Below are 223,854 nucleotides of genomic sequence, written 5' to 3'. Positions count from 1 at the left end.
GCACGCCTTGCGGCAGCCCAGCGAGCAGCGCCGACATGCGCGCAACGTTGCGGTTGTCCTCGCCGGCCTGGTTCGCGCAGCCGTAGATCACGTCGTCGATCGCCGTCCAGTCGACGTCGCGGTTGCGCTCGACGAGCGCCTTGAGCGGCACTGCGCCCAGATCGTCGGCGCGCACGCCGGACAGTGCACCGCCGTAGCGCCCGATCGGCGTACGGATCGCATCACACAGAAAAGCTTCGGTCATCAGTGTCTCCGCTCCCAGGACAGGCTGGGGAATGAACAGGGCGCGCCCCTTGCATTGCCCGCCGGGATGCGCTTAAATGTTCTATATACGAACATAAGATCGTGTATCGAACGTTCAACGCATCATAGGGAGTGCGGGGACGACCTGTCAAGCGCCCGGTCCGCCGGGCGGTTGGCGTGTCAGGCCCCATGCGCTATCTTCTCGGCTGCACGATATTCCCATCGCTCATGACAACCGAAGACACTCAGACGAAACCCGGCGACTCCTATGTCCAGTCGTTCGCACGCGGCCTCGCGGTGATCCGCGCGTTCGACGCGGCCCGTCCGGAGCAGACACTCACCGAGGTCGCCTCGGCCACCGGGCTCACGCGCGCGGGTGCGCGCCGGATCCTGCTCACGCTGCAGACGCTCGGCTACGTCGAAGCCGACGGCCGGCTGTTCCGGCTCACGCCGAAGATCCTCGAGCTCGGCTTCGCGTACCTCACGTCGATGCCGTTCTGGAATCTCGCCGATCCCGTGATGGAGCAGTTGTCCGCGCAGATTCACGAAAGCTGCTCGGCGGCCGTGCTCGACCGCACCGAGATCGTCTACGTGCTGCGGGTACCGACTCGCAAGATCATGACGATCAACCTGTCGATCGGCAGCCGGCTGCCCGCGTACTGCACGTCGATGGGCCGCGTGCTGCTGTCGGCGCTCGACGATGACGCGCTCGACGAAACGCTCGCGCAAAGCGGCATCCGTGCGCATACGCCGCGCACGATCACCGACCTCGGCGAACTGAAGGCGGCGATCGCGCAGGTGCGCCAGCAGGGCTGGGCCGTGGTCGACCAGGAGCTCGAAGTGGGCCTGATGTCGCTGTCCGCGCCGATCCGCAACCGGCGTGGGCAGATCATCGCGGCGATGAACATCAGCGGCAACGCGCAGCGGCATACCGCGAAGCAGATGGTGAAGGAGTTTCTCGGGCCGCTGCAGCAGGCCGCGCAGACGGTGTCGGAGCTGGTGGCGCGGCGGGGGTGACAACGAAGGTACGGAACGCGTCAGGACGTGTTCCGTACCGAATTGCGTGGCCGGATCTGCAACTGTGCCCGTTGCATCGCCTGTTGCAGTCGCTCCGTCAGCACCGCTCGCGGCGGCAAAGCGGTCAGGTACTCCGCAACGTGGATGCCGGACTTGTCCAGTTCCAGCAGTTCGATCTGCTCTGATTTCTTGCCGGTGCAGAGGATGATCCCAAGAGGTGGTGCTTCATCCGCCTCTCGCTCATGCCTGTCGAGCCACCGCAGATACAGTTCCATCTGCCCCTTGTACGCGGCCTTGAACTCACCGACTTTCAACTCGACCGCAACCAGCCGTCGCAGCTTCCGGTTATAGAACAGCAGATCGAGGTGGAAATCCTCGTCGTCGATCTGGATGCGCTTCTGCCGGGCGACGAAAGTGAAGCCTGCGCCAAGCTCCAGCAGAAAGGACTCCATTTCGCGAATGATCGCGGTCTCCAGGTCGCCTTCCTGCCAGGTGTCGCGCAGACCAAGGAAATCGAGAATATAGGGATCGCGCATGATCAGGCTGGGCGACATACGTTGCGCATCCCGCATCGTTGCCAGCTCCTCCGCGATCAATGCATCCGGCTTCCGGGAGAGTGCAGTGCGCTCATACAACATCGAGTCGATACGCTCGCGCAGCGTCCTGACGCTCCAGCGTTCCACGCTGGCCATCTGCGCGTAGTAGTCACGCTGACGCGGGTCTTTGAGCGGGACCAACGCAACAAAGTGCGTCCAGCTCAATTGTCGTATCAGCGATACGACAATCCGTTCATCCGGAAAGGTGGTAGCAAACTGCACCATGCGGCGCAGATTTTTCACGGCAAAGCTACCGCCATAATCCTTCGTCAATTGTGCCGCCAGGGTCGGTAGCACTTCCTCGCCGTAGTCGGCCCGTTTGCCCGACAGGATCTGGGTGTGAACGAGTTGACCGATGCGCCAGTAGAGCATCGTCAACTCACTGTTCACTGCCGAGGCAGTACGCTGCCGCGCCGCTTCGATCAATGCCCGAATGTCACCCAGCAGCGTTTGCGTCGCGACTGGCGATGCAACGACAACCTTGTGTCGGGTCATGCTGTTGCCTCCTCGATGTGCCGCCGACCCGCAATCGTTCGGTGTCTCCCTGCCGCCTATTCGACTGCACCGACATCGATCAGCCCGGTACCGGACCGGCGTCGCGGTGAAATAAAAAGCGGGCAGCACCGGCTGCCCGCACACGCTGATTGCATTGCAGCGTTCTGCTCACGGAACCCGGAGCGAACGACGAGCCGCCCAATTTAGTGACGCACATAGGCGCAGTCAATTTGACGAGAACGAAACTTCTACGAGCTCGTAGGACACCGCGCCGCACACTTGACGAGCAGTGCCCCCTTGCTTGCCGGCACCGTGCCCACGACACGGCCGAGTGACGCACCGCCCCCCCCACTCAAAACAGATGATGAATCCCGGCCACGATCGCGAGTTGCCGCTGCGTGCCCGACGCACCGATCGCGAAGATCGCGGCGCGCGCCGCCGCGCTCCCCGTCGCCTGCTGCGCAACCGCATGCAGGTAGACCTGCGTGCGCTTCGACAACGCATACACGTCGCCGAGCGAAGCCGACAGATAGCGGCGGCCGATGAACGACGTCGTCGACATCCCGCCCGCCACCGCATTGGCCGGCGTCGCCTGCCACGTGGCGCCCGCATCGAACGTGCGATACGAATCCGTCTGCGCGCCGGCCTTCAGCCTCACGTACGTGTACAGCGCGTGCAGCCGCACGGTGCCCCAGTCGTAGCGCGCGCCGATGCCCGCGTTCTCGACCTTGTCGGCCACATACGACAGCGCCGGACGCCCCTGGAACGTCGACAGGCCGAGGCCCGCAGTCGTATCGCCAAGCATCGGGCCGAGCGCGCGGTCGTGCTCGTTCACGTACGCGGCGGCGAGCCCGAACGATCCGTTCACGTAATCGATGCCTGCTCCCGCGATGCGTCCGCTCGAGAAATTGCCGGGCACGCCCCCGAACCCGAGCAACAGTCCGACCCTCAACCCGTACAACGCGGGCGAGCGGTATTTCACGACGTTGCTCTCCTGCGCCGACGTCGTCTCGACCAGCCCGTCGAGGTTGCCCGGGTGGGCCGCGAGCAGGTTCGACGACTGAAAGCCGTTGCCCATCGGCGCGAGCCAGTCATAGTTGAACGCGGTCTGCTGGCCGAGCGTGATCGTGCCGGCCCGCTCCGACGACAGCCCGACGTAGGCCTGCCGGTTGAACAGCGTGCCGCTGCGCATCAGCGCGCCCGTGTTGGTCGCGAAGCCGTTCTCGAGCCGGAACACCGCACGCCAGCCGGCGCCCAGTTCCTCGTTGCCGAGGAAGCCGATGCGGTCGGGCTGCATCACGCCCTGCAGCATCGCGGCCTGCGGGCTGCCCGCGCGATTGTTCACGTACGCAACGCCGGCATCCAGGCTGCCGTACAGCGTCACGCTGCTCTGTGCATGCGCGGCGCTTGCGGCCGCTGCATTCAATACCGCGAAAATCATGGCCGCGCGGCGGCGGCTTGCCGACGTCTGCATCGGTGTCTCCTCGTTGCATGGGGAATGTGACGGCTCGCGCTTATTCGACGGCTTTCGCATAGCCGCCGGCACGCGCGTAACGCAGCCCCATCGCGCCGATCGCGACGGCGGCACAGACGATCGGTGCGATCAGCAGCATGAAGACACCCGACAACCCCATCGCGCTCGCCATCACCAGCGCGCCGACGAACGAGCCCGCGATCGCGCCGAGCCGGCCGACACCGAGCGCCCAGCTCACGCCTGTCACGCGGCTGCCGGTCGGATAGAAATCGGCCGCGAGCGCATTGGCCCCGGTTTGCGAGCCGGCGACGCCGAAGCCGATCCCGAAGATGCCGATGCAGAGCGACGGCAGGTCGTCATAGCGCCACGCGACGAGGAACACGCACAGCGCGCCGGCGAGATAGGCGGCCACCAGCACCACGTACGCGTTGAAGCGGTCCATCGCGCGCCCGAGCAGGATCGCGCCGACCGTGCCGCCCAGCTGGAACATCGCGGTGACGATCGCCGCCTGCGCGAGATCGAAGCCCGCTTCGCGAAACAGGCTCGGCAGCCAGTTGGTGACGAGATAGACGATCAGCAGGTTCATCCAGAATGCACACCACAGCGCGAGCGTGCCGAACCGCAGCGGGCGCGCGAACAGTTGCGACACGGGCGAGCGCGCCGCAACGCTCGCCGGCTCGTCCGCGACGAAGCGTTGCACACTGTCCGGCGCATCGGGCGACATGCGGCGCAGCACGGCCGCGACCTGCGCGGCCGGCGCGCGTCGATGGATCAGGAAGCGGATCGATTCGGGCAGCGCGGCGAGCATCACGAGCCCGAGCGCGATCGGCAGCACGCCGCCGATGACGAACATCGCATGCCAGCCGTAACGCGGAATCACGTGCGCGGCGATGAACCCTGCCGCCGCGGAGCCGAACGTGAAGCCGCAAAACATCGTCGTGACGATCAGCGCACGGCGGGCGCGCGGGCTGTACTCGGACGTCATCGCGATCGCATTCGGCATCGCCGCGCCCAGGCCGACACCGGTCAGGAAGCGCAGCGCCGTCAGCGAATGAATCTCCGGCGCGACCGCGCACAGCGTGCTGAACAGGCCAAACGACAGGACCGACCCGACCAGCAGGCGCTTGCGGCCGAGCCGGTCGCCGAGCGGCCCCGCGAAAAACGCGCCGACCGCGAGGCCGACCAGCCCGGACGCGAGCAGCAACGTGATGCCGGTCGTGCCGGCATGCCAGTCGCTGCGCAACGCGGGCACGACGAAGCCGATCAGCGCGGTGTCGAGCCCGTCGAGTGCGACCACGGCGAAACACTGCACGGCAATCGCCAACTGGAAACGTGAGAACGGCAGCGCGTCGATCCAGCGCTGCACGTCGAATGCGGGGGTGGGTTGCAAGAGGGTGTCTCCTTCGTTTTATCCTGACGGGCCGGGCTTCCTGAGCCGGGTCCGTGCATCGCGTATCGGGCGCGGCGGACGATACGGCACGCCCGTCTGCCGCGGCCGTTGCCGATCGTTCCGATCAACTCCAATCATTCATTTGCACTGCGAATTCCGAATTCCATTCGATATCGCCGAACCGGGCGCCGCCGCACATCGCCGGATTGTTCCGACGAATCGGCAGCGCCCGCTCCGCTCAGTCCAGCTTGAACAAGCGCTTCGCGTTGTCGCGCCCGATCTTCTCCCGGTCGTTGTCGCCGATCTCGGCAGCGTCGAACCACGCGCTCGCCTCCTCCATCGATTCGAACGGATAGTCGGCCGAGAACAGCACGCGGTCGCTGCCGATCTCGTCGATCGCGTTGCGCATCGCGATCGTGCGGAAATTGCCGCTCGTCGTGACGTAGAAATGCGCGCGGAACGTATCGATGAAGGAGCGCTTCGCCTTCACGCCCATCGGGTTCTTGCCGTTCGGGGACGCCCAGTGCGACGTGCGCCAGATGTTGTGCAGCGCGAGCTCGCCGAGGTGTCCGAGGATCACCGTCAGGTTCGAGTGTTCGTCGAACAGGCCGCTGCCGATCAGGCGCAGCGCATGCACGCCCGTTTCGCGTGAAAACTCCCACGCCGGCCCCATCAGCCACGGATGGCCTTCGATCGCCAGTTGCTGGCTCGGCAGCGGATTGCGCGGGTGCAGGTAGAACGGCACGTCGAGCCGCGCGACCTCGGCCCAGAACGGCCGGTATTGCGGCAGGTCGTAGTAGGTCGCGTTGTCGGCGTGGCCGATCTGCGAGAAGCCGTTGACGAGCGCGCCCTTGAAACCGAGTTCGGTCACCGTCCGCGCCAGCTCGCGCGCGGCGGCGTCCGGATCCTGCAGCGGCAGCGCCGCGAACGCGCCGAAGCGGTCCGGCCGGCGCGCGACCTGTTCGGCCAGCAGGTCGTTCGCGCGCCGCGCGACGTCGATCGCGCGCCCCGTGTCGGTGATCGCCTGGACGGCCGGCGCGTTCAGCGACAGGATCGTGTAACCGATCCCGCACGCATCCATGCGCTCGACGCGCTCCTCCTGCACGTCGAGCAGCTGACGGCGTCGCGCCGGCCAGATGTCGGCGGTAAAGTAATGTTCGGAATCGCCGATCGTGTCCGGCGTGGCAAAGTGCTCCTCGAGTGCGATCTTGTCCCGCATGCTGCCTCCTGTGAGATCCGGGCCGCCGCGCCACCTTGGTGCGGCGAGTCGGAACCAGCATAGGAGGGCCGCGGCGCCCTGTTAAATTGCGGCGTTGAATACCGTCATTCACGGCATCTATGCCCGCCTACCGACCGACGCGATGGAACACGACCCCGATCTGCGCAACATCGACCTGAACCTGCTGCTCGTGTTCGACGTGCTGTACCGCACACGCAGCACGACGCGCGCCGCCGACGCGCTGCACCTGACGCAGCCGTCGGTCAGCAACGCGCTGAAGCGGCTGCGCACGCTGTTTGACGACGCGCTGTTCGTGAAGACGGCCGACGGCATGCAACCCACGCCGCGTGCGGACGCGATCGCGGCGCGCGTCGACGAAGGGCTCGCGTCGCTGCGCACCGCGCTGCAGGCCGGCCGCGCGTTCGACCCGGCCACGTCGACCCGCACCTTCCGCCTGTACACGAGCGATCTCGGGCAGGCAATCTTCATGCCGCCGCTCGTCGCGCATCTGCGCCGGGTCGCGCCCGGCATCCGGATCGTCACGGCCGATCCACCGCTCGATGCCGCGCAGCAGATGATGAAGCTCGGGCAAATCGACCTTGCGCTCGGCATGTTCACCGGGCTGCATGCCGATTTCCATCAGCAGCGCCTGTTCCACGAAACCTACGTCGCGCTCGTACGCAACGACCATCCGATGATCGGCGCGACGCTCACCGCGGAGCAGTTCTTCGCGGCCGACCATGTGAGCTACACACCCACGGCCGGCAGCCACGCGCACTTCGAAGCGGCGCTTTACGCGCTGTCGCCGCACGCCGGCAGCACGCGCCATGTCGTGCTGCAGCTCGCGCATTCGTTCGGTCTGGAACGCATCGTGTCGTCGAGCGACCTCATCGCGTGCATTCCCAGCCGCCTCGCCCGCGAGCTGGCGCGACTGCAGGACGTGCGCGCCGTATCGCTGCCGTTCGACACGGCGCCAGCCGACATCGCGCAGTTCTGGCATGAACGCTATCAGCGCGACGAAGGTCATCAGTGGTTGCGCACGCTCGTCTACGACCTGTTTCACGACCTTCGCCACAGTGCGTTGCCGTAGACGAATCGCAAAAAAAACGGGCAGCCCAGGGCTGCCCGTATCAACTCCACTTGGTTACAACGTCCTTCTCACGGAACACGGAGCGAACTCCGCGCCGCACAATTTAGTGACGCACGGAAACGCGGTCAATTTGACAAGAACGAAACTGCGCAGTGAACCGGTAGGACACCGCGCCGCTCACGCACCCAGCAACATTCCCTTGCGTACCGGCACCGTGCCTGTCACACGGCCCAGCGGTGCGCCAGCCGTGACGAAACGAATCGCGCGGCGCATGTAGAACACACCATCCGTGCCGCTCGAGATCGTCGTGATCGCATCCGTCAGCGGATCGACGATGTCGAACAGCGGATCGCCGGCGCGGATCGTCGCGCCGATCGCCGCGCGGTGCACGAGGATCCCGCTCACCGGCGCGTAGAACTGCTCGCTGCCCGCGAGCGGCGTGGCCGGCGCAGCGAGCGGCGGCAGGGGCGTACGCTCGCCGCGTACCGCGCCGCGCCACACGAGATAGTCGACGAGCGCATCGGCATCGCGTTCCGCATATTCGTACGTCACGTCGCGCTGGCCGCGGCACTCGACCGTCACGGCCACGGTGCCCGCCGCCATCGGCGTGCCTGCCGGCAAGTGCTGCCGCAATTGCGTCCACAGCAGGTGATGCGCATCGTCGAACGCGTGCCCGCCCGAATCCTCGGCGAGCAACGATACGTCCGCACCGAGATAACGCACGAGCGGCTCGACTTCCGGCCATGCGGTGTCGCTCGTGTACACGTGCATCACCGCTTCGAGCGAACAATGCAGGTCGATCACCACATCGGCGTCGAGCGACAGCTTCAGCAGCGCGAGCTGCAGCGCATCGAATTCCGTGCGCGGCGCGATCTCGTCGAGCGCCGCGCCGACGCACTCGCGCACGATCGCGCGATTGTGTTCGCCGTCGTCGCCGAGGCGGTCCCGCGCACGCGCGGCGATTTCCGCGAGCGGCAGGAAGCCGCGATTGAAGTTTCGGCCGCTCGCCAGATCGAAACGGCCGATGAACTGCCCGAGCAGATGATGATTGAGGCCGACCGGGTTCGCGACCGGCACGAGCACGATCTCGGCCGCGAGCCGGCCTTCGGCATCGAGCTGCGCGAGTCGCTGCTTCAGCACGAACGCCGCGAGCATCGCGGGCGTCTCGTCCGCGTGCAGCGCGGCCTGCAGGTAGATCTTGCGGCCGGTGTCGGCCGGCCCGAAATGAAAGCTCGTCAGCGTGCGCTGCGTGCCGATCGACGGCGACAGGAGCGGCGTGGTGCGAATCTGCATCGATGGTCTCGAACGAAATGAAAACGAAGAGCGGGTGAAACGGCGGAGCGACTCGGCGCTCAGTCGCCGTACGGGTTGAAGTCGAAATATTTCTTCGCGATGCGGTCGTACGTGCCGTCCTTCAGCATCGACGCGATCGCGCCGTCGATCGACGCCTTGAGCGCCGTATCCGACTGCCGCATGCCGATGCCGACACCGCGATCGCCCATGTCGAGCGGTGCGCCCACGAACGCGAAGCCCTTGCCCTTCGGCATGCGCAGGAAGCCGTAGTCGGCTTCCACGGTGCCGAGCAGCGCCGCGTCGAGGCGGCCGTTGACGAGATCGGCGAACACGTCGTCCTGGCTCTTGTACGGCACCACGCTGACGCCGGCCGGCGCCCAGTGCGCGAGCGCCCACGATTCGAACTGCGTGCCCGACTGCACGCCGACGTGCTTGCCGGCCAGCGACGCGGTCGTGCTGTCGACGCCGCTCCCGGGCCGCGCAACGAGCCGCGACTTGAAGCGGAACAGTTTCGACGAGAACAGGATCTGCTTCTCGCGCTTCTCGGTGATCGCCATCGACGACAGGATCGCGTCGATCTTGCGTGCCTGCAAAGCGGGAATCATCCCGGAGAATTCGAGCTCGACCCACTGGCACCGCAACTGCGCGCGGCGACAGATCTCGTTGCCGAGATCGACGTCGAAGCCCTTCAGGCTGCCGTCGGGCGCCTTCGAATCCATCGGCGGATAGGTCGGATCGATGCCGAGGCGCACGGGGCGCGCATCGAGCGCGTGCGCGGCGCTGGCCGTGAACGCAAGGCAGAGGTAAACGAACGGCAGGAAGGTACGTTTCATGGTCGACGAAGGGCGGGACGATGGGCAAACGGCACGAGCCGGACTGCCTGCGATCGTAGTGCGCACGCGCCGCCGCCGGAATCGCCCGCTGCCTTATCATGATCACTTTTCCCGATCACCGGCCCCGCGCTTGCCCATGGCGTTCACGCTCTCCCAGCTCCGCATCTTCCAGGCCGTCGTCGAGCACGGCAGCCTGCGCGCCGCCGCGCGCGCGCTCGATCTCGCGCAGAGCGGCGTCACGCAGCAGTTGCAGAGCCTCGAGGCGACACTCGGCGCGACGCTGTTCACGCGCACCAATCGCGGGATCGTGCCGACAGCCGTCGGCCAGCGGCTGCTCGCGCGCTCCGGTTCGATCCTCGGCGAATGCGAGCAGGTCGAGCGGGAAATCCGGCAACTGAGCGGCGCGTACGAAGGCACCGTCACGCTCGGCCTCGTGGCCGAGCCGCTGATCGATGCGTTCGCGCCGGTGCTGAGCGCGTTCCGCGCGCGCTTCGACAAGGTCGACGTGCACCTGCGCACCGGCACGTCGCGGATGATGATCGGCTGGTTGCGGGAAAGCACGGTCGATTTCGCGATCGCACTCGTCGCGAAGCAGACCGACACGACCGATCTCGCGGTCACGCCGCTGCGTACATCGGCGCCGGTGGTCGTGTGCCGCAACGGGCATCCGGCGATGCACGCGCAATCGCTCGCCGAACTGGCCGACTACGCGTGGGTGTCGACGCGCTCGCCGAACCTGAGCGCCGATCCCGTCGTCAACCGGCTGCTCGCGTACTTCGACGGGCACGGCCTGCCGCCGCCGAAGATTCTCGCCACCGTCGAAGGGATGTTCGAGACGCTGCAGCTCGTCACGCAGACCGATTGCCTGTCGCTCGAAACCGAAGCCGTGACGCGGCACGGGCCGTTTGCCGGCGCGCTCGCGAAGGTGCCCGTACGCGAACAGGCCGAATCGCAGGACATCTGCCTGCTGCAGCGCGCGGCCGTGCCGCTGACGCCGGCCGCGCAGGAACTCGCGACGATGCTCGCGTCGTACCTGAGGGTGGTGCGCGGGCGGTAAGCGCGGATTGCCGCCTGCCGCCCGCCTTGCTGCGCCGTGCTTTGCGTCAGTCGATCGAATCCCGCGCCGTCTCGCGCAGCATCGCCACCGCGATCAGCGACAGCACCACGCACGCGGCCACGTAGCCGGCCGGCGCGAGCTTGCTGCCGGTCGTCTTCACGAGCCAGGTCGCGATCAGCTGCGCGGTGCCGCCGAAGATCGTCACCGCGAGCGCATACGCGATCGAGATACCGGTCGCGCGCACGTGACGCGGCAGCGACTCGCACATCAGCGCCATTTCCGACGCCGAGCCGAGCGAATAGAACAGCAGCATCAGCGCGGTCAGCGGCAGGATCACCGACAGCGTCGGGTGATGATTCATCAGCCAGAATGCCGGGAACAGCAGCACGACCAGCACGCCGCGGCCGACGAAGATCGGCAGGCGCCGGCTGCCGAGCTTGTCCGACAGCCAGCCGAACAGCGGGCACGTGACCAGCATCACGCAGCCCGACGCGACACCGACGAACATCGACAGCTTCATCGGCAGGCCGAGCGTGTGGATCGCATAGGTCGGCATGTAGAACGTCAGGATGTAGGTCGACACCGTGCCGCCCATCACCGTGAGCATCAGCAGCAGCACCGTGCGCGTGTGCTTCGAGAACAACTCGTGCAGCACGCCGCGTTCGATGCCGTGATGGCTGTCGCCGGGCGCATCGTCGGCGAGCCGGCGGCGCAGATACATGCCGACCGGCGCGATCAGCACGCCGACGAGAAACGGCAGCCGCCAGCCCCAGCTCTCCAGCGCGTCCTTGGTCATCGTGTTCGACAGCAGCGCCGCGAAGCCCGAGCCCATCAGCGCGGCGCCGCCCTGCGTCGCGAGCTGCCAGCTCGCGCGGAACGCGCGGCGCGACGTGCCGCCCTGTTCGAGCAGCGTCGACGTCGCCGCGCCAAATTCGCCGCCCTGCGAGAAGCCCTGCATCAGCCGCGCGAACACGACCAGCAGCGGCGCCGCCACGCCGACCTGCGCGTACGTCGGCGCGATCGCGATCAGGCCCGTGCCGAGCGCCATCAGCATGATCGTCAGGTTCAGCGCGGCCTTGCGCCCCTTGCGGTCCGCATAGACGCCGAGCACGACGCTGCCGAGCGGCCGCGTGAAGAAGCCGGCCGCGAACGTCGCGACCGACAACAGCAGCGACGTGGTCGGGTCGCTCGACGGGAAGAACAGCTTGCCGATCAGCACCGCGAAGAAGCCGTACACGGTGAAATCGAAGAATTCCAGCCAGTTGCCGATCACGGCTGCGGCGATCGCCCCGCGTCGCGTGACGGCCGGTGCGCCGGGCGTGCTGGCTTCGGCAGCCCCCGTCGACGCGGGGTGCAGCGCGAGATGGTCTTTCTGCATCGTTATCGTCTCCTCTCAATGCGGCCGGAAGCGCCGGCCGCGCGCCCCGCTGCCGGTATCACCGCCCGAGGTAACGCTCCACGAGACGCGTCCAGTACGCCGCGCCGATCGGCAGGTTGCGATCGTTGAAGTCGTATTTCGGGTTGTGCACCATGCAGCCGTCCTCGCCTTCACCGTTGCCGAGCCGCACGAACGAGCCCGGCCGCTGCTGCAGCATGAACGCGAAATCCTCGCTGCCCATCAGCAGGTCGGTTTGCTCGACCACGTGCGCGTCGCCGACGAGCTCGCGCGCCACCTGCGCAGCGAAATCCGTTTCGTCATCCGAATTGACGACGACCGGATAGCCCTCGATGTACTCGACGTTCGCGGTTGCGCCATAGCTCGCGGCCTGCGTTTCGGCCAGCTCGGTGATGCGGCGCTTGAGCAGCGCGCGCACGTCGGGGCTGAACGAGCGCACGCTGAGTTCGAGACGCGCGCCGTTCGGGATCACGTTGTTCGCGGTGCCCGCGTGCATCGAGCCGACCGTGACGACCGCCGGCTGCGCGGGGTCGACGTTGCGCGCGACGATCGTCTGCAGCGCCATCACGATGCTCGCCGTGACGACCACCGGGTCGACCGTCAGGTGCGGCCGGGCCGCGTGGCCGCCGACGCCTTCGATCGTGATGATCGCCTTGTCGCCGGCCGACATGAACGGGCCGCGCCGCGTGAGGAACACGCCGGGCGCCGCGCCCGGATGATTGTGCATGCCGAACACCGCGTCGCACGGAAAGCGTTCGAACAGGCCGTCGTCGATCATCTTCTTCGCGCCGCTGTCGACGCCATGCTCTTCCGCCGGCTGGAAATACAGGTGCACGGTGCCGGAGAAGTTACGGGTCTTCGCGAGGTGCTGCGCGGCGCCGAGCAGCATCGTCGTGTGGCCGTCGTGACCGCAGGCGTGCATCTTGCCGTGCGTGCCGCTCGCATAGGGCAGCCCCGTCGCCTCGACGATCGGCAGCGCGTCCATGTCGGAGCGGATGCCGATGCTGCGCGTGCCGTCGCCCACGCGCAGCGTGCCGACCACGCCCGTCTTGCCGACCCCGCGCGTCACCTGCCAGCCCCACTGTTCGAGTTTCTCGGCGACGAGCGCGGCCGTGTCGTGCTCTTCGTACGCGAGTTCGGGATGGTGGTGGATGTGGTGGCGGATCTCGCGCAACCCGCCGGCGGCGGGCATCAGATCCTCGACTTCGGTGAATCGGGTATCGGTGGTCATCAAGGGGCTCCTGCTGTTTGTCTGCACACGCCACGCGTGCGTGCGGGAAAGCGAGCCACTATAGCGAGCCGATATCGGTTCAATAAGATGCGGAATTTTTCACCGCGATAAGATTTTTTAATCAGGGTTAGTACGGGCACGGCCCGCTGGATCGACCTCATCGAACGCGATCGCCACGCGACCCGTTGATTTTTGAGACGAACGGTCTATTATTCGCACATGGACGTTCGAACTGATCCGCCTCGCCGTCGCGGCAGGCCACCGAAGCAGCACGAGGACCTCGTCGCCACGCGGGACATGCTGCTGCGCTCCGGGCTGGAAGTGCTCACCGAGAAGGGCTTTTCGGCGACCGGGCTCGACGAGATCCTCGGGCGCGCCGGCGTGCCGAAGGGCTCCTTCTATCACTACTTCGACAGCAAGGAAGCGTTCGGCCTCGAACTGATCGACCGCTATGCCGACTTCTTCGCGCGCAAGCTGGACCGTCATTTCAGCGACCCGGCGCGCTCGCCGCTGCAGCGCGTGCGCGCATTCGTCGACGATGCCCGGGACGGCATGGCCCGCTACGCGTACAGCCGCGGCTGCCTGATCGGCAACCTCGGGCAGGAAATGGGCGCGCTGCCCGAAAGTTTCCGCGCCCGCCTGCGCACCACGTTCGAAGACTGGCAACGCCGCCTCGCCGAATGCCTGGCCGCCGCGCAGCAAACCGGTGAACTGACCGATTCGGCCGATCCCGCCGAACTCGCCGCATTCTTCTGGATCGGCTGGGAAGGCGCCGTGCTGCGCGCGAAGCTGGAGCGCAGCGACACGCCGTTGACCCTGTTCGCGCAGTTTTTCTTCAATGGACTGCCGCGTCGCTGAATTTTTTTGCCATTAACTAGACGATCGGTCTAGAAATTAGAAAGGAGGACGGGATGTTCCAGGGCATCGTGATCGACAAGGACGAAACCGGCCAGCACGCGCGGCTGCAAACGCTGGACGACGCGCAGTTGCCCGCCGGCAACGTGACGGTACGCGTGGGCTATTCGACGCTGAACTACAAGGACGGGCTGGCGATCACCGGCAAGAGCCCGGTGGTCCGCAAGTTCCCGATGGTGCCCGGCATCGACCTGGTCGGCGAAGTCGAAGCGAGCACGCACCCGGACTATCGCCCCGGCGACCAGGTCGTGCTCAACGGCTGGGGTGTCGGCGAAACGCACTGGGGCGGCCTCGCGCAGAAAGCCCGCGTCGACGGCGACTGGCTGGTGCCGCTGCCGCCCGCCTTTTCGCCGCAACAGGCGATGGCCATCGGCACGGCGGGCTACACCGCGATGCTGTGCGTGATGTCACTGGAGCGACACGGCGTGCGCCCGGGCGACGGCGAGATCGTGGTGACCGGCGCGGCAGGCGGCGTGGGCAGCGTCGCCACGGCCATCCTCGCCAAGTTGGGATACCGCGTCGTCGCAGTGACCGGCCGCCCCGCCGATGCCGACTACCTGCGGCAGCTCGGCGCCGCGGAGATCCTGGAGCGATCGCAATTCAGCGAGCCCGGCAAGCCGCTGGGCAAGGAGCGCTGGGCCGGCGCGGTCGATGTGGCGGGCAGCCACGTGCTCGCCAACGTGTGTGCGACCACGCGGTACCGCGGCGTCGTGACGGCCTGCGGCCTCGCCGCCGGCATGGATTTCCCCGCAACCGTCATGCCGTTCATCCTGCGCGGCGTCACGCTCGTCGGGATCGACAGCGTCATGTGCCCGCGCGCCGATCGCCTGGAGGCATGGCGCCGGCTCGCGTCCGATCTCGATGTCGAGAAGCTGGGCGCGATCAGCCACCAGGTCGGCCTGGGCGACGCCATCCCGCTTGCGGGGGAATTGATCAACGGCAAGGTTCGCGGGCGTATCGTGGTCGACGTCAACGCGTGACGCCGCCGACTACCATCCGCGCTTCTTAATTCGGACGGCGGCTCGCGCATCGAGCGCGTCCGTTCCACGTTATCCAGGAGACCTCATGACCGCCGCAAACACCGCCCCCATCAGCCGCTTTCCCGTGCCCGCGCTCGAAGACTTGCCCGAGGACATTCGCGAACGCATCACGACCGTCCAGGAAAAGTCGGGCTTCATCCCCAACGTGTTCCTGACGCTTGCGCATCGCCCCGACGAGTTTCGCGCGTTCATGGCTTACCACGACGCACTGATGGACAAGCCGGGCAACCTGAGCAAGGCCGAACGGGAGATGATCGTCGTGGCCACCAGCAGCGTGAACCAGTGCCAGTACTGCGTGATCGCGCACGGTGCGATCCTGCGCATTCGCGCGAAGGATCCGCTGATCGCCGACCAGGTCGCCACCAACTATCGCAAGGCCGACCTCACCGCCCGGCAGAAGGCGATGCTCGACTTCGCGATGAAGGTGTCGCAGGCCGCGCATCTGGTGGGCGAAGCCGACTTCGATGCGCTCAAGTCGCAGGGTTTCGTCGAAGAAGACGTGTGGGACATCATGGCGATCTCGGCTTTCTTCGGCATGTCCAACCGCATCGCGAACGTGACGAACATGCGGCCGAATGCGGAGTTCTACGCGCTGGGGCGCTGAGCGCACACCGAGCGATCGTGCGGTCACGCGGGCTGGACGCGGCGACTACGGCCGCGTCCAGCCCGTCGTGTCGTCGGAGGACGCGAGCGCAACGATGCCTGTCGCGCTCGCCGTCGCGGCCAATGCCGCCGGCATTCAGTCCGTCCCGCACAGAAACACGCGAATTTCCTCCGCGAGCCAGTCGCGCAACGCGCACACCTTCGGATCGTCCTTGCTGCCGATCCGATAAATCAGGTCGTGCCCGCGCTCGGCCTGCAACGCGTACTGCGGAAACGGCGCGACGAGACGCCCCGCCGCGATATCGTCCGCGACGATCACGCTGCGCCCCAGTGCAATGCCTTCGCCGCGCATCGCCGCCTCGATCGCGAGACTCCCGTGGCTGTACGCCGGCCCGCGATCGCTGCGCGCGCCACGAATGCCGGCCAGCGCGAACCACTGCTCCCAGTTGGCCAGCATCCGGTCCTCGTGCAGCAACGTGCAGTCGACGATGCGCTCGACGGATGCAAGCCCGTCCATCTTCGCCCGATACGCAGGACTGCAGACGGGCGTCACCGTCTCTTCGAGAATCCGCTCGGCGAGTACGCGCGGATAACGCCCGCTGCCGTAGCGAATCGCCACGTCGGCCTCGCCTTCGTTCAGGTCGACATGTGCGTCGGTCACGTCGAGATGGATGTCGAGTTCCGGATGAAGCGCCTTGAACCGATGCAGCCGCGGCGCGAGCCACTTGTTCGCGAACGACACGCTGGCATTGATCTTCAGCCGCGTGACGCTGTCGTGTGCACGCAGCCGTTCGGCCGCCTTCGTCAGGTCGCCCAGCGTGCGGCTCACGTCGAGCAGGAAAGCCGCGCCGGCCTCGGTCAATACGATGCGCCGCGTCAGGCGCTGGAACAGCGCGACGCCGAGATGGGTTTCGAGGTTCTTGATGTGCCGGCTGACGGCACCATGCGTGACGTGCAACTCCTCGGCCGCCAACGTCATGCTCAACAGCCGGCCGGTCGCCTCGAAGGCGCGCAGCGTTTGCAGGGGAGGAAGCCGGTCGAACACGATGGCATTACGCGTGAGTTGTACTCACGCATTGTATGTCGATAAATGGTTTGTCAGCGCCCGCGGTGGCTCGCAATATCGAAGGCAGGCGCAGATCGATGGCCGTGCCGGCCGATGCCCCGATTGCGTCCATGCACCGCTTTTCCGTCATGCGTCACAACCGGAATTGCGGCTGCGCTTCATGCCTGAAGCCGCGATACCCGGCGCGCGCTTCGTTCGAGGGTCGCGTAGGCCGGGTCGTGCCGCTCATCATGGATCATCTTCTTTTCAAGCTCGTCGCCACCCCGCTGCTGCTGGCCGCTGCCACGCTCGCCGCACGCCGCTGGGGCGAAGCGATCGGCGGGCTGCTGGTCGGGTTGCCGCTCACGTCGGGGCCGGTCTCAGTGTTTCTCGCGCTCGAGCACGGCCCCGCGTTTGCCGCGCATGCGACGGCCGGTTCGCTCGTCGCGACCGCAGGGCAGGCAGCCTTCTGCATCGCATATTGCCGGCTGGCGAAACGTGGCTGGCCCACCGCACTGGCCGGTGCCGCCGCCGCGTTTTCCGTCATCGCGTTCCTGCTGAAGGCCAGCGCGTTGCCGGAAACCGGCCTGTTCCTGATCGCGATCCTTGCGGTCGCGCTCGTGCTGAGCGTCGTGCCCGCCGCGCCGGTCAGGGCCGCGCGGCTCGATCCGCCGCGCTGGGACCTGCCGCTGCGCATGGCGCTGATCGCGGGCCTCGTGATCGGCGTGACGATGATCGCGCCGTATGTCGGGCCGGAAACGAGCGGCGTGCTGGCTTCCTTCCCGTTCATGGTGATCATCCTCGCGGTGTTCGCGCATCGCATGAGCGGCGCGGCCGCTGCGCAGCAACTGATGCGCGGGATGGCAACCGGGCTGCTCGGCTTCGCCGCGTTCTTCCATGTGCTGAGCCTGACGCTCACGCGGCTGGACCTGGTTCCCGCCTATGGTCTCGCGATCGTCTGTACGCTCGCGATCCAGGCCGTGTCGCTGTACCGGATGCGCGTGCCGGTCGCCGTACCGACCGAATGAACCGACCGGGGCGAGTCGTCGCGCACGCCTATCGGCTGCGATATACGACGCCCACGCCCGGCTCCGGCGCCGCATCAGCCGCGTCGTCGAAACGCTCGCGCGCTTGGGCGATCGGCTGCTTGTTCTTCTCCGCCCACATGACGAGCGCCATCACGGGCTCCAGCAGCGTTGCGCCGAGCGGCGTGAGCGCGTAGTCGACGCGCGGCGGAATCGTCGGGAATACCGTCCGCGTAACCAGCCCGTCGCGCTCCAGCCCGCGCAACGTCAGCGTCAGCATGCGCTGCGAAATCCCGTCGATCTCGCGTTTCAGCTCGTTGAAGCGCCGCGAGCCGTCGCTCAGCGTCGCGATGATGTAGAGGCTCCATTTGTCGCCGATCCGGTCGAGGATCTGGCGGGTCGCCTGGCAGTCGTTGTCGCTCGGTCGGGGCATGGTGGCAGGAACATCGATGTGACTGGGGCACAACCCTGTGCGTTCTTGTGGGACCCGGGCGCGAACCCTAGCATTCCACATGCTTTTTGGTAACCAAGTTATCAAAAGTTACCTGGTTCTCATCTTAGCCCGAAAGGAACGCTCATGAGCCGCATCCTGTTGATCACCTCCAGCCCCCGCAGCACCGACAGCCTGTCCACGCGCTTCGCGCACGACCTCGCGCGACAACTCGCGGCGCGCGACGCAGCCGGCGCCGTCACGCTGCGCGACCTATCCAACGATCCGCTGCCGCATATCGATGACGCATACATCGTCGGCCGCATGCTGCCGTCGGACGCGCGCAGCGCGGAGCAGGCGCAAGCCGTCGAGCTGGCGCAAGCGCTCGTCGACGAACTGCGCGCCGCCGACATCGTCGTGATCGGCTCCGCGATGACCAACTTCGGCCCGTCCACGCAGCTGCGCGCGTGGTTCGACCGCGTGATCTGGCCGCAGGTCACGTTTCGCTATGGCGAAAGCGGCGTCGCCGGCACGCTGGAAGGCAAGCAGGTCTATCTGGTGACCGCCAGCGGCGGCATCTTTTCGGAAGGCCCGTATGCGCCCTTCGACTACCAGTCCGGTTATCTGAAGCATCTGCTCGGCTTCATCGGGATGACCGACATCCGCGAAGTGCGCGTGGAAGGCACCGTGTTGGGTGCCGAGGCGGTGCAGGCGGCGATCGCGAAAGCCGGGCAGGAACTGCAGGCGCTGGTGGAACAGGCCGGTTGATGTAACGGCAGGCAACGCCCGTCGATCGCATGGGCGCTGCCGCGCCGATGCCTGCGCGCAAGTGAGGTGCACGCGCCGGCATCGGTCGGCTGCTCACGCCGCCCGGGCAGCCCTGCGGATGTCAGCGCTCACTCCAGCCCCTTCAGCGCCTCCAGTCCGTCCGGCAGCTTCGCATCCGGAAACTGCGTCGACAGCGTCGTGTCGCGCCACCGTGCTGCCTCTTCCGCGCGCTGCTTCTCCGCCTGCTCGCACACGAACAGCGCATCACCACCGAGCAGCAACCGCATCGGCACATCCTCGCGGCGCGACAGCTCGACGATCAGCGCCGCGATCCGCGCCGGATCGCCGACTTCGTGGCCGCCGTACGCACCGAGCAGCTCGAGAATCTTCCCGACCGACGGCTGATAGTCGGGCAGCAGGCCGTCGATACCGCGCTTCGCCTGAGCGGCCCAGTCGGTGCGCATCCCGCCCGGTTCAAGCGTGCAGACACGCACGCCGAACGGCGCGACTTCCTTCGACAGCACGTCGCTGAATCCGCCGACCGCCCACTTCGCCGCCTGATACGCCGACAGGCCGGCCGTCGACGTACGCCCGCCGACCGACGACACCTGGAAGATGTGCCCCGCGCGCTGCGCGCGCATCGTCGGCAGCACCGCACGCGTCAGGTTGATCACGCCGAACAGGTTCGTTTCGATCTGGTCGCGGAAATCGTCGGCGCCCATCTGCTCGAACGGCGCCGTATGGCCGTAGCCCGCATTGTTCACCAGCACGTCGATGCGGCCGAACGCGTCGCGCGCCGCCGCGACGGCCTGCGCGGCCGCCGCTTCGTCGGTGACGTCGAGCGCGACCGGCAGCAGCCGGTCGCCATGACGCTCGGCCAGATCGGCCAGCCGCGCGGGATCGCGCGCACCGGCCACCAGCCGGTCGCCCGCCGCCAGCACGGCCTCCGAAATCGCTCGCCCCAGGCCGCGTGCGGCCCCTGTTACCAGCCAGACTTTCGACATTTTTCCACTCCTTGATCGAGGTGAAACCACAAAATGAATGATTACTCACTCATTAATAACGACGATGTACCGGTCGTTCATGACCGCCATCACCCTGCCTGAAACCCGCTACCCGTCCTCGCCGCAGCGCGTGAACGTGAATCCGCCCACGCCACCACGGCGGCAACCGTTGCCTTACACCGCGTGCAACACGGCCCACAACGCGCGAAACCCGGCCTCCCGGTACGCATCGGCCCGCGCCGGATCGCGCGCGACCGATTCCATCGCCGTTTCCGCGATCGACGTAAACAGCGCCGCGCAGAACGCATGTGCTTCGTCGGGTTTCAGCGCGCCCGACGCCGCAACCTGCTCGCGCAGCAGCGCATTGATCCCGCCGAAGCCTTCGGCGCCGGCCGCGCGATGCGCGTCGTCGATACGCCCGCTCACGCCGAGCTGCTGCAGCGCGCGCCGCCCGTCCGGATTCGCGACGCCCCACGACACATAGCCGTTCCACGCGTGCCGCAGCGCCTGCTCGACCGGCGCGCTCTCCGGGTAACCCGTCATCATCGCGTCGCGCATGTCCGCCTTCAGGCTCAGGTACAACGCGTTCAGCAACGCGTCCTTGGTCTCGAAATACGTGAACACCGTGCCTTCCGCCACACCGGCGAGCCGCGCGATACGTGCGGTCGTCGCGGTTGCGCCGTCCTCGGCGAGCGCGCGTGCGGCCGCGGCGAGGATGGCTTCGTGCTTGTCGGGACTGCGCGGACGGGCCACGTTCGATTCCTTTAATGAGTGAGCGCTCAATCATAATGGGGCGATCATACGGAATGCAAGCGCTGTTACATCCGGGGGAACCCATACGCAATCCATCAAAACCGTGCACTATTAGTGTTTTCACGTACTGGTGCGTTCACGTATCGGCGCCCGGTGCCTCGACGTTCGTTTCACGTTCCCCGTTTCAAACCGCGAACCTCCCATGACGAATCAGCCTACCCAGACCGGAGCCGACCGGCCCGTCGACATGATCATCTTCGGCGGCGGCGGCGACCTGGCCGCCCGCAAGCTGTTGCCCGCGCTGTACATGGCGCACCTGCACTGCAACCTGCCGCCTGAAACGCGCATCATCGCAGTCGGCCGCCGCGACTGGGGCATCGATGGTTATCGCAAGTTCATGGACGAGCAGTCGCGCCCGTTCATCGACGAAAAGGCGTTCGATCCCGCCGCCTGGAGCCGTTTCCTCGACCTGTTCAAGTACGTGCTGATCGACGTGAACGCGCCGGACGACTACCTGCGGCTCGCGGAAGCGGCGCGCGGCGACGCGATCCGCGTGTTCTACCTGTCGACGTCGCCGGAGCTGTTCACCACCATTTGCGACAACCTGTCGGCCGCGCATCTCGTCGACAAGCACTCGCGCGTCGTCCTCGAAAAGCCGCTCGGCCACGATCTCGCGTCGGCGAAGGCGATCAACGATGCGGTCGGCAAGCACTTCGAAGAATCGCAGATCTATCGGATCGACCACTATCTCGGCAAGGAAACCGTGCAGAACCTGATGGTGCTGCGCTTCGGCAACCCGATCTTCGGGCCGCTGTGGCAGGCGCCGAGCATCCGCAGCGTGCAGATCACGGTGGCGGAGTCGGTCGGGGTCGGCAGCCGCGCGGGCTTCTACGACCATACCGGCGCGCTGCGCGACATGGTGCAGAACCACCTGCTGCAGCTGCTGTGCATCGTCGCGATGGAACCGCCGGTGTCGCTCGACCCGGACGCGGTGCGCGACGAGAAACTGAAGGTGCTGCGCTCCCTGCGGCCGATGGCAGTGGCGGACGTCGCGCGCGACACGGTGCGCGGCCAGTACACGGCCGGCGCGGTCGACGGCCAGCCGGTGAAGGGCTATCTCGAGGAAGACAACGTGCCGGCAGACAGCCGCGCGGAAACCTTCGTCGCGCTGCGCGCGCACATCAACAACTGGCGCTGGGCGAACGTGCCGTTCTTCCTGCGCACCGGCAAGCGGCTGCAGCGCCGCCAGTCGGAAATCGTGATCGAGTTCGCGGACATGCCGTTCTCGATCATCCCGACCGGCCCGCGCCACTACAGCAACCGCCTCGTGATCCAGCTCCAGCCGGAAGAGTCGATCCAGCTGCAGATGCTCGCGAAGGAACCGGGCAGCGGCATGAACATGGTGCCCGTGAGCCTGAACCTCGACCTGCAGCAGGCGATTCCGGAGCGGCGCGCGGAAGCGTACGAGCGTTTGCTGATCGACGTGATCCGCGGCCGCCTCACGCACTTCATGCGTCGCGACGAGCTCGAAGCCGCGTGGTCGTGGGTCGAGCCGATCCTCGACGGCTGGAAGCAGCTCGGCGACCGGCCGCGCCTGTACACGGCCGGCACGTTCGGGCCCGCGGCTTCGTCGGCGCTGCTCGCGCGCGACGGGATGTCCTGGTCGGAAGAAGCGTAACCGCCACACGACGGCGTGCCCGAGTGCGGCACGCCGGATCGCACGTCAAATCGCACGGGGCGTGCCTCGCCCCGTCGTCCCTGCCGCCTACTGCGGCTCCATCCAGGACGCAGCCTTGCGCCGCCCCGGCGTATCGTTGCCGCTGCCGCCCAGCGCCTCGATCAGGTAATCGACGAACGACGCGATTCGCGACGAGATCGCGGTATTGCGGTAGTACACCGCGTGGATCGGCTGCTCGACCTCGAGCGTCTGGCGCGCGAGCACCTGCACGAGCCGGCCCGCCTCGCGATCCTGCGCGGTCATGAAATCCGACAGGCATACGACGCCTGCGCCATCGAGCGCGAGCTGCCGCAGTGTCTCGCCGCTCGACGACCGGATGCCCGGCTCGATACGGCACGGCTCGCCGTCGGCACCGAGGATCGGCCACACGTTCAGCGATTCGGGCTGCGTGAAGCCGAGCAGCGTGTGCTTGTCGAGATCCTCCACCTTGCGCGGCTGGCCGTGCGCGGCGACATACGCGGGACTCGCGAAGATGCGTATCCGGCTGGTGCCGATGCGCCGGCTGTGCAACGTCGAATCCTTCAGCCGGCCGATCCGGAAAGCGACGTCGGTGCGCCGCTCCAGCAGGTCGATGATGCCCTCGTTGCTGTTCAGCTCCAGCTCGACGTTCGGGAAGCGTTCGCGATAGCCGCGCACGAGCGGCACGATCACGTGCAGCATGAACGGCGTCGCCGCGTCCACGCGCAGCCGCCCCGACGGCATCTCGCGCCGCGCGAGCATCTGCTCCTCCGCCGTCTCGACCGATTCGATGATCGCGCGCGCGTCCTGCAGGAATGTGCGCCCCTCCTCGGTCAGTTCGAGCCGGCGCGTGGTCCGGCGCAGCAGCGTGGTCTTCAGCTTCTCCTCGAGCCGCCCGAGCGTGCGGCTCGTCGCCGACACCGTAAGGTCGAGCTGCTGCGCGGCCGCGGTGATCGAGCCGGAATCGACCACGGCGGCAAAGGCCTGGAGTTCGTCGAGCGTAATCTTCATCGCCTCATTCTTGATCTCAAATCAAAACAATTTGGTTTATAGACCCGTTTTTCGGCAAAAGTAAAGGCGGCACACTAGGCGTCACTCGAACCTGATTCCGCTTCCGACGCCGGCCCGACCGACGAATCGAAGCCATTCCACCCTCCAGGAGCACATGATGAGCAAGATTCCCGCATTCGGCCTCGGCACCTTCCGCCTGAAGGGCCAGGTCGTGATCGACTCGGTCCGCAACGGCCTCGAAGTCGGCTACCGCGCGATCGACACCGCGCAGATTTACGGCAACGAAGCCGAAGTCGGCGAAGCGATCGCCGCGTCGGGCGTGGCCCGCGAAGACCTGTTCCTCACGACCAAGATCTGGGTCGACAACTACGCGCCGGACAAGCTGGTGCCGAGCCTCGAAGAAAGCCTGCGCAAGCTGCGCACCGACCACGTCGACCTGACGCTGATCCACTGGCCGGCCCCCGACAACGGCGTCGCGCTCGACACGTTCATGACCGCGCTCGCCGATGCGAAGGCGCAGGGCCTCACGCGCCGGATCGGCATCTCGAACTTCAACATCGCACTGACGAAGCAGGCGATCGCGGCCGTCGGCAAGGATGCGATCGCGACGAACCAGATCGAGCTCAGCCCGTACCTGCAGAACCGCAAGCTCGTCGAGTTCCTGAACGCCGAAGGCATCCACGTCACGTCGTACATGACGCTCGCGTACGGCAAGGTGCTCGGCGATCCGGTAATCGGCGCGATCGCGCAGCGTCACGACGCGACGCCCGCCCAGGTTGCGCTCGCGTGGGCGTTGCAGCTCGGCTACTCGGTGATCCCGTCGTCGACGAAGCGCGAGAACCTGGCGAGCAACCTGCTCGCGCAGTCGCTGCGCCTGACCGACGAAGACATGGCGCAGATCGCCGCGCTCGAACGCAACGGCCGCGAAGTCGACCCGGCCGGCCTCGCGCCGAAGTGGGACTGAACGCGCCACGCGCGACTCATCGATTGATTCGCCGTGGCCCGCGGGCCACGGCACCGACAGGACATCCCCATGACCCAGGACCCGCTTTTTCAACCGCTGCGATTCGGCGCGCTGACGCTGCCGAACCGCATCGTGATGCCGCCGATGACGCGCTCGCGCGCCAGCCAGCCCGGCGACGAAGCCAACGAACTGATGGCCGCGTACTACGCGCAGCGCGCGAGCGCCGGCCTGATCGTCAGCGAAGGCACCTATGTCGCGCCGCTCGGCAAGGGCTACGCATGGACGCCCGGCATCCATACGCCGTCGCAAGTGGCCGGCTGGCGCAAGGTGACGGACGCCGTGCATGCCGCGCACGGCCGGATCTTCGCGCAGCTGTGGCACGTCGGCCGGCTGAGCCACACGAGCCTGCTCGGTGGCCGACAACCGGTGTCGTCGTCGCCGCTGCAGGCGAAAGGCGTGAACGTGTTCGTTGCCGGTGAAGACGGCAGCACACCCGGCTTCGTGCAGGCGTCCGAGCCGCGCGTGCTGACGATCGACGAGATCCGCGAGATCGTCGATCAATACCGCACCGCCGCGCGCCACGCGATCGAGGCCGGCTTCGACGGTGTCGAGCTGCACGGCGCGAACGGCTATCTCGTGAACCAGTTCATCGACTCGAATGCGAACACGCGCACCGACGCATACGGCGGCTCGCTCGAAAACCGGCTGCGCTTCCTGCGCGAAGTCACGCAGGCGCTGATCGACGGCACCGGTGACGCATCGCGCGTCGGCATCCGCCTCGCACCGCTGACGACGCTGAACGGGTGCGTCGACGACGATCCGGAAACGACCTACCTCGCGGCCGCGACGCTGCTCGGCAAACTCGGTGTCGGCTACCTGCACATCGCGGAAGCCGACTGGGACGACGCGCCGCTGATGCCGGTCGAATTCAAGCAGCAACTGCGCGCCGCGTACCCGGGCGTGCTGATCTACGCCGGCGCGTACACCGCCGAGCGCGCGCGCGACGCGATCGCCGCCGGCTGGGCCGACCTGATCGCGTTCGGCCGCCCGTTCGTCGCGAACCCCGACCTGCCCGAGCGGCTGCGCACCGGCGCGGCGCTCGCGCCGCACGACCGCAACACGCTGTTCGGCGGCGGCGAGCGCGGCCTGACCGACTACCCGACGCTGGCCCAGGCCGCGGCCTGAGCCGGCCTACCCGAGACTGCTCATGAGAATCACGCTCCCTTCCCGCCTGGGTTTCGGCACCGCGCCGCTGGGCAACATGTACCGGGACATCCCGCACGAAGAAGCGCTGGCCACGGTCGACGCAGCGTGGGAAAGCGGTATCCGCTACTTCGACGCCGCGCCGCTGTATGGCGCCGGCCTCGCCGAGCTGCGCCTCGGTGAAGCGCTCGCGGGGCGCCCGCGCGACGCGTATTCGCTCGGCACCAAGGTCGGCCGGCTCGTGCTCGACGAGCACGAAGACGCATCGCAACGCGATCTCGGCGAAAAAGGCGGCCTGTTCCGCCACGGGCTGCCGAACCGGATCGTCTACGACTACACCGAAGACGGCACGCTGCGCTCGATCGACGCGAGCCTCAAGCGGCTGCGCACCGACCGGCTCGACACCGTGTGGATTCACGACCCGGCCGTCGATTTTCACGGCGACGCATGGCGCGACGTGTTCGACGTCGCGATGTCGGGCGCGGCCAGGGCCCTCACGCGGCTGCGCGACGAAAAGGTCATCCAGGGCTGGGGCCTCGGCGTGAACCGCGTCGAGCCGTGCGAACTCGCACTCGAACGCGCGGACCCCGACGGCTTCCTGCTCGCCGGCCGCTACACGCTGCTCGATCATGCCGGCGCGCTCGAACGGCTGATGCCGGACAGCGCCGCGCGCGGGCTCGGCATCATCGTCGGCGGCCCGTACAACTCGGGCGTGCTGGCGGGCGGCACCCACTACGAGTATCAGCCGGCCACGCAGGCCATGCTCGACCGCGTCGCGCGCATCCGCCAGATCTGCGAACGATTCGGCGTCGATGTCCGCGCGGTGGCGCTGCAATTCTCGCTCGCACACCCGGCAGTCGCCGCCGCGATCCCCGGCGCGAGCCGGCCCGATCGCATCGACGACAACCTGCGTCTAGCGGCGGCGTCGATCCCGGCCGAACTGTGGGATACGCTGAAAGCCGAGCGCCTGATTGCCGCACATGCACCGACGCCGGTGGGCCCGGCTTGAGGTTGAGCCGGGCATGCGCGGCCGCGTCAACCAACGGCCGCGCATCCCGGGCCGCGCGCAATCGCAACGGCTATCGCCACGATTGCCATTTGCGCATTGCAGCCGGTGCAATTGGCGTCTAGCGTTTACGGGTTCGTCGACGTATACCCGTCACCCGACCTGAAAGGATGCCTCGCCATGCGAAGCCGCTTCCCGAAACGCCCCATGCTGCCGGCCGCCGCGGCCTGCGTTGCACTCGCCTTCTGCGCGTCGTCCGCCCGCGCCGACGACTCCGCCGGCCTCGCGCCGCCCCAGCCGGCCACGCCCGTGCTGTCGACGACTGCGGCCGGCATACAGGTCTACACGTGCGACTACGGTGCCGGACACAAGCTCGCGTGGGTGTTCCAGCACCCGGAAGCGATGCTGTTCGACGCCGGCGGCACGCTCGTCGTCCGGCACGGCACGGGGCCGTCATGGGAGGCGCCCGACGGCAGCCGCATCACCGGCAAGAAGCTCGCGGAAGCGCCAAGTGCACGCCCGGGCAGCATTCCGCAACTCCTGCTCGCTGCAACACCGGCCACAACGGACGCGAAGGCCACGGCTGGCACGCTCGCCGGCGTGCGCTTTGTGCAGCGGCTCGATACCGCGGGCGGCATGCCGCCGGAGGCAGCGTGTTCGACCGAGCACGCGATCGGCCGCTTTCCGTATTTCGCGCGCTACGTGTTCCTGAAGTAACGCACGGCGGCGCCCGAAGCGTCGGGCGCCGCCGCGGCATCGGCTTTCGCACACCAGATTAATCAGTCATCCTGTTCTTCTAGCAAGAATGCTTGCCTCCGTTCAGGTAACGCTGCGCTCAGCCGATCCGCATCGACAATTCGACATCGCCGCCGAACGGCACCGACAGATAGCCGTTCTCCGGCGAGCGCACGCAAGCGAGATAGTCGGGGCTGAAATCGGCATTGTCGGCAACGACGAACGCGCCGGTTCGCAGCCGCGGCTCGACGAGTGCAAGCACCTCGGGATACAGCGCCTTCGCGCCATCGAGCAGCAACAGGTCGACCGAATCCGGTAAATCGGCGGCCAGCGTGCGCAGCGCATCGCCCTCGCGGATCTCGACGAGATCGGCAAGCCCGGCCGCCGCCAGGTTCGCGCGCGCCCGCACGACCTTCGACGGTTCGAATTCGCTCGTGATCAGCCGGCCGCCGCCGTTGTCGCGCAGCGCGGCCGCGAGATGCAGCGTCGAAATGCCGAACGACGTGCCGAATTCGACGATCGACCGCGCGCCGCCGCTGCGCGCGAGCATGTACAGCAGCGTGCCCGTCTCGCGCGACACGGCAAGCGGATAGTCCTTCAGGCGCGCATACAGATCGGTGTAGTCGGTCTTGCTGCGCATCAGCCGCGCTTGCTCGTCGCGCGACAGGCTGGCGAAGTCCGGGCTCGTCGCAGGCGACGAGGCGTCGGCTTCGTCGAACAGGCGTGCCAGCAGCGAAGCCAGCGGGTCGAGCGTCAGGGTGGTCATGCGAATCTCCGGGTTCGGGTTGAGTGCGTCGTGGCACCCGATTAGAATATGACGAACTATTCAGGTTTTACTATTCGCATTGGCCAGCCGCTCATGACCGACCGCCCGAACACCCGGATTGCCACGCGCAAGCAGCCTCAGCAGGCCCGCTCGACCCGGCTCGTCGAGGACGTCCTGCAGGCGGCTGTTCAGGTTTTGGCGAGCGAAGGCGCGCAGCGCTTCACGATGGCGCGGGTCGCCGAACGCGCCGGCGTGAGCGTCGGCTCGCTGTACCAGTACTTCCCGAACAAGGCGGCCGTGCTGTTCCGGCTGCAGCACGACGAGTGGCGGCAGACGGCCGAGATGCTGCGCGGGATGCTGGAGGACGTGAACCAGACGCCGCCCGAGCGGCTGCGCACGGCCGTTCACGCGTTCATCCGTTCGGAATGCGACGAGGCGCGGATGCGCATCGCGCTCGACGACACCGCACCGCTCTATCGCGACGCGCCCGAGGCGCAGGAAGCGAAGGCGGCCGGCAACCGCATCTTCCAGGCGTTCATGCGGGAGGCGCTGCCCGATGCCCCGGCTGCCACGCGCGCGCTCGCGTGCGACCTGATCACCACGACGCTCACCACGGCGGGCAAGGCGTTTTCGGAAAGCGAGCGCTCGCCCGACGAAATCGATGCGTATTCGACCGCGATGGCCGACATGTTCTGCGCATATCTCGACCATCTCGCGCACAATTGAGGCCGGGGCGACGCCAAGAACCGCCCCCATGCAAGGGCGGTATCGTCCGAATGCAGGTTGCGCCCGGCGGCGTATCCCGTCACCCGCCCCTGTTTCCACCGGCCTTCCAGGCCACCATGAAAGATATTTGTAATTTTCGATGCATCCCCCGCTTTCCCCCAGCCCGTCGACCCCGCGTTCAAATAATCGCCTTAACGGATTCGAACTAGGCGTATACACGCGTGTCGTCGCGACGGAGCCCCGTTGCACGCCGATATAAGCGCTGAGACATGCGCTGCATGCTCTTCCCCCAATGGGACGTGATGGGCGGTTCGCCTAACCTTCGCTACGGCAAAGCGCACGTGACGGGGTCGACCCCACAACGCGTCGCACGACGCGACACCCTCGCGATCGTTTCGATTCGCACGTAACGACACGGATCACGCGTCATTCGTCCCCACGACGTTGCCGACAATCCCAACTAGATACGAGACACCCTGACGACGGTTCGCTACGGGCCGTTTCAGCACGCTGATAAAGGAGCAAGCTCATGAGTGATACCCCGGTGCAGCCGACGGTCGGCGTCGGCGCGGAAGAAACTGACTTTGGCACCAAGGGAGTCATCGACCGGTACTTCGGCATTTCGTCGCGCGGCAGCACGCAGCGCCGCGAGATCATTGCCGGCGTCACGACCTTCCTCGCGATGGTCTATTCCGTGTTCGTCGTTCCCGGCATGTTCGGCAAGGCCGGCTTCGACACGAGTGCCGTGTTCGTCGCGGTCTGCCTCACCACCGCGTTCGGTTCGCTGCTGATGGGCCTGTGGGCGAAGCTGCCGATCGCGATCGGCTGCGCGATCTCGCTGACCGCGTTCACCGCGTTCGGCCTCGTGCTCGGCAAGGGGCTGTCCCCGACGGTCGCGCTCGGCGCCGTGTTCCTGATGGGCCTCGTGTTCACCGGTATTTCCGTCACCGGCGTGCGTTCGTGGATCCTGCGCAACCTGCCCGCGGGCGTCGCGCACGGCACCGGGATCGGCATCGGCCTGTTCCTGCTGCTGATCGCATCGAACGACGTCGGCCTCGTGATCAAGAACCCGGGCGCCGGCCTGCCGGTCTCGCTCGGCCAGATCACCGCGTTCCCGGTCATCATGTCGGTCATCGGCCTCGCCGCGATCTTCGGCCTCGAAAAGCGTCGCGTGCCGGGCGGCATCCTGCTCGTCGTGATCGCGATCTCGATCTTCGGCCTGATCTTCGATCCGAGCGTGAAGTACCACGGCATCTTCGCGCTGCCGTCACTGAGCGCACCGGGCCATGCGTCGCTGATCGGTGCGATGGACATCAAGGGCGCGCTGTCGATGGCCGTGCTGCCGAGCGTGCTGGCACTGGTGATGACCGCGGTGTTCGACGCGACCGGCACGATCCGCGCAGTCGCGGGCCAGGCCGGCCAGCTCGACGAGAACGGCCGCATCATCAACGGCGGCCGGGCGCTGACCGCCGATTCGCTCAGCTCGATCTTCTCCGGCTTCCTCGGCGGTGCGCCGGCAGCGGCCTACATCGAGTCGAGCGTCGGCGTGGCCGCCGGCGCGAAGACGGGCCTCGCGGCCGCCGTGGTCGGCCTGCTGTTCCTCGTCGTGATGTTCTTCTCGCCGCTCGCGGGCCTCGTGCCGTCGTACGCCACCGCACCGGCGCTGATGTACGTCGGCCTGCTGATGCTCGGCAGCGTGAGCAAGCTGCACATGGACGACATGGTCGACGCGATGTCGGGCCTCGTGTGCGCCGTGTTCATCGTGCTGACCGCGAACATCGTGACGGGCATCATGCTCGGCTTCTCGACGCTCGTGATCGGCCGCATCGCCAGCGGCGAATTCCGCAAGCTCAACGTCGGCACCGTGCTCATCGCAGCCGTGCTCGTCACGTTCTACCTCGGCGGCTGGGCGATCTGACCGCGAAACGTGCGCGACGTCGCCGGCAGAAGGACGGCGCGCATCGGGACGACATCGTCTCCTCCACCATCATCGTTGATGGTCTCCAGGCCTGGGAACGCAAGTTTCCAGGCTTTTTTTGTTGAGGCGGCGCCGTGCGGCGCGCATCGCGCAAACGGCGCGACGTGAATCCGCCCCCGATGCTACGATCGTGCTTTGCCTTCAGGAGCCCCCATGAACGCGCTCGGCATCGTCTCCGAATCGAGCACCCGGACGTCGGCGCACAAGCCGCCGTTCATCCCGTCGTTCGGCTTCCACGAAGTGCACGAATCGAAGCCGATCGATGCCGCGCCGGCGCGCATCATCGACACGGTCGCCGCGCTCGACATGCGCACGGATCCGATCGTCGACGCACTGCTCAACGTCCGCGAATTCCCGGCAGCCGTTGCCGCGTCGCTGCGCCACGGCACCCCGCGAATCGAACGCGAACGCTTCGGCCTCCATGCGTTCACGCCGCTGCATCGCGACGACACGTCGCTGTCGTTCGGCCTGATCGGCCGCTTCTGGCGTCCGGACCTCGGCGTGCTGAAGATCGCCGACGCGGCGGCGTTCGTGCGGCACGACGACCCGCGCGAAGCGAAGCTGGTGCTCCGCTTCGAAGTCGTCGGGCTCGCGTCGGGCGCGCACATGCTGCGCACCGAAACCTTCGTGCATTGCCCGACCGTCCGCACGCGGCTGCTGTTCATGCCGTACTGGCTCGCGATCCGGATGGCGAGCGGCTGGATTCGGCGCCGCACGCTGACGGCGGTGGAGATGGCGCTGGCGTAGGGACTCGCCACGCCTGCCATTGCGGCACGCGCAAGCGCCCCGCATCAAAACGGCTTGACCACGACCAACCCGACAACGATCGCCGTCGCGGCCACGACCGCACCTGCCGCCTGCCCGAGCCACGGCGCCGGCACGACGACCAGATCGTCGCGTTCCATGCGCCGCAGCGTGCCGGCCAGGATCCCGTGCAGCGCCGACAGCGCGGCGACCACCCCAAGCTTCACCGACAGCCACGCCGCGCCGAACCAGTGGCCGTTCAGCGCCAGCGCGATTCCCGCAATCCAGACGAGCGCGAGCGCGGGTGCCGTCACCGTGCGGTCCCAGCGGCGCACCGCGCGATGCACGGCGAGGTTCGCGATACGCACGCTGACGGACAGCATCAGCAGGCCGCCGACGAACGTGACGACGGCGACGACATGAACGGCCTTGAGCCACAGATAGATCATTGCGCGTGCCTCCTGCGCGCGATCCATCCGGCACTCGTCAGCCCCACAAAAGGCACGACGGCCGCCAGCACGAGCCGCGCGACTTCGGCCCTGCTCCACAGCCCGCTCGACGCGGTGCCGACGACCGCCCACACGTACATCGCGAACGCGATGCCGTGCACCGGGCCCATGATCGATACCGCGACCGGATAGCCGGCCAGGTGCTTGAGCGGCACGGCGACGCATACCAGCACGACAAGCGTGGTCGCCTCCAGCAACGACAGGTATTGCAGGTTCCGCAGCGCATTGCGATCGTCTTGTTGCATCGGCAGCCTCCAGGTTGGTCCGCGACGATTGTCGCGTGTGGTGCCGTTCCGGGCCATTGGCTAAAATGACATCTTTAAACGGATTCTGGCCAAGCCCCCGAACGCCATGCATACGGTCGCCGTTCTCGCCTTGCCCGAGGTCGTCCCGTTCGATCTGGGCATCGCGTGCGACACGTTTGCGCGCGTGCGTTCGCCCAACGTCGCGCAGCCATACCGCGTCCGCGTGTGCAGCGAGCACGCGCGTGTCGCGGGCGACCTGTTCGACCTGCGTCCCCCGTTTCGTCTCGACGCACTCGCCGATGCCGACACGATCGTCGTTCCCGGCACGTCCGTGCCGCTCGCTCCCACGTCGCGCCACGTGATCGCTGCTCTGCTCGCGGCAGCCGCGCGCGGTTGCCGGATCGCGTCGATCTGCAGCGGCGCATTCGTGCTCGCGGAAGCCGGGCTGCTCGACGGCCTGCGCGCGACGACGCACTGGCTCGCGGCCGCCGAACTTGCGCGCCGCTATCCGAGCGTGACGGTCGATCCGAACGTGCTGTTCGTCGACAACGGGCAGATCCTGACGTCGGCCGGCGCGGCAGCCGGTCTCGATCTGTGCCTGCACATGATCCAGGCCGACTACGGCGCGGCAGTCGCCGTCGACGCGGCGCGCTGTGCGGTGGCGCCGCGGGTCCGCGAAGGCGGGCAGGCGCAGTTCATCGCACCGGAATGGCCAGGCGGCACCGACGGCCTGCAAGGCCTGATGGACTGGCTGCAGGCCAACCTGCGCAAGCCGCTCACGCTCGACGCGATGGCCCGCAAGGCGTCGACGAGCGTGCGCACCCTGACGCGACGTTTCCAGGAGCAGACGGGCACGTCGCCGCGGCAATGGCTGCAGACCGCCCGCGTCAGGCATGCGCAGCAGTTGCTGGAGGTCACGGAGCTGTCGATCGAGCATGTCGCGACGGAGGCCGGCTTCGGTTCGGTCACCGCGTTTCGCGAGCGGTTCGCGCGCATCGTCGGCACGTCGCCGCAGCGGTACCGTCAGGCGTTCCGCGCGCGAACCAGCGCATGATGATCACCTCGTCGCTACCCACCGCATCTCGGCTCGCGCTACGTCACCTCGACGACGCAAAGCCCTGCGCACGCAACCGTCAGGATCGCTACCGAATGCCGACCCACCCCATCGCCCGCCCCAGCATCGCGCCAACCGGACCCGATCGATGACCCGCATCCGTAACCCCCTGAACATCGCGCAGCTCCAGGCGTTCGTCTCCGCCGCGCATCACAAGAGCCTGCGCGCCGCCGCGCGCGAACTCGGCGTCACACAGCCGGCGATCACGCATACGATCCGCGAGCTCGAAACGGCGCTCAACGCGGAGCTGCTCGCGCGCAGCGTACGCGGCGTCGAGCTGACCGCGTGCGGCCATGCGCTGCTGCCGCGCGCCGAGCAGTTGCTCGGCGATATCCGCCGCACGGTCGAGGCCGTCGAGCAGGTGAAAGGCGAAATGTCGGGGCGCGTCGCGGTCGGCACGATGCCGTCGATCGCGTTGACGGCGCTGCCGCGCGCCGTGACGGCGTTCCGCCAGTCGATGCCGAACGTGAGCCTGCATCTCGAGGAGGTGACGGTACCCGACGCGCTTGCGCAGTTGCGCAACGGCACGCTCGACATCGCTGCGATGCACCATGTCCCCGCGCTCGACCGCGATTTCACGCAATCGCCGCTGCTGTCGACCGAATTCACCGTGGTGATGCGCGAAGGCCACCCGCTTGCGCAGGCGCGCCGGTTAGAAGAATTGCTCGATGCCGAGTGGATCGTCACCGTCGGCGCCGAGCAGTTTCCGCACAGCGTGATGGTCGGGATGTTCGAGGCGCACGGGCTGCCGCTGCCGAAGCGCCTGCTGCGATCGCCGATGTCGTTCGCGGTCACGCTCGGGCTCGTCGCGCGCTCGGACGTGATCGGCTGCTTCACGCGCCCGCTCGCCGCGATGGTCGCGCCGCTCGGCATCCGCACGGCGGAACTCGACGAAAGCATGCCGCGCTTCGACCTGTCGATCATCGCGCGGCGCGACCTGCTGCCCACGCCGGCCGTCACGCAATTCGTCACGTGCCTGCAGCGCGCGGTCAACGAAACGCTCGGCTGAATCGTTCCTGTGTCTGAAACGGCGGCGCACCCGACGCGCCGCCGCCGGGCCCGGTATCGGGGCTTGTCCTAGGCGCCCTGCCGGTATTTTGTCTTGATAATCTTGCGCACGTCGCGCGCCCGCATCGGGTGGGCGAAACGGACAGCCTGTCGCGAAGCCGCGCCGGGCCGAAGGCTTACGGCGCGGCACAACCGCGCACCCATCGAACAAAACGAGGAGTCACCGAGTGAAAAAGATTCTTGCGGCTGTGACCGTAGCCCTGCTCGCCGTATCGGCAGGCACCGCGTATGCGAAGGACTGGACGACCGTGCGGTTCGGCGTCGACGCAAGCTACCCGCCTTTCGAATCGAAAGGCGCTGACGGCAAGGTGGTCGGGTTCGACGTCGACCTCGGCAACGAAATCTGCCGCCGCATGAACGCGAAGTGCGTGTGGATCGAAAACGACTTCGACGGGATGATTCCGGCACTGAAGGCCCGCAAGTTCGACGGCGTGCTGTCGTCGATGTCGATGACGCCGGCGCGTCAGGAGCAGATCGCCTTCTCGGCGAAGCTGTTCAACACGCCGACGCGCCTCGTGACGAAGAAGGGCGCCGGCCTGATGCCGACGGCCGAATCGCTGAAGGGCAAGTCGGTCGGCGTCGAGCAGGGCACGATCCAGGAAACCTATGCGAAGACGTACTGGGCCTCGAAGGGCGTGAACGTCGTGCCTTACCAGAACCAGGACCAGGTCTACGCCGACCTGATCTCCGGCCGTCTGGACGGCGCGCTGCAGGATGCGGTGCAGGCTGAAATCGGCTTCCTGAAGACGCCGCGCGGCGCGAACTTCGATTTCGCCGGCAAGGATCTCGACGATCCGAAGACGCTCGGCGAAGGCGCCGGCATCGGCCTGCGCAAGGAAGACACCGACCTGAAGGCGAAGATCGACGGCGCGATCGCCGGCATGCGCAAGGACGGCACGTACGCGAAGATCGCGAAGAAGTACTTCGATTTCGACGTCTACGGCAAGTAATCCGCACGCCAGGCGCACGCTTCGCTGCGTCGCAAACGGGCTCCGCAAGGAGCCCGTTTTTTTGCGCGCGCGGTACCGGCGGTGTTATTTTTTCCGCACCAACCTGATGATTCTCAAAGAAAATCGACGTGTTCTGGCGCCGGTTTGATGGCGGCGAGGGGGCAACGTACAATCGATCTTCCACGCACACCGGATCATTCGCGGCTGCGCCGCACTCCCCCATCATGCAAACGCAGACCCATCCGCTGATTTCCCCCGCCGTCGGTACCGAACGCCAGATCACGAGCTTTCACTACGGCCCGCGCGGCGGCAAGAAGGTCTATATCCAGTCGTCGCTGCACGCGGACGAACTGCCCGGCATGCTGGTCGCCACGCTGCTGCGCCGCAAGATCGCCGCGCTCGAGACTGCCGGGAAGCTGCGCGGCGAAGTCGTCATCGTGCCCGTGCCGAACCCGATCGGCCTGTCGCAACACGTGTTCGGCGATCATCTCGGCCGCTTCGAGCTCGGCTCGATGCAGAACTTCAACCGCAATTTCTACGATCTCGCGGCGCTCGTGCTGCCGCGTGTCGAACACCGCCTCACGAACGACGCGCAGCACAACCTCGTCGCCGTGCGCGCCGCGATGCGCGAAGCGCTCGACGAGCAGGCGCCGCGCACCGAGCTCGACTCGCAGCGCCTCGCGCTGCAGAAGCTGTCGTTCGACGCCGATATCGTGCTCGACCTGCACTGCGACAGCGATGCGGTGATGCACCTCTACACGAATCCCGATCTGTGGCCCGACGTCGAGCCGCTGTCGCGCTACCTCGACGCGCAGGCGTCGCTGCTCGCGCTGAACTCGGTCGGCAACCCGTTCGACGAGATCCACAGCTTCTGCTGGTCGGACCTGCGTAACCGTTTCGGCGACCGCTTCCCGATCCCGAACGGCGCGATTTCCGTCACGATCGAGCTGCGCAGCGAGCGCGACGTGTCGTACGAGTTCGCCGAAAAGGACGCGCAGGCGATCGTCGAATACCTGACCGAGCGCGGTGTCGTCGACGGCACGCCGGCGCCGCTGCCGCCGCTCGCGCATCCGGCTACGCCGCTCGCGGGCACCGATCCGCTCGTCGCGCCCGTGTCGGGCGTGATCGTGTTCCGCACGCCGGTCGGCGTGATGATCGAGGTCGGCCAGGCCGTGGCCGACATCGTCGATCCGCTGACCGATCGCGTCGTCACACTGAAGAGCAGCGTGTCGGGCGTGCTGTACGCGCGCCAGATCGTGCGCTTCGCGACGGCCGGCATGGAAGTCGCGCGGATTGCCGGCGCGACCGCGATCCGCACCGGTTCGCTGCTGTCGGCCTGAGCGGGCGGCTTGCGCGCCGGGTCACGGCGCGCATCGCGCTCACCCGCGCGCACCAACGAAATCGCCCGCTTGCGCGGGCGATTTGCTTTCCGGATCGTCGATATCCGGCCATCCGGTACGTACGTGAAAACGTTCAGAACGCCGGCACGATTGCGCCGCCGAACTTCTGGTCGATGAACTTGCGCACGTCGTCCGATTCATAGGCCGCGACGAGCTTCTTCACCCACGCCTTGTCCTTGTCCTGCGCGCGCACGGCGATCAGGTTCGCGTACGGCCCGCGCAGATCCTCGATCGCGATCGCATCCTTCACCGGCGTGAGCCCGGCCTTCACCGCGTAGTCGGTGTTGATCGACGCGGCATCGACGTCGGGCAGCGCGCGCGGCAGCTGCGCGGCGTCGAGTTCGACGATCTTGATCTTCTTCGGGTTCTCGGCGACGTCGAGCGGCGTTGCGTTCACGCCGTTCGTGCCGGCGCCCGCCTTCAGCTTGATCACGCCGTATTTCTGCAGCAGCAGCAGCGCGCGGTTGCCGTTCGACGGATCGTTCTGGATCCCGACCTTCGCGCCTACCGGCAAGTCCTTCAGCGATTTGAGCTTCTTCGAATAGAAGCCCATCGGCGCCGTGTAAGTGAGCCCGACGTTGACGATCTTGTAGCCGCGCTGCTTGATCTGGCTGTCGAGGAACGGCTGGTGCTGGAAGCCGTTCGCGTCCAGATCGCCGGAATCGAGCGCCGCGTTCGGCTGCACGTAGTCGTTGAATTCGATGACCTTGATCGCGAGGCCTTCGCGCGCGGCGACCTTCGTCACCTCGGTCCAGATCTGCGCATCGGGGCCGCTCATCGTGCCGATCTTCAGCGTTTGCGGGTCGGCGTGCGCGCCGGGCGCCGCGAATGCCAGCGCCGCGGCGAGTGCGCCGAGGCCGGTCAGGAATGAACGTCGCATGGTGTCCTCTTGTCCCGTGTTATTGGTTGGAACACGGATCGTGGCATGGGGCCGGAACGCCACCAACCAAGCTTATTTCATGTGCATATTCCCGATCCGGATCGATTCTCAGCCGAATTCGGTATAACCCCCGATAGCGCAACCGGGCAGAATCCAGTGTCGCATCGACGCCACACATTCTTCATATGACAGTCGCTGTCATATTCATTACGTGGCCCCTCGATAAAGTTGCCGCCGGTCCGTGAAAGCGCCCATAGAGAGCGCCGGAACCGCAACTGGACACGCCATTTATTCGCTCGGAGAATCCTTTGAACAAGAAACTGTTGACCATCGCCGTCCTGGCAGCCACGACTGGCGCAGCTCACGCACAAAGCAGCGTGACCCTGTACGGCGTCATCGATGCCGGTATCAGCTACGTGAACCACAGCAAGACCGCTACCGGTAGCGGCAAGATGTTCAAGTACGACGACGGCGTTGCCCAGGGCAGCCGTTGGGGCCTGCGCGGCACCGAAGACCTCGGTGGCGGCCTGAAGGCGATCTTCGTGCTCGAAAACGGCTTCAACAGCGGCAACGGCACGATCGGCCAGGGTGGCGCGATCTTCGGTCGTCAAGCGTACGTCGGCCTGAGCCAGCAACAATACGGTACGGTCACGTTCGGTCGCCAGTACTCGTTCTCGACCGATGTCCTCGGCTCGAACTACTCGACCGGCGGCAACACGGTCGCAGGGAACTACGCGTACCACGTCAACGACATCGACCAGCTGACGTCGAGCCGCATCAACAACGCTGTGAAGTTCCAGAGCGCGAACTACTCGGGCTTCACGTTCGGCGCGTTGTACGGCTTCTCGAACTCGACCGACTTCGCCGGCGCAAACGGCTCGGGCGCGTCGAACACCGGCGGCTCGTCGCGCGCTTACAGCTTCGGCCTGAACTACGCGAACGGCCCGTTCTCGCTGGGCGCCGCGTACACGGACATCCGCTTCCCGAGCCAGTCGACGCCGGCATTCTCGACGTCGATCGCGAACCTCGCGCTGACCAACATCCGCGACCTGCGCACGTACGGCGTCGGCGGCCGCTACGTCTTCGGCCCGGCAACGGCATGGGCCCTGTGGACGCGCACGCAGTTCACCCCGATCGCTGCAGGCGCATCGGGCACGTTCTACAACGCATACGAAGCAGGCCTGAAGTACGCGATCACGCCGGCCCTGTCGGCAGCAGCAGGCTACACGTACACGAACGCCACGCAGAGCGGCAGCTCGGCACACTGGAACCAGGGCAACCTGGCACTCGACTACGCACTCAGCAAGCGTACGGACGTGTACGGCCTGGTGGTCTACCAGAAGGCGTCGGGCAACAACGTGCAGGCGCAGATCGGCTCGAGCACGAGCTACTTCAACACGTCGGGCACGGGCGCATCGAACCAGCTCGCCGCTCGCGTCGGTATCCGTCACAAGTTCTAAAGCATCCGCTTAACTCGCGGATCACGACGGCAAGAAGCGCCCCGCTCCACGCGGGGCGCTTTTTTATGTGCTTTTAAGTTTCGCTTAATTCTGGGCTGAGAGGATGCTCTCACCCCCCCTGTTGGCCGCCTGAGCATCGGCGGCTTTTTTTTTGAACCGCCGACGGCGCCGCCATCGATTGCCCACAAGACAGGATCGGAGGCCATGATGATCGAAGATACCGTTTTCAGCCATCTGCACGCGATTCTGACGTGCCAACACTCGATGCCGGTCCAGAGCTGCCGCGTATCGGTCGAAATGCAGCGCCCGTGGGGCCGGCCATATCGTCTCGTCGAATGGACGATGCATCTCGACGCGCCCGCACGGCGCCAGATCGTACCGGCCGAATCGACCGACGAAGAGATCGCCGAAGTGGTCGCCTCACACGTGCCGGGCCGGCTTTACGGCGACGGTCGCCTGCAGTTCTGAACGCCTTTTTGTTCCCCCCGCTTCCCGTCTTTCAGCCGCGCCGCACGCATCGTGCGGCAGTCGGTCTCGTTTGATGCCGCAACGAAACCTGCTACGCTGCGCGTTTTCGTCCACGCAACACACGATGGAAAACGCATTCAACGAACGTGGCGTGATGATCACGCGCAACGGCCTGTCGGCCGCCGGTCAGGTATTCGCACTCCGTGATATCCGCCAGGTCGATGTCGTCAAGATTCCGAAGAACCGCCTCGTGCCGTCGCTGATCTCGTTGATCGGCGCGGCCGCCGCCGTCGCGGGCGGCATCGCCGGATCGAGCGCCGTGCTCGTCGTCGGCGTGATGCTCGCCGTCGTCGGCTATCTCGCATGGGCCACGCAGGACGTCACGTATCGCCTGATGGTCGACATGCCCGACGGCAAGCGCGAAGCGCTGTCGAGCGTCGACGTCGAGTTCGTCGAACGCGTCGCGCAGGTCGTGCGCGAGGCACAGGCCGCGAAGTCGGCCGGCTGATTCCCCGTTCGCATCCCTGCGCGCTTCGATTCGCGGTACCCGGCCGCGCGCGGCACGTTTCGCGTCGCGCCATGGCGCCGTCGATTGCCCCGTCGAAACGCATTCCGCCCACCGCCTGGCCAACACCGCGCCTGCGCTGCGTACGCCGACCGCCTAGTATGGAAAGAGCGGCTCGCCGCCGCATCGTCCGAGGAGGCCAGCATGAACGTCCAGACGCTGTCCGGCACGCTTCGCGCGCAGGAACTGCTGATCGTGTCGATGATCCGCGCGCTTCCCCCTGACGCACGCCGAGCGCTCGTCGACCTCTACACCGAACAGATCGCGTTCGCCGAGCAAGCCGGCCTCGAAGGCCACAGCGATCGCGCGACGCACGACGCGTTCATCACGCATGCGCGCAACCTGCTGATCCGCATCGAAGCGCTGGCCTGACCAAACCGACGCTTCTCCCGAATTTCCCGCCGCGGCTCGCCCGAGCCGCGCAGGTAAGCGCTCACCCACGCGGTCCGCTTCCCGTTCTTGTATTGATAATAATTCTCATTTACACTGGTAAAGTTATCAGTTGCCTTTCAATTCGCCGCTCGCCGCCTTCCGCGCGCGGGCGGGCCAGCCAGGTGAACGCGTCACCCAGCCAGCCTTCGGGCTTGTCATCATCAATGGGAGACCACCTGTGCATTGCTATACGCTGGCGCGGCGGCCGATCTGTGCCGCGCTGTTCGGCGCGTTCGGCCTGTCCGCCGCCACGGCTCACGCCGATTCGACGCCGCAAGGCGCCACCTCGCCTTCCACCATTCTCGTCGCCGCGTCCACCCGCGGCGATGCGGCGCTGCTCGACCCCGTCACCGTCACGGCCAACCGCACCGCCACGGCCACGAGCCGCACGGCTGCGTCCGTCTCGGTGATCACCGACGAGGATCTGGAAGAACAGCAGGCCACCAACATCAAGGACGCGCTGCGCTACGAGCCGGGCGTCACCGTGCGCCGCACCGCGTACCGGCCAGGCAGCGCTGCGCTCGGCGGCGGCCGCGACGGCGATTCGAGCATCAACATCCGCGGCCTCGAAGGCAATCGCGTGCTGCTGATGGAAGACGGCATCCGCCTGCCGAACGCGTTTTCGTTCGGCCCGCTCGAAGCGGGGCGCGGCGACTACGCCGATCTCGACACGCTCAAGCGCATCGAGATCCTGCGCGGGCCGGCCTCGGCGCTCTACGGCAGCGACGGCCTGACCGGCGCGGTGAACTTCATCACGAAGGACCCGCGCGACCTGCTGTCGATCTACAACAAGCCCTACTACTTCTCGTTCCGGCCGAGCTACGACTCGGCCGACCGCAGCGTCGGCGCGACCGTGTCGGCCGCGGGCGGCAACGATCGCGTACAGGGGATGATCATCGCCGACGGCCGGCGCGGCCACGAGGTCGACACGCGCGGCAGCAACAACTCGGCGAGCACGCTGCGCACCACGTCGAACCCGCAGGACGTCTATTCGGAATCGCTGCTCGGCAAGCTCGTGCTGACGCCGACCACGCGCGACACGATCAAGTTCACCGCCGAAACGGTGCAGCGCCGCGTGAGCACCGACGTGCTGTCGGCGATCAGCCCGCCGACCACGCTCGGCCTCACGACCTACGACCGGCTCGAGCGCAACCGCTTCAGCGTCGACTACGACTTCCGCGACGATGCGTTCCGCTGGTTCCAGACCGCGCACGTGCAGTTCTACTACCAGGAAGCCAAGCAGGACCAGTACGCGTTCGAGACGCGCGGCCGGGCGGCTTCGCGTTCGCGCGACAACCAGTACAAGGAGCGCACGTTCGGCGGCTCCGCGTTCGCGGAAAGCGGCTTCACGACCGGCCCGTTCGCGCACAAGCTGCTGTATGGCGTCGACGGCAGCGTGTCGCGCGTGACGAACATGCGCGACGGCACGGTGCCGGGCGTCGGCGAAGCGTTCCCGAACAAGGCGTTCCCCGACACCGACTACACGCTGTTCGGCGCGTTCGTGCAGGACCAGATCGGCTACGGCCGCCTGCTCGTCACGCCGGGCCTGCGCTTCGACACGTACCGGCTGAGCCCGACCGAGAACGATCCGCTGTTCACCGGCAAGGCCGTGTCGACGAGCGCAAACGAACTGTCGCCGCGCGTCGCCGTGCTCTACGAGATCACGCCCGCGGTCATCCCGTACGTGCAGTACGCGCACGGCTTCCGCGCGCCGACGCCCGACCAGGTGAACAGCAGCTTCTCGAACCCGGTGTACGGCTATACGTCGATCGGCAATCCGAACCTGAAGCCCGAGACGAGCGATACGTTCGAAGCGGGGCTGCGCGGCAAGGCCGGCACCGGCTACGGCGTGGTGCGCTACAGCGCCGCTGCGTTCACGGGCCGCTACCGCAACTTCATCTCGCGCACGACGATCGCCGGCAGCGGCCGGCCGACCGACCCGTTCGTGTTCCAGTACGTGAACTTTGCCGACGCGCGCATTCACGGCCTCGAAGGCCGCGCCGAATGGGTGATGCCGAACGGCATCACGCTGAAGACGGCGATGGCATTCACGAAAGGCTCGACGCAGAACGACGGCACGGCCAGCCAGCCGCTCAACACCGTCAACCCGTTCTCGGCCGTGTTCGGCGTGCGCTACGAGCCGACCGAGCGCTGGTACGTGCAGACCGACCTGCTGTTCCAGGCCGCGAAACGCGACAAGGACATCGACAAGTCCGACTGCTCGAACAAGGCGTGCTTCTCGCCGCCGTCGTCGTTCGTCGTCGACCTGCGCGGCGGCTACCGCTTCAACAAGCACGTCAGCGCGACGATCGGCATCCGCAACCTGTTCGACCGCAAATACTGGAACTGGTCGGACGTGCGCGGCATCGCGGCCGATTCGCAGGTGCTCGATGCGTATACGTCGTCCGGACGCACGGTCGCCGTCAGCATGAAAGTGGATTTCTGATGCGCGCCGCCCGCGCTGCCACCCCAACCGTTACTTGAAGGAGTCCGACATGATGCAATCCGCCCTTCCCGGTCAACCGGCCACGCCGGCCCGCGCGGCCGCCGCGCTGCGCGACGCGTTCATCAAGCTCAAGACCGAGCGCCAGCTGCGCAACCGCGACGTGGCTCAAGCGCTCGGCGTCAGCGAAGGCGAGGCGCTCGCCGCGTTCGTCGGCGAGCACGTCGTGCGGCTCGATGCGCGCTTTCCGGCGATGTTCGAGGAAATGCCGCGCCTCGGCCGCGTGATGGCGCTCACGCGCAACGACACGGCCGTCCACGAAAAGGATGGCGAATATGCGCAGATGAGCCACGACGGCCCCGTCGGCCTCGCGCTCGGCGATATCGACCTGCGCATCTTCTATCGTCACTGGGTGTCGGCGTTCGCCGTGCGCGACGAAACCGCCCACGGTCCGCTAAAGAGCCTGCAGTTCTTCGACGCGCAGGGTCATGCGATTCACAAGGTGTACCTGCGCGCGCACAGCGACCACGCCGCGTACGACGCGTTCGTCGAGCGCTGGCGTGCGCCGTCGCAGGAGCCGGGCCTCGAGGTCGCGCCCGCCGCGCCGAAAACGCCCGAGCGCGCCGACACCGAGATCGACGTCGCGGGCTTCCGCGCCGCATGGGACGCGATGACCGACACGCACCAGTTCTTCGGCATCACGCAGCGTTTCGGCGTGAGCCGCATGCAGGCGCTGCGCCTCGCCGATCCGCAATACGCGTATCCGGTCGAAACCGCGCATGCGCTGCGTCACGTGCTCGAACAGGCCGCAACAAGCGGCCAGCCGATCATGGTGTTCGTCGGCAATGCCGGGATGATCCAGATCCACACGGGCCCCGTCGCGAACGTGCGCGAGGTCGGTGCATGGATCAACGTGCTCGACCCGGGCTTCAACCTGCACGTGCGCGAGGACCTGATCGCCGCCGCGTGGGTCGTGAAGAAGCCGACGAGCGACGGCATCGTTACGTCGCTTGAACTCTTCGACCGGCAGGGCGACCACGTCGCACTGCTGTTCGGCGAGCGCAAGCCCGGCAAGGTCGAGCGCGACGACTGGCGCGCGCTGGTCGCGACGCTGCCGGCCGCGGCACGCGGAGGCGCGCGGTGAGCGCGCGACCGTTCGATCCGCGCCGCCGCGCGGTGCTGGCGAGCGCGGCGGCCGGCGCACTCGCGGGTGCGCTGCCCGGCAGCGTGCTCGCCCAGGTTGCACCGGCCGCGCCGAAACGCGTGGTCGTGATCGGCGGCGCACTCGCGGAAACCGCGTTCGCGCTCGGCGGCGCAGAGACGCCGCGCTACCGGCTCGTCGGGGCCGACACGACCTGCACGTACCCTGACGCCGCCAAGCGGCTGCCGAAGGTCGGCTACCAGCGTGCGCTGTCGGCTGAAGGGCTGCTGTCGCTGCGGCCCGATCTCGTGCTCGCGTCGGCGGAAGCCGGCCCGCCCACCGCGATCGCTCAGGTGAAAAACGCCGGCGTCGCAGTCACGACATTCGACGAGCGCCACGACGTCGAATCGGTGCGCGCGAAGATCACGGGCGTCGCGCAGGCACTCGACGTGCGTGACGCGGGCACCGCGCTACTGCAACGTTTCGATCGCGACTGGCAGGATGCGCGCGACGCGGTCGCCGCCCGCGCGCCCGGCGGCGCGCAGCCGCCGCGCGTGCTGTTCGTGCTGAACCACACCGGCAACCAGGCGCTCGTCGCCGGCCAGCGCACGGCCGCCGACGCGATGATCCGCTACGCGGGCGCCCGCAATGCGATGCAGGGCTTCGATCACTACAAGCCGCTGACGACCGAGGCGCTGGCAGCCGCCGCGCCCGACGTCGTGCTGATCTCCGACGAAGGGCTCGCGGCCGTCGGCGGTCGCGCCGCGCTGCTCGCGACGCCCGGCTTCGGCGCAACGCCGGCCGGCCGCGCGCAGCGCGTGGTGGCGCTCGACGCGCTGTTCCTGCTCGGCTTCGGCCCGCGCCTGCCGCTCGCCGTTACGACCCTGCACCGACGCCTGTCGGATGCGCTCGCCTGATTCCGGACTGCCCCGATGCCCGCTCACGCCTCGCCTTTCCCCGCCTCGTCGCCCGCGTCGCGCTCCGGCGCCGCGCGCATCGGCACGTCGCGTCGCTTCGCACCGTTCGCACTGGCCGCGCTCGCCTGCCTCGTGTGCGCGATGTCCGTCGTCGCGCTGTGCGTTGGCGCCTATCGCATTCCGCTCGCGGAAGCCTGGGCCGCGCTGACCGGCGCTGCGGCCGCACAGCAGGCGCGCGCGGTGCTGTTCGACATCCGCGCGCCGCGCGTCGCGCTCGCGCTGCTGGTCGGCGGCGGTTTCGGCGCGACCGGCGCCGCGATGCAGGCGTTGTTCCGCAACCCGCTCGCCGATCCGGGGCTCGTCGGCGTATCGAGCGGCGCTGCGCTCGGCGCGACGACGATGATCGTGCTCGGCCCCGCGCTCTTTGCCGCGCACGTGAGCGCGGCCGCGTTGCCGATCGCCGCGTTCGCGGGCGCGCTCGCGGTTGCGGCGCTCGTCTACCGGCTCGCCGCGTCGCGCGGCCGGCTCGCGCTGCCGCTGCTGCTGCTCGCCGGCATCGCGATCAACGCGCTGGTCGGCGCGGCGATCGGTCTCCTCACCTTCGTCGCCGACGACGCGCAATTGCGCTCGCTGACCTTCTGGAGCCTAGGCAGTCTCGGCGGCGCGCAATGGTCCGCGCTGGCGGCCGTCGCGCCGTGCGTCGCGATCGGCTGCGTGCTGCTCGCGCGCGAACGCGACGCACTGAATGCGTTGCAGCTCGGCGAAACCGAGGCGCTGCACCTCGGCGTGCCCGTGCAGCGGCTGAAGCGGCGCGTGCTCGTCGCGGTCGCGCTTGCAGTCGGCGCGCTGGTGTCGTGCGCGGGCATCATCGGCTTCATCGGGCTCGTCGCGCCGCATTGCGTGCGCCTCGCGTGCGGCCCCGACCAGCGCGTCGTGCTGCCCGGCGCCGCGCTGCTCGGCGCCCTGCTGACGCTCGCCGCCGATCTCGCCGCGCGCACGGTTGCCGCGCCCGCGGAAATTCCGCTCGGCGTGCTGACCGCGCTGCTCGGCGCACCGTTCTTTCTCGCGCTGCTGTGGAAAAGCCGCGGCGCGCTCGGCGGCTAACCCTTCCCTCCCGACGACCATGCTGACCGCCCATCACCTCGACGTCGCCCGTCGACACCATGCGATCCTGCGCAACCTGTCGCTGTCGATCGAACCCGGTCGCGTGACTGCGCTGCTCGGCCGCAACGGCGCGGGCAAGAGCACGCTGCTGAAGACCTTCGCCGGCGAACTCACCGGCGGCGTCGCGCCGAACGGCGTGCGCGTGACCGGCGACATCACGCTGAACGGCGAACCGCTCGCGCGTATCGACGCGCCGCGACTTGCGTGCCTGCGCGCCGTGCTGCCGCAAGCCGCGCAGCCGGCGTTCCCGTTCAGCGTCGACGAAATCGTGCTGCTCGGCCGTTATCCGCATGCACGGCGCAGCGGCGCGACGTCGCACCGCGACCGCGACATCGCGTGGTGCGCGCTCGAACGCGCGGGCGCCGATGCGCTCGTCGGCCGCGACGTCACGACGCTGTCAGGCGGCGAACTTGCGCGTGTGCAATTCGCCCGTGTACTCGCGCAGCTGTGGCCGGATGACGAAGCGATTGAAAGCGGCCCGCGCTACCTGCTGCTCGACGAGCCGACCGCCGCGCTCGATCTCTCGCATCAGCACCGCCTGCTCGAAACCGTCCGTGCCGTTGCACGCGAATGGCAGCTCGGCGTGCTTGCGATCGTGCACGATCCGAATCTCGCCGCGCGGCACGCCGATACGATCGCGATGCTCGCCGACGGCACGATCGTCGCGCACGGCTCGCCGCGCGACGTGATGACGCCGGCTCATATCGCGCAGTGCTACGGGTTCGCGGTGAAGATGGTGGAAACCGGCGACGGTGCGCCGCCGGTGATGGTGCCCGCGTAGCGCGGGCGCGTGTCGCTTGTCGCGTGAGCATTGCGCCGCGCGATGTCATGCATGATCGATAGCAACGACTTTCACAACGCATCATTCGCGCTTCGCGCATCCCCTTCAAGGAGACCCACGTGCCGCTTCCGATGACCCGCATCATCCTGTACGTCCAGGACGTCGCATCGCTCAAGTCGTTCTACCAACAGTATTTCGACCTGCCCGTCATCGAGGAAATCGAAAACGAGTGGGTCGTGCTTGGCGCAGGCGCCATCGAGCTCGCGCTGCATCTCGCCGGCCCAGCGTTCCGCCACGCAGCACCTGCTGATGCGGAAGCGCGCGCGGAAACCAGCCACGTGAAATTCGTGTTCTCGATTGGCCAGGATATCGGCGCGCATCGCGGCCGGCTGGCCGGCGACGGCGTGACAGTGCGCGATCTCAAGCGCTATGACGGGTTCGCGTACACGATGTACGACGGCATCGATCCCGAAGGCAACGTCTTCCAGGTGATGCAGGCCGACTGACGTTCCGTCCGGCCCGGGCGCTCACCCGAACGCCCGGGCCGGCACCGCTCGCGCCCTCACCTGTCGCGCGGGCGTCATGCCTTCCCGCTCAATGCTCGAGATCCGCCGCACCAAACGTCCGCATCTTCCACCCGAGCCGCACGGCAAGCATCCGCATCGAGAACCCGGCCGCCAGCGCGACGACCGTCGCGAAGCCCGCATCGATGCCAACGTACTGCATCCCGACATAGAGCCCGCCCGTGACGAACGCGACGCTCGCATACAGTTCCTCGCGCAGGATCAGCGGCATCTCGTTGCACAGCAGGTCGCGCAGCATCCCGCCGCAGACACCGGTGATCGCGCCAGCCAGCACGACGATGATCGGCACCGCGCCCGTCGATGCGCCGATGTCGCAACCGATGATCGTGAACGCCGCGAGGCCGATCGCGTCGACGGTGACGAACAACGTCTTCATCCGCGCGACATGCCGTGCGACCCACGACGCGACGGTCGCCGCGACGAGCGTGATCACCAGGTACTCCGGATGCGCGATCCAGCCGAGCGGATAGTGGCCGAGCAGCACGTCGCGCACGGTGCCGCCGCCGAGCGCCGTCACCGCACCGACGAGCGCGAGCCCGAAGCGGTCCATCCCGCGGCGCATGCCCATCAGCGCCCCCGACATCGCTTCCGCGACGATTGCAATCAGATAAAGCGTATGCATGGCGTACGTCAGTCTTCCGTCCGGAACAGGTCGAGCACGCGTTCGCGCTCGGCCGCATCGACCGCGCCAGGCATCGGCTCGGCGGGCTTGCCGTTGTTGCCCGGCGCGTCCGACGCACCGGAAACCGCCGCGGCCCCGCCGCACGCGAAGCGGCTGCGGATGTACGACGGCACGTCGGCCGTGCACGTGCCGCGCGTGTATTCGGCGTACACGAAGTCGCCGTCGACGAGTGCGACGTCCTGCGGCGGCGTCGCCTCGACCGGCGTACGCCCGTCGACGGCCGTCTTCATGTAGTCGAGCCAGACCGGCAGCGCCAGCGACGCGCCGGTCGCACGTCCCATCGGGCGCGGCGTGTCGTAGCCGAGCCACGCGACCGCGACGATGCCCGACGAGTAGCCGGCGAACCAGACGTCCTTCGACCCGTTCGACGTGCCCGTCTTGCCGGCCGCGTCGTCGCGGCGCAGCGCGAGCGCGCCGCGCGCGGTGCCGGACTTCACGACGTCGCGCAGCATGCTGTCCATCACGAACGCGTTGCGCGCCGACACGACGCGCTCGCCTGCCGGCGCCGTCGCTTCGTATATCGCGCCGCCGTGACGCTGCTTCACCGACAGGATCAGGCGCGGCTCCATCCGCGTGCCGCCGTTCGCGAACACGCTGTACGCGCTCGCCAGTTCGAGCGGCGTCACGGCGCCCGCGCCGAGCGCGAGCGGCAGCGACGCCGGATTGCGCTGCGCATCGAAACCGAAGTGCACCGCGTGCTGCTGCACGTAGCGCGCGTCGGTGGCCTGCATCAGGCTGACCGCGACGAGGTTCTTCGAGCGCATGAGCCCGCGCCGCACCGGGATGAAGCCCTCGTAGTTGTTGGCGAAATTGCGCGGGCGCCACGGCCGCGCGCCGGTTTCCTCATGCGTGAGCGTGCGCTGCGTGTCGTCGACGAGCACGCCCGGGAAGTAGCCCTTCTCCAGCGCTGCCGAATAGACGAACGGCTTGAAGCTCGAGCCCGGCTGGCGATACGCCTGCAGCGCATGGTCGAACACGTTGCGGTTGAAATCCGCGCCGCCGACGAGCGCGAGCATGTCGCCGGTCGCCGCGTCGAGCGATATCAGTGCGCCTTCAAGCCCGTTGCGCGCATCGCGCTTCGCGCGCGGCTGACGGCTCAGCGTGCGTGCAAGCGACGATTCGGCCGCGCGTTGGTCGCGCATCGAGATCGTCGTCGTCACATCGAGACCCAGCGTGTATGCGTCGTCGTGAAAACGCTCCACCATCATCCGGCGTGCGCGCTCGGCAACGTACGGCGCCGCGATGATCCCGGGCGGCGGCGTGGTCGCCAGCGCGATCGGCGCGTCGACGGCCGCGCGGTACGTCGCGTCGTCAAGCTGGCCGAGCGCATGCATGCGGCCGAGCACGTAGTTGCGTCGCGCGGTCGCGCGTGCCGGATTGACGACCGGGTTGAACGCGGACGGCGCCTTCGGCAGCCCCGCGAGCACGGCCGCTTCGCCCGCGCTCAGCGCGTCGAGCGGCTTGCCGAAATACACGTTCGCGGCCGCCGCGAAGCCGTACGCGCGCTCGCCCAGATAGATCTCGTTCATGTACAGCTCGAGCAGCTTGTCCTTGCTGTATTCGCGTTCGAGCTTGGTCGCCATCAGGATCTCGGCAAGCTTGCGGCTCAGCACCTTGTCGCGCGTCAGGTAGAAGTTGCGCGCGACCTGCATCGTGATCGTGCTGCCGCCCTGCCCCGGCTGCCCCGTCACGACGTTCGCGAACGTCGCGCGCGCAAGGCCGTTGAAGTCGACTGCGCCGTGCTGGTAGAACTTCGCGTCCTCGGCCGCGAGCAGCGCCTGCCGCATCAGCGGCGGGATGCGTTCGAGCGGCACGAACTCGCGCCGCTCGACGCCGTATTCGGCCAGCAGGTCGCCGTCGCGCGAGAAGATCCGCAGCGGCAGCGCCGGACGATACACGGCGAGGTGCTCGACGGACGGCAACTGCGTCCAGATGCGCTGGATCGTCCATGCGCCGATACCCGCGCATGCGACCGTCAGGCCGAGCAGCGCGCCTGCGAGCGTGCGCCACACGCGGCGGCGGCGTGGCGGCGGCGCGGGTGGGGGTGGCGGGGATGCGGTGTGGTCGGTCATGTCGGGCTCCTTCTTCGATGCTGCGACGGCCGGTGCGCGAGAGGCACCGACTGGTCACGAAAGGCGCGCATTGTCGAAGGGATGGCGCGAAACCGGAACATTCTTTAGCCAAAGTTTGGCTGGCTAAATTTTATTTAGGAAAGTGCGCCGGGGCCGTTCAGGTCGTATCTGCGACCGCGTGTCGCATCATCGGGCGAACCGCTCTGCAAGCAATCCGGTTCGGCTGTAGCATCGCGTGATGTTCGATCGATACCTCGGCCTGTGGGGCCTCGTTCCCGATGGCGGCCCGATCCTGACCGCGAGCGGTGGTCTGCTGCCGGTCGTCTGGCAAGCGCGGCCGGCAATGCTGAAGGTCGCCACGTGTGACGAAGAGCGTCGCGGCAATGCGCTGATGACCTGGTGGAACGGGCAAGGCGCCGCTCAGGTGTGGCAGCACGACAGCGATGCAGTCCTGCTCGAACGCGCGCGGCCGGAACCGACGCTGGCCGGCTTTTCGGCATCGGGGCATGACGACGATGCGATGCGCATCGCGTGTAATGTCGTCGCGCGGCTGCATGCGCATCGTGCTTCGGAGCCGCCTTCGGTCGTGCCGCTGCACGACTGGTTCTACGCACTGCTGTCGAACGACGCCGACAACGCCGCGCTGCGCCGATCGGCCGCGATCGCTCGCCAATTGCTGGTCGCACCGCCCGTCGACGACTTCGTCCTGCACGGCGACATCCATCACGGCAACATCCTTCATTTCGGCGAACGCGGCTGGCGTGCGATCGATCCGAAAGGGCTGCGCGGCGATCGCGCGTTCGACTACGCGAACCTGTTCTGCAATCCCTCGCACGATATTGCGGTTGATCCCGTGCGCTTCGAGCAGCGTGTCACACTCGTGGCCAGCGCCGCGCAGCTCGACCGGCGCCGGCTGCTGCAGTGGATACTCGCATGGTCGGGCTTGTCGGCGGTGTGGCTGATCGAGGACGGGCTGTCACCCGATACGCGGCTGCAGGTCGCGATGCTCGCGGCGGCTGCACTCGGCGTGTAGCAAGATGCATCGCCCGTGAAAACAGGTTCATCATGAATTTCCGGGGGACGCGGGGATGACCGACGGCGCTCGGCCAGAAGGGGATGTTCGACAAGGGTACGGGATTCGTCGACAATCAAGTCCGCTTGTATAACCATTCCAACAAAGGCAAAACAATGATGACTTCCAGCGACGGCCTGACCAGTCCCGCACGTCTCCTGCGGCTCGCCTCGTGGGTGATTGCGATCATCTTCGCCGTCTTTCTGAACATGCTCGGCAGCCTCGTAATCCGCGACATGGCCTTCGCTCCGAGGGGCGGGCCGCCCGTCGTCGAGCAATTCGCGGATGCTCCAGCGAAGGCGCGGCTGGATGCAGCGCGTCGCGATCTGCAGGCGCAGCACGACACGCTTGCCGGGAAGGCCGACGCAATGGAGGTGGCACGCGGACGTGCCGCGAAGGAGTACGCGGCCGAGAAAGAAAGTTTCCGCAACTGGCTGGCAACCCGCTCGGTGACGGGAGACAGTGCGAGGGACCCGGACATTCTGGCGAGAACTCGCAAGCTGGATACGCTTCAGGCAGTGGTCATCAACTGGCAGCATCAGATCGATGCGATCGGTGACCAGCAACGGGCACTGGCATCGCAGCAGACTCAAGTGGACACGCAAATCGCCGACGCGGACGCGGCAGCCGAACGGCGCTTCGAAAAGGCGGACCGGCAATACGAGTTGCAGGTGTTCGGACTGCGCCTTGCGCTCACGTTACCGATTCTGCTGATTGCGATCTGGCTGTTCATGCGCTATCGCAAGATGCGCTACTGGCCTTTCGTGTATGGCTTTGGCCTGTTTTCACTGAGTGCATTTTTCATCGAACTGGTCCCGTACCTGCCGAATTTCGGCGGCTATGTACGGGTCCTGGTCGGCATTGCGCTCACGGTGTTCGCCGGCCTTTACATGATGAAGGCCTTTCAACGCTATGCCGAACGCAAGCGGCTCGAATTGCAGCAGGATCAGGGAGAACGTGCGCGCACGATCGGATACGAAAAAGCCGTTCGCTCACTCGAAAAAAAGCGCTGCCCGTCATGCGACAAACAGTGGAATCTCGGCGGCGACGACTCCACGTTCTGCGTGCATTGCGGATTGAGGCTCTTCAACGTATGCGGATGCGGTGGCCGGAATTTCTTCTTCTTCCCGCATTGCCATCAATGCGGTGCTACGCAGGGCAACGAGTCGCCAGCGGCATCCGACTGACGGTCAGTGTGTTTGCAGCACGCACTGGCTGGGATTCCGGCTTTTACCTCTGGTGGGTCGTCAAGCGACACCCCTGGAAACCGCGAAGAACCTGAAAAAAAGCCCGCCGGCATCCGCCGGCGGGCTTTCACATCCAACTGCTCGCTCGACGCTTAACGCGCCGGGTTCAGCAACAGGTTCATGTGACGGTTCACATCTTTGTACAGCAGGTAACGGAAGCGGCCAGGGCCACCCGAATAGCATGCCTGCGGGCAGAACGCGCGCAGCCACATGAAGTCACCGGCTTCGACCTCGACCCAATCCTGGTTCAGGCGATAAACAGCCTTCCCTTCGAGCACATACAACCCGTGCTCCATCACGTGCGTTTCGGCGAACGGAATCACGCCGCCCGGTTCGAACGTCACGATGTTCACGTGCATGTCGTGGCGCATGTCGCTCATGTCGACGAAGCGCGTCGTCACCCATGCACCGTTGGTGCCCGGCATCGGGATCGGCTCGACGTCCTGCTCGTTGGTCACGAAGGCTTCCGGCAGCGGAATGCCGTCGACAGCCTGGTAATGCTTGCGCACCCAGTGGAAACGCACCGCGGCATCGCTGACGTTGTGCAGCGTCCAGTCGGCGCCCGGCGGAATGAACGCGTAGCCGCCCGGCTTCAGCACGTGCTTCTTGCCTTGCAGCGTCAGCTCGGCTTCACCTTCGACGACGAACAGCACGGCTTCGGCATTCTTGTCCTGCTCGGGCTTGTCGCTGCCGCCGCCCGGGTTCACTTCGACGATGTACTGCGAGAAGGTTTCCGCGAAACCCGACAGCGGGCGAGCGATCACCCACAGGCGCGTGTTCGTCCAGAACGGCAGCCAGCTCGTGACGATGTCACGCATCACACCCTTCGGGATCACCGCGTACGCCTCGGTGAACATCGCGCGATCGGTCAGCAGATCGGTCTGCGGCGGGTGGCCGCCATGCGGCGCGTAATACGTTGTCTTAGACATAGTGCATCCAGGCAATGGGTTGGTCCGGCCCCGGACACCAACGACATCGGGCGGCACACCTGCGCGTGGGGCACGCAAGCGGCGGGACGTCATTGCCGGGGTGGCTTGAAGGCGCATGCGCCTTCGTTCGGTCGGCCAGGCTTCGCGACGGGTTCGTCCGGTTCTTCGGACGCGGCGGCCCATGCTTGTGGGGCCGGCGACCGGGCCGTGGCGCTCGCGATCATGCGGCGAGGCGCGGCCAGCGGCACGGTGCGATGCCGTACGCGAGCATCGCCGACGATAGCGAAGTCGTTCGCAATCGACCAATTAAATGTTGCGATGGATTCCATTCGATTTCCCACTACTAGCCGGCAGCCGCGATACGCGGTGGGGAAGCGTGGCGCGACGGTCTGGCTATCAGGGAAATCCTGACGGACGGGGCAACGCGCACGTTCGCCGGGATGCTGGAGGGGCAGGTGAAAAACCGCAGCCGCTGCAGTGACACACGCGGTTCGCGATACATCCGGTTACGCAGATTGGAGCGTGACGACGTGCGCACGGCAGCAAGCCGCACCGCGCCAGTCATGAGCCGTCGTCAGGCCGGAGAACGGACCAGCGGGATCGAACGGAACGCGAATGGTATCGACACGCCTCGGACGCATTCAGTCGCGAGTGGCGGTGTAGTCGGAAAACGGGGAAATACAGCGAGGAGGAAGACTTGCCGGCCCATCGGTCGGGCATCGGGTCGCGGCTGAGGAAGCCGGAAGGGGTTCGCCGGTATGACCGGCGATGACGGCCCGGCAGGCCGCCGGGCCGAATCTCGCGTCGGGTGCCGACGCCGTCGGCGCGCCGGTGCGCCATTCGCGCACCGAGCCGCGCCAGCGGCGATCAGTCCCAGTCGCGGTGGTGACGATGCTTGCGGTGGCGATAGCCGCGATCGCCGCGACCGCCGTAATCGCGTTCGTACGAGCTGCGCGACATGTTGCCGCCGAGCGCCGCGCCGGCGCCGCCGCCGACCGCCGCACCCAGCAGGCCGCCCGTGCGGCCGCCCATTGCGTTGCCTGCCGCGGTACCTGCGCCGCCGCCGAGGGCGCCGCCGATGATCGCGCCGGTGCGCTCGCGACGGTTCGACGTCACCGCGCCACCCGCGCCGCCGCCGATGGCGCCGCCGATCACCGAGCCCGTGCTGCCGCCGAGCGCACCGCCGACCGCTGCGCCGGCTACCCCGCCGAGCGCGCCGCCAAGCGCGTTGTTCATGTCACCTGCCATAGCCGGCAGTGCAGTCGCGCCGGTCAACGCGGCGACGACGAGAGCGGGGGCGATTTTCTTCCACATTCCCGTATTCTTCCTTGTTCGCAATCTGGTTATTGAAGGTCCGCTCGGTACGACGATCTGAATCGATCGACGTCGGGTCAGGCATTGTGCCGAACCGCGGACCAATTCATTTCAATGAGCTTGCGGCGAAGAATAGCACCGGTCCCACGTCCTTGCCGTGGACATTCTGGTAACAAGTTGTTTACGAATAAGCAACCTCGAACGCGCGCGCCGAAATGCCCGCAAACCCGCGCCGGCATTGGCTTCGCCGAGGGTCCGGCCCTGTGGAAAAACACGCCGGCCATGCGTGGCGTCGCACGTTTGCGACACACGTGGCAACACATCGGGAACGAAACGTGGGCCGGGCCCGAAACGGCGGCCGTGAAGAAACGAAGAGGGTCAGTACACGCCGGGCAGCAGACGCCACGTTCGCGCGCAATACGCGTCGTATTCGGCGCCGAATTGCGCACGTAGCAGCGCCTCCTTGGAGCGGATACGCGCGACGAGCGGCACCATCGTTAGCACGACCAGCAGCAAGCCGACGCCCGAGCGGAACGCGAGCGCCCAGCCGACCGAATTGACGACCAGGCCGAGATAGCTCGGATTGCGGATGCGGCTGTAGATGCCGTCGGTCACGAGCGTATGGCCCGGCTGGATCGCGACGAGCCCGCTGAAGCGCTTGCCGAGCACGAATACGGGCCAGATGCGCAGCACGCCGCCCGCGATGTACAGCACGACGCCGATCCAGCGCACCGCATCGCCGCCGAAGGTCCAGAAGTCGAGCCGGTCGGTCAGCGCGGGCAGGTACGCGAGCAGGAACCCGCTTACCCCGAATGCCGCGAGCACCCAGCGATTATCGCGGTTCTCGCGCTCGCCGCTGCTCAGGTTGCCTTCGGTAAACATCGCGACGACGGCCATCGCGAGCGTCGCGACGACGACGACGGTCAGCGGTGGATGCGAGAAGAAGGCTGCGAATCCGCCGCTGCCCAGCACGGCGAGCCCGAGATAGACGAGCGTGGAGACGCCCGACACGACTGCGACCTTGCGGGTGACTGTCATGACTGCCTCGCCGAAGTGCCCTTTCCTGTGAAGTATAGGAAGCGCGCACACGCCGCGCAGCGCACCGCCGTCATGCGGTACGCGAATCCGCGCGCGTCATCCGGCACAACGCGATGGCGCTGACCGGTGCGGCCAGCGCCCGAGCCCGGTGCCGGTGCCGGATCAGCGAATGCGGAAGTTGCCGCCGATCCCGACGCTGACGGGTGGCGCGTAATACGCCGGCGCATAGCCGTAGTAGGCCGGCGCGGGCGCATAGCCATACGGCGGCGCGACATAGCAGCCGGACAGGCCGCCGATCAGGGCAAGCGTGATGAGAAGTCTGGTCATGGCTCGATTCCCGGCGCGAAAGACGAATGGCACCTCGCGAAAGCCGCGCCATCGCGCGATGCGGCGGCCGGCACGAAGAGGCGATCCGCCCTTCCTGTCGCTCAGTGAAGCAATGCGCGGAGTCTAGCGCCGGGGGGGCCGGGCCGAGTTTCGCCGGCGGTTACACGTGTTACCTCGCATGACCGCTGAAACAGGCGATGGCACGACGGCTGGCCGCTGCGCCAGGCCGTGCCATCGCCGTGTGCAATCGACGCGTTACACGAAACGCGCGCGAATGCGCTGCGCCAGCGCTTCGAGCGTCGCCGCGTCGGCGATCTCACGCGCATGCATCTTCAGCTCGGCGCCTTCCCAGCGCGGGATCACGTGGAAGTGCACATGCGGCACCGTCTGGCCGGCGGCCGCGCCGTTGAACTGGCCGATGAACACGCCATCCGGCTCGAGCGCCGCGCGCACCGCCGCCGCGACACGCTGCGTCATGCGGATGCCGGCCGCGGCGGCGTCGCCGGACAACTCGAAGATCTGCGCGGCCGGCTCCTTCGGGATCACGAGCACGTGGCCGTCGGCCTGCGGCATCAGATCCATGATCGCGAGGGTCGCGTCGTCTTCCGCGACTTTCACGCACGGCAGTTCGCCGCGCAGGATTTTGGCGAACGGGTTGTTGTTGTCGTAGGACATGGCGTTTTCCATTAACGGTTGGACTGGGAGAGTAGGAAAGCGATGCCGGACGATTATCGGCCGATGGCGGGTCGGATTTCAACTTGTCAGGTCGAGTCGCTCTTTCTGCGAACAATGGACGTCGATACGCATGCAACGCGCGTAACGGACTGGAATATCCGGCCGTCGCCATCCGTTTATTTCGAGCGCGGGTTCACGCGGCAACCGCACGATCGCGAACCTGCGCCGGACACCCGTCGGCTGCGCAGGCCGGCAGCCGGGATGACTGCTCGCGATCATCAACCGGAGTCATGCCATGGACCCTCTCCCCTCCTGTCGTTCCCCCGCCGCGCCCGTGTTCGCGGTCGATCCGCCGGTCGTCGCACGCGTCCGGCGCACGCTTGCGCGCTCGCTATGCCGCGCGGCTTGCGGCGCCGGGCTGGTCGCGTTGTCTTCGGCTTTCGCGTGGGCCGGCGGCAGCGACATCATCCTGCCGATTCCATCGTTCACCGCCTCGACGGTGCCCACCAACGGCGACGTCAATCCATACGGCATCGCGTTCGTGCCGCGCGGCGTGCCGAGCTGGAGCACGCTGAAACCCGGCGACGTCGTCGTGTCCAACTTCAACGCGGCGTCGAACGCGCAAGGCACCGGTACGACGATCGTGAAGCTGACACCCGGCAAGACGCCGGCGACGACGTTCTTCCAGGGCAGCAATCTCGGCCTGACAACCGCGCTCACGGTGCTGCGCAGCGGCTTCGTGCTGGTCGGCAACGTGCCGGCGCCGGACGGCAAGACCGTCGTGGCGCCGGGTTCGCTGCTCGTCATCGGCCCGCAGGGCAATCTCGTCACGCAACTCAGCAGCGCGGCGCTGCTCGACGGGCCCTGGGACATGACCGTGATCGATCGCGGCCAGCGCGTGACCGCGTTCGTGTCGAACGTGCTGAACGGGACGGTGTCACGGATCGAACTCGCGATCGGCGACAACGGCGTCACGATGCTGCCGGGCTCTCGCGTCATCGCATCGGGCTACGTGAATCGAACCGATCCCAATGCGCTCGTCGTCGGGCCGACCGGCCTCGCGTACGACCCGAACATCGACGTGCTTTACGTTGCATCCACCGGCGACAACGCGGTGTTCGCGATCCAGAATGCCGCGTCGACGAATCGCAACGGCGGTGTCGGACGGATGATCTATTTCGACGCGGCGCACCTGCACGGCCCGCTCGCGCTGGCGCTCGCCCCGAACGGCCATCTCGTGACCGCGAACGGCGACGCGGTCAACGCCGACCCGCAGCAGCCGAGCGAGATCGTCGAATTTACGGTGGACGGGCGCTTCGTCGCGCAAATGCAGGTCGACACCGTTTCGGGGGCCGCGTTCGGCCTCGCGTTCGGGCACGGCAGCAAAGGCCAGCTGGAATTCGCAGCCGTCGACGACAACACGAATACCGCGACGGTCTGGACCCTGCGGTCCGACAACAACAACGCGCAGTGATGCGCCGCCTGGACGGGCCGCACGCGGCCCGTTCGACTTGCGCGATCGACACACGCGATTCGCACACGCCGGGCAATCTGCGCGCTGTCGGCAGTGCCCCGCCTCGCAAGCCCTCGCAATTGCCACCGCCGGCTCGAACCTGCGACACTGCCGGTTCATGTTCTGCCTGCCGACAACCGAGGACGTTCGCGCATGACGATCCCCTTCAAGAAGCTGATCCTGCGCGGCGTCGCGCTCGCCGTCGTCGCCGCGGTCGGCTACACCGGCTACATGCTGTCCCGGCTCGCCCCCATCGCGACCGGTTATGCGGCAAAGGCACTGTGTTCCGGCGTGTATGTATCGGGCCGCCCGGCCGAGTCCGTGATCGACGTCGACATCATGGCCGGCGTGCATCCGCTGCTGAAGCTCGTGCACCCGTCGATCGATCCCGACCATCATCGCGCGACGGCGACCTTCGCCGGCTTCGCCGAACGCGAAGCCGACTTCCGGCCCGGGCTCGGCTGCACGCTCGCGCTCGGGCCGTCGCCCGGCGCGTTGCCGGCCGCGCTGCCGCCCCTCCCCGACCCGCCGTCCACGCAGCCCGCGCCTGCCACGCCGCCGGCCGGCGTCGACGCGCAGAAGCTGCAGACCGCGCTCGACCGCGCGTTCGACGAGCCCGACCCGGCACGACCGCGGCGCACGCGCGCGGTCGTCGTGATGTGGCGCGGCCAGGTGATCGCCGAGCGTTATGCGCCCGGCTTCACGGCCGACACGCCGCTGCCCGGCTGGTCGATGACGAAGACCGTGACGGCCGCCCTGGTCGGCACGCTCGTCGCGCAGCACAAGCTGTCGCTCGATACGTCGGCGCTGCTGCCCGAATGGCGCGGCAGCGGCGATCCGCGCGCGGCCATCACGCTCGACGAGCTGCTGCGGATGACGAGCGGCCTGCAATTCAACGAGGACTACGACGACCCGCTGTCCGATGTCGCGTTGATGCTGTACGCGCAGTCCGATACCGCGCGGTTCGCGTCGGCGAAGCCGCTCGCCGCGACACCCGGCACGCGGTGGTCCTACTCGAGCGGCACGAGCGCGATCGTCGCGCGCGTGATGCGCGAAGCGCTGGGCGGCAGCGAGGACGACTACCTCGCGTTGCCGCGCCGCGCACTGTTCGCGCCGCTCGGGATGCGCAGCGCGGTGTTCGAGCCCGATGCGTCCGGCACGCTCGTCAGCCCGTCGTACATGTATGCGAGCGCACGCGACTGGGCGCGCTTCGGGCAGTTGCTGCTGCAGGACGGTGTGTGGGACGGGCAGCGGCTGCTGCCGGAAGGCTGGGTGCGCTACCTGACGCGCACCACGCCGCAGTCGGAGCGCCAGGAATACGGCGCGCAGCTGTGGGTCAAGGTGCCGGAGCCGTTCAACGATCGCGATCCGCATGCGGTCGCGATGCCGGCCGACGCGTTTCATGCGGTCGGCCATGAAGGCCAGTTCGTGAGCGTGGTGCCGAGCCGGCAGCTGGTGGTCGTGCGGCTCGGGCTGTCGCGGCCGGAATCCGCGTGGAATCACGAGGCGTTTCTCGCGCGCGTGCTCGACGCTTTGCCGGCGCCGGGCGCGTAACAACCGGCCTGTGATGCCGTAATGCCATGATGCCGTGATGCAGGTCGTGACGCGGACGCAGCAGCGATTGTCACGCCGCCGCGCCGCCGTGCGCTACCTGCGCGGCATCACGGGTTCGCGCTACCCGCGTATTTCTGGAAGCCTTCGCGCGTCGCGAGACGTTCGATATAGCGCTTCACCGCCGGGAAATCCGGATGCTCGAACGGCGTGCCGAACCAGCGGTTCACCGACAGGCCGATCGGAATGTCCGCGAGCGTGAAGCCGTTACCGGCCACGTACGCGCCGGTCGCTTTGAGCTGCGCGTTCAGCACCTGCATGTGCTTCGTCCAGCCCGCGATCGACTGCGCGATGCCGGCCGGATCCTGGTGATCGGGCGACTTCCGCACGAGGCCGAGGAACGCGCCGACCCACGAGCGGTTCAGGTCCGCGCCCTGCCAGTCGATCCATTGATCGACCCGTGCGCGCGCCTGCGGCTCGGCCGGATACAGCGCGTCGCCGCCATAGCGGTTCGCGAGATAGCGGACGATCGTGTTCGATTCCCAGAGCACGAAATCGTCGTCCTTGATGACGGGCACGAGACCGTTCGGATTCAGCGCGAGATAGGCCGGATCGTTGGTCGTACGGAAGCCCGCGCCCCAGTCTTCCTGTTCGAACGGCAGGTTCAGCTCGGTGCACAGCCACAGCACCTTGCGAACGTTGATGGACGGGATCTTGCCGAGGATGTGCAGCATGCAGTCTCCTTGTGAGGTCGGATGCGGAGCATTCGGGACGCACGACACGTCCCGAACGCGTTCACGTCGAATTTATACACGACCTCGGGGCAAACAACAGGCCGTACGCGGAAAATCCGCGTGCGGATGATTCGTCAGGTCACGCAGCGCATGCTCGGCCGTCGGGAACCGGAACATGAATCCGTCCTGATGCAGCCGCGCCGGCATCACGCGCTGCCCGTCCAGCAGCACCTCGGCCATCTCGCCCATCGCGATACGCAGCGGCGCGGCCGGCACGTGCAGCCAGGCCGGACGATGCAGCACCTTCGACACAACCTGCACGAACTCGCGCTGGGTCAACGGCGCGGGCGCGACCGCGTTGTAGACGCCGCGCATGCCCGGGTTCGCCATCGCACGCGCGATGATCCGCAGCACGTCATCCCGGTGGATCCAGCTCATCACCTGCTTGCCGTCGCCGAATCGCCCGCCCATCCCGAAGTAATGCGGCAACAGCATCGGGCGCAGCGCGCCGCCGGGGCCGAACACGACGCCCAGCCGCAGCACCACCGAGCGCGCGCCATGACGCTCGAGCGGCTGCGCGGACTGCTCCCACTGCCGGCACAGCTCGGACATGAAGCCGGTGCCGGCGTTGCTGCTTTCATCGAGGCGCTCATCTGAAGGACGCACGCCGTAGTAACCGATCGCCGATGCCTGGATCCACGTGCGCGGCCTGACCTCGGCGGTCTCGACCCAGCGCATCAGCGATTCCGTGACGCCGACGCGGCTGGCGAGCAGCACCGCCTGCCGGCGCTTGCTCCAGCGCGCGCCGAGCACCGGCGCGCCCGCGAGATTGATGACCGTGTCAAAACGCTCGTGCGGCTGCAGTTGTTCGACGGACGTGACGCTGCGCACGCGGCCGTGAAACAGGTAGGCCGCACGCAGCGGATCGCGCGCCAGCAACGTGACCACATGCCCCGCATCGAGCAGCTGGTTCACGAGGGTTTCGCCGATGAAGCCGGTCCCGCCGGTCACGAGCACACTCCCCGGCGCCTGCCCCGCGAACGGATTGGCGACCGGCGCGTGTCGCGCGATCCGGCAAGCCGCGATCCCGTCGCGGATTCCCGAGATCGCCACGCCGACGGCAAACAGGCTCAGCACCCAGCCACGCCAGCCGAGATCGAGCGCCTGCAGCGCGGTCGGCTCGTGCGCCCACACGGCCAGTTGCATCGCAATCATCCCGAACAGCGCGCCGCCGTTGACGGCCAGCAGCGTGTGCAGCACGCGCTCGGTCGACGGCAGCTTGCGGCTCTGGTCCTCGACGACGAAATCCCACAACGTCAGCACCACCTCGACCACCACCACGGCCGCGAGGGCCGCGACCCACGCGCCGTGAAAGGCGACGTTCGCGATCGACGCGAACACGAGACCGTAAAGCACGGAACGCACCGCATGAATTCCCAGCTCGAGCCGCGCACGCGGGCTGTGCGGAAGATCCTGCGTGAGTTCGTGGTGATAGAGCGTATCGAATGCGCCCATCGCGCCCTGCACGATCAGCAGGTTGAGCGCCCAGTCGTAAGCAGGCAAGGTGTTCATACCGTATCCCTCCTCCAAAGCCAGACAAGCGGCGGCACCATCGCGACGAGTGCCGCCGCGTCGATCGCCACGTGGCCCGATACATGGGCCTGCAATGAAAACAGCATGTCCTGCGGCGCCCAGACCAGCAGGCCGGCGAGCAGCCATCCCCACACTTCCCGCCGGCGCAGCCGGTTGCCGAGGTGGACGAGCGCGAGCATCCAGACCGACGCGCATTGCACCGTCGCGCCGATCAGCGACATCCACCAGACCTGTTGCGCACGCGCCGCGTCGGGCGCGGCTCCCGCCCAGAAGTGCAGCTCGATGACGCGGTGATACGCGTCGAGCCACGGCGTGCCGGCCACCCACGGAACGGCAATGCCGACGAGCAGGTGTGCGATCGCGGCGCCGTACATCCAGGTCACGACGATGCGACGCGCAGCGTCCCCCGCTGGGCGATTCGCAGTGGGTTCAGCGGCTCGGCCGCTACCGCACGCCGCCCCATCGCACGGCGCTTCGGCGCGATAACCGAGCCACCGCGAGACGGCCTGCCGGTTGCGCGCGAAGCGGCGATACAGCGGCGCCAGCGCAGTGCGCACGACCGGCACGCGAAGCAGCCTGACGAGCCAGCGGCGCCCGGTCAGCGCCTGGGCGGCCAGGATGCTGTCCACGCCGGTCAGCATGCGTCCGTCGGGCAGGCGCGCGTGCAGCTCGCGATTCAGCGCGGGCAGGTCGACGCCCAGCGGCGCGGGATCGAATCCCGGCTCGGCGATATCGACGAACGCCAGCCGGTGTCGTGCGTCGCGCGCCTCGAGACGCTTGATCTCCGCCACGCATAACGGACATCGTCCGTCGAAGTACAGCACCAGTTCACTTGAGCTCATGATTCGCATTCCTTCTTTTTGTCGGTTGCATGCCTCATGAATCGATCGACTGCTTTCCGCTGTGCCGCACCGCCGCTCCCGTGCGGCGGCAGCGGCGCACTTACATCGGCTTGAGCACCATCAGGAAGTAGACGGTCAGCATCGCGAAGAACGCCGGATAGCCGAGCAGCTCCCAGCGCTTCGCATAGCGCCAGTACCGTTCCGGCAACCCGGCATCGCCGTTCGCGTGAGCGAGCTTCGCCATCGCGGCCAGTTCGACCTGCAGCCACACGACCGGCAGCCAGCACGCGCCGGCGATCGCATACAGCACGATCGACGCGACGAGCCACGGCGTATCCCACGGCCAGCCGGCCGTGTGCGCGAGCCAGAGCCCGGATGCCGGCTGGAAGATCACGGCCGGCGTCGTGAACCACCAGTCCGCGCGCACCACGAGCCGCGACACGGCCGCGATCGCGGGCACCGAGCGCGTGCGGTTCGCGAAGAACAGGTAGAACGCGGTGCCGAACCCCGTGCCGACCAACAGCACCGAGGACAGGATGTGAAGCGCCTTGATGACGAGATAGGTATTCATGCTTGTTCTTCTTCTGAAAAAAGGATCAACAGGATGGCGAGGATCGGCACGTTCTTGAGCACGGGGCCGAACGGTTCGGCGAGCAGGCCCGGCATCGTGACCGCGATGACCGCCGAATACGCGACGATCAGCGCGGCTTGCGCGACCCACAGCCGGCGCGACGGCGCGACGACGGTTGCGATGCCGAACGCGAAGTCCAGCGCGCTGGCCGCATAGAGCGCGATCAGCGCAGGCAGCCCGGTCAGATGCGCAGGCGCGAGCAGCGCGAGGCTCGCGTGCAGCGGATGGATGAACGCGCTGGCGATGGCCGTCCAGATCCACACGATCGCCAGCGCACCGCGCAGCAGCGGACGACGCCACATCGCGAGCGCATCGCGACGCAGCGCGGCGGCTTCCGCGCCGATGAAGCCGTCGATCCCGCGCGGCGGCCGGCCGAGCATCGCCGTGGCGGCGGCCGGATCGCCGGTGTTCCCGCCGCGCAGCATCGTCCACGTGTCGCGCGTGAACATCGCGCCCGGCAGCATGCCGAACAACGTGGCCGCCGCGCCGGCCAGCGGGCCCGGCAATGCAATGCGGACGGCCGGCGGAAATCCCAGCGCCGCGCGGTAACGGGCCAGCATCTCGCGGTATTCGACTTCGTCGTTGCCAACCACGTCGATCACCGGGCGGCCGGCCGCCGGTGCATCGACGCATCGCGCAACGACTTCGGCGAGATCGTCGACGTGCACGGGGCGCAGCCGCTGATGGCCACCCGCCGGCAGGACCTGTACCGGCAGGCTCGCAAGCATCCGGAAAAACCGCGCGGACGCGCCGGTCGTGCCGTAGACGAGCGCGGGACGCACGATCCGGTAGTCGATCGGCAGCGTCTGCAGGAAGCGGTCGGCGGCGACCTTGCTGGCGAAGTAGCGCGTATCGCCACGCTCGACGCCGAGCGCCGAGATCTGGATCACCCGCCGCACGCCGGCGCGGCAGCACGCGGTAAAAAGCGCGCACGGCGCAGCGCGATGCACGGCGTCAAGCGTCGCGCCGCGCTGATCGGCAAGGATGCCGACCGCATTGATCACCACGTCGACGCCTTCCAGCCGCGCGAGCCACGCGTCGGGGTCGACGTCCTTCGCGAAGTCGATCGCGACGTCGCACGGGCCGGCCGCATGACGCACGCCGCGCAGCACGCGATGGCCGCCGGCTTCGAGCTGCGCGCACAGGGCCCGCCCGATGAAGCCGTTCGCACCGCACACGAGGACGGTCATGCTGCGCGCCCCGGTGCAATCGTGCTGGCTAATCGACGGCAAGACTGCGTTCATTTTCATCCTCTACTTACAGTTATTTCTGTACAGACAGAAATAACAACCCCGAAAAAAGCGGGCTGGCTGCCCGCACTGCGCGTACCGCTCCGCGACCCGCTTACTTCGACGGCTTGCGCCTGACCGTCTGGCTGATCTTCGCGCCGATGCCGAGCGCCTTCATCAGCGTATCGGGCTTGAGCCGCAGCATCTCGTCCGACCAGGTCGTGAGCGTCTCGACGAACTGCAGCGTGTCGCGGATGCGCTGCTCGGTCTCGCGGCTTTCGTTAGCGATCTCCGGATTCGTCAGGCAGTCGCGCAGCACCGTGAGCGTCGGCTCGATCTCGCGTTGCCGGCGCCCTTCGACGATCAGCTTGAACAGTTCCCAGATGTCGGTCGACGTCTCGAAATGGTCGCGGCGGTCGCCCAGCACGTGCACGACCTTCGCCAGCCGCCACGCCTGCAGTTCCTTCAGGCTCGTGCTGACGTTGGAGCGCGCCACGTTGAGCGTCTCGGCGATCTCGTCGGCCGCGATCGGCCGGCCGGCCAGATACAGCAGCGCGTGGATCTGCGAAACAGTGCGGTTGACGCCCCACCGCGAGCCCATTTCGCCCCAGTGGAGAATGAATCGTTCGGCAATCGGTGTGAGTTCCATGACGTGAAATTTAGGCATTTCAGTTATTTCTGTCAAGAGAGAAATTACTGAACGATCCGCCCGGTTCCGGCTGCGCCCGCCCGCGATCTGCCGCATCCATTACAATGCGCGGGATTTTCCCGAATTCAGGCCATCCCAGCCTTTCTGACTAGAGGTTTCCATGATCATCAAACCGCGCGTGCGTGGCTTCATCTGCGTGACGACTCATCCGGTCGGCTGCGAAGCCAACGTCAAGGAACAGATCGACTACGTGACTTCGCACGGCCCGATCGCCAACGGCCCGAAAAAGGTGCTCGTGATCGGCGCGTCGACCGGCTACGGCCTCGCCGCCCGGATCTCGGCCGCCTTCGGCTCGGACGCGGACACGCTCGGCGTGTTCTTCGAGCGCGCCGGCAGCGAAACGAAGCCGGGCACGGCAGGCTGGTACAACAGCGCCGCGTTCGAGAAATTCGCCACCGAAAAGGGGCGCTATGCGCGCAGCATCAACGGCGACGCATTCTCCGACCACGTGAAGCAGGTCACGATCGACACCATCAAGCAGGATCTCGGCAAGGTGGACCTCGTCGTCTACAGCCTCGCGGCACCGCGCCGCACGCATCCGAAGACGGGCGAAACCATCAGCTCGACGCTCAAGCCGATCGGCAAGACGGTCACGTTCCGCGGCCTCGACACCGACAAGGAAGTGCTCCGCGACGTCACGCTGGAACCGGCGACGCAGGAAGAGATCGACGGCACCGTCGCCGTGATGGGCGGCGAGGACTGGCAGATGTGGATCGACGCGCTCGATGAAGCCGGCGTGCTGGCCGACGGCGCGAAGACCACCGCGTTCACGTATCTCGGCGAGCAGATCACGCACGACATCTACTGGAACGGCTCGATCGGCGAAGCGAAGAAGGATCTCGACAAGAAAGTGCTGTCGATCCGCGACCAGCTGGCCGCACACGGCGGCGACGCGCGCGTGTCGGTGCTGAAGGCCGTCGTCACGCAGGCCAGCTCGGCGATCCCGATGATGCCGCTGTACCTGTCGCTGCTGTTCAAGACGATGAAGGAAACCGGCACGCACGAAGGCTGCATCGAGCAGGTGTACGGCCTGTTCAAGGACAGCCTGTATGGCGCGACGCCGCACGTCGACGAAGAAGGCCGCCTGCGCGCGGACTACAAGGAGCTCGATCCGCAAGTTCAGGCGAAGGTCGTCGCGCAGTGGGACCACGTGACGAACGACAACCTGTACGAGCTGACCGACTTCACCGGCTACAAGACCGAGTTCCTGCGCCTGTTCGGCTTCGAGATCGCCGGCGTCGACTACGACGCGGACGTGAACCCGGACGTGAAGATCCCGGGCATCATCGACACCACTGTCTGATGGTACGGCCCGCCGCCCATGCTGCGCATGCAGCTCGGGTGGTGGGCCCGGGATGCCGGCGGCGTCAACGCTGCGCCGGCTCTTCCAGATAGACGCCCGCCGACAGCGTGGCCTTCACGTGCCGCGTGAGTTCGTCGGTGGACACCTCCTCCTCCCCCGCTTCGATCGCTTCGTACGCCTGGCGCACGACGTCGGCCGGCGTCGCCTTCGGCACGTCGAGGCCAGCCGTCAGGTCGGTATCGATGAAGCCGGCATGCAGCCCGACGACCTGTGTGCGCTGTTCGCGCAGCGAATGGCGCAGGCCGTTGGTCAACGCCCACGCGGCCGATTTCGACACGCCGTAGCCCGCCAGGATCGGCCGGTTCACCCAGCTCGCAACGGACAGGATGTTCAGGATCGCGCCGCCGCCCTGGCCGGCGAGGATGCCCGCGAACGCGCGCGACATCGCCAGCATCCCGAACACGTTGGTTTCGAAGTGATCGCGCAACGCGTCGGGCGCGCCGTCGTCGGTCAGGCTGCCGAGCCGCGCGATGCCCGCGTTGTTGATCAACAGCGTGACGTCGCGTGCGGCATCGGCCGCCGCGGCAACGGCCGCCGGATCGGTCACGTCGAGCTTCACCGGCACGACGCCCGGCAGCGTCACGGTGCCCGGATCGCGCGCCGCCGCATAGACCTTGCGCGCCCCTCTGGCGAGCGCCTGCTTCGCGAACTCGAGCCCGAGCCCGCGGTTCGCGCCCGTGATGAAAACGACTGCACCTTCGATCTTCATGTTCGTTCCTTTCGCATGATGAATCGCATACGCGCCGGCTCGCCGCGCGCATGAGATCCGGTGGAAAACCAGGCTGCCATTGCATATCGAACCGTTGCGCCGCCAGGCGGCAGACGGTGAGCCTTCCGCTGCTCCTCCTGCCCTTGCGACGCCAAAGACGCCGACCGATTGCCATCCGGTGTTCCGGCAGTGGCTTTGCACCCACCGCCAAGTCGGCTACACTCGATGTCAATGTCGATCACCATTGTCTTTGCGGTGCATTGTGTTCGCGCAATTCGGGCATGTCAATGGTGATCGACATTGTGTTTTCCAATCGACGCGATCGACAGAATCAGGGAGGGATCGATGGGCGTATCAAGACAGCAGGCCGCCGAGAACCGGAGCGCGATCGTCGCGGCCGCCGAGCGGTTGTTCCGCGCGCGCGGCGTCGACGCGGTCGGGCTCACGGAGCTGATGAAGGAAGCCGGCTTCACGCAGGGCGGCTTCTACAACCACTTCAAGTCGAAAGACGCGCTGGTCGCCGAGGTGATGGAAAAGGCCATGCAGGACCGCGCGGATTCGCCAAACGCCGGCAGTCTCGACGCGCAGGTGGCGCTGTATCTGTCGGCCGCGCATCGCGACAACGTCGAGGCCGGATGCCCGCTGTCCGGCTTCGCGGGCGATGCGCCGCGACTGACCGATGCGGCGCGTGCGTGCTATGCGCACGGCCTCGCCACCTATCTCGATCGGCTGGAACGGATGGTGGCCGTGGAAGGCGCGACGCCGGCGCAAACGCGTCGCGACGCGGTCGCGGTCTTCAGCCAGATGGTCGGCGCGCTCGTGCTGTCGCGCGCGATCGCCGGCACCGATCCCGCGCTGGCCGACGAGATCCTCGCCGCGGGGCGGGACACGCTCACCGCCGGGCGCGACGATCCGGTCGCGCCGGCATAACCGCGTCATGACGTCGTGACGTGTCGGCTCGCGCCGTGTGTTGGCGTGTCGACGTGCGCGCCGACGTTTCAGCGTCTTGCCGCGCTATTCGACCGCCCGCGCGGCATCCCACAGCGGCTGTGCGCCGCGCGCCGCATTCCAGGCGGCAAAACGCGTGCGCCACGCTTCGAACGGCTCCGCCAGCGGGTGGCGCGGATCGTCGCTGAGCGAATAAGCCATCCCTTCGATCAGCCAGCGCGGCTTGGTCGCGACGGCCAGGTTGCCGAGCACTTCGGCCTGCCGGTGATGGATCAGTTCGTGCGCGAGAAAGTAGGTCTGCCAGCCGCGCGGCGCGACGACGACGCCGAAATTCCCGAGCGTCAGCGCCGCACGTTGGCCCAGGCCGAACGCATCGGCACACGCCCGCGTCGAGCAGAACACGACGCGCGGCGCCTCCCGGAATGCACCGACGGCTGCCGCCGCGCGCGCATAGCCGTCGCGATAGAGCTGCTGCGCATCGCCGAGCTTCGCGGCATCGTCCGTGCAGATATCGGCGCTCGGGCACGACACGCCGGGAACCAGCGCGGGCGCGACGACACGCAACGGCTTGACGAGCGCATACGCGGCAATCGGCAGCGCAACAAGCAGGCCCGTGAGGGCGAAAGCGACATGGGAGCGTTTCATCGAGGCGGTGGTTCCGGGGCGTTCTGCTGAAGTCTTCCTGCGTGAATATATCGGACTGGAGACGTCTGCGGCCCTGCTTGATTCCCGGCCGGCGTCCGGTTGCCCAGCTTGCGCTCGCCGCAACCTGGGCAACCGTTCCGGCGCTGGCCATTGCGATCCGCCACTTCGTTGAAACAAAGACTTTTTGCGACCTAATAGCGACCAAATAATATATTGGACGCATTACCGGGCGCACCGCATCCTTGTCCTCAACCGGCTCGCAACGGCCGCACGACAACGACAGGACAGGACATGAACGGAAACGAACGGTTCGCCGGCATCGGCTACGGATTGCTCGCGGCGCTCATCTGGGGCGGCTTTCCGGTCGTCACGCGCCTCGGGGTCACGCACTCGGCCCTCGATGCGTACGACATCGCGTTCATCCGTTTCGTCGTCTCCGGCACGCTGCTGCTGCCCGTCCTGCTGCGCAGCGGGCTTGGCACGCTGCGCCCGGCGTCGATCGCGCTGATGGTGATCGGTGCGGGCGCACCCTACATCCTGACTGTCGCCGCGGCGTTGGGCCATGCGCCGGTCGGCTACTTCGCGCTGACGCCCGGCAGCATGATCGCGCTCACGGCCATCCTCGGGCGGCAGGTCGCGCACGAAAGGCTGAGCGCCGCGCAGGTCGCCGGCATCGTCACGATCCTGGCCGGCATCGCGCTGGCCGCGTCCGATGCGCTGCGCGGCGCGATCGGGTTGCCGGCCCTCGTGCTGTTCATGCTCGGCGGCCTGCTGTGGGCCGTCTATAACGTCACGACGAAACGCGCCGGCGCCGGTGCGCTGCACGCGACGGCCGTCGTGTCGGTCGGCTCCGCGGTGCTCTACTGCCCGCTCTATCTGGCCGCACGCGGCGGCGCCGTGCTGCATGCGCCGGTCGCTGCCATCGCGACGCAGGCGATCTACCAGGGCGTGCTGATGTCGGTACTGGCGCTCTACTGTTTCAGCCAGGCCGTCGTCGCGCTCGGCCCGGCGATCGGTGCGACCTTTGCCGCGCTGATGCCGCTGCTCGCCACGCTCGAGGCCATGCTGCTGCTCGACGAACGGCCGCATGCGCCGGCGCTGGCCGGCATCGCGATCGTCACGGCCGGGATGGCCGTGAGCCTCGCGAGCCGGTGGCGCACGGGCCATGCGCCGGCCATCCGGCGGCTGAACTCCGCTGCACATGGCTGAACCGGACCCTGACCATCAGGCGACATGCCCCGTGCTCGCGTCGCCGGCGCCCGTCGTCCGGCGGCTCCAGCGCATGCCCAGCAACAGAAGCGCGACGCTGGACGCGAACAGGATCACCTCGACCAGTACCGTATCGACATGCCAGTACCGCGTCAGCAGCACGACGGCAAGGTCGAATACGAAATGGAGCGCAATCGCATACGCCAGCCAGCGTTTCGTCCCGCGCACGAACGTCTGCAACACGATCAGCGACAGCCCGACATGCGCAGCCAGCGCGCTCGTGCGTTCGAACAGCGCGAGAAACGGCGACGCCAGCGTCATGCCCGCGAACTGCGACCCGATCAGCGACTGCACGCCCTCGCGCACCACGACACCCTCGTGAGCGAGCAGATAGCCCGTGCCGAGCGCGAGAAATCCGACGCCGACCAGCAGCATCGCCTCCAGCCCGCCGTGCCCGAGCCCGAGCATCACGGCCGTCGGTGCATCATGCCGCTTCGGCAGCAGATACCGGAAAGCGACCCAGCGCCCGCATTCCTCGAAGAGCCCGGCCGTCAACGCCGCGAACACGAGCATCGGCAGGTGCCAGCGGGGATCGTTCCCGAGCCAGTGGAGCAACGGCGCCTGCCACGACAGGCGCAGCACCGGCTGGAACACGAAAAAGGTCAGCATGCCGTAGAAAAACACCCGCAACGACACCTGCGTGCGGCGCCGCCACGCGACCGCGAGCGCCACCGGCGCGATCAGCGCCACGGCACCCGCCGCGAGTGTGAGGAACAGGAGCAACGGGGCGACGGGATGCATGACGAATGCCGTCACGCGAGCTGCTTGTGGAAATACGTCGTCGCGCAGAGCGCGCCGTCGGGCATCAGCGCATAGTTCGGCACGACGCCGACACGCTGCCAGCCGGCCCGCTCGTACAGCCGCTCGGCGTCGCCGCCCGTCACGGTGTCGAGCACGAGCACGGTCTTGCCGGCGTCGCGCGCGGCCGAATCGGCCGCCGCCATCAGCCGCGCGGCGATGCCCTGCCGGCGCGCGTGCCGCGACACGAGCATCTTCGAGATATCCGCGCGATGCGGCTGGTTCTCGGGCTGCGCGGTCACGACCTGCACGGTGCCGACGATCCGGCCGGCCGCGTCCTCGGCAACGAGCAGGATGCGCTCGCCGTTCGCGACGCCATCGGCGACGTGGGTCCAGAACGCGACGGCGGTCGGCCGCGCGATCGGCAACATGAAGCTGACGGACGCGCCGCCCTCGACGCAATCGATCAGCACGTCGGCCAGCGCTTCAACACGGCTCATCGCTTCGCCCGCATCGACGCGGCGGACGGTAACAGATTCGGTCATGCCCACTCCGGTAGTCAGTTGGGTCGCACACGCGGGTTCGGCGTGCGTCCGGATCGGAAGGAACACCAGCCGGCCGTCGCGGCTCGCGCAACGGCGGCAGGTGCGCGGCAACGCCGCACCCGGTCGGCACGCGTTACCGCCCCATCATCCTACGCGACGAAAAATTCCGTTGCATCGCCGTCCGCTTTTCCTATACTTAGCCACATGGCTAACTTTCAACCCGGCATCAGCGACGTCTTCCACGCCCTCGCCGATCCGACGCGCTGCGCGATCGTCAGCGCGCTCGGTCATGGCGAACGGACCGTCTCCGCGCTGGCCGCGCCGTTCGACATGGCGCTGCCGTCGTTCATGAAGCACGTCGCGGTGCTCGAGCGCAGCGGTCTCGTCCAGACCCGCAAAGCCGGCCGCTCGCGTACCTGCACGCTGGTCGGCAGCCGGCTGACTGAAGCCGAGGCATGGCTCGCCGAGCAGCGCGCGCAGTGGGAAGCACGATCCGATCGTCTCGTCGAATTCGTCGAACGCCGTCACCAGGAGGAGCAAGATGTCAGCAAGCCCCGTCGAACCCGTTGAAGCTCACGATCTCGTCATCACGCGCACGCTGCGTGCGCCGCGCCATGCGCTGTGGCGTGCATGGACCGACCCCGAATTGCTGAAGGAGTGGTGGTGCCCGAAACCGTGGACCACCGAAGTGCGCGCGTTCGACCTGCGCCCGGGCGGCGCCTTCCATACGTTCATGCGCGGCCCCGACGGCGGCAGCAGCGACAATCCCGGCTGCTTCCTCGAAATCGTGCCGGAATCGCGCATCGCATTCACGTCGATGCTCGCGGGCGGCTGGCGGCCGCAGGCGCCGTGGATGGGTTTCACGGCGATCATCACGATGGCCGACGACGATGCCGGCAGCCGCTACGAAGCGCGCGTGATGCATCCGGACGCCGCCACACGCGAACGCCACGAAGCGCTCGGCTTCTTCGAGGGCTGGAACACCTGCATCACGCAACTCGACGAATTCGCCGCCGCCCTGCGCTGAGCCGACCGTGGCCGCGTGGGCGGTCATTGCATGCCGCCTCTCGCGCGCCTAGGATTCCTGAAGGAAGCATGACGACACGCCGGCCTCCGGCGTGCACCGTCGCGCGCGCTCCGCGGGAGGCAACATGTTGCACACGCACACGCATTCGACCCGGGTCAGCCGGCACCTGAACGCCCCGCGCGGCCGCGTCTACCGCGCCCTGCTCGATCCGCACGCGGTCGAGCAATGGAAGGTGCCCGCCGGCATGACGTGCCGCGTCCATGCGTACGACGCACGGGAAGGCGGCGCGCTGCGCGTGTCGCTGAGCTACGACGCGCCGTCGGCCGGCACCGGCAAGACCACTGCGCGCACCGATACCTATCACGGCCGCTTCGTCACGCTCGTGCCGGACCAGCAGATCGTCGAGATCGACGTGTTCGAGACCGACGATCCGATGCTGCGCGGCGCGATGACGATCACGATTACGCTGTCCGACGAAGCGGGCGGCACACGCGTGGACGCCGTGCACGACGGGGTGCCGCCCGGCGTGCCGGCCGCCGACAACGAGACCGGCTGGCAAATGGCGCTGGCGAGGCTCGCGGCATTGGTGGAGGCCGCGTAGCAGCGTTCGCGCCGGCGGCGGGCTTGCGATGCGGCAGCGCAAAACGCCGCCGCGTGCGACACTGGCCCGCACCCGATCCATCCGGACCCGCACGAGGAGACGCTCCCGATGAACGCCGCGCGCACCGCCACCTGGTATTTCGATTTCGTTTCGCCGTTCGCCTACCTGCAGCAGGAACAATTCGACCGGTTGCCGGCCGCCGCCGCATTCGAGCCGCGGCCCATCGTGCTCGGCGCACTGCTCGCACACTGGGGCCAGAAAGCGCCGGCCGAGATCGCGGCGAAACGCGTCTTCACCTACCGCCACGCGCAATACCGCGCGGACAAGCTCGGCATTGCGTTCCGGATGCCGCCCGCGCACCCGTTCAATCCGATCAAGCCGCTGCGCCTCGCGATCGCGATGGGCAATTCACCCGACGCGATCCGGCGGATCTTCCGGCATATCTGGCGCGACGGCCAGGACGTGTCGACGCCGGAAGGCTTCGCCGCGCTGTGCGAAGCCGTCGGCTTTCCGGAAGGCGTGACGGCGGTCGACGCCCAGCCAGTGAAGGACGCGCTGCGCGCGAACACCGACGATGCGATCGCGCACAGCGTATTCGGCGTGCCGACCTTCGAACTCGACGGCGACCTGTTCTGGGGCGAGGATGCGACCGACATGTTCGCCGACTGTGCGACGTCGCGCGCGTGGCTCGATTCGCCCGAAGTGCGCCGCATCAGCGCGCTGCCCGAAGGAATCCGGCGCGGTTGACGGCCCGGCGGCCGCCCGGCGTTCGCGGCGCATCCCGCGTCAGGTGTCAGGTATCAGGCGTCGCGCCCTTCGACGAGCCCCGGCACGGCCTCGCGCATCATCGCGGCAAACCGCACGAGCCGCGACGGATAGAACTGCGCATGCGGGTAGGTCAGATAGACGGGCAACGGCGCGGCCTGCCACTCGGGCGCGAGGTGGACGAGCTCGCCGCGTGCGAGATGGTCGGCCAACATCCATGACGAGCCGACGCACGCCCCCACTCCCAGCAGCGCCGCACTACGCAGCGCGTACAGGTTCGCGGTCGTGATGCGCGGGCGGATCGCAATGCGCCGCGTCTCGCCCGTGACCGAATGTGTGAGCGCCAGCTCGGTACGGTAGTACGTGCGCAGCGCGAGCCACGGCAACGCAGCCAGCGCGGCAGGGTCGGCCGGCACCTCGGCGCCGTTCAGCACGGACGGCGCGGCGACCACGAAGCGCGGCACCTTCGAGAGCCGGATCGCGACCACCGCCGGATCGGTCGGCTCGCCCACCTGGATCGCACAATCGATGCCGCTGCCGACAAAATCCCGCACCTCGTCCTGCAGCAGCCACTCCACCGATACGCGCGGATAGTCGCGCAGGAACCGCGCGAGCGGCTCGACGAAACGCTCCTGGCCGAACGCGTGCGGCACCGCGACCCGCAGCAGCCCGTCAGGCTCTTCCTGTGCGCCGCGCAGATCGGCCTCGAATGCCGCCCAGTTCGCCAGCAGCTCCTTCGCGCGCTTGAAGCAGCGTTCGCCGTCGACGGTCAGCCGCATCGTGTGCGTCGTCCGCTGCAGCAGGCGCATGCCGAGCGAGCGTTCGAGCGCCTGCAGCCGCCGGCTGATCGTCGGCTGCGTCGTATGCAGTTGCGCGGCCGCGGCCGACAGGCTGCCGGCCTCGACTATGCGTACGAAGGTTTCCATCAACTCAAAACGATAGCCGGCGCCGTCCAGCGGCACTGCCTGAATGCGCGGAGATCCGCCAGCAGCGGGAGAGAAGGAAGGTTTTTCAGTCATGCGTGGAGCGTATAACAAATCTGCGCAGGGCGGCACTACCGTGGCCGGCTGCGTGCCGCCACACTCGCGTCCATTCCTTCACCCCATCCAGGAAGTACGCGATGTCCACTCCGTCCCGACTCGATGCCGCGCCCCGCGCAGCCCACGCCCCGGCCCACCCGGCCGCCCATTCGATGCCCGATCGCCGGCTCGTGCTGCTGCTCGCGGCCGCTGCCGGTCTCGGGGTCGCCCCGCTCTACTACGCGCAACCGATGCTCGGCGCGCTCGGGCCCGATCTCGGCGCGTCGGCACGGGCGATCGGCTTCGTGCCGACGCTCACGCAACTCGGCTATGCGCTCGGCATCCTGCTGCTCGCGCCGCTCGGCGACCGCTTCGACCGCCGCCGCGTGATCGTGACCAAGGCCGCGACGCTGGTCGTCGCGCTGCTGCTCGCCGCCATCGCGCCGTCGCTCGGGCCGCTGCTCGCGGCGAGCTTCGCGATCGGCCTCGCCGCGACGATGGCGCAGGACGTCGTGCCGGCCGCCGCGACGCTCGCGCACGACGCGCATCGCGGCCGTATCGTCGGCACGGTGATGACGGGGCTGCTGCTCGGCATCCTGCTGTCGCGCGTCGTGGCCGGGTTCGTCGCCGAGACGGCCGGATGGCGCGCGATGTTCGCACTCGCGGCCGCCAGCGTCGCCGTGATCGGCGTCGTGGCCGCGCGCGGGCTGCCGCACTTCGAGCCGACCACGCGCCTGCCGTATCGCGCACTGATCGGGTCGCTCGGCGCACTGTGGCGCCAGCATCCGGCGCTGCGCCGCGCCGCGCTCGCACAGGGGCTGCTGGCCATCGGGTTCAGCGCATTCTGGTCGACGCTCGCGGTGATGCTGCACGGCGCACCGTTCCACCTCGGCAGCGCGGCCGCTGGCGCATTCGGCCTCGCGGGCGCCGCCGGCGCGCTGGCCGCGCCGATCGCCGGGCGCATGGCCGACCATCACGGCCCCGAGCGCGTCACGCGCATCGGGATCGGCATCGCGACGGTGTCGTTCGCGTCGATGGCCGCCGCGCCGCTGATGTCGCCGCATGCACAGCTCGTGCTGCTCGCGGTCGCGACGATCGGCTTCGATCTCGGCGTGCAGGCCACGCTGATCGCGCACCAGGCGATCGTCTACCGGATCGACCCCGCGTCGCGCAGCCGCCTCAACGCGGTGCTGTTCGTCGGCATGTTCATCGGGATGGCGGCCGGCGCCGCGATCGGCAGTTTGTTGCTCGCGCAACTGGGCTGGAATGCGGTGACCGCGCTGGCCGTCGTCACATCGCTGGCCGCGCTCGCCGTGCGGATCTGGCGCCACTGAATTCCCGCGCCGCACACACCTGGCGGGCGGGCCCACAAGGGCTTGCCCGCCTTTTCTTTTATTTTCGATCGGCGCACGCATGACGCTGCGCGGCCCGGCAGATTCGTGCGCATCCGGCATGAAAAACGCCCATCCCGCGCAAGGTCCGCACCAGTTCGAACGAATGTCCAGTTCAACCGATTATTTTTCCGGCGACCGTACGCATCGATGCGAAAACGTCGGACGATTCGATGCGCCCCGCCATGCGGCGCTCACCCATCCGGCCCCACCGCACAGCCCCGTTTTATCAGGGGATTCCCGGTATTTTTTCGCATTTTCTTCGAAATAACGGGTGACATACTTGCCCCCCGTTGCGCTCAGGTACGAGCGCGCTTTCCGATCCCGCCGGCCGCATGTCATGCGCTGAGCGTCCGCCCGGGTCGCACAGAACATGAACGATTTCGACACCACGATCCAGACCTTCCTCACCCACATCACGTTCGGTCCGCTGATGAATCACGCGATCCGCGTGATTGCGGGCCTATACACGTTCAAGGGCTTCGTGCTCATTCCCGTGCTGTGCTGGCTGTGGTTCCAGCCGGGCCCGAACCGCGAGCGGCAGCGCGAGCTGGTCGTCGCGACGATCGCAAGCGGGCTCATCGCGCTCGCGTTCGGCCGGCTGCTCGCCCAGGTGCTGCCGTTCCGCGTGCGGCCGATCTACAACCCCGACCTGCACCTGCACTTCCCGTCCGCAGGACTGCGCGCAGCCACGCTGCAGGCATGGAGCTCGTTTCCGAGCGATCACGCGATGCTGTGGATGGCGATCGCCACCGGCATCTTCATCATCGCGCGCCGCGTCGGCGTGTTGGCACTGGTGTATGCGGTCGTGTTCATCTGCGTGCCGCGTGCGTATCTCGGCTTTCACTACCCGACCGACCTGATCGCGGGCGCCGCGATCGGCATCGCGATCGCGTGGCTGCTGACGCGCGACCCAATCCGCTCGCGCTTCGCGCCACAGGTGCTGGCGGCGATCCGGCGCTTTCCTGCGCCGGCCTATACGCTCGCGTTCCTGCTGTGCTTCGAGTTGATCACGCAGTTCGACGAACTGCTGACGCTCGCGCAGTCGGCCACCCACACGATGTAACGGGGAGACGCCGCGATGCTGCCGCTGCTTACGTTCCGCCGTCGCCCCGGCACGCGCTGCCGGCCATGCGCGGCATCCGCGCGCCGCGCATCGGCCGCGCCGGTCAGTCGCGATCAGGCGCACCCAGCGGAAAGAACGAGCGAAACGGCCGCGCCTCGTCGACCGCGCGCGCGAACGACGGCCGCGCCAGCAGACGCTGGCGGTACGCAATCACGTTCGCGAACGACGGATCGATCCGGTGCGTCCAGTCCGCGTAGAACAGGAACGGCGCCGCGCCGCAGTCGGCGAGGCTGAAGCGGTCGCCGGCCGCCCATTCGCGATCGGCCATCTTCTTGTCCAGCCACGCGTACGACGTCTCCAGCATCGCACGCGCATCGGCGACACCGCGCGCATCGCGCTCGGCTTCCGGCCGCAGCGCGTCGTGCACGACCTTCTGCTGCGGCGTCGACACGTAGTTGTCGAAGAAACGATCCATCGTCCGCACCTCGAGCGCCGCATGCGGATCGTCGGGCAGCAAGCGCACGGGGCCCGGGTGGTTCAGGCCGAGATACTCGATGATGATCGACGCCTCGATCACCGTGCGGCCCGCATCGACGAGCACCGGAAAGCGCTTCAGCGGCCACAGTACGGTCAGCTCCTGCATCGGCTTCGGATCGTCGTGCGCGAGCACGCGATACGCGAACGGCGTGCCGTTCTCGTACAGCGCAGTCAACACCTTCTGGCAGTAGGACGAAAAGGGATGGGCGTATAGCGTCGGCATCATCGTGCGGTCTCTCAGGGTTTCGGCACCGCGTGATGCGGCGCCACGTGATCGGATACCTTGACGACGAACGGCACGCGGCCGTTTCGACAGCGGCACGGAATTTTTTTGTAGTGCGACTGACTCGGGCCGCTACGACCGGCCGTCCATTACGACGCGGCCTTCGGCACGCCAGCGCAGCATCCCGCCGCCTAGATTGGCCACCGTATCGAAGCCGGCCTTCAGCAGAATGACGGTCGCCTGCGCGGATCGTCCGCCGGCCCGGCACACGGTCACGACCGGCCGGTCGCGCGCGATCTCGCCGGCGCGTGCGGCCAGTTCGCCGAGCGGAATCGGCGTTGCGCCGGGCAGGTGGCCGAGCGGGCCCGTGAATTCATCCGGCTCGCGCACGTCGACGACCTGCACCGCCGGCAGGTGATCCTCGAGCCATTGCGGATCGATTTCCCAGAACCCGGCGAACGTATAGACGAGCGGCGCCCAGTCGGGCGCGGCCTGCACATCGGGCGCGTTCGCAGCGACGCCGCACTGCAGGTTCGCCGGCACCGCGACGTCGATCTGGCGCGGATGCGCGAGCCCGAGGTTGCGCATGTAGCCCGCAAAATCGTCTTCGCTCAGATCGCCGCCGAGACGCGGATTGAAGCGCCGCTCCTCGCCGACGCTCGTCACCGTGAGCCCGCGATAGTCGTGCGCCGGATACAGCAGGCACGCGGCCGGCAGCGTGAAGAGCCGGCCGTGCACCGCGCGATACAGCGCGCGCGGGTCGCCTTGCTGGAAGTCGGTACGGCCCGTGCCGCGGATCAGCAGGCAATCGCCGGTGAACGCCATCGATTCGTCGTCGAGCACGAGGCTGATGCAGCCGCTCGTGTGGCCGGGCGTCGCGCGCACGGTCAGGTAGCGCGCGCCGAACGCGCAGCGGTCGCCATCGTTCAGATAACGATCGGCGCCCTGCGCGCCGCTCGCGGCCGAGATCGCGATCGTGCTGCCCGTGCGCTGCTTCAGCAGCCACGCGCCCGTCACGTGGTCGGCATGCACGTGCGTGTCGACGGTCGCGACGAGCCGCAGCCCGAGCTCGTCGAGCAGCGCCGCGTCGCGGCGCACCTGCTCGAACACGGGATCGATCAGCACCGCTTCGCGCGACGCGCGGTCGGCGAGCAGGTACGTGTACGTCGACGATTGCGGGTCGAAGAGTTGCCGGAAGATCATCGCGAAGTCGCTCCGTCGCGGGTGGATGCTTGTTTGATGTGTGCTTGCTGCCGTCGTCCGGCCCGCGCCGCGACTGCCGCTGTCGCGCGGGCCGCCCCGTCGTGGTCCTGCAGGGCCAGCATCCGGCCGGCCCGGCGCGTCAGCTCGGTTGCGTCACGTAGCGCAGGTACGGCTTCAGCGTCCGGAAGCCGTCCGGATACTTCTGCTTCGCCGCATCGTCCGATACCGACGTCGGAATGATGACATCGTCACCGGGCTTCCAGTTCACCGGCGTCGCCACCGTATGCTTCGCGTTGAGCTGCAGCGCGTCGAGCAGGCGCAGCACCTCGTCGAAATTGCGCCCGGCGCTCATCGGATAGACGAGCATCGCCTTGACCTTCTTGTCCGGGCCGATGATGAAGACCGAGCGCACGGTCGCGTTGTCGACCGCCGTGCGCGGGCCGCCGCTCGCATTCGGATGAATCATGTCGTACAGCTTCGCGACCGTCAGCTCGTCGTCGCCGATCAGCGGATAGTTGACCGCGTGACCCTGCGTTTCGGCGATATCCGCCACCCACTTCCGGTGATCGCTGACCGGATCGATCGACAGCCCGATGATCTTCGTGTTGCGCTTGTCGAATTCCGGCTTGAGCCCGGCCATGTAGCCGAGTTCGGTCGTGCACACCGGCGTGAAATCCTTCGGATGGGAAAACAGGATCGCCCAGTGGTCGCCGATCCATTCATGAAAGCGGATCGTTCCCTCGGTGGTCTCCGCGGTGAAATCGGGCGCGTCCTCGCCTAGTCGAATCGACATGTTCGTCTCCATCAAGTGGGAATCGTCACGACGCCCGCGCCGCGGCTTGCGCGCGACGCGCGAACGTCCGCGCGCGAAGTGCCGGCATGGCACATGCCGGGTTCCACGCGTTCATATAGCCTAGTTCAAAATGCGCGCGCCACCGGCATGCAGCGTGCGGCGTGCGGCGTGCGGCAAACCGTCGTGCCGTGACCGATTCCGACGACGAATGCGATGCGGCAGGACGTTGCACCGCACCCGGTCGCCGGGACGCACTGACTTACACTACCGGCTGTTCTCGTCTTACGTTCACAGGAATTCCACCGACATGTCGATGACGATCGATCCGAAGCAGGCCGCCGCGCTGCTGGCCGTCGCCGACACGGGCAGCTTCGAGCAGGCGGCCGTACGGCTGCACGTGACCGCATCCGCCGTCACGCAGCGGGTCCGCGCGCTGGAGGCGAGCCTCGGCACGCCGCTCGTGCTGCGCACGCGGCCGTGCCGCCCGACGGTGGCCGGGCAGCGCGTACTGCAGCACCTGCGCCGCGTCGCGCTGCTGCAGGCCGACCTGCAGAGCACGCTCGCGACCGAGCGCGAATCGCCGATCTCCGTCACGATCGCGCTCAATTCCGACAGCCTCGGCACGTGGTTTCTGCCGGCACTGACCTCCGTGCTCGCGGGCGAGCGCATCCTGTTCGAGCTGATCGTCGAAGATCAGGACCACACGTTCGCGTTGCTCGAAAGCGGGATGGCAGTCGGCTGCGTGACGACCGAGCCGAAGCCAATGCGCGGCTGCCTCGCGACGCCGCTCGGCACGATGCGTTACCGGCTGCTCGCGGCCGCCGCGTTCGCGGTGCGCTGGTTTCCGCGCGGGCTGAACCGCACGAGCGCGCGCAAGGCGCCCGTCGTCGCGTATTCGCGGCGCGATACGCTGCAGTCGTCGTTCCTGAAGGAGAAGTTCGGGTTGCCCGAGGGCGCGTACCCGTGCCACTACGTGCCGGGCACGCATTCGCATTTCGCGGCGGTGCGGCACGGGCTCGGCTACGCGATGGTGCCGGAACCGCTGATCGGCAGCGCGCCGCTCGACGCGCAAGGGCTCGTCGATCTCGCGCCCGCGCATCCGACCGACGTCACGCTGTACTGGCACGCGTGGACCGTGCAGTCGCCGACGATGGCGTCGTTGTCCGAGCGGGTGGTCGAAGCAGCGCGCCGGCTGCTCGCGCCGCTGCCGTGACGCGCGTGTGAGCGACACCGCGGACGCGGTGTGCGGTGTGCGGTGTGCGGTGTGCGGTGTGCGGTGTGCGGTGTGCGGTGTGCGGTGTGCGGTGTGCGGTGTGCGGTGTGCGGTGGACGGTGGACGGTGTGCGACGCGGTAAACCTGGCGACGAGAATCTCCGCCGCGCCGCCTATACTTTTTCCATCGGCCTCGCGCACGCGCCGCGCGGCCGGTCACGCACATCCGGCCGCGCCCTTTCCCGCAAGGAGAACATCATGTCTCGCCGCTACATCGATTGCCGCGAGTTTCCCAGCGCGATGAATTGCTCGGTCGCGATTTCTGCCGACTCCGATAACGAATTGCTGGAGGCCGCCGTGCAACATGCGGTCCTGGTGCACCAGCACACCGACAGCGCCGAACTGCGCACGCAACTGCAAGCGCTGTTCCGCGACGGCACACCGCCCGCCGATGCACCCCGGCAAGCGTAATCCGCCGGCTCGCCCGATATCGACAGACGGGTTGCCACGTCGCCCCCGTCGCCTCCCCACCTCCTGCTTCGCGCCACATCGGGCCGGCGTCCCCGCCGGCCGGCGCATTCCACCTTACGCGCGGCGCTGCGCGAAATACGCACCGACCGCGTCGATGAACGTATCGATATCCGCGCGCGACACGTCGCAGTGCGTGACGAAGCGCGACGCGTACAGCATCTGCGTGAGGATTCCGCGTTCCTTGAGCCACGCCTCGAGCGGCGCGCAATCGGCTTCGGGGAATTGCGCGAACACCATGTTCGTCGCATGCGACAGCACCTTCACGGTGTCGATGCGCGCGAGGCCTGCGGCGAGATGCGCGGCGTTCGCGTGATCGTCCGCGAGCCGCTCGACATTGTGGTCGAGCGCATACAGGCAGGCCGCGGCGAGAATGCCCGACTGCCGCATCGCGCCGCCGAGCACCTTGCGCCAGCGCTGTGCGCGCTCGATCAGCGCGCGGTTGCCGACCAGCACCGAGCCGACCGGCGCACCGAGCCCTTTCGAGAAGCAGATCGACACGCTGTCGAACGGCGCGCTCAGCTCGGCGATCGAACGGCCCGACGCGACGGCCGCGTTGCACACGCGTGCGCCGTCCAGATGCAGGGACAAGCCGCGGCTGCGCGCGAACGCAGTGGCTTCCTGCACATAGCCTTCGGGCAAGACCTGGCCGCCGATCGTGTTTTCGAGTGCGAGCAGGCGCGTGCGGGCGAAGTGATTGTCGATCGGCTTGATCGCCGCGGCGATCTTCGCGAGCGGCAGCGTGCCGTCCGGCGCGTTCTCGATCGGCTGCGGCTGGATGCTGCCCAGCACGGCCGCGCCGCCGCCTTCGTACTTGTAGGTGTGTGCGAGCTGGCCGACGATGTACTCGTCGCCGCGCTCGCAATGGGCCATCAGCGCGGCCAGGTTGCTCTGCGTGCCGCTCGGAAAGAACAGGCCGGCTTCCTTGCCGGCCCGCTCGGCCATCACCGCCTGCAGGCGCAGCACGGTCGGGTCGTCACCCCATACGTCGTCGCCGGTTTCGGCGGCAGTCATCGCGGCCAGCATTGCCTGGCTCGGACGTGTCACGGTATCGCTGCGTAAATCGATCATCGCTGAATCCTGAGTAAACGCGGACCGGAACCGATGCGCCCGGCCCTGCCGAAACGAGACTCAGAGTGTACGCAATTCATGCGGCATGTGTGTACCGGCGATCGATGCGCGCATGGCGCACGACGCCGCCCGGGCTGCCGTCAGTAACGCGGCGGCGGCGGCTGAACGCCCGCCGGCGGCATCGGCGGCGCCGCACGCGGTGCGCCGCCATATCCGCCACCGCCGTACCCGCCACCGCCGCCACCGCCGCTCATCCCGCCCGGCACCGGCACGCGGTTGCCGGTCGCGTACATGCACTGCAGGTAGCCGTAGTCGTAGCGGCGCTGGATGTCGTAGGCCGAGCCTTGCGCCGCACCGGCGCCGACCACGCTGCCCGCGAGCAGCCCCGCGCCTGCACCGACGGCCGCACCCGTGCCACCGTTGAACGCTGCGCCGGCCGCCGCCCCCAGCGCGGTGCCGACGGCCGCGCTGCCGACCGCGCTCGCGGTCGACGCCTGGCCCGCGCTCACGCCGCCCGATTGCTGGAACGCATATTGACGGCAGTTCGCATCGTCGGCGCGGAACTGGTCGAACGACTTGCCGGTGCCGGGCAGCGCCATCACGCTCGGCCCGGTCGGCATGTACGCGCACGCGCCGAGCAGGCCGGCCAGTGCCAGCGCGGCCGTCACGCGCAGAGGTCGAAATACGGATTTCATCGTTACGCCTCCGTCACTGCGGCCGCGCCGGCACCGATCGCCAGCCCGACTTGCAGGTCTTCACATACGGGTAGTAATGCTTCGACGCGTCGCAGTAGTACCAGACGTTCGCGTCGCCCTCGTCCTGCGGCTGCCCCTTCTCGACGTACTCGGGCGGCGGCCCCGGATCGACGGGCACCGCGACGACCGGCGGCGGGTAGTAGTAAGGCGCAGGGACGACGGGGTAGTAATACGGGTAGCCGGGGCCGATATAGACCCCGACCCGGGCGGCATGCGCCACGCCGCCCGTCGCGATCGCCACCGCGGCCACTGCGCCCAGCGCGAGCTTCAATCCATTCACGTCACGTTCTCCGGCTGGCGGTTCGTCGATGCGAACCCGACATACCGAACGCTACGCCGCGCCCGATCCGTCATCCATTACGGGCGGGCGCGCCAATGTTGCGCGGCGTTACCAATGTGACAGACCCCATCGGCCGCGGCCCGCCGGCACGGCCGCGTGCGTTACGCGATAACGCACCGCAACGGTTCGGCCGCGCGCGGGCGCCACGTTGCGCGCGTCCGCCCAAGGTTTGCACCCGCGTCGAACCGTTCCGATGACGCGACGCGCCATATTGACGCACGTGCGTCAGACCGCCACGCCGCGGCCGCGCGCGCTGCAAGCAGCCTTCTTGATACGAATCAACGATTTACCCCGGAATCGCGCGCGGCGGGCTGGACATCTGCGACGAGTTGGCGCATTTCGCGGTGCAACATCGCGGCACATACTCCAGCCAACCCCGACGCCCGTCCGCCGGGGTCCGCCGGCACCCGCCGGCGGGTATCGTCAGCCTCGGTCAACTGGTATGGACACCGCTCTTTCGGCCCTCGATCTGGCCCGCCTGCAATTCGCGTTCACCGTCTCCTTTCACATCGTCTTCCCGGCGCTGAGCATCGGCCTCGCCAGCTTCATCGCCGTGCTCGAATATCGCTGGCTGAAAACCGGCAAGCAGTACTACAAAACCCTCTGCCTGTTCTGGTCGAAGATCTTCGCGGTCGCGTTCGGGATGGGCGTCGTCTCCGGCGTCGTGATGAGCTACCAGTTCGGCACGAACTGGTCGGGCTTCTCGAGCTTCGCGGGCGCCGTCACCGGGCCGCTGCTGATGTACGAGGTCATGACCGCGTTCTTCCTCGAGGCCGGCTTCCTCGGCATCATGCTGTTCGGCTGGAACCGCGTGAGCCCGCGCGCGCACTTCGGTGCGACGCTGATGGTCGCGATCGGGACGCTGATCTCGACGTTCTGGATCCTCGCATCGAACAGCTGGATGCAGACGCCGCAGGGCTTCGAGATCGTCGACGGCCGCGTCGTGCCGACCGACTGGTTCGCGATCATCTTCAACCCGTCGTTCCCGTATCGCCTGTTCCACATGGCAATCGCCGCGTTCATCGTCGCCGCGCTGGTGGTGGCCGCAACGGGCGCCTGGCACCTGCTGAAGGGCCGCCGCGACAAGAGCGTGAAGAAGATGTTCTCGATGGCGCTGTGGCTGCTGCTCGTGCTCGCACCGCTGCAGGCCGTGATCGGCGACCAGCACGGCATCAACACGCTGAAGCACCAGCCCGCGAAGATCGCCGCGATCGAAGGGCTGTGGGAAACCGAGAAGGGCGGCACGCCGCTCAACCTGTTCGGCATTCCGGACATGAAGGCGGAAACGACCCGCTACGCGGTGAAGGTGCCGCACCTCGGCAGCCTGATCCTCACGCACAGCTGGGACGGCGAGATCCGCGGCCTGAAGGAATTCCCGCCGGAAGACCGCCCGAATTCGACCGTCGTGTTCTGGAGCTTCCGGATCATGGTCGGCCTCGGCTTCGCGATGATCGGCCTCGCCGCGCTCGCGTGGCTCCTGCGCCGCCGCGGCCGCCTGTATGAATCGAAGTGGTTCCAGCGCTTCGCGCTCGTGATGGGCCCGACCGGCTTCGTGTCGCTGCTCGCGGGCTGGGTGACGACCGAAGCAGGCCGCCAACCGTGGGTCGTGTATGGCGTGATGCGCACCGCGCAAGCCGTGTCGCCGCTGTCGGTGCAGCAGGTCAGCCTGTCGATGATGACGTTCGTGATCGTGTACTTCCTCGTGTTCGGCACCGGCGTGTACTACATGCTGAAGCTGATGAAGGCCGGCCCCGCGCTGCCCGACGTGAAGCACGACGACACCCCCGACACGCGCCCCGATCACACCGCGCGGCGCCCGATGTCGGCCGTCGACGAGCCGCTCGAGACCGTCTGAGCCCAACCTTTCCGCATACGAGAAAACCTATGGACGTCACCGTAATCTGGGCCGCGATCATCGCATTGGGGCTCTTCATGTACGTCGTGCTCGACGGCTTCGACCTCGGCATCGGCATCGTCTTCCCGTTCTTCCCGGACGAGAAGGAACGCGACCTGATGATGAACACGGTCGCCCCCGTGTGGGACGGCAACGAGACGTGGCTCGTGCTCGGCGGCGCCGGGCTGTTCGCAGTGTTCCCGATCGTCTATTCGACCGTGCTGTCGGCGCTGTACCTGCCGCTGATCTTCATGCTGGTGTGCCTGATCTTCCGCGGCGTGTCGTTCGAGATCCGCGCGAAGGCGCGGCGCACGAAGCAGCTGTGGGATCTCGCGTTCATCGGCGGCTCGGCCGGCGCGACGCTGTTCCAGGGGATCGCGCTCGGCGCGTTCCTGCAAGGCATCAACGTGAAGGACGGCGTGTTCGCGGGCGACGCGTTCGACTGGCTCACGCCGTTCAGCCTGCTGACCGGCCTCGGCCTGATCGTGACCTATGCGCTGCTCGGCTGCTGCTGGCTCGTCGCGAAGACGGAAGGCGACCTGCAACGGCGCCTCCATCGCGTCGTGTGGCCGCTGACGGTCGTGCTGCTCGGCTTCATCGCGGTAATCAGCCTGTGGACGCCGCTGCAGGATCCGGCCATCGCGCAGCGCTGGTTCGATTCGGGGCTGTTCTGGCGCCTGCTGCCGGTGCCGTTCCTGGTCGCCGGTTGCGCGGTGTGGATGCGCCGCGCGGTGCGTGCCCGGCATGACATGACCCCGTTCGTGCTCGCGCTGGCGCTCGTGCTGCTCGGCTACGTCGGTTTGCTCGTCACGCTGTTCCCGTACGCGATTCCTCAGACGATGACGATCTGGGAAGCCGCGGCGCCGCGTTCGAGCCAGACCTTCACGCTGGTCGGCGCAGCGGTTATCCTCCCGATCATCATCGCCTACACGACGATGGGTTACTGGGTATTCCGAGGCAAGGTGCGCCATGAAGACCAGCATTACTACCACCACTGATTCCGCCGAGCGCCCCGCTACGGCACCACGGTCGCGGATGCGCGGCTGGATGTGGTTCGTCGTCCTGTGGGCGGGCGGCGTGATCGGGGCCGTCACGCTCGGCTATGCGTTCAAGATCTTCATGAACCTGACGCTATTTGCGGTGAAGTAGGCGAAGCGGCTGCCGGGTCGAGCGACGATCCGGCAGCCGTTTTCTCGTCGACGGCTTCGGCGTCGACCGGATGCACCGGGCGACGCGCCGGCATCCGCGCCCATGCTCCGAGCGGCGGCTGCGCGCCCTCCGCTCCCGATCCTTCCTTGCGCCCCCGCCGTCGGCCCCAGCGTGCCGATCACCGCTCGCACGATGTCGTGCACATCGCCTTGTCCATCGCGCCGAAGAAGGTCTGGTAGTAATCGGGCTCGACGATGGTCTTCATCCGCGAGTCGCCGTTGCTGTCCCACACCGTGCGGTCGAATCGCGCACGCACGATCGTGTCGCGCGCCGCCGTCACGCGAACCGTGACGACGGCGGCCACCCGCTCGTGATCCGGTTTCGCGGGTAAGCCGCCAATGCGGGCCTTGAGCGCGCCGCGCAGCAATTGCCGCCACTTCGGGATCAGCGTATCGCTGCGCCCGCCCTCGATCAGCCCCGAATCGCGATCGACTGTCACCGGCGCATAGCCCTGTGTGCGCAGCACGCCGGCCACCGCGTCGAGTGCACGCCCCTGCGTCGCACCCGCATAGCGGCGATCGGTCATCATGCGCAGCGTCTGCTGCTCGCTGTCGGACAGGTCGACTTCGGTCTGGCTGGAGCTGTAGCGCACCAGCGATCCGCCGCTGCCGATCTGGCGTTCGTTTTCCGGCTTCGATGCACACCCGGCCAGTACCGCAAACAGTCCGGCACAGGCGAGCGCCAGCGCGCCGCGGCCTCGCACCGGCGGCACCGCTGCGTCGCGACGCATCGCGCGTCGCGCCGTGCGCCGGTCGCGAAGACGGCGGCGAATTCCGGTCGTCCGGGTGTCGGGTGGCGATATGATCGTCATCGGGCGTGTTCTCCTGTCGGCGCCATGATAGGGAGGCGCCCCGACCGCCACAAACGACATTTTTTGACCCACTGTGTAGCTTTTCTTCGCGATCTCACGATGCGCCGATTGCCGCCCCTGAACGCGCTGCGCAGCTTCGAAGCTGCCGGCCGCCTGCAGAGCCTCACCCTCGCCGCCGACGAGCTGAACGTGACCCAGAGCGCGGTCGCGCAGCAGATCCGCGTGCTCGAATCGTTCTTCGGTCAGAAGCTGTTCGAGCGTGACGGACGCTCGTTGCGGCTTACGCCGCGTGCGCGGCATTACCTCGTCGACGTCGCGAGCTGCCTTGGCCGGCTCGCGCAGGCGACGGGGCAGATGTTCGAACCCGTCGACGGCCATCCGGTGCGGATCAACGCGTCGGTGTCTTTCTCGCACGGATGGTTGCTCACGCAACTGGCCGCGTTCCAGGCCGAGCATCCCGATATCGACGTGCAACTCGTCACGACGCCCGACAACGAGCGTGACCAGTTCGACGAAACCTGCGACATCGTGGTCCGCCGCTATACGCCGGAGCTGCGCCGCAAGGGATTCGTGTCGCGGCCGCTGCTCGCGACCGTCGCGGTGCCGGTGTGCGCGCCCGGCCACCCGGTGCTCGAACAGGCGCGTACGCCGGCCGACCTGCGCAACGCGCCGCTGCTGCATTACGCGGGCATGCCGCAGGCGTGGCAATACTGGTTCCACCAGGCGGGCTCGGCCGTCACCGAGACGCTGCGCGGGCCGTTCTATCGTGAGTTCTTCCTGATGACCAAGGCCGCCGCGAGTGGGCTCGGCGTATGCCTCGCGCCACGCGCGGTGGTGCGCGACGACATCGAGCACGGGCGGCTCGTCGCGCTGTTTCCGGAAGTCCACCTGGAAGGGCCGCCGTTTCATTGCCTGTATCGCGACGACGACGATCCGTCGCTGCGCACGTTCGTCGACTGGCTGTTCGCGCGGGCGGAGGCGCTGGAGGGGGCGCCGCCGCAGTAATCCGCGCCGCGCGGGCGACGTCCGGCGTTGCCGATTGCGTCAGCGCCGCTCGCGCAGCGCTGCCTCGATCTTCCGATCGGTCTTGTACTGGCTCAGCGCATACACCGACCAGATCGCGGCCGGCAGCCAGCCGACGATCGTGATTTGCAGGATCAGGCAGATGATCCCGGCGATCGGGCGGCCGATCGTGAAGAACTGGAACCACGGCAGCAGCAGGGCAAGCAGAAGGCGCATGGACAAACCTCTCGGTGCGTCGTTGAACGGGTGATGCGTGGCGAATATGCCGGTGCGGGCGGCAGAATTCAAGCCGTCCGTCGCGATACCCGCCTGCTACACTCGCGCGTCGTCAAACGAAGCACGACCAGAACAACAACGGAGAGAGAGGGCAATGAACACCCCGTCGTCACACCGCGGCCGCACGCGGCCCGCCATCCCGCACCCGAAGACAACCCGGCATCGCTGCGCGGCGGTCGCGCTCGCCGCCTTCGCCGCCCTCGCCGCCGTAGGCATCGCGCACGCCGAGACGAAGCCGACGACGCACTACGCGATCAACCTGACCCGCGACAGCGGCAGCGAAATACCGCTGAGCAGCGAGCCGTACAGCTGGACCACGCACGACGGCAAGGTGCTGGCCGAGGGCGTGACCGACGACAAGGGCCGTGCCGCCATCGCACGGCAGGCAGGCGAGACGCACTATGTACTGGAGACCGTCAACACCCGCTGGATCTACACGGTCGACAACGCGTGCTGGACGCACCGCGACGACGCCTTCGCCCGCTGCGCGAAGCTGACCGACGCCGTCAACCTGGTCCGGCAGCGCATGGCCGACGACGCACGCACCGAGCAGGCCGCCGCCGCCAAGCGCCGTGATGCCGCGCTCGCCCGTTACCGCGCGGCCGCGGCTGCCCATGACGACGAACTCGTGTGGCTGGGCCCACTGCCGGCCGAATGGTCGAAGGACGACGTCCAGAAACAGCTCGACGACGTGTACGGCAAGATCAAGCACGAGCTCGACAATCTCGGCGACGCCGACATCGACGTGTCCCGCTTCGTGTGCAGGTCGCCCGACCAGATCGGCCCGGCACCGGACCAGCAGGCCGTGATCGACTACATGAGCAGCCTGCGCGAACCGGGCTCGACGACGCCCGCGCAGTGGACGGCGCTCGTCGAGGCCGCGCGCAAGGGCAACTGGCTCGCGCGGCTGCAGATCTTCGTCGCGCTCGGCTCGCGCCCGAAAGACGACCTCGTGTCGGTCTACCGGCGGATCCAGCTGATGACGTGGCTGCAGGCGAACCACGTCGGCGCGCTGTACACCTACTACCTGGGCGAACTCGCCGCCACCGGCTATTTCGAGGGGCCCGGCCCCGGCGCCACGTCGCCGATCCCGTTGTATGCGGCGATGCGCGGCAGCTACGCGGCGATGAAACGCGCGGGCGATTCGCTCATGGCGCGGGACGAGCCGGACGTACAGGCGATCGGCAAACGCATGCACGATTGCGCACTGCAGATGATGCCGGTGCTGTTCGCGAAGTAGACGCGAGCAGCACCTCGCGCAGCGCGCAATCGCGCCCGCCGCGCAACCGGCGGCGGGCAATCCTTCGGCGTCGCGTTGCGTTGCTTAGCGACCGATACCGAGCCCCGGCAGCACGCCGGTATTCTCGGCCACCACGGCATGCAGCAGGCGCGGGTTCGCGCCGAGCAGCCCGAGGATCGTCGGCGCGACCTGCTTCGTGCCGACCGTGTCGGTCACCGTGCGTGCGCGATGCAGGCCCGGATACGACACGAGCAGGCCGAGGTGGCTGTCGTCCGGCGCGTTGCCGCCGTGCTCCTCGTCCTTCTTCGTGCTCGACGTGTAGATCACGCCCGGATTCGGCTGGACGATGATGTCCGGCGTGCGGCCGTTGGCCGGATCGCCGAAGCGCTCGGCGAGCGCCGCGCCGTACAGGATGTACGCCTGCGAGCCGTCCGCGCAAATCCCCGGCGCGTTGCAGCCCAGGTTCGCCTTCAGCGTCTGCACCACGGCCGTGCGCTGGTTGCGGTCGCGCAGCCAGATCAGGCCGACGTCGTCGGTCTGCACGAAGCCCGTGTCGACCAGGCCGGAGCCGTCGTTCAGGTTGCCCGTCTTCGTGTTGGCCTGGCCGAAGTTGCCGTTCGGGTCGAGGTAGTTGTTCGTTTCGAGCAGCTTCGTCAGCGTGTCGCCGTTCTTCACGAGCTTCGTGTGATCGGTCGGCGACTGGCCATGCTTCGACGTGACGATCACGGCGGTCGACGAATACAGGCTCGCCTGCTTCAGCGCCGCGACGATATAACCGATCGAGTTGTCGACGTACGTGATCGCATTCGCGACCTGCCCGTTCGGCGTGAAGTTGGCATCCAGGTAGCCGCCGCCCTTCGTCACCACCGCCTTCTGCGCGACGCTCAGCGTCTGGAAGTCGGCGCCGAACAGCGTCGGCACCGGCGCGCTCTTCGTGCCCGTCGAGTCGCGGCCGTTGATCTGGTTGATCAGCGCCTGCACGTGCAGGTTGTCGAACTGCGCGGTATGCGAATAGACGTCCGTGTAGTCCGTCTTCGTCACCGGGTCGATCGAGTTGATCTCGGTGCGCATCAGATCGTCGACGCCGGTGCCCGACGGCCCGTTCAGCCAGTCGTAGCCCCATGCGTGCTTGTCGGCCCACGCGGTGGTTGCGTTCGGAATGCCGGCCTTCACGGCCTCGAACACGGTGTTGGTCTTCACGTAGTTGTGCGGATAGACCGGCACGCACTTGCCGTTGACCTTCGCGTTCGGGATCGCCTGCGGGTTGAATGCGCCGCCGCCGTTCAGGTGAACGAGCGCGCCGCCGTTCTCGGCATCGATGCCGGTCGTTTCGTCGAACACGACGTTCCAGCCTTGCTTGCCCGAACAGCTCGTATCACCCGGCGCGTACAGGTTGCGGTCGTACGACACGTCGTAGAACAGGCCGGCCGTCTTCGGCGAGCCGCCCGTCACGAGCGCGGCGAGGCCGGGGAACGAATCCGACAGGCCCGGCGTATAGGCATTCGTGTACGTCACGCCGCTCTTCGCGAGCACCGCGATGTTCGGGCACGTGTTCGCGCCGATGCAGCGCGCGAGATCCTGCTCGTGCAGGCCGTCGACGCTGATCAGCAGCACATGCTTCACGACGCGGTTCGCGTGGCCGCGGTCCTCGCCCTGACTGTTGCCGTCCTGCTGCGCCGCGTGCGCACCCGCGCCGGCGAGCGCCAGCGCGCCCGCCACCATCGCCACCAACTTCCGCTGCTTACCAAGGAAAGACATGATCACCCCACCTCATCGATTGACGTTGAACTGCGTGACTTGCCATCAGGCGCGCAAGAATATGGCCGCGCCGTGGGTCGCTCGCATGAAGCGGGGCTTTCTGTTTTCTATCAAACGTAACCAATCGCAAGTGACACGAATCGGTCGCAAAGCAAGGTGGCCTGGCGCACGTTGCGACGTGCGCGCTCACCGGCCGGCACTGCGCCGGTGCATCGGTCAAATCGTCCGCAGCGTCACCTGTCGCACGATTTTTTTTCCGGCTTGGCGCGCGACTATTGGCGTGTGATAAAGGGTTTTCCCTGACCCGGAGCACGAGTATGTCGACCCTGGAAGCCCTCCGGTTCGTGCTGGACGATGCACGCACCCCCGAAATCATTCGCCACCACGTCGTCGACGCGTTGCAGTACGCGTTGCGCAACTACGGACAGGTGTTCACGGCGAAGGAAGTCGAATGGCTGGCGCAGTGGGACGACGCGCGTCTGCCGCTGGCCGCGAAGAAGGAACTGGGCAAGCGCGTGGAACCGGCGGTCGCCGCGCGCTGAAGGAAACGCGCCGCCGCGTCCGAACGGATGAACGGACGCAGCGGCGGCGGATGGCCTGCTTACTGCAGGCCGAAGTCGACGCGGGTCGTCGCGCCCTTGTCCTCGATGCCCTTCGCATCGAGCTTCGGCGCGACGACGAACACGCGGCTCGAATCGATCTTCCCGTCGAGGTACTGGCGCACCGCTTGGGCGCGCTGCTGCGCGAGCGCACGCAGCGCGTTGTCGTCGGCCGGCGCATGGTCGGCGAGCGCCTTCTTCATGTCGGCGTCGGGCAGCGACTTCTGCAGGCCGATCAGGTTGCGCGGCTTCTTGAAGTCGGCGGCCTTGTACGCGCGCGCCAGGTACTTGCTGTACTCGGCCGGCTCGACCTTCACCGACATCGGGTCGATGCTCTCGCCCTGCCCGACCACGTCCTTCAGCTTTTGCTGGCGCACGAGCCGATCGACGTACGCATCGCCGAGCCCCGACGTGTCCTTCGCCGGATCGACGCGGCCGATCAGGTCGAGGCGGATCGACGGCTTCTCGGTCAGCATCTTCACGACGGTGTCGAGCTTCTTCTGCTGCGCGTCGTCGAGCTGGTACGAGCCCGGCGCGAATTCGACGTAGCCGAGATCCTCGCCACCGCTGCCGAACGCATGCGCGAGCAGCGAGAACGGCGACGTGACGGCCTTCGCGATCAGGTTCAGCACCGCACGCCAGATCAGCCCGCCGACGCTGAACTCCGGATTCGACAGCGAGCCCGACACCGGCAGGTTCACGTCGATCTGGCCGCGCGTGTTCTTCAGCAGCGAGATCGCGAGCTTCACCGGCAGCTTGGTCGCCGTGTCGTTCTCCACATGGTCGCCGAACGTGAGCTGGTCGATGAAGATGTGGTTGTTCGCCTTCAGCTGGTCGTTCTCGAGCGCGTAATGCAGGTCGACGTTGAGCTTGCCCTTCGTGATCGGGTAGCCCGCGTACTTCGCCGAGTACGGCGTCAGGTTGGTCAGCTCGATGTCGTGCGCGGTCGCGGTGAGGTCGAGCGCCGGCTTCTCGATCAGCGGGTTCACCGAACCCTTGATCGAGATCGGCCCGTTGCCCGCGAGGTTCGCGGCCACGTCGACCGGTGCGGACGTCGTCGAATCCGTGCCGAACGCGCCGACCGTGCCCTTGATCGCGACGAGGTTCGCCGTGTAGTTCGGCTTGATGAAGTTGTCGGTGTACGTGACACGGCCGTTCTGCAGCAGCAACTCGCCGAAATGCATGCGCACCGGGTTCTGCGGCGGCGTCGCGGCCTTGACGACGACCGTCGCCGATGCGGCGGCCGGCGCGGACGCCTGCGGTGCGGCCTGGGCGGCAGCCGGCGGCGTCATGCCCGGCGACAGCGGCACCGGCTCGCCCTTGCTCGCATCACGCGTGAGCGATTGCGCGGGGCCCGATTGCTTCGCGACCACGTCCTTCAGGTTCAGGCGCCCTTGTGCGTCGAGCAGCACGCGGCCGTAGAAGTTCGAGAACGTCACGCGGGTGGCATCGACGTCGGTGCCCTTCTCGTCGTAGTTCGCCTTCAGGTTCGTCAGCGCGAGCGAGCGCCAGCCCGCGAACGGGTCGGAGGTCGCCTTGTCGAGCATCCGCACGTCGACGAGCGCGACGTCGCCGCGATAGGTCGCGCGCGGCGCGTCCTTCACCTGCGCGAACGTCAGGTTGCCCTGCGCGTTGAGCAACGCGCTTGCGATCGTCGCGTTCAGCGCGCTGCCGAAGTACGGCTCGAACGCGGCCGCGTCGAGGCGGTTGCCGTTGATCTTCAGGCCGAGCTTCAGCGGTTGCGCGGTCACGTCGCCCGTCACGTTCAGCGAACCCTTGCGGTTCAGCGTCGCCTTCAGCTGCACGGGCAGCGGCTTGGTCATGTCGTCGCTGATCTTCTGCACCGACAGGTCCAGCGGCTTGATCGCCAGCTTCACCGGGCGCGGCGTCGACAGGTCGGTGAAGTTCGCGGACGAATCCTTCACGTTCAGCGCGTCGATCCGGTAATGCCACGACGGCGCGGCGGCCTCCGCCTTGCGCGCAACCGTGCGCTTCGGCACCGACGCCTGCGCGGGTTCGGCCAGCGCCGCGAGGTCGATCTTGCCGTCCTTCAGACGCTGCACGTCGAGCGCGAGCCCGCTGACGTCGACGCTCGCGATCTCCGCGGTGCGCGTGGCCACGTCGACCTTCGCGATCTTCGCGCTCGCGTCGGGCAGCACGATCGCGGGCGCCTTCGCGTCGGGCGTCGCGATCTTCAGCGACTTCAGGCTGACCGTACTGTCGGCGACCTGCGCGGCGAGCGGCGTCTTGCCCCAGTCGGCCTTCGCGTTGACGGTCGCGCCGAGCGTGCCGTCGAGCACGCGCGCACGCGTCGCCTCGCCGAGGTACGGCTGCAGCGCGGGCAACGCGAGCGCGGCGACCGTCAGCTTGCTCTCGACCTGCTTCTCCGCGAGATTGAACGTGCCTTCGGCGTTCACGTCGCCGCCGCGCGACAGCGACGTCGACAGCGTGTATTTCGCGGGCGTCTTGCCCTGCATCGTGAAGCCGTCGAGCGTCGCGGCGAGCTTCGTGAGCGACAGCGCGGTCGGCGTCGCCGGTACGCGGTCGTCGACGTTGACCGTGCCGCCGTCGATCGCGAAATGACGGATCGTCAGGTCGAGCGGCGGCGCCTCCTTCGCGTCAGCGGCGGCTTCGGCCTTCGCGCCGCTGGCGGTGGCAACGGCCGCGGCGGAAGCGGCCGCGATGCCCGACGCCGCCGGCTTGCCTTCGGCGGCCTTCGATGCGGCTGCCGGCTGCGCGGCGAGCTTCTCGACGTTCAGCACGCCCTGCTTGTCGCGCGACAGGTCGACCACCGGCTGGTCGATCCGGATCTCGTCGAAGTGCATCGCGTTGCGCAGCGGCTCGAGGCTGGCCGCCGCGACGTGCACGCCACGCGCGGCGAACAGCGGTGCGGACGCGTGGTCGGTCACCTTCGCGTCCTTCAGGTCGACGGTGCCCGATACGCGCAGCGCGGGCGTCTCGCCGCTCATCACGAAATTGACCTTGAGGTCGCTGCTCAAGAGGCCGCTCGTCACGGCCACCGGCAGCTTCGCCGGCACGTACGAGATCAGCTTCGGCACGTCGAGGCCGTCGAATTTCAGCGCGATCTCCGATTCGCGCGACTGCGCGAACGGCTTGGTCTTGCCGTCGATCGCGATCGGGCTGCCGTCGAAGCGCGCGCGCAGCTTCGGCTCGACGAAGATGTCGGTCTTCGAAGCCAGCGTCGCGACGTACGGAATGCCGAGCGTCCAGTTGTCGACGACGTGCTTTTCGTTCAGCAGACGATCGTCGAAATCGATCCGGCCGTTGTTGACCTGGATGTTCGACACCGAGAACTGCGTCGGCTTGCTTTCGGGCTTGGGCGACGGCTTCGAGAACTTCTCGATCAGGTCGGTGAAATTGAAGCGCTGCGCGTCGTAGCGGACGATATGAAAGCGCGGCGAGTCGAGGCGGACTTCATTGACGATCGGCGCACCGCGGAACAGCGACGACCACGACGGCCGCACGACGAGCTTCGCGATGTCGATGAAGTCGCCCTGCCCGCCTTTGTCGCCGAGATGGATGCCGTCGGCTTCGAGGTTCAGCGTGTACGGGTTCAGCGCGATGCGCTGGATCGTGGCGGGCCGGTCGAGCTGCTGGCTCAACTGCTGTTCGGCGATATGGCGGATCAGCGGCGGCGCCGCGAAGAACCCGAGCAGTCCGAATAAAACGAGGAAGATCAGCAGGCCGATGCCGATGCGCCGGGTCCGGCGCGAGCGTGCAACGCCACCGAGGGCATGGAGGGTCGAGGATACGGTTTCTTTGTCTGCGCTTGCCATGCTTGAATGCCTCGGGATGGGGTGCCGGGCCGCACCGGACAACCGGGCGGCCGCGCACGCTATCCCGAAAGTATAGGCTCAGGAGGTGACGGTACGGGGTTCGGGCGCCGTCGCGCCCGCCGGTCGGACAACGCCGCCGGTCATCCGTTCATTTCCGGACGACGACGGGCGGCATCCACGACCCGTCGCTCGCCTGCGGCTTCGGTGCGTACAGGCGCAATGCGAGTGCGAAATCAGTGCGCGGCGCCGGCAGCCAGTTGGCCGCATGCGTGCCGCCCGGCGATGCCGACACGGTGATGTCGATCGAGCCGTCGTGGTTGCGGCGCAGGCGGTCGCGATCGCCGAGCGAACGGCGCGCCGACCCGACGTCCGGCAGCGCGCCGTTCGTCGAATAGGGTGTCAGCGTCCAGAATGCGCGCGCCGGCGGGAGCGCGCCCGGCGCGAAATGCAGCACATAGCGGTTCGCGCCGTTCAGCGGATGGCCGTCGCTGTCGACGCGCACGACCGCGAGCGTTTCGTCGTCACGCGTCGCGGTGCCGAACTGCGTGTAGGCCGCGTACGCGCGCAGCGTGTAGTCCTGCCCGTACTTGCCCGCCGTATCGCCGATCCAGCTCCAGCCGTTCGCGTTCAGCAGGTTCGACGGCGGGGTCGAGAGCCGCGCGCGTGCCTCGGCGACGCCGGCCGTCGCGGCGGCGAGGCGGTCGCCCGTCCACAGCACCGGGTAGCCGGCCGACACGCCGATGTCGCCGAGCAGCTCCTGGGCATGCGCGTCGTCGGCCGGTGCCGGGTTGTCCTGCAGCGCCTGCGCGAAGCGCGCGAAGAACGCCTTCGGATCGAGTGCGGCCACCTGTTCGGCCGGCGTGCCGCCGCCCACCGCTTCGGACGGCGCGCTGCCCGCATGGACCGCGACCGACGCGCCGCGCGTGGCGCCCGTGTAGACGGACAGCGGCACCACGCGGATCGCGCGCTGCAGTTTCTTCACGTTCGTGAGGTCGCGCCCGCCGCTCGTCTGCAGCCGGACTTCGAGCCACGCGTTGGCCGACGGGACGTCGATCCGCACCGCACCCTTCGGCAGCGTGCCCTGCCAATCCTTCGCGGCGAAGGCAATCGTTTGCGATCGCGCGCCGCCACGAGCCCCGCGTGCCGCCACGCTCGACGATGACCACAGCACGTTCGTCCACATGTCGAGTGCGCGCGCATCCCAGTAACGGCCGCGCGTGTCGGGCAACGTGACGATCACGGGTTCGGTCGCGACGTCGAGCCAGCCGGTCGAGTCGAGGGTGTCGACGCCCGGCAGCGGCGGATTGACCGCGCCGACCGGCGGCAGCGCCTGCGCGTGGCGCAGCGTGTTGAGCGGCGCCTGCCCTGGTTGCGCACCGTCGCCGCCCGTCGCCGCTTCCTTCGCGACGTCCATCAGCACGAGCGGATACGCGTAGACATAGGAGTCGGCGACTTCCGCGCGCATCCAGCCGGTTTTCCGCTGGATCGCGTCCGGTTGCGACGCGCACCCCGCTAGCATCGCCGCAATGGCCAGCGACGCGCACGCGCGCCGCAGAGAAACTGATTCCTGCTGGTTTTCAATCATCGATTACTGGCCGAATATCGTTCTTTTCAGTCAACGCCTTGTTCGACTTGCGAATGGCGAAAGCAAGGCACCCCAGCCTGCCCGGACAACCGTTTCGCTACGGTTCACAACGGCGGGCGCTGATGTCAGGCCGGTATCATAGCGCCTCAGGGCATCCCCCAATATGCCGATTAGCTGGCGGCGCGTATCCGCCGGCCGAGCAGGTCTGAAATATGTCGCCGGATCTTCAGGCAAATTGGGGCGGCATCGAAGCGGGTGTCGCCGGCTTCGGATCTGTCTCGGCGTCGATCGAGCTGCCATCCGGACTGACGATTGGTGTCACTATTGACACCATTTAACATGGCAAGCGATTGGAAGATCCTCGAGCAAATGAGGCGCGAGCCCGCGAATGTGCGATTCGGCGATCCGTTCGAGGTCTGCGACGCACACTTCGGCGAGGCCCGCCAATCCGGTTCAAGCCACGCCATTTTCAAGAGACCGTGGCAAGGCGACCCTCGAGTGAACATCCAGAACGATTGCGGGAACGCCAAGGCCTGTCAGGTGCGGCAGGTTCTCGCGCGATCGACCGACTGAAGGAACAGAAACCATGACCCAAGACCACTTTACGTACCGCGTAACGTGGTCCCCGGAGGACGGGGAGCACGTCGGCCTGTGCGCGGAGTTCCCGTCTCTTTCGTGGCTCGACGCGACGCCGGAAGGCGCGCTGGCCGGCATTCGCCGACGCGTCGCCGATGTCGTGCGCGACATGACCGCGAACGGCGAAAAGGTGCCCGAGCCGATCGCCGACCGAACCTACAGCGGTGAATTCAAGGTCCGCATCCCGCCGCAAGCTCACCGCGCGCTGGCGATCCAGGCCGCCGAACAAGGCGTCAGCCTGAACCGTCTCGCGAGCGCCAAGCTCTGCGCGTGACCACGCGATCGCGTGCAAGCACGTGACGCCCGGCCTTCCGTCCGGAAGCCGGACGTTCGCTTTTTCCGGGCCGTGGCACCCTGTGAACGGTGATGGCCTCGAGCCGATTCGCCCGCCTTGCATCGCATCGTCATGCACCGCTTGACCTTACCATCATGGGAATGTTGATACTGGGATCATTGGCGGCATGAGCCGCGCATTCAGGGAATCCGACATGACTGAACCACTTGCCTCCGCAGCGCTGCATACGATCGAGCTGAGCGTCGACGGCATGCATTGCGGCGGCTGTACGGGCCGCGTGCAACGGGCGCTGGCCGCGGTGCCGGGCGTCGTCGACGCGACGGTCGACCTCGACGCGCACACGGCGACGGTGACTGCGCAGGAAACGGTCGACGCCGCACAACTCGTCGAGGCCGTCGGCGCAGCCGGCTACCGCGCCGCCGTGCGCGAACCGGTACTCGAAGCCGCCGCAGCGCCGCATGCACATCCTGTCGACGTGCCGCCAGCGGTGATGGCCGCAGCCGCTTCCACTACCAGCCGCCCGCTTCCGGCCAACACCACCATCGAACTCGACATCGACGGGATGACTTGCGCGTCCTGCGTATCGCGCGTCGAAAAGGCGCTGGCGAAGGTGCCGGGCGTCACGCGCGCGTCGGTCAATCTCGCGACTGAACGGGCTACCGTCGATGCCGCGGCGAACGTTTCCGCCGCACGGCTCGCTGAAGCAGTGACACAGGCCGGCTACGGCGCGACGCCGACCGTAACAGATGGCGGCGTCGCCGCGTTCGCACCTTTAGCGCCTGTCGCACCCGCCGCGCCCGCCAGCATCGAACTCGACATCGACGGGATGACCTGCGCGTCGTGCGTGTCGCGCGTCGAAAAGGCGCTGGCGAAGGTGCCGGGCGTCACGCGTGCGTCGGTCAATCTCGCGACCGAACGGGCCACCGTCGACGCCACCCCGGACGTGACCGCCGCCCGGCTCGCCGACGCCGTGAAACAAGCCGGCTATGGCGCGACGCCGGTTGCCGGCGCCGCGATCCCGCCGGCAGCCTCCACCACCCCCGCCGATCTCGAACTCGACATCGGCGGGATGACCTGCGCGTCCTGCGCCGGCCGCGTCGAAAAGGCGCTGGCCGCCGTGCCGGGCGTCGCGCGCGCGACCGTCAACCTCGCGACCGAACGGGCATCGGTGCACGGCGCCGGCGCCCTCGACGCTGCCACGCTGATCGCAGCCGTCACCACAGCCGGCTACCGCGCGTCGCTCACCGCCGCATCATCAGCCGGTGCCGCAGTCGGCACTGATGGGCAACCTGCCAGCCCCGCGCAGGACCACGACGCCCGCAAGCACCTCGAAGCGATTCGCGAACGCGATCTCGTGATCTGGTCTGCCGTGCTGAGCGCGCCGCTCGTCGCGCCGATGCTCGTCGCGCCGTTCGGCATCGACCTGATGCTGCCCGGCTGGCTCCAGCTCCTGCTCGCATCGATCGTCCAGTTCGGCTACGGCGCGCGCTTCTATCGCGCGGCCTGGCATGCGGTGAAGGCGCGCACCGGCAACATGGACCTGCTCGTCGCGCTCGGCACGTCGGCCGCGTACGGGCTGAGCCTGTGGATGCTGCTGCGCGCCCCCCTGCATCCCGGCCACCTGTATTTCGAGGCGTCGGCCGTCATCGTCACGCTGGTGCGCTTCGGCAAATGGCTCGAATCGCGCGCGAAGCGCCAGACCACCGACGCGATCCGCGCGCTGAACGCGCTGCGTCCCGACCGCGCGCGCGTCATCGAGCATGGCATCGAGCGCGACGTGCCGCTGGCGCAGGTGCGCGTCGGCACCCGCGTCAGCATCCGTCCCGGCGAGCGCGTGCCCGTCGACGGCCGGATCGTGTCGGGTCGCTCGCACATCGACGAATCGCTGATCACCGGCGAAAGCCTGCCCGTGCCGAAGGACGACGTCGACCCCGTCACGGCCGGCTCGATCAACGGCGAAGGCGCGCTCGTCGTCGAAACCACCGCGATCGGCGCGGAGACGACGCTCGCGCGCATCATCCGCCTCGTCGAATCCGCGCAGGCCGAGAAGGCGCCGATCCAGCGGCTCGTCGATCGCGTGAGCGAGGTGTTCGTGCCGGCGATCCTCGGCATCGCCTTACTGACGCTGGTCGGCTGGCTGATCGCCGGTGCCGGCACGGAAACCGCGATCCTCAACGCGGTCGCGGTGCTTGTCATCGCGTGCCCGTGCGCGCTCGGCCTCGCGACGCCCGCCGCGATCATGGCCGGCACCGGCGTCGCGGCACGGCACGGCGTGCTGATCAAGGATGCGCAGGCGCTCGAACTCGCGCAGCGCGCGACCGTGGTCGCGTTCGACAAGACCGGCACGCTGACCGAAGGCAAGCCGTCCGTGACGGCGTTCGAAGCGGTCGGCGTGCCGCATGACGAAGCGCTCGCGCTCGCGGCGGCGGTGCAGCGTCAGAGCGACCATCCGCTCGCGCGCGCGGTGGTCGCCGCGCACGATGCCGACATGGCCGCACGCGGCGGTGCGGTGCCGTCGGCCATCGCCGCCGATGCGCGCGCGGTGGCCGGACGCGGCGTGGAAGCGCGCGTCGGCGGGCAGTTGCTCGCGCTCGGCAGCACGCGCTGGCGCGACGAGCTCGGCATCGCGGTGCCGCCCGCGCTCGACGCCCGCGCAGCGGAACTCGAAAGCGCCGGCAACACGATCTCGTGGCTGATGCGCGCCGACGCGCCGCGCGCGTTGCTCGCGCTGATCGCCTTCGGCGACACCGTGAAGCCGGGCGCCCGCGACGCGATTGCGGCGCTGTCTGCGCGCGGCGTCGCAAGCGTGCTCGTGACGGGTGACAACCGCGGCAGCGCGGCCGCCGTCGCGGCGTCGCTCGGCATCGGCGAGGTGCATGCGCAGGTGCTGCCCGACGACAAGGCGCGCGTCGTCGCCGAGCTGAAGCGCACGCACGGCGGGATCGTCGCGATGGTCGGCGACGGGATCAACGACGCGCCGGCGCTCGCCGCGGCCGATGTCGGCATCGCGATGGCGACCGGCACGGACGTCGCGATGCACACGGCCGGCATCACGCTGATGCGCGGCGATCCGGCGCTCGTCGCCGACGCGATCGACATCTCGCGACGCACGTACCGGAAGATCCAGCAGAACCTGTTCTGGGCGTTCGTCTATAACCTGGTCGGCGTGCCGCTCGCGGCGCTCGGCTGGCTGAACCCGGTGATCGCGGGTGCGGCGATGGCGTTTTCCAGCGTCAGCGTCGTGACCAATGCGTTGCTGTTGCGGAGATGGAAGGGGCGCGCGCGGTGATGTGTGCCGGTGACGGCTGCCGGTGACGGCTGCCGAACGGCCGGATGGCCGTTCGGCGTTCGGCGTTCGGCGACCAGGACGGATCGTGAGGTCGGCCAGCGTTGGCCCGTCGCGGCGAGTCGATTCGCCAGCGCATGACGACGCGGCGCCCGCCAGTGGATTCAGTCCGAAATGACTGGCTTGATCAAGGTCGTCGTGATCGGCGCGAAGCCGCACGCCCGATACAGCGCGCGGGCCGCCGCGTTGTGATTGAACACCGACAGACCGATCTCGGTGACGCCGTACCGGCGTGCCTCGGCATCGAGTGCCTCGAGCGTACGCGTGGCCCAGCCCTGGCGGCGCCGGGATGGGGCGATGTCGAGGTCGTAGATGAACAGCGTGCGGTTCGGCCCTTCGGGCACGATCGCGTACCAGAGGTCGCCCACCACGTCGCCGCTGGCGCCGTCGATGAGCATGACGAGGGTCTGGCCGGAGGTCCGCAGGCCATCCGGCAGCAGCGTGTCGAAACAGGCACGCGCCCGGCTGGCCGCGTCTTCGACAGCATTCTGCCCGGATGAAACGAGATCGCTCGCGTAGCCGTCGATGGCTCGCGTGCGGTACGCGTGGAATTCGCTGGCCGTCATCGGCCGCATCTGCAACATGGCCCGGTCACCGTGAACGGAATCGGACTTCCAGTGTAGCGGGACGGTCGCGCGGGCGCGCGATGGCAGCGGCGGAAAGCGGACAGGAAGGTGCGGCAGGCGCCGCGAATCAGCGAATCAGCGAATCAGCGAATCAGCGAATCAGCGAATCAGCGAATCAGCGACGGTACAGGACGATCGGCACGAGGTGTGCACGGCGCACACGCTCGGCTTCGGCACGACGTGCAGCGTACGAGTATTCGGCGTCGAGCGGCAGGTGCGGAGACACGAAAAGGTCGTCGATCTTTTGCAGCAGGGCGAGGATGAAGCTCATGTGAGACTCCTGACAGATGTGGCTAGGGTTTTCCCTTAGATGGACTCCATTCTAAGGGTTTTCCCTGAACTCTGCCAGCGCACCGCATCCGTTTGACACATGCGCGCGACGGCCGATCGCCGGTACAGAACGGCGATCCTTGCTCCGTCGGGCTCCCAGGATAGGGTCGAAACGATTAACGCGTGCGGCGAGCACGCTTCGCGACCGCCGCCTCGCGATTCGCGTTGCGCTGAAGCCGGTCGACTTGCGACAGAAGCGCTTCGTGATGCTCCTCGAGCGTCATCAGCGTTGCCTGCTGCGTCGACAGATCGGCCGCGAGGCGATCGATCCGCTGCTGCTTCGTGGCGACGTCCTGCTTCAGGTGCGCGATCTGCCGCGTCTGCATCACCAGCGCGACGAGCCCGGCCAGCACGACGATGGCCAACGCCAGCAGCAAGCGGTTGACGCGACGCATCTCCCGATCGGCCGTGCCCGTCAGGCCATCCACGTCGGCCTGCAGTGCGGCGAGTCGGTCGGTCAGCGGGCGCAGGTGCGTATCCGGATCGAAGGCCGGCGCGGCCGGTTGCGCGCGCTCCGCCGACGGCTTCGTGACAAACGAGGCAGCGGAAGCCATCGCCTGCGTGACGGGGGATACGGCGGCAGCCTGCGGCGCGGCGTCTTGGGCCTTCGCGGTGTTCGCCGTGTTCGCCGTGTTCGCCGTGTTCGCCGTGTTCGCCGTGTTCGCGGCAATCACCGGCTTGGCCGGCTGCGCCGACATCTGCGGCTCTACCGTCGACACCGCGTCCGGCGTCGTGCTCGCCCCGGCCGCCTCCAGCGCCGCGTCGACATTCGTCACGACCGGCGCGGATTGCCCCGTTGTCGCGTCGCCTGCACTGGCAGCCACCCGGCGCTTGCCGCCCGACGACGCACGGCGTTCCTTCACGGCACCATCGGAAGGTCGTCCTTCACGGGATTTGACGGCGGCAGCAGCAGCAACACCTGCCGTCTCGACTTCACCGCCAACCGCTTGAGACTCGGTCGCCTTCGCCGCAGCACCATCGGTTGCTTGCAGCTTGGACGCCACCGCTGCGGCGCCCTCTTCCGCAGACACAACGGCGGCCTTCGTTGCAACGTCACCGGCCAGGGGAATATCGACCGCCTTCATCGCGACACCGCCCGAAGCGGGTGCGACGTCGACGTGCGCAACATCCCCACCTTCAGGCGCCGAAACACCGCGCACCACCGTCGCGACTTCCGGCGTCGCAGCACCTTCTGCCGCTTCGACATGTGCTGCCGTGTCCACACCTTCCGGCGCACTGAACCCGTCCAGCGCAGCCTGCCGCCCGGAAGCCACATCGTCCGCGACATCGACCGCCGCATCGCCTGGCGCGCCCGCTTCGTCACGCGCCGCAGCCGGCACGCGCTCACCCGGCTCGAGCACCGGATCGCCGAACAGGTCGAGCGTCCGTTCGTCCCGCGACGCCTCGCCGGCCGGCGCACTGCCGGACCGCACCGCCGCCCTTGCGGACGTATTGCCCGCGGCAGCAGCCGAGCGCTGGCGCGAACGGGTCGACGAACGATTGGAACGGGAACGGGAGCGAGGCGAGGAAACGGATTCGGTCATGGAAATCGGATGGCGGGGCCCGCTGGCGCGGAACCGGATGTCGAACGGAATCTGGTCGGCCATTGTCGCATGCCCCGTCGCCGATTCAGCCTATTCGTCGCCCGACAACCCGTTCCCCTCTTCGAAACGCGTGACGCCCTTCAGCACACGCAGCTTGTCGCAGATCGCCTGGTATTCGAGTTCCGACACCCGCGCGAGCGCGATGCGCACCTCGTCGTGCTCGCCTGTATCGTCGGCGCGCTGCACGATGAACTGCTTCACGCGCGCGCTGTCCGGGCCGAGCGCCGCGTGCAGCGAATCGAAGTTCAGCGTGCCGCTCACGACCGTCAGCGCAAGCTGGCGCCGCTGGCGCACCGTGAAGTAGCGCCGCTCCAGCGGCTTGATACCGGCCAGGATGATCAGGATGATGATCGTCGCCGAAATCGACGCGACGTAGAGCCCGCCGCCCACCGCGAGGCCGATCGCGGCGACCGACCACAGGCTCGCGGCGGTCGTCAGCCCGCGCACGATCTCGCCGCGCAGCAGGATCGAGCCCGCGCCGAGGAAGCCGATGCCCGACACGACCTGCGCGGCGATCCGCGACGGATCGAGCACGATGTGGTCGTTGCTGCCGAGCACGTCGGCAAACCCGAACGCCGACACGATCATGATCAGCGTCGAACCGACACAGACGAGCATGTGCGTACGCAGGCCAGCCGCCCACGACAGGCGCTCGCGCTCGAAGCCGATGACACTGCCCAGCGCCGCCGCGAGGACGAGCCGCATCACGAGTTCCAGGTTGCTCAGCATGCGATTTATCTCCTTTTTTGGTGCCGGCCGTGCGGAATGTTTTATCCTTGGCCCCGGCCGCGCCGATCCTCCGGGCCGTGCCGACACGTTTCGAACCCAGCGCTCAACCCCGTCATGTCCGTTTCCGACTCCGCTTCCGCCCAGGCCGCCCAGCTGCGCCACCATTTCGCGCACGTCGTCTTGCCGATCTGGCGAGGTTCAGGGTTCGACCAGACATTACAGCTGCCGTTCGAAGCCGTCGATCCGGCCACCCACGCGCCGCTGCCCGTGACCCGTTATCGCGCAATGGCCTGCGCACGGCAACTGTTCGTGTTCGCGCAGGCCGGCGACACCGCGCACGCCGCCACGCTGTTCGACGCGCTGGGCCGGCGCTTTCGCGACCCGCACCACGGCGGCTGGAACTACAGCGTGGACGCGCAGGGCGCACCGCTCGACACGACCAAGGATCTCTATACGCACGCGTTCATCGTGTTCGCGTGCGCCGCGTGGTATGCGGCGTCGGGCGACGCCGCCGCGCGCCAGGCGGCCGAGGAAACCGCCGCGCTGATTCAGGACCGTTTCGCGCCGCGCCCCGGCGACGCGCTGCTCGATGCGGCGCGCCACGCCGATTTCTCGTCATCCGGCAGCGGGGCGCTGCAGAATCCGCTGATGCACCTGACCGAAGCGTGGCTCGCGGCGGCCGACGCATTCGGCGACGCGGCGTTCGACGACGCGCTCGCGCACACCACGCAGGCCGTCGAGCGCACGTTCGTCGACGCGGCAACCGGCTGCGTGGCCGAGCTGCCGCTCGGCGCAGCCGACAACCGCTTCGAGCCCGGCCATCAGTTCGAGTGGTTCTATCTGGTCGATGCGGCCGGCGCGCGGCTCGCGCAGACCGGGCTCCCCGGCGCGCTGGCGCGCGCGTTCACGTTCGCGGAGCAATACGGCGTCGATCCGCAGACGGGCGGCGTCTGCGCGGCGCTCGACGCGCAAGGCGCGTGGATCGACGGCACGCAGCGGATCTGGGCGCAGACCGAATACCTGCGCGCGCTTGCGACGCACGGCGGCACGCCGGCCTCCGCGCCGCTCGCGCAGCAGATCGAACGCTTCGCCGCGCACTTCCTGCATCCGCGCGGCTGGTTCGAGTGCAAGACGGCCGACGGGCAGGTGGCGCGCGCCGACATGCCGTCGACGACGCCCTACCACCTCGAGACCGCTTACGCGGCGCTGCCCGCCGGCGCGTAACCCGCGTCGGCGAACGACGGCGCTGCGCGCTCGCCGCGTGCGGCGCGGCCATCGCCCAGCTCGAACACCGACACCGCCTGCATCAGGTGCGCGGTCTGGTCGTTCAGCGACGCGGCCGCCGCCGCGACCTCCTCCACCAGTGCCGCGTTCTGCTGCGTGAGCTGATCCATCTGCGTGACAGCCTGGTTCACCTGCTCGATCCCGACGCTCTGCTCGACCGACGCCGCGGTGATCTCGGACATCGTCTGCACGACGCGCGTGATCGACGACGACACCGTCCGCATCGCCTCGCCGGCGCGCTCGACAAGCTCCGCGCCGCCGTTGATCTGTGCGACCGAATCCTCGATCAGCGCCTTGATCTCCTTCGCCGATTGCGCGCTGCGCTGCGCGAGCGAGCGCACTTCGCCGGCGACGACCGCGAAGCCGCGCCCCTGTTCGCCCGCGCGTGCGGCTTCCACCGCCGCGTTCAGCGCAAGGATGTTGGTCTGGAACGCGATGCCGTCGATCACCGAGATGATCTCCGCGATCCGCCCCGAGCTCTGCGCGATGCCGCGCATCCGGTCGATCACGCTGTCGACCACGCCGCCGCCGTGGCTCGTCGCCTCGAGCGCCGCGTCGGCCAGCGCGCTCGCCGCGCGCGCGCTGTCGGTGTTCTGCCGGACGGTCGCCGTCAGTTCCTCCATGCTCGCGGCCGTTTCCTCCAGCGACGCGGCCTGCGTGCCGGTGCGCGCCGACAGGTCGGCGTTGCCGCCCGCGATCTCGCCCGCGCCGAGGTGGATCGCATCGGACGCGTGGCGCACCGTGCGCACGGTGCCCGCGATGCTCGTCTGCATCGTGGCGAGGCCGCGCAGCATCCGGTCGATCTCGAACACGCCGCCTGCCCGCACGACTTCATCGAGCCGGCCCTGCGCGATCCGCTCGAAATGGCGGCCGGCTTCTTCCAGCGGCGCGACGACCGCGCGCCGCGCGGCCGCGTAGATCGCCGCGCTCGCCGCAAGCATCGCCACCAGCAGCACGATGCCGACCGACTTGAACCAGAGCATGCCGCCGTCGATCGTGTCGAGCGCCGTGCGGCTCGATGCGCCGCCATAGTCGGTGAAGCGGCGCAGTTCGGCGATATACGCGTCCTGGATGCTCTGCGTCGGCTGGTCGAGGAAGGCCTGGATGTTGTCGGCGTCGAGGAACTGCACGAGTTCGCCCAGCGCGCCGCGCAGCGCGCGATAGCGCTCGGCGAGCGCCGTGACGCGTGCGCGGTTGGTATCGTCGACCGGCTGCGCGGCCGTCAGGGCGGCGAACGCCTTGTCCGCCTCCGCGAGCGACGCGCCGGCATGGCGGATGATGTCTTCCGGCTTCGGGCCGCCGCGCACCATCCGCGTGCCGGCGCGCGACAGGTTGATGCGCGCGTCGAGCAGTTGCTGGGTCGCCTGGCTGGCCGCGTCGACCTGTGCGATCGCGATGTTCGACAGATCGTCGACGCCGCTGCGCGTCGACTTGAGCGCCCAGAAGCCGAGCGCCTCGATCGCGAACAGGAAGAGGCAAAACACGGTCAACACGCCGAGCAGACCCGACGCGAGCTTGATTTTTCCGAACATGGGGGAGATTCCTGGAAAGCGGACGATGAGGCAATGCCCCGGCATTAGCGGCATTTCTTCGTCGGACTTTAGGAACGGACGGCGGCAAAGTTCGCGTTGCCCGCGCATTCTCGCGGAATCGCCCGCAAACAGGGAAATCTACGGCATTCGACGCAACAATCGCGTCGCATCGCGCCGAAAATTGCGCAAAATGCGGACGAATTTCCTTGCTTATCCGCATCCCCCTTCCTAGAGTTCAGCGCAAGCGGGTACTCATTTCGAGGAAAGTCGATGACCGACATCACGGACCACGCGCGCGGCGCATTGCGTGCGCAACCGTTCAGCATGCTGCTGGGCACGGAGCTGATGCATATCGGCGACAACGAAGTGTCGCTGTGCCTGCCCGTGCGTGAAGAACTGCGGCAGCAGCACGGTTTCGTGCACGGCGGCGTCATCAGCTACCTCGCGGACAACGCGCTGACGTTCGCCGGCGCGCTCGTGCTCGGCCCGCGCGTGATCACCGCCGAATACAAGATCAACTACCTGCGGCCGGCCGTGAACGGTACGCTCGTCGCCCGCGCGAAGCTCGTCTATGCGGGCCGGCACCAGGCGACCTGCCAGTGTCATGTGTTCGTCATCGACGGCGATCACGAGCGGCTCGTCGCGATCGCGCAGGGCACGATCAACCGCGTCGGCGACGGCAAGATGCCGGATGCGCCGGAGGAAACGGCGTGAGCGGTTCTCCGCGCTTGAAGGATCGCCCCTCCGCCCAGAAGACGATGAGCGTGTAGTCGACCCGAGCAGCCAGACATGTAGACAAGCTTGCCGCTCCGATGTGCGGCACATGTGGTTCTAACGCTTCATCGCGGCAAGATAGACCGCATCGCGCTCGCGTCGACCGACCGCCACGACCAGTACGAGCACTTCCGAATCGCGCACTTCGTAGACGAGCCGGTAACCGACGCTGCGTAGCTTGATCTTGTAGCGATCCGGATGGCCATGCAGCTTTGCAGACGGAATCCGAGGATTCTCGAGCCGCTCGGCGAGCCGGGATTTGAACTGGTCGCGAACGGTGCGATCGAGCATCGTCCACGCCTTCAACACAGGTTCGTGAAATTGAAGTTCAAAGGTCCTTCAGCTTGACTTTGACGACTCTCTCATTGGCGCGCTTGTCGACCAGCCCGTTGTCTTCGATATCCTCCAGACGTTCGACCATCACCTCCCACGTCTTCGCCGGGACGCAATAGAACGCGGGCTCGTTGCGATTCAGAATCGCGACCGGGAAGCCTTCTCCCGCCGCGACCGTGCCTATCGGGTTCCGCTTCAAATCTGAAACGCTCGCGGTAAAGTCGGCCAGAATTGTGCGAGGCATGTCGGCTCCCTCTCTTACAGAATGGCGGTTACATCTAATTTGGCACCAAATTTAGCACCAAAATTGGCGCCCTCCGCTTGCGAAGCCTTTCAGTGAAGTACATTTCGCCACCGGTTTGGCGACCTCGGCATGCCGCCTCGTCTACTCCGCCCCCTCCCCCGCCAGCGGCAAAAACCGCGGCGCCACACGCGCCCGCACGTTACCGTTCTCATCCGTCCGATAGATCCCGCGCGCCGCGTTGTGCGGATGCGTAGCCGCATCGGCCACGCTCAGCAGCGGCGCGAAACACGCGTCGGTGCCTTCGAGCAATTCACGCCAATGCGCGGACGGCTGCTGCGCGAACACGTCGGCGAAACGCGCCTTCAGCGCAGGCCAGCGCGCACGGTCGTACTGCGACGCCGGATCGATATCCGTCAGCCCGAGCCGTTCGACCAGCAGCGCATAGAACGGCGGCTCGAGCGCGCCGATCGTCACGCATTCGCCATCCGCGCAGCGATACACGTCGTAGAACGGCGCATCGTGAAAAAGGCTCGGCTGCGCGCCGTCGAGCTGCCCGTTCGCGCGCGCCCACAGTGCGAGCGAGCCGAGCATCGACACGATGTCGACGATCGCACCGTCGACCACGCGCCCCGGCCCGCCACCGCGCACGTCGAACAGCGCGCAGACGATCCCGAACGCGAGCCCGAGCGCGCCGCCCGCATCGCCGACAACAGTCGGCGGCACCCCCGGCCGGCCGTCGCATGGCGCGGACAACGACAGCAGCCCCGTCAGCGCGACGTAATTCAGGTCGTGCCCGGCCGCGGCCGCGAGCGGGCCGTGCTGGCCCCAGCCGGTCATCCGCCCGTACACGAGCGTCGGATTGCGGCGTGCGCAATCGTCGGGCCCGAGGCCGAGCCGCTCCATCACGCCGGGCCGCAGCCCCTCGATCAGCGCATCGGCCTGCGCGATCAGGTCGAGCGCGGCGTCGCGGCCGGCCGGCGACTTCAGGTCGAGTTCGACGATCGTCTTGCCTTCGCGCAGCAGGTCGCCGTCGCGGGCCTTCAACGCATCCGGCGCGCTCGTGCGGCCGGACGGACGTGCGATCAGCGTGATCCGCGCGCCCATCCCGGCGAGCATCCAGCCCGCGAGCGGGCCGGGGCCGAGCCCTTCGAATTCGACGATGTGGATGCCGGAAAGCGGCGTGTTCAATGGCATGGCAACCTCGCTGAAATGCAGCCGGAACAGGAGCAACGAAACCTCCCGATTCTATGCGAATGCCTGCGTGCGCCAGCCTCGGCCGGCTAGCCGGCCGCAGCATCCGGCCGCTGCCCGGCCAGCGCTTCCCGCATCGCGTGCACGATCGCGTCGCGCTGCGCTTCGATCCGCTCGACCGGCCCGGCCACGCCCATGGCCAGCGGCAGGCCGTTCCAGCCGTCCGCGATCACCATCGAGATCATCGCGGCGCCCTGCGTGACCGTGTTCGCCGAATAGGAATAGCCGAACCGGCGCGTCTGTTCGACCTTGTCGAGCACGACATCCTCGTCGATCGTCCGGCCCGTCTTGCCGAGCCGGCGAATGCTCCGTGACACGAGCCGGCGGATCGCGCTGTCCGGCTGGAGGCTCAGCAACGCCCAGCCGAGGCTCGACATGCAGATCTCGCGACGCGTGCCGATCGGCGCGTAGAACTGGATCGGAAGCGTATGCGCACCCTCGACCGCATCGATGTACTGCACGTACAGGTCGCTCTGCACCGCGATCACGACGGCCTCGCGCGTGCGGACCGCCAGCCGCTTTGCGACGGCATGCCAGTACCGCCGGCTGCCTGCCGTCGAATCGACGAGCGCTTCGCCGAGATTGACGAGCCGCGCGGTGGGCGCATACGTATGGCTGGCATCGTCGTACGCGAGATAGCCGAGCGCCTTCATGCTGGTCAGCAACGCCGCCGCGCTCGACCCCGGATAGCCGCAGCGCGTGGAAATCTCCCGCACGCTCAGCGGCCGCTGCAATGCGCTGAACAGCTCCAGCACTTCAAACACGCGCGCCGCGCTCTTGACCACGTTTCCGCTCATCCCGCCGTCTCCTCACGCCACCGGGTGAGCCTTCCACATATGTGGAACGGAATTTCCCGGCGCCAACCGTCGTGACGATACTAGGCTTCGGCCCGCGACGTGAAGTCCCGCGGTACGGAACACTCGGAGACACGATGACAGCCTTTCTCACCCGTGAACGGCAGGGACCGATCCTGACCGTCACGATGAACCGTCCGGAAACACGCAACGCCATTTCGGACAACGATGCGATCGACGCACTGACCGAATGCTGCGACGACGCGAACCGCGACGAATCGATCCGCGTGCTGGTCCTGACCGGTGCCGGCACGACGTTCTCGTCGGGCGGCAATGTGAAGGCGATGCGCGCATTCATGGAATCGGACCCGCACGACCTCGCCGCGATCCGGACGCGCTATCGCCGCGGCATCCAGCGCATCGCGCACGCGTTCCACCAGCTCGAAGTGCCGGCCATCGCGGCAATCAACGGTCCGGCCATCGGCGCCGGTACCGATCTCGCGTGCATGTGCGACATCCGCATCGCCGCCGATCGCGCCCGCTTCGCCGAAAGCTTCATCGCGCTCGGCCTCGTGCCGGGCGACGGCGGTGCGTGGTTCCTGCCGCGGATTGTCGGCGCCGCCGTCGCCGCGGAAATGTCGTTCACCGGCGATGCGCTGGACGCACAGGCGGCGCTGCGTTGCGGGCTCGTGTCGCGCGTCGTTCCCGATGGCGACCTCCTTGCGCACGCGCATGAACTGGCGGGCCGCATCGCCCGGCATTCGGGCACCGCGTTGCGCCTGACCAAGCGGCTGCTGCGCGAAGGCCGCCACGCGAGCCTCGACACGCTGCTCGACCTGTCGGCGTCGTACCAGGCGTTCGCGCACGCCACCCCCGAGCACCGCGCGGCAGTGAACGCACTGTTCGCCGCGCGCGGTTGAATCCGCGACGCATCGCCTGCCGGCATGCCGGCAGGCCGAATCCCACATCGAAGGAAACATCGTCATGACAAGCAGTCACGAAGGCGCACTCGCAGGCGTGCGCGTGGTCGACCTGAGCCGCGTCTACGCGGGGCCGTTCTGCGCGCAAACGCTCGCCGACCACGGCGCGGACGTCATCAAGATCGAACCGCCGCAGGGCGACGAAACGCGCGACTGGGGGCCCGCGATGCCGAACGGCATCTCCAGCTACTACTGGGGGCTCAACCGCAACAAGCGCAATCTCGCGCTCGACCTGTCGCATCCGGACGGGCGCGACGTGCTGTTCCGCCTGCTCGACACGGCCGACGTGCTGATCGACAACTTCAAGCAGGGCACGCTCGAACGCTGGGGCATCGGCTACGACGACTGCCTGCGCGAGCGCTTCCCGCGCCTCGTCCACTGCTCGATCTCCGGATACGGCACCGACGGCCCGCTGGCGCGGTTTCCGGGCTACGACGCCGTCGCACAGGGCCTCGCCGGCTTCATGTCGATCAACGGCGAACCGGGCGGCATGCCGTTGAAGGTGCCGTTCCCGGTCGTCGATTACGCGGCAGGCCTGAGCGCCGTGTCGAGCGTCCTGCTCGCGCTGGTCGAACGGACCCGCTCCGGCCTCGGGCAGCATGTCGACATCGACCTGTTCAGCACCGCGCTGTCGATGCTGCATCCGGTCAGCACGACCTGGATGGCGACCGGTGACGTGCCCGTCGCGACCGGCAACGTGTATGGCGCAATCGCGCCGTACGGCATCTATCCGTGCAAGGACAAACCGATCTCGACCGGCGCCGGCAACAACCGCACGTTCGCGCGGCTCGTCGAAGCGCTCGGCGTGCCCGAGCTGGCGCACGACCCGCGGTTCGCGACCAACGCGAAGCGCGTCGCCAATCGCGATGCGCTCGATACGCTGCTCGGCCAGCTGACCGCGGAACGGCATGCCGACGACATCGTCGAGCGGCTGCTGAATACCGGTGTCGCGGCAGGCCCGGTGAACACCGTCGCCGATGCGTTCGGCCACCCGCAAGCCGCCCGCAACGCGATGTTCGTCAAGACCGGCACGTACACCGGCGCGGGCGTCCCCGCCAAGCTCTCCCGCACGCCCGGATCGATACGCCGGCCGCCCCAGCCGTTCGCCGCCGACACCGACGCCGTGCTCGACGCACTCGGCATCGACGCGGCTCACCGGGACGCGCTCCGGCAAGCGGGCGTGCTCCACGACATGCGCGCGGACACCACCGGGAGCGCGTCATGACCTCGTCCGGCTCGTTCTCTTCGCTGACGGGCGACGACGCCCCGTCGATCCTGCGCAACGACGACAACGGCATCGCGTGGCTGACGATCCATCGTCCGCACGTCGCCAATGCGCTGTCCGCGGAAGCGATCCGGCGGCTGTGCGACGAACTCGTCACGCTCGACGACAACCCGTCGATTCGCGTGATCGTGATCCGCGGCGCGGGCGACCGTGCCTTCAGCGCGGGCGTCGATCTCGGCGACCCCGAGATGCGCGGGATGCAGCCGATGCGCGGGCTCGCACGCAACGTGCACGAGCTGATCCTCGAACTGCGCAAGCCGACCATCGCGGCGATCAACGGCTACGCGATCGGCGGCGGCTTCGAGATCGCGCTCGCGTGCGACCTGCGGATCGCCGCCGATCACGCGACCTTCGCGCTGCCCGAAGCACGCGTCGGCATGGGCGCGAACTTCGCGAGCGTGCTGCTGCCGCGCATGCTGCCGCGTGCGATCGCGATGGAGCTGCTGTTCACGGGCCGCCGCTTCGACGCGGACGAGGCGCAGCGCGCCGGGTTGCTGAACCGCGTCGTCCCCGGCGCCGCACTCGACGACACCGTGCGCGACCTGGCGCAGACGATCGCCGGGAACGCGCCGCTCACGATCCGCCGCATCAAGGAAACCGCGGCACGCAGCCAGGGGTTGCCGGTGGCCGCCGCGCTGCGGCTGGACGTCGGCCCCGACGTCTATGCGAGCGAGGACCGGATCGAGGGCGCCCGCGCGTTCCTCGAGAAGCGCAAACCGGTATTCAAGGGACGCTGAACCCGACGCAGCACGGCAGCATCACGCGCGCAACCGCTCCCAGAACGCGGGCGCACGAAAAAAACATGGAACGGAGACACCTTCATGCAACGAAAAGCATTCGTGGTCGGCGCGTGCATGCTATGCGCCACATCGGCGCACGCGTCGTCGGTCACGCTGTACGGGATCGTCGACAGCTACGTCGAATTCGATCGCATCGGCAGCCTGTCGAGCGTGCGGCAAAGCGGCGGCGGATCGTCGACGAGCCGGTTCGGGCTGACGGGCGTCGAGGATCTCGGCGGCGGTACATCGACGAAGTTCGTGCTGGAAAGCGGCTTCTCGCCAGCCGACGGCTCGTTCCAGGGCGGCACGCTGTTCTACCGGCAGGCCTACGTCGCGCTGCAGAACACGCGCTACGGCGACCTCCGGCTCGGCCGGCAATACACGCCGTCGTTCTATGTCGTCTATGACGGCGATCCGTTCGGGCTCAACGAACGGCTGTCGCCGCTCGCGCTGCTCGCGACGTCGACGGACACGATCACCCCCAACACGACGCCGCCGATTCCGCGCTTCAACCAGGCGGTGTCGTACCTGAGCCCCGACTGGAACGGCCTGCGCGTGATGGCGACATACGGCTTCCCGACGCCGAATGCGCTGTCCACACAGGCCGGACGCAACTATGGCGCCGGGCTCCAGTACCGGAGCGGCGGGTTCTACGTTGGCGCGGGCTTCCAGGGCGACACGTCGGCCGGCAACCTGTCGCCCGTCGTCTCGCCGTCGACCACCCGCCACTACGTGTTCGCGGCCAACTACGCGTTCGCGCACGTCAAGCTGTACGCCGCATTTCTCTATGGCGTCAGCACGGCACCGAACCTGCCTGCGTTCTCGACCGCGAGTGCCGGTGCGTCGATCGACGTCGGCGCGCTCGATCACGTGCTCGTCTCGGTCGTGCGCCGCGACGTGAAAGGCTCGGCGAACGACGCGACCGCGCTCGGCGTCGGGTACGACCACCCGCTGTCGAAGCGGACGTCGCTCTATGCACGCTATCTCTACATGAAGAACGGCGGCGACGCGCGCAACACCGTCGTCGTCGGCCTGCAGCCGCAACCGGGCGGCACCGAGCAGGTGTTCGCGCTCGGCATCGTTCACCGTTTCTGATGGAGTCCTCATGACCCCGACCCTTTCGACCGACCCGGCCGCCGTCGACGATGGTGCGACACCGGCGCTCTACCGCCGGATCTCGCGCCGGCTGCTGCCGTTCCTCATCCTCTGCTACACGCTGTCGTTCATCGACCGGATCAACATCGGCTTCGCGCACGCGCAGATGGCGGCCGAACTGCACTTCTCCGACGCCGTGTACGGGCTCGGCGCGGGCATCTTCTTCATCGGCTACATGGCGTTCGAGATTCCGAGCAATGCGCTGCTTGTGCGGATCGGCGCGCGCCGGACGATCGCGCGGATCATGGTGCTGTGGGGGCTCGGCTCGGCCGCGACGATGTTCGTCACCACACCCGCGCAGTTCTATGCGTGCCGCTTCCTGCTCGGCGTGTTCGAGGCGGGCTTCTTCCCCGGCATCCTGTTCCATCTCGGCGCGTGGTATCCGCCGAAGCAACGCGCGAAGGCGTTCGCGCTCTTCATGACCGCGCTGTACCTCGCGGGGATGATCGCCGGCCCCGTGTCGGGCGCGATCCTGTCGTACTTCGACGGCGCCGCCGGCCTGAGCGGCTGGCAATGGCTGTTCCTCGTGGAAGGGCTGCCGAGCAGCGTGCTCGGCTTCGTCGCGCTGCGCTTTCTCGACGACCGGCCGGACGACGCACGCTGGCTGTCGGAAGCCGACAAGGCCGCGCTGCGCGCCGCGCACACGCAGGCCGAAGCCGGCACGCCGGAGGCAATCACAGCTCGACCGCTGCTTGCGCACCGCGATTTCTGGCTGCTGTGCGCGGCCAATTTCGCGATCGCGGCCGCCGGCTATGCGCTGGTGTTCTGGATGCCCGTGATCCTGCATCGCGGCGGCCTGCATGGCGCGATGCAGATCGGGCTGCTGTCCGCGCTGCCCTACCTGTGCGGCATCGTCGGCATGCTCGGGATGGGCTGGCGCACCGAACGCCGGCGCGAATGGCGCGGGCACGGCGCGTTCGCGATGATCGCGTGCGCAGCGGCGCTCATCGGTCTCGCAAGCGTCACCGGCACGCCGCACCTGATGATCGCGCTCTGCATCGCGGTCGCTACGCACGCAGCGACGCTACCGGCGTTCTGGGTGCTGCCGGGGCTCGCGCTGCCGAAGCGCTCGATGGCGGTCGCGATCGCGGCGATCACGATGTCCGGCGCGATCGGCGGGTTTGCGAGCCCGTTCCTGATGGGCGTGCTCAACACGGCCACCGGGTCGATGCGCGGCGGACTCTATTTCAACGCCGCGCTGCTCGCAGCTGGTGCCGTCGCGTTGCTTTTCACGCTGCGCGCCCGCGCATCGTCTCGTCCGAACGCGGGCTGACCGCGTCGGCATTTCCTTCCCTCCCCCTCATCGACTCTCATGAATTTCGAACTCGAACTCGACCACCGGATGATCCGGGACCTCGTCGCACGCTTCGTGAAGGACGAACTGATTCCACTCGAAGCAGCCGTGATGGCGCGCGAGTCCGACGGCCGGCCCTTCGGGCTGCTCGACGACGAGCGCGCGCACCTCGACGAGCGCTCGCGGCAGCTCGGCCTGTGGGGACTCGACGCGCCGCTCGATGCGGGCGGCGCCGACCTGCCGGCCGTCGCGATGGTCGGCGTGAACGAAGCGATCGGCACGACCGTGACCCCGTACATCCTGCCGCCCGATTCGCCGAACCTGCGGATGCTGTGCGACGTGGCCGACGATGCGCAGCGCGCACGCTATCTCGACCCGTACGCACGCGGCGTCACGCGCGCCGCGATGGCGATCTCCGAGCCGGGCGCCGGCTCGGATCCGGGCGCGTTGTCCACGACGGCCGTGCGTGACGGCGACGGCTGGGTGCTGAACGGCCGCAAGATCTGGATCAGCCACGCGACCGAAGCAGACTGGACGATCGTGATGGCGCTCACCGATCGAAGCAAGGGCAAGCGCGGCGGCATGTCGGCGTTCATCGTCGACCGCGACACGCCGGGCTTCATCATCGAACGCCGGATCCCGATGATCGGCGGGCTGTCCACGTATGAAATCGTGCTGGAGAACTGCCGCATTCCCGCCGTGCAACTGCTGGGCCGGGAAGGCGCCGGTTTCGCGCCGATGCAGGCACGGCTCGCGAACCGGCGGCTGGAGATGGCCGCCTGGTGCATCGGCCGCGCCGAGCGCGCGGTCGCGCTGCTGTGCGACCATGCGAAACAGCGCAAGACCTTCGGCGTGCCGCTCGCGGAACGCCAGGCGATTCAGTGGTGGGTCGCCGATGCGCTCACGCAAATCCATGCGTGCCGCCTCATGACCTACGAAGCGGCCGCGCGCGTGGATGCCGGGCAGGACGCGCGCACGCAGATCTCGATGGTCAAGGTGTTCGCGACCGAAATGGCATGGCGCGTCATCGATCATGCGATGCAGACGCTCGGCGCGATGGGCATGACGAAGGAAATGCCGCTGCAGCAGATGGCCAGCGAAGCGCGGCTGATGCGCATCTTCGAGGGCCCGACCGAGGTACACCGTTGGGTCGTCGCGCGCAGCGTGCTGTGAGCGCGCATCCCGCCTTTTCGATGGAGTGACGCGTTGGATACCCTGCATCTCGTCGATCGTGAAATCCGCCCGCTGCTCGTGGCCTGGCCGACCGTCACGCTCAGCGCCGACACCCTCGCGCAGTCGCGCGAACGCGTGCTGCCGCTACCACCGCCCGACCTCGCCGGCAGCACGCTCGAACGCCGCGCGGTGCCCGGCCCCGCCGGCGCGCCGGACGTCCCGGTCCTCGTCTACCGACCCGACGCCGGCGTGCGCCCGCTCCCGGCGATCGTCCACATGCACGGCGGCGGCTACGTGCGCGGCGCGGCAAAGGATCTCGAGGCGGTGCACCGGTCGGTCGTGACAGAGCTCGGCTGTGCGCTGATCTCGATCGACTACCGCCTCGCGCCGGAAACCGTATTTCCCGGTGCGATCGAGGACTGCTACGCAGCGCTCGCGTGGGTCTTCCGCCAGGCCGATGCACTCGGCATCGACCCGGCGCGGATCGGCGTGGCAGGCGAAAGCGCGGGCGGCGGGCTCGCCGCCGCGCTGGCGCTGCTGGCACGCGATCGCGGCGAATACCGGCTCGCGTTCCAGCATCTGATCTATCCGATGCTCGACGATCGCACCTGCACGCGCGCGCCGCATCCGCATGCCGGTGAGTTCGTGTGGCACGCGGCCAACAACCGGTTCGGCTGGAGCGCGTTGCTCGGTCACGCGCCGGGCCTCGACGGCGTGTCGCCGTACGCGGCCGCCGCACGCGCCACGCAGCTGGAAGGCCTGCCGCCCGCGTTCCTGTCGGTCGGCTCGCTCGACCTGTTCCTCGACGAGAATCTCGACTACGCGCAGCGCCTGCTTCGCGCAGGCGTGCCGACCGAACTGCACGTGCTCCCCGGCGGCGTGCACGGTTTCGACATCGTGCCCGGAGCCCGCGTCGCCGAAACGGCACGTCGCCTCAGCCACGACGCGCTGCGCCGGTTCCTGCACGGCTGATGAAAACAACGCGGGCGGCCGAAGCCGCCCGCATCTGCACCGCACCAGCCGGCCACGCTCAGAACGCGTCGCCCGGCACGCGCACCCAGCCTTCCATCAGCACGCGTGCGCTGCGGCTCATGATCGCCTTGGTGACGGTCCACTCGCCGTTCTCGAGCTGCGCTTCCGCGCCGACGCGCAGCGTGCCCGACGGATGCCCGAAGCGCACCGCGTTGCGTTCGCCACCGCCCGCCGCGAGGTTGACGAGCGTGCCGGGAATGGCCGCGGCCGTGCCGATCGCGACCGCCGCCGTGCCCATCATCGCGTGGTGCAGCTTGCCCATCGACATCGCGCGCACCAGCAGGTCGACGTCACCCGCGTTCACGCGCTTACCGCTCGATGCGACGTAATCGGCCGGCTTCGCGACGAACGCGATCTTCGGCGTGTGCTGCCGCGTCGCGATTTCATCGAGCGTGTCGATCAGGCCCATGCGCAGCGCGCCGTGCGCACGAATCGTCTCGAACTTCTCGAGCGCCTTCGCATCGCCGTTGATCGCGTCCTGCAGCTCGGTGCCCGTATAGCCGATCGCTTCCGCTTCGACGAAGATCGTCGGAATGCCCGCGTTGATCATCGTCGCCTTCAGCGTACCGACGCCCGGCACCGCGAGATCGTCGACCAGGTTGCCGGTCGGGAACATCGACCCGCCCGCGCCTTCTTCCTCGGCGGCCGGGTCCATGAACTCGAGCTGCACCTCGGCGGCCGGGAACGTGACGCCGTCCAGCTCGAAGTCGCCCGTCTCCTGCACCGCGCCGTTCGTCACCGGCACATGCGCGACGATCGTCTTGCCGATGTTCGCCTGCCAGATCCGCACGGTCGCGACGCCGTCGCGCGGCACGCGCGCCGGATCGACGAGCCCGCCGCTGATCGCGAACGGGCCGACCGCCGCCGACAGGTTGCCGCAGTTGCCGGTCCAGTCGACGAATGCCTTGTCGATCGAGACCTGACCGAACAGGTAATCGACGTCGTGGCCGGGCCGCGTGCTCTTCGACACGATCACCGTCTTGCTGGTGGACGACGTCGCGCCGCCCATCCCGTCGATCTGCTTGCCGTACGGATCGGGGCTGCCGATCACGCGCAGCAGCAGCGCGTCGCGCGCGGCGCCCGGCGCCTGCGCGGCATCCGGCAGGTCCTGCAGCCGGAAGAACACGCCCTTGCTGGTGCCGCCGCGGATATAGGTCGCGGGAATCCTGATTTGAGGAGTGTGAGCCATGTGTGCGTTATCCCTGTGTGACTCGATCAAGCCGCCTGCGACGATTCAAGGAAGTCCTGCGCGAAGCGCTGCAGCACGCCGCCCGCTTCGTAGATCGACACTTCCTCGGCCGTATCGAGCCGGCACGTCATCGGCACCTCGACGCGCTCGCCGTTCCTGCGGTGAATCACGAGCGTCAGGTCGGCGCGCGGCGTGCGCTCGCCGATCACGTCGAAGGTCTCGGTGCCGTCGATGCCGAGCGTCGTCCGGTTCGTGCCCGGCTTGAACTCGAGCGGCAGCACGCCCATCCCGATCAGGTTCGTGCGGTGGATCCGCTCGAAGCCTTCGGCGGCGATCGCCTCGACACCCGCGAGACGCACGCCCTTCGCGGCCCAGTCGCGCGACGAGCCCTGGCCGTAGTCGGCGCCGGCCACGACGATCAGCGGCTGCTTGCGATTCATGTACGTCTCGATCGCTTCCCACATCCGCATGACCTTGCCTTCCGGCTCGACGCGCGCGAGCGAGCCCTTCTTCACCGCGCCGTCGACGATCGCCATCTCGTTGATCAGCGTCGGGTTCGCGAAGGTCGCGCGCTGCGCGGTCAGGTGGTCTCCCCGGTGCGTCGCGTACGAGTTGAAGTCTTCTTCCGGCAGGCCCATCTTCGCGAGGTATTCGCCGGCTGCACTGTTCAGCAGGATCGCGTTCGACGGCGACAGGTGGTCGGTCGTGATGTTGTCGCCGAGCACCGCGAGCGGGCGCATGCCGTGCAGCGTACGCTCGCCGGCCAGCGCGCCTTCCCAGTACGGCGGACGGCGGATGTACGTGCTCTGCGCGCGCCAGTCGTACAGCGGCGCCGCGCGCTCGCCCGCATCGGCGCTACGCGCGAACATCGGCTCGTAGACCTTGCGGAACTGCTCGGGCTTCACGCTCGACGCGACGATCGCATCGATCTCCTCGTCGGTCGGCCAGATGTCCTTCAGCGTGACGGGCTTGCCGTCCTGGTCGTGGCCGAGCACGTCCTTCTCGATGTCGAAGCGGATCGTGCCGGCGATCGCATACGCGACCACCAGCGGCGGCGACGCGAGGAACGCCTGCTTCGCATACGGGTGGATGCGGCCGTCGAAGTTGCGGTTGCCGGACAGCACGGCCGTCGCGTACAGGTCGCGATCGACGATCTCCTGCTGGATCTTCGGATCGAGCGCGCCCGACATCCCGTTGCAGGTCGTGCACGCGAACGCGACGATGCCGAAGCCGAGCTTCTCGAGTTCGGGGAGCAGGTTCGCTTCTTCCAGGTACAGCTCGACCGCCTTCGAGCCGGGCGCGAGCGAGCTCTTCACCCACGGCTTGCGCGTGAGGCCGCGCGCATTCGCGTTGCGTGCGAGCAGGGCCGCTGCGATCACGTTGCGCGGGTTGCTGGTGTTCGTGCAGCTCGTGATCGCGGCGATGATCACCGCGCCGTCGGGCATCTCGCCCGCCTTCTCTTCCCACTGGCCGGCGATCCCGCGTGCGGCGAGATCGGACGTCGGCAGCCGCTTGTGCGGGTTCGACGGGCCGGCCATGTTGCGCACGACGCTCGACAGGTCGAACGTCAGCGTGCGCTCGTATTGCGCGTTGTCCAGCGTATCGGCCCACAGGCCCGCCACCTTCGCGTAGGTCTCGACGAGCTTCACCTGCTCGTCGCTGCGGCCGGTGAGGCGCAGGTAGTCGGTCGTCTGGCCGTCGATGAAGAACATCGCGGCCGTCGCGCCGTATTCGGGCGCCATGTTCGAGATCGTCGCGCGATCGCCGAGCGTGAGGCTCGACGCGCCAACGCCCCGGAACTCCAGGTACGCGCCGACCACCTTTTCCTTGCGCAGGAACTCGGTCAGTGCGAGCACGACGTCGGTCGCGGTGATGCCGGGCTGACGCTTGCCGGTCAGCTCGACGCCGACGATGTCGGGCAGGCGCATCCACGATGCGCGGCCGAGCATCACGTTCTCCGCTTCGAGGCCGCCGACGCCGATCGCGATCACGCCGAGCGCGTCGACGTGCGGCGTGTGGCTGTCGGTGCCGACGCAGGTGTCCGGATACGCGACGCCGTCTTGCGCCTGGATCACCGGCGACATCTTCTCGAGGTTGATCTGGTGCATGATGCCGTTGCCCGGCGGGATCACGTCGACGTTCTCGAACGCCTTCTTCGTCCACTCGATGAAGTGGAAGCGATCCTCGTTGCGGCGATCCTCGATCGCGCGGTTCTTCGCGAACGCGTCCGGATCGAAGCCGCCGCATTCGACGGCGAGCGAGTGGTCGACGATCAGCTGCACGGGCACGACCGGGTTCACCTTGGCCGGGTCACCGCCGCCGTCGGCGATCGCGTCGCGCAGGCCGGCGAGATCGACGAGTGCCGTCTGCCCGAGGATGTCGTGGCACACGACGCGCGCCGGGAACCACGGGAAATCACGTTCGCGCTTGCGCTCGATGATCTGCTTCAGCGAATCGGCGAGGATCGCCGGGTCGCAGCGGCGCACGAGGTTTTCGGCGAGCACGCGCGACGTGTACGGCAGCGTGTCGTAGGCGCCGGGCGCGATCGCTTCGACCGCGGCACGCGCGTCGAAATAGTCCAGCGACGTGCCGGGCAGGGGTTTGCGGTTGGCGGTATTCATGGTGTGGGGAACTCGGGTATGGCGTCCGGCGCACGCCCGGCCCCCGTCACGCGGGAGGCCGGTGTGCACGGTGGGCGTTTCAGCGCTTTTCGATCGGTACGAACTGCAGGTCTTCCGGACCGGTGTAGTTCGCGCTCGGGCGGATGATCTTGTTGTCGATGCGCTGCTCCATGATGTGCGCGCTCCAGCCGGACGTGCGCGAGATCACGAACAGCGGCGTGAACATCGCGGTCGGCACGCCCATCATGTGATACGACACCGCGCTGAACCAGTCGAGGTTCGGGAACATCTTCTTCGCGTCCCACATCACCGATTCGAGGCGCTCGGCGATGTTGTACAGCTTCAGGTCGCCCGCTTCCTTCGACAGCTTGTGCGCGACGCCCTTGATCACCTTGTTGCGCGGATCGGAGATCGTGTAGACCGGGTGGCCGAAGCCGATCACGACTTCCTTGTTCTCGACGCGGCGACGGATGTCGGCTTCGGCGTCGTCCGGCGAGCTGTAGCGGCTCTGGATCTCATATGCGACTTCGTTCGCGCCGCCATGCTTCGGCCCGCGCAGCGCGCCGATCGCGCCGGTGATCGCCGAGTAGATGTCCGAGCCCGTGCCCGCGATCACGCGACCGGTGAACGTCGACGCATTGAATTCGTGCTCTGCGTACAGGATCAGCGACGTGTGCATCGCTTCGACCCACGACTTCGACGGCGTCTTGCCGTGCAGCAGGTGCAGGAAGTGGCCGCCGATCGAGTCGTCGTCGGTTTCCGTCTCGATGCGCTTGCCGTTGTGCGAGAAGTGATACCAGTACAGCAGCATCGAGCCGAGCGATGCCATCAGGCGGTCGGCGATGTCGCGCGCGCCCGGCAGGTTGTGGTCGTCCTTCTCCGGCAGCACGGTGCCGAGCACCGACACGCCCGTGCGCATCACGTCCATCGGGTGCGCGGATGCCGGGATCTGCTCGAGCGCCGCCTTCAGCGCGTTCGGCAGGCCGCGCAGCGCGCGCAGCTTGTTCTTGTATGCGGCCAGTTCGGTCAGGTTCGGCAGCGTGCCGTGAACGAGCAGGTGCGCGATTTCCTCGAATTCGCACGACTCGGCGACGTCGAGAATGTCGTAGCCGCGATAGTGCAGGTCGTTGCCGGTCTTGCCGACCGTGCACAGTGCGGTGTTGCCGGCCGTCACGCCCGACAGCGCCACCGACTTCTTCGGCTTGAATGCGCCTGCGGCGGCCGGTGCTGCTGCGTCTTTCGTCTCGCTCATGTTTCTGCTCTCCAATGTGTATCGGGGGTATCAGAGGCCGGTTCAACCGGCGCCTCGGCGCCGGGCCCGACCGCTGCAAAGCTGTCGGCCGGACTGGGCGCTTCAGCGCCTGGTGCGGCCCCATGCAAAGCTGTCGGCCGGACTTGGCGCTTTAGCGCCTGGTGCGGCCCCATGCAGCGCTCTCCGGAATCGAATCCCGGTGCGCGGGCGCGTTACTTCTTGCCCTGCGCGAACAGCTCGTCGAGCTTGCGCTCGTATTCGTGATAGCCGAGGAAGTCGTACAGCTCGGCGCGCGTCTGCATTGTCGGCACGGCCGCCTTCTGCGTGCCGTCGCGGCGCAGCGTCTCGTAGAAGTTCAGTGCGGCCTTGTTCATCGCGCGATACGCGCCGCAGCAGTACAGCGCGATGTCGACGTTCGCCTCGCGCAGCTCGTCGAGCGTGAACAGCGGCGTCGAGCCGAATTCGGTCAGGTTCGCGAGGATCGGCACCTTCACGGCTGCCTTGAAACGACGGTAGTCGTCGAGCGACTTCATCGCTTCCGGGAAGATCATGTCCGCGCCGGCTTCGACATAGGCCACCGCGCGCTCGATCGCCGAATCGATCCCTTCGGCCGCGGCGGCGTCGGTGCGCGCCATGATCACGAACTGGTCGTCGGTACGCGCATCGACCGCCGCCTTGACGCGATCGACCATTTCTTCGACCGGCACGACTTCCTTGCCCGGACGGTGGCCGCAGCGCTTCTGGCCGACCTGGTCTTCCAGGTGCACGGCCGCGACGCCGGCCTTGATGAACGAGCGCACCGTGCGCGCGATGTTGAACGCGCCGCCCCAGCCCGTATCGATATCGACCAGCAGCGGCAGGTCGGTCGCGTTGGTGATGCGGTTCGCGTCGATCAGCACGTCTTCCATCGTGCTGATGCCGAGGTCGGGGATCCCGAGCGAGTTCGCGGCGACGCCGCCACCCGACAGGTACACGGCCTTGAAGCCGACGGCCTGCGCCATCTTGGCTGCGTAGGCGGTGATCGCGCCGACTACCTGCAGCGGCTGCTCCGCCGCGACTGCCGCGCGGAATTTCGCGCCGGCGCTCTGAAGATGCGTATTGCTCATGAACGGCCTCCTGAAGGAACGACCATTAACAGCAAGGACCGGGCCAGCTCACGCAATGCCGCTAACCCACTGATTCTTAAGCACCTTGCACGGGCGAGGCAGCGCCCGACGATTTCAATTCGGCAATCTCATGTTTCAAAAATGAAATCGCACGCGCATAATCGACCGCCATGGACCTCTCCTCGACCAAGCCCGTCGGCCCGGCCGATCGCGCGGTGCGCCCGCGCATCTGGGCGATGGGCATCAGCCGCCTGCGCGATCTCTTTCGCGAGATCGCCGGCGAATTCGACGAACGCGCCGACGTGCGCATCGTGACGCGCGCCTATGAGGATGCGCTCAGCGCGATCGCCGAGGCCGGCACCGCGCGGCCCGACGTGATCGTCGCGGCCGGCTCGAACGGCGGCTTCCTGAAAACGCGGGCGCAGGTGCCGGTGGTGGTGGTGTCGCCGACCGGCTTCGACGTGATGCAGGCGCTTGCGCGCGCACGGCGCGACGCGTCGCGGATCGCACTCGTCAGCGCCGGGGAAACCCCGCCCGAAGTGCGTCGCTTCGTCGCCGCGTACAGCCTCGACGTGCAGTTTGCGTCATATCAGTCTGCACAGGAAGCGGAAGCCTGCGTGCACGAGCTGAGCGACCGCGGCATCGAGACGATCGTCGGCCCCGGCCTCGTCACCGATCTCGCGGCCAGCGCCGGCATGGGCGCGGTGTTCCTGTATTCGCACGCATCGGTACGCAAGGCCGTCGATACGGCACTCGAAGTCGCGTATGCGACGCATGCCGAGGCATTCCGCCGCCAGCGGCTCGACAACCTGCTCCAGCACCTGCGCGACGGCGTGGTCGCGCTCGACGCGCGCGGCCGTGTCGAGGCGATCAACGAGCGGCTCGCGTCGGCGCTCGGGGTCGAACCCGCGGCGGCCGTCGGCCGCGCGCTCGTCGACCTGCGGCCCGAGCTGCGCACGCTGCGCGGCGAGGACGGCGACGCGCTCGCGACCGTGCGCGGCGTGCGCTACGTCGTGCATCGCGGGCCGCTCGTCGATCGCGGCGTCACGTCGGGCAGCGTGCTGACGTTCCAGGAGTCGCGTGCGGTCGAACGGCTCGACCGCGCGCTGCGCTCGCAGCCCACCACGCAGCAGTTCGCGGCGCGCTACGCGCTCGACGACGTGGTCGGCGCATCGGCGCCGATGGCGCGCGTGCGCGATCTCGTGCGCCGCTACGCGAAATCCGATGCGACCGTGCTCGTGCTCGGCGAAAGCGGCACCGGCAAGGAAATGATCGCGCAAAGCCTGCACGCGCTGTCCGCGCGGCGCAGCTACCCGTTCGTCGCGGTCAATTGCGGCGCGTTTCCGGAAGCGCTGCTCGAAAGCGAGCTGTTCGGCTATGAGGAAGGCGCGTTCACCGGTGCGCGGCGCGGCGGCAAGACCGGCCTGTTCGAAGCCGCCCACCGTGGCACGCTGTTTCTCGACGAGATCGGCGAGATGCCGCCGTCGCTGCAGAGCCGCCTGCTGCGCGTGCTGCAGGAGCGCGAGGTGATCCGACTCGGCTCGACCGAGCCGATCCGCATCGACGTGCGCGTGATCGCCGCGACGCACCGCCCGCTGCTCGCGGCCGTAGAAGCCGGCACGTTCCGCGCGGATCTCTATTACCGGCTCAACATCCTGAACGTCGGCCTGCCGCCGCTGCGCGAGCGCGCCGCCGACATCCCGGCGCTCGCGGCCACGCTGCTCGTACAGGCCGCGCGGCGCGAACCGCGCCTCGCCGAACGCCTGCGCGACGCCGCCGATGCCGCACGCGTGCTCGGCGTAACGCAGGCTGCGCTCGCACGCTACCGGTGGCCCGGCAACGTGCGCGAACTGCAGAACGTAATCGAACGGATCGCGGTGGAGCTGGCCGAGGAAGCCGACGAAAGCGATCCGGCCGCCGCGTGCGGCGCGCTCGATCCCGACGCGCTGCTAGCGATCGCACCCGAGCTGTTCGCGGCACCGCCCGACGCAGCCGACAGCGACGACGCGCAGACACTGCAAGCGCGCCGCCGTCGCGCGGAAGCCGACGAGATCCGCGCGGTACTCGACGCATGCGGCGGCGACCGCGACCGCGCATGCGCAATGCTCGGCATCAGCAAGACGACGTTGTGGCGGAAGTTGTCGGCGAAATAGGGGCGACTGCCGCGCAGTGAACGGGCCGACCGTCAGTCGGCCTTGTGATAGTGGCGGTATGCCTTCGCGCGATTGCCGCAGGACGACATCGAACACCAGCGGCGGCTGCCGTTCTTGCTGTCGTCGATGAACAGCCACTGGCAGGCGTCGTTCGCGCAACGCTTGACCTTCGCGAGCCGCGCACCGCCGAGCAGGTCGATCGCCGACCACAGTACCGGGCTCAGCAGCCCGGCCAGCGTCGCACGCCCCTCCCCGATCCGCCACGCATAGCCGCCATCGATGCGCGCCAGCGCGACGCGCGGCGCCGCTTCCGCGAGGAAGCCGCCGAGCAGCGCGAGATCGTCGGCCTGCGGCTCGCGCTGCTCGGCCTGTGCATGAAAGAGCCGATAAAGCGCCTCGCGCAATGCGAGTGCGCGCGCCAGCATCGCCGGCTCTCCCGCCTCCTCACCACGCGCGCGGCATGCTTCCGCCAGGCCGGCCGGCACGCCAGCCTGCTCGCGACACCATGACAGCAGATCGCCCAATGTGCCGAAGGTTTCTGTCGGCGGATCGCTGCCGCGCCAGTACAGCGTGTTCGCGAAATCGATGCTCAGGGTTTCGGGCGGCGCCGGAATCAGGCAGTCCATCGTGACGGAAGGTTGCGTATCGCTCATGCCCCGAATCGTATCTAACCACCATACCGGTTGACAAGCCTGCGAGCGCTTTCTAACATAACCAGCATGATAGTTATAAAAAGGTTTGCTGCACTGACACCCGCCTCAGTTCAAGGAGCCACAGATGATCGATCGCCTTTTGTCCGGCGTTATCCACAACAACAGAAGCCGCGCGTTCTACGACAGCACGCTCGGCGCACTCCGCTACAAGCGGCTGGCATGGTGGTTATAAGCAGGTTTGCCGCACTGAAGTCCCCTCTCAGTCCAAGGAGCCAACAGATGATCGATCACCTTTCGTTCGGCGTTGCACACATCGGCCGCAGCCGCGCGTTCTACGACAGCACGCTCGGCGCACTCGGCTACAAACGGCTGTATAGCGACGATGACTCCATCGGGTACGGCGCGACTGAGCCGGAGCTGTGGCTGCAGCATGCGGCTCGCCCCGTTGCCGCCGATCCCGACTCGGGGATGCACCTGTCGTTCAAGGCCGCTTCGCCCGTCGAGGTCGACGCGTTCTACCGCGCCGCGCTCGAGCACGGCGGCCAGGACAACGGCGGACCCGGCAAGCGCGAACACTACGGCCCCGGCTACTACGCGGCGTTCGTCGTCGATCCCGACGGGTATCGGCTGGAAGCGCATTGCGAACTCGACAACGTCGTCTGATCCCGCCCGCGTACGAATGGCAAGGGCCCGATTCCGCGCAATGCGGAATCGGGCCCTTGCCTTTGAACCATCGGTATCCGGCGCCCGCCGACCGCCGGCGGCGGTCGTTCGACGGGATCGCCGAATGCGCGGCTATCGCGCGTCGCGCGTGTGCTGCAGTTGCTCGCCGAGCCCTTCCACACCGAGCCGCACCATCTGGCCGGCCTTCAGGAATACCGGCGACGGCTTGATGCCCATGCCGACGCCCGGCGGCGTACCGGTCGTGATCACGTCGCCCGGCTGCAGCGTCATGCAGCTCGACAGATAGGCGATCAGCTGCGCGACGGTGAACACCATCGTGCGCGTGTTGCCGTTCTGATAACGGTGGCCGTCGATTTCGAGCCACAGGTCGAGGCGCTGCGGATCGGGCACCTCGTCGCGCGTGACGAGCCACGGACCGATCGGGCCGAACGTGTCGAAGCCCTTGCCCTTGTCCCACTGGCCGCCGCGCTCGATCTGCCATTCGCGTTCGGACACGTCGTTGACGACGCAGTAGCCCGCGACGTAATCGAGCGCGCGCGCTTCGTCGACGTCCTTGCAGGTCGCGCCGATCACGACGCCCAGCTCGACTTCCCAGTCGGTCTTGACCGAGCCCTTCGGGATGTCGATGCCGTCGTTCGGGCCGCAGATCGAGCTCGTCCACTTGCCGAACACGACCGGCTCCTTCGGCACCGGCATGCCGGCTTCGGCCGCGTGATCGGCGTAGTTCAGGCCGATGCCGATGAATTTGCCGACATGCCCGACGCACGCGCCGATGCGCGGCTCGCCTGACACGAGCGGCAGCGTGGCCGGATCGATCGCGCGCAGCCGCGCGAGACCCGCGTCGGACAGCACATCGCCGGACAGGTCCGGCACATGCGCGGACAGGTCGCGAATCCGGCCGTCCGCGTCGAGAATACCGGGCTTTTCCTGGCCGGACGGGCCATAGCGAAGCAGTTTCATCGTGCTCAACCTCTGTTGTCGAATGGGACAGGATTCCGGCCGACGCGGCCCTTCGCGGCCGCGCGCCGGACTGATTGTCGATCGTCGATTGCGCGCGTCGGCGCCGCATCCGGCATGCCGTCGACGCGCGAGGGTCGCGCGGGCGCAGCGATCGTGGCGCCGCACGGAAGTACGGCGCGCATCGAACGGGCGGCCGCCGGTCTGCGCATCGGCGACGACGGCCCGGCACCCGCGACATGGTCCGGCCCGACCGGCCGGCTTCACGCGCGGCCGCACCGTCGCTGGCCCGCCAGCCTTTGTACCACCGGCCGCGCACCGTGAAATGACGCGCGACGGATACCGACTATTGGTGCGCCTGCCGACGCTGCGGCGCAGCATCGCGGGCCGCGCCGCAGCCCGATTTCCTTTCGAACACCTTGAACCGGTGCCACCTGTCATGAATACCGGGTATTCGGGGCTTCCCTGTCATCCCGGAAGGGAATCGATCCGTTCTTGTTTGGTAACGATCGGTAAAAAGACGCTGCATTGCACACTAAATGTTTGTTGTTAAGCTCAAACGGATGGCGTTCGTCGCCACACGCGGGCCCGACACATGCGTGTTGCAGAATCGGCCAGCGTGCGTCGCCAATCGATCGAAAGTAATCCCTCCAACTTCACACCAACAATGCAAACAACCAACGACCTGCTTCCCGGCTGCGACGCACGGGAATCGATGGGCGCAATCGACCGCTACCGTGCACCCGCGCTCGACAAGGGTCTCGACATTCTCGAACTCCTTTCGGAGCAGAAAGAAGGCCTCACCCGCACTGAAATCACGAAGGAACTCGGCCGTAACGCGAGCGAGATCTACCGGATGCTCGAACGCCTCGTCGCGCGCCGCTACGTGATGCGCTCGACCGGCGGCGACCGCTACACCCTCAGCCTCAAGCTGTTCTCACTCGCGCACCGGCATCCGCCGATGAGCCGGCTGATTGCCGAAGCCTTGCCGCCGATGCAGCGTTTCGCCGACGCCTCCGAACAATCGTGCCACCTGTCCGTCTACGATCGCGGCAACCTGCTCGTGATCGCGCAGGTCGACGGGCCCGGCTCGTGGGGCGTGTCGGTCCGGCTCGGCTCGCGCGTCGGGCTCGCCGATACGGCATCGGGGCGCGTGATGCTGTCGTTCCAGGGCGCCGAGCAGCGCGCACACATGCTCGCCGAGCACCGCAAGGTCAAGGGCGAAGGGCCGCTGAACGAGCAGGAACTCGCGTATGCGTGCCAGTCCATCCGGCAAGACGGTTACCTGCGCCAGGACAGCCGCCAGGCATACGGCGTGACCGACCTGACCGCGCCGATCCTCGGGCCGTCCGGCCATGCGATCGCGGTGCTGACCTGCCCATACATGCGCCGGATCGATGCGCACACGGCGCCGTCCGTCGACACGGTCGTCGAAGGGTTGCGCGACACGGCCGCCAATCTGTCGATGTGCCGCGACGAGACCTGCTGACGCGCAGGCTCGGCGGAGCGCACCGGGAGCAGCACAATCGCGTCGCCCCCGGTCGCGCCCCCCCCCTTCCGCGGAGCGCGACACACGGTGCCATATCGTGCGCACACGGCGCTACGCTAAAATAGCGGCCCTCTCAAAAACTACGGCGGCCGGTTGTCGCGGCCGTCGTGTCCGATGGATGTCATGGCCAAACTTCTGAACGATCAAGAATTCCAGCGTTTCTCCGAACTTCAGCAGAAGCAGGCAAGCTTCACGATCACGCCTGAAGAGGCGGACGAGCTGCGCGATATCGTCGCGCGCGCGCAGAAGAAGCGCGACGATCGTACCGCTGCAATGCAGGCGATCGAGAGCTACATCGAGCAGTTCGACATCACGCCCGACGAACTCTTCTCGCCCGAACAGATCGGCGACGCCGCCCGCACCTACGGGCTCATCACGGCGACCAAGAAGGAACGCACGCTGCCGCCGTCGATCACGTTCAACGGCAAGCCGTACCAGTGGACCAAGACGCTTCCGGACGACGTGCGCGGCGCGCTGTTCGAAGCGTTCACGTCCGGCGAATCGGTCAAGCGCTTCATCGCGATGCCCAAGGACGCCGCACGCTGTGCACTGACGATCGCCCGTCTCGAGCGCGAAACCGGCGCCGTCTATGCCGATCCGCACCTCGAGGAACTCGCGATTTCGCGCGATCAGGTAAACGACGCGGCGTTGAAACTCGCTGCCTGAATGTAGCCACGGGCACGGTTCATGCGTGCCCGTACCCTGCGTGACGCCGGCCCTGGCCGGCGCTGCGCTTGCGGGAGCAGTGCGTCCGGACGCTCCCGAAAAGTCTCACCTTGACGTCCCGCAAGCGCTCACCGACGCCTCCCGAAAAAGCTCACCAAGGCTCCTGGAAACGCTCACCCAAGCCTCCCGGATGTCCTCACCGACAGTTCCCGCAGAACCTCACCGAAGCGCCCCGGAAAGGCTCACCGACGCCTCCCGGAGACCCTCACCGGCCGATCCCGCAGAGTCTCACCGGCCACTCCCGGGAAGGCTCACCGAGCGCTCCTGTATCAGCTCACCGCCACCTTCCCGGAGAAGCTCACCCACGGCTCCCGAAAAATCTCACCTTTTGGGCAAGTTCGAAGTTTCGAGGGTGGAATGCGGCGATAAACGAGTGCGGATACCTTGCGGAAAACCGCGACGCGGGACGGATATCACGGCAAGCGGTACGCGTCGCGCGGTGCCTGACCGGTGCCATTTGTGCGCCGATATTTCCGTCTCGAACGGGCGCCGACACGTTCGCGGCGGCTTCGCTCGCGTGGCGAGACAGGTTCGAACGCCGTGCATCCCCGACCAAGAACATCCGCAACGTGCAAGGAGGCTGGAGACATCGACTGCATGCAACGTCTCTGCGCGTTGGGCAGTCAGTAGACGCTACGGCTGCAACTTCATCCGGAAGCCCACGACGCCAGGCTCCTCCGTCGTCGACACTGCAAACCCGCACGCCTTCGCCAGCGAGATCATCGCCGAGTTCTCGCGCAGCGCCTCGCCGATCATCCATGCGGTTCCGCGTGAGCGCGCGTAGTCGATGATCCGCGTCATCATCAGCCGGCCAAGCCCCTTGCCCTTCTGATCGGGTCGCACCGCGATCGCGAACTCCGCCGTCTCGTTGTCGGGATCGGCCACCGCGCGCGCCACCGCGAGCGTGTGGTCGCGCCCCGACACATCGGTGAACGACACGATGAACGCCATCTCACGGTCGTAATCGATCTGCGTCATGCGCGCGACCTGCGAATGATCGAAGCTGCGCACCGCACCGAAGAAACGCATCCGCAGATCGTCCGGCGTCATCGCGCCGAGCAGTTCGTTGTGCGCGGCCTCGTCTTCCGGACGGATCGGGCGGATCGTCACCGTCTCGCCGCGCCATTCGAGCGTCTGCTCGAGGTGACGCGGATACGGCATGATCGCGAGCCGGCTGCGCCCCGCCGCCAGCGTGATGCGCGGCGCGATCACGTGTGCGCGGTCGGGCAGCACGCGCAGCGTGACCGACATCGCCACGACTTCGCGCACGTCGCAGACGACCTGCGACAGCGCCGTCAACGCGTCGAGCGTCGGCTCGATGGGCGTGCTGCGCGCATACGGCGAGCGCTCCATCACCGCGCGAGCGAGCACGGTGTTCAGCGGCGGCAGGCCATAGACGACGAACGGCGCCGATACACCGTCCGCCGGCGGCACCGCATAGCGAAACACCGGGCCGAAGTTCGAATCGTCATACATGTCGACGGTGACATCGACGACTTTCTTCCCGGCCGGCTCAACAGCCGGCTCGCCCTGCAAGCCGAAACGGGACAGCCAGTGCAGCGCGGCTTCGCCGGTCAACTCATGCTGGCCGGCTTCGACCATCCGGCGCGCGTCGGCCTGTGCGGATGCAACACACTCGGCCGGCTGTGGCGGCGTACCCTCGGGCGTTTGCATCAGCAGTTGCCGCCCGAGGTTGTAGTCGACGAGACGCGCATACGCGCGCGCGAGCCGCTGCGGCGTGGTGTGCACGGGAATGCCGTTCGCGTGCAGCGCATCGCGCGTCGCCGCGTCGACCGCGCCGAAGAAACACGCGAGGATGCCGCGATGCGCGTACTGCCGTGATTCGATCAGCGTGTGCGCAACCGCATCGGCAGGCGCGCTGTGGGAAGTCGAATGGACGACGAACAGCGTGCCCGTTTGCGGGAACGGCGCGAGCGCCTTGACCGCCGCGGCAAAGTGCTCGGGGCGCGCATCGTCGCCCAGCGTCAGCGGATTGCCGGGTGACGCGAGATGCGGCAGCGCGGCCGACACCGCCGACGTGGCCGCGGGCGACCAGTCGGCCAGCACGTCACGCACCTCCGCCACCGCATCGACCGCGAGTTTCGCGACGCCCGCATCGCTCGTCACGAGCGTGGCCGCGCCGCGCGCCGTGACGCGACCGACGCCGAGCGTCTCGATCTCGTCGAGCAGATCGTCGAGCGCATCGACACGCACCATCCCCGCGCGCTGGAACGCCGCCGTATAGAGCGCGTCGCCGGGATCCGCGCGGCCGGTGCGCAATGCGAGCACCGGTTTGTTGCGCGCAGCCGCGCGCGCGGCCGACATGAACTTGCGCGCGGCGCGCACGGTATCGAGTTCGAGCAGGATCGCGCGCGTGCCGGGATCGCTCGCGAGATAGTCGAGCACGTCGCCCGCATCGACGTCGGACTCGCCGCCGAGCGCGACGACATGTGAAAAGCCGAGACCCCGCGCATCGGCCCAGCCGAGCACCGCGTTCGTCAGCGCATTCGATTGCGACACCCAGGCGACGCCTCCCGATCGCGCCGTATAGGCCGGCGCACCGAAATGCGCATGCCGTGCAGGCGACAGCACGCCGAGGCTGCCCGGCCCGACGATACGGAGCACGAACGGCTTCGCTGCTTTCAGCGTGCGATCGAGCGCCGCGCGATCGGCGTCCGTGCGCGCCTCGCCGACGATTATCGCGACGCGCGTGCCGAGCTCGCCGAGCTTGCGCACGATGCCGGCCCAGGTCGCGGGCGGCGTGCAGATCACGGCCACCGACGGCGGCGCGGGCAACCGGTCGACATCGGCAACGACCGCATGCCCGTGCAGGTCACGGTACTTCGGATTGACGGGCCACACGGGCCCCTCGAACGCGCCGTCGAGCACGCGCGACCACACCATCGCGCCGATACTGCCCGCGCGCGACGACGCACCGACGACCGCAACGGACTTGGGCTGGAACAACGCATCGAGATGGCGAACGGTCACATCGGCTCCCTGCGGTAACGAAAGACGACCCGATCGGCATGCGGCACGGAGAGGCCATACGCCGATCGACGCGAACCCAAAGCATAGGCGAAGCGCATGCGGCTGCCTATATGCCGAACGGCCGACTGTTCGACCCACGTCAACGCTCGCATCATGGATCTGCAACACGAGTACGGAAGCCATCGCCGCGTACCGGCCGAGCACATTCGCTCGGCGCACACGGTGCAGGCGTGCAGCGCGACGCAGCGTCCGCTTCGTCAAAGGTGAGGATTTACAGGAGCCATGGTGAGACTCTTCGGGAATTGCACGGCGCCACGCGCCAACACGCGAAAGGTGATCGGAATTTGCAGCACGCGTGCACCACGAGAATGGCGCGGGCCGACGCGCATGGGCTGCGCAATTGCACGGCTGTTTACCGGAATTCGCCGCGATATGCCGTCGAATCGCAGCGAATTCGCAAAACGGGATCCGTTGATTGCGCGGCGTCGCAGTTCAATACGCCGTCCGGAATCGCGCCGGGAATGCACAAAAACAAAACGGTGCGACGGCCGCATGGCCGATCGCACCGTCAGTCAGTACGCGAAAGGTGAGGTTTTTCGGGAGTCAGTCCTTGATCAGGAAACGTTCGCGATTCTTGCCGAGCCACGTCGGCGAGCGCCCGCGGCCACTCCACGTTTCGCCCGTCTTCGGGTTCAGGTATTTCGGCGGCGACGCACGCTTCGGCTTTGCTGCGGCAGCGGCCGCGCCTACCGGACGAAACCCGAGCTCTTCCGGCGTAATGTCGTATTCCTCGATTTTCGCGCGGATATCGGCAATCGCGTCGGCAATCGCCTTTTCGCGCTCCTTGTCGATCTTTTGCTGAAGCCGTTCGAGCTGTGCGGTCAGTTGCCTGTAGGTCGCCATATGGATGGGACTCCGTGAGTGTTATTCGTGAAAAATAGATGACTCTCAGCCAACAGAAAAACGCTTCGCCCGATCGTGGTCGCCTCAGCCGGTTATCTCGGGATCAATAACCGCTCTTCTTCTTGCACGCGAAGAGAAGATTTCGCGTGGCGTCATCGGTCGATTGCTGAAGCACTTCGAAATCGCCGTTGCAGATCGCCCGGGCGTTGTCCGTGCAATTGCTCCAGTCGCTGCCGGTGCATTGCACCTGGGTAGTCGGACGCCCGTCCGAAGTGAACAGCGGCGCGCTGCCGCCACACCCGCCGAGCCCTGCAACCAGAGCCAAAACAACGGCCGCCCGAGGCCACCGACAGACCGACGCAAGCATGTGTTTCATTGTTCTTCCCGTCAACCTTTTTTTGAATGTCGCGAGTATGCCATGCGCGGCCCTTCGGCCGTCAGTTCGGCGTACGGCCGGGTTGCCCGCGCGCCTTGTACGGCAGGCTCTTGCGCGGATCGTCGGTGATGCGAACGAACACCTGCTCGACGTCCGGAAGCGCCTCGAGTTCGCGCTGCAACGCCTGTCGATCGAACGCCGTGTCGGCACATCCTTCGACGTAAATGAAACGTCGCTGCACGGTGATCCACAGGCTCGTGCCATGCAGCCGATCGGAGCCGGCGAAGTGCGCCTTCACGGCGTCGGCGATCGGCGCGTCATACATATACGAATTCGGCTTCGTACAGCGATGCGCGAGCCAGCAGGTGGTGCCGCGTTCGGCACGGTAATGCGCGTCGTCCGTCATCTCGGCCCGGGTCATCCACGGGCCGAGCGGCAACGGGCATTCGGCCACGTCCCGCGACAGCGCGATGAACGGATCGTTGTACCAGTTGCGCCGTGCCTCGGGCGCATCGGTGTCGCCGGACTGCGCGAACGCAGAGGTCGCCAGCAGCAGGGTCAGCCACCCTGCGATGCCGATCCGTTTCATCGTGATCTCCTGTTCGATGCTTCACGTCCGAGCGCGTCGGCCTGGCCGATCGGCTTACCGGTCGATGCCCAGCGCCGCCAGTTTCTTGTACAGCGTCGCGCGGCCGATCCCGATGCGCGCGGCCGCTTCCACCACCTTCCCGTCGCAGGCCGCCAGCGCATCGGTCAGGAACTGGCGCTCCCACGCCGCCAATGCATCGGCATACGAAGCGGCCGACGCAGCGGGCACCTCGCCCGCGCGTCGCCCCACCGGCGACACGGCCAGCGGCTGCGCCGATGCTGCCCCGTCCGTCGATACGCGCACCGGCCCAAGAAACGGCGCGAGCGCGCGCGCATCGATCACCGACCGGTCCGACAGCATCAGCGCGCGTTCGAGCGTATTGCGCAACTCGCGCACGTTGCCCGGCCACGGATACGCACACAGCATCCGCAGCGCATCGTCGGTCAGCTCGCAATGGGCGGCGCGCCCGTGCTGCGCGGCCAGCTCTTCGAGCGTCGCGTAGACAAGCGCCGCGATGTCGGACGCGCGCTCGCGCAGCGGCGGCGCATGGATCGTCAGCACGTTCAGCCGGTAATAGAGATCCGCGCGAAAACGCCCGGCCGCGACCAGCGCCGGCAAGTCGGCGCTCGTGGCAGCGATGATCCGGACGTCCGCGCGCACGATCCGGTTCGAGCCGACCGGCTCGAATTCCTTGTCCTGCAGCACGCGCAGCAGCTTGCCCTGCAGCGGCAACGGCATGTCGCCGATTTCGTCGAGAAACAGCGTGCCGCGATCGGCCAGCTCGAACTTGCCGATGCGCCCTTTGCGATCGGCGCCCGTGTATGCGCCAGGTGCCGCGCCAAAGAATTCGGTTTCGAGCAGCGTGTCGGGAATCGCGGCGACGTTGACGGTCACGAGCGGCTGGAGCGCACGCGCGGACGCCGCGTGAATCGCATGGGCGAGCAGTTCCTTGCCGGTGCCCGTCTCGCCGAGCAGCAGCACCGGCGAATCGACCTGCGCGGCGCGGCGCGCCTGGCGCTTGGTTTCGAGGCTCGCGGCGCTCGTACCGACGAAGCTCGCGAACGTGTATTTCGCGCGGCGCGCCTGCGCGAGCGAACGCTGCGTCGCGATCAGTTGCTGCTGAAGCTGCGCGTAGCGGGAAAAGATCGGCGTGAGCGTCTTCAACTGGTCGAACAGCGCGAAGCCGATCGCACCAACCGTCTCGCCCGCCTCGTTCTTCAGCGGCAGGCGCGTGACGACGAGCGGCTCGCGGCCCGTCTCCATGATGTCGAGCAGGATCGGCTGCCCGGTCGACACGACCTCGCGCATCAGGCTGTTCGGGATCACGGCCTCGCAGTCGAGGCCGACGGCCTGCTGCGGATCGGCGAAGCCGAAGCGCGCCGCGTACCGCTCGTTCATCCACACGACGCGCGCATCGCGATCGACGACCACCGTGCCCGCGCTCGAATCCTCGAAGGTCCGGAACAGCGACTCGGCGGCGCGCCGCAGCACGTCGCCGTAGTTGACGGGCAGGCGGGCCCAGTCGTTCATCATCGTGTCTTCGTCTCCGTGTATTTTCGACCGGTTGTCTCCAGAACGAGACGGATTATCTCACTCTGGAGACACGCCGCAATGCGTTGTCCGGGAAAGCCCTGCCCGACTCCACGAGCTGGCCGGACAGCCATTTCGTCTCCGAATGGAGACGTTTTATGTAGAATCCTCAGACAACGACCGGCGCGGGCCCGCCGATCTCCGGCGGACCCACGTCCGGCGGCGCAATCCGGCCGATGGCACGAAACCTGCACGAACCTGAGCCGGTCCGCGGCGCATCGCGCGATCGAACAACAACCAAAGCCATTAGGAGACTCCCTTGTCTTTCGTGATCGTCCTCGCCGCGCTGGCGTTCCTGATGTTCGCCGCGTATCGCGGCTACAGCGTGATCCTGTTCGCGCCGATCGCCGCGCTCGGCGCGGTGCTCCTGACCGAACCCGCCGCCGTCGCACCGGTCTTCTCCGGCATCTTCATGGAGAAGATGGTCGGCTTCGTCAAACTGTATTTCCCGGTGTTCATGCTCGGCGCAGTGTTCGGCAAGGTGATCGAACTCTCCGGGTTCTCCGAGTCGATCGTCCATGCGGCGATCCGCTACATCGGCCGTTCACGCGCGAATGCGGTGATCGTCGCGGTGTGCGCGCTGCTCACCTATGGCGGCGTGTCGCTGTTCGTCGTGGTGTTCGCGGTCTATCCGTTCGCGGCCGAACTCTATCGCCAGAGCAACATCCCGAAACGGCTGATGCCCGGCGCGATCGCGCTCGGCGCGTTCTCGTTCACGATGGATTCGCTGCCCGGCACCCCGCAGATCCAGAACATCATCCCGACCACGTTCTTCAAGACGACTGCCTGGGCCGCGCCCGCGCTCGGCACGATCGGCTCGCTGTTCATCATCGTCGTCGGCCTCACGTATCTCGAATGGCGCCGCCGTACGGCGATGGCGAAGGGTGAAGGCTACGGCACGTCGCTCGTCAACGAGCCGGAGCGCGTCGAGACCACGTCGCTGCCGCATCCCGCGCTCGCGATCCTGCCGCTGATCCTCGTCGGCGTGTCGAACTTCGCATTCACGAAGCTGATTCCGCAGTGGTACGGCGCCGCGTCGTACACGGTCGCGCCGGACGTGCTGCCCGGCGTGCACGCGCCGGTCACGACGTCGATCAAGACCGTCGTCGCGATCTGGTCGGTCGAGGCCGCGCTGCTGCTCGGTATCGTGCTGGTCATCCTGACCGCGTTCAAGCGCGTGAGCGGCCGTTTCGCGACCGGTTCGAAGGCCGCCGTCGCCGGCGCGCTGCTCGCCGCGATGAACACCGCGTCGGAATATGGCTTCGGCGGCGTGATCGCCGCGCTGCCGGGCTTCCTCGTCGTCAGCGATGCACTGAAGAGCATTCCGAACCCGCTCGTCAACGCGGCCGTGTCGGTCAGCTCGCTCGCCGGCATCACGGGCTCGGCGTCGGGCGGCATGAGCATCGCGCTCGCCGCGATGTCGGATCTGTTCATCAAGGGTGCGCAGGCCGCGAATATCCCGCTGGACGTGCTGCACCGGGTCGTCGCGATGGCGAGCGGCGGCATGGACACGCTGCCGCACAACGGCGCGGTGATCACGCTGCTCGCGGTCACGGGCCTCACGCACCGCGAGTCGTATCGCGACATCTTCGCGGTCACGATCATCAAGACACTCGCCGTGTTCTTCGTGATCGCCGTGTACTACTCGACGGGGCTCGTGTAACAGCTCCGCAGCGGCCCGTCTCCGGGCCGCTGCCCGCCGGCCGCGGCGATGCGGCCGGCTTCTCCTCCGCTCCTCCCCCTTTTTGCCGCACGCCGCCCAGGCGCTCTCGCCGGCTCACTCATTGTTGTCCGCAGCAGAACACTACGTTGGTCCCAGCGGCATTTTTCGCGCGTCGGGCGGCGCCTACACTGCTTTCGACGGTCACCGTATGCGATCGGCACCGTCGAAAACCTGGAGGTATCCGCTCATGAACCCGCTCATCCGCTCCATCGCCCTCGCTGCCGCCTTCGCCGCTCCCGTCGCCGCGCAGGCGCAAGCCAACCAGCCGCTCACGCGCGCCGAAGTTCATTCTGAAGTGGTTGCGCTGAGAAAAGCCGGCTTCCAGCCGAGCGACTGGTTCTACCCGGCCAGCATTCAGGCCGCCGAGGCAAAGATCGCCCGGCAGCAGGGTGCGCCGCATGATGCGGGCGCCGGCTATGGCAATCGCGGCGCGTACTCCCCGGGCCAATAATCCGGTTCCGAATCCGCCGGCTGCGCGCGCGTCAGCGCCACGTTCCCGGCCCGCGCAGCGCGCGCCGCACCGCTCGCTCAGCGCGGCTCGATGCTCGCTTTCGCGTAGGACTCGCGTTCCAGTTCGAGTATTTCCGCACACAGCTGCAGGTGCGTGCCGGACGGCGCGACGACGTGCCGCTTCAGTTCCGCCAGCACCTGCTCCGAGAGTTCGCGCTTGACGTCGGTCGTCCGGCCGCTCAGCACCGCGAGCTTCGCGTGGACGAACGCGCGCGGCGCCGACGACGTACCGACCGCGAATGTATCGAACCGCAGCGCGCGGCTCTTGATGTCGAGCTCATCGAAATGGCCGGACGCGGCAAGCGCGGTATTAAGTGCGCGCAAGGTTGCGCCGGCGTCGAACCCGTCGAGGTTCGCGGAATATTCGAGCGTCAGGTGGGGCATGGTGTCGGTGGCCTCGTTGGTATCGGGAAAAGCGCCGGCCGGCATCCCGAAAGCCTGCGCTGCGCCACCGGATGCTATGCCTTGACCGGCTGGATCAAGCGCGCGCAGGCACTTGCCTGCGGATCGCCGGCGGGCAGTTTCCCACAGATGCCGTCGAACTGCTTCGCGATCGATTTAACCGATGCCTCGTGTGCACCGCTGCCGCGCCAGCGGTTCAACTGCGTGACGACCTTGGTCAGCGCACGCAGGTTCGCGCCGTAGAACGCGTCCCGCGTCTTGTCGGCCTGCGCGAGCACGCTCGCGGCAATCCCTTCGATGCGCGCCGAATCGTCCGGCGCCAGTTGGACCGCATTCGCAAAGTAGGTCGCGCCCCAGCGCAGCTTCGTGGCCGGCCCGCTCGCCGAATCATAGGCCTTGCGGTACCAGTCGAGCGCCGCGGCCTTGTCGCCGCGCGCCTTCGCATTCGCAGCCAGCCCGGACATGAAGTAGTACGGCGTGGACGAACGCGTCAGCTCGGTCTTCAGCAACGCATCCGACTCGTCGTACAGCCCGGCGTCGGTCAGCGTGTCCGCACCTTCGCTGACGAGCGCCTGCCGCTCGTATGCATTCGCGGCGCCCTGCACCGACGCGGCGATCTGCTTGCGCGCCGTGTCGGCCAGCGCCGGCGCCGCCAGCGGTGCACCCTTGCGTGCATCGCCGCGGGCGAGCAGCACGCGGCCGTGCAGCGCCATCAGCCGGTCGATCGACGACAGCGTGGTATCGGTCGACAGGCGCGCGAGCGCCGCATCGTACGCACCGCGCAATTTCGTGCGCTGCGCGTCGTCGCCGCCGAGATACGCAACCACGCGCGCGGGCGCCGCAACCAGCACATCCGAATCGGCACGCGACAACGCAGGATCCTGCAGCACCGTGCGCAACGAATCGGCAAGCGCCGCCTTGTCGAGCGCACCGGCCTGCGCCGGATCGTCGGACGCGGCGACCACCGCCGACTTCAACGCGAAGCGCGCCGATTCGGCCTTCGCGCCGGCCGTCCGCGCGCGTTGCGCGAGCGACTGCAGCGTCTCGGCGACGCGATCGGCCTGCACCGGCAGCGCACCGTCGGTATCCCATGAATAGTCGGCCAGCAGGCGCCATTCGTCCGGTGTCAGCGACGCACCGTTCTTCAGTGCGGTCGCGAGCGTCTGCCGCACCGGGTGCGCGGCCGTCATCCCGAGCGACAGCGCCTGCATGTAGCGATCGAGATCGGCTTCGCCCGGCAACCGCGTCACCTCGGTGCCGTCGGGACGGAACAGGATCATCGTCGGATAGCCGTGCACCTTGAAACGCTCGCCGAGCTTCTGCGCGCTTTCGGTATCGCCGTCGAGATACACGGGCACGAAGAACGACGAACGGGTCTTGAATGCCTGCTGACTGAAGATCGTCGACTTCACCTGGTTGCATGACGGGCACCACACCGCGCCCCAGTAGAGCAGCAGCGGCTTGCCGGTGCGCTTCGCCAACGCGAAGGCGGCGTCGACGTCGCCGTGCTGCCACGCGATGCCGGGCGGCAGGTGCGCGCCGTCAGGCGACGCGCTCGCCACCGGGGCGCCGGTAGGCGTGGCGGCGGCAAGCGCCGCACCCGCGGCGGCGAGCAGGCAGGCGGCGGTCAGATTCCGGAGAGCGGTTTTCATCGAAGCGGGTCCGTTGAAAGAGACGGTTGCGGGAAGGTGAGGCGCGCGAAGCAGCGGCTGTGCAAAGACAGCCATGAAGCGATGACGATGAAACCAGCCGACGTGCAACGCCGCGCATGATCGTTACGGAAATGCGCACGCCGGCCGAGGCGACCGGCAAATCGTTCAACGATACGACGCGCACAGTCGGGGGAAAACGAACGAATTCTCGAATGAATATGACGCGCGGCATCGCGGCCGCGCGTGCTGTCGGATACGCGTCGGCCGAGCCTTCACTGCCGCGCCTTGATCCGCGCCATGTGATACACGGACTCATGCACACCATCGCGCAATGCATAGCCCGGCGCTTCACCCTCGATCCGGAAGCCATGCTTCTCGTAGAGCGCGATCGCCGCGCGGTTGTCGGTGAACACGGTCAACTCGAGACGCGTGATGTTCAGCCAGTTTTCCGCGAGATCGATCGCGGCCGCGAGCAACCGGCTGCCGATGCCGCGCCCGTGACGCGCCGCGTCGACCATCATGCCGAGCCCTGCCGCGTGGCGCCGGCGCGGATTCTGTTCCGGATGCAGGCCGAGATGGCCGACCACCACGCCGTCGATTTCGGCGACGAGGCTCACGCCGTGCTCGCGCACACCGTCGAGCCGCTTCTGCCATTTCTCGAACGACGGAAACGGATGCTGCAACGTATTCGCGTACACCGTGGGATGCGCGGCGATCTGCCGGATCGCGTCGATGTCGTGCGTCTCGCTGTGCCGGATCTTGATGTCGGTCATGGGTGGGCCGGTTCCGAAAAGTCGCGCCAGTCGCGCGGACTGCGCACATGCGCAGCAACAGATCGAGCTTATCCGATTTCACGCATTTGAAACATGGGCGTCATGCGATGCCGTTGCACCCGCAACGACACGCGATCACGCGGCTCCACGCCACCGCGAACCGGAAAAATCTGACCGATTCCGCACACTGCAATCGGTAATTCCTGACTCGCTTTCGTCGTGCATCGCATCCCGATCAATCGTTGCGCACGCAACGTCACGCGCGCGACATGCGATGTCATGCCTTCATCACGTCGACGTCACGTCGTCTCCCTAGACTGGGCGCCGCCCATCCCGGCACGCGCCGGGCCGGCGTGTGCCGACGTCCCGGCCCGCGCATCACGAGCGCGCGTTGCACAGGATCGCGGCGACGGCCAAGGCATCCGCGCGACATCACGCGTCGCACGATGCGCACATCTCCGCCCTGCGCGGCCGATGCACTCGAACGCACACGCCGCGTGAATCGTCCCAGGGGGCGACGCAGGGGCACCTCCAGACGAAGTCACGAACGCTCCCATCATCACAGGACCCGAACGCCATGACGTCACGCCGTAAATTCCTCCAGCAGACCGCCACTTCCGGCCTCGCCGCCGCCGCGCTGTCCGCGTTTCCGCCAAGCATCCGCCGCGCGCTCGCGATTCCCGCGTTTCACGAAACGGGGACCATCAAGGACGTAAAGCACGTCGTACTGCTGATGATGGAGAACCGCGCATTCGACAGCTACTTCGGCACGTTCAAGGGCGTGCGCGGCTACGGCGACCGCTTTGCGGTGCCGTCGCCGAACGGCCGCAACGTGTTCTACCAGACGTACACGAAGCCGGCGCCCGCCACCACCGTCACGCCGTATCACCTCGACGCGAGCCAGGGCAACGCGCAGCGCGCGGGCGGCACGCCGCACACGTGGGCCGATGCACAGGCCGCGTGGGACCACGGCCGGATGAACCGCTGGCCCGACGCGAAGACGCCGCTGTCGATGGGCTACTACGACGCGGCGGAAGTCCCGTTCCAGCGCGCGCTCGCCGATGCGTTCACGCTGTGCGACCACTACCACTGCGGGATGCACACGGGCACGATCGCGAACCGCCTGTTCTACTGGAGCGGCACCAACGGCCCGAACGGCATCAGCCCGGCCGACGGCAGCCGCGTGAAGATCGCCGCGCTGAACAACCAGTTCAACGGCGGCAACGACATCGGCCCGTCGAGCCAGGGCTGGACCTGGACCACCTACGCCGACCGGCTGCAGCAGGCCGGCGTGCACTGGAAGGTCTACCAGAGCCTGATCGACAACTTCGGCTGCAACGAGATGATGAGCTTCCGCCACTGGCGCGCGGCGATCGAGCAGATGCCGCCCGCGCGCCGGCCCGCGTACGTCGCGTCGACGGACATCACGCAGCCCGTGACGGCGGCCGGCGCGTTCTACGATCCGGCGATCGACGATCCGCTGAGCCCGCTCGCGAAAGGGTTCGGCAACACGATGCCGTACGGCTTCCTCGAATCGTTCCGCGACGACATCCGCAACGGCACGCTGCCCGAGGTGTCGTGGATCATTCCGCCGTCCGTGTACAGCGAACACCCGGGGCCGTCGAGCCCCGCGCAGGGTGGCTGGTACGTGCAGGCGGTGCTCGATGCGCTCACGGCCAACCCGGACGTGTGGAGCAAAACCGTGTTGCTGATCAACTACGACGAGAACGACGGCTTCTTCGACCACCTGCCGTCGCCGGCCGTGCCGTCGCGCAACGCCGACGGCACGCTCGCGGGCGGCCATACACTGCGGGATGCCGACGTCGCCCCCGAGTACCACGACTTCACGCCGGCCACGTCGAGCCAGCCTGCAATCGACGGCCGTCCGTACGGCCCGGGCCCGCGCGTGCCGATGTGGGTCGTGTCGCCGTGGAGCCGCGGCGGCTGGGTCAACTCGCAGGTGTTCGACCATACGTCGACGCTGCTCTTCCTCGAAAAGCGCTTCGGCGTCGCGGAGCCGCAGATCAGCGCGTACCGCCGCGCGGTGTGCGGCGACCTGACGAGCGCGTTCAACTTCCGCTCGCCGAACAACGAACCGCTGCCGACGCTCGCGGGCCATACGACGAAAAGCCAGGTCGACGCGCTGAGCGCCGCGCAACAGGCTGCGCCGAAGATCGTGCCGCCGGCCGCGCCGTCGCTGCCCGCGCAGGCGACCGGCGTGCGCCCGTCGCGCGCGCTGCCTTACGAACTGCATGCCAGCGCGCGTGCCGATGCCGGCAACGGCACGGTCACGCTGAAGTTCGCGAACACGGGCCGCGCCGCCGCCGTGTTTCACGTCTATGACAAGCTGCACCTCGACCGCCTGCCGCAGCGCTACGTCGTCGAACCGGGCAAGACGCTGCACGGAGACTGGGCCGCGCGCGCCGACAACGGCGGTAAATATGACCTGTGGGTACTGGGCCCGAACGGCTATCACCGCCGCTTCACCGGCGACCTCGGCCGCCTCGCCGGTGCACGCGCGCCGCATCCGGAAGTTCGCGTCGGCTATGCGGGCGCGAGCGGCAACCTCCACCTGAAGCTGCGCAACCACGGCGGCGGGACGGTGCGCTTCACCGTGAAGTCGAACCAGGTCTACGGGCCGCTGTCCGGGCGCGGCGCACACGACGATCGCGGTCACGGCAACGAGGACGGCAATAGCCAGGGTCACGGCCACGGTACCGGTACCACGTGGACGGTCACGGTGCGCGCCGGCGACCAGGCCGAACTGCACTGGAAGCTCGACTCGACCGGCCACTGGTACGACTTCATCGTCACCGCGGACAGCGACGCGAGTTTCTCGCGCCGCGTCGCCGGCCGCGTCGAAACCGGCCGCCACTCGGTCAGCGACCCGGCGATGGGGCTCGCCGACCGCTTCTGATGCCGCCGCGGCGACCCGCGTTGCACCGCGTGTCGCCGCCCGGGCCGGGCCGGCCGCGAACGGCGGTCAGGCGCCGGCCGCGGCTGCGCCCGATCCGCCGCAAACGCCCGCCCCGCGCGGCTCAAACATCAGAAGGATCGATGCTTCAGCCCTCATTTCGCCCCACGAAAATGCTCCGAATTGCGGCCCGTTCGCGTTAAACTGCGTCAAGCTGTATTCAACAAAGACATCTTCGCCACTACGGCATCCACGATACGAGGATAGGTTCGATGCGCACTACCGGCTCATCCGGGGCAATGACCCTGCTCACCGAACACGACCCGGCCGACGGCCGCGAATTGCGCTCGCTCCGGCTCGAAGCAACCGGCGACGGCAAGAGCGTGCTGCTGATCGAGATCGACGAACGCAAGCCCGGCATCCACCGCGAAGTCCGCTACGAGATCACGCCGGCCGAACTGATCGCGGCGATCCGCTCGCATGGCGCCGAGCTGCCCGGCGAAAACCACGGCGCCGCGTCGCTGGCCCGCACCTCCTCCTGATTTCGAGCGGTGAGCCGCGCGCAACGCGCCGGCTCACCGACATCTCCCTGCCGCCGTCAGGCGCTTTGCGTTATTCCCTCCGCTGACTTGAAAAAGGCCGATAATCGGCCCATCTGCGTGCCTTCCGCACGCGTTTCTTTTTCGGCCAGCCGTCATGCTCCTTCGTGACCTCGTCGCCCAATACGGGCCGCTTCTCGTCTTCGCCAACGTGCTCGCGGCGGCCATCGGACTGCCGGTGCCCGCGATGCCGACGCTCGTGCTGTTCGGCGCGATGTCCGCGATGCATCCGGCGATGATCGGCTCGCAACTGGTCACGGTGGTCGCGCTGTCGGTGCTCGGCGCACTGATCGGCGATACGGTCTGGTATCTCGCCGGCCGGCGCTTCGGCGGCACGACGCTGAAGACGATCTGCCGGCTGTCGCTGTCGCGTGACAGCTGCGTGAAGAAAACCGAACGCTTCTTCGGCCGCTACGGCGTGCGCGTGCTCGCGGTCGCGCGCTTCATTCCGGGGCTGTCGCTCGTGTCGGTGCCGATGGCCGGCGCGTTCGGCACGCGCTATCGCACGTTCGTCGGCTACGATGCGCTCGGCGCCGCGCTGTGGACGATCGTCGGGCTGGTGATCGGGGTGATGTTCTATCGCCAGATCGACTGGCTGTTCGCCGGTGCCGGCCAGCTCGGCCGCGTGGCGCTGCTGGTGGCCGTCGCGGTGCTCGCGGTGTACGCGGCGATCCGCTGGATGCGCCGCCGCGCGCTGATCCGCCAGCTCGCGAGCGCGCGGGTCGGCGTCGACGAGCTCGACGCGATGCTGCGCGACACGTCCGCGCCGGTGGTCCTCGACGTACGCTCGCCCGAGCACCGCAAGCTCGACCCGTTCACGATTCCCGGTGCGCAGTTCGCGGACGAACGCCAGATCGGCGACATCGTCGCGCGCTATCCGTTCTCGCAGAAGTTCGTCGTGTACTGCTCGTGCCCGAACGAGTTCACGGCCGCGTTGATGGCGAAGCGCCTGCTCGACGCAGGCTTCACCGATGCGCTCGCGCTGCGCGGCGGCCTCGACGCATGGCGCGATACGGGCCGCCAGCTCACGTCGCTCGTGGAAGACATGCCCGCTGCGAACGATCCGGTCGCGGGGCTGCACAAGCCGGCCTGATCGTTTCGATCGAAGGCCGGCCGTGCGAGGCGGGGGCGCCTGCGCCCCCTTCGATCAGAACGCGTGCAGCGGCAGGTTCACGACCAGACGGTACTCGGTGTTGGTCGCGTCCGAGTAGTGTGCCGAACCGGCGTGCCACATCGCGATGAACGTGACCTTCGTGTCCTTCAGCTTGCCGCTCTGGAACGTGTACGACGGGATGAAGCCGAACTCGTGGTGACGGCCCTGCACCGGCGCACCGTTGCTCCAGTAGATGCTCGACTTGCTCGGGTCGTTCGCCGCACCCGCGCTGCCGTCCGCACCCCAGCCCGTCACGCCCCAGACCATCGCCTTGAAGCCCGGCAGGCCCGCTTCCTTGCCGTAGAACGTGTAACGCAGCTGCAGCGACTTTTCGTGCGGCGCGTTGTAGTCGACGTCCATCGAGTTGGTCAGGAAGATGCCGTTCGTTTCGTTCAGGTAGTCGAAGAACTGGTCGCCGAGCACCTGCTGGAAGCCGAGCAGCAGCTCGTGCGGGCCGTGCTGCGCGGCCAGCGACAGGCTGTATGCGTTGTTGTTGATCTTGCCTTGCAGCGCATCGCCCGTATCGTGCGTCGAGTAGACGTTGCCGAAGCCCGTCCACTTGATCGTCTGCGGGCTGCCGATGCTGTGCTTCAACGACGCGTAGTACTGGTGCCACACGTCGTCGGCCTGGTTCGCGTACAGCGCGACTTCGCCATTCGGTGAGTAGTCCCACGTACCGCCGACATACGACAGGCGATTGATGCGCGTACCGCCGTACTGCGTCGTCAGGTTGGTGAGCGTTGTGTGACCACGTGCATCGGTCTTCGTGAAGCTACCGCCTTCGAGCATCACGTTCTTGAATTCATTGCTGACGATCGTCGTACCGAGGAACGTCGGCGGCAGCGCACGGTTGTCGTGCTGCTCCATGAACGGGTTGTCGACGGCCTGCAGACCGTACTTGACCACCGTGTTCGAGATGCGCACCTTCACGTCGTAGATGCCGGGATAGGCCCAGGCGAGCTGGTTGCCGCCACCGCCGCCCTTGGCGATGTGCACCATGCTGCCGGCGCCCTGGCCGCCGTCGAGCTTCAGCGCCGCATACAGCGATGCGTCGAAACCGATACCGATCAGGCCCGTCGTATAGCCCGACTCGAAGTTCGCCATCGCGCCCTGGACCCACGCGTGACGATGCGGCCCGCCCTTGGCGTCGAGCACGTCCGCGTAATTGCGGAACAGGAAGTTGAGGTGGCTGTCGGCAATGAAGCCCTTCGACTGCGACTGAGCCGACGGCTCGTCGGGCGGCGTGACGGCCTGGGTAGCTTCGGCGTTGACAATGGCGTTCGGGGTCGTTGCCTGCGCAACGGTCGTGCCCGGTGCGGCCTGAGCGACCGTCAGCGGGGCGGGGGCCGCGTCGTCGGCGTGCGCGACGCCCGTCAGCGAGACACCGGCGAGTGCCGGCAGCCCCCATGCAAGCAGCATTTTCGATGCCGTCCCGATCGTCTTCTGTTTTTTCATCGTAATTCTCGTCTTGTGTTGATATCGTCCACGCCGGTTGCGATCCGCGCCCGGCCCCCCGGCGCGCCCGGTTAAGGACGCGCCTGTACCCGCGGCGCGAAGATCGTTCGCGCCGCACCTACCCCTGTTGACCTGCCTTGGTTATGTTTGCTGCGTCACTTCAGCTCACGCCACACCCGCGCGGATGCACGCGACACGCGCGGCCGACCCCTGCCGAACTTCCGGCAGCGGCACGTCCTGCGCGCACGCTTCGATCGCAACCGGGCAGCGCGTGCGGAACGCGCAGCCGGACGGCGGGTTGAGCGGCGAGGGCATCTCGCCCGCCAGCAGCATCGGACGGCGAGCACGCTCGCGCGCCGGCTCCGGCGTCGGCGCCGCATCGAGCAGCGCCTTCGTGTACGGGTGTTGAGGCACGCCGTACACGTCATGCCGCGTGCCGAACTCCATCACGCGGCCGAGATACATCACGAGCACACGCTGGCTGATGGCCTTCACCACCGCCAGATCGTGCGCAACGAACAGATAGGACAACGACAGTTCGCGTTGAAGGTCGCGCAGCAGGTTCACGATCTGCGCCTGGATCGACACGTCGAGCGCCGATACGGGTTCGTCGCAGATCACGAGCTTCGGCTCGCCGATCAGTGCGCGTGCGATGCCGACGCGCTGGCACTGCCCGCCGGAAAACTCGTGCGGATAACGCAGCAGGTGATGCGCGTTCAGGCCGACGCGTTCGAGCATCGTGACGACGCGGCGGCGCACCTCGGTGCGGCCGAGGCCGGACTGGTGCGTGACGAGCGGCTCCGCGACGACCTGTTCGATCGTCATGCGCGGATCGAGCGACGCGAGCGGATCCTGGAAGATCATCTGCACTTCGCGCCGCATCGTGGTGCCGCGCAGGTGATCGGGCGCCACGGTTTCGCCACGCCATTTCACCGTGCCGGCCGTCATCGGCACGAGGCCGATCAGCGCACGCGCGAGCGTCGACTTCCCGCAGCCCGATTCGCCGACGAGCCCGACCGTCTCGCCACGCTTCACGTCGAACGATACGCCGTCGACGGCACGCAGCGTCCCCTTCGGCGACCACGGATAGCCGCCGAGCGGCACACGGAAATGCACTTTCAGACCATCGACGGACAGCAGCGTGTCGTCCGTCGCGCCGGCATCGCGGCGTTCATTGACGCTCATCGCAGACCTCCCGTCAGATCGGCCACGGGACGGTGGCACGCGCGCACCGCGCCCACGGCGCCATAGGTTTCGAGCGCGGGGCGCGCCGCGCCGCAGCGTTCTTCCGCATACGTGCAGCGCTTCGCGAACGCGCAGCCGGCCGGCGCGGTGCCGGGCATCGGCGGGTTGCCGGGAATCGCGACGAGCGGCGCATCGTCCGCGTCGGTCAGGCGCGGCAGCGCATTGAGCAAGCCGATCGTGTACGGATGCGACGGCGCCGCGAAGATCGATTCGGCCGGCGCGTATTCGACGGTGCGGCCCGCATACATGACCATCACGTCGTCCGCGAGGCCCGCGACCACGCCCATGTCGTGCGTGATCAGCACGATCGCGGTGCCGCGCTCGCGGTTCAGCTCGCGCAGCAGGTCGATGATCTGTGCCTGCACGGTCACGTCGAGCGCGGTGGTCGGCTCGTCGGCGATCAGGACTTCCGGCTCGGACAGCAGCGCCATCGCGATCATCACGCGCTGGCGCATGCCGCCCGAGAACTCGTGCGGATACATCCGGATGCGGCGTGCCGCGTCGGGGATGCGCACCGATTCGAGCGCCTCGATCGCGCGCTTCGTGGCTTCCTTGCGCGACAGCTTGCGATGCAGCTGCAGCGTCTCGGTCATCTGCCGCTCGATCGTCAGGAACGGATTGAGCGACGTCATCGGATCCTGGAAGATCATCGCGATCCGGTCGCCGCGCACCTTGTTCAGCGCACGCGAATCCATCTCCAGCAGGTTGTCGCCGCGATAGCGCGCAGCGCCGGTCGTCGAGCCGTTGCCGGCCAGCAGGCCGAGCATCGCCATCACGGTCTGGCTCTTGCCCGAGCCCGATTCGCCGACGATGCCGAGCGTCTTGCCGGCTTCGAGCGAGAACGACACGCCGCTCACGGCGTCGACCGGCGGCGCGTCCCTGCGCGTGAAGCGCACGCCGAGGTTGTCTACTTCAAGCAGTGCGGCCATTTCAGCGATCCTTCGGGTCGAGCGCGTCACGCAGGCCATCGCCGACGAAGTTCACGCAATAAAGCGTCACGCACAGCATGACGGCCGGGGCCAGCAGCAGCCACGGCATCGATTCCAGTTTCTGCGCGCCGTCCTGGATCAGCACGCCCCAGCTCGTCATCGGTTCCTGCACGCCGAGGCCGAGGAACGACAGCACCGATTCGGTCAGCACGATGCCCGGCACCGAGACCGTCGCGTACACGACGACCACGCCGAGCAGGTTCGGCACGATGTGGCGCAGCACGATTGACGCCGGCGACACGCCGATCGCGCGTGCCGCATCGACGAACTCGCGGCTGCGCAGCGACAGCGTCTGGCCGCGCACGACACGCGCCATGTCGATCCACGAGAACGCGCTGATGGTCAGCACGACCAGCATGAACGAGCGGCCGAACAGGGTCATCATCAGGATCGCGATCAGCAGGTACGGGATCGCGTACATCATGTCGACGATGCGCATCATCACGGAGTCGACGCGGCCGCCCGCGAAGCCCGCGGTGGCGCCCCATGCGACGCCGAACAGGCCCGACACGAGCGTGCCGAGCAGGCCGACCTCGATCGACACGCGGCCGCCGATCAGCGTACGCACCAGCAGGTCGCGGCCGAGCTCGTCGGTGCCGAACCAGTGCTGGTTCGCCCAGGTCGGCGGCAGGCTGATCGAGCCCCAGTCGCTCGCGGCGGGATCGGCCGCGAGCAGCCACGGGCCGACGAAACACGTGAGCGTGATCAGCACGAGCAGCACGAGGCTGAACACGGCCGCACGGTTGTGAAGGAAGCGCGCCATCGCAAGCGAGAGCGGCGAGCGCGAACGCGGCGGCGAGTCGGTCTGCACGGGCAGGCCGACGACAGGAGTAGTCGGAGTCATCGCTGTGCCTCGATCAATAACGGATGCGCGGATCGAGCCACGCGTACGCGAGGTCGACCAGCAGGTTGAACAGCACCGCGCAGACGGTCGTCAGCACGACGAGGCCGAGCACCAGCGTGTAGTCGCGGTTGATGGCACCGTTCACGACGAGCTGCCCGAGCCCCGGCAGCGCGAACACCGATTCGGTGACGACGGCTGCCGTGATCGACGAGATGCAGACCGTGCCGAACAGCGACACGACCGGCATCAGCGCGGGCTTCAGCGCGTGGCGCAGCACGATCGTCGAGCCCGGCAGGCCCTTCGCGCGCGCGGTGCGGATGTAGTTGCTCGACAGCGTCTCGATCATCGAGCCGCGCATCACGCGTGCGAGCAGCGACATGTTGATGAAGGTCAGCAGCACGATCGGCAGCAGCCGGTACTGCCAGCCGCCGTCGCCCCAGCCGCCCGCCGGCAGCCAGCCGTTGCCCGACGACGTCTTCAGCAGGATCGCGAAGATCCAGACGAGCACGGGGCCGAGCACGAACGGCGGGATGACGTTGCCGAAGTTGCCGATCAGCATCACGAAGCGGTCGATGAAGCTGTCGCGGCGCACGGCCGCGACGGTGCCGAGCAGCACGCCGCACCCGATCGAGATCGGGATCGACACGCCGCCCACGCCGAGGCTCACGGGCAGCGCTTTCTTCACGAGATCGTTCACGGACCAGTCGACGTAGCGGAACGACGGGCCGAGATCGCCGTGCAGCAGCGCGTTCAGGTACATCAGGTACTGCTTCCACAGCGGCTCGTCGAGGTGATACTTCGCATTCAGGTTCGCGAGCGTTGCCGCGGACAGCTGCTTCTCCGTATCGAACGGGCCGCCGGGCGTGAAATGCAGGAGCAGGTAGCAGACGGTGACGACCGCGAGGATCGTCGGCACCGCCCACAACGTGCGCCTCAGTGCGTAGGCCAGCATGATCGCTCCGCTCAGTGCTTGATCAGGTACATGTCCTGCGAAGCACGCATGTCGATCACGTTCTTCAGCGAGTAGCCGCCCACGTAGGGCTTCACGAGACGGTCCGCCGAGTACTGGAACAGCGGCACCATCGGCGTGTCGTTCATCGCCGTGTCGTGCGCCTGCGTGAGCAGTGCGGCGCGCGACTTGTCGTCGAGCTTCTGGTTGCCGTCCTCGACGTACGTGTCGACCTGCTTGTTGCAGTAGCCGACGGTGTTCTGCGAGCTGCCGCAGCGGATCAGGTCGAAGAAGGTCATCGCGTCGTTGTAGTCGGCGAACCAGCCGTCGCGCGCGATCTGCACCTTGCCGTCATGCCGCTCCTTCATCAGCACCTTGAACTCGACGTTCTCGAGCTTCGTGTTGATGCCGAGCTTCGTGCGCCATTCCGATGCGGTAAACAGCGCGACCTTCTTGTGCAGGTCGTTGGTGTTGTACGTCAGCGTGAACGACAGCGGCTTCGCGTCCGAGTAGCCGGCCTGCTTCAGCAGGTTCTTCGCGGCGTCGACGCGCTTGGCCATCGGCCACGACGCCCATTCCGGCGTGAACGGCTGCACACCCTTCGTGCCGTTCGGCATCAGGCCGTACATCGGCTTCTCGCCGGCCTGCGTGAGCTTCGACGTCAGCACGTCGCGATCGATCACCATCGACAGCGCCTGGCGCACGCGCTTGTCCTTCAGTGCCGGGTCGCTGTTGTTCAGGTAGTAGTAGTAGGTTGCGAGCTGCAGGCCCGGGCGCAGTTCGCCGCCGAACTGCTTGCTGACCTGCTGGAAGATGCCCGACGGGATCGAGTAGCTGTAGTCGATCTGGCCGGCCTGGTACATGCGCATCGCGGTTTCGTCGCTTTCGATCGGCAGGAACGTGACCTTGTTGATCACGACCTTCGACGCGTTCCAGTACTTCGCGTCCTTCGTCACGACGATGCGGTTGTTCGGCTGCCAGTCGACGAGCTGGTATGCACCGTTGCTGACGATGTTGCCCGGGCGCGTCCACGCGTCGCCGAACTTCGCGACGACGTCCTTGTTCACCGGCACGAGCGGCGCCATGGCGGTCAGCTCGGGGAAGAACGCGACGGGCACGTCGGTCGTCACCTCGAGCGTGTACGGATCGACGGCGCGCACGCCGAGCGTCGACGGTGCGGCCTTGCCCGCGATGATGTCCTTCGAGTTCTTCACGAACTCGACGAGGATCGTGTATTTCGAGCCCGTCTTCGGATCGACGAGGCGCTGCCACGAATAGACGAAATCGGCGGCCGTCACCGGCTGGCCGTTGCTCCACTTCGCGTCACGGCGAAGCTTGAAGATCCACGTCGTCGGCGTCTTGTGTTCCCACGACAGCGCGACACCCGGCACGACCTGGCCGGCTGCATCGATGCGGGCCAGCCCTTCGAACAGGTCGAGGCCGATCGTGTTGCCGGTCCACGACTCGATGTGCGCCGGGTCGAGCGACTCGACCTCGGCGGGCACCTGTCGCGTCAGGTCCTGTTGAGGAGCGAGCGCGACGTTCGACGGAACGGTAACGGCGTGGGCGACAGGCGTCAGGGCGAGCGCGGCCAGCACGGCCGACATGGCATGCAAGGATTTCATCGTGGCAGTCTTGAGAAGGGTTGTTCGGTGAGCGTCGCGCGGCGGATGCCGCGGATTACGCGTGAGACGCTGACGGGTGCAGCGATTGAGGAGGCCCGTGATTCTCGTATTGCATTTTAGTATTCCTTACGTTTCTTTCGACAGGCATTCCGTCTTCGAAACGAAGGAATACCTGTGCGTTAGAACAGCCTCGGTGTACCGACCCAGACCACCACCGACTCGATCTTCGCGGTGTTGACCCAGCTGTGCGGGACCGTCGACTGATAGTGCGAGCTGTCGCCGGCCTGCAGGACGAACGTCTTGCCTTCCAGCGTCAGCGACACTTCCCCTTCAATCACATACAGGAACTCCTCTCCTGCATGTGTCGTCACCTCCGACCGCTTCTGCCCCGGCGGCATCCTCACGAGGATCGCCTCCAGCTGGCGCCCTTCGGATACGTTCGTCAGCCGCGCGAACAGGTTCGCCGAATCGGCAAACCCGAAGAAGCGCAGTTGCTCGCCTCGGCAAACCGAGCGTTCCTCGCTCGGCGTATCCACAAAGTACTGCACCGTCACACCGAGCGCGTGCGCGATACCGGCCAACGATGTCAGCGACGGCGACGCGAGTCCGCGTTCGACTTGAGACAGAAACGGCTTCGAAATCCCCGCGGCGGTAGCGGTGTCGTCGAGCGTGCGCTTCAGTCGTTGGCGCAACGCGCGAATCTTGCTGCCCAGTGCGGCGGTAGCGTTTGCAGACCGCGAGTTTTCAGTGGGGGGAACCATAGCAGGCCGAAAAGTGATCGTCAAAAAATGTTTGATGGAAAATAACTAAGTTAGAACGATATAGCTTAGTCTTCGGGTTCGCACACGTCTTCGGTGTTGAGCCCGGTGCACTAAACGGGACACGAGACGAGCGAAATGACGCGCTATCTTGCCAGACTCGCCGGCTTCACAGGCAAGCTGCAAGCGGCTCTCCGGGAATCTTCGGATGGCCGGTGCGAAAGCTTACAACTAGATGATGAGACGAATGTTCCTGAAAGCTACTGCCACATTAGGAGTTTCCCTAGGTGGCAGATACGTGACGCACCGGACCGGTAGCCGCTACCATGCGCGCGCCGGTCGGGGCCCCTCCCCGCCACACCAGGCGGAGTCAGACCCCGGCCCGGGCTAACCGCCCGACTGTTCCATCGCCAGCACGAAGCCTACCCGGCCCATTGTGCACCGGCGCCAGTTCGACCCCTAGACGACGCGCGATCCGTGCCGTCCGTTTCAAACGAGATTGATGATGCAACCACCTGTTTCACAAACCCGATCGTTCACGACGGTCTTCCTCATCGAAATGTGGGAGCGCTTCGGCTACTACGGCATGGCCGCGCTCCTGGTCCTCTTCATGGTCGACCGGCTCGGTTTCACCGACAGCCATGCGAACCTGACCTGGGGTGCGTTCACCGCACTCGTCTATGCCGCGCCGTCGATCGGCGGCTGGATCGGCGACAAGGTGCTCGGCGCCCGCCGCACGATGATCATCGGCGCGTCCGTGCTGTGCGCCGGCTACCTGATGCTCGCGGTACCGAACGATCACCTGACGTACATGTATACGTCGCTCGGCGTGATCGTCGTCGGTAACGGCCTGTTCAAGGCCAACGCGGCGAACCTCGTGCGCCGCATCTATGAAGGCGACGACGCACGCATCGACAGCGCGTTCACGATCTACTACATGGCAGTCAACATCGGCTCGACGGTGTCGATGCTCGCGACGCCGTGGATCAAGGATCACTGGGGCTGGCACACCGCGTTCGCGGTCTGCTGCGGCGGCATGCTGCTCGCGATCCTCAACTTCATGCTGATGCATCGCACGCTCGCGCACGTCGGCTCGCTGCCGGACGACCAGCCGATCCGCTGGAAGCGTCTCGGCGCGGTCGCGCTGGGCGGCGTCGGGCTCGCGCTGATCACGCTGTACGTGCTGCAGCACAAGCAGCTCGCCGTCGCCAGCGTGTGGACGGCAGCGTTCGCGATCCTCGCGATCTTCGCGTACATGATCGCGAAGTCGGAGCGCTCGGAGCGTGCCGGCCTGATCGCGGCGCTCGTGCTGATCGGCCAGGTGATCCTGTTCTTCATCTTCTACGTGCAGATGTCGACGTCGCTGACGCTGTTCGCGCTGCGCAACGTCGATCCGCGCTTCATGCTGTTCGACACGACGCTGTTCACGTGGAGCGCCGCGCAGTTCCAGGCGCTGAACCCGATCTGGATCATGCTGCTGAGCCCGGTGCTCGTGTGGGTCTACAACGCCGTCGCGAAAAGCGGCCGTGACCTGCCGGTCGCCGCGAAATACGCGCTCGGCTTCGGCGCAGTGGCCGCAGGCTACCTGGTGTTCACGATCAGCGGCCGCTACGCGATCGACGGCCGCGTGTCGTCGTGGTTCATGGTATGGGGCTACGGCCTCTACTCGCTCGGCGAACTGCTGGTGAGCGGCCTCGGCCTCGCGATGATCGCCCGCTACGTGCCGGCGCGCATGAGCGGCTTCATGATGGGTGCGTACTTCGTCGCGACGGGCGTGTCGCAGTATCTGGGCAGCGTCGTCGCGAACTTCGCGCAGATGCCGTCGCACGACCTGCCGGCCACCGAATCGCTGCCGCTGTACCTGTCGCTGTTCGAGAAGCTCGGCTGGCTCGCCGCGATCGGCATGGTGCTCGCGCTGCTGCTGCTGCCGCTGATGAATCGCCTGTCGCGTCAGCACCAGCGTTGTGCAGAAGAGCGTCGCGAAGAAGCGCTGCAGACGCAGGGCGTCGCCGCCGCGCAGTAAGTAATATCCCTCGGCGTGCGGCCTGCACGCCACATTCTCCCGCCAGTCACGCAAACGCGTCCTACACTGGTTGCAGGAAGCGCATCCGCTTCGCGAGATGCGCACTGGCGGGAGAGGACAATGAAAAGCAGAACAATGCGGCTCTTGAGGATACTGTCGGACATCCGGCACGCTCAGCGCTGCACCGCGATACGCGCCGCGCGCGCCGCAGCCGAAGCCGACGCGGTACTCGCGGAACGCGACGATCCGGCGCCCGACGAACGCGACGACGCCGAATCCGACGACGCCACCGCCGTTCCCCGCTCCCGTATCGGCTCACCTCACTGACGCCGCGCGGCACATTCGGTGCCGCACGCGCCGCCTCCCGCGCCGCTCAAGCAGCCGCGCTGCGCCACCGCGCGATCCACGTTCCCGAACCGGCCACGGCCATCATCAGCCCGAGCGCGCACGCGTCAGCCACGAGGCCCACGCCGACATGCCGCAGATCGGCGCTCCGCACGACCGGATGCAAGAGCGAATCGATGACGAGCGAGATCGCCGCGCCTGCGACGAAACAGATCAGCCCACGCTGGCCCACGGCCACGACGGGCCGCACGCCCTGCGCGATCCGCGCGATCCAGCCGAAGCGCACGCAGTCGGCCATCAGCCACGCGATGGCCGCGAAGCTCACGACGCGCGGCAGCGCGAGATCGCGCTTGAACACGCCTTCCGGCAGCGGCAGCCCCGAGAACAGCTTGTAGCTCGCGCAGCCGAGCACGACCGCGCACGCGAGCCCGGTCGCGGCGGCCCCCCAGCGCCCGAGCGCGATGCGCCGGTAGAACGGCTGGCAGCGCGCGAGCACGCCGGCGACGAACATCAGTTGCCACGCGAACGGATTGAAACTCCAGCGGAATCCATCGGTATCCAGCAGCTCGGGGCCGAGCCAGCCCGCCGCGATCCAGGACGCGACGCCGAGCGCGACGAGCAGCCACGGATGCCGGCGCGCGAACGGCACGAGCACCGGCGACGCGAGCGCGAACAGCACGTACATGGGCAGCACCGACGCGAGATAGGGCTGGCGCTGGAACGTCAGCAACTCGGCGGCGCCCGTGAGCGGCGAGGCAAGCATCACGCTGACGTCGTCGAGTGCGAGGTTCGGTGCATCGATCCCGTAGTGGTCGAGCACGGCCGACACGACGAGCATCAGCGTCGAGGTCGCGAGAAACGCGCGGTAGATCTGCATCGCGCGGCGCACGAAGCGCTTTTGCGCGGCGCGCGCGCCGTGTCGCTCGGCGATCGCGCCATAGGCGCTCGCGGTCGCGAAGCCGCCGAGAAAGACGAAGACCTCGGCCGCATCGCACAGCGCGAACGCATGCAGCGTGACGCGTGACAGCACGCTCGCGCCGATGTGATCGACGACGATCATCAACAGCACGATGCCGCGGAAGAAATCGACTTCGATCAGGCGGCCGCTGCGCGACGGTGGAAAGGTGGCGGAAGGCGGCGGGCTCAACGACATGAGCACACCTGCACGACGGCGGTGCAGCGCGCACCGGCGAATGGATCGGGAAGGAGAAGGCGAGCGGAATCAGCGGCGATACGCGTATGCTCGCATCGCGCCAACCCGGCCGGCCAGGCACGGAGATGACCGTTCATTGAAAGGCTGCATACGAAGGGAAGTCGGTGAGGCCAGTCTAATGGCCGATCCGGGGAGACCCTAAGTAACAAAGTGCAACCGAATCTTCTGTTCGATTACAGGCACGAGCCTTGTGGCACAAAGCGGGCAGCGTCGCCAGCCTCATGCCAGCGCGACGCCAGTTCGCGGTCAGCATCGATGGGTTCGACCGCTGCGGTGCCATCGTTTTGCGATGCGCGACGCGGCATGCTGCACGCAGCCGCCGCATCGCGATCGACGTTTATCCGCGCGCGGGCAGGCGCCGCATCAGCATCGCGCTGTGCCATGCGGTCAGCGCGACGGCAACCCAGATCGGCCCGTACGTCGCGAGCTTCGCGACGCTCAGCGTCTCGCCGAGCAGCAGCAGCGACACCGCGACGAGCAGCACCGGTTCGACGTAGCCGAGAATCCCGAACAGCGCCATCGGCAGCATCCGGCTCGCCTTCAGGTAGCTCGCGAGCGCGAGCGTGCTGAGCACGCCGAGGCCCGGCAGCAGCACGGCCCACAGCAGCGGATGATCGGCGACGTGCGTCGTGCTCGTCGCGACCATCGCGAACGCGATCGGGCACAGCAGCGCGATCTCGACCGCAAACGCGGCGAGCGAATCGGCGTTGATCCGCCGGCGCAGCACGAAATACGGCGGATAGCCGAGCGCGACGACGAGCGTCGGCCACGCGAACGCGCGCGTCGCCCACACTTCGTGCGCAACGCCGAGCGCGGCGCACGCGACCGCCGCCCATTGCAGCGGATCGAGCCGTTCGTGATAGTAGAAGCGGCCGACGAGCACCATCGTCAGCGGCAGCAGGAAATAGCCGAGCGACACTTCGAGCATGCGGCCGTGCAACGGCGCCCAAAGAAACAGCCACAACTGCACGCCGAGCAGCGCCGCGCTCACCGGCAGCGCAATCAGCAGACGCCAGTCGCGCACGCTGCGCCGAAGGAGGTCGACGAGCGCGGGCAAGCGGCCGCGCAGCGCGATCAGCGCGAGCGCGCCCGGTGCGGTCCACAACACGCGCCACGCGAAGATGTCGAGCCCCGTGAGCGGCGCGAGCAGTTTCGCGTAGGCGGACATCAGCGCGAACAGCATCGACGCCGTCACCGACAACATGAGGCCGCGCCCGGCCTCCGGATACCCCGTCATGATCGTTCCGTGCCTCTTACTGCTGCTGGAAGCGCTCGAAGCGCCTTTCGGTCTGGCGTTCCTCGAACGTCACCTCGGTCACGCGCGCGGCCGGCGGCCCGTGGCGCAGCCACGCGAGCATCCGGTCGATCTGCGCGCCGGAGCCCTGGATCATCGCCTCGACGGTGCCGTCCTCGAGATTCGCGACCCAGCCGCGCAGCTTCAGCGCATGCGCCTCGCGCACCGTCGCATGACGGAAGCCGACGCCCTGCACGACGCCGCGCACCCGCACGTAGTAGGTCTCGATCCGTTCGTCCAGTTCATTGCGGCTCATCGCGTCGCCCTCCCGTTGCATTCAAGCCCGGCATTGTAGTCGCGTCGGCCGCTTCGCACACGTGCCGGAGCCGGTTCGCGGCGGTCACGGCCTTGCGTCGCCGCGCGCGCCGACCACGTACAATCTCGCCGATGCTCAACCGCCGCGCCGCTCGCGCGCGGCCCTGAAGGAAACGCATGACTGATACCTCCCGCGATCTCGTTCTCGTCACCGGCGCGTCCGGCTTCGTCGGCTCGGCCGTCGCGCGCATTGCGCAGCAGAAAGGCTATGCGGTGCGCGTGCTCGTGCGCCCGACCAGCCCGCGCACGAACGTGGCGGACCTCGACGCCGAGATCGTCACCGGCGACATGCGCGACGAGGCGTCGATGCGCGCCGCGCTGCGCGGCGTGCGCTACCTGCTGCACGTGGCGGCCGACTACCGGCTGTGGGCACCCGATCCCGACGAGATCGAGCGCGCGAACCTCGAGGGCGCGGTCGCGACGATGCGCGCGGCACGCGCGGAAGGCGTCGAGCGGATCGTCTACACGAGCAGCGTCGCGACGCTGAAGGTGACGAGCGCCGGCGATCCGTCCGACGAAAACCGGCCGCTCACGGCCGAGCAGGCGATCGGTGTCTACAAGCGCAGCAAGGTGCTCGCGGAACGCGCGGTCGAGCGGATGATCGCCGACGAAGGGCTGCCGGCCGTGATCGTCAATCCGTCGACGCCGATCGGCCCGCGCGACGTGAAGCCGACGCCCACCGGCCGCATCATCGTCGAAGCCGCGCTCGGCAAGATTCCCGCGTTCGTCGACACGGGGCTGAACCTCGTGCATGTGGACGACGTCGCGCACGGCCACTTCCTCGCGCTCGAGCGCGGCCGGATCGGCGAGCGCTACATCCTCGGCGGCGAGAACCTGCCGCTGCAGCAGATGCTCGCCGACATCGCACAGATGACGGGCCGCAAGGCGCCGACGATCGCGCTGCCGCGCTGGCCGCTCTACCCGCTCGCGGTCGGGGCGGAAGCGGTCGCGAAGTTCACGAAGAAGGAGCCGTTCGTCACCGTGGACGGGCTGCGGATGTCGAAGAACAAGATGTATTTCACGTCCGCGAAGGCCGAGCGCGAGCTCGGCTACCGTGCGCGCCCGTACCGCGAAGGGCTGCGCGATGCGCTCGACTGGTTCGGCTCCGCGGGCTACCTGAAGTAACACAAAGCGGCGTGCTTCACGCCGCTTTGCGCACTTTGTTACACGTCCCGCGCGGCCCGCTACCGGCGCAGCGGTTAAAATCGCGGGTCTTACGCAGAGAAGACACGCATGAACCTGAACGATCAGATCGCTTCGCTCACCATGGGCGTCGATCAGCTGCTCCACGATCACCACGCCGCGCAGCAGGCGGCCCGCAGCGCGGAAGCCTTCGCGCGCGCCGCCGCAACGGAAGCCCAGGCCGCAGCAGAGCGTCACGCCGCCGCGGAAACCGAAGCGCAAGCCGCCGCACAACGCCACACGGCCGCTGCCGCCGATGCGGAGGCTGCGCAGCAGCGCCACGCCAGCGCGACCGCCGCCGCAGAAGCCGCCGCCCAGCGTCATACCGATGCCACCGCGCAAGCCGAAGCCGCGTCGCAGCGCCATGCGGAAGCCACCGCGCTGACCGAAGCGCTCGCGCAGCGTCACGCGGATGCCGAAGCGGCGTCGCAGCGCCACGCGGCCGCGATCGCCGAAGCCGAGGCCGCCGCGCAGCGCCATCACGCAGCAGCCACCGAAGCCGATGCGGCCGCGCAGCGCCACACGGCCGCGACCGTCGAAGCCGAGGCCGCTGCGAAGCGGCACGCGGAAGCGACCGCCGAAGCCGAAGCGGCCACGCAGCGTCACGCAGCCACGATCGCCGACGCCGAAGCCGCCGCACAGCGCCACACGGCTGCGATCGCGGAAGCCGAAGCGCTCGCGCAGCAGCACACGCAGGCGATCGCCGAAACGCAGGCCGCCGCGCAGCGTCATGCCGATGCGACCGCCGAGGCAGAAGCCGTCACGCAACGCCATACCGAAGCGATCGCGCAGGCCGAGGCGGCCGCGCAACGCCACGCCGACGCCGCCGCGCAGGCGGAGGCCGTCACGCAACGCCACACCGAAGCGATCGCCCAAGCCGAAGCGGCTGCGCAGCACCACGCGCAGGCCATCGCCGACGCCGAAGCGCTGGTCGAGGCCGTCGTCAAGGAAGCCGCGACCAACGCGGTTGCCGCCACGGCGGTGGCGGCCGAAGTCGTCGAACCTGCACCGGCCGACGCGCCGGCGGCGGAACCGACCGTGATCGTGCCCGCGCCGGCTGCGGCCGAAACGGTGGATTCAACGGCCGATGCCGAAGCGGCCGTCGTCGCGACGGCGCAAGCCGAAACGCCGGTTGAAGTCGAAGCCGAAGTCGAGGCCGAAGCCATCACCCCGGCCCCGTCCGACAAATCGACGCTGCACGTGTCGCGTCCGACGCAGAACGAACTCACGCTGACCATCAACGGCGAATCGATCACGCTGCATCCGGAGCAGCTGGGCCAGCTGATCGAGGAACTCGCGCATGCACGCGCGTCGATGCAGCCGGAGCCGCCGCCCGGCATCCCGGCCGGCTGGCGCTTCGTGACGACGAAGAATCCGATGATGGCCGTGCAGAAACAGTCGAATGGCGACCGCCTGCTGGTGGCCCGCCACACGGGCTACGGCTGGGTACCGTTCACGTTCTCGCCGGACGTCGTGGTCCAGATGTACATGATGCTGACCCAGCGCTAAGCACCGGCAAGCCGCACCGCCGAAAAGGCACTGCCGAAAACGAAACAGCCCGACCGGTTTCCACCGATCGGGCTGTTTGCTTTCCGGTTGCCGGGAGGCGCGCCTCCCGGACAGTACTCAGCGATCCACCGGCGCCTGCACGCGCGCCTTCCACTGGCCGCCCTTGCCGCGCCAGTAGCGCCATGCAGACGCGAACGTCGCCCCCACATAGAACAGCGCGACGAGCGGCAGCGCCGGCGCCCACAGCGGCGAGCGCCGGTAGTAGCGCAGCATCGGCGCATACGCGGCGCACATCGACGCCCACGCGAGCCACGCCGGCCAGGCGCGCGCGCCGTACGCGAGCGCCGCGGCGGGCGGCACGAGATAGATGATCGTCATCCCGAGCAGCGTGCCGGCCAGCAGCAGCGGCGAATAGTGCAGCTGCGTGAACGCGGTGCGCGCGATCATGTTCCAGATGTCGCGCCAGCTGTCGTACGGGCGCAGCGACACGCTGCGGTCGGCCAGGTCGAGCCGGATCGGATGGCGGCCTTCGCCGCGATGCTTGATCTGCGCGGCGAGGCTGCAGTCGTCGATCAGCGCGCCGCGGATCGACTCGATGCCGCCCGCTTCCTCGAGCGCCGTGCGCTTGACGAGCATGCAGCCGCCCGCGGCGCCGGCCGTCCGGTTGCGCGGGTTGTTGATCCACGAGAACGGATAGAGCTTCGCGAAGAAGAACACGAACGCGGGGATCAGCGCCTTTTCCCAGAACGAATCGCAGCGCAGCCGCACCATCAGCGACACGAGATCGCGGTTTTCGGCCTGGGCGCGCGTGACGAGCTGCGCGACGGCGTCGGGCGGATGGCCGATGTCGGCATCCGTCAGCAGCAGGTAGTCGGCCGGCAGGCCGAGCGTCTGCACCGCGGCGATCCCCTGCGACTGCGCCCACACCTTGCCCGACCAGCCGGCCGGCAGCGGCTTCGCGGCCAGCACCGTCAGCCGGTCGGCGCGGTTGATCGCGAGCGCGGCCGCGCGGGCCGCGTCGGCGGTGCCGTCGTCGCTGTGGTCATCGACAATGATCAGATGAAAATCGCCCGGGTAATCCTGCTCGAGCAGCGAAGTCGCCGCCCGGGCGATCACGTCGGCCTCGTTGCGCGCCGGCACGACCGCGACGACGGCCGGCCAGCCGGCCTCGGCCGCGGCGCCGCGCGCCTCGGGCGGCAGCGGCCGCGCGGGCACCGCGCGCCAGAAGCCGCCACGCGCGACGAGCAGCACGATCCAGATCATCAGCGACAGGCCGGACACCAGGAAAGCGAGAACCAGCATCATCGGCGCGCCTCCTGTCGGGCGCCGGCATCGGCAAAATCAATAGGGGTCAGGAACAAAACGCCCGAAACCGCACGGGCGGCCGGGCAAAACGCGTAAGAATCGACGGTCATCGAATGGCCTTGAAATGAGCGCGACGCCGGGCAGCCGGAGCGGCTGCCCGCGAAACCGCCTAGTTTACTGGGTTCCGCGCGCGCCAGCGCCGACGCGGCTCTCCCGCAAATGCAACACGCCAGACACAGCACCAGAGCAAGGACTTCCCGATAGGGTTAAAATGCGCGATTAATTCGGGGTTCCGGGGCCTGGCCGGCCGGTTCGTTCCTGCCTTCATAACATCAAGCCGGGGCGAGCGAGCGAGTGCCAGCTCCTCGAACCCCGGCGTCTGTCGTCGGAGTTCGCTCACCTATGCGAGTCATCCTTGCCCAGCCCCGCGGCTTTTGTGCGGGGGTTGTCCGTGCGATCGAGATCGTCGATCGCGCGCTGCAACAGCACGGTGCGCCGGTCTATGTGCGTCATGAGATCGTGCATAACCGGCATGTCGTCGAAAATCTGCGTAATAAAGGGGCGCGATTCGTTGAGGAACTCGACGAGGTGCCCCACGGCGCTGTCGCGATCTTCAGCGCGCACGGTGTCGCCCAAACGGTCGAGCGCGACGCGGAAACGCGCGGGCTCGACGTGCTCGACGCCACCTGCCCGCTTGTCACGAAAGTGCACGTGCAGGGCCGCCAGTATGTCGCGGCGGGCCGCCGGCTGATCCTGATCGGCCACGCGGGCCACCCGGAAGTCGAGGGTACGATCGGCCAGATTCCGGCCGAGGTGATCCTCGTGCAGAGCGAAGCAGAAGTCGATACGCTGACGGTGCCTGTCGATACGCCGGTCGCGTACATTACGCAGACCACGCTGTCGGTCGACGATACGCGCGGCATCATCGAAGCGTTGCAGCGCCGGTTCACCGACCTCGTCGGCCCGGACACGCGCGACATCTGCTACGCGACGCAAAATCGCCAGGCCGCCGTGCGCGAGCTGAGCGAACAGGTTGACGTGCTGCTCGTCGTCGGTGCGACGAACAGCTCGAACTCGAACCGCCTGCGCGAGATCGGCACCGAAAGTGGTGTGCCGAGCTACCTCGTCGCCGACGGTTCAGAAGTAAAGGCCGAATGGTTCGCGAATGCGAAGACCGTGGGCCTGACCGCCGGGGCGTCCGCGCCCGAGGAAATGGTCGAAGATGTAATCGGCGCGTTGCGCGCACTGGGTCCCGTCGACGTCACGACGATGGCGGGCCGTGAGGAAAAAGTCGAATTCAAGCTGCCGGCGAAGCTCACGCAAGCTGTCGCCCGCGAAGTTTAAGGAGGACATCTCTTGTCTATTCCGCTGCTCCAGCAAGTCCGCGTCGGCGCGTACATCACGCGCCAACACCTGTCCGGCAACAAACGCTATCCGCTCGCGCTGATGCTCGAGCCGCTGTTCCGCTGCAACCTCGCGTGCAACGGCTGCGGCAAGATCGATTACCCGGACCCCATCCTGAACCAGCGTCTGTCCGTCCAGGAATGCCTGGAAGCGGTCGACGAGTGCGGCGCACCGATCGTGTCGATCGCGGGCGGCGAGCCGCTGCTGCACAAGGAAATGCCGGAAATCGTCCGCGGCATCATGAAGCGCAAGAAGTTCGTCTACCTCTGCACGAACGCGCTGCTGATGGAAAAGAAGATGGACGACTACCAGCCGAGCCCGTACTTCGTCTGGTCGGTCCACCTCGACGGCGACCAGCAGGCGCACGACCACTCGGTGTCGCAGGAAGGCGTGTACGACAAGGCCGTCGCGGCGATCAAGGAAGCGAAGCGCCGCGGCTTCCGCGTGAACATCAACTGCACGCTGTTCAACGATGCGGTACCGGAACGCGTCGCGAAGTTCTTCGATACGCTCAAGCCGATCGGCGTCGACGGCATCACCGTGTCGCCGGGCTACGCGTACGAGCGCGCGCCGGATCAGCAGCACTTCCTGAACCGCGACAAGACGAAGAACCTGTTCCGCGAAATCCTGAAGCGCGGTGAAGGCGGCAAGCGCTGGTCGTTCAGCCAGTCGTCGCTGTTCCTCGACTTCCTGGCCGGCAACCAGACGTACAAGTGCACGCCGTGGGGCAACCCGGCGCGTACGGTGTTCGGCTGGCAAAAGCCGTGCTACCTGGTCGGCGAAGGTTACGTGAAGACCTTCAAGGAACTGATGGAAGACACGAACTGGGACAACTACGGCGTCGGCAACTACGAGAAGTGCGCGGACTGCATGGTCCACTGCGGCTTCGAAGCGACCGCCGTGATGGACACGATGGCGCACCCGCTGAAGGCGTTCGCCGTGAGCCGCAAGGGCATCAAGACCGACGGCCCGTTCGCTCCGGACATTCCGATCGACAAGCAGCGCCCGGCCGAGTACGTGTTCTCGCGCCACGTCGAGATCAAGCTCGAAGAAATCCAGCGCGCCGGCAAGGGCAAACTGCAGAAGGCGGCGAAGCCGGCAGCAGCAGCCTGAGTGCGTTTCGCCACGCGGAGGCCATGCCTCCGCGCCGGCGGGAAAAAAAGAAGCGCCACGGAGTCCGCTCCGTGGCGCTTTTGTTTTGGGCCGCGATTTTGCGTCGCGTTCCGCCGTCACCGTATCGATTGCCGCGACAGCCACGCATTCGCTGAAACCACGCGACTGGGTCGCTGCGCCGGTGCGGCCGGCCCTGTCTCCTCCATCCTCCCTGCGAAACCGGTGCGACGCTACGCGGCCAGCGATTCGGCCGCATGCACGCGCATCCTCTCCGCCGCGCTCGCGACGAGTGCCGGCTGGCCGCTCGACGCGAACGTGCAGACGTGCTCCCACAGCTCGGCCAGCCGATGCCGCGTGAGCGTCGTGACGCACGTGTCGTTCGCCGCGAGCACATGCTCGAGTACCGCGCATTCGTCGTCGTGCAGCGTCCATGCGCCGCTTTGTGCGGCACGCGCCACGCCCGCATCGAGCGCACGCTCCGCGTCGACACACACGTCGATGTCCGCGTCCGCGCTCACCGCATCGTCGAGCGCCAGGAACACCAGGTAGACGCTCGTGCGCAACCGCATCAGCAGCGCCTCGTTGCCATGCCCGCCACGCAGCGCGACGAGCGCCATGTGGCATTTCAGCGAGATGTCGCGTGCTTGCACGGGCGGCAGCGGCAGCAGCCACTCTCGGGTCAGCGGCACGTGGCGACGGTGCTTCCGGGTGCCCTTCATGATTGGCTCCCGCTTGAGGTCGCGTCGCTCGCCGCGACGGCCGGCCATGCGATGCGGCACGCAACGGCGTCACGGCGCGCATGGCGCCGGTGCTTCACACGACGCCACGCGCCGTGCCTATCGTCGCGCCGCTGCGTCGCTCGCGCGTCCGGCAGCCGGCGCGGCGCCGACGCGCGCACGACGCCGGCAAATCGGATCGTGCAAGCCATGCTCGTCTCCTGCATCAGAACGTGTTCTCGCCCTTCAGGTAGTACGCGGTCTTCACGAAGAACGCCTTGACCGGATGGCCGCCCTGCACGTCGCGCGCCGCGCGCGCTTCCATCTCGGCCCGCTCTTCGCGCGACCGGTCCGGCACCGGGTTGTGGACACGCTCGAGCGCACGCTGCATCGCGAGCGGATAGTTCTGGTTGCCGGCCGACGTCGCGCGATAGCCTGCGCGCGTCATCTGCATCAGTTGCGCGTCGGTTTCGGCACGTGCCGCCGACCAGCTCGATAGTGAGACATTCGATCCGCCGTAGGTCACGGCAGACTGAGCGAAACTGACAGCGGGCAGCGCAACGAGTGCGCAGGAAAGTACAGCAACGGGAACGAGGGATCGCATAGTGGCCTCCAGGTGGTTGTCCCCGCATCGATCGTGTTCGACGATGCGTTGAAACCATCGTAAGACGCGCCGCATTCCGCATGAATAGCCGAATCTGCAATTGATATTTTCGGCTTCGAAATCCGGTGCGCAAGCCCCGTCACGCGCGAATCCCGCCCAACAGGAATTTCTTTATTTCATTCAACGCCCTGATCGCATTTGTTCAGACGATCCGCAGCAGCGCACGCAGCGCTTTTTCAATTTCCGAAATGACGTGTTGCCGATGCAATCGCGGCTCGCGCACCTGCCGGCAAGGCTTCCGGCGTGATATCGCGCGTGCGGATACCTCAATCGCCGACCCGATCGAATCGAACGGTTGCTGTGATTCAGGACAAGTCATCGCGTCCGGATTGCCGGATTGCGACACGACGCGCACAGCAAGGACGCGCGATAATCATGCATCGGCCGTTTCGCACGGCACCTCATGCATTCCCCTTTTTATCGAGTCCTTCCATGGCTGCCCTCGACACCACCGCCATCCACAGTTGGCACGCGCACGTCTATTTCGATGCGGCCAGCCGCGACGCGGCCTGGGCGTTTCGCCAGGTCGTCGACGAACGGTTCGGCGCGGTCATCGAACTCGGCCGCTTTCACGAACGCCTCGTCGGCCCGCACCCGGCCTGGTCGTACCAGATCGCGTTCGACGCCGCGCGCTTCGACGACATCGTGCCGTGGCTCGTGCTGAATCACGGCGCGCTCGATATCTTCCTGCATCCGAATACGAACGACGAACTGCGCGACCATCGCGATTGCGCGGTGTGGATCGGCAAATCGTATGAGCTGAATCTCGACGCGCTGGCCGGATAAGGGCCGGCACGCGGCCGCCTGCGCCGCGTCGACATCCACGTTTCGGGTCGACGTGAAACGTCCCGCGACGGCGCGCCCATACAGTGGGTTCCGTTATCGATGCTTCCGGAACCCGCCATGTCACACGCCCACGCCGAGGCCCGGCACATTTATGAAGGCTGGCACGCGGCCGTCGTCGCGCGCGACGTCGATGCGCTCATGGCGCTGTATGCCGACGACGCGGTGCTCGAAACGCCGCTGATCGTCGTCACGCTGCCCGATCACGGCTCGGGCGTGCTGCGCGGCAAGGCCGCGATCGGTGCATTCTTCGCGGCGGGCCTGCGCAACCCGGGCAACCAGCTCGGGCGCTGGTACCGCACCGGGCTGTTCTTCTCGAACGGCCGCCAGCTCACGTGGGAATATCCGCGCGCCACGCCGGACGGCGACCAGGTCGATCTCGTCGAGGTGATGGATCTGCGCGACGGGCTGATCGCGCATCATCGCGTGTACTGGGGATGGGTCGGCTTTCTCGCGCTGCAAGCCATCATGCCAACGCCCGACCGCACATGACGGCCGCCGCGCCGAACCGCGCCGCGGCCCGCCGCGTGCTCGCCGCGACCTGCGTGAGCTACACGCTCGTGCTGCTCGACGCGTCCATCGTCAACGTCGCGCTCGTCGACATCGCCCACACGTTCGGCAGCCGCGTGGCCGGCCTGCAGTGGATCGTGAACGCGTACACGCTCGCGTTCGCGAGCCTGCTGATGACAGGCGGCACGCTCGGCGACCGGCTCGGCGATCGCGACGTCTATATCGCGGGGCTCGCGGTATTCGTCGCTGCGTCGGCGTTGTGCGGCGTCGCGCCGAACCTTCCGGCGCTCGCGATTGCCCGCGCGCTGCAGGGCGTCGGCAGCGCGATGCTGGTGCCCTGCTCGCTCGCGCTGCTCAACCGCGCCTTCCCCGAACCGGCCGCGCGCGCGTCGGCGATCAGCCTGTGGATGGGCTGCGGCGGCATTGCGATGGCATCGGGCCCGTTGATCGGCGGCCTGCTGATCCATCTGTTCGGGTGGCGCAGCCTCTTCTTCGTGAACCTGCCGCTCGGGCTTGCCGGCATCTGGCTCGGCCGCACGGTCGCGCGCGCCGACGGCGACGCCTCGCGGCATTTCGACTGGGGCGGCCAGGCCGCGGCCATCGTCGCGATCGCAGCGCTGATCGGCACGCTGATCGAAGGCCCGTCGCTCGGCTGGCACTCGGCGCCGATCGTCGGCGGCGCGATAGCGAGCGCCGTCGCATGGATCGCGTTCATCGCGATCGAAGCGCGCCGCCGCGAACCGATGCTGCCGCTCGCGTTCTTCCGCAACCGGCTGTTCGCGGGCTCGACGTTCGTATCGATGGCGTCGGCGTTCGTGTTCTACGGCCTGCTGTTCGTGCTCAGCCTGTTCTATCGGCAGATCCGCGGCGCGAGCCCGCTCGACACGGGGCTCGCGTTCCTGCCGATGACCGCGATGGTCGCGCTCGGCGGGCTGTGTTCGGGGACGCTGGTTGCGCGCTTCGGCGCGCGCGGCTCGATGTGCGCGGCATTCGCGCTCTATGCGGCCGGCGCGCTCGGCATGACGGGCATCGGTGCGACGACGCCCGCGTGGCTCGCCGTCGCGCCGATGCTCGCGATCGGCTTCGCGTCGGGATTCATCTCGCCAGCCGCGACGTCACCGGCGCTCGGGACGATCGACCGGCGCCATGCCGGCGTGGCGGCGGCCGCGCTGAACGCAGCGCGGCAGAGTGGATCGGCGCTTGGTGTGGCGATCTTCGGCGCGTGCATTGCGACGCTGCAGCCGTTTCCGGCGGCGATGCGCGTGGCGCTCGGCATCGCGACCGGATTGTCGGCGCTCGCCGCAACGACGTGGTGGATCACCGCGCGGCCGGCACCGGCACCCGGCGAAACGGCCGCGCAGTTGCGGACCGCCACGCGCCGCTAGAGCAGGCTCTGGCAGACGCGCCGGCTGCTCATCGCCTTGGGGTCAGTGCAGCCTGCCGCTCACGCAACGTACATCGCGACACTGACGAACTGGCACAGGCTCCCGGCCAGCACGAACAGATGCCAGATGCCGTGCCCGTGGCGGATGCGTTCGTCGTTAATGAAGAAGTAGATCCCCGCGCTGTAGATCAACCCGCCGGCCAAGAGCCACGCGGTACCGACCGGCGGCAGCGCGTGGATCAGCGGACGCACCGCGACGAGCGCGAGCCAGCCCATCGCCACGTACAGGATCATCGACAGCAGGCGCGTGCGGCGCCCGAGCGTCAGCTCCTGCACGATCCCGAACACGGCCAGCCCCCAGCTCACGCCGAACAGCGACCAGCCCCACGGGCCGCGCAGCGTGACCAGCGTGAACGGCGTATAGCTGCCGGCGATCAGCAGGTAGATCGCCGAGTGGTCGCACTTCTGCAGGATCGCTTTCAGGCGCGGATTGCGCACGCTGTGGTACAGCGTCGAGATTGCGTAGAGCAGGATCAGCATCGCGCCGTACACGCTGAAGCTCACCACCTTGTACGGATCGCCTTCGAGCGCGCCCATCGTCACGAGCGCCACGAGACCGACCACCGACAGCACCGCGCCGACGAGATGGGAAATGCTGTTGAAACGCTCACCGACATGCACGACGTGTTCTCCTGCGGGTCCATCGGGAAAAATGAACCCTATGATACCGGCCGGCGGGTTTTGCCGTGCTGCGCGCCGGCAAACGACGCGGCGATTCCCGCGGCATGCGCGCCGCCGGCCCGCCAAAGAAAAAGCGCCGCGAAATCCTTCGCGGCGCTTCCCGTTCGATCACCGAACTGCCGTGGCGGTGCGGTTCAACAGCACTTCCCCGCTCCCGACCCATACCGCGCATTCTGACGCTCGCGGAAGAATTCCTCGTACGTCATCGGCTCGCGGTCCGGATGGGTCGCGCGCATGTGCGCGACGTAGGTGTCGTAGTCGGGCAGGCCGACCATCAGCCGCAACGCCTGCCCGAGGTAACGCCCCGCGCTGCGCAGGTCGCTGCCAAGATCGCTGAACATCGCGGCCTCCCCTTAACGTCCGCTGCCGAGCGCCTGCGCGGCCGGCATGGCTTCGTACGGCGTCTCGCGCACGGTCGGCTTCGACTCGCGGCGCGCGCGCAGCACGGCGATCACGCCGTACACCGCGATCGCCACGACGACGAAGATGAACAACCCGGCCAGCGCCGCATCGATGTAGTCGTTGAAGATGATCCGCTTCATCTGCGCGATCGACTTCGCCGGGGCAAGCACCTTGCCTTCGTCCACCGCGGCCTGCAGCTTCGCGGCGTGCGCGAGGAAGCTGACCTTCGGGTTCGCGTCGAAAATCTTCTGCCAGCCGGCGGTCAGCGTGCAGATCAGCAGCCACACGGTCGGCACGATCGTCACCCACGCATAGCGCTCGCGCTTCATCTTGAACAGCACGACGGTGCCGAGCACCAGCGCGATCGCGGCAAGCATCTGGTTCGAGATGCCGAACAGCGGCCACAGCGTGTTGATGCCGCCGAGCGGATCGACCACGCCCTGGTACAGGAAGTAGCCCCACGCGGCCACGCACAGCGCGGTCGCGACCAGGTTCGCGGGCAGCGACTCGGTGCGCTTGAGCGCCGGGTGGAACGTGCCGAGCAGGTCCTGCAGCATGAAGCGGCCTGCGCGCGTGCCGGCGTCGACGGCCGTCAGGATGAACAGCGCCTCGAACAGGATCGCGAAGTGATACCAGAACGCCATCATCGCTTCGCCGCCGATCACCTGGTGCAGGATGTGCGCCATGCCGACGGCCAGCGTCGGCGCGCCGCCCGCGCGCGCGATGATCGTCGTTTCACCGACGGCCTTCGCGGTCTGCGTCAGCATGTCCGGCGTCAGCACGAAGCCCCATTGCGTGACGGTGTTGGCGACCGCTTCCGGCGTCGAGCCGAGCACGGCGGCCGGCGCGTTCATCGCGAAGTAGATGCCCGGCTCGATCACGCTCGCGGCGACCAGCGCCATGATCGCGACGAACGACTCCATCAGCATCGCGCCGTAACCGATGAAGCGCGCGTTGGTTTCGTTGTCGATCAGCTTCGGCGTCGTGCCCGACGAGATCAGCGCATGGAAGCCCGACACGGCACCGCACGCGATCGTGATGAACAGGAACGGGAACAGGCCGCCCGACCACACGGGGCCCGTGCCATCGACGAACTTCGTCAGCGCGGGCATCTTCAGTTCCGGTGCGACGACCAGGATGCCGATCGCGAGGCCGAGGATCGTGCCGATCTTCAGGAACGTCGACAGGTAGTCGCGCGGCGCGAGCAGTAGCCACACCGGCAGCACCGAGGCGACGAAGCCGTAGCCGATCAGGATCCACGTGAGCTGGGTGCCCGTGAACGTGAACCACGCGGCGAGCGTCGGCGAATCGTGCACGTGCTGGCCGAACGCGATCGATGCCATCAGCAGCACGAAGCCGATGATCGACACTTCGCCGATGCGGCCCGGACGGATGTAGCGCGTATAGACGCCCATGAACAGTGCGATCGGAATCGTCGCGGCGACGGTGAACGTGCCCCACGGCGAATTGGTCAGCGCCTTCACGACGATCAGCGCGAGCACCGCGAGGATGATCACCATGATCAGGAACGCGCCGAACAGCGCGATCACGCCGGGCACCGTGCCGAGCTCCATCTTGACGAGATCGCCGAGCGAGCGGCCGTCGCGGCGCGTCGAGATGAACAGCACGATGAAGTCCTGCACCGCACCGGCGAACACGACGCCGGCCAGGATCCACAGCATGCCGGGCATGTAGCCCATCTGCGCGGCGAGCACGGGCCCGACGAGCGGGCCGGCGCCGGCGATCGCGGCGAAGTGATGGCCGAACAGCACGTACTTGTTGGTCGGCACGTAGTCGAGGCCATCGTTGTACTTGACGGCCGGCGTCATCCGCAGCCCGTCGAGCTGCATGACCTTGCTGGCGATGAAACGGCTGTAGAAGCGATACGCGATCAGATACACGCAGACTGCGGCGATCACGATCCAGAGGGCACTGACGCGCTCGCCGTGTGCGAGTGCGATCGTGCCGAACGCGAACGCGCCGAGCAGCGCGACCGCAATCCAGAGCAGGGTACTGGAAGCCCGATTCATGGCGTCTCCTGGTCTCCAATGTGGTTTTAGATGGCATGCGGCGAGGGTGCCGCATACATGTGACGTCGATGCGTCGTGCCCCGGTCTCGCTGAGACCGGGCGATGGGCCGTAGTATTCCGTGCGACCGGGGCGGCTTACAAGCGGTTAACTACGTATGCGGAGCTACGTAGAATTACGTAGATGCGTGCGCAACGTTTGGGTGGAAGGGTCGGGAAACGCACTGGCCTGCAGGGCGCAGCACGATGCAAAACGGCCGGCCTGTGCGCAACGTTCGGGCGAAAAGGCCGGGAAACGCACCGGCCTTCGAGGCGCGGTACGATGCAAAACGGCCGGCAACAGAGGTGCCGGCCGCTCGTGTGAAACGAATGCATCCCGCGTCGCGCGCCGCCGCCCTCGCAGCGGCGCATCGCCACGCGATGCTTTGCTACGACTGCCGCTCGGCTGCCACGACCGGTTCCGCCCGGTTGTCGCGCGCGCCGCTTGTCGTCGCCGGCTTCTCCCAGAACGTCGCGTTTTTGATGCCGAGCGCGGCCGGATCGAACGACGGCTCGCGTCCCGCGCGCTTCTGCGCTTCGTAGTCGCGCAGTGCCTTGAGCGCCGGCTTCTGCAGCAGCAGGATCGCGACGATGTTCAGCCACGCCATCAACCCGACGCCGATGTCGCCCAGCGCCCACGCGACGCTCGCGCTCTTCACCGCGCCGTACAGCGTGGCAAGCAGGATCACCCCGCGCAGCACGAACGTGCCGGCAGCACTGCTGCGCGCACGGCTCAGGTACGCGACGTTGGTTTCCGCGATGTAGTAGTAGGCGAGGATCGTAGTGAACGCGAAGAAGAACAGCGCCATCGCGACGAACGCCGCACCGAAGCCCGGCAGCACCGACTCGACCGCCATCTGCGTGTAACCTGGGCCGGCCTCGATGCCGGCCGCGCCCGAGAACAGCGCGCGGCCGCCCGGCGCGACCACGTTGTACGCACCGGTGATCAGGATCATGAAGCCGGTGGCCGAGCAGACGAACAGCGTATCGACATAGACGGAGAACGCCTGCACGAGCCCCTGTTGCGCCGGGTGCGTCACTTCGGCGGCAGCCGACGCGTGCGGGCCCGTGCCCTGCCCCGCCTCATTCGAATAGACGCCGCGCTTCACGCCCCACTGGATCGCCATGCCGAGCACCGCGCCGAATCCGGCCTCGAAGCCGAACGCGCTTTCGAACACCAGCTTGACGACGCCCGGCAGGCGCTCGATGTCGAGCGCGATCACGACGCATGCGATCAGGATGTAGCCGAGCGCCATGAACGGCACGACGATTTCCGCGACGCGCGCGATCCGCTTCACGCCGCCGAAGATGATCAGGCCGAGCAGCAGCACGAGCACCGCGCCCGTGACGGGCTTCGCGATGCCGAAGGAATTCTCGATCGCGGACGAGATCCCGTTCGCCTGCACGCCCGGGAGCAGCAGCCCGCACGCGAGCACGGTGGCAATCGCGAACGCGATCGCATACCAGCGGATGCCGAGCCCCTTCTCGATGTAATACGCGGGGCCGCCGCGATACTGCCCTTCGCGCCGCACCTTGTAGATCTGCGCGAGCGTCGATTCGACGAACGCGGTGCTCGCGCCGAGGAACGCGACGAGCCACATCCAGAACATCGCCCCGGGGCCGCCGAACGTGATGGCCGTCGCGACGCCCGCGATGTTGCCGGTGCCGACGCGCCCCGACAGCGACATCGCCAGCGCCTGGAACGACGACACGCCTTCCGCCGACGCCTTGCTGCCACGCATCAGGCGCAGCATCTCGATGAAATGGCGCACCTGCGCGAAACGCGTGCGCAGCGAAAAGTACAGCCCCGCGGCAAGACAGAGAAAGATGAGCGCGGGGCTCCAGATGACACCGTTGAGCGAATCGACGAGTTTTTCCATGAGGCGTTTCTGTTGAAGGCGGGAATGACGCGTGGCGGAGGGTCGGATCCGTTACGCGAGCGCGCGGGAGTCACGACTACGGACAGATCCGAATGATCTTTCATTTATATTACATACCTTACGATTACATTCGGAATCGGGATGTCCCCCAAGCGGCGCGCGACAAGCCCGGGCGGCGTTGCAACGACGTTCGCGACAATCGGGCAGCACGCCGCCCGGTGGGCGCGCCGAATGCATCGGCCCCGCTTAGCCCTGTGCCCGAACAACATTGATCCGGGCCGGCGCGCACCGTACAGTGTTCGCCTGCCTCGATACCGGAACCACCATGCCGATCGGATTTCATAAAATGCACGCGAACGGCGACGACTTCGCGATCGTCGACCTGCGCGGCGCCACGCACGCCATCGACGGCCGCCTTGCCCGGCAAATGGGCGACCGGAAGCGCGGCATCGGCTTCAATCAACTCGCGGTCGTGTCGGACTGCGACGACGCGGCGGCCCGCGTCGCGTTCTGGAACGCCGACGGCTCGCCGCTCGACACCTGCGGCAGCGCGACGCGCGGCGTCGCGTGGCAACTGATGCGGGAAACCGGCCTGTCGTCGCTCGTGCTGCGAACGCCCCGCGGGTATCTCGTGTGCTCGGCGGAGGCGAACGACCGGATCAGCGTCGAAATGGGCACGCCGCTCACCGGCTGGCGGGACGTGCCGCTCGCCGAGGCACTCGATACCCTCGCGCTGCCGCTGCCCGGCGCGCCGGCCGCGTGCAACATGGGCAATCCGCATTGCACGTTCTTCGTCGACGATCTCCGCGCGATCGATGTCGCGGCGCTCGGCCCGGCCATCGAAACGCATCCGCTGTTTCCGCAAAAAACCAACGTGCATTTTGTTCAGGTCATCGATCGCACGCATATTCGCCTGCGCATCTGGGAGCGCGGCGGCGGCGTGCCGCTCGGTTCGGGATCGTGTTCGTGCGGGGCGGTCGTCAATGGCATCCGGCGCGGGCTGCTCGACGACATCGTGCGAGTCGAGTGCGACGGCGGCGACGTCACCGTTCAATGGAGCGGCACCGGCAGCGTGCTCCTGAGCGGGCCGGTTACGTTCGGGTTCAGCGGGGTGTGGCTGTCATGACCGACGACGCACAGACTTTCCGCGCGCTGCGCCCGCGCCTGCAGAAGATCGCGTACCGGATGCTCGGCTCCGTCGCGGACGCCGAAGACATCGTGCAGGACGTGTGGCTGCGCTGGCACGAAGCGGCGCGCGACAGTATCGAGAATACCGAGGCATGGCTCGTCTCGGTCACGACCCGGACGTCGATCGACCGCCTTCGCGCGGCGAAGATCCGGCGCGAGCACTACACGGGTATCTGGCTGCCCGAGCCGGAATTCGGCGAATCGCCTGCGACGCCCGAGGAAATGACGGAGCGCGCGGACGACGTGTCGGTCGCGTACCTGCTGCTGCTCGAACGGCTGACACCGGAAGCGCGCGCCGCCTTTCTGCTGCGCGAAGTGTTCGATGCCGACTACGACGAGATTGCCGACGCGATCGGCAAATCCGAAGCCGCGTGCCGGCAGCTCGTCAGCCGCGCGAAGGCGCAGTTGCGTGACGACGACAGGCCGCGCCACATCGTGCCGCGTGAAACGCACCGACAACTGCTGCAGACCTTTTCGCATGCGCTCGCGCAAGGCGATTTTCCGTCGATCCAGGCGCTCCTCGCCGAAGACGCGATGCTGATCGGCGACGGCGGCGGCAAGGTCCAGAGTTTCCCGAAGCCGATGGTCGGCGGTCGCCGCATCGCGCAGCTGTTCTACGCGACGTGGTTGCGCTGCGGCAGCGGCGTCGAAATGCGTCCGGTCGTGCTGAACGACGAGTGGGCAATGCTGCGCTTCATCGCCGGTCAGCTCGAATCCGCGATGGCGTTCGAAACGGACGGCACGCGCATCGTCCGGATTCTCGTGCAGCGCAACCCGGACAAGCTCGCGCGCATCGCCGCCGTGTGCGGTGCCGGCTAGCGCCTGACGATCGATGGGCTGAAACCCGGGGCGCGCGCCGTGCACCTCCGCTCGATGCGGCATTGGTGCAGCGCGCGCAACACGATGCGTCCCTCTGCGTGGCTACCGCGTGCCGCCACGCGCTCCTAAGATGATTTCGCGCGGCACCCTGCCGCCCCATGACACCCGCCGAGCGCGGGCAAGCCTCTTCGTCGCCAGGAGAAATCATGACGCAGCGTCTCAACTACATGCATCAATCGCCGGAGCTGTTCAAGCAATTCCTCGAACTCAGCAACTTGCTGCGCAGCAGCGCGATCGAGGAATCGATCCGTGATCTCGTGTCGGCACGCGCATCGCAACTCAACGGCTGCGCATTCTGCCTCGACATGCACGTGAAGGAAGCTCGCCTTCACGGCGAGCGCGAACTGCGCCTTCACCATCTCGCGACGTGGCGCGAATCGACGCTGTTCTCGCCGCGCGAGCGGGCCGCGCTGGCGTGGACCGAAGTGCTGACGAAACTGCCCGAGCACGGCGTGCCGGACGACGTCTACGATCGCGTGCGCGGCCAGCTCTCCGAGAAGGAATTGTCGGACCTGACGTTCGAAGTGATGGCGATCAACGGCTGGAACCGCGCCAATGTCGCGTTCCGGACCGTACCGGGTTCGGCCGACAAGGCCTACGGCCTCGACAAGGCGAATCTCGCCTGACGCCCGCGCCCGGCTACGGGCCGCCGCCCTCCTTCACCGCCGGCTGCCTGCCGGCGGTATCACTGGAATCCCTCCGATGATTCGCTTGAAACATGCCATCGCGTCCGCGCTCGTCGTCGCGGCCGCGTCCGCCGGCGCCGTCCATGCGGCGCCTGCTGCCATCGTCACCCCGCTGATGACGAAGCCGCTCGCCGAATACCCTGGCAAGGAAGCCGAGATGATCTCGGTCGAATATCCGCCCGGCGCGGTCGACCCCGTCCACCGTCACCACGCCGATGCGTTCGTCTATGTCGTGGAAGGCTCGATCGTGATGCAGGTGAAGGGCGGCGAGCCCGTCACGCTGAAACCGGGCCAGACGTTTTATGAGGGGCCCGACGACCTGCACACGGTCGGACGCAACGCGAGCCAGACCCGGCCCGCGAAGTTCATCGTGCTGCTGTTGAAGGACAAGGGAGCGCCCGTGCTCGTGCCGGAAAAATAACCGGCCCGCCCGCCGCCGCGTCCCTTTTTCAAAAAATGCGGCGGACGGTGTCACAGGCGGCAATGCTGAAACGTCTAGTCGCATATGGACACCACGAATCCAGCGCCTCCATGTCAGATACCTCCATCCGCCGCCCTGACGCCGACGATCCGTTTGCACGCAGTTTCTCGACCTGCTACGCCGGTGTCGTCACCTTCCTGGCCGTCGTCACCGAAGGCAGCTTCGCCCGTGCCGCCGATCGCCTCGGCGTCGGCCGCTCGTCGGTCAGCCGCCACGTACAGCGGCTCGAGGACCGGCTCGACGCGCGCCTGTTCCAGCGCACGACGCGCAGCATGTCGCTGACGCGCGAAGGCGAACTCTTCTATGAAAACTGCCGGCCCGGCATCGAACATCTCGCGCAGGCGCTCGACGACATGCGCGAACTGCGCAGCGGCCCGCCGAGCGGACACCTGCGGATCGGCTCGACGCCGGGCTTCGGCCGCAAGATCATCGCGCCGCTGCTGCGCGATTTCCACGCGCAGTATCCGGACATCACGCTCGAGCTGCTGCTGAACGACCGGCCGGCCGATTTCTCCGCCGACCGCATCGACGTCGAGTTTCGCGACGGCCGCATGGAGGACAGCGCGATCGTCGCGCGCCAGCTGATTCCGATGCAGATGATCGTCTGCGCGTCGCCGTCGTACGTGCACCGGCACGGCTTGCCGCGTCACGTGGACGAGCTTGCGCAGCATCGCTGCATCAACCTGCGCACCGCATCGGGCCGCGTGACGGAATGGGAATTCAAGGTCGACGGGCTGACCCAGCAGCGCCAGCTCGCCGCGCATCACACCTTCAACGACATGGATCTGGTCGTACGCGCGGCGCTCGACGGGCTCGGCATCGCGCAACTGCCCGCGTACCAGGTGTGCGACCTGCTCGCCGACGGGCAACTGGTGAGCTGCCTCGGCCAGCACGCGCCGGACGACGGCGGACACTATCTCTGTTACCTGAGCCGCAAGCACCTGCCGACACGCATACGCGTGTTCATCGACTACATGATCGAACAGACGCGCGCGCGCGACCTGCAGTGCCTGACGACGATGACCACGATGACGACGACGGCACCGCTGGAGACGGTCGATTGATGCATTCGAAGCAACATCGTGAGCCCCTGCGGGGCTCTACCGGACCGCGCGGCGTTTGCCTACGATGCGGGCTGGTCGAACGGCGTGCGGACATCGGGGCACGCCGTTCGGCAAGGTGCCGGCGCCCGCGCGCGAATGCGCTGCGCGCCGGCTTCGACCGGTTCAAGCGGCGAGCATCTCGCGCGCCCATTCAAGGAGAGCAATCGTGAAGATCGTCGTGATTGGTGGTACCGGCCTTATCGGCAGCAAAGTCGTCAGGAATCTGATCGCGCGCGGCCACGACGCCGTTGCGGCAGCACCGTCGACAGGTGTCGATACGATCACGGGCGCGGGACTGGGCGACGCGCTGGCGGGCGCGGACGTCGTGGTCGATCTCGCGAATTCGCCGTCGTTCGAGGAAGCGGCCGTGAAGGCATTCTTCGAGACGTCGGGGCGCAACCTGTTCGCCGCGGAGCGCGCGGCGGGCGTGCGCCATCACGTCGCGCTCTCGGTGGTCGGTACCGACCGCTTGCAGCAAAGCGCGTATTTCCGCGGCAAGATCATTCAGGAAGACCTGATCCGCGCAGCAGGCGTGCCGTACACGATCGTGCGCTCGACGCAGTTCTTCGAATTCGTCGGCGCGATCGCACAGGCGAGCGCCGAAGGCGACACCACGCGGCAAACCACCGCGTTCTTCCAGCCGATCGCATCGGACGACGTCGCGGCCGCCGTCACCGATGTCGCGCTCGACGCACCGCGCAACGGCATCGTCGAAATCGGTGGCCCCGATCGGGTGCGGATCGCCGACCTGGTCGAGCATTTCCTGAAGGTCACGCACGACCCGCGCACGGTCGTCAGGGACGCGGGCGCCGATTACTTCGGCGCGATGCTGCAGGACGACACGCTCGTGCCCGGGCCCGGCGCGCGCCTCGGTGCGACGACCTTCGACATGTGGTTCCAGAAAAGCCAGCCCGCGCGCTGAGCCGCACCACAGGATCACGTACGCCATGACGCCGCTGCGCCCGCCGCCGCTCTCGCTGCTCGACAAGTATCGCGGGCGGGAACCGCAGACGCTCTATTCGACGACGGTGACCGTCACGGGTGGGGCGGCGGAGCACGGCCGCGCGTCGGGCGTTGCGCGTTCCGACGACGGCCGTCTCGATGTGGAGCTGCGCCTGCCGTCCGCGCTCGGCGGGCCGGGCGACGGCCCGAATCCGGAACAGCTGTTTGCCGCGAGCTATGCGGCGTGCTTTCACGGTGCGCTGAGCCTGCTCGCCGCGCGGGCCGGCGTGTCGATCGCCGGCGCTTCGGTCCGCGCATCGGTCGACTTCTGCCGCGATCCGGTGGATGGGCTGTTCATGCTGAGCGCGAACATTCGCGTGCGGCTGCCGGGCGTCGAGCGCACGGTGGCGGAAGAACTCGTCCGCAATACGGAACGCTTCAGCCCTTACACGAAGATGGCGCACGAAGGTATCAGCCACGTCGTGGCGCTCGCGCCGCCGGACGATCCATCGAGCAGCTGATCGCGGACGGGAGGCCCGGCGCATCGCGCGCCGGGCCGTGCAAGTCAGCGCTTGCTCACTGCTTTTCGTCGATCTTCTTCGGCTTCGGCGGCGACGGCACCTTCGCGTACTGGAACGCCGGCGTCGCCTTCAGCGCATCCTTCGTCGCACCCGGCAGGTAGATGTTGCCTTTGCGCACGTCGAGCGACGCAATCGGTACCGCGACGTCGTGCGCGGCCACGCCGAGGAAGCCGCCGGCGGATACGATCGCGGCCGATACCGAGCCGTCCGGCGCGACGATGAGGTCGCGCACGGTGCCGACCTTCTGGTTGTCGTCGTTGTACACGGCCTTGCCGAGCACGCTCTTCTTCACGCTCCAGCCTTCGAGCAGCGCCTGCGATTGCTCGACGGTCACGCTGATCGGCTGCGCGCCCGCGATCTGCGCGTGCGCGCTAACGCTCGAAGCGAGGACGGTTGCTGCGATGAGGGTCTTGTAGAAAGCCATGCTGTTATGTACTCCGGTGAATTGTTGTCGGTGTCGGCGGCCGGCCAAGCCGCCGCCGTGCGTGCGCCGCGTGAAGCACGGCGCATCGCACCGGCCCATGTTAGCGCCACTGGCGAAACGCTGCATCGGACGCGATGACGCAGCCCCCGTCACGCGACCCGCGCGATGGCGACATTACGGACACCGCAACGAATCGCGTACGCGGTTAAACTCCGGCAGATAACGCGCGTAGTTTTCCTCGCGCGCCGTGTAGATCAGCGCGCAGGTCTTCGTGTCGCCGGAGGTTGCCACGACCGCCTGGTGGACGACCGCATCGTTGAGCGCCTCCTTGTGCTCGCACGTCCGTGCGGGCCGACCGGCTATCGTGCCGTTCGCCGCGTGCGACGATTCGATCTCGCTGCCACCTTCCTTGACGGGATCGTCCCACCCGTCGCACAAGCTCGACAGGGCATCGTCACTCTTGTCGCCGATGACGAAATCGATCCCCGCCGAGATCAGCCCGAATCGGAAACGCCGGATCCGGTAGCTCGCATTGCCACGATCCTCCGGCTGGTTCGCGACCCGCCATCCCGCAGGCAAACGCAGCTCCGCCGGCGCCGGATAATTGCGCACGAGCCGCAGGTCGTTGTCGAAATTCAGCACGCCCGCGACACCCAGCGCCACGACCACCACGGCGATCGACAGCCAGACACCGAGCAGCGTCAGCAGGCCGATGCCCGCCGCGCGCCAGTTCGATTGCAGCGCGCCGCCAGCGGCCCGGTGCGCGTCGACGGTCGCCCCTTGCGCATGCCGCGCGTAGAAAATCGTCCCGGCGAGACCGGCAATGACGACCGCATGCACGAGCGCGTGCGGCACCACCGAGGTTTCCGGAATGTCCACGGCCGCGTAAAGCGCGATCGACACGAGCGTGACGAGCGCCGTGGCGAGAATCTGCCGCTGCGCGAGCGCGCGTTGGCCCAGGCGCCGCGCGTTCGCCGCGAGCAGGATGCCGCCGGCGAGCGGCGAGCCGAGAAATGCCGCCCAGCCGATGCCCGCCATCGTGAACAGCTTGCCGGGCGGCACCGGTGCAGTCGATGCAGTCGATGCCGTCGGTCCGGACGCAGCCGGTTCGCCCGGAATCGCCGATGCGTCGGACGGGAAATCGGTCATGTCGGCATTACCCTCGTCACACGTTGCGCGACTGTGCGCGCCGTTGCCGCACAGCATCGGCCAGTACGTCGAGAACGGGTTCCGTCTGCGTCCAGCTCAGGCATGCGTCCGTGATCGATACGCCGTACTTCAGCGGCACACCCGGCTTCAGGTCCTGGCGCCCGGCTTCGAGATGGCTCTCGACCATCACGCCGACGATCCGCTGTTCGCCCTGCGACAGTTGCCGCGCGAGATCCTGCGCGACGTCGATCTGCCGGTCGTGCGACTTGTTCGAGTTCGCGTGCGAGCAATCGACCATCACCTGCTCGCGCAAGCCGGCCTTGCGCAGCACCGCGCAACTCGCCTCGACATGCTCGGCGTCGTAGTTCGGGCCGTTCTTGCCGCCGCGCAGGATCACGTGCGCGTCGTCGTTGCCGCGCGTCTCGAAGATCGCGGCCATCCCCATCTTCGTCATCCCCATGAACGCATGGCTCGCCGCCGCGGCGACGATCGCGTCGGACGCCACCTGCACGCCGCCGTCGGTGCCGTTCTTGAAGCCGATCGGGCAGCTCAGGCCCGACGCGAGCTGGCGATGGCTCTGGCTCTCGGTCGTGCGCGCGCCGATCGCGCCCCACGCGATCAGGTCGGCGATGTACTGCGGGCTCAGCAGGTCGAGGAATTCGGTCGACGCCGGCAGGCCCAGCGCGTTGATGTCGAGCAGCAATTGCCGCGCGGCGCGCAGCCCTTCGTTGATGCGGAAGCTGCCGTCGAGGCGCGGATCGTTGATGTAGCCCTTCCAGCCGACCGTCGTACGCGGCTTCTCGAAGTAGACGCGCATCGTGATCAGCAGGTCGTCCTTCAGCGCATCGGCGGCGACCTTCAGGCGGCGCGCGTAGTCGAGTGCCTGGTCGTGATCGTGGATCGAGCAGGGGCCGACGACGAGCAGCAGCCGGTCGTCGCGGCCGTGCAGGATGTCGCCGATCGCGCGGCGCGTATCCTCGACGAGCGTCTGCGTGGCGGCCGGCACCGGCAGTTCGTCCAGCAGCAGCGCCGGGGAAATCAGCGGGCGCACGGCGCCGATGCGGACGTCGTCGATGCGGGTGGTGTCCTGCGTCGCGTCGGCGCTGCCTACCTCGCGATCGTGGGAAGGATTGTCGAGGTTCTGCATGGTGATTCTCCGGGGGACGTCTGGAATGATGGGCAGGCTCGATTATGGCACCCGGGCGGGGCGGTGGCGGGTTGCGGCGGGGGAGCGGGCGCGGCTGCATGACGGCAGCGCGACGGAGATCAACAGGCGAAAAGAAAAAGGCGACCCGCGGAGGGTCGCCCGGCCACGCGCCGCATCACATGCGGCATGACGGCTAGTGCAGCGTCTCGGGCGCCAGCGAATTGCTCGGCAGCAGCGACGTCAGCCAGCAGTTGCTCGGCGCGGCTTTCCCGTTGAAACGGTCGTAGAGCCACGGCAGCATGCCGGCCACCCACGGCACGATCGCACCCGCATGTTCGAGCGGATACTCGTTGTACGTGACCGGCGTGCCGCTCGCGCAGAACTTCTGCGCCAGTGCGCGCACGTCGTACGCCATCATCACGCCGTCGCCCACCTGGCTGCTGAACGTGCCATCGAGCGCGCCCGCCGTGCCCTGGCCGATGAACATCGGGATCGTCGGCGATGCGGCCAGCCCCGCATTCACCTTGTTCGCATACGTCACGTACACCGGAATGCTGTTGATGTCGTTCGCGTATTGCGGCTTGAACAGCGTGCCCCAGTGCAGCCCCGTGTACTTCGGCAGGATGTATGCGAGCGACTGGCTCTGGATGTCCTTGAACACGGCGACGCCGGTATCGCTGAGATAGGGCGTCAGGTCGAAGCCGTAGCCGCGCGACAGCCCGGCCAGCGCGGCCGCGGCCACGCCGCCCCACACGATGCTGCCGTCGACGTAGCGCAGGTTGTGCGCGGGATCGACCAGCACGCCGCCTTCCGCCGCGCCGACGAGCTGCTTGTTGATCTCGGGCGCATAGCTCGGCGCGAGCTGCGCGGCCCAGTTCGTCGCGATCGCGCCGCCGGAATAGCCGATCATCGCGACCTTGCTCGACGGGTTCAGGCCCGTGGACGGCGTATTGAGCGCCGCGCGGATCGAATCAAGCGTGGTCATCCCGTATTCGGGGCCGGCAGCGAAGTCGGCCGTCTGGCCTTCCGTATCGGGCACGATGACGTTGTAGCCGAGCAGCAGCAGTGTCGACAGCGGGATCGATTCCGCGCTGTAGAGCAGCGTGCCGATGTTGATGACCTTCGTGACGTCGCGGTCGCCGGCGATCACCTGCGACGGCTCGTCGTACGGGTTCAGCGAATCGTAGGCCGACTGGTACGAGATCGCCTGGCCGTTGCTGACCTGGCTCCGGATCACCGACGTCACGTTGACGACCGGCTGGTTCAGCGCGTTATTGGTGCGATACAGCAACTGCTGCGCGGTCAGCGCGGTGGGGATGCCGGCCACGTGATAGGTGACGTTGCGCGTCTTGAGCACCGTGCCCGGTGGAATCGATGCCAGCGGCGTGGTGCCGGTGTACGTGTAGAACGGGTCGGATACGGTGGGCGCGGCGGCGCTGACCGGCGGTGCGGTCATGGCCAGCGTGGCGGATACGGCCGCCGCGGCCATCATGAAACGTCTGGAGGACATGGTTGGGGCCCCTGGGATAACCTGCTTTCATCGAAGGAAGTTCGCGGTGTTGCAGACCATCGCGTGTGTCGCTTCAAAACCGTTTCCAAGCCATCGACTGTCTCCTGTGAATAAGTAATCCGGGCTGTTCTGAATCTGTAATTTTAGTAGGAGTACAAACCGGATGAATTGAAGCACAACGTGCACGCAATCGATGGACGTTTTCGATTGTTTGAAGGTAAACGTCTAAACCCGTCGTCGCGCGATGCGGGTCGCTCCGGCCATTTGGCCGACTGTCCGCGTTTTGCCGAAGTGCCGTACGATCACGGCTGTCCGGTACCTGAGCGGCCGCGTCGCGCGATGCCCGCCGCGCCGCGCACTGCCTGTAACCGCTCGTTTCCTGCCCAACCGACACGCCACGATGACCGTCTCCGAACTGCTCCGCGCCATCCGCCAACCCTATGCCGACCTGCTCGCGAAAGCGGCTGCGCAACCGGCCGTGATCGTCGAACCGGCCTACCGGCGTGCCGACGGCACGCTCGCCACCGAAGGGCCGCTCGCGTTGCCGTGCCGGGCCGACATCATCCCAACCGCAGGCGAATCGGCCGGCCAGCCGGTGATGGTCGATTCCGCCACGCAACTGGCGTTCGAGCCGTTGGCATTCGAACTCGAAACGGCGGCCGTGTCGATTCGCCCGTTCGTGTGGGACTGGGCCGCGATCGAGGCCGACGGTCTCGACGAAAGCGCGGCGGCCGAGGCGTTCAAGACGTGGTTCTTCGCGTGGTTCGATGTCGACGACGAGAACACGCCGGCGGACGACGGCCTGCACGGCATCGTTCACTACCTGTCGGAACCGGTTCGCACGGAACAGGGCTGGCGCGTCAATGCGGATCTCGGGTCCGCACCCGAGACAGCCGTCGAGGATCTGCTGTTCCGGCTCGTCGATGCGGGCGCTACGCGGATCGTGCTCGGTTGATGCCGCATTTCATCCTTCACCGGCCCATCATGAAAAAAGCCCTTGCCGCCCTGCTGCTCTGCGCGTCGCTGCCCGCTTTCGCCAAGGTCTCCACCGAGGTGTACTGCTTCAAATCGGACGGCGACAAGCCCGTGCGCTTCGAGATGCGCACCTACTACGACGACGCCGTCGACTGGTCGGGCGGCATGGTCCGCTATGCGAAAGCGAAAACGGCCCTGCCGCTCGTGGTCGAGCACGTGGACGAGGAAGTGCTCGCCGAAGGCCGCCCGCACCAGTTCACGACGACCTGGGTCGAAATGGTCGACGGCAGGATCAATGGACGGTACGAGATGATGTCGCAGGGCGCGATGATCTATTCGATGACCTATACCAGCGCACGCACGGGCAAGCAGACCGCGTTCGGCAGAGTATTGGACATCGACGCGTCCGAACAAACCGGGTGCCGCTGGTGATGCGCCCGCTGATCAGGATTGTATGGGTGCTGTTCGCCCTGCACGCTGGCTTCGCGAATGCCGCGCCGCGCACGGTCTACGAGGGAACGTTGCAGGGCGCCGGCGCCGTCGTGATGGAACTCGACGATCGCCCGGCTGCGGATGGTTCAATCTCGGGCCGCTACTTCTATGCGCAGCACGGCGTCGATATTCCGCTACACGGCACGCCCGCGGAATTGCTCGAGCCGCTCGTGCGATCGCAGTTGCCGGACGATGCACGCAGTCCGTTGGGATTCGGCCAGCAAGCCGATTTCGATCATGCCGCGGCCACCTGGCAGGGCACGCGGGACAAGGCCGGCTATCGCGGCCGCTGGACCGATGCGCGCTCGGGCAAGTCACGTGCCTTCGCGTTGCACCGCGTCGCCGAATACGATCCCGACGCAGTCGCGCCGGGCGCCGTCGAGGCGATCACCGCTGTGTCTGGAAGTGGTGTCGGCAGCGGCATCGCGCGCAGCGCGGACATCGACATGCGACACGCGCCGTATGCCACGCTGAAGCTTGCCGGGCACGCACGGCCGGTGGGTCCCGAGATCGGCGACGGCACGGTCGCGTACCGGATGTGGAGCGACCCGCGCACGGTGCTCGCGTATCCGCGGCTGAGCCGCCATCCCGATCCGGCCGTGATGGCGCGGGTCAACCACCTGCTGGAACAACGGCACTGGCAGATGAGTCTCGCGGCGCTCGCATGCGCATCGACGCGCTACAGCGACGACGGATCGGCCTCCGGATCGCTCGGCGGCTACGACGACGACGAGCACGTGACGGTCACGTGGCTGTCGCGTGCGGCGATGGGTATCGTGGAATCGGGCAGCCTGTTCTGCGGCGGCGCGTACCCGGACAATCACTACGATCCGGTCACGTTCGACCTGCTGCGCGGCGCATACCTCGACTGGAATCGCGTGATCGACGCAACCGCGGCGGGCAAGGACGGCAATCCGGAAACGAGTCCCGCGCTGGCGGGTTTCATTACGCGGTTGCGCGACAAGGCAACACACGGTCTGCAAGTGACGGACGGCCAAGGCAATTCACTGTCGTGCGCCGACGTGTTCCCCGAGTATCTGGCGTTCGAACTCGATGCGCCCGGCAAGCTGTCGTTCGCCGTATCCGGGATTGGCCACGCAGCAGGCGCCTGTCTCGGGCCGCAACTCGATGCGCCATTTGCGGCGCTCGCGCCGATCCTGAAACCGGGTGGTTCGCACTATCTCGTACCGGGCGTCAAGCTGAAGTAATGCGGCGATGCGTGGCGGTATCCGCATCGCGCACCGGTCCGGCCGCGTGGCGACGGGGCCGGGCGATGCCCACGCCCCGCACGCTGATATCAGGACGCGTCGCCTTGCGCGTCGACGTCGATGCCCAACTCGCTCGCCATCCGCAGAACCAGCGCATTCAGCCGCGCCACTTCATCCGCGAGGCGCTTCTGTTCGGCCTTCAGCGCTTCGAATTCCGAAGGCGGCACGGAATCGGCACCGCCGGCATCCGCGCTCGCGAAGTCGGCCAGGTTCACTTCGCCGCACATCAGGTGCATCCAGCGGTTCTCGCGCGCACCCGGCGCACGCGGCAGCCGGACGACGAGCGGCTGCGCGCGCGCCGCGAGTTCGTCGAGGAACGCCTCGACCGACGAGATATCCGCGAAACCGTGCAGGCGTGCGCTGTTCAGGCGCAGTTCGGCGGCCGTCTGCGGGCCGCGCAGCAGCAGGATCGTCAACAGTGCGATCGCCTGGCTCGGAATGCCGAGCACGCGGTTCACGTTGTGTTCGAAACGCGGCACGCGGCTGCTGCTCCCTTCCATCACGAGGCTCAGGTGCTTCAGCCCGTCGAGCGCGGTCGTGACTTCGTCCTCGCTGACGCTCATCACCGGCGCGCGCGCGGTTTTCTGGTTGCAGCCCGCGGTCAGCGCGTTCAGCGACAGCGGATAGGTGTCCGGCACCGTGTGCTGCTTCTCGACGAGCACACCGACAATGCGGGCCTCGAGGGGCGTGAGTTCGCGAAGGGCGCGTGGCGTGGGCGTATCCGGCGTGGTGTTCATGATTGGCGTCGCAGCGTGCAGCAGGTGAAGGGAAACGGTCGCGGCCCGTCCGGCATCGCGCACGGGCGAGCCATATGATAGCTCGCGTCGCGTGGCCCGGCGCCGCGCGACGTGCCGGCGCGCGCACTTGCCGCAGCCGGCTTTCGTCCAACGTATCGGCGAGCCGGTGCCGCGTGGCGGATTCCGCCTCCTTGCACGCGGCGGCGTTTGTGCGCCGCGCATGCGGGCGTACGATATGCGTTACCCTGACGCACGCGGCGCCGCGCGACCGCCTTCGCACGCCGCACCACGCGTCGCTCGTCCCGCACGCGATGCCGCCATGCATGCGCACCGCCCATCGACGCCGCTCATCCCATTCACCCCTTCGAACCGCCCACCACCATGACCGCATCCTCTTCCACCCCGCACGTGCGTGCCATCGTCACCGGACACACGCGCGGCCTCGGCGCGCAGCTCGCCGAACAACTGCTGCTGGAAGGCGTCGCCGTGCTCGGCGTGTCGCGCAGCCGCCACCCGTCGCTCGGGTCGCAAGCCGGCGACCGTTTCGCCGAAGTCGAACTCGATCTGTCGGACACGGCAGCCGTCGCGGCCTGGCTGGCGGGCGACACGCTACGCAGCTTCGTCGACGGCGCGTCAATCGTGCTGCTGTTCAACAACGCGGGCATCGTCGATCCGATCGGCCCGCTCGCCACGCAAGACCCGGCGATCGTCGCACGCGCGGTCGGCGTGAACGTCGCGGCACCGCTGATGCTGTCGGCCGCGCTCGCGCAAGCGGTGTCGGCCACGACCGAATGCCGGATCCTGCACGTGTCGAGCGGCGCGGCACGCAATGCGTACGCGGGCTGGAGCATCTACTGCGCGACCAAGGCCGCGCTCGATCACCATGCACGCGCAGTCGCGCTCGACGCGAACCGCGCGCTGCGGATCTGCAGCGTCGCGCCGGGCGTCGTCGATACGGGCATGCAGGCGACGATCCGATCGAGCAGCGAAGACAATTTCCCGATGCGCGAGAAATTCGACCAGCTGAAGTCGAGCGGCGCGCTCGCGACGCCCGAGGCGGCCGCGCGACAGCTGATCGGCTATGCGCTGAGCGACGCGTTCGGCTCGGTGCCGACCACCGACGTGCGGGAACTGCCGAGCCACTAAGTCACGCGGCCGCGCGGCTCGTCAACGCCCTTCGAGCCGCTTCGTCCAGTCTTCGACCTGCCGCTCCGTCCGGCGCTTGTCGAGCATCTTGCGCCAGCCAGGCGGCAGTATCGGGACATCGCACAGCGCATCGAGCGCGGCCATGTCGAGCGTGCGCCGGTACAGCACGTCGAGCACGGTCGACAGCGGCCATTGCGGGTAGCGGCGCTCATGCAGCGCCAGCACGTCGCCCGGCGCCACCCAGCCTTCCTGCAGCACACGGTAGTACCAGCCGGTCCGGCCGCTTTGCTGCACGAGCGCGGCCATCCGCGGATGCTCGAAACGCGCGTTGAGCTTCCAGCACGGTTGCCGCGACTGCGATACCTGAAGCACGGCGCCGCCCAGCGTGAACATGTCGCCGAGGCACACGTCGTGCTCGGTCATGCCGTGCGTCGACAGGTTCTCGCCGAACGCACCCGGTTGCGCGAGTACGTCGCGCACGCCGATCTGAGCCGACCACCACGCATAGTGATCGTGTGCATAGTGGTGGACCGCCTTGTCGGGACCGCCGTGATGCCGCGCATCGGCCTGTTCGTCGCCGGCAAAGCCGAGCGTGCCCAGCCACAGACGCGCGCCGACCGGCTGCTTGTCGATCGCACTGGCGTGCGGCGTGCCGGCCAGCGGCCGGCTCTTGCCGACCCGCACCGCGCCGATGGCGGCCGAGATCGCCGGCCGTGCCGCATCGCTCATACCGTCACACCGTCGGGCAGTGCCGCGAGCAAGCGTTCGAGTTCGCGCGTGCGCGCGTCGCCGAGCGGCATCAGCGGCTTCCTCGGTTCACCCGCATCGAAGCCGCGCAGGCGCAAGCCAGCCTTCACGGTCACCGGCAACCCGCCGTTCACGATGAACTGCAGCAGCGGCAGCTGCGCATGAAAGACCGTCCTCGCGCGCGCCAGATCGCCCGAGCGCATCGCGTCGAACAGCGCCAACGGCAACGCCGCGTTCAGGTTCGGCGCGGCCGTGCACCATCCGGCCGCGCCCGCTGCAAGCGCGGCGAGCGCCATCGGATTGCTGCCGTTATAGAACGGGATCGCGCCGTCGCTCAGCTGCGCGAGCCGGTGCATCCGCCCGATGTCGCCGGTGCTCTCCTTCACCATCGTCACGTTGTCGACGGTCCGGCAGATCGTCGCGATCAGGTCCGGCGACATGTCGACGCCGCTCGTCGCGGGGTTGTTGTACAGCATGACCGGAATGCCGATGGCAGCGCCGATCGCGCGATAGTGCGCGACGATCTCGTCGTTGGCGAGCTTCCAGTACGACACCGGCAGCACCATCACCGCATCGGCGCCGGCCTGTTCGGCGAAGCGCGCGCGGCGCACCGCGCCGGCCGTGGTGAGATCGGAAATGCCGACGACGGTCGGCACGCGCCGGTTCACCGCGCGAATCGACGCGGTGGCAACGGCCTCCCATTCGGCGTCGGACAGGTACGCGCTTTCGCCGGTACTGCCCAGCGGCGCGATCGCGTGGACGCCGTCGGCAATCAGGCGCTCGATCAGCGCGTCGAGCGCTTTCAGGTCGACGCCGCCGTCAGCGGCGAACGGCGTAACCGGGTAGGCAATGATGCCTTTCAGCAAGATGGACACGATAGGTATTCCTCAGTGATGGTCTGGCACGGCAGCGACGAATCGCCCGCTCATGCGACACAGTCTTGATGCGTACGCAATGCCCTGCGCGCGTAGTAGTCGAACGTCACCGCATCGCGCTTCGGCTTCGAAATCCAGTCGTGCGCTTCGCGCGCCAGCGCCGGCGGCACCGGCTTGATCTCGCCGGCCGACATCGCGAGCAGTTGCAGCTTCGCGGCCCGCTCGATCAGCAGCGCGAGGATGCAGGCTTCCTCGATCGTCTTGCCGACCACGAGCTGGCCGTGATGCGACAGCAGGATCGCGCGCTTGCTGCCGAGCGCCTTCGAGATGATCTCGCCCTCCTCGTTGCCGACCGGCACACCGGGCCAGTCCTTCAGGAACGCGCAGTCGTCGTACAGCGGGCAGGTATCCATGTGCGACACGACGAGCGGCTGCTCGAGCATCGACAGCGCCGCGACATGCGCCGGATGGGTATGGATGATGCAGTTCACGTCCGGGCGCTCGCGGTAGATCCACGTATGAAACCGGTTGGCCGGATTCGGGATGCCCTCGCCGTCGACGACGTCGAGATCTTCATTGACGCGCAGCAGGTTCGCCGCCGAGATCTCGTCGAAACCGAGCCCGAGCCGCTGCGTGTAGTACGTGCCGGCGTCGCCTGCGCGGCAGGTGATCTGCCCGGCCAGGCCCGAGTCGTGACCGGCGTCGAACAGGATCCGGCACGTGAGCGCCACCTTCTGCCGCGCGGACCAGCCGCTGTCGCCCACCGCGTTGTCGAGACGCCGCTCCGCCAGCGCGACCAGCGCCTCCTTCGTCAGATTCAGCGTTTCCGCCATGTTCACCTCCTGAATGGATCGGGCCGGCCGCGCCGTCCGCAGCCGCTTCCCCGGCAAAACATGACACACGATACACCAAAGGACACATTGTGTCATGCGTTACAATCGGTTTTTCGAAGGACACCCGGCGCCCCATGACGATTCGCCTGAAGCTGCTCAGAAAACAGAAGGGCTGGACGCTCGACGTGCTGGCCGACGAGACGGGTCTCACCAAGAGCTACCTGTCGAAAGTCGAGCGCGGCCTGAGCGTGCCGTCGATCGCGGTCGCGCTGAAGCTGTCGAAGGCACTGAACGTCGACGTCGAGCAGTTGTTCTCGGAAAGCCACAACCGCGAGCTGATCACGGTCACGCGTGCCGGCGAGCGCACGGCGATGGGCGCGGCGGCCGACAGCCAGGCACACCGCTTCGAAAGCATCGCGGCCGGTGTCGCGCCGAAGAAGATGCTGCCGTTCGTCGTGCATCCGCCGCACGAATTCGTCGCATCGACGTTCCGCGAGCACGAAGGCGAGGAATTCCTGTTCGTGCACAAGGGGCGCGTCGAAATCGAATTTCCGAACGAAACGGTGCAACTCAAGACCGGCGATTCAGTCTATTTCAACGCACTCATCCCGCACCGCACGCGCAGCCTCGGCACCGCGCAGGCGGAGATCCTGGTCATCGTCAGTCACGACGACTAGCATCGTCACCTTTTCGCGCAAGGATCCCCGATGGTCACGAAGGCCACCGCACCGTTCCAGCAGATCAAGACGCTCGTTCGCCAGAACGTCGAATCGGGCGACTGGCGCCCCGGGGACCGCATTCCGTCCGAACTCGATCTCGCCGCGCAGTTCGGCGTTGCGCGCATGACGGTCAATCGCGCGCTGCGCGAGCTGACCGAGGAAGGCGTGCTGAAACGCATCGCGGGCGTCGGCACGTTCGTCGCCGAAGTGAAGCCGCAATCGAACCTGCTGATGATCGCGCATATCCGCGACGAAATCCGCGCGCGCGGGCACGAATATCGCTGCCGCGTGCTGAGCCGGTCGAGCGAGCCCGCGTCGTTCGACGTCGCGGCCGCGTTCGGCTTGCCGGTCAACACGCCGGTGTTTCATGTAGTGTGCGTGCACGAGGAAAACGGCCGCCCGATCCAGCTCGAGGATCGCTACGTGAACCCGGCCGCCGCGCCCGGTTTCATCGACCAGGATTTCCAGGTCGAGCCGCCGTCCGAGTACCTGTACAACAACGTGTCGCACTACGAACTGGAAATCGAGCACGTGGTCGATGCGTCGCTGCCGACCGGCGAACAGGCGCGACTGCTCGACATGCGCGCCGACGAGCCGTGCCTCACGCTCACGCGCCGCACCTGGACGAACGGGCAGCCCGTCACGTTCGTGCACTTCCTGCATCCGGGCAACCGCTACCGGCTCGGCTCGCGCTTCAAGCCGGGCGCCGGACGCCACCCGACCTGAGCCTTTCCCCACGCACAAAAAAACGCGCGGCGGCCGTTTCGTCAGGAAACGGCCGCCGCGTCCGTCATCCACGCCCACCCGCGTCAGATCGCGCCGGCCTGCCCCGCGCCTCGCGACCACACGACCGGAAACAGCGGGTGATCGAGCGGCGCGCCGTCGGGCAGCTGCTCGGCGAGCCCGGGGAAATCGGGCGACGTCTTCCAGCGGCGCGGCGCGTGACGGATATCGTCGCCGACGAACCGGATCGAGAACGCGCGACGACGGTTCTGTGTACCGCCCGACGCGTGCAGCGTGAGCATCCGGAAGCACACCATGTCGCCGGGCTCGAGCGCCCAATGGCGGATCGGGAACGCCGCACGGTCGCCTTCGATGTCGGGAAGGTCCGCCAGGCTGCCTTCCGGGAACCACTTCGCCTCCTTGTCCATGAACGTGCGCGGCATCAGCCACGGCCCGAGATGCGAGCCCGCGACGAATTCCAGCGTCGATTCGAGCGGCACCGGATCGACCGGAATCCACATGCTGACGTTGTCGTCGCCTTCGATGTTGTAGTACGGCTGGTCCTGGTGCCACGGCGTGCGCTGCCGCGTGCCGGGCTCCTTCACGAGCAGGTGGTCGTGATGCAGCCGCACGTTGTCGGTGCCCATCAACGCGGCGGCGACCGACGGTGCCGGTGAGCGCACGATGAAGTCGCGATACGCGTCGTTGTGCTGCCAGTTGCAGAAATCCTCGAAGAACCAGCCCGGATCGTCGGGCCGGCTCGCGACTTTTGCGCGCTCGCTGGGCTGCGCGAGATTCGTGTCGATGCCCGCGCGCAGCGCGGCAACTTCGTCGGGCGAGAAGATGCCCTTGATGCAGACCGCCCCTTCCTCGCGGAACGCGGCGATCAATTCGGGGGTCACGGCTTGCGCGACGCGATCCTGGATACTCGTCATGGTGTGCCTGTCGATTGAATGAATCACGGAATCACGGTGCCGAAGTCAGCTGCTGCTTCGTGCCGTAGATGTCGAAGTCGAAATATCTGGCGGCGATCTTCTGGTACGTGCCGTTCGCGCGGATCGCGACGATCGCGTCGTTCAGCCGCTTCTTCATCGCTTCGTCGCCCTTGCGCACGCCCATCGCGACGCCGTAGCCGGTGATCCGCACGTCGGTCACGTCGGGGCCCGCGAACGCGTAGCCCTTGCCTCGCGGGGTCTTCAGGAACGAGTAGCCGGCCTGCGTCTTGTCCTGGAAGGTCGCGTCGAGGCGGCCGTTGACGAGATCCTGGTACACCTGGTCCTGGTTCTGGTACGAGACGATCGTCACGCCCTTGGTCGCCCATTCGGCCTTCGCGTACGCCTCCTGCGTCGTGCCCTGGTCGATCCCGATGCGCTTGCCCGCGAGCGACTCCGCGGTCGGCAGCAGCTTCGAGCCGGCCGGCGCGACGAGCGCGCCCGGCGACGCATACAGCTTGTTCGAGAAGTCGATCTGCTTGAGCCGCTCGTCGGTGGCCGTCATCGCGGACATGATCACGTCGAACTTGCGCGCGCGCAGCGCCGGAATCATCCCGTCGAAACCCTGCTCGACCCACACGCACTTCGCATGCAGTTGCTCGCAGATCGCATTGCGCAGGTCGATGTCGAAGCCGGCGAGCGAGCCGTCGGGCTGCTTCGCCTCGAACGGCGGATACGTGGGGTCGATGCCCCAGCGGATCGTCGACGTGTCCTGCGCGAACGACACGAGCGGCGCGAACGCCAGCGCGGTAACGAGGAGCTTTGCAGTGCGGTTCATGGCGTGTCCTTGAAGGTCTCGACGCGGCGGGCGAACGCCGGCGTCCGGTGGGGAGCGGTGCGCCGGTAGGCCCGGCGCGGTGCGCGAAAGACAGGGACTTCGATGAAACTGCGATGCAGTCTAGACCGCTCAATTTTCGAGCGCAAGCAGGGGAAACGGGGGCGGGGTGGAGGGCGGGCCGGCGCGTTCCGGAATCGGGATGAAAAGATGGGATGGCGCTTTAAATAAGGCCATCTTGCAGGATTTACACAGCTTTCCGGTGTTTACCCTTTGCGACGCACATCTGCCACAAAGCGAGTTTTTCCGGATATCCGTCAGATGGTGATGTCTATACAGGGAGTCAAGACGAAGCCTCGCCCGCTGCCTTTCGTAGGAAATCGATGACGCATCCTATACCGCAAAAAGAGCTGCTCGAATACGCAGGCACATCCGGCGATGCAAGATATACCTTACATTCATGAGCCATTGATCCGCGCAGGAAGGACCCGCATGCAACTTTACGAGATCGGTCAGGCCGTCGCGAAACGGAGAGCGGAACTCGACCTCACGCAGGCTCGGCTGGCCAGGCTCGCCGGACTGTCTCGCCTCACCGTGAATCAGTTGGAAAACGGCAAACTCAAGGATCTCGGCGTCAACAAGCTGATCCCGTTGCTAGGCTTGCTCGGCATCGAACTCCTGACCCGACCGCGGCCGGCTCGGCGCGGTCTTCACATGGCCGTCATTGGTGCGAACGTCAGCCACAAGAGCGAATTGACCGAGCGATTGCTCGTCGACGCGTTAGTCTCCGGACAAATCCCCGCCGGGTATGAAGCGCCGTTCGCCGTCATCCTCGACGAGGTCCCGCTACCGGTTGTAGTAAGGGCGGCCGAGGAAGCTGCCGAGCGCTCGGGCACGCCACTTCGCACCATCTGGAAAAATCTGGCCGAGTGGTCGAAGGCGCTTCATCTCTATCGGGAAGTATGGGTCTGATCGCTGCCCCCTTCGCCCACGCTGCCCCTACCGCGCCCCCGCCGCCACCAGCACCCTCTCGATCGCCCCATACCCGCGCTGCCGCGCATGCTGCAGCGGCGTCTCGCCGTTGGTATCGGCGAGATCGACGTTAGCGTGCCCGTCCACCAGCAGTTGCACGATCCGCACATACCGCTCGCTGCCGTCGCCGAGCATGATCGCCTCCAGCAGTGCGGTCCAGCCGAGCCGGTTCACATGATCGACGTTCACGCCCGCATCGATCAGCGTGCGCACCGTCTCGACATGCCCGCGCTCCGCCGCCGGAATCAGCGCGGTGCCGCGATACCGGTTCGTGCTGCGCAGGTCGGCGCCATGCGCGAGCGTCATCCGCAGGATGTCGAGATGGCCGCGTGCACCGGCATACAGGTACGGGCTGTCCTGGATCGCATCCTTCGCGTTGACGTCCGCGCCTGCGTCGATCAGTACGCGCGCCGCGTCGACGTGATTGCCGTGCGTCGCGATCAAGAGCGCCGTGCGGCCCCGCCCGTCGCGTGAATCGATCTGCGCGCCGCGCTCGAGCAGCGTGCGCACTTCGCCCGCGTCGCCGCGATCGGCCGCGCTGCGCAGCCGGCCCTCGAGCGCGCCGCCGTCGGCGGCGGCCACCGCCGACGTGAGCGTGGTCAGCGCAAACGAGCCGATGATCGCGATCCGTTTGAAAAACATCCCGTTTCCTCCTTGCGTGCCGCGCACGCCGAAGCGCGGCCGATGCAATGCGTCAGGCGCCCCCGTGGCGCCGTACGAAGCCGCGCCATGTCCGGCGAAACCGCGATTGCCCGCGGCGTCCGGCCATGTTAAAAGTCGTCGCACGCATTTGGAAATGAAATGTTCGAATCCACAAAAGTGCAGAAATGAATAGACCCCTGTTCGACCTCGACCTGCTGCGCGCGCTCGTGATGGTCGCCGACTGCGGCAGCTTCACGACGGCGTCCGCGCGGTTGCATTCGACGCAGTCGACGGTCAGCCAGAAGGTGCGCCGGCTCGAGGAAATCGCCGGGCACCGGCTGCTCGACCGCGGCACGCGCGACGTGCGGCCGACCGACGCGGGCGTGACGGTGCTCAGCTATGCGCGGCGCATGATCGCGCTGAACGACGAGATGCTGGAAGCGCTGTCGGGCGCCACGGTCGCATTGACGATCCGGCTCGGCGTGCCCGACGATTTCGCGGCAGGCCGCACGACGCATGCGCTCGCCGCGTTCAAGCGCGCGCATCCGCAAGTGAAGCTCGAAGTGATGTGCGGGCTGAGCCGCGACATCAGCGCCGCGTACGACCGCGGCGAGCTCGACCTCGTGCTGATCAAGCAGCGGCGCGACAGCCGCGAGGCCGTCGTGCGCTGGCCCGAGAAGCTGCGCTGGATCGACAGCGCGAAGCATCCGACGATCGATCTCGACCCGGTGCCGATCGTCGTGTTCCCGCCGCGCGGGCTCTATCGCGACGACATGATCAAGGCGATCGAGGAGCGTGGCCGCCGCTGGCGGATCAGCTTCACGACGTCGAGCCTGAGCGGCATCCAGGCCGCCGTCGCGGACGGGCTCGGCATCAGCGTGCTGCCCGCGCGCGTGGTGACGGACGAGCACGTCGTGTTGACCGCGAAACAGGGTTTCGCGCCGATCGAGCACATGGACATTGCGATCCTGCATCGGCCGACGGCCGACCCGATGGTCAGCGAACTGACGAAGGCGCTCGCGACGATGCTGGAGTTGGAGGAGTAACAAACAGGCGGGATGCGGCGGCAATGTGAAGGACACCGCGGAAGCGGCGCCGCCGGCACGGCCGATGCAACGGGATCGCGGGCGCATCGATACGCACGCGCACCCGGCCCCCGTCAGAACATCGTGTTCCCGTTCGCGGCCTGTTCGGGCACGGGTTGATTGACATCCCAGTGCTCGACGATCTTGCCGTTCTCGAGCTTGAAGATATCCATGATCGCGCTGCCGCGCGTGCCGGGTTCACGCACCGCATGCACGTGCAGGATCACGTAGTCGCCATCGACGAACGAGCGCTTGATCTCGCTGTGCGACTGCGGATACTTGTCGCGCAGGAACGCGACGAACTTGCGGAAGCCGTCGCGGCCGTCGGCCGCATTCGGGTTGTGCTGCACGTAGCGATCGCCGACGTATGCGAGCGCGGCGTCCGCGTCCTTCTCGTTCAGGCCTTTTTCATAGAACGCGAGCACCGTTCGCCGGTTGGCTTCCTGCTGCGCGTCGGTCGGGCCGGCCGCCACCGCGTGTACGGCCGTCACGGCGAACAGGGCCGCCGCCATCCATCGTGCGGCCCGTGCCGCTGTCGTGCGTCGCATCGTCGTCTCCCGGGGAAATCCGGCTGAAAACCGGATCATACCGGGGCGACGCCGCGCTCACGCTTCGCTCACACCAGCGCGCCGTTGCGCGCAACGATCTTCCCCGACGACACGACGAGCCGCCGCACCGGCCGTGCGACAACGGCCTCGGCGAACGTCAGCGCGTCGACCAGCACGACATCCGCCCGGCTGCCCGGCTGGAGCCCGTAACCGTCGAAGCCGCAACCGCGCGCCGCGCTGTGCGTCACGCAATCGAGCGCGACTTCGAGTGCATCATCGCGACGGAAATCATTGCGCATGCCGATCAGCATCGCGCGTTCGAGCATGTCGGGCGACCCGTACGGCGTCCACGTGTCGCGCACGCCGTCGTTGCCGCCGATGACCGTCACGCCCGCCGCGCGGCACGCGGCCACCGGCGGCACCGGCACCGCTGCCGGCGCGGTCGTGACGAGCCCGACGCCGAGTTCGGCCATCCGCGCGAGCAACGCATCGCGCTCGCGTTCGGCGATATCGCCGAGGCAGAACCCGTGGCTGATCGTCACCTTGCCCTGCATGCCGTGCGTAGCCGTGCGCTGCAGGATCAGGTCGAGCGAGTACGCGCCCATCGATCCGCGCTCGTGCAGATGGAGGTCGAGCCCGCGGCCGTGGCGCTCGGCGATCGCGAACAGCACGTCCACCGCTTCGACCGGATCGCCTTCGATCGCGCACGGGTCGAGCCCGCCGAGCAGATCGGCACCGGCGGCAAGGGCTTCGGACAGCAGTGCGTCGGTGCCCGGACGCTTGAGCACGCCCGATTGCGGAAACGCGACGATCTGGATCTCGACCTGCCCGCGCAGCGTCTCGCGCGTCGCGAGCACGCCGTGCAGATGCCGCAACCCGGCTTCGGTGTCGATGTCGACGTGCGTGCGGATGCGCGTCGTGCCGGCCGCGAGGAACGCGCGCGACAGTGCGAGCGACGCGACACCGGCGTCATGCCCGCTCGTCGCGCGATAGTGGCGTTCGTTCTCGATCCGGTCGACGAGGCGCGGCCCGACCTGGTTGCGATACCACGGCATTCCCCAGTGCGTCTTGTCGAGATGCGTGTGGCCCTCGACGAGGCCGGGCAGCGCGAGCGCGCCCGCGCCGTCCTCGATCGCGCAGCCGGCGGGCGCGTCGAGCGACGGGCCGATACGCGCGATGCGATCGCCTTCGATCAGGATGTCGAGCGCAGCGTCGGCGCTTGGGCGGACGTTGCGGATCAGCAGGTTCGTCATGTCGGTTCCGATGTGGTCGGTCAGTACGGTCGTGCAGTCAATGCGAAGGCGGCACGGCGCATGCCGCTCCGCCGGTCAGGTTGGTCAGCGCGTAAAGCGCAGCGCGGGGGCGAACGGCGCGCCCGTATCGCTTTCGCCGCGACGGAACACCCAGCGTTCGGCCGGCACGCCCGCGACCGCCGCCGCCGCATTCGGCGCACGCACCGCGACGAACGTCGCATCGCAGCCGACTGCAATTCCATAGTTATCCTTGCCGATCACGCGCGCGCCGGCGTGCGTCGCCATGTCCAGCGCGATGCCGAGCGCTTCATCGGTGTAGAAGCCCGACCGGTAGCCGACCATCATCGCGCGCTGCAGCATGTCGCCGTTGCCGTACGGCCACCACGCGTCGCGGATGTTGTCGTTGCCCGCGAACACGTGCACGCCCGCGTCGCGCAGCGCTTGCACCGGCGGAAACGCGCAGTCGCCCGGCGCATTCGTCAGGATCGACACGCCAGCTTCGGCCAGTGCCGCCGCGGTGCGCTGCACGTCGTCCTCGCTCACCTGGCCGAGCGCGTACGCATGGCTCACGTTCACGCGGCCACCGAGCCCCGCCGCGCGCGTGCGCGCCGCGATCCGCAGCAACTGCGCGATGCCCGTTTCGTCCGGCTCGTGCAGGTGGATGTCGATCTTCGCGCCGCGCTTCTCGGCGATGCCGAACACGATGTCGAGCTGGCCGTCCGCATCGCCGTCGAGTGTCGTCGGGTCGATCCCGCCGACCACGTCCGCGCCTTCGCGCACGGCTGCGTCGAGAATCTCGGCGGTACCGGGGCACGACACGACGCCCGCCTGCGGAAACGCGACGAGTTCGATATCGACGATCCCGCGCCATTGCTCGCGTGCAGCCATCACAGCCTGCAGGTTCGACAGGCCGGTGGTCGCATCGACGTCGACGTGGCTGCGCATCGCAACCGTGCCGAATGCGGCGGCCTGCGCGATCAGCGCATTCGCGCGCTCGACGATCGGCGGCGCTGCCGCGAGCTGGCGCTTCTCGACCGCGAGCCGCTCGCGCAACGAGCCGACGGATTCGTGCGGCACCCAGCGATCGCCGACGAAACTCTTGTCGAGGTGGATGTGGCCATCGACGAAGCCAGGCAGCACGACGCGGCCGTCGAGGTCGATCGTTTCCGCGCCGGGCGCGGCGGCGCAATCGGCGCCGATCGCGGTAAAGCGGCCGTCACGGACGACGAGGTTGATGGGCTGGCCGCCGGCGTCGACGGCGTTGATGAAGATACGATCGGTCATGGCTCGGAATGTGGGGCGGTCGCTGCATGTCACCGGTGCGGACAGGGGAAGGCACCGCAGCCGGCACGGCGCGACCGTTGGCAGGGAATCCGGCCACGATATCGGACGCCATCACCCGAGGCCAATTAAATGTCGCGATGCCGCGCATTCGATTTCGCGATGCAGGGCGTGCGAGGTCGCCGGGCGTGGCACAGCGATGGGGCGGGATCGTGGGGAAAGCGACGGAAAAGCCGATCGCCGCGCAGTGTCGGCATCAGCGGAATGCGGGGGCCAGGAAGCCGCGTCGCGCCCTTGCCGGGCGTCGCTTCCGCGCCCCGCCGGGGCGGCGATTTACGCGGCAACAGACTTTACACGTTGTTACCCGGCCGCACCGGACGCGCCTCCGGCCATTCCTTATACTCACGCCGAGTTCGCCACCCGTCCCGGCATTCGTCGGCGAACCCGTTGCCGATGCAGGAAACATCATGATGCGCATGCCTTCCACGAAGACCGTTCTGTTCGCCTCGCTCGTCGCCGTCGCGGCGCTTCCGCTGACCGCGTGCGTCGCGCCGGGTTACTACGGCGCGCAGCCGGGGTATCCGCAGCAGCAGCAATACGCGACGCCCGGCTACGCGCAGCCCGCGTATTCGCAACCGGGCTACGTGCAACAGCAACAGCCGTATCCGAACCAGGCGCCGCAGCCGTACGATCAGTACGGCAACCAGCAGCAATACGGGTCGCAGCCGTATGACCAGTACGGCAATCAGCAGCAGCAATACGCCACCCCGTACGGCACCCAGTACGGCACGGTCTCGAACATCCAGCCGGTCAACGGTTCGGTCGGCCCGTCGGGTGTCGCCGGCACCGTCGTCGGTGCGCTGGTCGGCGGCCTGGTGGGCAACCAGTTCGGCCGCGGCCACGGCCGCGATGCGGCGACCGTGATCGGTGCGCTCGGCGGTGCGGTGGCCGGCAACCAGATCGGCCAGCAGATGGGCGCCGCGCAAGGCCCGAGCAGCTACCGGATCGACGTGCAGGTCAGCGACGGCTCGATGCGCTCGTTCGACGTGCAGTCGCCGGGCAACCTGCGGCCGGGCGATCGCGTGCAGATCAACGGCAATCAGCTCGCGCGGTATTGATGCCGATACGGAGCGCCTGACCTGATCGGGCGCATCGTCGTGCGTTTGACGTCGCGCGCCGGTTCGGCGTGACGGCACGCCTGTTTCACCTCACCCTCATGCTTCGTGCCGGGGCAGCGCGCATGACGCGCTGCCGACACTGCCGCGGCGCCACGCCTTCGCCTCAAGCGCGCCCCATCGCACGACCTTTCCCCCGCACCACCATCAGCGACCCGGCGCCCAGCCGTCACACACGCTCGACGCCGAGCCCGACACGCGTCGACCGCGCAGCCGCCTGCAGGTGCCGCGAACGCCGGTAGATGATCGCCATCAGCGCCATCACCGCCGCGCCGGCATACAGCGACCCGCGCGTCGTCGGATCGACACCGAGCATCACGAACACGAACGCGACGAACACGAGGCAGATCCACGACGTGACCGATGCATACGGCATGCGGAACGCCACCGTCTCGCCGCGCGCGGCCAGCGCGCGCCGGAACCGCATGTGGGTCAGCACGATCATCGCCCAGATCACGGCCACGTCGAACGACAGGAACGACATCAGCCAGCCGAACACGCGTGCAGGGATCACATAGTTCAGCACGACGCCGACCGACATGAACAACACGGTCGCCCGCACCGCGCGCGACGGCGACCCGCTTGCGCTCAGCGCCGCGAACGACGCAGGCGCGAGGCCGTTGCCGGCCATGCTCGACAGCATGCGCGCGCCGCTGAACACGATGCAGTTGAAGCTCGACAGTGCAGCCGTCACGACCACAAAGTTGACGATGCCGGCCGCCTGCCGCAGCCCGAGCGATTCGAACGTCGTCACGAACGGGCTGCCGTGCTCGCCGAGCTCGTGCCACGGATATAGCGCCATGATGATGAACAGCGCGCCGACGTAGAAGATCAGGATGCGCCACAGCACCGAGTTGATCGCGCGCGGGATCATCTTCTGCGGCTCGCGCGCCTCGCCGGCCGTGAGGCCGATCATCTCGACGCCCGCGAACGAATACGCGACGATCGGCAGCGCGCTCACGACCCCGAGCACGCCATGCGGAAACACGCCGCCGTGGCGCCACAGGTTCGACAGGCCGACGGGCACGCCGCCATGGCCGATCCCCGTGAACACGATCAGCGCACCGCCCGCGATCATCAGCACGATCGTCACGACCTTCACGATCGCGAACCAGAACTCCAGCTCGCCGTACACCTTCACGTTGAGCAGGTTGAACGCCGAGATCGCGGCGATCGCCGACACGACCCACAGCCACTGCGGCACATCCGGAAACCAGAAGCCCATGTAGATGCCGATGGCGGTCGTCTCCGCGACGCCGACGCCGACCATCAGCAGCCAGTAGCTCCAGCCCACCACGTAGCCGGCGAACGGCCCGACGTATTCGAACGCATACGCACCGAACGAGCCGGACACCGGCCGGTGCACGGCCATCTCGCCGAGCGCACGCATGATCAGGAAAATCATCGCACCGCCGATCAGGTAGGCGACGAGCGCGCCGGGCCCGGCCGCCTTGATCGCGGACGCCGAGCCGAGGAACAGGCCGACGCCGATGGCCATGCCGAGGGCCATGAACGAGATCTGGCGCGCGCCGAGTTCGCGCCGCATCGTGTGCTGTTGCATGTTGTCTCCAGTCGTTGATCGTCGCGGCGAGCCGGATCGGCCGGCCGCTGGATGGAGCGGCCGGCGTCGTGTGCCGGCCGCCCTGCTGCAGCGCACGGTCGCCGGTTCAGCGGCCGTGCAGAAAGCGTTCGACGCGAAACGGCGTCGGGTCGACGAACGGCTGCGTGCCGGTCATCAGGTCGGCAACCAGCCGGCCGGTCACGGGGCCGAGCGTGAAACCGTGATGCGCATGCCCGAACGCGAACCACAGATCGCGGTGGCGCGGGGCGGCGCCAATGACGGGCAGCATGTCGGGCGTGCACGGCCGGCGGCCGAGCCACGGTGTGCCGTCGACGCGCGCGCCGAGCGGAAACAGCTCGCGCGCGACCGGTTCGACGGCGGCGAGCTGGGTGGGCGTCGGCGGCGTATCGCAATAGCCGAGCTCGACGCCGGTCGTCAGGCGGATGCCGCGCGTCATCGGCGTGATCAGGAAGCCGCTGTCGGCATCGAGCACGGGCCCGTTCAGCCGCGCGCCCGGCTGCGCCGCGTAATGCATGTGATAGCCGCGCTTGACCGCGAGCGGCAGCGCATAGCCGAGCCGCTCGCACAGCAGGTCCGACCAGGGGCCAAGTGCGACGACCGCTGCGCGCGCGTCGACCGGGCCTTGCGCGGTGTCGACGTGCCAGCCGTTCTCAGCCGACAGCGTCAGCGCGTCGCCGGTCAGGATGCGGCCGCCAAGCTGCTCGAAGTGGCGCGCATACGCGGTCACGAGTGCATTCGGATCGCTGATCGAATCGGAGTCCGGATAGCGCAGCGCACCGACCAGCGCCCGGCTCAGGTTCGGCTCCGCGTCGCGCAGCGCGGCCGCATCGAGCGCGTCGAAGGTCACGCCGTATTCGGTGCGCCAGCGCTCGGCGTCGCGCGTTTCGGCATCGCGCGTCGCGGCCGTGCGGAACACCTTCAGCCAGCCGCCTTCACGCAGCAGTGCGCCCGCGCCGGACGCTTCGATCAGCGCGCGATGCTCGGTCACGCAGTGTTCGATCAGCGGCGCATACGCACGCGCGATCTCGGCATGACGCGCCGGATGCGAATTGCGCCAGTAGCGGTACAGGAACGGAATCAGTTTCGGCAACGCGCCGACGTGATAGCGGACGTCGGGCGAGCGGTTGCACGCGTATTTCAGCAGCGTGCCGAAGCCGCGCGGAAACGCATACGGATACACGCCTTCGCGCTGGATCAACCCGGCATTGCCGAGCGACGTCTCGTTGCCGGGCGCCTTGCGGTCGACGAGCGCGACCGACAGGCCGCGCTGTTGCAGGTGCACGGCAACGGACACGCCGATCATGCCGCCGCCCAGGACGAGCGTGTCGAATGTCATCGGGAGTTCCTCGGGGCGGGCGGCGCCGGCGTCAGGCGAGCGCGGTCACGGCGATCTCGACGTCGAGACCGGGTTTCATCAGCAACGCCTGCACGCACGCGCGGGTCGGCGCGTGGCCGGCCGGCACCCAGGCGTCCCACACCGCATTGAACGCGTCGAAGTGCGCGGCATCGCTGAGCCACACGTTGGCCGTCAGCACGCGCGTCTTGTCGACGCCGGCCGATGCGAGCAACGCGTCGATGCGCGTGAGGATTTCGGTCGCCTGCACGGCGATCGGCGCGCCGGCCGTATCGGGCACCTGGCCGGCCAGGTGGACGAAGCCGTTCGCAATCACGACCTGGCTCATGCGCGTGCCGGTCTGCAGACGTTTGATTTCACTGGACATGATGGTTTGCACCTTCGCTGGCCCGGCCGCGACCGGCCGGGAAAATAAATGGCTGGAAAAACCGCTGCCGTGTACGGAATCGTCGGGCAACCGCCGCACGGGCGAGCTGCGCCGATACGCACACGTGTCGTTCACGCCGGCCGCACCGGCCGCGCGAGTTTCGCGCCGTCCGATGCTAGAGTGGCCGTCACGCCCACCGTCGGCGATTTCGACGAAAATTATCATATACGAGAAAATTTATTCTCGTATACGACAAAACCCGTATTCACGTCACGCACGTCGCGCCCCGTATCCGCATGCCCAAATCCACCGTCCCCGTTCCGCCGCCCACCGACGCCGCGCCGCAGCTCGACCACCAGACGGTCGGCGCGCGGCTGCGCGACGCGCGCAAGTCGCGCGGCCTGACGCTCGCGCAACTGTCCGAGCGTTCCGGTATCGCGGTGTCGACGATTTCGAAGGCCGAGCGCGGCGACATCGCGCTCACCTACGACAAGTTCGCGGCGCTCACGCATGCACTCGCGCTCGACTTCGACACGATGTTCGGCCGCCCCGCACCGGCCGGCGCGATGACGCCGTCGTTCACGCCGGCGGGCCAGCAGATGGTCTACGACACGCCGAACTATGCGTACGGGATGCTCGCGAACGACCTGACCGGCAAGCGGATGGTGCCCGTGCGCGGGCGGATCCATGCGCGCAAGCTGTCGGACTTCGCCGACTACATCCGGCACAGCGGCGAGGAGTTCGTGTTCGTGCTGAGCGGCGAGCTGGAGCTGCGCTTCGAGAACGGCCATGCGTACCGGCTCGGCGCCGGCGACAGCCTGTATTTCGACAGCGCGGTCGGGCACGTGTACCTGAGCCTCGGCGACACCGATGCCGAGGTGCTCGCGTGCTGCGTCGACGGCGATGCCAAGCGGCCGCGCGACGCGATCTGACTCCCTGAATTCGGGCACGCGGCTGTATCGAACGCCGCCACGCGACATCCGGATTCCTATTACGATAAGGACGATGCATCCCGCGGCCGCAGCGGCCCGCGCCGGCATGCACGACCTTCAACCGGAACGCCCCCGATGACGATCACCACCCGCCTGCTCGATGCGGCCGACGCCGCCCGTTTCCAGACCGTTCGCCTGCGTGCGGTCGACACCGCCCCCACCTCTTTCCTGCCTACGCTCGACGAAGAATCGCAGGTGCCGGTCGACGAATTCGCGACGCGCATTACGCCGACCCGTGAACGTGCGGTGTTCGGCGCGTTCGACGGCGATACGCTCGTCGGCATCACCGGCGTGCGCCGCGATGCACGCGTGAAGATCGCGCACAAGGCGACGATCTGGGGCGTGTTCGTCGATCCCGTGTATCGCGGGCGAGGCATCGCGCAAACGCTGCTCGAAAGTGCGACCGCGCACGCGGCGCACGAGTGGGAATGCAAGCAGCTGATGCTGTGCGTGAACGAGGTCAACGCCACCGCGGAGCGGCTGTATGCGTCGCAGGGGTTCGTGCGGTTCGGTACGGAACCGCGCTCGATGTTCGTCGATGGTCGGTTCTACGACGAACACCACATGGTCAAGACGCTCGCGTAACGCGTCACGGCGGCGAACGGGCATCGCGAGACGCAGCCAGATGCGTCCCCGTGCCCGCTTCGTCCGCACTGGATTCGACGCGAAAGATGTGAGCACCCACCAACTTTCCATGCAGTAAATCCGGCCGGGCCGACCCTCGACGGTTTATGCGCAAAAACTTTTAGAAGAAATATCTGCGCGTCGGTCTCGCCCCACGCTGCCGCGCCCAACGCAACCCGCCTCCGTAATTCCGCCCCTGTTCATCCCCCCAGCGCCCGCGCTATCGTCTCCGTACCTTCACAGCCCAGGAGCTGCCTTTGCCTTCCCGTCACGGAGTCGACCTCATCCGCGCCCGCGCGCTGTTCGATCGCGAGCGCCGCGCATTCACCGAAGCCATGCCGGTCTCCCGCGCGCTGTCCGCGGAAGCATCCGAGCATCTGCTGTTCGGTGTGCCGTTGCACTGGATGCAGGACTGGTCGACGCCGTTCTCGCTGTATGTGAAGGAGGCGCGCGGCGCGACATTCACCGACGTCGACGACCATCGCTACGTGGACTTCTGCCTCGGCGATACCGGCGCGATGTTCGGCCATGCGCCCGAACCCGTCGCACGCGCACTCGTCGAGCAAGCCACGCGCGGCTACACGACGATGCTGCCGAGCGAGGACGCCGCGTGGGTCGCGCGCGAACTCGCACGGCGCTTCAAGCTGCCGGTCTGGCAGTTCGCGCTGAGCGCGAGCGACGCGAACCGCTTCGTGCTGCGCTGGGCGCGCGCGGCCACCGGCCGCAAGACGATCGTGGTGTTCAACGGCTGCTATCACGGCACGGTCGACGACGTGTTCGTCGATCTCGTCGATGGCCGCCCCATGCAGCGCGACAGCCTGCTCGGGCAGTCGTACGACCTGCTCGCGAACACGCGCGTCGTCGAATTCAACGACCTGGCCGCACTCGAAGCGGCGCTGAAAGGCGGCGACGTCGCCTGCGTGCTCGCCGAGCCCGCGATGACGAACATCGGGATGGTGCTGCCCGATCCGGGCTTCTGGGAGGCGGCACGCGAACTGACGCGCCGCTACGGCACGCTGCTCGTGATCGACGAAACCCACACGATCAGCAGCGGCCCGGGCGGCTATGCGGTCGCGCACGATCTCGAGCCGGACCTGCTGGTGGTCGGCAAGCCGATCGCGGGCGGCGTGCCGTGCGCGGTGTACGGGTTCAGCGCGGAATTTGCCGAACGCGCGAAGCAGGCCAAGCTGAACGCACCGCCCGGCCATTCGGGGATCGGCACGACGCTCACCGCGAACATGCTCGCGATGCATGCGATGCGCGCGACGCTGGCCGAGGTTGCGACCGACGCGGCCTATGCGCATATGTTCGAACTCGCCGCGCGACTGGCGACCGGGCTCGAACAGGCGATCGCGAAGCACGGGCTGCCGTGGTGCGTGACACGCATCGGCGCACGTACCGAGTTTCAATTCGCGCCCGTGCCGCCGCGCAACGGGACGCTCGCCGGCGCACAGCTCGACAGCGAACTCGAACACATCGTGCACCTGTACCTGCTGAATCGCGGCGTGTTGATCACGCCGTTCCACAACATGATGCTCGTGTGTCCGCAGACGACGGCCGACGATGTCGACCGGCTCGTGACGCAGTTCGACGCGTGTCTCGGCGAGCTGGTCTGAGCGCATCGCACGCGGATGCGGGCCGCGCGGCGCGACCGTCGATCGCACCGTGCATCTTCCGCCGCCCGCCCCGCGTGGTGGCGGCGCCTACTCCTCGCCCACCTTGTCGTCGCCGGCCGACGCGCGCGGTTCGAACAACAGCACGAGATCGCCCCGGTAACTCCCGTTGACACCGGCGCTGCTGCGGGGCGGTGCATCGGCGCTGATCTTCAGGTCGTGGACTTCATCGAATCCACCGCTGCCCGCGCCGGTGCCCTGTTTGACCTGCGCAATCGTCTGGGCTGCCCCGGGCGCGATCGTCGACGTCCCTGCGGCGCTCGTGAGCGTGACCGTCGCATGCGTCATTTCGAGCGGGCCGTTCGACAGCGTCAGCGGATGGGCGACCTCGACGATGAAATCGGGGTTCGTCGACCAGACGCGGATCGGCACGGTCTTGCGGAAGGATTGCTGCGTGCGATCGGTGGCCTCCAGCTCGACCACACCATACCCGGCCGGACTGTCGGGCCGCGACACGTAGAGGCTGTCACCGATGTGGGCGGTCAGCCTGATCGTCTTCACGACTGCCTGATTCGACACCGTGCCCGCTTGGGCGACGCCCGCCAGCGCGCCGCTCACGCCAAGCGCCACGATCCATTTGCCGATGTTCATTTTTCACCCCGAACGTGAACGATTTCAATGCATTCGCATTTTGATAATCATTCGAGGCGGGCTGATTTCGCTGGGCCATGCCGGATTTACGATCAATTCACTTATTCATGATTTCATGAAATTCAGACGACCCGAAAAATCGAAAGAATTCATACAAAATCATTTCAAAAAAATCGAATCGATCCAACATTCGGCGCCGCATCTCTTTGGCAGTCAAGCGAAAGCCCGGACCCCGATGAACACCGACATTAACCCAGCTATATCAAAATCAATAATTCGTATAAACCTGCACTCCCGCTCACAAAACCAGTTCACGCATAACTACCAGACGGCACGCGTAAATTGTTTGATCGATCAATTCACGACATTCGGCTTTATCGAGGTAATTCGTCAAATGCCAAAAATCACGCGGCCTTCAACGCCAGCCGCGCCACTTCCGCGAAATACCGCGCGCCGATCGACAGGATCTCGTCGTTGAAATCGTAGCCCGCGTTATGCAGCGGCACGCCGCCGCGCCCGGCCGCTTCACCGTTGCCGATGAACACGAAGTTGCCGGGCACCGCCTGCAGGAACGCGCCGAAGTCTTCCGAGATCATCATCGGCTGGACGTCGGCGTTCACGTTCTCCCCGCCCGCGACCTGCGCTGCGGCCTGCACGGCCGTATCGACCCACTCCGGCGAATTCACCGTCGGCGCAAACTCGTGCGTGTACTCGAACGCGCAGGTCGCGCCGTGCGTGCGGCAGATCCCTTCGCTGATCTCGCGCATCCGCGTGGCCAGCAGCGCCTGCACGTCGCGCGAATAGCTGCGCGTGTCGCCCTTGATCGTCACCGTCGACGGCAGCACGTTGCGCAGCCCGTCGGTGATGAACTCCGTGCACGAGATCACGGCCTGCTGGCCCGGATCGAGATTGCGCGACACGATCGTCTGCAGCGCGAGCACGACCTGCGCGCCGATCACGATCGGATCGATGCCCATGTGCGGGCGCGCCGCATGCGTGCCGCGCCCGTCGATCCGGATCACGAAATTGTCTTCGCTCGCCATGATGCCGCCGGCGCGCGTCGAGAACGTGCCCGCGCGCATGCCCGGCATGTTGTGCGCGCCGAAGATCGCGTCGACCGGGAAGCGCTCGAACAGCCCGTCGGCCATCATCGCCTTCGCGCCGCGGCCATGCTCCTCGGCCGGCTGGAAAATGAAACGCACGGTGCCGTCGAAATCCTTGCGCTCGGCCAGCAGCTGCGCGGCGCCAAGCACCATCGACATGTGGCCGTCGTGCCCGCATGCATGCATCTTGCCGGGCGTGCGCGACGCATGTTCGCGACCCGGCGCGTGCTCGGCGATGTTCAGCGCGTCCATGTCGGCGCGAATGCCGATCGCGCGCTTGCCGGTGCCGGCCGTCAGGTTCGCGACGAGCCCCGTGCCGCCGATCCCGCGATGCACGTCGAGCCCGAGCGTCGTCAGGATGCGCGCGACGTAGTCCGACGTGTTCACTTCTTCGAAACCCGTCTCGGGATGCTGGTGCAGATGGCGGCGCCAGGTCTTCAGTTGCCCCTGCAGCGTGCTTTCTTCGATTGTGTCCATGGCGTTGGCCTCGTCAGTCGTGGTCGGTCGTAGTCGATCGGGATCGGTCGTGATGTCGTTCAGGCCGCGAGCGCCGCGCGGTCCAGCCAGGCGCGCTGCCGCGCGAGCACCGCGTCGGCCGTCTCGCCGACGCAGTTCCGGTACACGGACGGCGCCGTCGCGCCTTCCGTATTGATCGCCAGCACGCGCGACTGCGCGTCGAGCCCCACCTGACGCGCGAGCGCAGGATCGCGCATCAGCACTTCCAGCCCCGCGACGCCGGCCGCGCCCGATTCGCCGGCCACGAGCGGCACGTCGCGTTCGCTGCCGGTCGCGAGGCCACGCATCGCCTGCACCGCGTCCTCGTCGTCGATCAGCATGAAGTAGTCGATGCACATCTCGAGGAAATCCCACGCCAGCGGCGACGCCTCGCCGCACGCAAGCCCGGCCATCACGGAATCGACGCTGCCCGTCGCCTTGGACGCGCGCCCTGCCAGCGCGCTCTGGTACAGGCAATCGGCCTGGCGCGGCTCGACGACGATGAAATGCGGCCGCTGCACGCCATCGCGCTCCCACAGGTAACTCGCGACACCCGCGGCGAGGCCGCCCACGCCGCCCTGCAGCAGCACGTGCGTGAACGGCCGCCCGTCGTCCTGCGCTGCCTGCACGGCGGCTTCGGCGGCGATCACGCCATAGCCCTGCATCACGTCGCGCGGAATCGCTTCGTAGCCGTCGTACGACGTATCCGACACGACATACCAGCCGTTCGCCTGCGCGAGCTGCGCCGCGCAGACGACCGACTCGTCGTAGTTCCCCGCGATGCGCACGATCCGCGCGCCGTACGCCGAAATCGCGCGTTCGCGTTCGGCCTCGACGTTCGCGTGCAGCACGATCACGCACCCGCAGCCGATCGCACGCGCGGCGGCGGCGAGCGCCCGGCCGTGATTGCCGTCGGTCGCGCTGATCACCGTCAGGTCGGCCAGCTCCGCCGCATAGCGGCCGGTGACGAGCCCTTGCGGATCGAGATCCTGCGTGCGCCGCAGGCGCTTCACGAGCCGCACCAGCGCGATCGGCGCGCCAAGCGCCTTGAAGCTGCCGAGCGGCGAACGGCACGACTCGTCCTTCACGCTGACGCTCGCGACGCCGAGCCGCGCGGCGAGATCGGGCAGCGCGCGCAGCGGCGTGCGCGCGTTGCCGACGAGTGGCCAGTGCGACAGCCACGCGCCGCTTTCGTCGGCCGACGCGATGTTCATCACGCGGCGCAGCGCGTGGGGATAGGCGGCGCGCGAGGCGCGGGGGTTGGCGATCAGCATGGCGGGCAGCACTCCGTGAGTCGGTTCGGGTCGGGCGCGCACGGGTTGCACGCGCCGCCGGTTCGAAAAATAATATTGCGCACGCCGGTCAATAAAATCGCCAATTCGGCGGCCGCCACGCAAAAATTTCTCATTCTTTCGAGGCCTCACGCGCCATCATGACCACCTCACTCGATGCGTTCGATCGCAAGCTGCTGATGGAAATCCAGCGCGACGCGCAAACGCCGCAGAGCGAACTCGGCGCGCGCGTCAACCTGTCGACCGCGGCCGTGAACCGGCGCCTGAAACGTCTCGCGGACGACGGCGTGATCGAGCGCTACACCGCCATCGTCGCGCCGGACAAGGTCGATCATCCGCTGACGATCGTCGTCAACGTCGAGGTCGAAAGCGAGCAGATCGACCAGCTCGACGCGATGAAGCGCACCTTCGAGCGCTGCCCGCAGATCCAGCAGTGCTACTACGTGACGGGAGAGTGGGATTTCGTGCTGATCCTGGCCGTGCGCAACATGGATCAGTACAACGCGCTCACGAGAGAGCTGTTCTTCGCGAACAACAACGTGAAGCGGTTCAAGACGCTGGTGAGCATGAGCCGCGTGAAGGTCGGGCTCGAGGTGCCGGTCGAACCGGGCGAGTAAGTGAGCGTTTGCACACATGAGGCGACCGGCCGGCGCATGCATGCGCCGGCCGCCTCCCATCGACGGCTACGTCAGCGACAACTGAAGCTCGCCGCCGAATTCACGTCGCCCGACCCGTTGTAGCGCGCCACCTGCGGATACGGGCACAGCGGCCGCGTGCGCCCCGCGCCCCACGACGCGGGCACGTCCGCATTCGGCACCGCGTTCGTCGCATCGCGCGCGGTGGCCACCACCGCACCGGGCGCCTGCCCCTGCTCGACCCACGCAACGAGCGGCGTCAGCAGGTCGAACTGGTCGGCCGCCGGCCCGCCCGAGCAGTGATTCATCCCCGGCACCGGATAGAGGCGTGCGAAATCCGACGCATCGCCGCCGTTCGCCTGTGCGACCCGCGCATACCAGTCGCGCGTGTCGTCGAACGAGAACACCGGGTCGCCGGTGCCGTGATAGACCAGCAGCTTCGCGCCGCGCGCCTTCAGCGCGGACAGGTTGGTCTCGTCGGGCGGCGTCATGAACGACCACGCGGATTGCGTGTACACGCCGCTGGTCGCGAAGATCGCCGGCGCGTCATTGTCCATGTCGAAACCGAGCGCGAAACCGGGCAGGTTCGCGAGCGTCGCGGCGGTTTTCGGCGGCGTCATGAACGTGAACGCCATCGCGGCCGGGTCGAGCGTGATCGAATTCGACTGCTTCCACGCGGCCCAGCCGCTGCCGGCGATGCCCGGATCGTACGGAAAGCCCGCATAGAGCGCCGTGCCCGCGCTGTTGCGCGCGCCCGTGAACACGTTCTCGAGCGCGGTCTTTTGCGCGGTCGTCAGGCAGGCGCCCGTGCGCGTGCCGTTCGCGCAGGTCGGGAGGTCCGCATCGACGCTGAAGTGCGCCCGGCACGCGGCGACGTCCTGCACCATCCCGTCGGCCGCGCCATCGAGCGCATCGCATTTCTCGAGGATCTTCGCGCCGACGAACTGCCGCTCCGCATCGGTGAAGCCGCTGCGGATATCCGGCTGCCCGTTCGATCCGGTCGCCGACGCGATCTTCGCGAACTGCTGCGCGCCATACATCTCGCCGATCGCCGCCTTCGGCAGATGAAAGCCCGGATCGCCCGCGATGATGCCGTCGTAGTCGGCCGGGTTGCGTACCGCCGTGACCATCGCGTGGCGGCCGCCGTTCGAGCAGCCGTCGAAATAGCTGCGGTCGGGCGCCTTGCCGTATGCGAGCCGGATCACCTGCTTCGCCATCGGCGTGAGCGCATCGACCGCGCCATAGCCGTAGTCGATGCGTGCCTGCGGATCGATGCCGAACAGCGGATTCTGCGCGGCGCTGTGCCCGGAATCCGAGCTGATCACCGCGAAGCCCTGGTTCAGCGCGTCGGTCAACGGCCCGCCGCCACCGATCTCGCCGGTCGCGGTCACGACGTTGCCGTCGAGCCCGCCGTTCGCCTGGTAGAAGAAGCGGCCGTTCCACGCCTTCGGCAAGCGCATCTCGAAACCGATCGCATAGGTCTTGCCGTCGACCGTGCTCACGCGCTCGTTCATCTTCCCTTCGATCACGCAGTGCTCGGCGATCGGCTTGCCGGCCACCGTGAGTGCGCCGGCGGCCGCGGTCGTCACCGACGTGAACGACGTGTTCGCATACGCGAGCTTCGCGGCGAGCGCATCGCAGGTCTGCACCATCGCGGCCGGTGTCGCGGCGCTCAGGTGGGTCGGTGCGGAATTCACCGAATCGTCGCCGCCGCAACCGGCGAGCATCGCGGCGGTGAGCGGCGCAATGCAGAGGAATGCAGATTGTCTGTTCAAGATAACTCCCGTTCGTCAGGCCGTTGGGTCAGAACATGTGCTTGATGCCGACCATCGCGCCGAGCTGCCCCATCCCTTCGCCGGGCGTCGTGCCCGCACCGCCGCCGCTGACCGCGTAGCGTGCGTGCGCGCTGTTCCACAGATACGAGCTTTGCGCATAGACGGACGTGCGCTTCGTCAGCAGGTACGTCGCGCGCAGCGTCGCCATCGTCGCGCGCGTGTCGTGTGCGGAGTTGACGATCCGGTAGCCTTCGCCGTCGACGACGAAATCCGGTTTGACCGCATACGACGCCCCGACGAAGAACAAATCGGAATGCGCACCGGCCGCGGCCGGCGAACCAGTCGACACGCGCCGCCCGATCCAGCCCGCGCCGATCCGCGCGCCCGCCGCCTGCGCATACGCGCTCACGTGCACGCGCGCGTCCTTGCCCGCGCTGCTCGTGAAGGCAACCGGTGCGACGCCGTCGAAGAAGTTCGCGGCCGCGCCCGTGCCGCCGCGCTGCTCCTCGTACGACGCGGCCGCGCCGAAATACGCGCTGTCGTACTTGAGCATCACCGACCAGTTGCGGCATTCGACCGCGTGGCCCGGCACTTGCCCCGCGCACGTGCCCTGCCCCGGCGAGTTGCCGGTGCCCGCGCCGTCGCGGCCGAACGAATACGCGGCGCCGAGCGTCACGCCGCGGTAGGTGCCGATATAGGTCACCGCGTTGTCAGCGCGGCCGTTCGGCACGTACGCGTCGAGCGAACCGAGCCCGTAGATGTCGGGGCCGATGATGTCCGCGCCCTGCAGCGCGAGGTAGGTCATCGTGTACTGGCGGCCGAACGCGAGCGTACCGAAGCCGCCCTTCAGCCCGACGAACGCCTGCCGCCCGAACAGCCGCCCGCCCTGGCCGAGATCGCCGCCACGCACGTTGAAGCCGCTTTCCAGCATGAATACCGCCTGATAGCCGCCGCCGAGATCCTCCGCGCCGCGCAGCCCCCAGCGCGACGGCAGTTCGCCCGTCACGCCCGGCATGCGCACCACGTGGTCGCCCGCCGCGTTCGCGTGCGACACGAATTCGACGCCCGTATCGATGATCCCGTACAGCGTCACGCTCGATTGCGCGTGTGCGAGCGGGGCGGCAAGCGCGCAGCACGCGCCGGCGGCCACGAGGCCGATCCTTGTCTTCGTTTTCATTCGTTGCGTCTCCAGACCTTGAGTAAGCGCGCTCTGACGACGCGCATTGATAAAAGCGAAACGTCAGTCGCCGGCCTGCGGGCGGCGGATCAGCAGCAGCGCGGCGACGGCCGCGACGAGCGTGACGGGAATGCTCGCGCCGATCACGACGGGCGCGCTGCGGCCGGCAGCCAGCAGCGTCGCGGCCGCGAGCGGCCCGACGACGGAGCCGAGCCGGCCGACGGCCACCGCCGCGCCGACGCCCGTGCCGCGCATCGCGGTCGGGTAGTAGATCGCCGCGAGCGCGTACAGCACCGACTGCCCGCCGATCACGAACATCCCGGCCGCGAACGCGGCCGCCGCGAGCGATGCGAAGCCGGGCGCGGCCGCCAGCGCGGCGAGCGACAGCACGATCCCGACGTACATGCCGCCGACCACGCGCGACGCGCGCATCCGGTCGAGCGCCGCGCCGATGCCGAGCGCGCCGAGCCCGCCGCCGACGTTGAATGCGATCTGCACGAGGCCGACATGCTCGCGATCGAGCCCGCGCGCGGCCATCAGCGACGGCAGCCAGTTCAGCAGGAAGTAGAGAACGATCAGCGTGCAGAAATAGCTGATCCACAGCGCGAGCGTCGAGATCGTGCGGCCGTCGCCGAACAGCGTGCGGGCGACGCTCGTGCGCGCGGCCGACGTGCCGGCGATGTCGAGATACGCGCGCGATTCCGGCAGCAGCATCGCCAGCAGCGGCACGAGCAGCAGCGGCCCCGCGCCGCCGACGTAGAAGATGTGCCGCCACTCGGTATCGCCGGCGAGCAGCACGCCGATCAGCGACGCGATCACGCCGCCGAACGGGATGCCGCAGTACATCGCGGCCACCGCGCTGCTGCGCGAGCGCGCGTCGACCGCTTCCGACGACAGCGCGATCAGGTTCGGCATCGCGCCGCCGAGGCCGATGCCGGTCAGCACGCGCACGACGACGAGCATCGCGAAGCTCGACGCCTGCGCGGTGGCGATCGACAGCAGCCCGAACAGCGCGACCGACGCGATCAGCACGCGCTTGCGGCCGATCCGGTCGGCGAGGCGCCCGCCAAGCATCGCGCCCGGCAACAGCCCGAAGGTGCCCGCGCTGAACGCAATGCCCATCTGCGACACGCTCAGCCCGAATTCGCGCGCCATGCGCGGCGCGGCGACGCCGACCGACTGCAGGTCGAGCCCTTCGAGCAACGCGATCGCGAAGCACAGCGCGAGTGTCGTCGCGACTGCCGGTCTTTCGGCAACGTAGGTGTTCATCGTGTCTCCAATCCTTGTTGTCTTTTCGTCGGCGTGCCTCGCAGGGCCGCTCGCAGCGCGCGCCGCCGCCGGCCAGGGGCGGGCAGGTGCGCAATGGGTCGGTTGAACGGCCGCCCTTGTTATCAGGCAGCCTGATTCACTGGCCGTAAAAAAGCCCGCCGGTCGCATCGCCGGCAGGTCGTTACGCGTACCGATGCCTATCGTTAGGTCGATGCGTGAATCACATCGGGATCACGGCGGGCCGGGTCGTACAGCGCGTCGATCGTCGCCGCGCGATGCTGCTGCACGGCCGCCTGGTTCAGCGAGCCCTTGTCGGTCACTTCGCCGAGATCGAGCGACGGCGGCGTGTCGATCAACCGGATGCGCGCGACGAACGTCGATCCGCCGCTCGCATGCCGGTTCAGCGCGGCGAGCCAGGTCTCGAACACCGCGCGCACCGCCGGCGCGCGCAGCACGTCGGCCACCGTTGCATCGGCAGCGAGCGCAGCAAGCGCACGACACGCGTCGATACGCGGAAACACGAGCAGGCCGATGTCGTCCCGATTGATCCCGGTGACGACCACGTCCTGCACGTACGGCGCACCGCTCGACACTGCGTTCGCGCGCAGCGGCCCGACGCTGACGAACGTGCCGCTGCTCAGCTTGAAATCCTCGGTCAGCCGCCCGTCGAACTGCAGCCCGAATTCCGGCCGCTCCGGATCGGCAAACGTGGCCGCGTCGCCGCTGCAGTAATAGCCTTCGTCGTCGAATACGTCACGCGGATCGACGTCCGCATGCCAGTAGCCGCGCATCACGTTCGGCCCCTTGAAACGCAGTTCGAGCTTGCCGCCGCACGGCACGAGCTTCGCGTCGCAGCCGGGCGCGGGCAGCCCGATATAGCCGGCGCGCATCAGCGGCCCCGTCGTGAACAGGCACGACGGCGACGCCTCCGTCATCCCGAGGCCGGCCATGATCCGGATGCGCTCGCCGCAATGCGCGTGGGTCACGCGGTCGAGCCGGTCCCACGCGGCCTGCGACAGTCCCGCGCCGCCGAAGAAGTACAGCTTCACGCGCGAGAAGAACGTGTCGCGCAGCACGGCGTCGCGTTCGAGCGCGGCGGTCAGCTCTTCCCAGCCTTTCGGCACGTTGAAGTAGATCGTCGGCGCGATCTCGCGCAGGTTGCGCACGGTTTCGTCGAAACGGCCGGGCACCGGGCGACCGTCGTCGATGTAAAGCGTGCCGCCGTTGTACAGCGCGATGCCGAGGTTGTGACTGCCGCCGAACGTGTGATTCCACGGCAGCCAGTCGACCAGCACCGGCGGTTCGCGCGTCAGTTCCGGCATCGTCTGGCGCAGCATCTGCTGGTTGCTGCACAGCATCCGGTGCGTGGTCGGCACGGCCTTCGGCTGCTTCGTCGAACCGGACGTGAACAGGATCTTCGCGAGATGATCGGGGCCGACCGACGCGTGGATCGCGTCGATCGTGCGCGGGACGGTGGCGAGCAAGTGCGACAGCGGCACCACGCGGCCCTGCGCATCTGCATCTGCGTCTGCATCGCGCGCGACGATCAGGGTCGTATCGGCCGGCAACACGGCGTCGAGCGCACGCGAGAACGGCCCGCGCTCGGCGACGAATACGGCGCCCGGCCGCAGCACGCCAAGCGTATGACGCAGCTTGCCGTAATCGGTCGACACGAGCGAATACGCGGGTGAAATCGGCGCATACGGCACACCAGCCAGCATCGCCGCGAACATCAGTTGCAGATGCTCGAGATCGTTGCCGGACAGCACCGCGAGCGGACGCTCCGCCGACAGCCCGAGATCGGCGAGGCCCTGCCCAATTGCACGGGCGCGTTCGAGCATCTGCGCGTAGGTGATTTCGATCCAGCGGCCATCGTCGCCGCGCTTCGCGGCCAGCACGCGATCGGGATGAGCTTGCGCGCCGTTCACGAGGCAGTCGGTCAGGCGCGCCGGGTAGTCGCCGAGCGGTTCGCGCGAGCGCAGGTACCACGCGCCGTTTTCCGCGCGGCGGATCTCGGCCGCGCCCACGGCAACCACCGCGGCGCGATAGCGCACGCCGCCCGCGCCGTGTACGACCTCACCCGGAGGCTTCGCTACATTCATCGTCGCCTCGCTTAAATTGGGTAATGACGCGGCACGGTCTGCACCGTGATCCAGCGCAGCTCGGTGAATTCGGCGATCGATGCGCGGCTGCCGAAGCGGCCGTAGCCGCTCGCCTTCGTGCCGCCGAACGGCATCTGCGCCTCGTCATGCACGGTCGGGCCGTTGATGTGGCAGATCCCCGATTCGATCCGGCGCGCGACCGCCATTGCGCGCGCGACATCGCGGCTGAACACGCTCGACGACAGCCCGAACTCGCTGTCGTTCGCGAGCGCGACCGCTTCGTCGTCGCTGTCCGCGCGCAGGATCGCGACGACCGGCGCGAACGATTCCTCGCGATACAGACGCATGTCGCGCGTCACGCCATCGACGATCGCCGGCTGCATCGTCGCGCCTTCGACGCGGCAGCCGAGCGGCAGCTGCGCGCCATGCGCACGCGCATCTTCGACGAGCGACGCTGCGCGCGCGGCGGCCGCCGCGTCGACCATCGTGCCGAGCGGATGGCCGGCCAGCGGATCGCCGGCGACCAGCGTGCGCGCCTTCGCGGCGAGGCGTTCGACGAGCGTATCGGCAATCGGCCTCGCGACGATCACGCGCTCGGTCGACATGCAGATCTGCCCCTGATTGAAGAACGCGCCGAACGCGATCGCGTCGACAGCCGCGTCGAGATCGGCATCGTCCAGCACGAGCACGGGCGCCTTGCCGCCGAGTTCGAGCAGCACCGGCTTCAGGTGAGCAGCCGCGTGGCGCGCGATGATGCGCCCGACATGCGTCGACCCGGTGAAGTTGATGCGCTTCACATGCGGATGTGCGATCAGCCGCTCGACGAGTTCGGGTGCGTCGACCGCTGCATGCGTGATCACGTTGACCACACCCGCACCGAGCCCCGCTTCGTCCAGCACCGCCCCGATCAGCGCGTGCACGCCGGGGCACGCTTCGGACGCCTTCAGCACGACCGTGTTGCCGCACGCGAGCGGCATCGCCAGCGCACGCGTGCCGAGAATCACCGGCGCGTTCCACGGCGCGATGCCGAGCACGACGCCGCACGGCACGCGCATCGCGAGCGCGAGATTGCCGGGCACGTCGGACGGGATCACGTCGCCGGCGATCTGCGTCGTCATCGACGCGGCCTCGCGCAGCATGTTCGCCGCGAGCGTC

General features: G+C 67.5%; 213 protein-coding genes and 1 pseudogene (2 of these 214 cut by a window edge). 101 read left to right on the top strand and 113 right to left on the bottom strand.

Features of this window, described 5'->3' with window-relative positions:
• On the bottom strand, positions 1 to 244 hold the 5' end (the start) of the coding sequence (gene pcaF, locus BCEP18194_RS24080) for a 3-oxoadipyl-CoA thiolase (RefSeq protein ID WP_011353877.1). 959 nt of this gene lie to the left of the window's left edge; only the first 244 of its 1,203 coding nucleotides appear in the window; its start codon is at positions 242 to 244; its stop codon lies beyond the left edge, outside the window.
• 227 nt (positions 245 to 471) lie between these two features.
• On the opposite strand from pcaF, the gene BCEP18194_RS24075 reads away from it, so the two are divergent.
• Entirely contained in the window at positions 472 to 1,260 is a 789-nt protein-coding gene (locus BCEP18194_RS24075; RefSeq protein WP_041493160.1) for an IclR family transcriptional regulator, read from the top strand.
• A 20-nt stretch (positions 1,261 to 1,280) separates the two neighbouring features.
• Here BCEP18194_RS24075 and BCEP18194_RS24070 read toward each other — a convergent pair whose 3' ends face one another.
• The 4 genes from BCEP18194_RS24070 to BCEP18194_RS24055 all read right to left on the bottom strand — a co-directional run bounded on the left by BCEP18194_RS24070 (position 1,281) and on the right by BCEP18194_RS24055 (position 6,434).
• Complete coding sequence (locus BCEP18194_RS24070; protein WP_011353875.1) at positions 1,281 to 2,351, bottom strand: PDDEXK nuclease domain-containing protein; 1,071 nt, start codon at positions 2,349 to 2,351, stop codon at positions 1,281 to 1,283.
• Between the two features lie 352 nt (positions 2,352 to 2,703).
• Positions 2,704 to 3,825, bottom strand: a complete 1,122-nt coding sequence (locus BCEP18194_RS24065) for a porin (protein ID WP_011353874.1) — start codon at positions 3,823 to 3,825, stop codon at positions 2,704 to 2,706.
• A gap of 40 nt (positions 3,826 to 3,865) precedes the next feature.
• Complete coding sequence (locus BCEP18194_RS24060) at positions 3,866 to 5,215, bottom strand: MFS transporter (RefSeq protein WP_011353873.1); 1,350 nt, start codon at positions 5,213 to 5,215, stop codon at positions 3,866 to 3,868.
• 238 nt (positions 5,216 to 5,453) lie between these two features.
• Positions 5,454 to 6,434, bottom strand: a complete 981-nt coding sequence (locus BCEP18194_RS24055; RefSeq protein WP_011353872.1) for an amidohydrolase family protein — start codon at positions 6,432 to 6,434, stop codon at positions 5,454 to 5,456.
• 142 nt (positions 6,435 to 6,576) lie between these two features.
• Here BCEP18194_RS24055 and BCEP18194_RS24050 point away from each other — a divergent pair, with 142 nt between their 5' ends.
• Entirely contained in the window at positions 6,577 to 7,524 is a 948-nt protein-coding gene (locus BCEP18194_RS24050) for a LysR family transcriptional regulator (RefSeq protein ID WP_041493159.1), read from the top strand.
• Between the two features lie 177 nt (positions 7,525 to 7,701).
• On the opposite strand, the gene BCEP18194_RS24045 is transcribed toward BCEP18194_RS24050, so the two are convergent.
• Positions 7,702 to 8,817, bottom strand: a complete 1,116-nt coding sequence (locus tag BCEP18194_RS24045; RefSeq protein WP_011353870.1) for a succinylglutamate desuccinylase/aspartoacylase family protein — start codon at positions 8,815 to 8,817, stop codon at positions 7,702 to 7,704.
• 59 nt (positions 8,818 to 8,876) lie between these two features.
• Positions 8,877 to 9,650: a transporter substrate-binding domain-containing protein gene (locus tag BCEP18194_RS24040; RefSeq protein WP_011353869.1), complete on the bottom strand. Its 774-nt coding sequence runs from the start codon at positions 9,648 to 9,650 to the stop codon at positions 8,877 to 8,879.
• A 136-nt stretch (positions 9,651 to 9,786) separates the two neighbouring features.
• On the opposite strand from BCEP18194_RS24040, the gene BCEP18194_RS24035 reads away from it, so the two are divergent.
• Entirely contained in the window at positions 9,787 to 10,707 is a 921-nt protein-coding gene (locus tag BCEP18194_RS24035) for a LysR family transcriptional regulator (protein ID WP_011353868.1), read from the top strand.
• 46 nt (positions 10,708 to 10,753) lie between these two features.
• On the opposite strand, the gene BCEP18194_RS24030 is transcribed toward BCEP18194_RS24035, so the two are convergent.
• Positions 10,754 to 12,085 (bottom strand): MFS transporter, encoded by a 1,332-nt coding sequence (locus BCEP18194_RS24030; RefSeq protein WP_011353867.1) that lies wholly within the window; start codon positions 12,083 to 12,085, stop codon positions 10,754 to 10,756.
• Between the two features lie 58 nt (positions 12,086 to 12,143).
• The gene (locus tag BCEP18194_RS24025; protein WP_011353866.1) at positions 12,144 to 13,334 is read right to left on the bottom strand and encodes a M20 aminoacylase family protein; all 1,191 of its coding nucleotides are present in this window, start codon (positions 13,332 to 13,334) and stop codon (positions 12,144 to 12,146) included.
• A 219-nt stretch (positions 13,335 to 13,553) separates the two neighbouring features.
• Between BCEP18194_RS24025 and BCEP18194_RS24020 the strand changes: the two genes are divergently transcribed.
• The 3 genes from BCEP18194_RS24020 (at position 13,554) to BCEP18194_RS24010 (ending at position 15,893) form a co-directional block, all read left to right on the top strand.
• The gene (locus BCEP18194_RS24020) at positions 13,554 to 14,192 is read left to right on the top strand and encodes a TetR/AcrR family transcriptional regulator (RefSeq protein ID WP_011353865.1); all 639 of its coding nucleotides are present in this window, start codon (positions 13,554 to 13,556) and stop codon (positions 14,190 to 14,192) included.
• A 53-nt stretch (positions 14,193 to 14,245) separates the two neighbouring features.
• Positions 14,246 to 15,229 (top strand): MDR family oxidoreductase, encoded by a 984-nt coding sequence (locus tag BCEP18194_RS24015; RefSeq protein ID WP_011353864.1) that lies wholly within the window; start codon positions 14,246 to 14,248, stop codon positions 15,227 to 15,229.
• Positions 15,230 to 15,314: 85 nt separating this feature from the next.
• A complete protein-coding gene (locus BCEP18194_RS24010) occupies positions 15,315 to 15,893 on the top strand; it encodes a peroxidase-related enzyme (RefSeq protein ID WP_011353863.1) in 579 nt (192 codons plus the stop codon).
• Between the two features lie 135 nt (positions 15,894 to 16,028).
• Here BCEP18194_RS24010 and gcvA read toward each other — a convergent pair whose 3' ends face one another.
• Positions 16,029 to 16,937 carry a transcriptional regulator GcvA gene (gene gcvA / locus BCEP18194_RS24005; RefSeq protein ID WP_011353862.1) on the bottom strand — a complete coding sequence of 303 codons (909 nt, stop codon included), beginning with the start codon at positions 16,935 to 16,937 and terminating at the stop codon, positions 16,029 to 16,031.
• 251 nt (positions 16,938 to 17,188) lie between these two features.
• Between gcvA and BCEP18194_RS24000 the strand changes: the two genes are divergently transcribed.
• The gene (locus BCEP18194_RS24000; RefSeq protein ID WP_011353861.1) at positions 17,189 to 17,965 is read left to right on the top strand and encodes a hypothetical protein; all 777 of its coding nucleotides are present in this window, start codon (positions 17,189 to 17,191) and stop codon (positions 17,963 to 17,965) included.
• Positions 17,966 to 17,993: 28 nt separating this feature from the next.
• Here BCEP18194_RS24000 and BCEP18194_RS23995 read toward each other — a convergent pair whose 3' ends face one another.
• Positions 17,994 to 18,428, bottom strand: a complete 435-nt coding sequence (locus tag BCEP18194_RS23995) for a winged helix-turn-helix transcriptional regulator (protein WP_041493158.1) — start codon at positions 18,426 to 18,428, stop codon at positions 17,994 to 17,996.
• A gap of 111 nt (positions 18,429 to 18,539) precedes the next feature.
• On the opposite strand from BCEP18194_RS23995, the gene BCEP18194_RS23990 reads away from it, so the two are divergent.
• Entirely contained in the window at positions 18,540 to 19,160 is a 621-nt protein-coding gene (locus BCEP18194_RS23990) for an FMN-dependent NADH-azoreductase (protein ID WP_011353859.1), read from the top strand.
• A gap of 128 nt (positions 19,161 to 19,288) precedes the next feature.
• Here BCEP18194_RS23990 and BCEP18194_RS23985 read toward each other — a convergent pair whose 3' ends face one another.
• Together BCEP18194_RS23985 and BCEP18194_RS23980 are read right to left on the bottom strand one after the other, a co-directional pair.
• The gene (locus BCEP18194_RS23985) at positions 19,289 to 20,164 is read right to left on the bottom strand and encodes an SDR family NAD(P)-dependent oxidoreductase (protein WP_011353858.1); all 876 of its coding nucleotides are present in this window, start codon (positions 20,162 to 20,164) and stop codon (positions 19,289 to 19,291) included.
• A 174-nt stretch (positions 20,165 to 20,338) separates the two neighbouring features.
• The gene (locus tag BCEP18194_RS23980; RefSeq protein ID WP_011353857.1) at positions 20,339 to 20,917 is read right to left on the bottom strand and encodes a TetR/AcrR family transcriptional regulator; all 579 of its coding nucleotides are present in this window, start codon (positions 20,915 to 20,917) and stop codon (positions 20,339 to 20,341) included.
• A 202-nt stretch (positions 20,918 to 21,119) separates the two neighbouring features.
• Between BCEP18194_RS23980 and zwf the strand changes: the two genes are divergently transcribed.
• Complete coding sequence (zwf, locus tag BCEP18194_RS23975) at positions 21,120 to 22,595, top strand: glucose-6-phosphate dehydrogenase (protein ID WP_011353856.1); 1,476 nt, start codon at positions 21,120 to 21,122, stop codon at positions 22,593 to 22,595.
• 87 nt (positions 22,596 to 22,682) lie between these two features.
• On the opposite strand, the gene BCEP18194_RS23970 is transcribed toward zwf, so the two are convergent.
• A complete protein-coding gene (locus BCEP18194_RS23970; protein ID WP_011353855.1) occupies positions 22,683 to 23,624 on the bottom strand; it encodes a LysR family transcriptional regulator in 942 nt (313 codons plus the stop codon).
• Between the two features lie 157 nt (positions 23,625 to 23,781).
• Between BCEP18194_RS23970 and dkgB the strand changes: the two genes are divergently transcribed.
• From dkgB to BCEP18194_RS23950, 4 genes are all read left to right on the top strand, one after another.
• A complete protein-coding gene (dkgB, locus tag BCEP18194_RS23965) occupies positions 23,782 to 24,588 on the top strand; it encodes a 2,5-didehydrogluconate reductase DkgB (protein ID WP_011353854.1) in 807 nt (268 codons plus the stop codon).
• A 69-nt stretch (positions 24,589 to 24,657) separates the two neighbouring features.
• Positions 24,658 to 25,773, top strand: coding sequence for an alkene reductase (locus BCEP18194_RS23960; RefSeq protein ID WP_011353853.1), 1,116 nt, complete (start codon positions 24,658 to 24,660; stop codon positions 25,771 to 25,773).
• Positions 25,774 to 25,795: 22 nt separating this feature from the next.
• Entirely contained in the window at positions 25,796 to 26,800 is a 1,005-nt protein-coding gene (locus BCEP18194_RS23955; RefSeq protein WP_011353852.1) for an aldo/keto reductase, read from the top strand.
• A gap of 177 nt (positions 26,801 to 26,977) precedes the next feature.
• Positions 26,978 to 27,514 (top strand): DUF3455 domain-containing protein, encoded by a 537-nt coding sequence (locus BCEP18194_RS23950; RefSeq protein ID WP_011353851.1) that lies wholly within the window; start codon positions 26,978 to 26,980, stop codon positions 27,512 to 27,514.
• Positions 27,515 to 27,632: 118 nt separating this feature from the next.
• Here the strand turns inward: BCEP18194_RS23950 and BCEP18194_RS23945 are convergent, their stop codons facing one another.
• Positions 27,633 to 28,298: an O-methyltransferase gene (locus BCEP18194_RS23945; RefSeq protein WP_011353850.1), complete on the bottom strand. Its 666-nt coding sequence runs from the start codon at positions 28,296 to 28,298 to the stop codon at positions 27,633 to 27,635.
• Between the two features lie 48 nt (positions 28,299 to 28,346).
• Between BCEP18194_RS23945 and BCEP18194_RS23940 the strand changes: the two genes are divergently transcribed.
• From BCEP18194_RS23940 to BCEP18194_RS23930, 3 genes are all read left to right on the top strand, one after another.
• Positions 28,347 to 29,024: a TetR family transcriptional regulator gene (locus BCEP18194_RS23940; RefSeq protein WP_011353849.1), complete on the top strand. Its 678-nt coding sequence runs from the start codon at positions 28,347 to 28,349 to the stop codon at positions 29,022 to 29,024.
• 529 nt (positions 29,025 to 29,553) lie between these two features.
• The gene (locus BCEP18194_RS23935; RefSeq protein WP_011353848.1) at positions 29,554 to 30,942 is read left to right on the top strand and encodes an NCS2 family permease; all 1,389 of its coding nucleotides are present in this window, start codon (positions 29,554 to 29,556) and stop codon (positions 30,940 to 30,942) included.
• Between the two features lie 213 nt (positions 30,943 to 31,155).
• The gene (locus BCEP18194_RS23930) at positions 31,156 to 31,749 is read left to right on the top strand and encodes a hypothetical protein (protein WP_011353847.1); all 594 of its coding nucleotides are present in this window, start codon (positions 31,156 to 31,158) and stop codon (positions 31,747 to 31,749) included.
• A 44-nt stretch (positions 31,750 to 31,793) separates the two neighbouring features.
• Here the strand turns inward: BCEP18194_RS23930 and BCEP18194_RS23925 are convergent, their stop codons facing one another.
• Positions 31,794 to 32,195, bottom strand: coding sequence for a CopD family protein (locus BCEP18194_RS23925; RefSeq protein WP_011353846.1), 402 nt, complete (start codon positions 32,193 to 32,195; stop codon positions 31,794 to 31,796).
• Positions 32,192 to 32,500 (bottom strand): DUF3817 domain-containing protein, encoded by a 309-nt coding sequence (locus BCEP18194_RS23920; RefSeq protein ID WP_011353845.1) that lies wholly within the window; start codon positions 32,498 to 32,500, stop codon positions 32,192 to 32,194. Before BCEP18194_RS23920 ends, BCEP18194_RS23925 begins: the two co-directional genes overlap by 4 nt.
• 106 nt (positions 32,501 to 32,606) lie before the next feature.
• Here BCEP18194_RS23920 and BCEP18194_RS23915 point away from each other — a divergent pair, with 106 nt between their 5' ends.
• The 4 genes from BCEP18194_RS23915 (at position 32,607) to BCEP18194_RS23900 (ending at position 36,972) form a co-directional block, all read left to right on the top strand.
• Positions 32,607 to 33,554 (top strand): GlxA family transcriptional regulator, encoded by a 948-nt coding sequence (locus tag BCEP18194_RS23915; RefSeq protein WP_011353844.1) that lies wholly within the window; start codon positions 32,607 to 32,609, stop codon positions 33,552 to 33,554.
• Between the two features lie 148 nt (positions 33,555 to 33,702).
• Positions 33,703 to 34,623, top strand: a complete 921-nt coding sequence (locus BCEP18194_RS23910; RefSeq protein ID WP_011353843.1) for a LysR substrate-binding domain-containing protein — start codon at positions 33,703 to 33,705, stop codon at positions 34,621 to 34,623.
• Positions 34,624 to 34,849: 226 nt separating this feature from the next.
• On the top strand, positions 34,850 to 35,632 hold the full coding sequence (locus BCEP18194_RS23905; RefSeq protein WP_011353842.1) for an ABC transporter substrate-binding protein: 783 nt from the start codon (positions 34,850 to 34,852) through the stop codon (positions 35,630 to 35,632).
• A gap of 224 nt (positions 35,633 to 35,856) precedes the next feature.
• Positions 35,857 to 36,972 (top strand): succinylglutamate desuccinylase/aspartoacylase family protein, encoded by a 1,116-nt coding sequence (locus BCEP18194_RS23900; protein ID WP_011353841.1) that lies wholly within the window; start codon positions 35,857 to 35,859, stop codon positions 36,970 to 36,972.
• 133 nt (positions 36,973 to 37,105) lie between these two features.
• Here BCEP18194_RS23900 and BCEP18194_RS23895 read toward each other — a convergent pair whose 3' ends face one another.
• On the bottom strand, positions 37,106 to 37,912 hold the full coding sequence (locus BCEP18194_RS23895; RefSeq protein ID WP_011353840.1) for a MetQ/NlpA family ABC transporter substrate-binding protein: 807 nt from the start codon (positions 37,910 to 37,912) through the stop codon (positions 37,106 to 37,108).
• A gap of 308 nt (positions 37,913 to 38,220) precedes the next feature.
• Here BCEP18194_RS23895 and BCEP18194_RS23890 point away from each other — a divergent pair, with 308 nt between their 5' ends.
• The 10 genes from BCEP18194_RS23890 (at position 38,221) to BCEP18194_RS23845 (ending at position 47,789) form a co-directional block, all read left to right on the top strand.
• Complete coding sequence (locus BCEP18194_RS23890; protein ID WP_011353839.1) at positions 38,221 to 39,372, top strand: porin; 1,152 nt, start codon at positions 38,221 to 38,223, stop codon at positions 39,370 to 39,372.
• Positions 39,373 to 39,579: 207 nt separating this feature from the next.
• Complete coding sequence (locus BCEP18194_RS23885) at positions 39,580 to 39,840, top strand: DUF2866 domain-containing protein (RefSeq protein ID WP_011353838.1); 261 nt, start codon at positions 39,580 to 39,582, stop codon at positions 39,838 to 39,840.
• Between the two features lie 124 nt (positions 39,841 to 39,964).
• Positions 39,965 to 40,348 (top strand): DUF6232 family protein, encoded by a 384-nt coding sequence (locus BCEP18194_RS23880; RefSeq protein ID WP_041493157.1) that lies wholly within the window; start codon positions 39,965 to 39,967, stop codon positions 40,346 to 40,348.
• A 201-nt stretch (positions 40,349 to 40,549) separates the two neighbouring features.
• Positions 40,550 to 40,777 (top strand): hypothetical protein, encoded by a 228-nt coding sequence (locus BCEP18194_RS23875; RefSeq protein ID WP_011353836.1) that lies wholly within the window; start codon positions 40,550 to 40,552, stop codon positions 40,775 to 40,777.
• 238 nt (positions 40,778 to 41,015) lie between these two features.
• Positions 41,016 to 43,283 (top strand): TonB-dependent hemoglobin/transferrin/lactoferrin family receptor, encoded by a 2,268-nt coding sequence (locus BCEP18194_RS23870; protein WP_011353835.1) that lies wholly within the window; start codon positions 41,016 to 41,018, stop codon positions 43,281 to 43,283.
• A 49-nt stretch (positions 43,284 to 43,332) separates the two neighbouring features.
• Positions 43,333 to 44,424, top strand: a complete 1,092-nt coding sequence (locus BCEP18194_RS23865; RefSeq protein ID WP_011353834.1) for a hemin-degrading factor — start codon at positions 43,333 to 43,335, stop codon at positions 44,422 to 44,424.
• Entirely contained in the window at positions 44,421 to 45,338 is a 918-nt protein-coding gene (locus BCEP18194_RS23860; RefSeq protein ID WP_011353833.1) for a heme/hemin ABC transporter substrate-binding protein, read from the top strand. The genes BCEP18194_RS23865 and BCEP18194_RS23860 overlap by 4 nt, the downstream gene beginning before the upstream one ends.
• A gap of 15 nt (positions 45,339 to 45,353) precedes the next feature.
• Positions 45,354 to 46,442, top strand: coding sequence for a FecCD family ABC transporter permease (locus BCEP18194_RS23855; protein ID WP_011353832.1), 1,089 nt, complete (start codon positions 45,354 to 45,356; stop codon positions 46,440 to 46,442).
• A 19-nt stretch (positions 46,443 to 46,461) separates the two neighbouring features.
• Complete coding sequence (locus BCEP18194_RS23850; protein WP_011353831.1) at positions 46,462 to 47,283, top strand: heme ABC transporter ATP-binding protein; 822 nt, start codon at positions 46,462 to 46,464, stop codon at positions 47,281 to 47,283.
• A gap of 119 nt (positions 47,284 to 47,402) precedes the next feature.
• Positions 47,403 to 47,789 carry a VOC family protein gene (locus tag BCEP18194_RS23845; protein ID WP_011353830.1) on the top strand — a complete coding sequence of 129 codons (387 nt, stop codon included), beginning with the start codon at positions 47,403 to 47,405 and terminating at the stop codon, positions 47,787 to 47,789.
• Positions 47,790 to 47,877: 88 nt separating this feature from the next.
• Here the strand turns inward: BCEP18194_RS23845 and BCEP18194_RS23840 are convergent, their stop codons facing one another.
• Both BCEP18194_RS23840 and BCEP18194_RS23835 read right to left on the bottom strand, forming a co-directional pair.
• Positions 47,878 to 48,489 carry a trimeric intracellular cation channel family protein gene (locus BCEP18194_RS23840; RefSeq protein WP_011353829.1) on the bottom strand — a complete coding sequence of 204 codons (612 nt, stop codon included), beginning with the start codon at positions 48,487 to 48,489 and terminating at the stop codon, positions 47,878 to 47,880.
• Positions 48,490 to 48,497: 8 nt separating this feature from the next.
• Entirely contained in the window at positions 48,498 to 50,621 is a 2,124-nt protein-coding gene (locus BCEP18194_RS23835) for a penicillin-binding protein 1A (protein ID WP_011353828.1), read from the bottom strand.
• Positions 50,622 to 50,859: 238 nt separating this feature from the next.
• On the opposite strand from BCEP18194_RS23835, the gene BCEP18194_RS23830 reads away from it, so the two are divergent.
• Complete coding sequence (locus BCEP18194_RS23830) at positions 50,860 to 51,654, top strand: aminoglycoside phosphotransferase family protein (RefSeq protein WP_011353827.1); 795 nt, start codon at positions 50,860 to 50,862, stop codon at positions 51,652 to 51,654.
• Positions 51,655 to 51,812: 158 nt separating this feature from the next.
• A complete protein-coding gene (locus BCEP18194_RS23825; protein WP_041493446.1) occupies positions 51,813 to 52,880 on the top strand; it encodes a zinc ribbon domain-containing protein in 1,068 nt (355 codons plus the stop codon).
• Between the two features lie 152 nt (positions 52,881 to 53,032).
• Here BCEP18194_RS23825 and BCEP18194_RS23820 read toward each other — a convergent pair whose 3' ends face one another.
• From BCEP18194_RS23820 to BCEP18194_RS23805, 6 genes are all read right to left on the bottom strand, one after another.
• The gene (locus tag BCEP18194_RS23820) at positions 53,033 to 53,869 is read right to left on the bottom strand and encodes a bifunctional allantoicase/(S)-ureidoglycine aminohydrolase (protein ID WP_011353825.1); all 837 of its coding nucleotides are present in this window, start codon (positions 53,867 to 53,869) and stop codon (positions 53,033 to 53,035) included.
• Between the two features lie 89 nt (positions 53,870 to 53,958).
• Positions 53,959 to 54,198 (bottom strand): hypothetical protein, encoded by a 240-nt coding sequence (locus BCEP18194_RS41280; RefSeq protein ID WP_157687225.1) that lies wholly within the window; start codon positions 54,196 to 54,198, stop codon positions 53,959 to 53,961.
• A gap of 538 nt (positions 54,199 to 54,736) precedes the next feature.
• Positions 54,737 to 55,183, bottom strand: coding sequence for a hypothetical protein (locus BCEP18194_RS23815; protein WP_011353823.1), 447 nt, complete (start codon positions 55,181 to 55,183; stop codon positions 54,737 to 54,739).
• 378 nt (positions 55,184 to 55,561) lie between these two features.
• The gene (locus BCEP18194_RS23810) at positions 55,562 to 56,221 is read right to left on the bottom strand and encodes a methyltransferase family protein (protein WP_011353822.1); all 660 of its coding nucleotides are present in this window, start codon (positions 56,219 to 56,221) and stop codon (positions 55,562 to 55,564) included.
• A gap of 162 nt (positions 56,222 to 56,383) precedes the next feature.
• The gene (locus tag BCEP18194_RS41715) at positions 56,384 to 56,548 is read right to left on the bottom strand and encodes a hypothetical protein (RefSeq protein ID WP_011353821.1); all 165 of its coding nucleotides are present in this window, start codon (positions 56,546 to 56,548) and stop codon (positions 56,384 to 56,386) included.
• A 255-nt stretch (positions 56,549 to 56,803) separates the two neighbouring features.
• Positions 56,804 to 57,223, bottom strand: coding sequence for an HIT family protein (locus tag BCEP18194_RS23805; protein ID WP_041493445.1), 420 nt, complete (start codon positions 57,221 to 57,223; stop codon positions 56,804 to 56,806).
• 295 nt (positions 57,224 to 57,518) lie between these two features.
• On the opposite strand from BCEP18194_RS23805, the gene BCEP18194_RS23800 reads away from it, so the two are divergent.
• Positions 57,519 to 58,697: a hypothetical protein gene (locus tag BCEP18194_RS23800; RefSeq protein ID WP_011353819.1), complete on the top strand. Its 1,179-nt coding sequence runs from the start codon at positions 57,519 to 57,521 to the stop codon at positions 58,695 to 58,697.
• A gap of 192 nt (positions 58,698 to 58,889) precedes the next feature.
• Positions 58,890 to 60,290: a serine hydrolase domain-containing protein gene (locus BCEP18194_RS23795; RefSeq protein ID WP_011353818.1), complete on the top strand. Its 1,401-nt coding sequence runs from the start codon at positions 58,890 to 58,892 to the stop codon at positions 60,288 to 60,290.
• Between the two features lie 107 nt (positions 60,291 to 60,397).
• Here BCEP18194_RS23795 and BCEP18194_RS23790 read toward each other — a convergent pair whose 3' ends face one another.
• From BCEP18194_RS23790 to BCEP18194_RS23765, 6 genes are all read right to left on the bottom strand, one after another.
• On the bottom strand, positions 60,398 to 61,021 hold the full coding sequence (locus tag BCEP18194_RS23790; RefSeq protein ID WP_011353817.1) for a glutathione S-transferase family protein: 624 nt from the start codon (positions 61,019 to 61,021) through the stop codon (positions 60,398 to 60,400).
• A gap of 72 nt (positions 61,022 to 61,093) precedes the next feature.
• Positions 61,094 to 62,593 carry a TIGR01777 family oxidoreductase gene (locus tag BCEP18194_RS23785; RefSeq protein ID WP_011353816.1) on the bottom strand — a complete coding sequence of 500 codons (1,500 nt, stop codon included), beginning with the start codon at positions 62,591 to 62,593 and terminating at the stop codon, positions 61,094 to 61,096.
• Positions 62,590 to 63,456: a thiol-disulfide oxidoreductase DCC family protein gene (locus BCEP18194_RS23780; RefSeq protein ID WP_011353815.1), complete on the bottom strand. Its 867-nt coding sequence runs from the start codon at positions 63,454 to 63,456 to the stop codon at positions 62,590 to 62,592. Before BCEP18194_RS23780 ends, BCEP18194_RS23785 begins: the two co-directional genes overlap by 4 nt.
• Positions 63,457 to 63,556: 100 nt before the next feature.
• Complete coding sequence (locus tag BCEP18194_RS23775; RefSeq protein ID WP_011353814.1) at positions 63,557 to 64,027, bottom strand: DUF2269 family protein; 471 nt, start codon at positions 64,025 to 64,027, stop codon at positions 63,557 to 63,559.
• The gene (locus BCEP18194_RS23770; RefSeq protein ID WP_011353813.1) at positions 64,024 to 65,331 is read right to left on the bottom strand and encodes an SDR family oxidoreductase; all 1,308 of its coding nucleotides are present in this window, start codon (positions 65,329 to 65,331) and stop codon (positions 64,024 to 64,026) included. The genes BCEP18194_RS23775 and BCEP18194_RS23770 overlap by 4 nt, the downstream gene beginning before the upstream one ends.
• 100 nt (positions 65,332 to 65,431) lie before the next feature.
• Positions 65,432 to 65,965: a GbsR/MarR family transcriptional regulator gene (locus tag BCEP18194_RS23765; protein WP_011353812.1), complete on the bottom strand. Its 534-nt coding sequence runs from the start codon at positions 65,963 to 65,965 to the stop codon at positions 65,432 to 65,434.
• 160 nt (positions 65,966 to 66,125) lie between these two features.
• On the opposite strand from BCEP18194_RS23765, the gene fabV reads away from it, so the two are divergent.
• Complete coding sequence (gene fabV, locus BCEP18194_RS23760; protein WP_011353811.1) at positions 66,126 to 67,328, top strand: enoyl-ACP reductase FabV; 1,203 nt, start codon at positions 66,126 to 66,128, stop codon at positions 67,326 to 67,328.
• Between the two features lie 64 nt (positions 67,329 to 67,392).
• Here fabV and BCEP18194_RS23755 read toward each other — a convergent pair whose 3' ends face one another.
• Positions 67,393 to 68,097, bottom strand: a complete 705-nt coding sequence (locus BCEP18194_RS23755) for an SDR family oxidoreductase (protein ID WP_011353810.1) — start codon at positions 68,095 to 68,097, stop codon at positions 67,393 to 67,395.
• A gap of 345 nt (positions 68,098 to 68,442) precedes the next feature.
• Here BCEP18194_RS23755 and BCEP18194_RS23750 point away from each other — a divergent pair, with 345 nt between their 5' ends.
• Entirely contained in the window at positions 68,443 to 69,027 is a 585-nt protein-coding gene (locus tag BCEP18194_RS23750; RefSeq protein ID WP_011353809.1) for a TetR/AcrR family transcriptional regulator, read from the top strand.
• An 84-nt stretch (positions 69,028 to 69,111) separates the two neighbouring features.
• On the opposite strand, the gene BCEP18194_RS23745 is transcribed toward BCEP18194_RS23750, so the two are convergent.
• Complete coding sequence (locus BCEP18194_RS23745; RefSeq protein WP_011353808.1) at positions 69,112 to 69,690, bottom strand: membrane protein; 579 nt, start codon at positions 69,688 to 69,690, stop codon at positions 69,112 to 69,114.
• Positions 69,691 to 69,981: 291 nt separating this feature from the next.
• On the opposite strand from BCEP18194_RS23745, the gene BCEP18194_RS23740 reads away from it, so the two are divergent.
• The gene (locus BCEP18194_RS23740; RefSeq protein WP_011353807.1) at positions 69,982 to 70,899 is read left to right on the top strand and encodes a DMT family transporter; all 918 of its coding nucleotides are present in this window, start codon (positions 69,982 to 69,984) and stop codon (positions 70,897 to 70,899) included.
• A 15-nt stretch (positions 70,900 to 70,914) separates the two neighbouring features.
• On the opposite strand, the gene BCEP18194_RS23735 is transcribed toward BCEP18194_RS23740, so the two are convergent.
• Both BCEP18194_RS23735 and BCEP18194_RS23730 read right to left on the bottom strand, forming a co-directional pair.
• Positions 70,915 to 71,715, bottom strand: coding sequence for a YhfC family intramembrane metalloprotease (locus BCEP18194_RS23735; protein WP_244273064.1), 801 nt, complete (start codon positions 71,713 to 71,715; stop codon positions 70,915 to 70,917).
• Positions 71,712 to 72,242, bottom strand: coding sequence for a GNAT family N-acetyltransferase (locus tag BCEP18194_RS23730; RefSeq protein WP_011353805.1), 531 nt, complete (start codon positions 72,240 to 72,242; stop codon positions 71,712 to 71,714). Before BCEP18194_RS23730 ends, BCEP18194_RS23735 begins: the two co-directional genes overlap by 4 nt.
• 204 nt (positions 72,243 to 72,446) lie before the next feature.
• Between BCEP18194_RS23730 and BCEP18194_RS23725 the strand changes: the two genes are divergently transcribed.
• From BCEP18194_RS23725 to BCEP18194_RS23710, 4 genes are all read left to right on the top strand, one after another.
• On the top strand, positions 72,447 to 72,812 hold the full coding sequence (locus BCEP18194_RS23725; protein ID WP_011353804.1) for an ArsR/SmtB family transcription factor: 366 nt from the start codon (positions 72,447 to 72,449) through the stop codon (positions 72,810 to 72,812).
• Positions 72,784 to 73,269 carry an SRPBCC family protein gene (locus tag BCEP18194_RS23720; protein WP_011353803.1) on the top strand — a complete coding sequence of 162 codons (486 nt, stop codon included), beginning with the start codon at positions 72,784 to 72,786 and terminating at the stop codon, positions 73,267 to 73,269. Before BCEP18194_RS23725 ends, BCEP18194_RS23720 begins: the two co-directional genes overlap by 29 nt.
• A gap of 124 nt (positions 73,270 to 73,393) precedes the next feature.
• Positions 73,394 to 73,870 (top strand): SRPBCC family protein, encoded by a 477-nt coding sequence (locus BCEP18194_RS23715; protein WP_011353802.1) that lies wholly within the window; start codon positions 73,394 to 73,396, stop codon positions 73,868 to 73,870.
• A gap of 108 nt (positions 73,871 to 73,978) precedes the next feature.
• Entirely contained in the window at positions 73,979 to 74,617 is a 639-nt protein-coding gene (locus BCEP18194_RS23710; protein ID WP_011353801.1) for a 2-hydroxychromene-2-carboxylate isomerase, read from the top strand.
• A 53-nt stretch (positions 74,618 to 74,670) separates the two neighbouring features.
• Here the strand turns inward: BCEP18194_RS23710 and BCEP18194_RS23705 are convergent, their stop codons facing one another.
• On the bottom strand, positions 74,671 to 75,654 hold the full coding sequence (locus BCEP18194_RS23705) for a LysR family transcriptional regulator (protein WP_011353800.1): 984 nt from the start codon (positions 75,652 to 75,654) through the stop codon (positions 74,671 to 74,673).
• 101 nt (positions 75,655 to 75,755) lie between these two features.
• On the opposite strand from BCEP18194_RS23705, the gene BCEP18194_RS23700 reads away from it, so the two are divergent.
• The gene (locus tag BCEP18194_RS23700; protein WP_011353799.1) at positions 75,756 to 76,988 is read left to right on the top strand and encodes an MFS transporter; all 1,233 of its coding nucleotides are present in this window, start codon (positions 75,756 to 75,758) and stop codon (positions 76,986 to 76,988) included.
• A 430-nt stretch (positions 76,989 to 77,418) separates the two neighbouring features.
• Complete coding sequence (locus tag BCEP18194_RS23695; protein WP_011353798.1) at positions 77,419 to 78,111, top strand: phosphatase PAP2 family protein; 693 nt, start codon at positions 77,419 to 77,421, stop codon at positions 78,109 to 78,111.
• Positions 78,112 to 78,214: 103 nt separating this feature from the next.
• Here the strand turns inward: BCEP18194_RS23695 and BCEP18194_RS23690 are convergent, their stop codons facing one another.
• From BCEP18194_RS23690 to BCEP18194_RS23680, 3 genes are all read right to left on the bottom strand, one after another.
• Positions 78,215 to 78,874 (bottom strand): glutathione S-transferase family protein, encoded by a 660-nt coding sequence (locus BCEP18194_RS23690; RefSeq protein WP_011353797.1) that lies wholly within the window; start codon positions 78,872 to 78,874, stop codon positions 78,215 to 78,217.
• Between the two features lie 129 nt (positions 78,875 to 79,003).
• Positions 79,004 to 80,074, bottom strand: a complete 1,071-nt coding sequence (locus tag BCEP18194_RS23685) for an MBL fold metallo-hydrolase (protein WP_011353796.1) — start codon at positions 80,072 to 80,074, stop codon at positions 79,004 to 79,006.
• A 139-nt stretch (positions 80,075 to 80,213) separates the two neighbouring features.
• Positions 80,214 to 80,867 (bottom strand): peroxiredoxin, encoded by a 654-nt coding sequence (locus tag BCEP18194_RS23680; protein ID WP_011353795.1) that lies wholly within the window; start codon positions 80,865 to 80,867, stop codon positions 80,214 to 80,216.
• Between the two features lie 307 nt (positions 80,868 to 81,174).
• On the opposite strand from BCEP18194_RS23680, the gene BCEP18194_RS23675 reads away from it, so the two are divergent.
• Both BCEP18194_RS23675 and BCEP18194_RS23670 read left to right on the top strand, forming a co-directional pair.
• Positions 81,175 to 82,080, top strand: a complete 906-nt coding sequence (locus tag BCEP18194_RS23675) for an HTH-type transcriptional regulator ArgP (protein WP_011353794.1) — start codon at positions 81,175 to 81,177, stop codon at positions 82,078 to 82,080.
• Between the two features lie 257 nt (positions 82,081 to 82,337).
• Positions 82,338 to 82,550 (top strand): DUF1059 domain-containing protein, encoded by a 213-nt coding sequence (locus BCEP18194_RS23670; RefSeq protein WP_011353793.1) that lies wholly within the window; start codon positions 82,338 to 82,340, stop codon positions 82,548 to 82,550.
• A gap of 114 nt (positions 82,551 to 82,664) precedes the next feature.
• Here BCEP18194_RS23670 and ltaE read toward each other — a convergent pair whose 3' ends face one another.
• The 3 genes from ltaE to BCEP18194_RS23655 all read right to left on the bottom strand — a co-directional run bounded on the left by ltaE (position 82,665) and on the right by BCEP18194_RS23655 (position 84,713).
• Complete coding sequence (ltaE, locus tag BCEP18194_RS23665; protein WP_011353792.1) at positions 82,665 to 83,678, bottom strand: low-specificity L-threonine aldolase; 1,014 nt, start codon at positions 83,676 to 83,678, stop codon at positions 82,665 to 82,667.
• Between the two features lie 140 nt (positions 83,679 to 83,818).
• The gene (locus BCEP18194_RS23660) at positions 83,819 to 84,373 is read right to left on the bottom strand and encodes a YMGG-like glycine zipper-containing protein (RefSeq protein ID WP_011353791.1); all 555 of its coding nucleotides are present in this window, start codon (positions 84,371 to 84,373) and stop codon (positions 83,819 to 83,821) included.
• Positions 84,374 to 84,386: 13 nt separating this feature from the next.
• A complete protein-coding gene (locus BCEP18194_RS23655) occupies positions 84,387 to 84,713 on the bottom strand; it encodes a hypothetical protein (RefSeq protein WP_011353790.1) in 327 nt (108 codons plus the stop codon).
• 502 nt (positions 84,714 to 85,215) lie between these two features.
• Between BCEP18194_RS23655 and BCEP18194_RS23650 the strand changes: the two genes are divergently transcribed.
• From BCEP18194_RS23650 to BCEP18194_RS23640, 3 genes are read left to right on the top strand one after another with little or no spacing between them, the layout of a single operon-like run.
• Positions 85,216 to 86,628 carry a cytochrome ubiquinol oxidase subunit I gene (locus BCEP18194_RS23650; RefSeq protein WP_011353789.1) on the top strand — a complete coding sequence of 471 codons (1,413 nt, stop codon included), beginning with the start codon at positions 85,216 to 85,218 and terminating at the stop codon, positions 86,626 to 86,628.
• A 29-nt stretch (positions 86,629 to 86,657) separates the two neighbouring features.
• Complete coding sequence (gene cydB / locus BCEP18194_RS23645; RefSeq protein ID WP_011353788.1) at positions 86,658 to 87,665, top strand: cytochrome d ubiquinol oxidase subunit II; 1,008 nt, start codon at positions 86,658 to 86,660, stop codon at positions 87,663 to 87,665.
• Positions 87,637 to 87,816, top strand: a complete 180-nt coding sequence (locus tag BCEP18194_RS23640) for a hypothetical protein (protein WP_011353787.1) — start codon at positions 87,637 to 87,639, stop codon at positions 87,814 to 87,816. The genes cydB and BCEP18194_RS23640 overlap by 29 nt, the downstream gene beginning before the upstream one ends.
• Positions 87,817 to 87,994: 178 nt before the next feature.
• On the opposite strand, the gene BCEP18194_RS23635 is transcribed toward BCEP18194_RS23640, so the two are convergent.
• Positions 87,995 to 88,606 (bottom strand): hypothetical protein, encoded by a 612-nt coding sequence (locus tag BCEP18194_RS23635; RefSeq protein WP_244273062.1) that lies wholly within the window; start codon positions 88,604 to 88,606, stop codon positions 87,995 to 87,997.
• A gap of 180 nt (positions 88,607 to 88,786) precedes the next feature.
• On the opposite strand from BCEP18194_RS23635, the gene BCEP18194_RS23630 reads away from it, so the two are divergent.
• Positions 88,787 to 89,692 carry a LysR substrate-binding domain-containing protein gene (locus BCEP18194_RS23630; protein ID WP_041493156.1) on the top strand — a complete coding sequence of 302 codons (906 nt, stop codon included), beginning with the start codon at positions 88,787 to 88,789 and terminating at the stop codon, positions 89,690 to 89,692.
• 39 nt (positions 89,693 to 89,731) lie between these two features.
• Here BCEP18194_RS23630 and BCEP18194_RS23625 read toward each other — a convergent pair whose 3' ends face one another.
• On the bottom strand, positions 89,732 to 89,926 hold the full coding sequence (locus tag BCEP18194_RS23625; RefSeq protein WP_011353784.1) for a YqaE/Pmp3 family membrane protein: 195 nt from the start codon (positions 89,924 to 89,926) through the stop codon (positions 89,732 to 89,734).
• Between the two features lie 154 nt (positions 89,927 to 90,080).
• Here BCEP18194_RS23625 and BCEP18194_RS23620 point away from each other — a divergent pair, with 154 nt between their 5' ends.
• Positions 90,081 to 91,226 (top strand): hypothetical protein, encoded by a 1,146-nt coding sequence (locus BCEP18194_RS23620; protein ID WP_041493155.1) that lies wholly within the window; start codon positions 90,081 to 90,083, stop codon positions 91,224 to 91,226.
• 84 nt (positions 91,227 to 91,310) lie between these two features.
• On the opposite strand, the gene BCEP18194_RS23615 is transcribed toward BCEP18194_RS23620, so the two are convergent.
• On the bottom strand, positions 91,311 to 92,984 hold the full coding sequence (locus tag BCEP18194_RS23615) for an alkaline phosphatase family protein (protein WP_011353782.1): 1,674 nt from the start codon (positions 92,982 to 92,984) through the stop codon (positions 91,311 to 91,313).
• A 317-nt stretch (positions 92,985 to 93,301) separates the two neighbouring features.
• Between BCEP18194_RS23615 and BCEP18194_RS23610 the strand changes: the two genes are divergently transcribed.
• Positions 93,302 to 93,526 carry a hypothetical protein gene (locus BCEP18194_RS23610; RefSeq protein ID WP_011353781.1) on the top strand — a complete coding sequence of 75 codons (225 nt, stop codon included), beginning with the start codon at positions 93,302 to 93,304 and terminating at the stop codon, positions 93,524 to 93,526.
• A 59-nt stretch (positions 93,527 to 93,585) separates the two neighbouring features.
• Here BCEP18194_RS23610 and BCEP18194_RS23605 read toward each other — a convergent pair whose 3' ends face one another.
• On the bottom strand, positions 93,586 to 97,380 hold the full coding sequence (locus BCEP18194_RS23605) for a DUF748 domain-containing protein (RefSeq protein WP_011353780.1): 3,795 nt from the start codon (positions 97,378 to 97,380) through the stop codon (positions 93,586 to 93,588).
• A gap of 148 nt (positions 97,381 to 97,528) precedes the next feature.
• The gene (locus BCEP18194_RS23600) at positions 97,529 to 98,965 is read right to left on the bottom strand and encodes a DUF1254 domain-containing protein (RefSeq protein ID WP_011353779.1); all 1,437 of its coding nucleotides are present in this window, start codon (positions 98,963 to 98,965) and stop codon (positions 97,529 to 97,531) included.
• Between the two features lie 339 nt (positions 98,966 to 99,304).
• Between BCEP18194_RS23600 and BCEP18194_RS23595 the strand changes: the two genes are divergently transcribed.
• The 3 genes from BCEP18194_RS23595 (at position 99,305) to BCEP18194_RS23585 (ending at position 103,185) form a co-directional block, all read left to right on the top strand.
• Entirely contained in the window at positions 99,305 to 99,538 is a 234-nt protein-coding gene (locus BCEP18194_RS23595; RefSeq protein ID WP_041493153.1) for a toxin HicA, read from the top strand.
• Positions 99,539 to 99,551: 13 nt separating this feature from the next.
• Entirely contained in the window at positions 99,552 to 99,875 is a 324-nt protein-coding gene (locus tag BCEP18194_RS23590) for a type II toxin-antitoxin system HicB family antitoxin (protein ID WP_011353777.1), read from the top strand.
• Positions 99,876 to 100,089: 214 nt separating this feature from the next.
• A complete protein-coding gene (locus BCEP18194_RS23585; RefSeq protein WP_081436646.1) occupies positions 100,090 to 103,185 on the top strand; it encodes a heavy metal translocating P-type ATPase in 3,096 nt (1,031 codons plus the stop codon).
• 161 nt (positions 103,186 to 103,346) lie between these two features.
• Here BCEP18194_RS23585 and BCEP18194_RS23580 read toward each other — a convergent pair whose 3' ends face one another.
• The 4 genes from BCEP18194_RS23580 to BCEP18194_RS23570 form a co-directional block, all read right to left on the bottom strand.
• Positions 103,347 to 103,826, bottom strand: coding sequence for a GNAT family N-acetyltransferase (locus BCEP18194_RS23580; protein WP_011353775.1), 480 nt, complete (start codon positions 103,824 to 103,826; stop codon positions 103,347 to 103,349).
• Between the two features lie 157 nt (positions 103,827 to 103,983).
• Positions 103,984 to 104,139 carry a hypothetical protein gene (locus tag BCEP18194_RS41710; protein ID WP_006481665.1) on the bottom strand — a complete coding sequence of 52 codons (156 nt, stop codon included), beginning with the start codon at positions 104,137 to 104,139 and terminating at the stop codon, positions 103,984 to 103,986.
• Positions 104,140 to 104,314: 175 nt separating this feature from the next.
• A complete protein-coding gene (locus BCEP18194_RS23575; RefSeq protein ID WP_041493440.1) occupies positions 104,315 to 105,742 on the bottom strand; it encodes a flagellar hook-length control protein FliK in 1,428 nt (475 codons plus the stop codon).
• 90 nt (positions 105,743 to 105,832) lie between these two features.
• Positions 105,833 to 106,531 carry an MgtC/SapB family protein gene (locus BCEP18194_RS23570; RefSeq protein WP_041493152.1) on the bottom strand — a complete coding sequence of 233 codons (699 nt, stop codon included), beginning with the start codon at positions 106,529 to 106,531 and terminating at the stop codon, positions 105,833 to 105,835.
• A 114-nt stretch (positions 106,532 to 106,645) separates the two neighbouring features.
• Here BCEP18194_RS23570 and BCEP18194_RS23565 point away from each other — a divergent pair, with 114 nt between their 5' ends.
• Positions 106,646 to 107,755, top strand: a complete 1,110-nt coding sequence (locus BCEP18194_RS23565) for an AGE family epimerase/isomerase (protein ID WP_011353773.1) — start codon at positions 106,646 to 106,648, stop codon at positions 107,753 to 107,755.
• On the opposite strand, the gene BCEP18194_RS23560 is transcribed toward BCEP18194_RS23565, so the two are convergent.
• On the bottom strand, positions 107,728 to 109,347 hold the full coding sequence (locus BCEP18194_RS23560; RefSeq protein WP_011353772.1) for a methyl-accepting chemotaxis protein: 1,620 nt from the start codon (positions 109,345 to 109,347) through the stop codon (positions 107,728 to 107,730). The genes BCEP18194_RS23565 and BCEP18194_RS23560 overlap by 28 nt on opposite strands.
• Before the next feature lie 270 nt (positions 109,348 to 109,617).
• Here BCEP18194_RS23560 and BCEP18194_RS23555 point away from each other — a divergent pair, with 270 nt between their 5' ends.
• Complete coding sequence (locus tag BCEP18194_RS23555) at positions 109,618 to 110,061, top strand: PaaI family thioesterase (protein ID WP_011353771.1); 444 nt, start codon at positions 109,618 to 109,620, stop codon at positions 110,059 to 110,061.
• 117 nt (positions 110,062 to 110,178) lie between these two features.
• Here the strand turns inward: BCEP18194_RS23555 and BCEP18194_RS23550 are convergent.
• The 4 genes and pseudogenes from BCEP18194_RS23550 to BCEP18194_RS23535 form a co-directional block, all read right to left on the bottom strand.
• Positions 110,179 to 110,457: pseudogene (locus BCEP18194_RS23550) on the bottom strand (type II toxin-antitoxin system RelE family toxin); the annotation flags it as partial.
• Entirely contained in the window at positions 110,450 to 110,698 is a 249-nt protein-coding gene (locus BCEP18194_RS23545; RefSeq protein WP_011353769.1) for a type II toxin-antitoxin system Phd/YefM family antitoxin, read from the bottom strand. The gene BCEP18194_RS23545 and the pseudogene BCEP18194_RS23550, both read right to left, overlap by 8 nt.
• A 141-nt stretch (positions 110,699 to 110,839) precedes the next feature.
• Positions 110,840 to 111,892, bottom strand: coding sequence for a CaiB/BaiF CoA transferase family protein (locus tag BCEP18194_RS23540; RefSeq protein ID WP_011353768.1), 1,053 nt, complete (start codon positions 111,890 to 111,892; stop codon positions 110,840 to 110,842).
• Between the two features lie 86 nt (positions 111,893 to 111,978).
• Positions 111,979 to 112,746, bottom strand: a complete 768-nt coding sequence (locus BCEP18194_RS23535) for an IclR family transcriptional regulator (protein WP_011353767.1) — start codon at positions 112,744 to 112,746, stop codon at positions 111,979 to 111,981.
• 134 nt (positions 112,747 to 112,880) lie between these two features.
• Between BCEP18194_RS23535 and BCEP18194_RS23530 the strand changes: the two genes are divergently transcribed.
• The 7 genes from BCEP18194_RS23530 to BCEP18194_RS23500 all read left to right on the top strand — a co-directional run bounded on the left by BCEP18194_RS23530 (position 112,881) and on the right by BCEP18194_RS23500 (position 120,381).
• A complete protein-coding gene (locus BCEP18194_RS23530; protein WP_011353766.1) occupies positions 112,881 to 113,663 on the top strand; it encodes a crotonase/enoyl-CoA hydratase family protein in 783 nt (260 codons plus the stop codon).
• A 64-nt stretch (positions 113,664 to 113,727) separates the two neighbouring features.
• Complete coding sequence (locus BCEP18194_RS23525) at positions 113,728 to 114,948, top strand: CaiB/BaiF CoA transferase family protein (RefSeq protein ID WP_011353765.1); 1,221 nt, start codon at positions 113,728 to 113,730, stop codon at positions 114,946 to 114,948.
• Complete coding sequence (locus BCEP18194_RS23520; RefSeq protein WP_011353764.1) at positions 114,945 to 115,745, top strand: enoyl-CoA hydratase/isomerase family protein; 801 nt, start codon at positions 114,945 to 114,947, stop codon at positions 115,743 to 115,745. The genes BCEP18194_RS23525 and BCEP18194_RS23520 overlap by 4 nt, the downstream gene beginning before the upstream one ends.
• A gap of 84 nt (positions 115,746 to 115,829) precedes the next feature.
• Entirely contained in the window at positions 115,830 to 116,882 is a 1,053-nt protein-coding gene (locus BCEP18194_RS23515) for a porin (protein WP_011353763.1), read from the top strand.
• Between the two features lie 10 nt (positions 116,883 to 116,892).
• Positions 116,893 to 118,215 (top strand): MFS transporter, encoded by a 1,323-nt coding sequence (locus BCEP18194_RS23510; RefSeq protein WP_011353762.1) that lies wholly within the window; start codon positions 116,893 to 116,895, stop codon positions 118,213 to 118,215.
• Positions 118,216 to 118,254: 39 nt separating this feature from the next.
• The gene (locus tag BCEP18194_RS23505) at positions 118,255 to 119,409 is read left to right on the top strand and encodes an acyl-CoA dehydrogenase family protein (protein ID WP_011353761.1); all 1,155 of its coding nucleotides are present in this window, start codon (positions 118,255 to 118,257) and stop codon (positions 119,407 to 119,409) included.
• Positions 119,410 to 119,442: 33 nt separating this feature from the next.
• A complete protein-coding gene (locus BCEP18194_RS23500) occupies positions 119,443 to 120,381 on the top strand; it encodes an alpha/beta hydrolase (RefSeq protein ID WP_011353760.1) in 939 nt (312 codons plus the stop codon).
• Positions 120,382 to 120,439: 58 nt separating this feature from the next.
• Here BCEP18194_RS23500 and prpF read toward each other — a convergent pair whose 3' ends face one another.
• The 4 genes from prpF to prpB form a co-directional block, all read right to left on the bottom strand.
• Positions 120,440 to 121,630, bottom strand: a complete 1,191-nt coding sequence (gene prpF / locus BCEP18194_RS23495) for a 2-methylaconitate cis-trans isomerase PrpF (RefSeq protein ID WP_011353759.1) — start codon at positions 121,628 to 121,630, stop codon at positions 120,440 to 120,442.
• Positions 121,631 to 121,656: 26 nt separating this feature from the next.
• Entirely contained in the window at positions 121,657 to 124,251 is a 2,595-nt protein-coding gene (gene acnD / locus BCEP18194_RS23490) for a Fe/S-dependent 2-methylisocitrate dehydratase AcnD (protein ID WP_011353758.1), read from the bottom strand.
• 79 nt (positions 124,252 to 124,330) lie between these two features.
• On the bottom strand, positions 124,331 to 125,503 hold the full coding sequence (gene prpC / locus BCEP18194_RS23485; RefSeq protein WP_011353757.1) for a bifunctional 2-methylcitrate synthase/citrate synthase: 1,173 nt from the start codon (positions 125,501 to 125,503) through the stop codon (positions 124,331 to 124,333).
• A 212-nt stretch (positions 125,504 to 125,715) separates the two neighbouring features.
• Positions 125,716 to 126,609, bottom strand: coding sequence for a methylisocitrate lyase (gene prpB, locus BCEP18194_RS23480; protein WP_011353756.1), 894 nt, complete (start codon positions 126,607 to 126,609; stop codon positions 125,716 to 125,718).
• A gap of 170 nt (positions 126,610 to 126,779) precedes the next feature.
• Between prpB and prpR the strand changes: the two genes are divergently transcribed.
• Positions 126,780 to 128,762 (top strand): propionate catabolism operon regulatory protein PrpR, encoded by a 1,983-nt coding sequence (gene prpR / locus BCEP18194_RS23475; protein ID WP_011353755.1) that lies wholly within the window; start codon positions 126,780 to 126,782, stop codon positions 128,760 to 128,762.
• 32 nt (positions 128,763 to 128,794) lie between these two features.
• Here prpR and BCEP18194_RS23470 read toward each other — a convergent pair whose 3' ends face one another.
• Positions 128,795 to 129,415, bottom strand: a complete 621-nt coding sequence (locus BCEP18194_RS23470; protein WP_011353754.1) for a CGNR zinc finger domain-containing protein — start codon at positions 129,413 to 129,415, stop codon at positions 128,795 to 128,797.
• 279 nt (positions 129,416 to 129,694) lie between these two features.
• Between BCEP18194_RS23470 and BCEP18194_RS23465 the strand changes: the two genes are divergently transcribed.
• Positions 129,695 to 130,078, top strand: a complete 384-nt coding sequence (locus BCEP18194_RS23465) for a VOC family protein (protein WP_011353753.1) — start codon at positions 129,695 to 129,697, stop codon at positions 130,076 to 130,078.
• A 132-nt stretch (positions 130,079 to 130,210) separates the two neighbouring features.
• On the opposite strand, the gene BCEP18194_RS23460 is transcribed toward BCEP18194_RS23465, so the two are convergent.
• A complete protein-coding gene (locus tag BCEP18194_RS23460) occupies positions 130,211 to 131,059 on the bottom strand; it encodes an ureidoglycolate lyase (protein WP_011353752.1) in 849 nt (282 codons plus the stop codon).
• A 664-nt stretch (positions 131,060 to 131,723) separates the two neighbouring features.
• On the opposite strand from BCEP18194_RS23460, the gene BCEP18194_RS23450 reads away from it, so the two are divergent.
• Both BCEP18194_RS23450 and BCEP18194_RS23445 read left to right on the top strand, forming a co-directional pair.
• Positions 131,724 to 132,545: an IclR family transcriptional regulator gene (locus BCEP18194_RS23450; RefSeq protein WP_041493150.1), complete on the top strand. Its 822-nt coding sequence runs from the start codon at positions 131,724 to 131,726 to the stop codon at positions 132,543 to 132,545.
• Positions 132,546 to 132,719: 174 nt separating this feature from the next.
• Complete coding sequence (locus BCEP18194_RS23445; RefSeq protein ID WP_011353750.1) at positions 132,720 to 133,271, top strand: hypothetical protein; 552 nt, start codon at positions 132,720 to 132,722, stop codon at positions 133,269 to 133,271.
• A 693-nt stretch (positions 133,272 to 133,964) separates the two neighbouring features.
• Here the strand turns inward: BCEP18194_RS23445 and BCEP18194_RS23440 are convergent.
• From BCEP18194_RS23440 to BCEP18194_RS23420, 5 genes are all read right to left on the bottom strand, one after another.
• Positions 133,965 to 136,322, bottom strand: coding sequence for a GNAT family N-acetyltransferase (locus BCEP18194_RS23440; RefSeq protein ID WP_011353749.1), 2,358 nt, complete (start codon positions 136,320 to 136,322; stop codon positions 133,965 to 133,967).
• A gap of 603 nt (positions 136,323 to 136,925) precedes the next feature.
• On the bottom strand, positions 136,926 to 137,225 hold the full coding sequence (locus BCEP18194_RS23435; protein ID WP_011353747.1) for an H-NS family nucleoid-associated regulatory protein: 300 nt from the start codon (positions 137,223 to 137,225) through the stop codon (positions 136,926 to 136,928).
• A gap of 103 nt (positions 137,226 to 137,328) precedes the next feature.
• Positions 137,329 to 137,601 (bottom strand): hypothetical protein, encoded by a 273-nt coding sequence (locus BCEP18194_RS23430; RefSeq protein ID WP_011353746.1) that lies wholly within the window; start codon positions 137,599 to 137,601, stop codon positions 137,329 to 137,331.
• 61 nt (positions 137,602 to 137,662) lie between these two features.
• Positions 137,663 to 138,190: a BON domain-containing protein gene (locus tag BCEP18194_RS23425; RefSeq protein ID WP_011353745.1), complete on the bottom strand. Its 528-nt coding sequence runs from the start codon at positions 138,188 to 138,190 to the stop codon at positions 137,663 to 137,665.
• 54 nt (positions 138,191 to 138,244) lie between these two features.
• Positions 138,245 to 139,723, bottom strand: coding sequence for a sigma-54 interaction domain-containing protein (locus BCEP18194_RS23420; protein WP_011353744.1), 1,479 nt, complete (start codon positions 139,721 to 139,723; stop codon positions 138,245 to 138,247).
• A 316-nt stretch (positions 139,724 to 140,039) separates the two neighbouring features.
• Between BCEP18194_RS23420 and BCEP18194_RS23415 the strand changes: the two genes are divergently transcribed.
• Together BCEP18194_RS23415 and BCEP18194_RS23410 are read left to right on the top strand one after the other, a co-directional pair.
• Entirely contained in the window at positions 140,040 to 141,443 is a 1,404-nt protein-coding gene (locus tag BCEP18194_RS23415; protein ID WP_011353743.1) for a GntP family permease, read from the top strand.
• 247 nt (positions 141,444 to 141,690) lie between these two features.
• Positions 141,691 to 141,954, top strand: coding sequence for a DUF4148 domain-containing protein (locus BCEP18194_RS23410; RefSeq protein WP_011353742.1), 264 nt, complete (start codon positions 141,691 to 141,693; stop codon positions 141,952 to 141,954).
• A 77-nt stretch (positions 141,955 to 142,031) separates the two neighbouring features.
• Here BCEP18194_RS23410 and BCEP18194_RS23405 read toward each other — a convergent pair whose 3' ends face one another.
• The 3 genes from BCEP18194_RS23405 to BCEP18194_RS23395 form a co-directional block, all read right to left on the bottom strand.
• Positions 142,032 to 142,397: a 5-carboxymethyl-2-hydroxymuconate Delta-isomerase gene (locus BCEP18194_RS23405; protein ID WP_041493437.1), complete on the bottom strand. Its 366-nt coding sequence runs from the start codon at positions 142,395 to 142,397 to the stop codon at positions 142,032 to 142,034.
• Positions 142,398 to 142,471: 74 nt separating this feature from the next.
• A complete protein-coding gene (locus BCEP18194_RS23400) occupies positions 142,472 to 144,067 on the bottom strand; it encodes a thioredoxin family protein (RefSeq protein ID WP_041493149.1) in 1,596 nt (531 codons plus the stop codon).
• 272 nt (positions 144,068 to 144,339) lie between these two features.
• Positions 144,340 to 144,840, bottom strand: a complete 501-nt coding sequence (locus tag BCEP18194_RS23395; RefSeq protein WP_011353739.1) for a GNAT family N-acetyltransferase — start codon at positions 144,838 to 144,840, stop codon at positions 144,340 to 144,342.
• Between the two features lie 577 nt (positions 144,841 to 145,417).
• On the opposite strand from BCEP18194_RS23395, the gene BCEP18194_RS23390 reads away from it, so the two are divergent.
• The 3 genes from BCEP18194_RS23390 to BCEP18194_RS23380 all read left to right on the top strand — a co-directional run bounded on the left by BCEP18194_RS23390 (position 145,418) and on the right by BCEP18194_RS23380 (position 149,446).
• Entirely contained in the window at positions 145,418 to 147,757 is a 2,340-nt protein-coding gene (locus BCEP18194_RS23390; RefSeq protein ID WP_011353738.1) for a phosphocholine-specific phospholipase C, read from the top strand.
• 269 nt (positions 147,758 to 148,026) lie between these two features.
• Entirely contained in the window at positions 148,027 to 148,296 is a 270-nt protein-coding gene (locus BCEP18194_RS23385; protein ID WP_011353737.1) for a hypothetical protein, read from the top strand.
• A 154-nt stretch (positions 148,297 to 148,450) separates the two neighbouring features.
• Positions 148,451 to 149,446 (top strand): DedA family protein/thiosulfate sulfurtransferase GlpE, encoded by a 996-nt coding sequence (locus tag BCEP18194_RS23380; RefSeq protein ID WP_011353736.1) that lies wholly within the window; start codon positions 148,451 to 148,453, stop codon positions 149,444 to 149,446.
• A gap of 54 nt (positions 149,447 to 149,500) precedes the next feature.
• Here BCEP18194_RS23380 and BCEP18194_RS23375 read toward each other — a convergent pair whose 3' ends face one another.
• The 7 genes from BCEP18194_RS23375 to BCEP18194_RS23345 form a co-directional block, all read right to left on the bottom strand.
• Positions 149,501 to 150,961 carry an OprD family porin gene (locus tag BCEP18194_RS23375; protein WP_041493148.1) on the bottom strand — a complete coding sequence of 487 codons (1,461 nt, stop codon included), beginning with the start codon at positions 150,959 to 150,961 and terminating at the stop codon, positions 149,501 to 149,503.
• 165 nt (positions 150,962 to 151,126) lie between these two features.
• Positions 151,127 to 152,146 carry an ABC transporter ATP-binding protein gene (locus BCEP18194_RS23370; RefSeq protein WP_011353734.1) on the bottom strand — a complete coding sequence of 340 codons (1,020 nt, stop codon included), beginning with the start codon at positions 152,144 to 152,146 and terminating at the stop codon, positions 151,127 to 151,129.
• Positions 152,143 to 153,135: an ABC transporter ATP-binding protein gene (locus tag BCEP18194_RS23365; RefSeq protein ID WP_011353733.1), complete on the bottom strand. Its 993-nt coding sequence runs from the start codon at positions 153,133 to 153,135 to the stop codon at positions 152,143 to 152,145. Before BCEP18194_RS23365 ends, BCEP18194_RS23370 begins: the two co-directional genes overlap by 4 nt.
• A gap of 1 nt (position 153,136) precedes the next feature.
• Positions 153,137 to 154,039: an ABC transporter permease gene (locus BCEP18194_RS23360; protein ID WP_011353732.1), complete on the bottom strand. Its 903-nt coding sequence runs from the start codon at positions 154,037 to 154,039 to the stop codon at positions 153,137 to 153,139.
• A gap of 13 nt (positions 154,040 to 154,052) precedes the next feature.
• Positions 154,053 to 154,991: an ABC transporter permease subunit gene (locus BCEP18194_RS23355; protein ID WP_011353731.1), complete on the bottom strand. Its 939-nt coding sequence runs from the start codon at positions 154,989 to 154,991 to the stop codon at positions 154,053 to 154,055.
• 11 nt (positions 154,992 to 155,002) lie between these two features.
• Positions 155,003 to 156,613, bottom strand: a complete 1,611-nt coding sequence (locus tag BCEP18194_RS23350; RefSeq protein ID WP_011353730.1) for a peptide ABC transporter substrate-binding protein — start codon at positions 156,611 to 156,613, stop codon at positions 155,003 to 155,005.
• Positions 156,614 to 156,792: 179 nt separating this feature from the next.
• A complete protein-coding gene (locus tag BCEP18194_RS23345) occupies positions 156,793 to 157,374 on the bottom strand; it encodes a cupin domain-containing protein (protein ID WP_011353729.1) in 582 nt (193 codons plus the stop codon).
• Positions 157,375 to 157,873: 499 nt separating this feature from the next.
• On the opposite strand from BCEP18194_RS23345, the gene BCEP18194_RS23340 reads away from it, so the two are divergent.
• Together BCEP18194_RS23340 and BCEP18194_RS42120 are read left to right on the top strand one after the other, a co-directional pair.
• Positions 157,874 to 159,394: a peptide MFS transporter gene (locus tag BCEP18194_RS23340; RefSeq protein ID WP_011353728.1), complete on the top strand. Its 1,521-nt coding sequence runs from the start codon at positions 157,874 to 157,876 to the stop codon at positions 159,392 to 159,394.
• A 120-nt stretch (positions 159,395 to 159,514) separates the two neighbouring features.
• Entirely contained in the window at positions 159,515 to 159,721 is a 207-nt protein-coding gene (locus tag BCEP18194_RS42120) for a hypothetical protein (RefSeq protein ID WP_041493147.1), read from the top strand.
• Between the two features lie 46 nt (positions 159,722 to 159,767).
• Here the strand turns inward: BCEP18194_RS42120 and BCEP18194_RS23330 are convergent, their stop codons facing one another.
• The 3 genes from BCEP18194_RS23330 to BCEP18194_RS23320 all read right to left on the bottom strand — a co-directional run bounded on the left by BCEP18194_RS23330 (position 159,768) and on the right by BCEP18194_RS23320 (position 162,502).
• A complete protein-coding gene (locus BCEP18194_RS23330; RefSeq protein WP_011353727.1) occupies positions 159,768 to 160,892 on the bottom strand; it encodes an OpgC domain-containing protein in 1,125 nt (374 codons plus the stop codon).
• Between the two features lie 397 nt (positions 160,893 to 161,289).
• Complete coding sequence (gene rarD, locus BCEP18194_RS23325; RefSeq protein WP_011353726.1) at positions 161,290 to 162,189, bottom strand: EamA family transporter RarD; 900 nt, start codon at positions 162,187 to 162,189, stop codon at positions 161,290 to 161,292.
• 16 nt (positions 162,190 to 162,205) lie between these two features.
• Positions 162,206 to 162,502 (bottom strand): acylphosphatase, encoded by a 297-nt coding sequence (locus BCEP18194_RS23320; RefSeq protein WP_041493146.1) that lies wholly within the window; start codon positions 162,500 to 162,502, stop codon positions 162,206 to 162,208.
• A 176-nt stretch (positions 162,503 to 162,678) separates the two neighbouring features.
• Between BCEP18194_RS23320 and hpnA the strand changes: the two genes are divergently transcribed.
• Positions 162,679 to 163,686 carry a hopanoid-associated sugar epimerase gene (gene hpnA / locus BCEP18194_RS23315; RefSeq protein ID WP_011353724.1) on the top strand — a complete coding sequence of 336 codons (1,008 nt, stop codon included), beginning with the start codon at positions 162,679 to 162,681 and terminating at the stop codon, positions 163,684 to 163,686.
• A 108-nt stretch (positions 163,687 to 163,794) separates the two neighbouring features.
• Positions 163,795 to 165,252 carry a hypothetical protein gene (locus BCEP18194_RS23310; protein ID WP_011353723.1) on the top strand — a complete coding sequence of 486 codons (1,458 nt, stop codon included), beginning with the start codon at positions 163,795 to 163,797 and terminating at the stop codon, positions 165,250 to 165,252.
• A gap of 117 nt (positions 165,253 to 165,369) precedes the next feature.
• On the opposite strand, the gene BCEP18194_RS23305 is transcribed toward BCEP18194_RS23310, so the two are convergent.
• Positions 165,370 to 166,557, bottom strand: coding sequence for a glycosyltransferase (locus BCEP18194_RS23305; protein WP_011353722.1), 1,188 nt, complete (start codon positions 166,555 to 166,557; stop codon positions 165,370 to 165,372).
• 402 nt (positions 166,558 to 166,959) lie between these two features.
• On the opposite strand from BCEP18194_RS23305, the gene ispH reads away from it, so the two are divergent.
• Positions 166,960 to 167,901, top strand: a complete 942-nt coding sequence (gene ispH / locus BCEP18194_RS23300; RefSeq protein ID WP_011353721.1) for a 4-hydroxy-3-methylbut-2-enyl diphosphate reductase — start codon at positions 166,960 to 166,962, stop codon at positions 167,899 to 167,901.
• Positions 167,902 to 167,913: 12 nt separating this feature from the next.
• On the top strand, positions 167,914 to 169,074 hold the full coding sequence (gene hpnH, locus BCEP18194_RS23295; protein ID WP_011353720.1) for an adenosyl-hopene transferase HpnH: 1,161 nt from the start codon (positions 167,914 to 167,916) through the stop codon (positions 169,072 to 169,074).
• Positions 169,075 to 169,304: 230 nt separating this feature from the next.
• Here hpnH and BCEP18194_RS23290 read toward each other — a convergent pair whose 3' ends face one another.
• The gene (locus tag BCEP18194_RS23290; protein WP_011353719.1) at positions 169,305 to 169,793 is read right to left on the bottom strand and encodes a hypothetical protein; all 489 of its coding nucleotides are present in this window, start codon (positions 169,791 to 169,793) and stop codon (positions 169,305 to 169,307) included.
• Positions 169,794 to 170,016: 223 nt separating this feature from the next.
• Positions 170,017 to 170,394 carry a hypothetical protein gene (locus BCEP18194_RS23285; protein ID WP_011353718.1) on the bottom strand — a complete coding sequence of 126 codons (378 nt, stop codon included), beginning with the start codon at positions 170,392 to 170,394 and terminating at the stop codon, positions 170,017 to 170,019.
• Between the two features lie 492 nt (positions 170,395 to 170,886).
• Between BCEP18194_RS23285 and BCEP18194_RS23280 the strand changes: the two genes are divergently transcribed.
• From BCEP18194_RS23280 to BCEP18194_RS23270, 3 genes are all read left to right on the top strand, one after another.
• Positions 170,887 to 171,240 (top strand): DOPA 4,5-dioxygenase family protein, encoded by a 354-nt coding sequence (locus BCEP18194_RS23280; RefSeq protein WP_041493145.1) that lies wholly within the window; start codon positions 170,887 to 170,889, stop codon positions 171,238 to 171,240.
• A gap of 117 nt (positions 171,241 to 171,357) precedes the next feature.
• The gene (locus tag BCEP18194_RS23275) at positions 171,358 to 171,789 is read left to right on the top strand and encodes a nuclear transport factor 2 family protein (protein WP_085964648.1); all 432 of its coding nucleotides are present in this window, start codon (positions 171,358 to 171,360) and stop codon (positions 171,787 to 171,789) included.
• Positions 171,786 to 173,192 carry an MFS transporter gene (locus tag BCEP18194_RS23270; RefSeq protein WP_011353715.1) on the top strand — a complete coding sequence of 469 codons (1,407 nt, stop codon included), beginning with the start codon at positions 171,786 to 171,788 and terminating at the stop codon, positions 173,190 to 173,192. The genes BCEP18194_RS23275 and BCEP18194_RS23270 overlap by 4 nt, the downstream gene beginning before the upstream one ends.
• A gap of 59 nt (positions 173,193 to 173,251) precedes the next feature.
• Here BCEP18194_RS23270 and trhA read toward each other — a convergent pair whose 3' ends face one another.
• From trhA to BCEP18194_RS23250, 4 genes are all read right to left on the bottom strand, one after another.
• A complete protein-coding gene (trhA, locus tag BCEP18194_RS23265; protein WP_011353714.1) occupies positions 173,252 to 173,872 on the bottom strand; it encodes a PAQR family membrane homeostasis protein TrhA in 621 nt (206 codons plus the stop codon).
• A gap of 194 nt (positions 173,873 to 174,066) precedes the next feature.
• A complete protein-coding gene (locus BCEP18194_RS23260) occupies positions 174,067 to 174,273 on the bottom strand; it encodes a YbdD/YjiX family protein (RefSeq protein ID WP_011353713.1) in 207 nt (68 codons plus the stop codon).
• A 12-nt stretch (positions 174,274 to 174,285) separates the two neighbouring features.
• Positions 174,286 to 176,364 carry a carbon starvation CstA family protein gene (locus tag BCEP18194_RS23255; RefSeq protein WP_011353712.1) on the bottom strand — a complete coding sequence of 693 codons (2,079 nt, stop codon included), beginning with the start codon at positions 176,362 to 176,364 and terminating at the stop codon, positions 174,286 to 174,288.
• Between the two features lie 425 nt (positions 176,365 to 176,789).
• Complete coding sequence (locus tag BCEP18194_RS23250) at positions 176,790 to 178,280, bottom strand: alanine/glycine:cation symporter family protein (protein WP_011353711.1); 1,491 nt, start codon at positions 178,278 to 178,280, stop codon at positions 176,790 to 176,792.
• 325 nt (positions 178,281 to 178,605) lie between these two features.
• On the opposite strand from BCEP18194_RS23250, the gene dapF reads away from it, so the two are divergent.
• The 7 genes from dapF to BCEP18194_RS23215 all read left to right on the top strand — a co-directional run bounded on the left by dapF (position 178,606) and on the right by BCEP18194_RS23215 (position 184,080).
• Positions 178,606 to 179,406, top strand: a complete 801-nt coding sequence (gene dapF, locus BCEP18194_RS23245) for a diaminopimelate epimerase (protein WP_011353710.1) — start codon at positions 178,606 to 178,608, stop codon at positions 179,404 to 179,406.
• Entirely contained in the window at positions 179,403 to 180,287 is an 885-nt protein-coding gene (locus BCEP18194_RS23240) for an RNA polymerase sigma-70 factor (RefSeq protein ID WP_011353709.1), read from the top strand. The genes dapF and BCEP18194_RS23240 overlap by 4 nt, the downstream gene beginning before the upstream one ends.
• A 206-nt stretch (positions 180,288 to 180,493) precedes the next feature.
• Positions 180,494 to 180,973 carry a carboxymuconolactone decarboxylase family protein gene (locus BCEP18194_RS23235; protein WP_011353708.1) on the top strand — a complete coding sequence of 160 codons (480 nt, stop codon included), beginning with the start codon at positions 180,494 to 180,496 and terminating at the stop codon, positions 180,971 to 180,973.
• 76 nt (positions 180,974 to 181,049) lie between these two features.
• Positions 181,050 to 181,454, top strand: coding sequence for a cupin domain-containing protein (locus BCEP18194_RS23230; protein ID WP_011353707.1), 405 nt, complete (start codon positions 181,050 to 181,052; stop codon positions 181,452 to 181,454).
• A 110-nt stretch (positions 181,455 to 181,564) separates the two neighbouring features.
• Entirely contained in the window at positions 181,565 to 182,578 is a 1,014-nt protein-coding gene (locus tag BCEP18194_RS23225; RefSeq protein ID WP_041493144.1) for a LysR family transcriptional regulator, read from the top strand.
• Positions 182,579 to 182,783: 205 nt separating this feature from the next.
• A complete protein-coding gene (locus BCEP18194_RS23220) occupies positions 182,784 to 183,539 on the top strand; it encodes an SDR family oxidoreductase (protein WP_011353705.1) in 756 nt (251 codons plus the stop codon).
• Between the two features lie 25 nt (positions 183,540 to 183,564).
• Positions 183,565 to 184,080 (top strand): Ohr family peroxiredoxin, encoded by a 516-nt coding sequence (locus BCEP18194_RS23215; protein ID WP_011353704.1) that lies wholly within the window; start codon positions 183,565 to 183,567, stop codon positions 184,078 to 184,080.
• A 55-nt stretch (positions 184,081 to 184,135) separates the two neighbouring features.
• Here BCEP18194_RS23215 and BCEP18194_RS23210 read toward each other — a convergent pair whose 3' ends face one another.
• The 4 genes from BCEP18194_RS23210 to BCEP18194_RS23195 all read right to left on the bottom strand — a co-directional run bounded on the left by BCEP18194_RS23210 (position 184,136) and on the right by BCEP18194_RS23195 (position 188,370).
• On the bottom strand, positions 184,136 to 184,564 hold the full coding sequence (locus BCEP18194_RS23210) for a PRC-barrel domain-containing protein (protein WP_011353703.1): 429 nt from the start codon (positions 184,562 to 184,564) through the stop codon (positions 184,136 to 184,138).
• Positions 184,565 to 184,738: 174 nt separating this feature from the next.
• Positions 184,739 to 185,713: a hypothetical protein gene (locus tag BCEP18194_RS38785; RefSeq protein WP_011353702.1), complete on the bottom strand. Its 975-nt coding sequence runs from the start codon at positions 185,711 to 185,713 to the stop codon at positions 184,739 to 184,741.
• A 16-nt stretch (positions 185,714 to 185,729) separates the two neighbouring features.
• The gene (locus BCEP18194_RS23200; RefSeq protein ID WP_011353701.1) at positions 185,730 to 186,860 is read right to left on the bottom strand and encodes a 3-deoxy-7-phosphoheptulonate synthase; all 1,131 of its coding nucleotides are present in this window, start codon (positions 186,858 to 186,860) and stop codon (positions 185,730 to 185,732) included.
• A 193-nt stretch (positions 186,861 to 187,053) separates the two neighbouring features.
• Entirely contained in the window at positions 187,054 to 188,370 is a 1,317-nt protein-coding gene (locus BCEP18194_RS23195; protein ID WP_011353700.1) for a lipase family protein, read from the bottom strand.
• A gap of 400 nt (positions 188,371 to 188,770) precedes the next feature.
• On the opposite strand from BCEP18194_RS23195, the gene BCEP18194_RS23190 reads away from it, so the two are divergent.
• From BCEP18194_RS23190 to BCEP18194_RS23180, 3 genes are read left to right on the top strand one after another with little or no spacing between them, the layout of a single operon-like run.
• Complete coding sequence (locus BCEP18194_RS23190; RefSeq protein ID WP_041493143.1) at positions 188,771 to 189,325, top strand: hypothetical protein; 555 nt, start codon at positions 188,771 to 188,773, stop codon at positions 189,323 to 189,325.
• Entirely contained in the window at positions 189,325 to 189,777 is a 453-nt protein-coding gene (locus tag BCEP18194_RS23185; RefSeq protein WP_244273061.1) for a hypothetical protein, read from the top strand. The genes BCEP18194_RS23190 and BCEP18194_RS23185 overlap by 1 nt, the downstream gene beginning before the upstream one ends.
• Positions 189,777 to 191,045 (top strand): hypothetical protein, encoded by a 1,269-nt coding sequence (locus BCEP18194_RS23180; RefSeq protein ID WP_011353697.1) that lies wholly within the window; start codon positions 189,777 to 189,779, stop codon positions 191,043 to 191,045. The genes BCEP18194_RS23185 and BCEP18194_RS23180 overlap by 1 nt, the downstream gene beginning before the upstream one ends.
• A gap of 89 nt (positions 191,046 to 191,134) precedes the next feature.
• On the opposite strand, the gene BCEP18194_RS23175 is transcribed toward BCEP18194_RS23180, so the two are convergent.
• On the bottom strand, positions 191,135 to 191,842 hold the full coding sequence (locus tag BCEP18194_RS23175) for a YceH family protein (RefSeq protein ID WP_011353696.1): 708 nt from the start codon (positions 191,840 to 191,842) through the stop codon (positions 191,135 to 191,137).
• A 381-nt stretch (positions 191,843 to 192,223) separates the two neighbouring features.
• Between BCEP18194_RS23175 and BCEP18194_RS23170 the strand changes: the two genes are divergently transcribed.
• Positions 192,224 to 192,988 (top strand): SDR family oxidoreductase, encoded by a 765-nt coding sequence (locus BCEP18194_RS23170; protein ID WP_011353695.1) that lies wholly within the window; start codon positions 192,224 to 192,226, stop codon positions 192,986 to 192,988.
• A gap of 21 nt (positions 192,989 to 193,009) precedes the next feature.
• On the opposite strand, the gene BCEP18194_RS23165 is transcribed toward BCEP18194_RS23170, so the two are convergent.
• Genes BCEP18194_RS23165 through BCEP18194_RS23155 form a run of 3 tightly spaced genes read right to left on the bottom strand, consistent with a single transcriptional unit; the run spans position 193,010 to position 195,443 of the window.
• Complete coding sequence (locus tag BCEP18194_RS23165; protein WP_011353694.1) at positions 193,010 to 193,717, bottom strand: MOSC domain-containing protein; 708 nt, start codon at positions 193,715 to 193,717, stop codon at positions 193,010 to 193,012.
• The gene (locus tag BCEP18194_RS23160; protein ID WP_011353693.1) at positions 193,714 to 194,610 is read right to left on the bottom strand and encodes a dihydrodipicolinate synthase family protein; all 897 of its coding nucleotides are present in this window, start codon (positions 194,608 to 194,610) and stop codon (positions 193,714 to 193,716) included. The genes BCEP18194_RS23165 and BCEP18194_RS23160 overlap by 4 nt, the downstream gene beginning before the upstream one ends.
• A gap of 50 nt (positions 194,611 to 194,660) precedes the next feature.
• A complete protein-coding gene (locus BCEP18194_RS23155) occupies positions 194,661 to 195,443 on the bottom strand; it encodes an aldolase (RefSeq protein ID WP_011353692.1) in 783 nt (260 codons plus the stop codon).
• 134 nt (positions 195,444 to 195,577) lie between these two features.
• On the opposite strand from BCEP18194_RS23155, the gene BCEP18194_RS23150 reads away from it, so the two are divergent.
• A complete protein-coding gene (locus tag BCEP18194_RS23150; protein WP_011353691.1) occupies positions 195,578 to 196,120 on the top strand; it encodes a helix-turn-helix domain-containing protein in 543 nt (180 codons plus the stop codon).
• Between the two features lie 30 nt (positions 196,121 to 196,150).
• A complete protein-coding gene (hutC, locus tag BCEP18194_RS23145) occupies positions 196,151 to 196,888 on the top strand; it encodes a histidine utilization repressor (RefSeq protein WP_011353690.1) in 738 nt (245 codons plus the stop codon).
• Between the two features lie 83 nt (positions 196,889 to 196,971).
• On the opposite strand, the gene BCEP18194_RS23140 is transcribed toward hutC, so the two are convergent.
• Both BCEP18194_RS23140 and BCEP18194_RS23135 read right to left on the bottom strand, forming a co-directional pair.
• Positions 196,972 to 197,820, bottom strand: coding sequence for a phytanoyl-CoA dioxygenase family protein (locus BCEP18194_RS23140; RefSeq protein WP_011353689.1), 849 nt, complete (start codon positions 197,818 to 197,820; stop codon positions 196,972 to 196,974).
• A 31-nt stretch (positions 197,821 to 197,851) separates the two neighbouring features.
• The gene (locus BCEP18194_RS23135) at positions 197,852 to 198,655 is read right to left on the bottom strand and encodes an ABC transporter substrate-binding protein (protein WP_011353688.1); all 804 of its coding nucleotides are present in this window, start codon (positions 198,653 to 198,655) and stop codon (positions 197,852 to 197,854) included.
• A gap of 489 nt (positions 198,656 to 199,144) precedes the next feature.
• Between BCEP18194_RS23135 and BCEP18194_RS23130 the strand changes: the two genes are divergently transcribed.
• Entirely contained in the window at positions 199,145 to 199,624 is a 480-nt protein-coding gene (locus BCEP18194_RS23130; RefSeq protein WP_011353687.1) for a helix-turn-helix transcriptional regulator, read from the top strand.
• A 27-nt stretch (positions 199,625 to 199,651) separates the two neighbouring features.
• Here the strand turns inward: BCEP18194_RS23130 and BCEP18194_RS23125 are convergent, their stop codons facing one another.
• Entirely contained in the window at positions 199,652 to 200,326 is a 675-nt protein-coding gene (locus BCEP18194_RS23125) for an ankyrin repeat domain-containing protein (protein WP_011353686.1), read from the bottom strand.
• Positions 200,327 to 200,511: 185 nt separating this feature from the next.
• On the opposite strand from BCEP18194_RS23125, the gene BCEP18194_RS23120 reads away from it, so the two are divergent.
• The gene (locus tag BCEP18194_RS23120) at positions 200,512 to 201,372 is read left to right on the top strand and encodes a LysR family transcriptional regulator (protein ID WP_011353685.1); all 861 of its coding nucleotides are present in this window, start codon (positions 200,512 to 200,514) and stop codon (positions 201,370 to 201,372) included.
• A 113-nt stretch (positions 201,373 to 201,485) separates the two neighbouring features.
• Here BCEP18194_RS23120 and BCEP18194_RS23115 read toward each other — a convergent pair whose 3' ends face one another.
• The 3 genes from BCEP18194_RS23115 to BCEP18194_RS23105 all read right to left on the bottom strand — a co-directional run bounded on the left by BCEP18194_RS23115 (position 201,486) and on the right by BCEP18194_RS23105 (position 204,496).
• On the bottom strand, positions 201,486 to 201,959 hold the full coding sequence (locus BCEP18194_RS23115) for a nuclear transport factor 2 family protein (RefSeq protein WP_011353684.1): 474 nt from the start codon (positions 201,957 to 201,959) through the stop codon (positions 201,486 to 201,488).
• Between the two features lie 68 nt (positions 201,960 to 202,027).
• Positions 202,028 to 203,212 carry an amidohydrolase family protein gene (locus BCEP18194_RS23110; RefSeq protein ID WP_011353683.1) on the bottom strand — a complete coding sequence of 395 codons (1,185 nt, stop codon included), beginning with the start codon at positions 203,210 to 203,212 and terminating at the stop codon, positions 202,028 to 202,030.
• Between the two features lie 84 nt (positions 203,213 to 203,296).
• Positions 203,297 to 204,496, bottom strand: a complete 1,200-nt coding sequence (locus BCEP18194_RS23105) for an amidohydrolase family protein (protein WP_011353682.1) — start codon at positions 204,494 to 204,496, stop codon at positions 203,297 to 203,299.
• 464 nt (positions 204,497 to 204,960) lie between these two features.
• Here BCEP18194_RS23105 and BCEP18194_RS23100 point away from each other — a divergent pair, with 464 nt between their 5' ends.
• Entirely contained in the window at positions 204,961 to 205,611 is a 651-nt protein-coding gene (locus BCEP18194_RS23100; RefSeq protein WP_011353681.1) for a glycine zipper 2TM domain-containing protein, read from the top strand.
• A 226-nt stretch (positions 205,612 to 205,837) separates the two neighbouring features.
• Here the strand turns inward: BCEP18194_RS23100 and BCEP18194_RS23095 are convergent, their stop codons facing one another.
• The 3 genes from BCEP18194_RS23095 to BCEP18194_RS23085 form a co-directional block, all read right to left on the bottom strand.
• Positions 205,838 to 207,229, bottom strand: a complete 1,392-nt coding sequence (locus BCEP18194_RS23095) for an amino acid permease (protein WP_011353680.1) — start codon at positions 207,227 to 207,229, stop codon at positions 205,838 to 205,840.
• A 106-nt stretch (positions 207,230 to 207,335) separates the two neighbouring features.
• The gene (locus BCEP18194_RS23090) at positions 207,336 to 208,586 is read right to left on the bottom strand and encodes an NAD(P)/FAD-dependent oxidoreductase (RefSeq protein WP_011353679.1); all 1,251 of its coding nucleotides are present in this window, start codon (positions 208,584 to 208,586) and stop codon (positions 207,336 to 207,338) included.
• Between the two features lie 31 nt (positions 208,587 to 208,617).
• On the bottom strand, positions 208,618 to 208,971 hold the full coding sequence (locus BCEP18194_RS23085) for a RidA family protein (RefSeq protein ID WP_011353678.1): 354 nt from the start codon (positions 208,969 to 208,971) through the stop codon (positions 208,618 to 208,620).
• 296 nt (positions 208,972 to 209,267) lie between these two features.
• On the opposite strand from BCEP18194_RS23085, the gene BCEP18194_RS23080 reads away from it, so the two are divergent.
• The 3 genes from BCEP18194_RS23080 to BCEP18194_RS23070 all read left to right on the top strand — a co-directional run bounded on the left by BCEP18194_RS23080 (position 209,268) and on the right by BCEP18194_RS23070 (position 212,203).
• Positions 209,268 to 209,903, top strand: a complete 636-nt coding sequence (locus BCEP18194_RS23080; RefSeq protein ID WP_011353677.1) for a helix-turn-helix domain-containing protein — start codon at positions 209,268 to 209,270, stop codon at positions 209,901 to 209,903.
• 135 nt (positions 209,904 to 210,038) lie between these two features.
• A complete protein-coding gene (locus tag BCEP18194_RS23075; RefSeq protein WP_011353676.1) occupies positions 210,039 to 210,548 on the top strand; it encodes a GNAT family N-acetyltransferase in 510 nt (169 codons plus the stop codon).
• Positions 210,549 to 210,844: 296 nt separating this feature from the next.
• A complete protein-coding gene (locus BCEP18194_RS23070) occupies positions 210,845 to 212,203 on the top strand; it encodes an aspartate aminotransferase family protein (protein WP_011353675.1) in 1,359 nt (452 codons plus the stop codon).
• 87 nt (positions 212,204 to 212,290) lie between these two features.
• Here BCEP18194_RS23070 and BCEP18194_RS23065 read toward each other — a convergent pair whose 3' ends face one another.
• The 3 genes from BCEP18194_RS23065 to BCEP18194_RS23055 form a co-directional block, all read right to left on the bottom strand.
• On the bottom strand, positions 212,291 to 212,851 hold the full coding sequence (locus tag BCEP18194_RS23065; RefSeq protein ID WP_011353674.1) for a hypothetical protein: 561 nt from the start codon (positions 212,849 to 212,851) through the stop codon (positions 212,291 to 212,293).
• A gap of 404 nt (positions 212,852 to 213,255) precedes the next feature.
• Positions 213,256 to 214,431, bottom strand: coding sequence for a M20 aminoacylase family protein (locus BCEP18194_RS23060; protein WP_011353673.1), 1,176 nt, complete (start codon positions 214,429 to 214,431; stop codon positions 213,256 to 213,258).
• A gap of 59 nt (positions 214,432 to 214,490) precedes the next feature.
• Positions 214,491 to 215,723, bottom strand: a complete 1,233-nt coding sequence (locus tag BCEP18194_RS23055) for a diaminopropionate ammonia-lyase (RefSeq protein WP_011353672.1) — start codon at positions 215,721 to 215,723, stop codon at positions 214,491 to 214,493.
• A gap of 158 nt (positions 215,724 to 215,881) precedes the next feature.
• Between BCEP18194_RS23055 and BCEP18194_RS23050 the strand changes: the two genes are divergently transcribed.
• The gene (locus BCEP18194_RS23050; protein WP_011353671.1) at positions 215,882 to 216,358 is read left to right on the top strand and encodes an Lrp/AsnC family transcriptional regulator; all 477 of its coding nucleotides are present in this window, start codon (positions 215,882 to 215,884) and stop codon (positions 216,356 to 216,358) included.
• A 71-nt stretch (positions 216,359 to 216,429) separates the two neighbouring features.
• Here the strand turns inward: BCEP18194_RS23050 and BCEP18194_RS23045 are convergent, their stop codons facing one another.
• The 5 genes from BCEP18194_RS23045 to BCEP18194_RS23025 form a co-directional block, all read right to left on the bottom strand.
• Positions 216,430 to 218,151, bottom strand: a complete 1,722-nt coding sequence (locus BCEP18194_RS23045; protein WP_011353670.1) for a tannase/feruloyl esterase family alpha/beta hydrolase — start codon at positions 218,149 to 218,151, stop codon at positions 216,430 to 216,432.
• 28 nt (positions 218,152 to 218,179) lie between these two features.
• The gene (locus BCEP18194_RS23040; RefSeq protein WP_011353669.1) at positions 218,180 to 219,328 is read right to left on the bottom strand and encodes a porin; all 1,149 of its coding nucleotides are present in this window, start codon (positions 219,326 to 219,328) and stop codon (positions 218,180 to 218,182) included.
• A gap of 63 nt (positions 219,329 to 219,391) precedes the next feature.
• A complete protein-coding gene (gene mhpT, locus BCEP18194_RS23035) occupies positions 219,392 to 220,597 on the bottom strand; it encodes a 3-(3-hydroxy-phenyl)propionate transporter MhpT (RefSeq protein ID WP_011353668.1) in 1,206 nt (401 codons plus the stop codon).
• Positions 220,598 to 220,800: 203 nt separating this feature from the next.
• Positions 220,801 to 222,699: a feruloyl-CoA synthase gene (locus BCEP18194_RS23030; protein WP_011353667.1), complete on the bottom strand. Its 1,899-nt coding sequence runs from the start codon at positions 222,697 to 222,699 to the stop codon at positions 220,801 to 220,803.
• Positions 222,700 to 222,710: 11 nt separating this feature from the next.
• Positions 222,711 to 223,854, bottom strand: partial view of an aldehyde dehydrogenase gene (locus BCEP18194_RS23025; RefSeq protein WP_011353666.1) — the 3' portion only. Its footprint extends 305 nt past the window's final position; 1,144 of the gene's 1,449 nt are visible here — the last part of the coding sequence; the start codon falls outside the window, past its right edge; the stop codon is at positions 222,711 to 222,713.

It is taken from the genome of Burkholderia lata, from assembly GCF_000012945.1.
In the GTDB taxonomy this organism is placed as follows: domain Bacteria; phylum Pseudomonadota; class Gammaproteobacteria; order Burkholderiales; family Burkholderiaceae; genus Burkholderia; species Burkholderia lata.
Note: the sequence above shows the minus strand (reverse complement) of the source record. Positions and strands in the feature narration are given on the sequence as shown.

Bases quoted from the DNA above. Each gene is read 5' to 3' on its own strand.
- BCEP18194_RS23900 (WP_011353841.1), top strand. From the start codon at position 35,857: ATGCAAACGCAGACCCATCCGCTGATTTCCCCCGCCGTCGGTACCGAA.
- BCEP18194_RS23790 (WP_011353817.1), bottom strand. From the start codon at position 61,021: ATGCTGCACATCCTCGGCAAGATCCCGTCCATCAACGTTCGCAAGGTG.
- BCEP18194_RS23825 (WP_041493446.1), top strand. From the start codon at position 51,813: ATGACTTCCAGCGACGGCCTGACCAGTCCCGCACGTCTCCTGCGGCTC.
- BCEP18194_RS23470 (WP_011353754.1), bottom strand. From the start codon at position 129,415: ATGAGCGATACGCAACCTTCCGTCACGATGGACTGCCTGATTCCGGCG.
- mhpT (WP_011353668.1), bottom strand. From the start codon at position 220,597: ATGAACACCTACGTTGCCGAAAGACCGGCAGTCGCGACGACACTCGCG.
- BCEP18194_RS23720 (WP_011353803.1), top strand. From the start codon at position 72,784: ATGTCAGCAAGCCCCGTCGAACCCGTTGAAGCTCACGATCTCGTCATC.
- BCEP18194_RS23640 (WP_011353787.1), top strand. From the start codon at position 87,637: ATGAAGACCAGCATTACTACCACCACTGATTCCGCCGAGCGCCCCGCT.
- BCEP18194_RS23280 (WP_041493145.1), top strand. From the start codon at position 170,887: ATGGCTGCCCTCGACACCACCGCCATCCACAGTTGGCACGCGCACGTC.
- BCEP18194_RS38785 (WP_011353702.1), bottom strand. From the start codon at position 185,713: ATGACCGATTTCCCGTCCGACGCATCGGCGATTCCGGGCGAACCGGCT.
- BCEP18194_RS23820 (WP_011353825.1), bottom strand. From the start codon at position 53,869: ATGTCTAAGACAACGTATTACGCGCCGCATGGCGGCCACCCGCCGCAG.
- prpB (WP_011353756.1), bottom strand. From the start codon at position 126,609: ATGAGCAATACGCATCTTCAGAGCGCCGGCGCGAAATTCCGCGCGGCA.
- BCEP18194_RS23810 (WP_011353822.1), bottom strand. From the start codon at position 56,221: ATGACAGTCACCCGCAAGGTCGCAGTCGTGTCGGGCGTCTCCACGCTC.
- BCEP18194_RS23505 (WP_011353761.1), top strand. From the start codon at position 118,255: ATGAATTTCGAACTCGAACTCGACCACCGGATGATCCGGGACCTCGTC.
- BCEP18194_RS23595 (WP_041493153.1), top strand. From the start codon at position 99,305: ATGGCAAGCGATTGGAAGATCCTCGAGCAAATGAGGCGCGAGCCCGCG.
- BCEP18194_RS23540 (WP_011353768.1), bottom strand. From the start codon at position 111,892: ATGCCATTGAACACGCCGCTTTCCGGCATCCACATCGTCGAATTCGAA.
- BCEP18194_RS23840 (WP_011353829.1), bottom strand. From the start codon at position 48,489: ATGCATACGCTTTATCTGATTGCAATCGTCGCGGAAGCGATGTCGGGG.
- zwf (WP_011353856.1), top strand. From the start codon at position 21,120: ATGACGAATCAGCCTACCCAGACCGGAGCCGACCGGCCCGTCGACATG.
- BCEP18194_RS23590 (WP_011353777.1), top strand. From the start codon at position 99,552: ATGACCCAAGACCACTTTACGTACCGCGTAACGTGGTCCCCGGAGGAC.
- BCEP18194_RS23110 (WP_011353683.1), bottom strand. From the start codon at position 203,212: ATGACGAACCTGCTGATCCGCAACGTCCGCCCAAGCGCCGACGCTGCG.
- BCEP18194_RS23140 (WP_011353689.1), bottom strand. From the start codon at position 197,820: ATGACGAGTATCCAGGATCGCGTCGCGCAAGCCGTGACCCCCGAATTG.
- BCEP18194_RS23875 (WP_011353836.1), top strand. From the start codon at position 40,550: ATGAACGTCCAGACGCTGTCCGGCACGCTTCGCGCGCAGGAACTGCTG.
- BCEP18194_RS23165 (WP_011353694.1), bottom strand. From the start codon at position 193,717: ATGAGCGATGCGGCACGGCCGGCGATCTCGGCCGCCATCGGCGCGGTG.
- BCEP18194_RS23750 (WP_011353809.1), top strand. From the start codon at position 68,443: ATGGGCGTATCAAGACAGCAGGCCGCCGAGAACCGGAGCGCGATCGTC.
- BCEP18194_RS23285 (WP_011353718.1), bottom strand. From the start codon at position 170,394: ATGCGATCCCTCGTTCCCGTTGCTGTACTTTCCTGCGCACTCGTTGCG.
- BCEP18194_RS23960 (WP_011353853.1), top strand. From the start codon at position 24,658: ATGACCCAGGACCCGCTTTTTCAACCGCTGCGATTCGGCGCGCTGACG.
- BCEP18194_RS23030 (WP_011353667.1), bottom strand. From the start codon at position 222,699: ATGAATGTAGCGAAGCCTCCGGGTGAGGTCGTACACGGCGCGGGCGGC.
- BCEP18194_RS23555 (WP_011353771.1), top strand. From the start codon at position 109,618: ATGACCGACATCACGGACCACGCGCGCGGCGCATTGCGTGCGCAACCG.
- BCEP18194_RS23355 (WP_011353731.1), bottom strand. From the start codon at position 154,991: ATGCTGGCCTACGCACTGAGGCGCACGTTGTGGGCGGTGCCGACGATC.
- BCEP18194_RS23380 (WP_011353736.1), top strand. From the start codon at position 148,451: ATGCTCCTTCGTGACCTCGTCGCCCAATACGGGCCGCTTCTCGTCTTC.
- BCEP18194_RS23155 (WP_011353692.1), bottom strand. From the start codon at position 195,443: ATGGCGGAAACGCTGAATCTGACGAAGGAGGCGCTGGTCGCGCTGGCG.
- BCEP18194_RS23200 (WP_011353701.1), bottom strand. From the start codon at position 186,860: ATGCAGAACCTCGACAATCCTTCCCACGATCGCGAGGTAGGCAGCGCC.
- ispH (WP_011353721.1), top strand. From the start codon at position 166,960: ATGCGAGTCATCCTTGCCCAGCCCCGCGGCTTTTGTGCGGGGGTTGTC.
- BCEP18194_RS23230 (WP_011353707.1), top strand. From the start codon at position 181,050: ATGATTCGCTTGAAACATGCCATCGCGTCCGCGCTCGTCGTCGCGGCC.
- BCEP18194_RS23385 (WP_011353737.1), top strand. From the start codon at position 148,027: ATGCGCACTACCGGCTCATCCGGGGCAATGACCCTGCTCACCGAACAC.
- BCEP18194_RS23370 (WP_011353734.1), bottom strand. From the start codon at position 152,146: ATGAGCGTCAATGAACGCCGCGATGCCGGCGCGACGGACGACACGCTG.
- BCEP18194_RS23065 (WP_011353674.1), bottom strand. From the start codon at position 212,851: ATGAACATCGGCAAATGGATCGTGGCGCTTGGCGTGAGCGGCGCGCTG.
- BCEP18194_RS23575 (WP_041493440.1), bottom strand. From the start codon at position 105,742: ATGACCGAATCCGTTTCCTCGCCTCGCTCCCGTTCCCGTTCCAATCGT.
- BCEP18194_RS23445 (WP_011353750.1), top strand. From the start codon at position 132,720: ATGGATGTCATGGCCAAACTTCTGAACGATCAAGAATTCCAGCGTTTC.
- BCEP18194_RS41710 (WP_006481665.1), bottom strand. From the start codon at position 104,139: ATGAGCTTCATCCTCGCCCTGCTGCAAAAGATCGACGACCTTTTCGTG.
- BCEP18194_RS23695 (WP_011353798.1), top strand. From the start codon at position 77,419: ATGAACGATTTCGACACCACGATCCAGACCTTCCTCACCCACATCACG.
- BCEP18194_RS23865 (WP_011353834.1), top strand. From the start codon at position 43,333: ATGATGCAATCCGCCCTTCCCGGTCAACCGGCCACGCCGGCCCGCGCG.
- BCEP18194_RS23955 (WP_011353852.1), top strand. From the start codon at position 25,796: ATGAGAATCACGCTCCCTTCCCGCCTGGGTTTCGGCACCGCGCCGCTG.
- fabV (WP_011353811.1), top strand. From the start codon at position 66,126: ATGATCATCAAACCGCGCGTGCGTGGCTTCATCTGCGTGACGACTCAT.
- prpC (WP_011353757.1), bottom strand. From the start codon at position 125,503: ATGAGCGAGACGAAAGACGCAGCAGCACCGGCCGCCGCAGGCGCATTC.
- BCEP18194_RS23855 (WP_011353832.1), top strand. From the start codon at position 45,354: ATGCCCGCTCACGCCTCGCCTTTCCCCGCCTCGTCGCCCGCGTCGCGC.
- prpR (WP_011353755.1), top strand. From the start codon at position 126,780: ATGGACCTCTCCTCGACCAAGCCCGTCGGCCCGGCCGATCGCGCGGTG.
- BCEP18194_RS23420 (WP_011353744.1), bottom strand. From the start codon at position 139,723: ATGATGAACGACTGGGCCCGCCTGCCCGTCAACTACGGCGACGTGCTG.
- BCEP18194_RS24065 (WP_011353874.1), bottom strand. From the start codon at position 3,825: ATGCAGACGTCGGCAAGCCGCCGCCGCGCGGCCATGATTTTCGCGGTA.
- hutC (WP_011353690.1), top strand. From the start codon at position 196,151: ATGGTCACGAAGGCCACCGCACCGTTCCAGCAGATCAAGACGCTCGTT.
- BCEP18194_RS23080 (WP_011353677.1), top strand. From the start codon at position 209,268: ATGCCCAAATCCACCGTCCCCGTTCCGCCGCCCACCGACGCCGCGCCG.
- BCEP18194_RS23915 (WP_011353844.1), top strand. From the start codon at position 32,607: ATGCATACGGTCGCCGTTCTCGCCTTGCCCGAGGTCGTCCCGTTCGAT.
- BCEP18194_RS23945 (WP_011353850.1), bottom strand. From the start codon at position 28,298: ATGACCACCCTGACGCTCGACCCGCTGGCTTCGCTGCTGGCACGCCTG.
- BCEP18194_RS24040 (WP_011353869.1), bottom strand. From the start codon at position 9,650: ATGAAACGTACCTTCCTGCCGTTCGTTTACCTCTGCCTTGCGTTCACG.
- BCEP18194_RS23970 (WP_011353855.1), bottom strand. From the start codon at position 23,624: ATGAAGATTACGCTCGACGAACTCCAGGCCTTTGCCGCCGTGGTCGAT.
- BCEP18194_RS23170 (WP_011353695.1), top strand. From the start codon at position 192,224: ATGACCGCATCCTCTTCCACCCCGCACGTGCGTGCCATCGTCACCGGA.
- acnD (WP_011353758.1), bottom strand. From the start codon at position 124,251: ATGAATACCGCCAACCGCAAACCCCTGCCCGGCACGTCGCTGGACTAT.
- BCEP18194_RS23880 (WP_041493157.1), top strand. From the start codon at position 39,965: ATGGAAAACGCATTCAACGAACGTGGCGTGATGATCACGCGCAACGGC.
- BCEP18194_RS24055 (WP_011353872.1), bottom strand. From the start codon at position 6,434: ATGCGGGACAAGATCGCACTCGAGGAGCACTTTGCCACGCCGGACACG.
- BCEP18194_RS23400 (WP_041493149.1), bottom strand. From the start codon at position 144,067: ATGAAAACCGCTCTCCGGAATCTGACCGCCGCCTGCCTGCTCGCCGCC.
- BCEP18194_RS23215 (WP_011353704.1), top strand. From the start codon at position 183,565: ATGACGCCGCTGCGCCCGCCGCCGCTCTCGCTGCTCGACAAGTATCGC.
- BCEP18194_RS23465 (WP_011353753.1), top strand. From the start codon at position 129,695: ATGATCGATCACCTTTCGTTCGGCGTTGCACACATCGGCCGCAGCCGC.
- BCEP18194_RS23255 (WP_011353712.1), bottom strand. From the start codon at position 176,364: ATGAATCGGGCTTCCAGTACCCTGCTCTGGATTGCGGTCGCGCTGCTC.
- BCEP18194_RS23105 (WP_011353682.1), bottom strand. From the start codon at position 204,496: ATGACCGATCGTATCTTCATCAACGCCGTCGACGCCGGCGGCCAGCCC.
- BCEP18194_RS23850 (WP_011353831.1), top strand. From the start codon at position 46,462: ATGCTGACCGCCCATCACCTCGACGTCGCCCGTCGACACCATGCGATC.
- BCEP18194_RS23605 (WP_011353780.1), bottom strand. From the start codon at position 97,380: ATGGCAAGCGCAGACAAAGAAACCGTATCCTCGACCCTCCATGCCCTC.
- BCEP18194_RS23175 (WP_011353696.1), bottom strand. From the start codon at position 191,842: ATGAACACCACGCCGGATACGCCCACGCCACGCGCCCTTCGCGAACTC.
- BCEP18194_RS23650 (WP_011353789.1), top strand. From the start codon at position 85,216: ATGGACACCGCTCTTTCGGCCCTCGATCTGGCCCGCCTGCAATTCGCG.
- hpnA (WP_011353724.1), top strand. From the start codon at position 162,679: ATGACTGATACCTCCCGCGATCTCGTTCTCGTCACCGGCGCGTCCGGC.
- prpF (WP_011353759.1), bottom strand. From the start codon at position 121,630: ATGGCTCACACTCCTCAAATCAGGATTCCCGCGACCTATATCCGCGGC.
- BCEP18194_RS23515 (WP_011353763.1), top strand. From the start codon at position 115,830: ATGCAACGAAAAGCATTCGTGGTCGGCGCGTGCATGCTATGCGCCACA.
- BCEP18194_RS23895 (WP_011353840.1), bottom strand. From the start codon at position 37,912: ATGCGACGTTCATTCCTGACCGGCCTCGGCGCACTCGCCGCGGCGCTG.
- BCEP18194_RS23310 (WP_011353723.1), top strand. From the start codon at position 163,795: ATGAACCTGAACGATCAGATCGCTTCGCTCACCATGGGCGTCGATCAG.
- BCEP18194_RS23435 (WP_011353747.1), bottom strand. From the start codon at position 137,225: ATGGCGACCTACAGGCAACTGACCGCACAGCTCGAACGGCTTCAGCAA.
- BCEP18194_RS23290 (WP_011353719.1), bottom strand. From the start codon at position 169,793: ATGAAGGGCACCCGGAAGCACCGTCGCCACGTGCCGCTGACCCGAGAG.
- BCEP18194_RS23040 (WP_011353669.1), bottom strand. From the start codon at position 219,328: ATGAAAACGAAGACAAGGATCGGCCTCGTGGCCGCCGGCGCGTGCTGC.
- BCEP18194_RS23990 (WP_011353859.1), top strand. From the start codon at position 18,540: ATGAGCCGCATCCTGTTGATCACCTCCAGCCCCCGCAGCACCGACAGC.
- BCEP18194_RS23060 (WP_011353673.1), bottom strand. From the start codon at position 214,431: ATGGACACAATCGAAGAAAGCACGCTGCAGGGGCAACTGAAGACCTGG.
- BCEP18194_RS23690 (WP_011353797.1), bottom strand. From the start codon at position 78,874: ATGATGCCGACGCTATACGCCCATCCCTTTTCGTCCTACTGCCAGAAG.
- BCEP18194_RS23670 (WP_011353793.1), top strand. From the start codon at position 82,338: ATGTCTCGCCGCTACATCGATTGCCGCGAGTTTCCCAGCGCGATGAAT.
- BCEP18194_RS23050 (WP_011353671.1), top strand. From the start codon at position 215,882: ATGACCACCTCACTCGATGCGTTCGATCGCAAGCTGCTGATGGAAATC.
- BCEP18194_RS24010 (WP_011353863.1), top strand. From the start codon at position 15,315: ATGACCGCCGCAAACACCGCCCCCATCAGCCGCTTTCCCGTGCCCGCG.
- BCEP18194_RS23660 (WP_011353791.1), bottom strand. From the start codon at position 84,373: ATGAAATCCGTATTTCGACCTCTGCGCGTGACGGCCGCGCTGGCACTG.
- BCEP18194_RS23430 (WP_011353746.1), bottom strand. From the start codon at position 137,601: ATGAAACACATGCTTGCGTCGGTCTGTCGGTGGCCTCGGGCGGCCGTT.
- BCEP18194_RS23460 (WP_011353752.1), bottom strand. From the start codon at position 131,059: ATGAAACTGCTTCGCTATGGCCCGTCCGGCCAGGAAAAGCCCGGTATT.
- BCEP18194_RS24000 (WP_011353861.1), top strand. From the start codon at position 17,189: ATGGATCATCTTCTTTTCAAGCTCGTCGCCACCCCGCTGCTGCTGGCC.
- BCEP18194_RS23800 (WP_011353819.1), top strand. From the start codon at position 57,519: ATGGACCCTCTCCCCTCCTGTCGTTCCCCCGCCGCGCCCGTGTTCGCG.
- BCEP18194_RS23075 (WP_011353676.1), top strand. From the start codon at position 210,039: ATGACGATCACCACCCGCCTGCTCGATGCGGCCGACGCCGCCCGTTTC.
- BCEP18194_RS23725 (WP_011353804.1), top strand. From the start codon at position 72,447: ATGGCTAACTTTCAACCCGGCATCAGCGACGTCTTCCACGCCCTCGCC.
- BCEP18194_RS23055 (WP_011353672.1), bottom strand. From the start codon at position 215,723: ATGCTGATCGCCAACCCCCGCGCCTCGCGCGCCGCCTATCCCCACGCG.
- BCEP18194_RS23770 (WP_011353813.1), bottom strand. From the start codon at position 65,331: ATGAACGCAGTCTTGCCGTCGATTAGCCAGCACGATTGCACCGGGGCG.
- BCEP18194_RS23830 (WP_011353827.1), top strand. From the start codon at position 50,860: ATGTTCGATCGATACCTCGGCCTGTGGGGCCTCGTTCCCGATGGCGGC.
- BCEP18194_RS23425 (WP_011353745.1), bottom strand. From the start codon at position 138,190: ATGAAACGGATCGGCATCGCAGGGTGGCTGACCCTGCTGCTGGCGACC.
- BCEP18194_RS23785 (WP_011353816.1), bottom strand. From the start codon at position 62,593: ATGAACACCTTGCCTGCTTACGACTGGGCGCTCAACCTGCTGATCGTG.
- BCEP18194_RS23715 (WP_011353802.1), top strand. From the start codon at position 73,394: ATGTTGCACACGCACACGCATTCGACCCGGGTCAGCCGGCACCTGAAC.
- BCEP18194_RS23920 (WP_011353845.1), bottom strand. From the start codon at position 32,500: ATGCAACAAGACGATCGCAATGCGCTGCGGAACCTGCAATACCTGTCG.
- BCEP18194_RS23780 (WP_011353815.1), bottom strand. From the start codon at position 63,456: ATGAGCTCAAGTGAACTGGTGCTGTACTTCGACGGACGATGTCCGTTA.
- BCEP18194_RS23375 (WP_041493148.1), bottom strand. From the start codon at position 150,961: ATGAAAAAACAGAAGACGATCGGGACGGCATCGAAAATGCTGCTTGCA.
- BCEP18194_RS24050 (WP_041493159.1), top strand. From the start codon at position 6,577: ATGGAACACGACCCCGATCTGCGCAACATCGACCTGAACCTGCTGCTC.
- BCEP18194_RS23815 (WP_011353823.1), bottom strand. From the start codon at position 55,183: ATGTGGAAGAAAATCGCCCCCGCTCTCGTCGTCGCCGCGTTGACCGGC.
- BCEP18194_RS24030 (WP_011353867.1), bottom strand. From the start codon at position 12,085: ATGCAGAAAGACCATCTCGCGCTGCACCCCGCGTCGACGGGGGCTGCC.
- dkgB (WP_011353854.1), top strand. From the start codon at position 23,782: ATGAGCAAGATTCCCGCATTCGGCCTCGGCACCTTCCGCCTGAAGGGC.
- rarD (WP_011353726.1), bottom strand. From the start codon at position 162,189: ATGACGGGGTATCCGGAGGCCGGGCGCGGCCTCATGTTGTCGGTGACG.
- BCEP18194_RS23885 (WP_011353838.1), top strand. From the start codon at position 39,580: ATGATCGAAGATACCGTTTTCAGCCATCTGCACGCGATTCTGACGTGC.
- BCEP18194_RS23775 (WP_011353814.1), bottom strand. From the start codon at position 64,027: ATGAATACCTATCTCGTCATCAAGGCGCTTCACATCCTGTCCTCGGTG.
- BCEP18194_RS23405 (WP_041493437.1), bottom strand. From the start codon at position 142,397: ATGCCCCACCTGACGCTCGAATATTCCGCGAACCTCGACGGGTTCGAC.
- BCEP18194_RS23705 (WP_011353800.1), bottom strand. From the start codon at position 75,654: ATGACTGAAAAACCTTCCTTCTCTCCCGCTGCTGGCGGATCTCCGCGC.
- BCEP18194_RS23805 (WP_041493445.1), bottom strand. From the start codon at position 57,223: ATGTCCTACGACAACAACAACCCGTTCGCCAAAATCCTGCGCGGCGAA.
- BCEP18194_RS23240 (WP_011353709.1), top strand. From the start codon at position 179,403: ATGACCGACGACGCACAGACTTTCCGCGCGCTGCGCCCGCGCCTGCAG.
- BCEP18194_RS23350 (WP_011353730.1), bottom strand. From the start codon at position 156,613: ATGAAATCCTTGCATGCCATGTCGGCCGTGCTGGCCGCGCTCGCCCTG.
- BCEP18194_RS23675 (WP_011353794.1), top strand. From the start codon at position 81,175: ATGTCGATGACGATCGATCCGAAGCAGGCCGCCGCGCTGCTGGCCGTC.
- BCEP18194_RS23740 (WP_011353807.1), top strand. From the start codon at position 69,982: ATGAACGGAAACGAACGGTTCGCCGGCATCGGCTACGGATTGCTCGCG.
- BCEP18194_RS23940 (WP_011353849.1), top strand. From the start codon at position 28,347: ATGACGAACTATTCAGGTTTTACTATTCGCATTGGCCAGCCGCTCATG.
- BCEP18194_RS23395 (WP_011353739.1), bottom strand. From the start codon at position 144,840: ATGACCGACATCAAGATCCGGCACAGCGAGACGCACGACATCGACGCG.
- BCEP18194_RS24025 (WP_011353866.1), bottom strand. From the start codon at position 13,334: ATGACCACCGATACCCGATTCACCGAAGTCGAGGATCTGATGCCCGCC.
- BCEP18194_RS23150 (WP_011353691.1), top strand. From the start codon at position 195,578: ATGACGATTCGCCTGAAGCTGCTCAGAAAACAGAAGGGCTGGACGCTC.
- BCEP18194_RS23560 (WP_011353772.1), bottom strand. From the start codon at position 109,347: ATGTTCGGAAAAATCAAGCTCGCGTCGGGTCTGCTCGGCGTGTTGACC.
- BCEP18194_RS24075 (WP_041493160.1), top strand. From the start codon at position 472: ATGACAACCGAAGACACTCAGACGAAACCCGGCGACTCCTATGTCCAG.
- BCEP18194_RS23755 (WP_011353810.1), bottom strand. From the start codon at position 68,097: ATGAAGATCGAAGGTGCAGTCGTTTTCATCACGGGCGCGAACCGCGGG.
- BCEP18194_RS23625 (WP_011353784.1), bottom strand. From the start codon at position 89,926: ATGCGCCTTCTGCTTGCCCTGCTGCTGCCGTGGTTCCAGTTCTTCACG.
- BCEP18194_RS23275 (WP_085964648.1), top strand. From the start codon at position 171,358: ATGTCACACGCCCACGCCGAGGCCCGGCACATTTATGAAGGCTGGCAC.
- BCEP18194_RS23450 (WP_041493150.1), top strand. From the start codon at position 131,724: ATGCAAACAACCAACGACCTGCTTCCCGGCTGCGACGCACGGGAATCG.
- BCEP18194_RS23190 (WP_041493143.1), top strand. From the start codon at position 188,771: ATGACCGTCTCCGAACTGCTCCGCGCCATCCGCCAACCCTATGCCGAC.
- BCEP18194_RS23930 (WP_011353847.1), top strand. From the start codon at position 31,156: ATGAACGCGCTCGGCATCGTCTCCGAATCGAGCACCCGGACGTCGGCG.
- BCEP18194_RS23680 (WP_011353795.1), bottom strand. From the start codon at position 80,867: ATGTCGATTCGACTAGGCGAGGACGCGCCCGATTTCACCGCGGAGACC.
- BCEP18194_RS23925 (WP_011353846.1), bottom strand. From the start codon at position 32,195: ATGATCTATCTGTGGCTCAAGGCCGTTCATGTCGTCGCCGTCGTCACG.
- BCEP18194_RS23835 (WP_011353828.1), bottom strand. From the start codon at position 50,621: ATGACCGACCACACCGCATCCCCGCCACCCCCACCCGCGCCGCCGCCA.
- cydB (WP_011353788.1), top strand. From the start codon at position 86,658: ATGGACGTCACCGTAATCTGGGCCGCGATCATCGCATTGGGGCTCTTC.
- BCEP18194_RS23090 (WP_011353679.1), bottom strand. From the start codon at position 208,586: ATGACATTCGACACGCTCGTCCTGGGCGGCGGCATGATCGGCGTGTCC.
- BCEP18194_RS23125 (WP_011353686.1), bottom strand. From the start codon at position 200,326: ATGTTTTTCAAACGGATCGCGATCATCGGCTCGTTTGCGCTGACCACG.
- BCEP18194_RS23320 (WP_041493146.1), bottom strand. From the start codon at position 162,502: ATGAGCCGCAATGAACTGGACGAACGGATCGAGACCTACTACGTGCGG.
- ltaE (WP_011353792.1), bottom strand. From the start codon at position 83,678: ATGATCGATTTACGCAGCGATACCGTGACACGTCCGAGCCAGGCAATG.
- BCEP18194_RS23600 (WP_011353779.1), bottom strand. From the start codon at position 98,965: ATGATTGAAAACCAGCAGGAATCAGTTTCTCTGCGGCGCGCGTGCGCG.
- BCEP18194_RS23525 (WP_011353765.1), top strand. From the start codon at position 113,728: ATGACAAGCAGTCACGAAGGCGCACTCGCAGGCGTGCGCGTGGTCGAC.
- BCEP18194_RS23565 (WP_011353773.1), top strand. From the start codon at position 106,646: ATGTCCGTTTCCGACTCCGCTTCCGCCCAGGCCGCCCAGCTGCGCCAC.
- BCEP18194_RS24070 (WP_011353875.1), bottom strand. From the start codon at position 2,351: ATGACCCGACACAAGGTTGTCGTTGCATCGCCAGTCGCGACGCAAACG.
- BCEP18194_RS23570 (WP_041493152.1), bottom strand. From the start codon at position 106,531: ATGCTGAGCAACCTGGAACTCGTGATGCGGCTCGTCCTCGCGGCGGCG.
- BCEP18194_RS23085 (WP_011353678.1), bottom strand. From the start codon at position 208,971: ATGTCCAGTGAAATCAAACGTCTGCAGACCGGCACGCGCATGAGCCAG.
- BCEP18194_RS23365 (WP_011353733.1), bottom strand. From the start codon at position 153,135: ATGGCCGCACTGCTTGAAGTAGACAACCTCGGCGTGCGCTTCACGCGC.
- BCEP18194_RS23195 (WP_011353700.1), bottom strand. From the start codon at position 188,370: ATGTCCTCCAGACGTTTCATGATGGCCGCGGCGGCCGTATCCGCCACG.
- BCEP18194_RS23135 (WP_011353688.1), bottom strand. From the start codon at position 198,655: ATGAACCGCACTGCAAAGCTCCTCGTTACCGCGCTGGCGTTCGCGCCG.
- BCEP18194_RS23185 (WP_244273061.1), top strand. From the start codon at position 189,325: ATGCCGCATTTCATCCTTCACCGGCCCATCATGAAAAAAGCCCTTGCC.
- BCEP18194_RS23610 (WP_011353781.1), top strand. From the start codon at position 93,302: ATGTCGACCCTGGAAGCCCTCCGGTTCGTGCTGGACGATGCACGCACC.
- BCEP18194_RS23260 (WP_011353713.1), bottom strand. From the start codon at position 174,273: ATGTTCAGCGATCTTGGCAGCGACCTGCGCAGCGCGGGGCGTTACCTC.
- BCEP18194_RS23120 (WP_011353685.1), top strand. From the start codon at position 200,512: ATGAATAGACCCCTGTTCGACCTCGACCTGCTGCGCGCGCTCGTGATG.
- BCEP18194_RS41715 (WP_011353821.1), bottom strand. From the start codon at position 56,548: ATGACCAGACTTCTCATCACGCTTGCCCTGATCGGCGGCCTGTCCGGC.
- BCEP18194_RS23910 (WP_011353843.1), top strand. From the start codon at position 33,703: ATGACCCGCATCCGTAACCCCCTGAACATCGCGCAGCTCCAGGCGTTC.
- BCEP18194_RS23270 (WP_011353715.1), top strand. From the start codon at position 171,786: ATGACGGCCGCCGCGCCGAACCGCGCCGCGGCCCGCCGCGTGCTCGCC.
- BCEP18194_RS23700 (WP_011353799.1), top strand. From the start codon at position 75,756: ATGTCCACTCCGTCCCGACTCGATGCCGCGCCCCGCGCAGCCCACGCC.
- BCEP18194_RS23180 (WP_011353697.1), top strand. From the start codon at position 189,777: ATGCGCCCGCTGATCAGGATTGTATGGGTGCTGTTCGCCCTGCACGCT.
- BCEP18194_RS23330 (WP_011353727.1), bottom strand. From the start codon at position 160,892: ATGTCGTTGAGCCCGCCGCCTTCCGCCACCTTTCCACCGTCGCGCAGC.
- BCEP18194_RS24045 (WP_011353870.1), bottom strand. From the start codon at position 8,817: ATGCAGATTCGCACCACGCCGCTCCTGTCGCCGTCGATCGGCACGCAG.
- BCEP18194_RS23520 (WP_011353764.1), top strand. From the start codon at position 114,945: ATGACCTCGTCCGGCTCGTTCTCTTCGCTGACGGGCGACGACGCCCCG.
- BCEP18194_RS23130 (WP_011353687.1), top strand. From the start codon at position 199,145: ATGCAACTTTACGAGATCGGTCAGGCCGTCGCGAAACGGAGAGCGGAA.
- BCEP18194_RS23710 (WP_011353801.1), top strand. From the start codon at position 73,979: ATGAACGCCGCGCGCACCGCCACCTGGTATTTCGATTTCGTTTCGCCG.
- BCEP18194_RS23535 (WP_011353767.1), bottom strand. From the start codon at position 112,746: ATGAGCGGAAACGTGGTCAAGAGCGCGGCGCGCGTGTTTGAAGTGCTG.
- BCEP18194_RS23545 (WP_011353769.1), bottom strand. From the start codon at position 110,698: ATGCCTCGCACAATTCTGGCCGACTTTACCGCGAGCGTTTCAGATTTG.
- BCEP18194_RS23765 (WP_011353812.1), bottom strand. From the start codon at position 65,965: ATGGAACTCACACCGATTGCCGAACGATTCATTCTCCACTGGGGCGAA.
- BCEP18194_RS23360 (WP_011353732.1), bottom strand. From the start codon at position 154,039: ATGACTCCGACTACTCCTGTCGTCGGCCTGCCCGTGCAGACCGACTCG.
- BCEP18194_RS23410 (WP_011353742.1), top strand. From the start codon at position 141,691: ATGAACCCGCTCATCCGCTCCATCGCCCTCGCTGCCGCCTTCGCCGCT.
- BCEP18194_RS23580 (WP_011353775.1), bottom strand. From the start codon at position 103,826: ATGTTGCAGATGCGGCCGATGACGGCCAGCGAATTCCACGCGTACCGC.
- BCEP18194_RS23225 (WP_041493144.1), top strand. From the start codon at position 181,565: ATGTCAGATACCTCCATCCGCCGCCCTGACGCCGACGATCCGTTTGCA.
- BCEP18194_RS23745 (WP_011353808.1), bottom strand. From the start codon at position 69,690: ATGAAACGCTCCCATGTCGCTTTCGCCCTCACGGGCCTGCTTGTTGCG.
- BCEP18194_RS23795 (WP_011353818.1), top strand. From the start codon at position 58,890: ATGACGATCCCCTTCAAGAAGCTGATCCTGCGCGGCGTCGCGCTCGCC.
- BCEP18194_RS23345 (WP_011353729.1), bottom strand. From the start codon at position 157,374: ATGGTTCCCCCCACTGAAAACTCGCGGTCTGCAAACGCTACCGCCGCA.
- BCEP18194_RS24035 (WP_011353868.1), top strand. From the start codon at position 9,787: ATGGCGTTCACGCTCTCCCAGCTCCGCATCTTCCAGGCCGTCGTCGAG.
- BCEP18194_RS23100 (WP_011353681.1), top strand. From the start codon at position 204,961: ATGATGCGCATGCCTTCCACGAAGACCGTTCTGTTCGCCTCGCTCGTC.
- BCEP18194_RS23390 (WP_011353738.1), top strand. From the start codon at position 145,418: ATGACGTCACGCCGTAAATTCCTCCAGCAGACCGCCACTTCCGGCCTC.
- BCEP18194_RS23115 (WP_011353684.1), bottom strand. From the start codon at position 201,959: ATGCGACGCACGACAGCGGCACGGGCCGCACGATGGATGGCGGCGGCC.
- BCEP18194_RS23620 (WP_041493155.1), top strand. From the start codon at position 90,081: ATGAACACCCCGTCGTCACACCGCGGCCGCACGCGGCCCGCCATCCCG.
- BCEP18194_RS23615 (WP_011353782.1), bottom strand. From the start codon at position 92,984: ATGTCTTTCCTTGGTAAGCAGCGGAAGTTGGTGGCGATGGTGGCGGGC.
- BCEP18194_RS23340 (WP_011353728.1), top strand. From the start codon at position 157,874: ATGATGCAACCACCTGTTTCACAAACCCGATCGTTCACGACGGTCTTC.
- BCEP18194_RS23305 (WP_011353722.1), bottom strand. From the start codon at position 166,557: ATGATGCTGGTTCTCGCTTTCCTGGTGTCCGGCCTGTCGCTGATGATC.
- BCEP18194_RS23095 (WP_011353680.1), bottom strand. From the start codon at position 207,229: ATGCAACAGCACACGATGCGGCGCGAACTCGGCGCGCGCCAGATCTCG.
- BCEP18194_RS23530 (WP_011353766.1), top strand. From the start codon at position 112,881: ATGACAGCCTTTCTCACCCGTGAACGGCAGGGACCGATCCTGACCGTC.
- BCEP18194_RS23235 (WP_011353708.1), top strand. From the start codon at position 180,494: ATGACGCAGCGTCTCAACTACATGCATCAATCGCCGGAGCTGTTCAAG.
- BCEP18194_RS23730 (WP_011353805.1), bottom strand. From the start codon at position 72,242: ATGACCGAATCTGTTACCGTCCGCCGCGTCGATGCGGGCGAAGCGATG.
- BCEP18194_RS23510 (WP_011353762.1), top strand. From the start codon at position 116,893: ATGACCCCGACCCTTTCGACCGACCCGGCCGCCGTCGACGATGGTGCG.
- BCEP18194_RS23935 (WP_011353848.1), top strand. From the start codon at position 29,554: ATGAGTGATACCCCGGTGCAGCCGACGGTCGGCGTCGGCGCGGAAGAA.
- BCEP18194_RS24015 (WP_011353864.1), top strand. From the start codon at position 14,246: ATGTTCCAGGGCATCGTGATCGACAAGGACGAAACCGGCCAGCACGCG.
- BCEP18194_RS23585 (WP_081436646.1), top strand. From the start codon at position 100,090: ATGACTGAACCACTTGCCTCCGCAGCGCTGCATACGATCGAGCTGAGC.
- BCEP18194_RS41280 (WP_157687225.1), bottom strand. From the start codon at position 54,198: ATGGAATCCATCGCAACATTTAATTGGTCGATTGCGAACGACTTCGCT.
- BCEP18194_RS23630 (WP_041493156.1), top strand. From the start codon at position 88,787: ATGCGCCGATTGCCGCCCCTGAACGCGCTGCGCAGCTTCGAAGCTGCC.
- BCEP18194_RS23635 (WP_244273062.1), bottom strand. From the start codon at position 88,606: ATGCGTCGCGACGCAGCGGTGCCGCCGGTGCGAGGCCGCGGCGCGCTG.
- BCEP18194_RS23950 (WP_011353851.1), top strand. From the start codon at position 26,978: ATGCGAAGCCGCTTCCCGAAACGCCCCATGCTGCCGGCCGCCGCGGCC.
- BCEP18194_RS24020 (WP_011353865.1), top strand. From the start codon at position 13,554: ATGGACGTTCGAACTGATCCGCCTCGCCGTCGCGGCAGGCCACCGAAG.
- BCEP18194_RS23985 (WP_011353858.1), bottom strand. From the start codon at position 20,164: ATGTCGAAAGTCTGGCTGGTAACAGGGGCCGCACGCGGCCTGGGGCGA.
- BCEP18194_RS23685 (WP_011353796.1), bottom strand. From the start codon at position 80,074: ATGATCTTCCGGCAACTCTTCGACCCGCAATCGTCGACGTACACGTAC.
- dapF (WP_011353710.1), top strand. From the start codon at position 178,606: ATGCCGATCGGATTTCATAAAATGCACGCGAACGGCGACGACTTCGCG.
- BCEP18194_RS42120 (WP_041493147.1), top strand. From the start codon at position 159,515: ATGAAAAGCAGAACAATGCGGCTCTTGAGGATACTGTCGGACATCCGG.
- BCEP18194_RS23210 (WP_011353703.1), bottom strand. From the start codon at position 184,564: ATGGCTTTCTACAAGACCCTCATCGCAGCAACCGTCCTCGCTTCGAGC.
- BCEP18194_RS23250 (WP_011353711.1), bottom strand. From the start codon at position 178,280: ATGGAAAAACTCGTCGATTCGCTCAACGGTGTCATCTGGAGCCCCGCG.